We start from the raw sequence: 230686 nt of genomic DNA on the forward strand, positions 1-230686 counted from the left end.
GAGGAGAGATTCCCGCAGGCCCCGAAGTACCTCACCAGCGCGCGACGCCGCTCGGGCGAGATGAGGAATACGAAGCCGCGCACGAGACCCTCATGGCCATCGGACCGAGAGCCCACGACCTCGTCGCGCAGATACTCGCGACGCACCCAGAGACCTCCACACGAGACGCCGCCGTACAGGCTGCGCAAGTGCTCAGGGAGACCGCATGAGTCGACGGAACGAACCCTGCCGCTGCGGACACGTCTCGCGCATCCATGGGCGGCCATGGATCCCCGACGACCACTGCCGCGCATGGAACACCGCCGACGGCGCATGCACCTGCACAGACTTCAACGAGGAGACCACGCCATGACGACCTGGCCCAACCATGAGGTTCGCGCTCACAGCCTCCTCCGCTCCGCAACGACACTCATGAAGGCGCTCGACCGGATCCCGCCGGACGACCGCATCCACCAGTACGAGATCGCCGTCGGCGCCGTGGACGAGCTTCAAGGGGCCATGGCGTACGCCCAGGCCGTCCGGGCACGCGACGAGGGTGCGCTCGATCTCGTCGGCATCGTCTGGCCCGACGTCGTCGGAGACGAGCGGTGAGCGCCACGACAAGCCGACCCGAGACTGTCGACCAGCACGGCACCCGACACCGGTACGGCTGCCGCGTCCCGGGTTGGACCAGCGAGCCGTCACCGCTGCGCGGATGGCACATCTGCCGATGCTCCGAGTGCGGGGCCGTGCGCCTCGTACGAGCGCGAGGAAGTGGTCAATGAGCGAACCCAAACCGTCCAGCGCCTACCTCCACGGCGAGGGACCCGACGCCGTCGTGATCGTGCCCGTGCGGATCGCTGCGTGGCTCGCCACGAGAACCAACCTCTCGGCCACCAGGATCAGCGCGCGCGGCACCGACCCCGAGGTCTATGCCGTCCTCGCCGCACTGCACCGAGGCGGACTGCAGTGGCAGACCCAGGCCACCGGAAGCGACCAGCGGAAGGAACCGGAAGTCCCGGCACCCTCGAAGTGGGTCAACACCAGCAAGGCCGCAGACCTTCTCGGCATCACCGACCGAGCCGTCCGCCTCGCGATCGAGGAAGACCGGCTCCCGGCTGAGAGACACGGCCGTAGCTGGCGCATCGCCCGCGCAGACGTAGAGCACTACCGAGCCGCACGGGCGGCCTGACAAGGAGGATCAGGTGGCGACAACGTTGGAAGCGATCAAGGCGCTCGTCCAGGCCGGACGAGCGGACGAGGTCCGAGAAGTCCTCGACAACGCCGCGCGAAGCGCCAAGGGCGAGTACGACCACATCCGCAGCCAGACGGAGTACACCAAGGAAGCGCGTCGAGCGATGCTCTCGAAGGCGTACGACAACCGGCGAACGATCCTTGACCAGAAGATCGAGACGATGGCGGGCCAGACCGGGTACTCCGATCGCGATGACGTCGCACGGGCCTTCGGTACGGCAGGTCTGCCCGGTGACGCAGCTTCGCTCGCGATCTCGATGCGCGACGCGCGAGACCGGGTCGGTGAGATCAACGCCCGCGAAGAGCTCCTCAACCTCGTCCGTCGAGCCACGCGCAACAGCGACGAGGTGCTGGCGAGAGCAGCCGCCGGTCGAGCGATGGAGCTGGAGTACGGCGACGTCCTTCACGCCTTCCTCGAGACCAGACCGCAGGTGGACGCCGCTGTGGAGCGAATCTGGAAGGCGCAGCGGGCCGAGTACAACGGCTTCGAGTGGACCTTGCAGCTGAGCGCCCTCAAGCCGCCGAGCCTTTGACAGAGACACCGACCGTGATGCAGGCCCAGGGGGCGGTCCCCCGGGCCGGGGCCGTCCTCGCCCCCTCTGGCACAGCGAGATCTCTCTCCCCGGTTTTTTCCACACCACAGCCCCCTTGGAGGGCGAGATGCCAGCGATAGCAACTGCCTACCTGGAGCTCCTGCCGAGCATGCAGGGGTTCTCGAAGAACATCGCGAAGGAGCTCGACAGCCCGGAGGTTGGCCGGGCCGCGGAGAAGGCCGGGAAGTCCGCGGGCGGTCGCCTGTCGGCCGGGTTCAAGGCCGCTGCTGGCGGGCTCCTTGCCGGCGCGTCAATCGCCGGGATCGCTTCGTTCGTAAACGGGGCAGTCTCGTCCTTCTCAGAGCTCGAGGACTCGACCGCTGCTGCCGGTGTCGTGTTTGGCGACAGCATGGACAAGATCATCGCCCAGTCGAAGACTGCGGCGGGGACCTTGGGCCTGTCGCAGCAGGCGGTCATCAACGCCTCGAACACGTTCGGGACGTACGGCAAGAGCGCTGGCCTGGCTGGGGACGACCTCGCGAAGTTCGCGACGGATCAGACGGCTCTCGCCGCAGACCTGGCGTCGTTCAAGGGCACGTCGCCGGAGCAGGCGATCGAGGCTATCGGCGCCGCTCTGCGTGGCGAGATGGAGCCGATCCGGGCGTACGGCGTGCTGCTGGACGACGCGACGCTGCGCAACGAGGCCCTCAAGATGGGTCTGATCTCGTCGACGAAGGATGCGCTCACCCCACAGCAGAAGGTGTTGGCGGCGCAGCAGGCGATCTTGAAGCAGACGTCGGACGCGCAGGGTGACTTCGCGCGCACGTCGGAGTCGACCGCGAACGTGCAGAAGACGCTGGCGGCCGAGGCGGAGAACCTCCGGGCGAAGCTCGGGCAGCAGCTCGCCCCGGCGTTCACGGCCGTGCGCACGGTGGCGAACAACGTCCTGGCGGGCTTCTCCGCCGGCATCGACTACGTGATGCCACGGCTGCAGGCGCTCGGCGGGTGGATCCAGCAGAACGAGGCGTGGCTCAAGCCCATGGCAGTGGCGATCGCGGCCGGCACCACGGCGTGGGGTGCGTACGTGCTCGTGACGCAGGGCATCCCTGCGGTCCTTGCAGCCGCGAGGGGGGCGATGCTCGCGCTGAATGCGGCCATCCGCGCGAACCCAGCAGGCTTGCTGGTCACTGCGATCTCAGCTCTGGTGGGTGCTCTCGTCTACTTCTTCACGCAGACCGAGACGGGCAAGAAGATCGTCCAAGCGGCGTGGGCTGGCATCAAGACTGCTATCTCTGCGGTGTCGACGTGGTGGACCGGTACCGCGTGGCCTGCGATCCAGCGGGTCATCAACTGGTTCGGCGCTGCGTTCCAGGCTGCGGGCCGCATCATCGCCAACGTCTGGGCGAACATCAAGTCGGGCATCTCGGCGGCGTGGTCATGGATCGACAAGTGGGTCTTCACGCCGTTCAAGGTCGGCATCGACCTGCTCGAGCAGGCGTTCACGAACGTGAAGAAGGCGATCGCCACGGCGTGGGACGGCATCAAGTCTGCCGCCGCGAAGCCGATCAACTTCGTCCTGGGCACCGTGTACAACAACGGCATCCGCAAGTGGTGGAACACGATCGCGGGGGCGGTCGGGCTCAGTTCGTTGAAGTTGCCGCAGGCGTCGCTCGTGAAGTTCGCGTCGGGTGGTGTCATGCCCGGGTACACGCCGGGTCGTGACGTGCACCGGTTTGTCTCCCCGACGGGCGGGCGTCTTGAGCTCTCCGGCGGCGAGGCGATCATGCGCCCGGAGTGGACGCGTGCCGTGGGTGGGCCTCGAGCAGTCGCGGCCATGAACACCGCGGCGCGTCGCGGGCAGGCGTTCTCGTCGGGCGGCGTGTTCGGGCGCCGTGCGGAGACGGGCGGGTTCTGGGACAACGTCGGCGGCGTGGCATCGTCGATCGGGCGTGGCCTGCGCAGCTTCGGTCAGTCGCTGTGGGACGCGGGCGCGATGGCAGTCGAGATCATCAAGGACCCGATCGGGGCGATCAAACGGGCCGTCTCGCAGATCATGAACGACGCGGGCTCGGGTGGTCACCGCGGTGGTCTGTTCGACATGGTCGGGACCCTGCCGGCGAAGTTCGCTGTCGGGCTCGCGGACAAGGTCAAGTCGCTGCTCGGCGCCCAGTCGACGGACGGCGGTGGTGCGGGCGGTAAGGCGGCGGGTGCACTGGGTGTGTCGCGCATGTCGTCGATCGTCCGGGCGCTGGTTCCTGGTGCTCGCGTCACGTCCGGGTTCCGTCCGGGTGCGATCACGGCGACCGGGTTCCCGTCGATGCACGGGATGGGGCGTGCGATCGACATCGCGGCGGCGCGTCCTGGTGACGCAGCGGGGATGATGGCGATCTTCAACGCGCTGCGTGCCGCGTACCCGAACGCGACCGAGCTCATCTACTCGCCTGCCGGGATTCGGCAGCTCTACAAGGGCCGGCCGAAGAACTACGGCGAGCCGACCCGGGGCGACCACTGGGACCACGTCCACTGGGCGATGCGTCACGGTGGCGTGATCCCGGGCCTGTTCGACAACGGTGGGTGGCTTCCGAACGGCGGCGTCGGGGTGAACCTGACCGGCCGACCCGAGGCCGTGCTGACCCCGGTGGAGTCCGCCGGCCTCAAGGCCGCGCTGCAACAGGGGCCGATCGACCTATCGGACCAGACGATCAGCAGGCTGGCGGCCGAGATCCGACACGGCGCGCGTGAGCAGGCAGTACACGCGGTGCGCACTGCTCAGGCTCGACCGGGGAGGCGCTGATGGTGACGGCATTGAGCCCAGGCAACGCCGGCGCGCTGCTCGCGACAGAGATCGCGGCCAAGTGCCTACACAAGGACCGAGCACGCCAGCTCCTCGACGCCTGGATCGCGGCCAACGCCGCGAGTGACGAACCAGCGGACGTCGTCGAAGAGCTCAAGGCATGCATCCATGTCCTGGCCATCAACTACTACGCCAGCGCTGCGGAGATGCTCCGCGACGATCACGGCGTCAACGTCGAAGCCAGGATGCGGTGGCAGACGCTCGAGGCTCGACGAAACATCCTCGGCAGCGGGGGCGGGGGGAGGTCCCCCTCCCCCACCCGGGTCCTCGCCCCCTCTGGCATAGCGAAATCCCCCGCGGTGACCCAAACGTTGAGCCCCTCGATCACGCGACCCAAGGAGGCCCCATGACCGCCACTCAGGCGCCACCGACCCCCGCAGAGCTGCGTGCTCCCGGCGTCGAGCTCTGGGACGCGATCGTCGCCGACTTCGAGCTCGGACCAGCCGAGGCAGCGCAGCTCGAAGAGGCGTGCCGTACCCGTGACCGCATCCGAGACCTCGATGCCGCCGTGACGAAGGACGGCATCATGATCCCGAGCAGCCAGGGGATGCGCCTTCACCCGGCCGTCGCAGAAGCTCGCGCACACCGCCTCGCGATGGCGCGCATCCTCGCCACACTCGGCGTGCCTGGACTCGACGAGGACGCACCGGCGGCCCGTCCCGTCCGCGGCGTCTACGCGGGACGGGGTCGACGATGAGGCGCCGACAGCCTGAGCCTGAGCCCCAGGTCGAGCCGCCGCCCGAGCTGCTGACCTTCGACCCAGATCTTTGGCCCGACGTACCCACCTGGCAGCGGGCACGCCAAGACTGGCGCCACGAGCACGGCATCAAGATCCCGCCGGACCCCGACGGCTACTACCGGATGTTCCGAGCGGAGTGGATATGAGACGACGCCACGAGCCCACGGGCACTACACCAGTGCCGGCCAGGCTTCGCACGTTCTCTGGTCGCACGATCGACGACTGGTACCCCTGGCACGTCGAGCGCCACGCCTTCTACCGCGACAACCCCGACGCGTGGCCGAACATGGTCGACTTTCTTTGCGAGAGCTTCGAAGCCCGGGACAGCGTCATGCCCAAGACGCGCAGAACAAGGTAGGGCTAGTCGCGAGGTGACGTGGCCTCCCGGAGGATTAACCCCGCATGGCCGTGGCCGCCGCCATGGTGAGCGTGACCATGTCGGCCAGGATTCCGATCGTCGTGAGCACTCGTCCCATGAGCGATCCTCCCTTCTGGTTGCATACCTTCTTGAAATCGGTGGGAAGGCAGCACGCGAGAAGCGCCAGCAAAGAGGCGGCAGCCACGACCGCAGTCTCCGCAAGGGAGAGACTGCGCGCCGGGGAGGCGCTGCCACGAGCCTACCCCTCAACCCCTCCAACGACGGAGAGGGAGCCGGCTCGGCCGTCCCGATTTCACCCGAGTCACCAACTCTCCCGTCACGGCCAGAGCACTACGTTGTGGCAGGCGGCTATCCGGGCTGCGCGGTGTACCGACAGGAGGCTGTGAGTGTCAGAAGCTGCGGCGATCGCGATCCTCACCGCCCTCTTGGGCTCTGCAGGTACTGTCGGGGTGCTCATGCAGCAGGCCACACGCACTGCGAGGCTTCGCGCACGGGTCTCGAAGAACGTCGAGCTAGCGAAGCACTTCGAGCCGACGTCCGCGCCCGCGAGAGCATCTATGCTCTCTGCCCGGGACGCGGCGCTCGAGTTGTGTGCTCGCACGTGTGTGACCTTCCCGCTCTGGGACCTCCTCATCGCGGTATGGGGTGTCGTACTGGCAATTACGCTGCTCATCGCTGCGGTGCTCAGGCTCCTGTTCCTCTCGACCGAGAGCGCTAGCTCATTCGAAGACTGGTTCTGGAGCGGGCTCGACTCGTCAGGGCCACTCTTCGATGCGTCGTTCCTTGGGGATTGGAAGTTCTGGCTTCTCTTCGCGGCCTCCATCGTGGCCGGGCACTTGGCACGGACACCTTGGATTCGCCTTAGGGCTGTACGCCAGGCCTTCGTCCAGGCCTTGATCGAAGACACGGAACTCCTGGACCGCGCAGAGAAGGAGGACGTCCGAGTCGAGGTGTCGGCGTCGCGGCTCCTACAAGGACGCTCACGAAGCTCTAGCACGACCAAGATCCCGCACCCGCCCGTGGATGATGCAAACCCGACACCGTCACCCGATCGCCTGTCGTCAACTGCGACTGACTAAAGGGCAAGTACCGTACTCTCGCCCAGATGAGTCCCGACACGGCGAGTCCGAACGCATTGGCAGCCGAGCTCGGCGTATCCGCGTAAAGCGTCCGTCGCTGGCTGCGCGAGCAGGTCGACCGTGGCGGCGAGTCGGGTCCGTGGTTGATCGACGACGACCTCGCTGCTCGGGCGTGTGCACGCTTCACGGCGACAGCAGGGGCGCGCTGCGCGCCCCACCGTCTGCACGGTCGACGGCTGCGACCGGCCGCTCAAGGGCCGCGGGCTCTGCGTCATGCACTACAACCGTTGGGACCGGCACGGGTCGACCGAGCGGCTCGACGGCGCCGACCACCAACGCGCGAAGACGCACTGCCCGCACGGCCACGAGTACACGCCCGAGAACACGATCGTGTACCCATCGGACGGGCGGCGACGGTGCCGGACCTGTCGTTGTGCCGGTGGTCTCGCTAGCTAGCTGGAGATCTCAGTTGGCTCCTCGCCGCGGAGCGAGTTGAACTCAAGATCTCCAGGACGAATGAGGCTCATGGTCACATTCATCCCCATGGTTCGGCTCGCCAGGTCAGAAATGCCAGCACGGACGTAGGGGACCAAAGTCATAACCGCGACGCGGTTGATGAACTCTTCTTCGACCTCCGCCGGGACATCAGCCCGGGTCAGTTCGCCCGTGTCCCACTCCGCCTGCATCCCAACACGCATCTCACCGGCATTGCTCTTGAGGGCGACCAGCAGACGCACCAGAAGTCGCCCGCCGTCAGTAAGCCAGTAGACGCCTAGTTCGTGCTCCTCGTCCTCCAGCTCCCAGTCCTTTACTGGACCAGGGCCGACGATCTTGCGGCCACCTTCGACCGCAGCGCCGCGAAAGCCACTGAACTCGTAGCATCCCACCTCGACGAGATTGACTCGCGCGAGCAGATCGTGGGCGTCTCGCACAGTCGGCGTGCTAGGCATAGACGGTCGCAGTCTGCGGCTTGGTTGCTTGGACGAGGCGCTCTCTGCCCTCATGAGCCCTAGTATCTGGCTGGAACCGCGTGCCTTCAAAGTAGCGACGCGCCTTGGCCGTGCCGTCAACGTCCTCGAAGGCGTAGACCTCGTGCTTCACGACCGCATCGATAGCCATGGCGTAGCGACGCAAGGTCGACAGTTGTAGGTCCCGGAGTCCGCTCTCGATCCTACTGACACCGCTCTTGTCGATGCCCATGCGCTCGGCGACGTCATCTTGCTTGAGGCCCAGCGCCTTGCGCCGGGCGACCAAGTCTTCAAGCATCTGGTCGTCACTCGCCATGATGTACTCGGCGAGGCGGTCCCTGGGGTCAGAGTCGTCGAACCCAAGGAGTTCGTCGATGTTCATGCATCCCTCTTCGGTCGGAGTCGGAGTTGCAGTGTAGTGCAACTCTAGGCCTGTCGGTGCTCGTAGTGCTCAAGCACACGGTCGTGCGCATCCGCCGCGTGGTCGTTCTGGAGGTCTAGCCCGCTAGCCGTGGTGGGCTTGGCTCCAAGTTTCACGGCGAGCAGCACGCCAGGGTCGACGTCGGGCTCGCTGAAGTAGAGGCGTACAGCCCGCCGACCGTCGGGGTACTCCACCCGGCGCTCGAACCGGAGCTCAAGGATCAGCGCCGCGGTAGCCATCCGGTAGACGTCCTCGCTCTTGCCATAGGTCAGGTCGCCCCGTTGGGCGGCCTTCATGAACCGGTCGATTTCGCGCGTGAGCATGCGATAGTCGTCATCGGAGCGAGACATGACCTTCACGGCCGCTAGGCCAGCTTCCCAGTCCGGGTTGGCGTGGCATTTTGCCCACGTCCCGCCGGTGCCACAGGAGCGGTTCCCGTAGGGCATCTCCAGCGCGACCTTGGGCGCCTCTGGTTCAGGCTGACCCTTCGTGTCAGCGACCGTTCCAGCGGCATCGGCCGCTGGAACGCGCTCTTGAGATGCCATGTCGGTGAGACTAGTGGAACCTGCAGGCCGATCCGACCCCGAGCCGCGCCTGCCTGGGGACTTCACCCACCATCACACGCCGTAGTCGAACAAGAGTTCGACGGCGCGTACCCTCGTGCCGTGGGCGAGCGAGACGACGGACGGCGGCTGATCCGCCGCAAGCGTGACGACCGGCCCGGGATCGCTGCGTCCGCCCCTCGCCCGGACCAACTCGAGGACCGCCCCTGGTCGGAGCGGAAGCCCCTGAACTACGAGCACCCGGCGCGCTCACCCGTCCGGCCGTCTGGCGACCTGCCCGTGATCGTGCGCCTGCTGTGGGAGACGCACGAGGAACTGCTGCCGGCGCGCGCGATCCGCTGGACCGACACGCACGCCATGGTCGTGATCAAGGCGCTCACGCCGCCGTACAACCAGCACGAGCTCATCGTCTGGCTCCGCGTCGAGGACGTGTTCCGCACGATCCCTCGGCGCCCACCGAAGCGGTAGTCGGAGGAGCAGGTGAGACGCGGGGTGAAGTTCGCCAACGTAGGGTGACATGTCCTCGGCGGGCCTGTCAGGCTGGACAGCATGGAATGGAAGCGGCACGAGGACAGATCGCTTACCACCGAGACCGAATTCGGGGTGATCCGCATTTCGATTCACGCTGAGGTCAACGGGCAGCCGAGGCGAGGCGTGATCGAGTACCCCTGGTCGGAGCATGCCGATCTGATTGGACCCGTCGTTGACGAGAGCGTCCTGGCTCGACGCGCCGAAGCAGTCCTCGACGCGAAGCGCCAGGGCGCGTGAGGCGCTGACCGTCGGGGTCGAACCGACGCGAAGCGGATGATGTCGAGCGCGCGCCGGGGGGTCGATGTCCCGCCTCGATCGTCTCCAAAGGAGCACCCTTGGACCATCCGCCGTATTGCTGTGCGTCGTCCGTTCCCCGGGTCAGGTCACTCTTCAGCCAGCACCTCCGCGCGGTCGCGCTGAATCTCCTCGACGGCATCACGAAAGGCGACCCGCGCTTCATCGAACCTCGAACCTAGCTCAGTCGTAGGTCTCGCGGCACGTGGGTTGTACTTGGAGTGGGCCCACTCTCGAATGTGCAGGACTGCATCCCTGAGCTCACGAGTGCATCGCGGGTTGGCGGCGAGGATCTCTCCCGTTCCGAGCACACGCCCGATGTCGGGAAGGCCTTGGACGGAACCAACCGCTTCGAGAAAGGCGACAAAATCGGCGCGTAGCCGCTCCTCCTGACGGTCGAGATCGGCCACGCGGTGGTTAACGCTGGCGATAGCCCGAGCGCCAGCCGTAGCCCGACGTTGCGAGCTTCGGGCGACGATAGCGGCGGCGATGCTCGCGAGGGCTGCGATGACCGCGACGACGACCTCAACGTTCATGCTTCAGAACCTAGTGGACGCCCTGCGGGCGGCTCTCCCGGAGCGGATCCCCTCCCCAAGCAACCCCCGATCCAACGCCCGGACTCGGAACTGGCCACGACCACCGGGGGCTTCGTCTACCTAGGCAGGGCACAACTAGTCTCGCGAGATGCAACCCATATTGACCCCTGTGTCCTACGACGTTCCCGGCTCCGCAGCGGCAGTAGGGTCGTCCGAGTCCGTTATCCGCCGGGCCATCGCCAAGGGCGACCTCACGCCCCGGTACCTCGGCCGCAAGCCACTGATCCTCCGCAGCGACCTCCTCGAGTGGGTCGAGTCACTACCCACGTCAAAACCGTGAAGGCCCTTCTCACACCCGTCGAGCTCGCCGCGCGCTGGCAGCGCCGAGTCGAGTGGATCCGAGAGCACGCCGAGGAGTTCGGCGGATTCAAGGTCGGCGGCTACTGGCGCTTCGACCCCGACGACATCCAGCGGTACGAGAACGGCCGCAAGGGCGTCCACGAAGACCCGCTGACCATCACGGAGCTGTCGGCGAAGCGGCGTGGCTGGACGGAGCCCTAGTCTCGGTCTCATGTCGTCCGATATGACACCTATCCGCCAGTTCGTCGAGTGGTCCATCACGCCGGTCTCCTACAGCCTCGAAGGGGCAGCCGCGGCCACCGGGCTCTCGACGAGATCTCTCAGCAGGGCGATCGCACAGGGTGACCTGATCGCCCGGTACTACGGCAAGAAGCCACTCCTGCAGCGTGACGAGCTGCTCGCATGGATCGAGAGCCTCCCGAGCGAGAAGCCAGGCAGCGGCTACTACTGAAGCTCGTCAGTCCGCAGCCAGTCCGCAAGAAGTCCGCAACTGCCCACGGACGGCCATTGCACGCCAACTTTCGAACGGCGGGATACCAACGCTCCCAGCGCTACCCAACGCGTCCATTCGACAACCGGGAGTTCGAGCTCTACTACGACATCTGATCGGTCACGCCGACAGGTCTCACGGCGGCCCGCCACCCTCCCGGTGGCGGGCCGCCGTCGTCTCTCTCGCCGATTCTGCTGATCCCTTGCCCCGACCGTAATCCACTCGCTAGGTTTGCGAGCGGCGGTAACGATGCCGCTACGAGAGCAGGGGGATTCATGACCACACGCTTCCGACGCGCCCTCACGGCCGTCGCGTCCGCGCTGGTGTCGACCGCCGTGGCGGCGGCGCTCGCCGCCCCGGCGAGCGCCGCCCCGTCCAGCGCGAGCGCCGACCCGTCCGCGAGCGCCGCCGCGTGCGCCGCGACGTGGTCGCCGACGACGGCGTACTCGGGCGGCCAGACGGCGTCGCACCACGGGCGGAACTGGACGGCCCGCTGGTGGACCCAGCGAGAGACGCCCGGGTCGACGAGCGTCTGGGTGGACGCGGGCCGGTGCGTCGGGGGCGGGGACGACTTCGTCGTGAGCCGTGCGGAGTTCGACGCGATCTTCCCGAACCGGCACCCGTTCTACACGTACGACGGCTTCGTCGACGCGCTGGGTGTCTACCCGGCGTTCGCGAGCACGGGCACGCCCGAGACGCGGACGCGCGAGGTCGCCGCGTTCCTCACGCACGCGGACTTCGAGTCGGTCGGGCTGCGGTACGTGAAGGAGATCAACGAGGCCAACTACTGGATCAAGTGTGACGCCTCCCAGCCGTTCGGCTGCCCCGCCGGCCGGACGGCGTACTACGGTCGCGGGCCCATCATGTTCAGCTGGAACTTCAACTACAAGGCCGCGGGCGACGCGCTCGGGATCGACCTGCTGAACGACCCGTGGCTCGTCGAGGAGGACCCGTCCGTCGCCTGGCAGACGGCGCTCTGGTACTGGAACACGCAGAACGGCCCCGGGGTGATGACGTCGCACCAGGCGATGGTCTCGGGCGCCGGGTTCGGCCAGACGATCAACTCGCTCAACGGTGCGCTCGAGTGCGACGGCGGCAACCCGGCGTCCGTGCAGTCCCGGGTGGACCGGTACGTGCGCATCATCGAGGTCTTGGACGTCGCCCCCGGCTCGGGTCTGTACTGCTGACCGGGCTGCCCCGCGTGCGGCGCGACGGGTGCGGTGCGCGCAGGGGGCGCACCGCACCCGCCTGTCAGCCTGGGGCAGGAACCGCGGCGGTCCCGGGCACGTGGGCCGTCGGCAGCCCGGAACCAGGGCGGAACCCCGCGTACTGCTCGGCCGCGGCCCGTGCGCACTCGTCCTGGTAGACGGGCCCTCCGCCGAGGTACACCGCCATCTCCGCGCGCTTGCCGGGGACGTTGCCGCCGACGAACCAGGCGCCGGCCTTCTTGCCCTCCTCGTACATGACCGTGGCCCGCCCCGCGCGCTCAGTCTCCTCGTACCACCACTCCTCGGCCTCGCGCGTCGCCTCGAGCTGCGCGACGCCGTTCTCCCGCGCGTAGACGAGCGCGCGCTGGAGCCACTGCGCGCCACGCTGGACCGGCACGGTGAGGTTGGACAGCGGCGTCTGCGGGCCGAGCGACAGGAAGAAGTTGGGGAACCCGTGGACGGAGATCCCCAGGTACGTCCGCAGCCCGTCCCGCTCCCACCGCTCGCGCAGCGTGATGCCCTCGCGACCGACGACGTCGAACGCGGTGAGCGCCCCGGTCATGGCGTCGAAGCCCGTCGCGAGCGCAAGGACGTCGAGGTCGTGCTCGGTCTCCTCCGTCCCGTCCGCGGAGGCGACGACGACGCCGCGCGGCGTGACCCGCGTGATCGGGGTCGTGAGGACGTCGACGAGCTCGACGTTCTCCCGGTTGTACGCGGCGTAGTAGCCGTGCCCGGTGGGCGGGCGCTTGCCCATGAAGGTGTAGGTGGACGGGCTGAGCACCTCGGCGGTCCGCGGGTCGGCGACGATCTCCCGGATCTTGCCGCGGAGGAACTCGGACGCGAGCGCGCTCGCCTCGGGGCTCGACACGAGGTCGGTGAAGCACTCGTTGGCGAAGCGGAAACCACCCGCCTCCCAGCGCGACTCGAACACCTGGCGGCGCTCCTCGTCGTCCACCTCGAGCGCGGACCGCGTCGGGATCTCCATCGGCACGCCGAACGGATGCTGGGCCGCGCGCTCGAAGACGGCGTCGTAGTCCGCACGCAGCGCGGCGAGCTCGTCCGCGGTGACCGCGGGGCTGGTCGTCTCCAGGACGTAGTTCGGGGTGCGCTGGAAGACGGTGACGTGGGCTGCCTGGGCGGCGAGCTCGGGAAGCATCTGGATCCCCGAGGCGCCGACGCCGACCAGCCCGACGCGCTTGCCGGACAGGTCCACACCCTCGTGCGGCCACCTCGCCGAGTGGTACGCCGGCCCGGCGAAGGTGTCCAGACCGGGGAGGTCCGGATACACGGGGCGCGAGAGCAGGCCCGTCGCCGAGACGAGGTAGGTGGCGCGCAGCGTCGAGCCGTCGGCGAGCGTGAGCGTCCACAGGTTCGTGGCGTCCGAGTGCTCGGCGCGTTCGACGGTCGCGCCCAGCCGGATGTCGCGCCGCAGGTCGAGCCGATCGGCGACGAACTCGAGGTAGGCGCGGATCTCCTCGCCGCGCGGGTAGCGCTCGCTCCAGTCCCACTCGTCCCGCACCTCGCGGGAGAACGAGAACGCGTACGCGAGATACTCCGAGTCGGTGCGCACGCCCGGGTACCGGTTGGCCCACCACGTCCCGCCGACTCCCCCGGCGCCATCCACCACGAGGACGGAGAGGCCGACCTCCCGGAGATGGTGGAGCATCGCCAGCCCCGAGAATCCCGCCCCGATCACGACCGCGTCGTACGTCCCGCCGCCGCTCGCCACATCGTCCATGCACCGCTCCCCTGTCTCAAGGTCCGTCCGGACGCCGCAGGGGCGGACGGCCCCGTGCGACGCGGTACACCGTCCCACGCACGCGGGCTTCCTGCCACGGCGGGCAGGCGCTCCCGCGGGGCCGGTCAGAACGGCCAGACGAGCGGGACGTAGAGGACGGCCGCGGCGAGGAACACCGCCGCCAGGGGCAGGCCCAGGCGCCAGTAGTCGCCGAACCGGTAGCCGCCCGGCTGGAGGACCATGAGGTTGACCGGCGTGGCGATCGGGGTGAGGAACGCCGCGGCGCCCGCGACCGTCAGCGCCATCATGAACGGCTGCACGCTCACCCCGAGCGTCTGCGCGAACGACACCGCGACCGGCGCCATCACGAGGACCGTCGCGACGTTGGAGATGAACTGGCCGAGCACGAGCGTGAGCACGCACACGACGAGGAGCGCGAGGTGCGGGGAGCCGCCCCCCGTCACCCGGAGCACGACGTCCGCGATCGCGTCGGCCGCACCGGACGAGACGAACGCCGCCGACAGCGGGATGAGGGCCCCGATGAGCACGACGGTGTCCCACGAGATCGCACGGAACGACTGCGGCACGGTGACGACCCGCAGGAGCACGAGGGCGCCCGCCGCGAGCAGACCCGCGATGACGGGCGGCACGACCCCGGTCGCGAGCAGCACGATCGTCGCGACCAGCACCCCGAGGCAGCGCCGCCACCCACGCCCGAGCGGGACGCCGCGCTGGAGGCTCTTCGAGGAGTCGACGGCGATGACGTCGGGCGACTGCGTGTAGCGGTGGAGCGCGTCCCACGGCCCACGCACGAGCACGGCGTCGCCGGGCTGGAGGGTCATCGGGCCTGACGGAGCCTCGCTGTCCGGCCCGGTCGAGCTGCCGTCGCCGCGGCGGGTGGCGAGCACGACGAGGCCCTCGTCGCGGGTCGTCATGCCGGGGCTCACCCGGCGCCCCACGAGCGTCGAGCGCGGCGCGATGAGCACCTCGACGACCCCGGTGCCGCCTGTGAACAGGCGGCCGGTGTCGAGCTCCGCGGGGTAGCTCTCGCGCCACGAGCGCACCCGCTCGCGCGGGTCGGTGGCCGTGTCGGCGAGGTGCTCGGGGACGCGCTCCGGGAGCAGCCGGTCGCCGAGCGTCACGACGAGCACCGCCGTGGCGAGGACGAGCGGGATCCCCACCAGCGCGAACTCGAAGTAGCCGAACTCCTGACCACCCGCCTCGGCCGCCGCCTCGGACACGATGATGTTCACGGGGGTGCCGGTCAGCGTGAGGAGCGAGCCGGCGCCCGCGGCGAACGCGAGCGGGATGAGCATGCGCGAAGGCACGATGCCGGCGCGCGCAGCCGCCACGACCGCGACCGGGAGGAGCGCCGCGACGGCGCCGTTGATGCTGATGACGGCCGCGAGCAGGGCGGCGACCCCGACCATCAGCGCGAGCAGCCCGGCACGGCCGAGGGACGCGCGCCGCTCGAGCCACTGCCCGATCCACGCGGTGATCCCGGTGGAGTCCAGCGCGTCGCTGAGCACGAACAGGGTCGCGATGAACAGCACGATCGGGTCGCTGAACCCGCCCAGCGCCTCGTCGAGCGTGAGCACCCCGGTCGCCCACAGGGCGACCGGCACGAAGAGCGCGACGACCACGAGCGGCAGCCGGTTGGTCATGAAGCCCACGACCGCGAGCGCCAGGATGACGAAGGTCGCGACCAGCGGATCGATCATGGGCACCCCCTGGGACGTCAGGATGCCACAGGTCGCACCGTCCGGGAGGTCACCGGAATAGCGGGCGCGCCGGGGCGTTGTCGATGACCATGACGACTCTCGGCATCATCGGCGCAGGCAACATCGGCTCACAGGTCGCCCGGGCGGCGATCGCCCACGGCTACGACGTGGTCATCGCGAACTCGCGGGACCCCCGGACCCTGGACGACCTCGTCGCCGAGCTCGGTCCGCGGGCGCGGGCGGCAACGGCGGAGGAGGCGGCGCGGGACGCGGACGTCGCGCTCGTCGCGGTGCCCTTCGGGGCGTACCGCGAGGTCCCCGCCGAGCCGCTCGACGGGAAGATCGTGCTCGACGCGAACAACTACTACTGGGAGCGCGACGGGCACGTCGAGGCGCTCGACCGGGGCGAGGCCACGTCGTCGGGCCTGCTCCAGGAGCACCTGGCCGGGTCGAAGGTGGCCAAGGCGTTCAACCACATCCGGTCGACGGACATCACGACCGACGGGACCCCCGCGGGCACCCCCGGACGCCGCGCGCTCGCGACAGCGAGCGACTTCCCGGAGGCCGCCGCGTGGGTCGTGCGGTTCTACGACGAGCTCGGTTTCGACGCCGTCGACACGAGCCCGCTCGCGGAGTCGTGGCGCGTCGAGCGCGACCGCCCGGCGTACGTCGCGCGCCAGGACGCCGACGAGCTGCGTCAGAACCTCGCCCGCGCGCCTCGCACGATCTGACCCGGTCCCCGGGGCGGGCGCGTCAGGCGCGCTCGCCCCGGGCCACGAGGCCAGCGCCCACGATCAGCAGCACGAGGAGCGCGAGCACGAGGCCGAGGAGCGCGAACGCGCGGGCCGGTCCGAGCGGGCGCTCCACGAGGCGTGCGCAGCGTCGGCAGCCGACGCCGGCCAGGCCCCACAGGGCCGCAGCCCCCAGGGGCTCGGGGCGCTGCCACGCGACGGTCAGCACCACCGCGAACGCGGCGAGCGCCCAGGCGATCCACCCCGCCCAGCGCAGGCGCGCGCCGTAGAACGACCCGGCGTCCCGACGGCTGCGCCCCGGCGCCGCGCGGCGGTCGCCCGCATCACCGAGCACGCGCGGCTCGCGTCCGTCGAGAAGTCCCGGGACGGGCGGCTCGTCGCGCCGGACCACGATCAGTCCTCGCCGTAGAAGACGCGCTCCATGACGGTCCGGGCGCGCCGCGCGGTGCGCAGGTAGTGCTCCTCGAGCTCGGCGCCCGTGTCCACGTCCGGGAGGTCGAGCACGCGAGCGAGGCCGTTGAGCGCGAACCGGTCGTGCGGCAGCACGTCCACGGTCGTCCCGGTCGTCCGGCCCGACCACAGCACGAGCGCGCTGCGCAGGCGGGACGCGAGGTGCCACGCCTCGCCGAGCACCGCGGCGTCGTCGGCGTCGACGAGACCGGCGGCCACGGCGGCCTCGAGCGCGTCCACGGTCGAGGTCGTCCGCAGCCCGGCGACGTCGTGGGCATGCTGGAGCTGGAGGAGCTGCACGGTCCACTCGACGTCGGACACTCCCCCGCGGCCGAGCTTGAGGTGGCGCGACGCCTCGACGCCGCGGGGCAACCGCTCGGACTCGACGCGCGCCTTGATGCGCCGCACCTCGCGCACCTCCGCGAGATCGAGGCCGCCCTGCGGGTAGCGCCGGGCGTCGACGACGCGGACGAACCCCTCGCCGAGGCCGTCGAGGTCGCCCGCGACCGGGCGCGCGCGCAGGAGCGCCTGCGCCTCCCAGACGCTCGACCACCGCTCGTAGTACTCGGTGTACGACGCGAGCGAACGCACGAGCGGGCCGTTGCGCCCCTCGGGCCGCAGGTCGGCGTCGACCGGGAGCGCCGGCTCCGGACCGACGGCCGACAGGAGCTGGCGCAGCCGGGTCGCCACGGCGAGCGCGTACGCCTGGGCGTCGGCGCCCTCGGTGCCCGGCGCCGGGTCGTGCACGAACATCACGTCGGCGTCGGAGCCGTAGCCCATCTCGCGCCCGCCGAGGCGACCCATCGCGACGACGAGGAGGCGCGCCGGGGCGGAGCCAGGGTCCTGCGCGTCGTACCCGAGCTCGCCGCGCGCGACGAACTCCGCGATCCGGAGCGCGCCCGCGAGCACGACGTCCGCGGCGTCGGAGATGCTCCGGGCCGCGTCGACCGCGTCGACGACGCCCAGCAGCTCGGCGGCGCCGGTGCGCGCGAGCTCACGGCGGCGCACCGCACGCAGGCTCACGGTCGCGGGCTCGACCTCGTCGGCGCGCGTGAGGATGGCGTCGGTCTCGGCCGTGAGCCGTTCGATCCCGCGCGGCGCGAGGTCGGCGTCTGCCGCGAGCCAGCGGACCGACTCGGGCGACCGACCGAGCGCGTCGGCCATGTAGCGCGAGTTCGAGAGCAGGTGCGCGAGCCGCTGTGCCGCGGAGCCGGAGTCGCGCAGCAGCTTGAGGTACCAGTGCGTCGCGCCGAGCGTCTCGGAGAGCGTGCGGAACGCGAGCAGGCCCGCGTCGGGGTCGGCGCCCTCGGCGAACCAGCCGAGCATGACGGGCAGGAGCTGGCGCTGGATCGCCGCGCGCCGGCTCACGCCCTCGGTGAGCGCGGTGACGTGGCGCATCGCGCCCGCGGGGTCGCGGTAGCCGATCGCCGCGAAGCGGGCCTTCGCCGCCTCCGGCGCGAGGCTCACCTCGTCCGGGGAGAGCTGCGCGACGGCGGGCAGGAGCGGGCGGTAGAAGATCTCCTCGTGCAGGTCGCGCACCTCGCGGCGCGTCGCCCGCCACCGCTCTGTGAGCCCGTCGGCGCCCTCGGCGCGCATCCCGAGCGACCGTGCAAGTCGGCGCAGCTCGTCCTCGGCGGTCGGCACGAGGTGGGTGCGCCGGAGCCGGAAGAGCTGGATGCGGTGCTCGAGCGAGCGCAGGAACCGGTAGCAGACGCCGAGCCGGGCCGCGTGCTCGCGGCCCACGTACCCGGTCGCGGCGAGCTCGGCGAGCGCCGTGAGCGTCCCGCGGCTGCGGATCGACTCGTCCGCGCGCCCGTGCACGAGCTGGAGGAGCTGGACGGTGAACTCGACGTCGCGCAGGCCGCCCTTGCCGAGCTTGAGCTGGCGGTCGGCCTCCGCCGCGGGCACGTGGTCCTCGACGCGCCGGCGCATCGCCTGCGAGTCCTCGACGAAGTTCTCGCGGCCCGCCGCGGACCACACGAACGGGGCGATCGCCTCCTCGTACGCGCGGCCCAGGTCCCGGTCCCCTGCGACCGTGCGCGCCTTGAGCAGCGCCTGGAACTCCCAGGTCTTGGCCCAGCGCTCGTAGTACGCGACGTGGCTCGCGAGGGTGCGCACGAGCGGGCCCTGCTTGCCCTCGGGGCGCAGCGCGGCGTCGACCTGCCACAGCGCGGGCTCCCCCGACGTGCCCCAGCACACGCGCGCCAGGCCGGTCGCGAGCCGCGCGCCCACGCCGGTCGCGTACGCCTCGTCGTACCCCTCGGCGGGCTCGACGACGTAGATGACGTCGACGTCGGAGATGTAGTTGAGCTCGCGCGCCCCGCACTTGCCCATGCCGATGACGGCGAGCCGCACGCCCGCGCCGTGGTCGTCGAGCTCCGCACGGGCGATCGCGAGCGCCCCTTCGAGCGCGGCGGCGGCGAGGTCCGCGAGCGCCGCCCCGACCGCGGGCATGCGGGTCAGGGGGTCGGTCACCGTGAGGTCGGTCGCGGCGATGCGCAGGATCCGCTCGCGGTAGGCGCGGCGCAGCGCGTCCACACGCTCGGGCCCCGCCTGGTCGGCGACCGGAACAGAGGCCTCGGGGTCGGCACCGACGGCGCGCAGCAGCTCGGCCCGGACGGCGCGCACGTCGACGCCGGTCCCCGGGGTCGGGTCGGCGACGACGTCGAGCAGCGCGGGCCGGCGCACGACGTCGTCGCCGAGCGCGACCGAGGCGCCGAGCACCGCCAGCAGGCGGTCGCGCGCCTCACCGGGCCGCAGGGCGCGCCGCGCGACGTCCGCGAGCGGGCCGCGCGCCTCGACGTCGGGACGCAGCGCGCCCGCGAGCCGCACGACCTGGAGCAGCGCGAGGTCGGGGTCGGCCGCCGCTCCGAACGCGGCGAGCAGCTCGTCGTCGACGACGGACGCCGGGTCCGCGCCGTCGGCTCCCGGGCCTCGCCCGCCGTCGAGCAGGAGCGCGAGGTCCGGGTCCGCGAGCAGGCTCGCCGAGCGCGAGATGTCGGCGAAGCCGACGCGCGCGAGCCGACCGGTGAGCGTCGGTCGGCGGGAGCCGCCGGACCGACCGGACGTCGTCGTGGGCCCGCTCACAGGACCTGGAGGAACCGCTTCAGCTCGAACGGCGTGACCTGCGCGCGGTAGCCGTCCCACTCCTGGCGCTTGTTGCGCAGCACGAAGTCGAAGACGTGCTCGCCGAGCGTCTCGGCCACGAGCTCCGACTTTTCCATGACCGCGATCGCCTCGTCGAGGGACTGCGGGAGCGGCTTGATGCCCAGGGCGCGACGCTCGGCGTCGGTGAGCTCCCAGACGTCGTCCTCGGTGGCCTCGGGGAGCTCGTAGCCCTCCTCGATGCCCTTGAGGCCCGCGGCGAGCATGACGGCGAACGCGAGGTACGGGTTCGTGGCCGAGTCGAGCGCGCGGTACTCGACGCGGCTCGAGTTGCCCTTGCCCGGCTTGTACATCGGCACGCGCACGAGCGCGGAGCGGTTGTTGTGGCCCCAGCACACGTAGCTCGGCGCCTCGGCGCCGCCCCACAGGCGCTTGTACGAGTTCACGTACTGGTTGGTGATCGCGGTGATCTCGGCGGCGTGCACGAGGAGCCCTGCGATGAACTGGCGCGCCGTCTTGGACAGCTCGAACTGGGCACCCGGCTCGTGGAACGCGTTGCGGTCGCCCTCGAAGAGCGACAGGTGCGTGTGCATGCCCGAGCCCGGCTGGTCGGCCATCGGCTTGGGCATGAACGAGGCGAACACGCCCTGCTCCAGCGCGACCTCCTTGACGACCGTGCGGAACGTCATGAGGTTGTCTGCCGTGGTCAGCGCGTCCGCGTAGCGCAGGTCGATCTCGTTCTGGCCCGGTCCCGCCTCGTGGTGGGAGAACTCGACCGAGATGCCCATGGACTCGAGCATCGTGATCGCGGCGCGGCGGAAGTCGTGCGTCGATCCCCGCGCGAGGTGGTCGAAGTACCCGCCCTGGTCGACGGGCACGAGGCCGTGCTCGGCGTCGGCGGGCTGGTTGAACAGGTAGAACTCGACCTCGGGGTGCGTGTAGAACGTGAACCCCTTGTCGCTCGCCTTCGCCAGCGCGCGCTTGAGCACGTTGCGGCTGTCCGCGAGGGACGGCTCGCCGTCGGGCGTGAGGATGTCGCAGAACATGCGCGCGGTGCCGTGCCGCTCGCCGCGCCACGGGAGCACCTGGAACGTGGTCGGGTCCGGCTTGGCGATCATGTCGGCCTCGTACACGCGCGTGAGGCCCTCGATCGAGCTGCCGTCGAACCCGATGCCCTCGGCGAACGCCGACTCGAGCTCCGCCGGCGCGATCGCCACCGACTTGAGCATGCCGAGCACGTCGGTGAACCAGAGCCGGATGAAGCGGATGTCGCGCTCCTCGACCGTGCGGAGCACGAACTCCTGCTGCCTGTCCATGCGGTACATCCTGCCTGATCCGTGTGACGAACGGGTGACACGGCCGTGTGGCGGACGTCGCGCGTCGGGACGGCCCCTCGGACCGGTCGCGTCCCCCCGCTCGTCTAGGCTGGCGGCATGGCTGATCTGCGCGTCGCGCTGGCACAGGTCGACACGTGCGTGGGGGACCTCGACGGCAACGCCGCTCTCGTCCTCGAGCGCACCCGGGAGGCGGCGACGGCGGGCGCGCAGCTCGTCGCGTTCCCGGAGATGACCCTCACCGGCTACCCCATCGAGGACCTCGCCCTGCGCGCGTCGTTCCGCCGCGCGGCGTGGGACGCCGCCGCGGACATCGCGGCGCGCCTCGCCGCCGACGGCCTGGGCGGGATCACCGTGGTGCTCGGCACCGTCGGGACCTCGGGTGCCCCGCGCGGCGCGGGCGCGGCGGAGCGCGAGGCCTCGGGCTCGCCCGCGGACCTCCCGACGAACCGTGCGGTCGTGCTGCGCGACGGCGTCGTGCAGGCCGCGTACGACAAGCACCACCTGCCCAACTACGGCGTGTTCGACGAGTTCCGCATCTTCGCCCCGGGCGAGACCACGACGGTCGTCGAGGTCGAGGGCCGCCGGGTCGGCATCGCGATCTGCGAGGACATCTGGCAGGACGGCGGCCCGGTCGCCGAGATGGCGACGCTCGACGAGGCGGGGAACGGGCTCGACCTGCTGCTCGTGCTCAACGGCTCCCCGTACGAGGAGGGCAAGGGCCACGTCCGCACCGACCTCGCGGCGCGCCGCGCGCGCGAGGTGAGCGCGCCGGTCGCGTACGTGAACCTCGTGGGCGGGCAGGACGACCTCGTGTTCGACGGCGGCTCGTTCGTCACCGACGCCGCGGGCGCCGTCGTCGCGACCTCGCCCCAGTTCGTCGAGGACCTGCTCGTGTGGGAGCTGCCGTCCGACGGCGCACCTCGCGGGCCGCGCGCCCCCGAGCTGCACCCCGACGAGGAGGTGTACCGGGCCTGCGTCACCGGGCTGGCCGGCTACGTCCGCAAGAACGGCTTCCGCTCGGTCCTCCTCGGCGTCTCGGGCGGGATCGACTCCGCCCTCACCGCGGCGATCGCCGCCGACGCGATCGGCGGCGAGAACGTCGTCGGCGTCTCGATGCCGTCGCAGTACTCGTCCGACCACAGCAAGGACGACGCCGCGGACCTCGCCAAGCGGCTCGGCGCCGACTACCGCGTCCAGCCCATCGCGCCCATGGTCGAGGCGTTCCAGGGCGAGCTCGCGCTCGAGGGCGTCGCGGAGGAGAACCTCCAGGCGCGCGTGCGCGGGGTGATCCTCATGGCGATCTCCAACCGCGAGGGCCACCTCGTCATCGCGCCGGGCAACAAGTCCGAGCTCGCGACCGGGTACGCGACGATCTACGACGCCGGCAGCATCGGCGGTTTCGCCCCCCTCAAGGACGTCGACAAGTCGCGCGTGTGGCAGCTCGCGCGCTGGCGCAACAACCAGGCGGTGGACCGGGGCGAGATCCCGCCGATCCCCGAGTCGTCCATCACCAAGCCGCCGTCGGCAGAGCTGCGCCCGGGCCAGACCGACCAGGACTCGCTGCCTCCCTACGACCTCCTCGACGAGGTGCTCGACGCCTACATCGAGCACGCCGAGGGCCGCGCCGAGCTGCTCGCCCGCGGCTTCGACCCCGAGGTCGTCGACAAGGTCGTCACGCTCGTCGACCGCGCCGAGTGGAAGCGCCGCCAGTACCCGCCGGGCCCCAAGGTCACCGCCCTCGCGTTCGGCCGCGACCGCCGTCTGCCCATCACCAACCGCTGGCGCGAGCCGATCGACTGACGGCGCCGGCCACCCCGCACGCCGTCCGCCCCGTACCCCGCACCCAGGAAAGGCCGTCATGTCTGCTCACACCGCCCCCGAGCCCGCCACGACCGGGGGCACGGGACCGCGCCGCGTCCGCGTGCACCACCTCGCCGAGGCGAAGGCGCGCGGCGAGAAGATCACGATGCTCACGGCGTACGACGCGGTGACCGCGCGCATCTTCGACGACGCCGGGATCGACATGCTGCTGGTCGGCGACTCGATCGGCAACACGATGCACGGGCACGCGACGACCCTGCCCGTCACGGTCGACGACCTGATCCCCCCGGCCCGCGCCGTCGCGCGCGCCGCGCGCCGCGCGTTCACGGTCGTCGACCTGCCCTTCGGCTCGTACGAGGCGAGCGCGGAGCAGGCGCTCGCCACGGGCGTGCGGTTCCTCAAGGAGACCGGCGTGAACGCGGTCAAGCTCGAGGGCGGGCGCCGCATCGCCGCGCAGATCCGCGCGCTCACCGACGCCGGGATCCCGGTCGTGGGCCACCTCGGCTTCACGCCGCAGTCCGAGAACGCGCTCGGCGGGCCCCGCGTCCAGGGGCGGGGCGACGACGCGGCGGAGCGGCTCAGCGAGGACGCCCTCGCGGTGGCCGAGGCAGGCGCCGTCGCCGTCGTGCTCGAGATGGTGCCGGTCGAGGTCGCCGCGCGGATCACCGAGATCCTGCGCATCCCCACGATCGGCATCGGCGCGGGCGCCGCGTGCGACGGCCAGGTGCTCGTCTGGACGGACATGGCCGGCATGACCGACTGGTCACCCCGCTTCGCCAAGCGGTACGCAGAGATCGGCGCGGCGCTCGGCCAGGCGGCAGCCGACTACGCCGCGGACGTGCGCGGCGGGACCTTCCCCGACGACGCGCACAGCTTCGCGCGCTGACCTCCGGGCCCGCCACGGGGCGGCGACACGTCGGCGCTCAGCCGGCGTCCGCGCCGCCGTCGGCCACCCAGGCCGTCAGCCCCGCGGCGAGGGCGTCGGCGTAGCGCTGACGGCCCTCCTCGGACTCCATGACCGCTGCCTCGTCGGGGTTGCGCATCTCCCCCAGCTCGAGCATGACCGCCGGGCGCTCGGCGTGGTTGAGCGTCGCGAGGTCGGCGCGCCGCTGGATCGGGCCGTCGTCGGCGCCGACCGAGGACGACGGCGCGAACCCGGCCGCGGTCAACGCCGCCACGAGGTCGTGGGCGAGCGCGACGCTGGGCTCCCCCTGGGCCGCGACGACGGGCGGGTCGGAGACGATCGCGAAGAACCCGTGCGCGCTCCGGTCCTCCGTGCCGTTGGCGTGGATCGAGACGAGGACGTCCGCGTCGTTCTCCTGGGGGAAGCGGCCCCGCGCGTCGACGCACGGACCCACGCCCGCGTCGTCGGGGCGCGTGAGCACCACGACGGCGCCGAGCTCGGTGAGCCCCTCCGCGAGGCGGCTGCTGACGTCCCACGTGAACGCGTGCTCGGGGTAGCCCGCGTCCGTCGACGCGCCCACGGTGTTGCACGCCTTGGTGTCGCCCCGCCCGTCGGGGACGGGCGCGTTGACCGTGAGCGGGTTCGCCCCGTTGCCGCCGTTGTGCCCGGGGTCGACGGCGACCGTGAGGCCCGCGAGCGGGGGCGGCGGCCCGGTCTCGGTGACCGTGGGGTCCGGGGACGCGGTCGTCGCCTCCGGTGCGGGGACCGGGGCGACGGCGTCACCGGACGGGGTGACCGTCGTCGGGGTCCCGCCCGACACGGCCCGGACCTGGAGCGCGACGAGGAACGTCAGCGCGCCGACGGCGAGCCCCGCGAGGAGCAGGCCGAGGCGCCCCGACCAGACCCGGCGCGGGCCGGGCGGAGGGGCGTGGGTCACTCGCCGCGCTCGCGGCGGTCTTCCTCGTCCCAGGCGTCCGACCGCTCGCGCGCGGTCTCCAGCGCCTTCTGCGCGGCCTCACGGGTCGGGTACGGACCCATGCGGTGCGACCACGAGCCGCTCGGGCCGTGGTGCACCTCGCCCGTGCGGGTGTCGAAGTAGTACTGGTCCTCGGCCGCGGGCTCGCCGCCGTCGGTGAAGCGTGATCCGGTGCTCATGACCCGATCCTCCCCCATCTCGGCTTGCCCGGCCGTCCACGACCCCGCACGTTCGTAGACTGGCCACCATGAGCCCCACGCCGTCCCCGACCTCGCCCGACGCCGTCGCTCCCCCACCCGCCCCACGTCGCGGCCCGCTCGTGCCCGGTGTCGTCGGACCGCTGCGCGCCGTGCCGGCGTCGATCGAGCGTCCCGAGTACGTCGGGCGGCCCGGCCCGCGGCCCTTCACCGGGAGCGAGGTCAACGACACGGAGACGATCGAGCGCATCCGTGCCGCGTCCCGGATCGCGGCCCAGGCGCTCGTGGAGGTCGGGCGGCACGTCGCTCCCGGCGTGACGACCGACGAGCTCGACCGCGTCGGGCACGAGTTCCTCCTCGACCACGGCGCATACCCGTCGACCCTGGGCTACCGCGGGTTCCCCAAGTCGCTGTGCACGTCCCTCAACGAGGTCGTGTGCCACGGGATCCCCGACTCGACCGCGCTCGTCGAGGGCGACATCGTCAACGTCGACATCACCGCGTACGTCGGTGGCGTGCACGGCGATACCAATGCGACCTTCACGGTCGGCGAGGTCGACGAGGAGTCGGCGCTCCTCGTCGAGCGCACGCGCGAGGCGCTCGCCCGCGGCATCAAGGCCGTCGCCCCTGGCCGCCAGATCAACGTGGTCGGGCGCGTCATCGAGCGCTACGCCGCCCGGTTCGGGTACGGGGTCGTGCGCGAGTACACGGGGCACGGGGTCGGGCGCGCGTTCCACTCGGGCCTCGTCGTGCCGCACTACGACGCCGCACCCGACCACGCGACCGTCATCGAGCCCGGGATGGTCTTCACCATCGAGCCCATGCTCACGCTCGGCACGTCCGAGTGGCGGATGTGGGACGACGGGTGGACGGTAGTCACCGCGGACGCCTCGCGGACCGCACAGTTCGAGCACACGCTGCTGGTGACCGACGACGGAGCGGAGATCCTCACACTGCCATGAACGCTCACCAGAACTCTCACGCCGCACCTGCGGCACGGACCGACCGCCCCCGCACCGCGTTCGGCATCGACGTCGGGGGCAGCGGCATCAAGGGCGCACCCGTCGACCTCGCGACCGGCGAGTTCGCGCAGGAGCGCCACCGCATCCCGACGCCCCAGCCGTCGACACCGCAGGCCGTCGCCGAGGTGATCGCCGAGCTCGTGGGCGAGTACGACCTCCCGCCCGACGTGCCGATCGGCGTCGCGTTCCCCGCGCCGCTCCAGCACGGCGTCGTGCGGTTCATCGCCAACCTCGACCAGTCGTGGACCGGGGTCGACCTGCCCGCGCTCGTCGCGCGCGAGACCGGGCGCCACGTCGTCGCGGTCAACGACGCCGACGCCGCCGGGATCGGCGAGGTCCGGTACGGCGCCGCGCGCGAGGCGGACGGGGTCGTGCTCGTCGCGACGCTCGGCACGGGGATCGGCAGCGCGATCGTCGTCGACGGCCACCTGCTCCCGAACACCGAGCTCGGGCACCTCGAGATCGACGGGTACGACGCCGAGACGCGCGCGTCCGACGCCGCGCGGGACCGTGAGGACCTGGACTGGGCGCAGTGGGCCGAACGGCTCCAGCGCTACTTCGGTGTCGTGGAGGACCTGTTCTCGCCCGACCTCATCGTCGTGGGCGGTGGCGTCAGCAAGAAGCACGAGCACTTCCTGCCGCTGCTGCACCTGCGGGCGCCCATCGTGCCGGCCCGGCTCCGCAACGCGGCCGGCATCGTGGGCGCGGCGTCGCTCGCGGCGGACGCGCGCTGACCGGCGCGGGCGCGGCGGCTGGCCTCCCCGCCCACAGACCTCGACGAGAGGTCAGCTCGTGGTGACCTCGTGCCGCTCGGTGCCGAAGATGTCGATCACACCGAGCATCTCGAGGACGTCGGTGACGACCGTCGGCGGGTTGCGCAGCGTCACGGACAGCCCCTCCTCGGAACCGATCGTGTAGAACTGCACGAGGAACGCGATGCCCGTGGAGTCCATGAACGTCACCTTGGACGTGTCGATCACCACGGGGACGTCCCGTTCGAGCGCGTTCGCGAGCGCGGCGCTCGCCTCGCTGCGGAGGGCGACGTCGATCTCGCCCCACATGTCCACGACGCTCGCCTCGGGCTCCTCGAGCAGCCGGATGCCGCCCGTTCCCGCCTCGACGTCGCTCCGCTCCAGCTCTTGCACCAACACTGCCCCGCCCTTCGTCCTGCCCTGCCTCGCCCACCCCGACGAGTACGCGCCACCTGCCTGACGCTGTCGATCGGTCGGTGCCTGCTGTCGTACGTCATCGGGCGACGAGAAGGCTCCGGCGTGATCGGACGTCGCCAGCGTACCCCACGGATGCCGCTGGCTGGTAGGCCTCTGGCCAAGACTTTACCCAGGGAGGTTTCGACATCGTTCCCCCGAGCGATCGTTGAGGATTCATTCAACAGTTGGACGGGTGTCCAGACGGCGACGGCCGCCACGGACCCGGTGCGGGGTCGGCGTGGCGGCCGTCGTGACGGGGGGCGTGAGGCGTCAGCCGGTGTTCTGCAAGCCGGCGGCGACACCGTTCACGGTGAGCAGCAGGAGGTGCTGGAGCTCGTCCTTGACCGGGCCTTCCGCGCCGGAGCGCAGACCGCGCAGGGCGCGGACCTGGAGCAGCGAGAGCGCGTCGACGTACGGGCTGCGGAGCTGGACCGCGCGGCCGAGGACCCGGCGGCCGGCGAGCGGCCACGCGTTCTCCGTCACCGCGAGGACCTGCTCGCGCGTGAGGCGCAGCTCGTCGAGGATCGCCTGAGCGAGGTCGGTGCGGTCGCCGAGCGCGAGGTAGCGCTCCGCGATGCGCTCGTCCGTCTTGGCGAGCGACATCTCGACGTTGTCGAGGAGCGTCGCGAAGAGCGGCCACTCGCGGTGCGCCTCGCGCAGCAGCTCGAGGTCGCCGAACTCCTTCAGCGCCGTCCCGAGCCCGTACCAGCCCGCGAGGTTGATGCGGGCCTGCGACCACGAGAACACCCACGGGATGGCCCGCAGGTCGTCGAGCGAGGAGACGGACAGGCCGCGGCGGGCCGGTCGGGAACCGATCGGCAGGAGGCCGACCTCCTCGAGCGGCGTCACCTCGGAGAACCACTGCGGGAAGCCGTCCGCGCGCACGAGCTCGTGGAACCGGCGGCGCGACGACTCGTCGAGCGCGGCCGCCAGGTCGCGGTACCGCTCGGTCGCCTCGGCGTTGCGCTTCTCGGTCGACGGCGCCGACGCGAGCAGGGTCGCCGCGGCGACCTGCTCGATGTGGCGTGACGCGATGGTCGGGTCGCCGTAGCGCGCGAGGATGACCTCGCCCTGCTCGGTGAGCTTGAACCGGCCGTCCACCGAGCCCGGGGGCTGGGCGAGCACGGCGCGGTTCGCCGGGCCGCCGCCGCGGCCGAGGGCTCCGCCGCGGCCGTGGAACAGCGTGAGCGTGATGTCGTGGCGCTCGGCCCACTGCGCGATGCGGCTCTGCGCGTCGTGGAGCGCGAGGGTCGCGGACACGGGACCGACGTCCTTGGACGAGTCCGAGTAGCCGAGCATGACCTCGACGCGACGCCCGTTCTCGGCGAGCCGGCGCTGCACCTGGGGCAGCGTGAGCATCGACTCGAGGATGTCGACGCTCGCGCGAAGGTCGGCGAACGTCTCGAACAGCGGGATCGCGTCGACGACCGGCGCCTCGTCGGACCCCTCGAACGCGAGCTCCGCGAGCTCGTACACGGCCGCGAGGTGCTCCGGCTTCTGCGTGAACGACACGATGTAGCGGCGCGCGGCGCGGATGCCGTAGCGCTGCTGGACCGCGCCCAGCGCGCGGAACGTGTCGAGCACCTCGCGGGTGCGGTCGGAGAGGTCGCCGTGCAGGCCCTTCTCCGCGATCTCGGCGAGCGCGCCCTCGTGGACCTGCGAGTGCTGGCGCACCTCGAGCTCGGCGAGGTGGAAGCCGAAGGTCTCCACCTGCCAGACGAGCTGCTGCAGGTCTCCGTACGCGGCGCGCGGCGCGCCCGCGGCGACGAGCGACTCCTGGACGACGCGCAGGTCGGACTCGAGCTGCTCGGCGGACGGGTACGCGAGGTCCGCGTTACGGGCTCGCGTCGCGGCGATGCGGTCCGCGACGACGAGCAGCACCGCGCGGTGCGGCTCGCGCGGGGACGCCTCCGACGCGGCGACGGTCACGGCCTCCGAGAGTCGGCGCTGGCGCTCCCACAGGGCGCGCAGCCCGTCCGACGGCGGCGTGCCGTCCTGGTCGAGCGTGAGCTTGCGACCCACGAGGCGCGTCTGCTGCTCGAGCGCGGCGAGCGCGTGGTCCGCCGCGATCGCGGCGGCCTGGCGCGTGACCTCGGCCGTGACGTTCGGGTTGCCGTCGCGGTCGCCGCCGATCCACGTGCCGAGGCTGACGAACGGCCGCACGAGCGGCTCCTCGCGCCCCGCCTCGTCCCCGAGCAGCCAGTCGTCGAGGCGCCGGTAGACGGTGGGGAACGTGTCGAACATCGTCGCGTCGAACACGCCGAGCGCCGTCTTGACCTCGTCGAGGACGGACGGCTTGTGCTCGCGGATCGGGGCGGTGCGCCACATCGTGTCGATCTCGGCGAGCAGGCGGCGCTCGTTCTCCGCGAGCGACGTACCACCGAGGCGCTGCGCGTCCCGCTCGTCGAGCAGGGTCGCGATGCGGCGCACCGCGCCCGACACGGCGCGACGGCGGGCCTCGGTCGGGTGCGCCGTGAGCACCGGGCGGAACTCGAGGCCGCGGAGACGACGCAGCGCCTCCTCGCGGCCCACCTCGCCGACGAGCTGCTCGAACGCCTCCGGGAGGGAGTCGTCGGGCGTCGTCGCGCGGGTCGCGAACTCGGCCTCGCGCTCGCGCAGGACGCGCACGCGGTGGTACTCCTCCGCGAGGTTCGCGAGGTGGAAGTAGCACGTGAAGGCCCGGGCGACCTGCTCGGCGCGGGCCATGGAGAGCCCCTCGACGAGGGTCTCCGCCTCGGCCAGCACGGCGCCGGACGGGTCGTCGTACGCGCGGATGGACAGCTCGCGCAGGCGCTCGACGTCGTCGAGCAGGTCCTGGCCGCCCGTCTCGCGGAGCACGGTGCCGAGCAGACCGCCGAGCAGCCGGACGTCGTCGCGCAGCGGGGCGGGCACGTCGTGGCGGGCGAGGCCGCGCCCCGCGTGCCCGGTGTCGTCGGAGACGTCGGCGGCGGCCCGGTCAGGGCCGTCGGCAGCACCCGGCGACGGGGACAGTTCCGAAGGGGAGAGGTCGTTCACGGTGACGAGAGTATTCCTTGACCGTCAGGGGACGTGCAGGCGTCCGAGGGGTGATCGTCGGTCGAGCACCGGTCGACAGGGGGTCGCGGCCCGCGACCCCACCGGACCGGTCGCCGTCAGCGGCGCGCGCCGACGCGGACGGCGTCGAAGGGCGCGTTCGACGCCACACGGTCCTCGATCGAGGCGGTGACGACGTCCTTGGCGACGCGCGCGGCGTCGAGCACCGACGCGCCCTTGGCGAGCTCCGCGGTGATCGCGGCGGCGAACGTGCAGCCAGCCCCGCTCACGCGCTCCTCGCCGATCTTGGGCGTGCGCAGCACGTGCACCTCGTCGCCGTCGACCAGCACGTCGACCGCGTCCGGGCCGGGCAGCTCGACGCCGCCCTTCGCGACGACGGCACGCGGGCCGAGCGCCTGGACCTTGCGCGCGGCGTCGACGAGCTCCTCGACGGTCTCGATCGACTCGACGCCCGCGAGCGTGCGGGTCTCGAAGAGGTTGGGCGTCACGACGGTCGCGAGCGGGAGGACCTGCGCGCGCAGCGCGGTGTCCGTGTCGAGCGCCGCGCCCGGCTCCTGGCCCTTGCAGATGAGCACCGGGTCGAGCACGACGTGCTCCCACGTGCGCGAGCGCAGCGACTCCGCGACGACGTCGATCGTCGCGGGCGTGCCGAGCATGCCGATCTTCACGACCGACGGCTCGTGCGTGACCGTCGCCGCCTCGAACTGGTCGGCGATCACCTGCGGGTCGACGGGGACGAACCGGTGGCCCCAGTCGTTCTTCGGGTCGAACGAGACGATGCACGTGAGCGTGCCGACGCCGTACGCGCCCAGCTCCTGGAACGTCTTGAGGTCGGCCTGGATGCCTGCGCCGCCGGTCGCCTCGGAGCCGGCGATGACGTAGGCGAGCGGAGGCGTGTGCGCGTCGTGGTGGGACATGGTGCTCCTCGGCACGAGTAGGACTGAGTGCCGTCCTCCCGGTCGTGCCGAGAGAGGCGGGCGGACGAGCCGGCGGACCGGCGTCTCCGCGGCGGGTGCGGCACGACAGCCTAACGCCGCACCGCGCCTCTCGCGCCGTCCCGCCGCCCCGCGTCCGTCGCGGCCCGGCGCCGCCGCAACGGACTGACCGTCCCAGACATTTTCGTGTACGTTATTCCTATGAGCGAGGAGCAGCGCACCATCCACGGAGAGCCGGTCCCCGACGAGCAGATCCAGGCCTGGGCGGACGAGGCCGAGGCCGGATACGACCTGCCCGCTCTCCGCAAGCGCCGCCGTGGCCGCCCCGCGGCCGGCGACGGCCCGGGCAAGCCCGTCACGGTCCGCCTCGACGAGCAGACCCTGACCGCGCTCCGGGAGCGCGCCGAGCAAGAGGGTCTGGCGAACGAGTCGGAGGCGATCCGCGCCGCCGTCCGCGCCTGGGCCCACGTCGCGTGAAGCTCCACGAGTCCGCACGGAAGCACTACACGCGGGACCGCCTCACCGACGACGTCGTCCTCTACGCCGTCGAGCACGCACTCCTGCGCGAACCCCTCGACGACGAGGACGACCCACGCCGCTGGCTCCTGCTCGGCGTCGATCCTGCGGGGCGGGTTCTCGAGCTCGCCGTCCTCGCCTTCGACTCCGGGGACGAGCTGACGATCCACGCGATGAAGGCCCGCCCGCAGTACCTCGACTGGCTGTAGCACGACCCGCCGAAGAAGACCCCAGCCGTCTTGCGGTCCTCGTGCAGACCGAGGACAGCCCTCCTGCGACGCCGCGGGTCGGGCGGTGCGATGCGGACGAGTCGGTCTGTACGCCGGGTTCTGTTCCCGCGCGAGGTCACCCTCGCGCGGGCGACGGTCATCCATCTAGGCCCTGCGTCGCCGCAGGGCTCGAGCGGTCTACCCGACTGTGCTTCTCCGTGGAGAATCGGGCGGGCAGCCCTCAGACACAGTCTGTCTGACCTTGCTCCAGGTGGGGTTTACCGAGCCGGACCGGTCACCCGGTCCGCTGGTGGTCTCTTACACCACCGTTTCACCCTTACCGCACCGGGCGGGGCCGGAGCCCTTCCCGACGCGGCGGTCTGTTCTCTGTGGCACTGTCCCGCGGGTCACCCCGGGTGGGCGTTACCCACCACCTTGCCCTTCGGAGCCCGGACGTTCCTCGGCGAGGGACCGAGGCCCCTCGACGCGACCGCCCGACCGACTCGTCCGCACCGGCAAGATTACCGCTCCCGGGCGGCTCGTCGAACCAGCGACCGGTCCACCGGGAGGGTGCTGCCCGTAGGATGGCCGACCCCCCTCGAAGCCGGCTCCCGGAGGTCTGTCGTGCCCGCCCCCGCCGTACCGTCCGCCCCCGACGCACCGACCGCGGCACCTGCCGGGGACGCCTCGGGCGAGCTCGCCCGGGAGCAGGCGTTCCTGGCCGAGGCCCGCACGCAGCTCGCCCGCATGCGCGAGCACGCCGGGTCGCTCGACGCCCTGGCGGGCGACCGGGTCAGCGCCGAGTATCTCGAGGCGGCGCTCGCCCGCCGGCTCGCCCAGCTCGCCGACGACCCCGAGGTCCCGCTCTTCTTCGGACGCATCGACCTGGGCGGCACGGACGACGAGCCCGCCGAGGTCTTCCACATCGGTCGCCGCCACGTCTCCGACCCCGAGGGCGACCCGCTCGTCGTCGACTGGCGCGCCCCGGTGAGCACGCCCTTCTACCGCGCCACCCGCACCGAGCCGATGGGGGTCGCCGTCCGCCGCCGCTACGGCTTCCAGCGCGGCGCCCTCACCGGCTTCGAGGACGAGACGCTCACCGCCCCGGGACCCGGAGCGGAGCCCTCCGCGATCCTCGAGGCCGAGATCGAGCGGCCCCGCACCGGGCCGATGCGCGACATCGTCGCCACCATCCAGCCCGAGCAGGACGTCATCGTGCGCAGCGGGATCGACCGGACCGTCGTCGTGCAGGGCGCGCCCGGCACCGGCAAGACCGCCGTCGGGCTGCACCGCGCCGCGTACCTGCTGTACTCCCACCGGGAGCGGGTGAGCCGCGCCGGGATGACCGTCGGGGGGCCCAACGCGAGCTTCCTGCGGTACATCCGCGACGTGCTGCCCGCCCTCGGCGAGGTCGACGCGACCCAGACCACCGTCGAGCAGATCGTCACGGCGCACGGCCGTCTGCGCGGCACGGAGCCCGCGGACGTCGCCCGGCTCAAGGGCGACGGGCGCATGGCCGAGGTGCTCCGCCGCGCCGTGTGGTCCCAGGTCGTCGACCCGACCGAGGCCCTGGTGCTCCCGCGCGGTGCGCGCCGCTGGCGCGTCGCGGCGCACGAGGCACGCGAGTGCCTGGCGCAGGTGGTCGGCCGGGAGCCGCGCTTCGACGCCGGCCGCGACCACCTGCGGCACGCGCTCGCGCACCGGATCCTCGTGCAGATCGAGGAGTCCGGCGAGGCGCTCGACGAGCGGGCCTGGGACGCGCTCGCGCGCACGCGCCCGATCCGGGACTACGCCGCCGCGGTGTGGCCGAAGGTCACGCCCACGGCGCTGCTGCACCGGCTCCTCGTCGACCCCGCGTTCCTCGCCGCGAGCGCCGACGGTGTCCTCACCGCGGCCGAGCAGGAGCTGCTGCGTCCGGAGCGCCCCGCCCGGGCGCACGGCACGGCCCGCTGGACGCTGGCCGACCTCGTCCTGCTGGACGAGGTCGCGGACCTGCTGGCCCGCGGCGCGTCGGTGGCGCACGTCGTGGTGGACGAGGCGCAGGACCTGTCGCCGATGATGCTGCGCGCACTCGGGCGCCGGGCGCGCACCGGCTCGCTGACCGTGCTGGGCGACCTGGCGCAGGCGACGACGCCGTGGGGGGTCTCCTCGTGGAGCGACGCGCTCACGCACCTCGGCAAGCCCGACGGCCACGTGGAGCAGCTCACCGCCGGCTTCCGCGTCCCCGGCGACGTCATCGAGTACGCGGCCCGCCTGCTCCCCTCGATCGCGCCGGACCTCGCTCCCCCGGTCGCCGTCCGGCGCGCCCGGGGCGAGCTGGTCCTCACCACGGAGCCGCTCGTGGACCTGGTCCGCACGGCCCTCGCCCGGGAGGGGTCGGTCGGGCTCATCGTGCCCGACGCCGGCACGGACGCCGCGCGCGCGGCGCTCGCCGCGGCGGGCCTCGCCTTCGCGGTCGTCGGCGAGGCGTCGGACGACGCGGGCACGATCGAGTTCGACGCGCGCCTCGACCTCGTGCCCGCGTCGCTCGCGAAGGGGCTGGAGTTCGACCACGTCGTGCTGGACGACCCGGAGGGCGTCGTCCAGGGCGAGCCCGACCGGGTCACGGGCCTGCGGCGGCTGTACGTCTGCCTGACCCGCGCGGTGACGTCGCTCGCCGTCCGCCACCGGGACGACCTGCCCGCCGAGCTGCCCCGGCAGTGACGGGCGCCGCGGCGCGCGGACGGGCGCGCTGGGACCGTCGTGTCGGATCTCGTCGGTAGGGTGCCCGGGTGGCCACAGCGACTGCGACCGACCCCGCGCTCGACGTGCTCCGGCGGGTCTTCGGGTACGACGCGTTCCGGGGCGAGCAGGCGGCCGTCATCGACACCGTCGTCGGCGGCGGCGACGCCCTGGTGCTCATGCCGACCGGCGGGGGCAAGTCGCTCTGCTACCAGATCCCCGCCCTGGTCCGCCCGGGGACCGGCGTCGTGGTGTCACCGCTCATCGCCCTCATGCAGGACCAGGTGGACGCCCTCGCGGCGCTCGGCGTCCGCGCGGCGTTCCTCAACTCCACGTTGTCCGCGGAGGACCGCCGTGCCGTGGAGCGCGCGCTCGTGGCGGGTGAGCTCGACCTGCTCTACGTGGCACCGGAAGGTCTCCGGAGCCGCGCCACCCTCGACCTGCTCGACCGGACGCCGATCGCGCTCTTCGCGATCGACGAGGCCCACTGCGTGTCCCAGTGGGGCCACGACTTCCGGCCGGACTACCTCGAGCTGTCGGTGCTGCACCAGCGCTGGCCGTCCGTCCCGCGCATCGCGCTGACGGCGACGGCGACGGCCGCGACGCGGGCCGAGATCGCCCAGCGCCTCGACCTGACGGGCGCACGGCACTTCGTCTCCAGCTTCGACCGGCCCAACATCACCTACCGGATCGTGCCCAAGGACCGGCCGGAGAAGCAGCTGCTCGACCTGCTGCGCACCGAGCACGCCGGGGACGCGGGGATCGTCTACTGCCTCTCGCGCGCGTCGGTGGAGAAGACCGCCGCCACGCTCGTCGAGAACGGGATCCAGGCGCTGCCCTACCACGCCGGGCTCCCCGCGTCGGTGCGCGCCGCGAACCAGTCCCGGTTCCTGCGCGAGGACGGCCTGGTCATGGTCGCGACGATCGCCTTCGGCATGGGCATCGACAAGCCCGACGTCCGGTTCGTCGCGCACCTCGACCTGCCGAAGTCCGTCGAGGGGTACTACCAGGAGACGGGGCGCGCCGGGCGTGACGGGCTCCCGTCCACCGCCTGGCTGGCGTACGGCCTCGCCGACGTCGTGCAGCAGCGCAAGCTCATCGAGACGTCCGACGGCGACGCCGCGCACCGCCGCAACCTGGGCCAGCACCTGAACGCGATGCTCGCCCTCTGCGAGACCGTCGAGTGCCGCCGCGCCCAGCTCCTCGCCTACTTCGGCCAGGAGCACCCGGGGGGCTGCGGGTCGTGCGACACGTGCCAGGCCCCGCCCGAGGCCTGGGACGCGACGGTCGCGGCGCAGAAGGTGCTCTCGACGGTGTTCCGTCTGGACCGCGAGCGCGGGCAGAGCTTCGGCGTCGGGCAGGTCGTCGACATCCTCCTCGGCCGGGAGACGGAGAAGGTCCGACGGTTCCGGCACCAGGAGCTGTCGGTGTTCGGGGTCGGGAAGGACCTGTCCGAGCACGAGTGGCGGGCCGTGGTGCGCCAGCTCCTCGCCCAGGGGCTGCTCACGGTCGAGGGCGCGCACGGGACGCTCGTGCTCACGGCGGGGAGCGGGGAGGTCCTGGCCCGGCGACGCGAGGTCCGGATGCGGCACGAGCCGGCTCGTCCGGTGCGCGCGGCGCAGGCACGGAAGGCGTCCGCCGCCGCTGAGCTGGCCGAGGCCGACGTCCCGCTCTTCGAGGCGCTGCGCGCCTGGCGCGCGGGCGAGGCGAAGGGCCAGGGCGTCCCCGCGTACATCGTGTTCGGGGATGCGACGCTCCGCGGGATCGCGACCGCCCGGCCCGGCTCGCTCGAGCGGCTCGCGCTGGTGAGCGGCGTCGGCGAGAACAAGCTCGCCCGGTACGGCGACGCGGTGCTGGCCGTCGTCGCCGAGGCAGGCTGAGCGGCCGCACACCGGTCTCGGACCGCCCCCCGCCGCCCGAGGCAGCGCACGAGCGGGTCAGACGTCGACGCGGTACGACAGCGCGAGCTCGTCGCCGCTGACCCCGCGGATGCCCCAGTTCTCGCGCGGGCTCTCGAGGACCACGAGCTCCACGTCGTCCACGGTCAGGCCGAGGGCGGGCACGACGTCGTCGTACAGCGCCGCGACCAGCGCGCGCTTGGCCTCGCGCGTGCGGCCCGTGAAGCACACCACCTCGACGACGAGGTAAGCGTCCGAGCGCGGGGCGACCAGGTCGTCGTCGTCCAGGAGCAGGAAGCGGTGGAACCGCTTGTCCGGCGGGAGCTGCCACGTGCGCACGAGCGCGTCGTGCAGCGCGTCGGACACCTCGGTCCGCCGCTCGCCCCACACGCTGCGCCGTCCGTAGATCTTCACCTGGGCCATCGGGCGAGCGTAGCCGTGACGCACCCCACGCCGTCGGCCCCGGTCACCCGCCGCGACGACGCGGCGGGCACTCGTAGAGTGGCCGCGTGCTCGTGCTGCTCCCCCCGTCCGAGGGCAAGACCCCCGCGCCCGACGGCGCCCCGCCCGTCGACCTCGCCGCGCTCAGCTCTCCCAGCCTCACCGCGCACCGCGGGCAGGTCCTCGACGTGCTCGCCGCCGTGAGCGCGCGCCCGGACGCGCACGACGTGCTCGGCACGACGCCGGGACTCTCCGAGGAGGTACGCCGCAACACGTCCCTGCGAACGGCCCCGGCAGGGTCCGCGGCCGACGTCTACACCGGCGTGCTCTACGGCGCCGCCGACCTCGCGGGCGCGCTCGCGTCCGGCGGCGAGGCCGCACGTCGTGCCCGCGAGGACGTCCGCGTCGTGTCGGCGCTCTGGGGCGCTCTCTCCCCCGCAGACCGGGTCCCCGCGTACCGGCTCTCGATGGCGGTCGATCTGCCCGGCGTCGGGAAGCTCGCCACCGCGTGGCGACCGCACCTCGCACCCGTGCTCGACGAGCGGGCGGCGGGCGACGTCGTCGTCGACTGCCGGTCCGCGACGTACGTGGGCGCGTGGAAGCCGCGGACGTCCGGCCCGCTGGCGGCCGAGTGGGTCGCGGTGCGGGTCGTGCGCGAGCACGCCGGGAAGCGCACGGTCGTCTCGCACAACGCCAAGCACACCCGCGGCGTGCTCGCCGGGCACCTGCTGCGCCGGGCCGCGGCGTCGCCGTCCTCCGCCGACGGGCTGCTCGACGCCGCGGGCGAGCTCGTCGGCACGGTGATCGGCACCGAGGTCGGCTCGGGACTGAGCTACCGCTTGCTGGAGACGACGCTCCTCGACGCCACGGCCCGCACCGGCCCGCGCACGCTCGAGCTCGTCATCGCCTGAGCGACCGCCCGGCCCCACCCCCGTTCCCCGCTGCGACAGCACGGGACCCGGTCCACAGTGGAACCATGGTCTACAGCGAGGATCTTGCCGAGCGGATCCGCGCCGCCCTGGGGCCACGCGCACCGTTCGACGAGCGGAAGATGTTCGGCGGGATCGCGTTCCTCGTCAACACCCACATGGCGCTCGGCGTCACCCGGGACGACCTCATGGTGCGGGTCGGCAAGGACGGCACGAGCGCGGCGCTCGAACGCGGCGGGGCCGTCATGGAGATGGGCGGTCGCCCGATGACGGGGATGATCCTCGTCGACGGCGCGCAGGTCGCCGACCCGGACGAGCTCGACGCGTGGGTCGCGACGGCCGTCGAGCACGCCCTCGCGGAACCCGCCAAGGCGAAGAAACCCCGGAAAGGGTGAACGCGCCGCGGCGGCGCCGGACGCCGGCAGCGAGAGAGAAACCGCTGCCCCGGGTAGAGCGCGCGGAGCTCTGCCTCGCCACCGGCGGCACTACCTCGTGGTGGACGGAACTCAGAGGTCGCTCGGGACGCCCTGGGCCGTGAGCTCGCTCGTGCCGTCGGCCCACAGGCGCAGGATGCTCACCGACGCCGGGGGTACGCGCACGCGCGACCACTGCGAGGGCGGCGTGCCGATCGCCGTGCCGATCGCGGCGCGCACCTGCACCGCGTGGCCCACGACGACCGCCGTCCGGCCTGCCGGTCCTGCGCCCGGCAGGAGGGTGTCGACGAGGTCCTGGAGCCCGTGCCAGACGCGCGCCCCGACGTCGGCGTACGACTCGCCGCCCGGGGCCGCGGTCGTGCCGGTCGTGTGCCAGGCGTGCAGGCGGCCCGGCCACGCGGCGTCGACCTCCGCGGCGGTGAGCCCCTCCCACTCCCCGAAGTCGACCTCGGCGAACCGCTCGTCCGTCGTGACGTGGACGCCGAGCCGGCGACCGACCGCCCGCGCGGTCTCCTGCGCGCGCACCATGGGCGAGGCGACGATCGCGGTCGGCCGGGGAAGGTCGGGCCACGCCTGGCGCCCCACCCGGAACACGAGGTCGGCGGCCTGCGCCGCCTGCGTGCGGCCGCGCGCCGTGAGCGACGGGCCCGGCACCGACGACCCGCTGAACGCACCCGCGACGGTGAGCGGCGTCTGGCCGTGCCGCACGAGCACGACCGTCAGGGCGGGCGCGTCGTCGAACCGGACCGCGGCACCGGACGGGCGGGCAGGGGTGTCGAACGCGGCCGACTCACCCGGGACATCGGCGGGCGCGGCGGCAGCGGCGGGGTCGGGCTCGTCGTCGCCGACACCCGGCGCGGCGGCGAGCGGGTAGTCGCGCACGACCGTCCCCGCCGTGTCCATCGCCTCGTTCGCGAGGGCGTCCGCAGCGGAGTTCTGCGCGCGCGGCACCCACTCGTACGCGACCTGCTCCGCGGGCAGCACCGACGCGGCCTCGGCGGCGAGGCGGCGCATGTCGTCGTGCTTGATCTGCCAGCGACCCGACATCTGCTCGACGACGAGCCGCGAGTCCATCCGCACGGTCACCCGCGCGTCCGGGTCGATCTCGGCCGCGGCGCGCAGCCCGGCGACGAGGCCCGAGTACTCGGCGACGTTGTTCGTCGTCGTCCCGAGGTACGCAGCGCGCTCGGCGAGGACCTGACCGGTCTCACCGTCGCGCACGAGCGCTCCGAAGCCCGCGGGACCCGGGTTCCCCCGGGACCCGCCGTCGGCCTCGACGACGAGGTGGCGCCGACCGACCGCGCTCACGCGCCGGCGCCCTCCGGCCGCACGACGATGTGGCCGTAGTCCTCGAGCCGCACCACCTGGTCGGGCGCGGCCGACGTGATCGCCGCGAGCTCGGCCGGGCTCAGCGAGACGTTGAGCCCGTCCACGTGCTGGCCGCGCAGCGCGACGACACCCCGGCCGCCGTTCTGGTCGCGCACGCGCTCGTACAGGGCGAGGAGCCCGGCGTCGAGACCCGCGACCGCCTCGGTGCGCTTGCCCGCGACCTGGGCCGCCTCGGCGTCGAGCTCGGCGTATCGCGCGTCCCGAGCCGTCACGACCTCGGCCTTCGCGGCCTCCAGCTCGGCGTTCGCCGACTCGAGCTTCGCGAGCGCCTCCTCGTGCGCCTCCAGGCGCTCCATGACGTCGAGCTCGACCTCCTCGAGCACGCCCTGGCGCCGCGCGAGGGACTCGAGCTCCGCGACGAGCGCCTGCGCGTCCTTGGCCCCGACCTGCCCCGAGTCCAGCCGCGACTGGTCGCGCGCGGCGCGCGTGCGCACCTGCTCGACGTCGGTCTCCGCCTTGGTGAGCTCGCGCTTGAGGTCGCTCACCGCGGTGCGGGACTCGACGAGCTTGCCGCGCAGGTCCGCGATCTGGGCGTCGAGCTCGGCGATGCGTGCGTGCTCGGGCAGGTTCTTGCGCTGGTGCGCGAGCTGCTGCGCCCGCGTGTCGAGCTCCTGGACGTCGAGCAGGCGGAGCTGGTCGGCGGGCGGTGCAGTGGCCACAGGTGGTTCCTTTCGTGGGCCCCGTGCGGGGCCGGCGTGCAGGGTCGGGACGTCAGGTGGACGGGGCGTCGGGGTCGGGCCGGTCGGAGCGCGGGTCCGCGGGCGCCGACGCGATCCGCGCGGTCCACGGGTCGGTGACGAGCGTGCTCACGCGCGTCTCGACGACCGTCCCCGGCTGCGCGTGCTCGAGGGCGCGCGCGAGGTCCTCGGCAGCGTAGCGGAGCCACGGCCACTCGGAGGCGTAGTGCGGCACGTCGACGAGGAAGGGCGTGCCCGCCTCGCCGTCGCCCTCGAGCCGGGCGCGCTCGCGCAGCTCGGAGACCGGGTGGTGGCGCAGGTCGGACGTGAGGTAGACGTCGGCGCCGCTCGCGCGGACGGCGTCGAACAGCGAGTCGCCCGAGCCGCCGACGACCGCGACGGACTCCACGGTCGCGTCGAGGTCGCCCGCGACGCGCACGCCCTGCACCGTGGGCGGGAGCACCTCGGCGACGCGCTGTGCGAAGCCGCGCAGCGTCGTCGGCTCCGCGAGGCGCCCCACGCGGCCCGTCCCGGTCGTCGCCGCCTCGTGCGGGGACGGCGCCGGGTGCGCGACGAGCGGCACGCGGTGCAGCAGGTCGAGGGCGTCCGCGAGCGCGTCGGCGACGCCGCGCGCCGCCGCGTCGGCGTTGGTGTGCGCGACGTACAGGCCGCACCCGCCCCGGATGAGCCGGTGCACCAGCGAGCCCTTGAACGTCGTCGCCGCGACCGAGTGCACGGGCCGCAGGAACAGCGGGTGGTGCGTGACCAGGAGGTCCGCGCCCCAGGCGAGCGCCTCGTCCGCGACGTCCTCCACCGGGTCGACGGCGAACAGCACCTTGCGCACGGCCGCGCCCGGGTCCCCGGCCACGAGCCCGACGGCGTCCCAGGCCTCGGCCGTCGACGGCGGGTACAGCTCGTCCAGCGTCCGCACGACACGGCCGAGCGTCGTGTGCGTGGTGTCATCGGCCGTGGGGGCGGCGGACGAGGGGCCGGCGCTCGTCGTCTCGGTGCTCGGGTCGGGCGCGACGGTCATGGCGGCAGGCTATCCCGCGCGGGCCGCCCGGGTGCCGTCCCGCATGGTTTGATGGATTGCGTAAACCATCATCCCGTCGCCCGGAGAACCTGTGCCCCGCACATCCCGCCCCGACCAGCCTCACGACGGCGTCCACGGCACCGACGAGGCCGCGCCCCTCTACCGCATCAAGGCCGAGCTCTTCCGGTGCCTCGCGCACCCCACCCGCATCCAGGTGCTCGAGGTCCTCGCGGCCGACGCCGACCACACGGCGCCCGTGTCCGACCTGCTGGACGTCACCGGGTGCGAGCCCTCCCAGCTCTCCCAGCACCTCGCCGTGCTGCGCCGGGCCGGGGTCGTCACCTCGACCCGCAGCGGCAACGCGGTCGAGTACCGCCTCGCCGAGCCCCTCGTCGCCGAGCTCCTCGTCGTCGCCCGCGCGTTCCTCCTCTCGAGCCTCGCGGGCGCGTCCGACCAGCTCGAGGCCGCGCGTCGGCTCCCCGCCCTGCCGGGCGCGTCGGCGCGCGCCGTGCTCGACGCCACCACGTCGACCGACATCACGTCGACCGCCTCCGCATGAGCCGCCTCGCCGCCGTCCGCGACCTGCTCCCCCGACGCTCCGACTACGACCTGCGCCCCCGGACCCTGCGCGCCGACCTTCTCGCGGGCGTCACCGTGGGCGTCGTCGCCCTCCCGCTCGCGCTCGCGTTCGGCGTCAGCTCCGGCGTCGGGGCGGCGGCCGGGCTCGTCACCGCGGTGATCGCGGGGATCGTCGCCGCCGTGCTCGGCGGGTCGAACCACCAGGTCTCCGGACCGACCGGGGCCATGGCCGTCGTGCTCGCGCCGATCGTCGTCACCCACGGGCTGGGCTCCGTCGCGCTCGTGACCGTCCTCGCCGGGCTCGTCGTCCTCGTCGCGGGGCTCGCCCGGCTAGGGCGCGTCGTCACGTACATCCCCTGGCCGGTCGTCGAGGGCTTCACGCTCGGGATCGCCTGCATCATCTTCCTCCAGCAGGTCCCGGCCGCGGTCGGGGTCGAGGCGGCCCCCGGTCACAACACGTTCGTGAGCGCCGTCGAGGCCGTGCGCACCGCCGTGACCGACGTCCCGCCCGCCCCCGCCCTGTGGACGCTCGGGTGCGTCGCGCTCGTCGCCGCGACGATGCTGCTGCTCCCCCGCCTCCACGCGGCGATCCCCGCGTCGCTCGTCGCGGTCGTGCTGGCCACCGTCCTCGTCGAGGCGCTCGGCGCCCCCGTCCCCCGCATCGGCGCCCTGCCCTCGTCCCTGCCCGCCCCCGTCCTGCCGACGTTCACCCCCGGCGCGCTGCGCGACCTCGGCGGCGCCGCCCTCGCGATCGCCGCGCTCGCGGCCATCGAGTCGCTGCTGTCCGCCCGCGTCGCCGCCTCCATGGTGCAGACCGGGTCGCCCGGGGGCTCCGTCTACCAGCCCGACCGCGAGCTCGTCGGGCAGGGTCTCGCGTCCATGGCCAGCGGCCTCTTCGGCGGCATGCCCGCAACGGGTGCCATCGCCCGCACCGCCGTCAACGTGCGCTCCGGCGCCCGCACGCGGCTCGCCGCCGTCGTGCACGCCGTCGTGATCCTCGCCGTCATCTACCTCGCCACCGGTCCGGTCTCCCGGATCCCGCTCGCCGCGCTCGCCGGCGTCCTCATGGTGACGAGCTTCCGGATGATCGGCGCACGGACGATCCGCTCGGTGGTCGGCGCCGGGCGGTCCAGCGCGGCGACCTTCGTCGTCACCGCCGTCGTCACCGTCGCGTTCGACCTCGTGCAGGCCATCGAGATCGGCATCCTCGTCGCCGCGTTCTTCGCGCTGCGGACCGTCGCGCGCGCCTCCGCCGTGCACCGCGACCCGCTCCCGGGCCCGGCCCAGCCGGGCGACGAGCACGTCGCGCTGTTCCGTCTCGAGGGCTCCATGTTCTTCGGCGCCGCGGACCGCGTGCTCACCGAGGTGACCGACGCCTCGTCGCACGACGACGTCGCGGTCGTGGTCCTGCGGCTCTCCCAGCTCCGCATGGTCGACGCGACCGGGGCCAGGGCGCTCGGCGAGCTCGTCGAAGGGCTCGAGGCGCGGGGTGTGACCGTGCTCGTCAAGGGCGTCCAGGAACGGCACCGGTCGCTCCTCACGAACGTCGGGGCGCTCGCGGAGCTCCGCCACGAGAACCACCTCTTCGACACGCTCGACGACGCGATCGAGCATGCGCGCTCGCACGTGCGTCGCGCCGCGCGGGGCACCGACGTCCCCCAGGTGCGGGGGCTGCGCCCGTCGACCTGACCCGCTCGGTACGATGCGCCGATGCAGCGCACGGTGGGCCGTCGTGCCGGGGTCGCCGGTGCGGCCGTCGGACTGGTCCTCCTGGTCGCGTGGCTCGTCGGTCCCGTCCTCTGGGTCGAGCTCGACGAGGCGGGCACGCCCCCGGTCCCGGCCTTCCCCGAGGACGTCCAGGTCGTCGACGAGGGGACGGGCTGCGGGTCGGGCGGCTGCTGGCGCGAGCTGACGCTCTCGTGGCCCGGGCACGACCGCGACGCCGTCCGTGCGCGGGTCGGCCTCGACGATGCGGGGCAGCGGTGCGACGCGCTGTCGGTCCTCGACCGGCGGGTCAGGTGCGTGTGGGAGGTCGACGACGAGGCGTCCGGCACCACGCTCCGCGCCGACGTCGGATGGCACCGCCCGCTCGGGCTGTGAGCGGTGCGCGGGCCGCTTAGCGTGGTCGGATGCACGAGTTCGTGCGAGCCCCGTCGGACTCGCTGCCTCCCGGCGTCGTGTCGATGGTCGGGTACCGCCTGCGGACGGAGACGACCGACGGCACGCCGTCGGTCCACCGCGGCCTGCCGTCACCGTGGCTCACGCTCGTCGTGAGCACCGCGGGCGTCGTCCCGACGTCGCCCGGGCCGGGCGCCGTCCCGCTGCGCTACGAGTCGCTCGTCGGAGGCCTGCACACGCGCCCGGCCCTGATCCACCAGCCGCGAGAGCAGGCGGGCGTGCAGCTCGCGCTCGACCCGCTGGCCTGCCGGGACCTGCTGGGCGTGCGTGCAGGCGACCTCGGCCTCGTCGAGGACGGCGACGCCGTCCTCGGCCCCGCCGCCGCGCGCCTGCGCGAGCAGGCCGCCGAGGCGGGCTCGTGGGCCGCCGCGTTCGAGGCCGTGCGCGCGGCCCTCGCGGGCCGGGCCGACCCGCCCGGCGGCCCCGGAGCCCGGCCGGTCCGCGGCGAGGTGCGCGTCGAGGTCGCGGAGGCGTGGCGCCTGCTCGTCCGCACCCGGGGTCGGGCACGGGTGCGCGACGTCGCGCGGCACGTCGCTCTCGGCGAGCGCCAGCTGGAGACGCTGTTCCGGGCCGAGCTCGGCGTCACGCCCCGGGCGGCGCGCGGCCTCGTGCGGTTCGACGCCGCCCGCCGCCAGGTGCAGCGCCTCGCCCTCGGCCGGGGCTCCCGGACGCTCGCCGACGTCGCCGCGCAGACCGGGTACGCCGACCACTCTCACCTGGTGCGCGACTTCCGCCGGTTCGCCGGCACGAGCCCGACCGCCTGGGTGCGCGAAGAGCTCGGGAACATCCAAGCCGGGGGCCACACCGACGGGCCAGGGTGGGGGCATGAGCATCCACGAGAGCACCCGCACCCCGCCTGACACCACCGGCACCACCGCGTCGCCGCCCCTGGTGCCCGACGCGCCGCCGACACCGTGGGTCTGGCCCACCCTGCAGGCGCGCGACGCCCACAGCCTCGTCGCGTTCCTCACCGACGTCGTCGGCTTCGTCGCGACGGCCGTCATGGCGGGCGACGACCGCGACGTCGCCCACGCCCAGCTCGACTGGCCGCACGGCGGCGGGGTCATGCTCGGCAGCCACTCTCCCGACCGGGAGTGGTCGCGCGAGCCCGGGACCTGCGGCACGTACGTCGTCGTCCCCGACGACGAGATCGAGGCGCTCGACGCCCGGCTCCGCGAGCGCGCGCCAGGTGCCGGAGGACGCGTCGTCGTCCCGCTCCGGGACACGGACTACGGGAGCCGCGAGCTCGTGCTCCAGGACCCGGAGGGCAACCTGTGGTCGTTCGGCACCTACCGCGGCGAGCCGCGGCGCTGACGCCGTCGGGCGACGGAACCACCGGGCGACGGGTCCGCCGCGGCCCGTCGCCCGTTCCTCACTTCGCCTCGGCGTAGTGGTCGACGACGGCGACGGTGAGCGGGAAGTCGACCGGGAACTCCCCGAAGAGGAGGCGTCCCGCCTCCGCCGCGGCCACGCGGACCTCGTCGGCCACCGCCTCGGCGAGCTCCGCCGGCGCGTGCACGACGACCTCGTCGTGGAGGAAGAGCACGAGGTGCGCCCGGTCGGCGAACGGCGCGGGCGCGGCGCCCGGGGTCGACGCCACGGGCAGGTCCCACAGCCGACGCCGGATGGAGGCGAGCCAGCACAGTGCCCACTCGGCCGCCGTGCCCTGCACGACGAAGTTCCGTGTGAAGCGCCCCCACGCGCGGGTGTACGACCGGGCCCGCGCCTGCGCGTCCGCACCCGTCCGGCCGCTCTCGACGTCGACCGCGCCGCCCTCCTCGACCGCGTAGGCACCCTCCTGGGCCGCCTGCCACGACTCGCCGGGGCGCGGCGAGCTCCGCCCGAGGAGGGTCGACACGACCTCGCCGCGCTCGCCCGCCTGCGCGGCGCGCTCCACGAGGCCGATGGCGTCGGGGAACGCCTTCGCGAGCCGCGGCAGGACGAGCGCGCTGTCCCCCGTCGTGCCCCCGTACATCGCGCCGAGCATGCCGACCTTCGCGTGGTCGCGCGTCGCGACCGCCCCGGACGCGACGATGCCCGCGTACAGGTCGCCCCCGCGGCCCGCCGCCGCCATGCGCTCGTCGTGCGCGAGCCCGGCCAGCACCCGCGGCTCGAGCTGCGCGGCGTCGGCGACGACGAGCTTCCAGCCCGGGTCGGCGACGACCGCGCGGCGCACCTGCTTGGGGAGCTGGAGCGCCCCGCCGCCGCTCGACGACCACCGGCCCGTCACGACGCCGCCCACGACGTACTCGGTGCGGAACCGCCCGTCGCGCACCCAGGTGTCGAGCCAGGACCAGCCGTTCGCGGTGAGCAGCCGCGAGAGCTTCTTGTACTCGAGCAGGGGCTCGACGACGGGATGGTCCGTGCGCTCGAGCTCCCACTTGCGCAGCGACCGCACGCCGACGCCCGCGTACTGGAGCGCTTTGAGCAGGTCCGGGTGCGAGTCCGGGTTGAGGGCCGGTGGCGCGTCGAGAGCCACGCGGATGCGCGCGACGAGGTCCTCCATGAGCGCGGGGCGCTCGCCGGGACGCGGGCGCGGACCGAGCGCGTCCGTGAGGATCGCGTCGTGCACGTCGGCGCGCCACGGGACGCCCGCGTGGTGCATCTCCGCGGCGACGAGCGCGCCCGCCGACTCGGCGGCGAGGAGCATGCGCAGCCGGCCCGGTCCGTCGGGGCTGTCGGCGCCCGCGACCGCGCCGAGCTGGTCGCGCAGCTCCGCGACCGTGTCGAGCTCGACGCGCGGCGCGGCCTGCGGCCCGAGCTCGAAGAGGCCGACGGGACGCGGCACGGCCGTCGGCTCACGGCCCGCGGGCACCGCGGCGAGCGCGTCCCAGGGACCTGGATCCCGCCGCGCGAGCGCCGAGCCCGCGGCGAGCTGGGAGCGACGCAGCACCACGTGGGACAGGCGCAGGTCGTGCGACCGTTCGACGCGCCGGCCCTCGGCGAGAAGGCGTGGGTACCACCGGTTCGTGTCGTCCCACGTCTCGCGGACGGGTTCCGCCGGGCCGTCGACGACGTGCTCGACCCGGCCGTGCTCGGGCGACCCGACGTGGACGGCGTAGGTGCTCATGCGCGCACCGCCCGCTGGTCCGGCCGCAGCTCGCGGGACGAGCCCACGACCCGCGCGAGGGCGCGGCCCCGCGAGGCGACGAGCGCCGCCCGAAGGAGTCGTGCGGCGTCGGGTTCGTGGACGACGAGCGCGACCGCACCCGCGAGGGTCGGGGCCCCGAGGTCGTCCGCGGTCCGCGCCGCGCGGGCGAGGGCGGCACCCTGGTGCGGGGTGAGGTGCCGGCGGCCGGTCGCCGCGAGCGCCACGGCGGCGTCGAGCACCGTGGCGCACACGTCCTCGACAGGCGACGGCGCCGCGACCTCGCGCACGTGCGTCGTCGCGCGTCCCCGCAGCGCACGGACGCGCGCGCGGAGCCTCGTCCACGCGGTCGACCAGGCGCGGTGGTCGTAGGCGGGCGTGAGCGTCGGCACGACCAGGCCGAGCCCTCCCCCCGGCCGCTCGACGAACAGGCCGACGGCCTCGGTCCCGCCGGACTCGAGGTCGTGCTCGACCGCGACGGCGACGAGCCGGCGGCTCCCCGCCGCGACCCCGAGCAGGGTGTCGCAAGCCTGCTCGTCCGCCGCGTCGACGCGCACGACGGTCGGCGTGCCGTCCGCCGCGACGAGGGTCCAGGTGATCTCCTGCGCGACCTCGTCGACCCCGACGGGGCCTGCGTCCCGGACCATTGCGACCCGCACCACGGCCGGCCTCCGACCGAACCCGACCTCGGCGCGCGCGTCGGTCTCCGCGGTCCGCTCGGCGACGTCGCGCAGCGCGTCGGCGGTCAGCGTCCCGAGCGGTTCCACGACCGGGCCCTCGCCGGGCCGCAGCGCCCCGGCGCGCTCGGTCGCCCCGCGCAGGCCGAACGGGCCGCGGCACAGCGCCTCCACCGAGCGCCCCCAGACGAGCGGGAGGTCCCACGAGCGGCGGAACGTCGGGTCGGCACCGGGCGGCCGTCCGGTCGTGACCGCGCGCGTCCGGCCCTCCGCGACGTCCCACAGATGCACGGTGACGCCCCGTGCCCCCGACGCCGCGACCCACCAGCGCGCCCCCAGCGGGAGGAGGTGCGGCAGGTCCGCCACGCGCTCGTCGGGCGCCGTCGCGTCCGGCGCGGGCTCGGCCCGCACGAACGCCCAGAGCTCGGCCAGCGCGAGCAGGCACTCCTCCTCGTCCACGTCGTCCCGGCGGTCCGCGAGCGCCTCGAGCCGCCCGACCGCGGACGTGACGAGTCGCTGCACCGCTGGCCGGCGACCCAGCCGGGCGAGGACCCCGGCGCCCCGCAGCTCCTCCAGGTCGTCGCGACCGAGGTGCGAGAGCCCGACGTCGAGCACCCGCTCGACCGCGTGCGCGACCTCGTCCGCGACCGTCCGGGCGTCCGGCACCCCGGCGGCGCGCGGCGTCGCGACGGCCGCCTCCTCGGGCCACGGCCAGGAACGGCCGTGCGCATCCCAGACCCGAGCGAGCGCCTCCAGGCGCCACCGTCGGTCGTCCGTCCGGGCCGCCGAAGGCGTCGCGCCGGGGCGTTCACGCTCCACGAGCATCCCGGCGAACCCGGCACCCGCGACGTACGTGACGCGAGGTGCACGCGCCCACGAGACGACAACGCGCGGACCGTCGATCGTCACGTCCGTCACGTCGGTCACGTCGTCCGGCGCCGCGCCCAGCGCCTCCCGCACCTCCCGTGCCGCCGCGCGCACGACGGCGGCACCCGCGGCGCGGTGCACCGCCCGCGGGTCGAGCGCGAGGATCTCGGTCAGCGGGTCGGCTCCCGAACCGGCGCGACGACCGCCGTCGGGCTCAGGTGTTGCGTCAGCCCCGGCGTGCTCCGCCATCGGAACCGCCGCACCGGCGCTGGTTCGAGCGGTGTCCGCACGCCCGGCGCCAGGCTCGGCATGGGCTTCGGGATCGGCGTCGCGGTGCGCATCGGGTTCGGCGCCGGCATCGGCATCGTCCGCCGACGGTCGCACCACCGCCACGTCGCCACGGGCCACCGCGACCGGCCCCACCGACCCGGTCACCGCGTCGACCACCGGCTCGGTGGCTGCGTCGCGCGCCCACAGGCACGCGGCCACGACGTGCTGGCACGCACCCGGCGTCGGGCACGCGCACCGCGCCCCAGCGGGCCCGCGCGCGTCGAGCTCGACGCGCGCGCCCCCGACCGACAGCACGGCCCCGTCCGCGCGTTGCTCGAGCACCTCGACCTTGCCCGCGGCGACGTCCTTGCGCGCCCGACGGACCAGGCCGGCGTTGGCGAGGGTGGCGAGCGCAGCGTCGTCGTACCCCGCGTACACCGCCGCCCAGGGGCCGGTCCCGGTGGTGCCGCTCACGGGAGCACCTCCCCCAGCCACTCGGCGAACCGCTCCGGGGTGAGGGCCGCGATCTCCATGCCCTGCTCCGCGAGCCGCCGGGCGACGCCGCGGTCGTACGCGGGGTTCGCCTGGCCGTCGAGGGCGGCCAGGCCGAGCAGGCGCACGCCGGACGCGTGCAGCCGCCCGACGCTCGCCACGAGCTGCGACACCGAGCCGCCCTCCTCGAAGTCGGTCACGAGCGCCACGACGGTCCGGCGCGGGTCGCGCACGTGCTGCTCGGCGTAGCGCACTGCACGGGCGATGTCCGTGCCGCCGCCGAGCTGCGCCGTGAAGAGCACCGTCACGGGGTCGTGCGCGAGGTGCGACATGTCGACGACGGACGTGTCGAAGAGGACGAGGCGCACCGTGATGCCAGGCAGGCCGGCGAGGATGCCCGCGCTCACCGCGCTGTACAGCACGGACGACGCCATCGAGCCGGACTGGTCGACGAGCAGCACCACGTCGTACGACAGCGCGCGCCGGCGCCGGGCCGAGAAGCGGAGGTCCGTGACGAGCAGGCGTCGCCGCTCCGGGTCCCAGCGCCCGAGGTTTGCCCGCACGGTCGCGGCCGCGTCGAACGTGCGGCTCGACCGCACGAACGAGCGGCGCGAGCGGTCGCGACGACCGTCCACGGCGGTCTCGAAGCGGGGGCGCAGCCGCCGCACGACGTCCTCCACGACGCGCTCGACGAGCCGCTTCAGGCCGTCCTGCACGCCCGGCCCGAGCCGCCCCCGGGCCCGCAGCAGCGCCGAGGCCAGCTCCGTGCTGGGCTCCACCGCGTCGACCGCGCGGGGGTCCGCGAGCAGCTCCGTCATCCCGTAGCGGCCGACGGCCTCGACCTGCATCCGCTCGAACGTCTCGCGCGGGAACAGCTCGCGCGCCGACTCGAGCCAGTCCAGCCCCGCGACGACCGAACCCCCGCGCCCCCCGCCGCCCCGACCGGCACGGGAGTCGTCGCCGTCGCCGTGCCGGTGCCCACGCGCGGTGTACTCCCGGTCGTAGAGGTGACCGAGCGTGCGGTCGAGACCCTGGTCCTGCGGCGCGACGGGCAACGTGTCTCCCGCGTACCGGCCGAGCACGAGCCGCCACCGGCGTGCCGCCTCCTGATCGTCCGCGCGGCTCCCGGCAGGTTCTGCTGCGCCGGGTCCGGAGCGGCCGGGCGGGGTCCCGGTCGACGTCGCGTCCGGCGCGTCCGCCGTACCGACGCCCGCGGCCGTCACGAGGCCCCCTCGCCGGCCCAGGCACCGAGGCCGTCGCGCTCCAGCACCGCGACGATCTCGCGCTCGACGAGCAGCCCCGCCCGCAGGTCGTCCTCGGTCACGTCGACGCGCCGGTCCAGCGCGGCGGCGCTCGTCCCGGTCCGCGCCGCGACGCGCTCCGCGAGCCGGTGCGTCTCCGTCGGCCGCAGCCACGTGAACGCCCGGCGCAGGTCCGGCAGCACGGCACGGAACGCGGCCTCGTCCAGGCCGCGCAGCCCCTCGTCGACCGCGTCGAACATCTCGGGGGTGTGGAGCAGGAGGTCGGGCGCGGCACGCATCACCCCGCCGAGGAAGGCGGTCGCCGCCACCGGGTCCGCGCCGGGCGCCAGGTGCGCCCGGACCCGCGTGACGAGACCGTCGCCGCCGGGTTCGTCGTCCAGCTGGTCGTCGACGGCGGCGAACGCCGTGAGCGCGCCGCGCACCGCGGGCGACGCGTCCTCGTCCTCCCGCACGTGCGCGAGCGCCCGGGCGACGGACTCCGCCGCCGAGCCGGTGCCGTCACGACCCGCGTCGCGCAGGTCCCGGACCAGGGAGCGCAGCGCCACGAGGCTCGCCAGGGCGTCGTCCTGCGTCGTCTCGTCGGCGGCCGCGAGGTCGGGCACGAGGTAGGCCGCGGTAGCGAGGCCCTGCTCCGCGAGGTCGAGCAGGGCCGCGGCGCGCTCGCCGAGCTCGAGCTCGCCGCGGGCGCGCCAGAGTCCGACGAGGCGCCGCATGCCGGCCACCACCGAGGCGAGGGACGGGTCGACGTCGAGCGTGGAGCGGACGAGCGCGACGAGCGGAGGCAGCCGGTCGGGCAGGCCCACCACGACGCACTGCGCCACGAGCCGCGCCACCGCGTCGCTCGACCGCTCCTCGGACGCCCGGTCGCGCGCGTCGTCGAGCAGCGCCACGGCGACCGCCTCGAGCGTCGCCCCGCGGTGGGAGAGCTCGACGAGCCGCGCCTCCACGAGCGGCGTCCAGGCGTACTCCCACTCCTCGAGCACGAGGCCGAGGCCGCGCCCGGCGACGTGGTCGGGGCCGGAGACGCGGCGTGCGAACCCTAGGTCGAGGAACGCGCACAGCGCGAGGAACCGCCGCCGGTCGCGGTGCGCCGACTTACGTCGCGCGTCGAGACGCACGGTGCGCGGCACGGAGTCGGACACGTCCAGGCGCAGCGCCCGCGCCCGCGTGCGCGCCTCCTCCACGAGCGGCGGGGCCGCGCCCCCGGGCGGCACGTCGCCGAGCGCGCGCCCGGCGAACACCTCCGCGACCGCGAGCCCGAGAGGCCGATCGCCCGCCGCGTCGAGGTCGTCGGCGTCCTTCACGTAGCACGACGTGATCGCGTCGAGCAGGTCGGTGCGGCACGGCCACGGCCGCTCGCGCAGCGCGGCGAGCCGGTGGGCGTGCTCGACGGCGGCCTGGGACTGCGCGACGCTCACGAGCGCGCCGCGCGCGCTCGCCCCGCGCCCGACGTCGACGAGCACGCCGTTCGCCGCGCCCGCGGGACCGCCCGCGTCGTGGTGCGCGGCCCAGAGCCGGTCGTAGTACCCGGGCGTCGGCATGCCGGCGCCGTACCCGCGCAGGGCGTCGAGCCGCTCGTCGTCGTACCGGACGAGCCACGCGGGGGCGTCGGCCAGGTCGCCGTACCCGTCCGCCGGGCGGCGCGCGACGACGGCCTCGCCGTGCTCGCTCCCGGTCAGCGCCTCGACGAGCGCGAGCGTGTGGAATGCACCCGTGACGACGACGACGGGACCGTCCGCGCGCGCCGCGTGCTCGGCGACGCGCGCCGACATGCGCGCCTCCCGGTCGAGCGACCCGTCCGCGACGAGCACCTCGTCCTCGTAGTCCAGGCGAGCAAGGGCCGCCCACGCGAACACGTCGTCGGTGAGCTCGCGCCAGTCGCGCAGCCGCGCGGTGTCACGCGCCTCGAACAGGTGATCCCACAGCTCGTCGTGGTCGCGGCACCCGAGGCGCTCCGCGAGCCGGGCGACGGTGCGGGAGTGCGCAAGGTGCCGCTCGGCGAGGACGGTGCGCGCCGTCGGGTCGTCGTGCGCGTCGTCCTCCCCCGGCCCCCGCGCCGCCCACGGAGAGTCGACGAACGCGAGCTCGGCGCCGAGGGCGTGACCCGCCCGGAGCGCGACCCACTCGGGCGAGTACCGCGCGAGCGGATAGAACCCCGCACCGCGCGCGCCGCCTCGCGCCCCGTCCGCGGGGTCGACGGCGAGGCTGAGGACGGCGACGGGCGGGACCGTCCGCTCGTCGAGCAGCGCGGGCAGCAGCCGCGTGTACTCCTCCGGGCCCTCGACGAGCACGACCGCGGGGCGGACCTCCTCGATCAGTGCGGCCACGGCGACCGCGCACGCGGGGCTGTGGTGGCGCACGCCGAACAGGTGCACGCCGTCGCGCTCGCGCAGGACCGCCAGGTCGTGCGCCGCCCGCCGCAGCCGCGGCGGCGCCGCGTCCCACGCCGCACGCAGGCCTACCGCCACAGGTCGCCCGCCGCGGTGAGGAAGTCCTTCCAGCGCGCGTCCGAGCGCGCACGCTCGCGCACCACGTTGTCGACGTAGTGCCGCAGGCGGCGCGCGTCCTCCTCGTCGCCCTTGAGCGCGACACCGCCCACCTGACGCGCGACCTGGCCCGCGGTCACCGTGCCGTCGCCGAGGTACCGCGCCTCGAGCGACGCCGCGACCGCGACGTTCACGGCCTCGGCCGTCGACATCACGGTCTCGGGCCGCTTGACCGGGGCCCCGCTCGCCGTCGTGCCCGTGCGCAGGTCCTGGAAGACCGTGACCAGCACCTCGAGCACGTCGCGGTCGAGCCGCGGGCGGTCCGACGCCGGGCCGAGCTCGGCCGTGAGCCGACTCTCGACGAGCTCCATCTCGAACGCGCGGTCGCGGATGGGCGCGACGGTCTCGAAGTTGAAGCGCCGCTTGAGCGCCGCCGACATCTCGTGGACGCCACGGTCGCGCAGGTTCGCCGTCGCGAGGACGTTGAAGCCGGGCCGGGCCGCGACGCGCGCGTCGGCGCCGAGCTCGGGGACCATGAGCTGCTTCTCCGAGAGCACCGACACGAGCGTGTCCTGGATCTCGGGCGCGCATCGCGTGATCTCCTCGAACCGCGCGATCCGCCCGCTCTCCATCGCCCGGAAGACCGGCGACGGGACGAGCGAGCGCTCGCTCGGCCCCTCGGCGATGAGCAGGGCGTAGTTCCACGAGTAGCGCACGTGGTCCTCGCTCGTGCCCGCGGTGCCCTGGACCGTGAGCGTCGACGTGCCGCTCGCGGCGGCGGCCAGCAGCTCGGACAGGAGCGACTTCGCGGTGCCCGGCTCGCCGACGAGCATGAGCCCCTGGCGGCCCAGCAGCGACACGACCGCACGGTCGACGAGCGGGTCGTCGCCGAAGAACTTGCGGCTCACGCCGAGCTCGGCGTCGCCCACGACGAACGCACGCACGGCACGCGGGCTCAGGCGCCATCCGGGCGGGACGTCGGCACCGCGCCGCGCGTCCGCCGCGGCGAGCGCCGCGAGCTCGTCGGCGTACCGGACCTCTGCCGGCGGTCGCAGCTCCGCGAGCGCCGGGGGCGCCTGCTCGTCACCGGTCGTCGTGCTCGTCACCCGGGCTCCTCCTCGGTCCGGTCGCGGGCACCGTGCCCGTGGTCCTGCAGGTCAGCGTAGGAGCCGCGTCCCACACGGCCGGCGCCCGTGCGCCGGGGACGGTCGTCGACGGGTCCGGCGGGCGCGGCGGTCGTCGTGGCGCCCTGCCCGCCGGCCCACGACCCGCCCGAGGCCCGACCCGCCGGGACCACGCGGTGCGGGTCGGCCTCCGCGTTCACGACACCGCCCACGAGCACGACGATGCTCGTGAGCCAGCCCCAGAGGACCCCAGCGAGGACGAGACCGAGCATCTGCCCGGCCGCCTGGACGACCGCCGTCGTCCCGGCCTCCGCGCCCGGTGCCGCCGGTCCCGCGAGCCGGACGTAGAGCCCGAACCCCCAGGACACGAGGAGGACGCCGCCGGTACCGACGGCCGCGCCCGGCAGGCATCGCCGCCACGACGTGTCGACGTTCGGTGCGTACCGGTAGAGCAGCGTGAGGTACGCGCCGCAGACGAGCACCACCGTCGGCCAGCGCAGCACGTCCCACGTCTGCCGGAAGGCGGCGTCGAGACCGAGCCGCTCGGCCAGGTCGGTCCCGTCCCCCAGGAGCGGGCCGACCACGACGAGCGCCACGACGGACACCGCTGTGACGATCGCGCCGAGGGCGAGCGCGACCCCCAGGACGTACTGCGCCACGACCCCGCGGCGCCGCTCGACGCCGTACGCGTCGTCCAGCGCGCGGACCGCGGCGCGGAAGACGCGGCTCGCGAGCCAGAGCGCCACGAGGAACGACCCGACGGCGAACCCGGTGCGCTGCTCGTCCAGCAGGCTGTCGACGAGCGGCGCGACGACGGAGGTCGACACGTGCTCGGCGAACACCGTGGTGAGCCCGCCGACGATCGACGAGCGGATCGAGTCGACGGTGTCGTCGCCGAGGAGCGGGCGCAGGAAGCCGAGGCTCGACCCGATCGCGGTCGTCAGCGGGATGAGGGAGATGAGGCCGTAGTACGACATCTCGGCGGCGAGTCCCGTGACGCGGACCCCGGCGACGCGGAACGCCGAGCGGGCGGCGACGTCGGCGACGCGCACGCCCCGCACGCGCGGCCCGGTCCGGGCTGCGGCGGCGAGCACGCGGTCCTGCCACGGGACGCGGCCCGCCGCGCGCCCGCGCCGCCGCACCGTCCACGGGCGGACCACCGCTCGCGCGCACCACGTCCCGACGGCGACCACGCCGGCCGCGACGGGCACGCTCGCGAGCGCGGCGGCCGCCCGCGTCCCGCCGTCGTCCGCGGCGACGGCCACCACGACGACGACCGCCGCGACGCCCGCGAGGGCGAGCAGCGTCGACGTCGCCGTGCTCACGGCAGACCGGACTGCGGGCGACCGGCGCGCGAGCACGGCCACGAGCAGCCAGGCGAGCGTCGCGACGACGATCACGGGTCGGCGCCGCCGCTCACGGGAGCGTCCACCGGGTCACCACTGGCTCTTCCGCTCCCAGTCGGGGTCGAACGCCCCCGCCTCGGCCACCGCCACGTAGTCGCGGTACGCCTCCGCGACGAGGACGGGCGGCAGGTCCGCGATCCGCGCGGTCCCCCGTCCGGAGCCGCGGGCCGTCCGCTCGAACGTCAGCGCCGTCACCGCAGCCGGGATGTTCTCCTCCGGGACGAACGACCCCGTGAACTCGATCTGCACCACGATCCCCGCGCTCGCGAACGACTTCGTGTACGCGCTGAACCACCCGGCGTCCTCGGCCTGTGAGCGCGTGTAGCCGCGCTTCGTGGCGCGCCCGCGGATGGAGAAGCTGTCGGAGAACCACCCCTTGTGGTCGTCGATCGCCGAGGCGCCGGCGGGGACGTCGGGCGTCGCGACGTCGAGCTGTGCGAAGAGCGGGGTGACCTCGTAGTCCGCCAGGTGCGCCGTCCAGGCCGCCGACGCCTCCGGGCCGAGCAGGACGGCGTGCGCGAGCCCGACCGTGGACGCCGCCCCGAGCTCCACGTCCTCGTCGTCGGCGTCGACGAGCGCGCCGCCGTCGGGCCGGAACGGGCGGGCACCCTCCGTCCCGGGGTTCTCGACCCAGACGAGCCGCTCGACGAGCCGGGACATCACGGGATGGCCGAGCAGGTACTCCTGCCACTCCTGCGCCGTCCACGTGCGGCCCACGCACATCGCCTCGTAGAGCCGCTGCGTCTGGAGCGCGACGACCGCCTTGAGCTCCTTGCGGCTCGCGGTGAGCTGCTTCTTCGCGGCCGAGACGAGCTCCGGGTCGTCCTGCGCCCGCGCGGCCGGGAGCGCCTTGACGACCTTGCCGGCGTCGCTCGTGAGCTCGAGCGTGAACGCGGGCGTGATGCGCCCGACGTACTCGCGCGACCCGAGGTCGAGGTGGAGCAGGCCGTCGTCCTCGAAGCCCGCGGTCTGGACCGTCCGGTCCGCGAGCTGGTCCGCGGTCCAGCCGCGGCGGTCCGCGAGCTCGGCCGCGAGGCGCTGCGCCGTCTCTTGCACCGTCGCCTGCCGGAAGCGGCGTGAGACGGCGAGGAGCTCCTGGATCGCGGCCGGCTGCCCGTTCGCGGCGAGCGCCTGGACGAGCGCCTCCGTCTGCGCCCGACGACCGACGTGCGCCTTCGCGTAGCGCTGGAACGTCGCGGCGAGCTCGCCGCCCGGCATCGCGACCGTGAGCGCGAGCATGCCCTTGTCCTTGACCGCCGAGCCGAGGTAGGTCGCCTGGTGCTCCCGGTACAGGTCGCGGTGGTGGTCCTCGACCGTCTTGGACGCCTCGACCGAGTAGTACTCCGGCGAGCGCTTGGCCCACGCCCGGTACTGGTCGTACCGCTGCTGCGCACCGGTCGACGCGTGCGCCTCGCTCTCCTGCGGCGACGGGTTGCGCGTGTCCTGCGCGACCCACGCGCTCAGCACGTGGCTGCCGAGGCGCGCCCGGTCCTCCTCCTGGAGGAGGGACAGGTACCGCTCGAGGAGCCCCGCGCCGCTCGGGTCCTTGAGCTTGACCGCGAGCACGACCCACCAGCGCAGGATCGTCGGGTCCACCGGCGAGCCGTCCGCCGCCCAGCGCGCGTCGGGCAAGGAGCCCAGGCCGAACCACGCCATGCTCACCGGGGCCTTGGAGCGCAGCCCCTTGGTCGCCTCGGCGAGCAGCACCGCGGGCGCGAGGTCGCCCGAGATGTCCTCACCGAGGCTCTCCAGCGACGTGAGGAGCGCCGCACGGACGACCTCGCTGCGCTCCTTCGCGAGCGCGGCGCGCAGGGCGGGCACCGCCTCGGCGTCACCGAGCCGGGCGAGCCACTCCGCCGCGGTCCGGCGCACCTCGGACCGGCCGTTCCCCAGCCCCTGCTCGGCCAGCCCCCGCACGCCGGGGTGCGTGCTCAGCGCAGCCTGCGCCGTCGCGCGGTAGGTGCGGCCCTCGCCGAGCGCGAGCTCGGTCAGTCGCGGCAGGAACCGGCGCGGGACGTGCGGGAGCTGCGCGAGCACCGCGAGCGCCCGGGCCGGCTTGGCGCTGCCGTACGTGCGCTCGCGGTCGTCGAGCGCGGCGGCGAGCCGGTCGAGGTGCCCCGCGTAGTACGGCCACGCGTTCTCGGGCGTCACCGTGTCCATGGCCCACCACGTCGAGAAGTACAGCTCGTCGATCAGCGACTCGGCGTCGTCGCGACCGATGCGCCGCAGCGCCTCGTCGAGGACGCGCAGGTCGACGTCGAGCATGTCGCCCTCGTTGAGCCGGTACCAGCCGAACCGCTCGCTGTGGCCGCGCGCCTCGTTCGCCTGGAGCCGCAGCCGGTGCAGGAGCGTGATGCCGGGGAGGCGCGAGAAGACGCCCGGTGCGGACAACCGGCGCATCGCGACGCCGCCCGGGCGGCGCGTGCTCGCCCCAGACAGGAACGCGGCGAAGATCCGGACGTCGTCGTCGGTGATGCCGGGAAGTTCCTTGAGGTCCTGCTCGACGGCCTGGCGACGCCAGCGCGGCCACCCGTCGTCGTCGCCCTTGCCCTTGCCGGGGTGGGCCGCCTGCTCGGCGCGGGCACGCTCGAGGGCGGTGTCGATCGCGGCCCGCGCGGCCTGCACGAACTCGTCGCCGAGCACCGTCTCCGGCAACGGCCCGTAGGGCGGGACGTCGATGGTGGGCTCGTCCTCCTGCGCGGCGTCGAGCACGCGGGCGCGCTCGACGGTGTCGCGCAGGAGCGTCGCGCGTGCGCCGGTCGACTGCTCGGCGGCCCGCTCGAGGTCGGCGAGCCCGCCGTCGACCTGTGCGAGGCGCGTCACGACGGTCCCGAGCCGGGACGGCGGGAGGGCCGTGAGGAGCGGGGTGAGGATCTCGCGCTGGCGCTCGCCCGGGAGCTGTGCGACGGCGGCCACCGCCGCCTCGCGCACGCCCTTGCTCGTGTCCGCCGCGAGCCGAGCCAGGAGCGGGGCGAGCGCGTCCGTCGCCGTCGGGTCGGACGCCACGAGCTCGACCAGCTCCGTCCGCCCCGCGGCGCTCACGCCCGGCAAGGCCTGGGTCGCCACGTCGACGTGCGCGACCACGAAGTCGCGCGCCGGGGCGCCGAGCAGCGCCGGGCCGAGGTGCCGCGACGCCCAGCCCGACGACGTCGGGCGCTCGAAGAGCTCGCGCAGCACGACCGCCGGCGCGTCGGCCTCCGGCACGTCGCCCTCGACCGCGAGCGCCACCAGCAGGTCCGGCGTCCAGCGGTCGGGCGTCTGCTTGCCGTTCTTGCCCTTGCGGCGGTCGTTCGCGCGGCGCGACATGTCGTTGACCAGCACCGTGAGCCAGCGCGGGTCAGCAGGGCGCTCGCGGTCGACCTCCGACGACACGGCGCTGAGCACCCGGCCGAGCCGCACGAGCTCGGGGATCGTCACCGAGTCGCTCAGCGTGTAGAGGTTGGACCGAGCCGTGACGGCCTTGGCCGACGTCCAGCCCGGCACCGCGGCCTTGAGACGGTCGTCCTGCGCGGGCGTCGTCCACGAGTAGATCCCCGACTGGCCCGGCCGTCCCAGCAACGCCTCGACGTCACCGCCGCGCAGCGCCTCGAGCTCCAGCAGCACCTCGGGGCCTTCCCCCCGGTGCACGTACGCGACCGCGCGGTCCGCGAGCCCCGACGACTCGACGGCGAGCACCTTGAGCGCGTCGACGAGCCGAGCGCTCGGGCGGCCACCTCCCGCCTGCTCCTCGTCGCGCCGAAACAGACCCTTGACCTTCTCGAGCACCCTCTACCTCACCGTCACGTCGTCGCTGCTGGTGCGGCCGATGCTAGGTGCGGGCTCCGACACGCCGTCCGCGCTGCTCAGGGACAGGTCACCCGACGGAAGGAGTCCGGGTCCTGCAGGAGGAACCGGTAGCACACCTCCTGGCCCACGTTCCCGGTGTCGACGCCGAAGAAGTCGAGCTCCGGTCGCGTGTACCGCACGACCACCGAGTCGTCGTCGACCGTGACGACCTCACCGTCCTCGACGTCGTCGACCCCGCCGAGGAGCAGCTCGTTCCGGTCGAGGTCCGCAAGCTTCCACGCCCAGCGCGGACCGTTCTGCCAGATGCGCGGGCGAGACCTGCCGCCACCACCGCGGCGACCAGCACCACGATCACGACGCCGTACCGCTTCCTGTGGGCCACCGCGTCAGACTGCCATCGCCTCCCGTCGTCCCGCCAGGACCAGGGGTGGGCTGAGGACCGCGACATCGGACGTTCGCCGTCGTTCCTCCAGGGCGACGGCCGTTCGATCCCGGCGACGACGTACGCGCTCGTCCTACGGTCGGGGTGGGCCCGGAGGGACTCGAACCCCCGACATCCACGGTGTAAGCGTGGCGCTCTAACCAACTGAGCTACAGGCCCCGGAACAGCGGAGCACAGCCTACCGGGTGCGCACACCGCCACCGGCCACGCCGTGTCGTGACGGCCCGCGCGAGGGCCGCCGTCGGCCGCTCCGCCCTCCTCGTCGAGCGGCGCGCCGCGTCAGAGCTGTTCGAGCGCCCGCCGATACCCGTCGAGGTCGCGGCGCTGCCCGCGCGGGTTGACGACCGACCAGCGCACGATCCCGTCGGCGTCGAGCAGGAACGAGCCACGCAGCGCGAGGCCGTTCTCCTCGTCCAGCACGCCGTAGGCCCGGGCGACGTCACCGTGGGGCCAGAAGTCGGAGAGGAGGTCGAACTCGAACCCCTCCTGCGCCGTCCACGCCTTCTGCGCGAACACCGAGTCGCACGAGATGCCCAGCAGGGTCACGCCGGCCGCCTCGAAGTCCTCGAGGTTGTCCCGCAGCTCGCAGAGCTCGCCCGTGCAGATGCCGGAGAACGCGAACGGGTAGAACACGAGGAGCACCGGGCCGCCGCGCAGGTCGGCGAGGTGCACGGGCGTGCCGTGCGTGTCGGGCAGCGTGAAGTCGGGTGCAGGGTCTCCCGGCCCGGGCGGCGTGGCCCGGACGTCGGCGACGCCCTCGTCAGCGACCGCGGCCACGGGTCCCGAGCTTCGTCGCGGACCAGTCGGGCGCGATGGCGAACGTGCTCGTCGCGTGCAGCCCGGCCGTGGTCGCGGCCTCCTGGATGTCGTTGTGGCCCACGTGCCCGGACCGGCCCGGCTTGGGCGTGAGCACCCAGATGAGGCCGCCGTCGTCGAGCACGGTCTGGACGTCCACGAGCAGGTCGGTGAGGTCGCCGTCGTCCTCGCGGAACCAGACGATCACACCGTCGGTGACGTCGTCGTAGTCCTCGTCGACGAGCTCGCCGCCGACGAGCTGCTCGAGCTCACCGCGCAGGTCGTCGTCGACGTCCTCCGACCAGCCGAACTCCTGCACCACGTTGCCGGGCGCGAACCCCAGGCGGTCCGCCCCGAGGGGCCCTGCGGTGTCGGTCACTGTCGTGTCGTTCCTTTCCTCGTCCTGCACATCCGTCCGGCGCGGCCACCCGACGCACGGGCGGACGCCCGCGCGCACGACGACCTGCCGTGTCTGGCAAAGGTAGCCCACCGGAGGATCCGTTGCTTGGCAAGGTGCCCGCCACGGACACCCGGTCCGGCACGTGGTGCCCGGCCCACCGGCGGGCACCGCACCCGCACGACGCCGGGACGCCTCCACTCCGGTTCGTGTCGCCGAAATCACGCCCTCTTGACCACTCGATGGTGTGACTTACGCGCGCGTTGTGAACACAATGGGTAGACCACCCTGGTCTCGTGAAGAGGCGCGGTCGCCACCAGCGGCCGCGGCCGCGTGCCCGGAGTGGCCCCAAGACGGGTTCCGGCCGTGTACCGCGCGGCCGGGCGCCCGGCATCCGACGAGATATGAGGTTGCTGGTGGCTTCGTACGACGAGACCGGACCGCTGATCAACGGTCTGCTCAGCCAGGTTCCGGACTTCGACCCCGCCGAGACCGGCGAGTGGGTCGAGGCCCTCGACGGCCTGATCGACGACCGCGGGGGCCCGCGCGCCCGCTACGTCCTGCTGAACCTGCTCAAGAGGGCCCGGGAGCGCAACGTCGCCGTCCCGACCTCCCTGACCACCCCCTACGTGAACACCATCGGTGTGCACGAGGAGCCCTACTTCCCCGGCGACGAGGCGCTCGAGCGCCGCTACCGCTCGTGGATCCGCTGGAACGCGGCCGTCATGGTGACGCGGGCGCAGCGGCCCGGCATCGGCGTCGGCGGCCACATCTCCTCCTACGCGTCGGTGGCGACGCTGTACGAGGTGGGCCTCAACCACTTCTTCCGCGGCAAGGACCACCCCGGCGGCGGCGACCAGGTCTACTTCCAGGGCCATGCCTCCCCCGGCGTGTACGCGCGCGCGTTCCTCGAGGGCCGCCTCTCGGCGGACCAGCTCGACGGGTTCCGCCAGGAGAAGTCGCACCCGGGCGGCGGCCTGCCGTCGTACCCGCACCCGCGCCTCATGCCCGACTTCTGGGAGTACCCGACGGTCTCCATGGGCCTCGGCCCGGCGAGCGCGATCTACCAGGCGTGGACGGACAAGTACCTGCACAACCGCGGTATCCGTGACACGGAGCAGCAGGACGTGTGGGCGTTCCTCGGCGACGGCGAGATGGACGAGCCCGAGTCGCGCGGCATGCTCCAGCTCGCGGCGCAGCAGCAGCTCGACAACCTGACGTTCGTCGTGAACTGCAACCTCCAGCGCCTCGACGGCCCGGTGCGCGGCAACGGCAAGATCATCCAGGAGCTCGAGGCACAGTTCCGTGGCGCGGGCTGGAACGTCATCAAGGTCATCTGGGGCCGCGAGTGGGACGTCCTGCTCAACGCGGACAAGGACCGCGCCCTGGTCAACCTCATGAACGTCACGCCCGACGGCGACTACCAGACGTACCGTGCGGAGTCCGGCGCGTTCATCCGCGAGCACTTCTTCGGCCGCGACCCGCGGACCAAGCAGCTCGTCGAGAACATGACCGACGACGACATCTGGAACCTCAAGCGCGGCGGCCACGACTACCGCAAGATCTACGCGGCGTACGCGGCGGCACGCGCCCACACGGGCCAGCCGACGGTCATCCTCGCCCACACGGTCAAGGGCTACGCGCTCGGCCCGACGTTCGCCGGCCGCAACGCGACGCACCAGATGAAGAAGGTCGGCCTGGCCGACCTCAAGGCGCTGCGCGACTCGCTGCGCATCCCGATCACGGACGAGGAGCTCGACGCCAACCCGTACGAGCCCCCGTACTACCACCCGGGCCCCGACGCGCCGGAGATCCAGTACCTCCTGAACCGTCGTCAGCAGCTCGGCGGGTTCGTCCCCGAGCGCCGCTCGTCGCCCAAGGCGATCACGCTGCCGGGCGACAAGTCCTACGAGATCCTCAAGAAGGGCTCGGGCCAGCAGGAGATCGCCACCACGATGGCGTTCGTCCGGCTCCTCAAGGACCTCATCAAGGACAAGGAGTTCGGCAAGCGCGTCGTGCCGATCATCCCGGACGAGGCGCGCACGTTCGGCCTGGACTCGATCTTCCCGTCGGCGAAGATCTTCAACACCCAGGGCCAGCACTACCTCGCCGTGGACCGCGAGCTCATGCTGAGCTACAAGGAGTCCGAGGCCGGCCAGATCATGCACACCGGCATCAATGAGGCCGGCTCCGCGGCGGCGTTCCAGTCGGTCGGCACGTCCTACGCCACGCAGGGCGAGATCATGGTGCCGTTCTACATCTTCTACTCGATGTTCGGCTTCCAGCGCACCGGCGACCAGTTCTGGGCAGCGGGCGACCAGCTCACGCGCGGCTTCATCATCGGCGCGACCGCGGGCCGCACGACCCTGACCGGTGAGGGTCTCCAGCACGCCGACGGCCACTCGCCGCTCATCGCGGGCACGAACACGGCGATCGTCCAGTACGACCCGGCCTACGGGTACGAGATCCGCCACATCGTGCGGGACGGCATCGAGCGCATGTTCGGCCCCGGCGAGCACGGGGTCGGCGCGGACGGTCGCGACCAGAACGTCATGTACTACCTCACGGTGTACAACGAGCCGATGGTCCAGCCGGCCGAGCCGGAGGACGTGGACGTCGAGGGCATCCTCAAGGGCATCCACCGCATCTCCGTCGGCGAGGGCGACGGGCCGCGCGCCCAGATCCTCGCCTCGGGCGTGGGCGTCCCGTGGGCGCTGGAGGCGCAGCAGCTCCTCCATGACGACTGGGGCGTGGCGGCCGACGTGTGGAGCGTGACGAGCTGGAACGAGCTGCGCCGCGACGGCCTCGCCGCCGACCAGGCCGCGTTCCTCGACCCGGCCGCCGAGCCGCGCGTCGCGTACGTGACCGAGAAGCTGTCCGGGGCCGAGGGTCCGTTCGTCGCGACGAGCGACTACGACCACCTCGTGCCCGACCAGATCCGCAAGTGGGTCCCGGGCGACTTCGAGGTTCTCGGGGCCGACGGCTTCGGGTTCTCGGACACGCGCGCGGCGGCCCGCCGGCACTTCAAGATCGACGGCCCGTCCGTCGTCGTGCGTACGCTGCAGGCGCTCGCCAAGCAGGGCAAGGTCCCCGCGGACGCGTCCGCCCAGGCGATCGAGAAGTACCGCCTCATGGACGTCACCGCCGGCACGTCCGGCAACGCGGGCGGCGAGTCCTGACGACCCTCGCCCGGTAGCACGACGACGGCCGGTCGCCCCGCGGGGTGACCGGCCGTCGTCGTACGGGCAGGCGGGCGGCCCGACGACGCACGAGCGGTGGCACCGCGTCGTCGCCCGGGCGGGCGGTCAGGTCCCGGCGCGGTGCTGCTCGGCCTGCGCGACGGTGCGCTCGAGGTCCGCGCGCAGGGACGCCACGCCCTGCGGGTCGCCGTACTCGACCAGCGACTCGAGGTGGTGTCGCGCCTCGAGGGGCCGGTCGGCCTCGAGCGCCGCCAGGACGAGCTGGCGCCCGACCTCGGGCTCGTGCTCGCGCGCGCGCCAGTGCCCGACGCCCAGGCCCAGCGCCTCGACGGGCAGGCCCGCCGTGCGCAGCACCTCCATCGACTGCGCCAGGGCGCGGCCCGACGGGTCGCGCTCGGCGGCCGTCGCGAACCGGCGCAGCGCGGCCTCCTGGTCGTCCTCGAGCGACAGGCGTCCGAGCTCGACCAGCGGGTACCACCCCTTGGGGTGCCCGGCGAGCTCCTCCGCGAGCGCCCAGACCGCCAGGTCGGCGGCGCGCTGCTTCTCCGTGTCGTCCACCGGCGCGGCGAGCGGGTCGTCCGTGGCCGGGCCCTCGGCGGCGCGGCGCCGCACCAGCTCGGCGAGCGCCCGGAACGCGCGCTCGTCGTTGGGGTCGTCGACGAGCATCGCCCGCAGCGCGTCCTCGTGGACCGTGTCCCCGCGTTTCTCCCCGGACCGCGGGCGGCGCGTGCCGACGGTCGACGCGGACGTCGGCCGACGCATGAGCTGTCGGAGTCGGGGCATGAGGGCCATGTCCCGACCCTAGCGGGTCGTCCGGACGCTCACCCAGCAGGCCGGGTCGGACGCCGTCGGGCTCCGTTCGAGCGACGCCATTTGTGGACTGTCCACAAGCGCGGACCGTATGCTCGGCGCGTGACGGCCACCCCCAGGACGCCCGCGAGCGCGTCCGCCCCGAGCGGCCCGACGGGCAACGCGGACAATCTCCAGCGCCTGCGCGACGGGAGCGGTCTGCTCATGTCGGCCGCGCTGCGACGCCTCGACGACGAGATCCCCTGGTACCGCGAGCTGCCGGCCGAGGACCGCTCGTACGTCGGTCTCGTGGCGCAGTCCGGCATCACCGCGTTCGTCACCTGGTACGCGGACCCGCTGGCCCCGCCGCACGGCGTGAGCGACATCTTCGCCGCCGCGCCGCCGGAGCTGACCCGCTCGATCTCGCTGCAGAACACGCTCCAGCTCGTCCGCATCGTCGTCGAGGTCGTGGAGGCGTACTCCGACCAGCTCGCGGCCCCCGGGGGCGAGCGTGACCTGCGCGAGGCGGTCCTGCGCTACTCGCGTGAGGTCGCGTTCTCCGCGGCCGAGGTCTACGCGCGCGCCGCAGAGGTGCGCGGCGCGTGGGACGCGCGCCTCGAGGCCCTCGTCGTCGACGCGCTGATCCGCGGCGACGGCGACGACTCGCTGCGCTCGCGCGTCTCGGCGCTCGGCTGGGGCGGGCACGGCCCGACCCTGGTCATGGCGGGCACGATCGCCGCGACGCTCGACGAGGTGCGCACGGCCGAGCTGCGGCGCGCGACGCGCCGCGCCGCGGGCGACGCGCTCGTGGGCATCCACGGCGACCGCCTCGTCCTCGTGCTCGGCGGGGAGGGCGACCTCCAGGCCGCCGCAGCCTCGCTGCTGCCGCGATTCGGGCCCGGTCCCGTCGTCATCGGCCCGACCGTCCCCGGCCTGGAGGAGGCGGCGCGCTCGGCCCAGGCGGCGCTCGCGGGCCTGCGCGCCGCGCCCGCGTGGCCCCAGGCGCCGCGCCCGGTCCTCGCCGACGACCTGCTGCCGGAGCGCGTTCTGACGGGCGACACGACAGCGCGCCGCACGCTCGTCGCGCAGGCGTACCGGCCGCTCGCGGAGGCGACGGGCTCCGTGCTCGAGACGCTGTCGGCCTACCTCGGCACGGGGCGGTCGCTCGAGGCGGCGGCCCGGTCGCTGTACGTGCACCCCAACACGGTGCGCTACCGCCTGCGCAAGGTCTCCGAGATCACCGGCTGGGATCCGCTCGACGCGCGCGAGTCGTTCGTCCTCCAGGTGGCGCTCGCGCTTGGCCAGCTCTCCACGACGCGCTGAGGTGCCGCAGCCGCCAGAGGGCGGCCGTCGCGCCGGACCGTCGCGCCCTTGTAGGTTCGGCACAATCACCCTCCGCAAGGTTGGTGCGGGTCGTGACGTGGCGCGGGACCTCGGGGTTGGCACAGTTGACGGGTGCTCGCCGTCTTGTGCCCTGGACAGGGCTCCCAGTCCCCCGGAATGCTCGCACCCTGGCTCGAGCTGCCCGGCGTCGCCGACCAGGTCGCCGCGTTCGGCGAGGCTGCGAGCCTCGACCTGCGCGCGCACGGGACGGAGTCCGACGCCGACACGATCCGTGACACCGCGGTCGCCCAGCCGCTCATCGTCGCGTCGTCCCTCGTCGCCCTGCGGGCGATCCTCGACGGCCGGGACACCGCGGACGTCGTCGACGTGACCGCGGGCCACTCGGTCGGCGAGCTCGCCGCCGCCGCGGTCGCGGGCGCGCTGACCGACGTCGGCGCGGTCGGGCTCGTCGCGCACCGGGCGCGCGCCATGGCCGCGGCCGCCGCCGCGACGCCCACGGGCATGAGCGCGGTCGTCGGGGGCGACGCCGAGGAGGTCCTCGCCGCGATCGAGGCAGCGCACCTGTGGCCCGCCAACGTCAACGGCGGCGGTCAGGTCGTGGCCGCGGGGGCGCTCGACCACCTCGCGGCCCTCGCCGAGAACCCGCCCGCCAAGGCGCGCGTCATCCCGCTCCAGGTCGCCGGGGCGTTCCACACGCCGTTCATGCAGCCCGCGCTCGAGGCGTTCGAGCCCGTGGCCGCGTCGTGGGACGTCGCCGACCCGCGCCTGCCCTTCCTCTCGAACGCCGACGGCGAGTCGTACGGGACGATCGACATCGAGGGCAGCACGTTCGGCAAGGCGCGCGACGTCGTCCGGCGCCTCACCGCGCAGATCGCCGCGCCCGTGCGCTGGGACCTGTGCCAGGAGACGCTCGCGGAGCTGGGCGTCACCGCGATCCTCGAGCTCGCGCCGGGCGGCGTCCTCACGGGCCTCGCGCGCCGCACGCTCAAGGGCGTGGAGTCGGTGGCCGTGAAGTCGCCCGACGACGTCGAGGCGGCCCGCGACCTGATCGCCCGTCACTCCGTGGTCGGCGGCGCGGCGACGACCGCCGCCACCGCGGGGGACGAGGCGTGAGCGGCGTGACGCTGCGCCAGGCCACCGGTCCGGCGTACTCGCGGATCCTCGCGATCGGCGGCGTCAGGGGGGAGAACGTCGTCACGAACGACGACATCGCCGGTCCGATCGACTCGTCCGACGAGTGGATCCGCCAGCGCACCGGGATCGTCACGCGCCGCCGCGCCGGCGCCGACGTCGACGTGCTCGACCTGTCCGAGGCGGCAGCGCGCGACGCGCTCGCTCGCGCGGGGCTCCAGGGCGCCGACATCGACGCCGTCATCGTCTCCACGGTCACGTACTTCCACCAGACGCCCGCGGCCGCTGCGGTGCTCGCGGAGCGGCTCGGCGCCACGCCGGCCGCCGCGTTCGACGTCTCGGCAGCGTGCGCGGGCTACGCCTACGCGGTCGCGCAGGCCGACGCGCTCGTCCGCGCGGGCATCGCCACGCACGTGCTCGTCGTCGGCGCCGAGAAGATGAGCGACTTCATCGACCCGACGGACCGGTCGATCTCGTTCCTCCTGGGCGACGGCGCGGGCGCCGCGATCGTCGGCCCCTCGGACACGCCGGGCATCGGCCCGACGGTGTGGGGCTCCGACGGCGGCAAGGCGCAGGCGATCCGCCAGACGCACGCCTGGTCGGACCTGCGCGAGGACCCCTCGCTCGGCTGGCCCACGCTGCGCCAGGACGGGCAAAGCGTGTTCAAGTGGGCCGCGTTCCAGATGGCTCCCGTCGCGGCCAAGGCCATGGCCGAGGCCGGGGTCGCCCCCGGCGACATCGGCGCGTTCGTCCCGCACCAGGCGAACATGCGCATCATCGACCAGATGATCAAGCAGCTCCAGCTCCCCGACACCGTCGCGGTGGCCCGCGACATCGCGGAGACCGGCAACACGTCGGCCGCCTCGATCCCGCTCGCCACCCGTCGCCTGCTCGACGAGGGCCAGGTCCGCTCCGGCGACCTCGCGCTCCAGATCGGGTTCGGCGCCGGGCTGGTCTATGCGGCGCAGGTGGTCGTCCTGCCGTAAGGGAGAATCACCCTGGACGGACGGCCGCCCTCCCGCGCGGGAGGACCCACGCCGTCGGCGGACCCGTCCGTCGCACGCACCGTCTACCGCTGTACCGCCCGGCACACCCACCGGGCACCGCCACCGGGACCGGTCGCCGCCGGCCCCACGACAAGGAGAAACCATGGCTTACACCGAGCAGGAAGTCCTCGCCGGCCTCGCGGAGATCGTCGCCGAGGAGACGGGTCTGCCGACCGACGCCGTCGCGCTCGAGAAGTCCTTCACCGACGACCTCGACATCGACTCGCTGTCGATGATGACGATCGTCACGCACGCCGAGGACAAGTTCGGGGTCCGCATCCCGGACGACGAGGTCAAGAACCTCACGACGGTCGGCGACGCCGTGTCCTTCATCACGGGCGCCCAGGCCTGAGCACGCCCCGCCTGCCCCGCAGGCCTGCGGGCGGGTCGGCGTCACCCACGCCGGCCCGCCCGTCCTCCCGCCCCCGCCTCACCCCATCCGAGGAGCACCATGTCCGCCGCTACTGAAGTCGTCGTCACCGGCCTCGGCGCCACCACGCCGCTCGGCGGCGACGTGCCCTCGACCTGGGCCGCGGCGCTCGCCGGCGAGTCCGGCGCCCGCACGCTCGAGAACGACTGGGCGGAGCGCTACGAGATCCCGGTGACGTTCGCCGCGACCCTCAAGGTGGACCCCGCCGAGGTCCTGGCGCGTCCCGAGATCAAGCGCATGGACCCGTCCACGCAGTACGCGATCATCGCGGCGCGCGAGGCGTGGGCCGACGCGGGCAGCCCCGAGGTCGACGGCGACCGGCTCGGCACGGTCGTGTCGTCCGGCATCGGCGGCATCTGGACCACGCTGGACGGCTGGGACACGCTGCGCGAGCGCGGTGCACGCCGCATGCTGCCCATGACCGTGCCCATGCTCATGCCGAACTCCCCCACCGCGTACGTGTCGCTCGAGCTCGGTGCTCGCGCGGGCGCCCACGCGCTCGTCTCGGCGTGCGCGTCCGGTGCCGAGGCGATCGGCTACGGCGTCGACATGATCCGCGCGGGCCGCGCGGACGTCGTCGTCGCGGGCGGCACCGAGGCGACGATCCACCCCATGCCCATCGCGGCCTTCGCCGCCTCGCGCACGCTCTCGCTGCGCAACGACGACCCGCAGGGCGCGTCGCGCCCCTACGACGTCGACCGCGACGGCTTCGTCATCGGCGAGGGCTCGGGCGTCGTCGTCCTGGAGAGCGCCGAGCACGCCGCCGCACGCGGCGCCCGCGTGTACGCGCGGCTCGCCGGGGTCGGCCTGTCCTCCGACGCGTACCACATCACCTCTCCGGACCCGGAGGGCCGCGGCCAGGTCGCCGCGATGCGCCGGGCGATCGAGGAGGCCGGGGTGACCGGCCGCGACGTCGTGCACGTCAACGCCCACGCGACCTCGACCAAGGTGGGCGACCTCACCGAGACCCGTTCGATCCGCTCGCTCCTGGGCTCCGAGACGGACCACGTGCTCCTCTCGGCCACCAAGTCGATGACCGGTCACCTCTTGGGCGGCGCCGGCGCGCTCGAGTCGATCTTCACCATCAAGGCGGTCGCCGAGCGGCTCGCTCCCCCGACGATCAACGTCGCGAACCCCGACCCGGAGCTCCAGGTGCCGCTCGTGCGCGACACCCCGGCTCCGCTGCCGTCGGGCGACATCGTCGCGGTGAACAACTCGTTCGGCTTCGGCGGCCACAACGTCGCGCTCGCGGTCGCGAGCGTCTGACCGGCCTTCTTCCTCGAGCCCCGGGGCGACGGCCGAGCGCCGTCGCCTCGGGGCTCGCGTGCGTCGAAGGCCGGACGATCCGGACGCCGAGGTCTCGGCTCGTGAGATGGACGATCGTCCAGATCGTTGCGATTTCACCCATCCCTTTTGTCCGGACAAGCCGCCCCAAAGCCGGACGCAGCCCCCCGCCCTGCTGCCGCGCGTCGGGTTTCACCCCGCGCCGCCTGTCACCCGTCCAGCACGCCTCCGTCCCGTCGCCGACCCTGTGGGCGTGATGTGGCGCCTGCCACGTCACGACCTCGAGGCAGGCGAGCGGAAGGACAGGCACGTGACCCGAACGGCGAGACATCTCTTCACCCAGGCACCACCCCGCTGGAGGCGAGCGACGGCGCTCGCGGCCGTCGGGAGCGTCGTCGGCGCCCTGACGTTCGCGGGAGGGATCGCCGCGACGGCGGCACCGACCGACGACTCCGAGGGCAGCGGGCAGTTCCTCAGCGGCACCGTCGCCGGGCTCGACCTCGCGACGATCGCGGCGCTCGAGGGGGCCGTGGCCGAGAACCCCTCGGGAGCGAACCCCGTCGTCACGAACCCTCTGGCCGCCTCCGTCTTCCAGTCGCTCGGGATCGACCTGACGGGCACCCTCCAGCTGCTGGGGCCGAACGGGATCCTCCAGCTCGGTGCGGTCAACCAGTACGGCGAGGCGAACGACGACGGCTCGGCACGCGCCGCGTCGGGCGCCGTCTCGGACCAGGGCGGGATCTCCGTCGGCGGCAGCGAGGAGTTCCCGTCCGACGCGCAGCTCAACCTCACGCAGCTCCTCGGCCCCGGCTTCGAGTCGGTCGTCGCGGACCTCGACCTGTCGCTCGGGGCGCTGTCCGCGACCGCGGAGGCGACCGGTGGGGCCGCGCCGACCGGCGACTACCAGATCGCCGGCGCGACCCTCACGCTCGACAGCCCGGCCGTCTCCGGCATCGCCACGGCGGTCGACGACGAGGTCGTCCCGCTCGTGGACGGCGCCGTCGGCCAGCTCGTCGGGACCGACGGGCTGCTCGCCCAGGCGCTGAACTCGATCGGCGCGCTCGCCGACGTCCTCCAGATCCTCGGCGGCGACCTGGAGCCGACCGTCGCGATCGACATCGACCTCGACAGCGCGCTGGCCCCCGTGCTCGACCAGGACTTCGGCGACGAGGGCGTCGTGATCAACGTGGGCGACGGGACCGTCACGGTCGACCTCGACACGATCCTCGGCGGCACCGGGTCGCTCAACGGGTTCGACCCCAACACCGAGGTCCTCGACGACGCCGCGATCAACGCGATCCTCGACGGGCTCAGCGCGGCCCTCGACGACCTCACGACGGCGCTCGTCGAGGCGGTCGACACGGCCCTGCACGCCGCGAGCCTGACGCTGACGGTCGAGGCCGTCGTCGACAACCCGATCCCGCTCGCACCCGACCTGCTGAACCTGAGCATCGACCTCGGCACGACCGTCGGCGACGTGGTCGACGGGACGGTCGACCCCGCCGACGCCACCATCACCATCGCGCTCTCGGGCCTGCCGCTCACGCTCGCGCTGGGCGACCTCGTCAACGCCTTGGCGAGTCCGCTCAACACCGTGCTCTTCGCCGACGGGACCGGTCTGGTGAGCACGCTCGCCGGGACGATCACGTCGCAGGTCACCGGCCCCGTCCTCACGGCGCTCTCGCCGGTGTTCGAGATCCTCACGGAGGTCGTGAGCCTCGTCGTCAACGTCCAGGAGCCCGAGCCGTCCGTCGCCGACGCCGCGTTCACGCAGCGTGCCCTGACCCTCTCGATCCTCGAGGTCGGGACGGGCACCGGGCTCGCGGAGCTCCACCTCGCCTCCGCGACCGTCCGCGGCTCGACGGTCGCGGCGATCACCCCCGCGGTGACGGTCGACCCGACCACCGTCCCGGCGGGCACCGCGACGAGCGTCACCGGCACGGGCTACACGCCCGACGCCACCGTGACCGTCGAGATCCGGGACACGACCGGAACCGTCATCGCCACCCTCAGCGACGTCCCCACCGACGGCGACGGCGGCTTCACCGCCCCGATCACCGTCCCGGTCGACACCGCACCAGGTGACTACGTCGTCGTCGGCATCGACGACACGACCTCGACCGAGGCCGAGACGCCCCTCACGGTGGAAGCAGCAGCAATCGAACCGACGATCACCGTCGACCCGACCATCGCCAACCCCGGCGACGACGTCACCGTCGACGGCACCGGCTACACCCCCGACGCCACCGTCACCGTCGAGATCCGCGACGGCTCCGGCACCGTGATCGAAACCGTCGAGAACGTCCCCACCGACGGCGAGGGGAACTTCACCACCCCGATCACCGTCCCCGCGGGCACCACCCCTGGCGACTACACCGTCGTCGGCATCGACGACACCACCTCCACCGAGGCGGAGACCCCGCTCACCGTCGAGGCCGCCGCCATCACCCCGGCGGTGACCGTCGACCCGACCACCGTCCCGGCGGGCACCCCGACGACCGTCACCGGCACCGGCTACACCCCCGACGCCACCGTGACCGTCGAGGTCCGGGACACGACCGGAACGGTCGTGGCGACGCTGACCGACGTCCCGACCGACGGCGACGGCGGCTTCACCACCCCGATCACCGTCCCGGTCGACACCGCGCCGGGTGGCTACGTCGTCGTCGGCATCGACGACACGACCTCGACCGAGGCCGAGACGCCCCTCACGGTGGAAGCAGCAGCAATCGAACCGACGATCACCGTCGACCCTGCCACCGCCAACCCCGGCGACGACGTGACCGTCGACGGCACGGGATACACCCCCGACTCGACCGTCACCGTCGAGATCCGCGACGGCTCGGGCACCGTGATCGAGACCGTCGAGAACGTCCCGACGGACGGCGAGGGGAACTTCACGACACCGATCACCGTCCCCGCGGGCACCACCCCTGGCGACTACACCGTCGTCGGCATCGACGACACCACCTCCACCGAGGCGGAGACCCCGCTCACCGTCGACGCCGCCGCCATCACCCCGGCGGTGACCGTCGACCCGACCACCGTCCCGGCGGGCACCCCGACGACCGTCACCGGCACCGGCTACACCCCCGACGCCACCGTGACCGTCGAGGTCCGGGACACGACCGGAACGGTCGTCGCGACGCTGACCGACATCCCGACCGACGGCGACGGCGGCTTCACCACCCCCATCACCGTCCCCGTCGACACGACTCCCGGTGACTACGTCGTCGTCGGCATCGACGACACGACCGAGACCGAGGCGGAGACCCCGCTGACCGTCGAGGCCGCAGCCATCGAGCCGACCATCACCGTCGACCCGACCACCGCCAACCCCGGCGACGAGGTCACCGTCGACGGGACCGGCTACACCCCCGACTCGACCGTCACCGTCGAGATCCGCGACGGCTCCGGCACGGTCATCGCCACCGTGGAGGACGTCCCGACCGACGGAGACGGGAACTTCACCACCCCCGTCACCGTCCCCGCGGGCACCACCCCCGGCGACTACACCGTCGTCGGCATCGACGACACCACCTCCACCGAGGCGGAGGCACCGCTCGGCGTCGGCGGCGTCGGGGTGTCCGAGCCGACCGTCACGGTCGACCCGACCACGGCGAGCCCCGGTGACGAGGTCACCGTGACGGGCGAGGGCTGGCCGCCAAGCTCCACGGTCACGGTCGAGCTCGTGGACGAGGACGGCGACGTCGTCGCCACGGTCGAGGTGGAGACCGACGAGGAGGGGAGCTTCACCACCCCGATCACGATCCCCGAGGACGCGACACCGGGGGACTACACGGTGCACGCGTCCGACGACGCCGGGAACGAGGCGGAGGCGCCGCTCGCGGTCGTCGACGCCGGTGAGCGTGCCCTGGTCTCGTCGTTCGTCACGCCGCGCGTGCTGCGCGGCGCGGAGCAGACGTTCGTCGCGTCGGGCTTCGAGCCGGGCGAGACGGTCCAAGCCGTCATCAACTCGGAGCCGCTGATCCTGCCGGTGGCGGCCGCCGACGCGAGCGGCGAGGTCAGCTGGACGTTCGTCGTCCCGGCGGACTTCGAGGTCGGCCCGCACACGGGCACGGCGACGAGCGTCGACGTCGGCGACTCCACGGTCGCGTCGTTCGAGGTCTACCTCACCGCCTCGGGCGACGACGGCACGGGCGGTTCCGGCTCCGGTTCGGGCTCCGGCTCCAGCTCCGGCACGTCGGGAAGCAGCACCGGCAACGGCTCGGGCTACCTCGCCCAGACCGGCACGGACGACCTGGGCCTGTTCCTGGTCGCCGCGCTCCTGCTGGTCGCTGTCGGCGCCGGCGTCCGGCTCCGCGCGCACCACGCACGCCGAGCGAGCTAGGCGAACCACGACGGAGGGCGCCTGCCGGGAGATCCCGGCAGGCGCCCTCTGTTCGTGTCGCGGGCGGCGGACGCGCGCCGTCAGCCGACGCGGTGGAGCCAGCGCACCGGGGCTCCGGCCCCGGCGTAGCGGAAGGGCTCGAGCTCGTCGTCCCACGCCTTGCCGAGCGCGAGGTGCAGGGCGTCGCGCATGGCCCACGGCTCGCTCGCCTGCTCCAGGGCGGCGCGGATGCGGTCCTCGGGGACGACGATGTTGCCGTGCACGTCGGTCTGGGCGTAGAAGATGCCGAGGTCGGGCGTGTGGGACCACCGGCCGCCGTCGACCCCGTGGCTGGGCTCCTCGGTGACCTCGTAGCGCAGGTGGGACCAGCCGCGCAGCGCGGAGGCAAGCTTGGCCCCCGTCCCCTGCGGGCCCTGCCATGAGTACTCGGCCCGGTAGAGGCCACGGGCGGCGGGCTGCTCGGTCCAGTCGAGCGACACGCGCACGCCGAGGACGTTGCTCGCGGCCCACTCCATGTGCGGGCACAGAGCACGCGGTGCTGAGTGCACGTAAAGAACACCGCGGGTGATGGCACCGGCCATGTCTGCCTCCCTAGGTCGAGGTTGCGTCTTCCCCAACGTCCTCACCGAGGGTGGTGTCACAGCACGTCACACGTACGTCGCGGCGTGTCTCGTGCCCATCTTGCACGACATCGCGCCGTCGCGCGAGAGATTCGCCGGGCGTGCCCGGCCGCGGTCCGCGGACGCGCGCCGTCACAGGTGGGCGCGCAGCTCCCGCATCGCCTTCTTGCGCACGGAGCGGTCGAGGCGGTCGAGGTAGAGCATGCCGTCCAGGTGGTCGCACTCGTGCTGGAGGCAGCGAGCCATGAGCTCGGTGCCCTCCACGACCACCTCGTTGCCGTCGAGGTCCGTCCCCACGACGCGCGCGTACCAGGCGCGTCGCGTCGGGTACCAGAGGTTGGGCACGGAGAGGCAGCCCTCGTCGCCGTCCTGGTAGTCGTCGGAGAGCTCGACGATGCGCGGGTTGAGCACGTACCCGATCTCGTCGTCGATGTTCCAGGAGAACGCCCGGAGGTTCACGCCGATCTGGTTGGCGGCGAGGCCCGCGCGGCCCTCGTGGTCGACGGTCTCGACGAGGTCCGCGACGAGCGAGCGCACGCGGTCGTCGATGGTGGTGATCTCGTCGCAGGGGGTGCGGAGCACGGGGTCCGGGATGGTCCGGATCTCTCTCATCGCCATGGTCGCCATTCTTCCATGCGCGCGCGGACGGGCGGCCGGCCTCACGGCCGGCGCGCCTGTCCACCGCGTCACATGCGGGCGTACCGGGCGCGGGCGAACGAGTAGAGCCCGTAGGCGGCGAAGCCGAGCCCGACGGCGACGAGCAGCACCGCGCCGAACGGCTGGGCCGCGAGGGTCGCGAACGCGGCGTCGAGCCCGCCCGCCTGCTCGGGGTCGTGCTGCACGGCGGCCACGACGAAGAGCGCGCCGAGCACGCCGAGCGCGACGCCCTTGGCGATGTAACCGACCCGGCCGAGCGTCACGACGGCGCGACCGACGTGCCCGCCCGTGCCGCCCTCGAGGTCCTCGAGGAACTTCTTCCGCCAGCCCTTGACCACGTGGTAGACCCCGGCGGCGACGATCCCGAGGCCGACCGCACCCACGAGGAGAACCCCGCCCGGCTTCTGCATGAGCGTGGCCGTCATGCTCTCCTCCTGGCCGGATCCGCCCGCCGACCCGTTCACGACCTGCAGGGCGAGCACCCCGAGCGCGAGATAGAGGACTGCCTTGCCGCCGGCCTTGAGCCGGTCGGACGTCTCGGCCCCGCCGCTCACCGCCACGGTGAGCTGCCACAGCGCGAGCGCCGCGAACGCCACGACGGCGAACCAGAGCAGGGCGGTCCCGCCCGGCGTCTGCGCGATGGCGGTGAGAGCGCCGGTCTGGTCCGCCTGCTCGCTCGACGCCGAGCCCGTCGCCACCTGGACCGCGAGGACGCCCACCACGAGGTGGAGCACACCGCTGACCGCGTACCCGGCACGGGCCAGGAGCTCGAGCGTCCTGCTGCCTCGTGCGCCTCGCGCTGCCGCCTTGCCCGTCGAGCTGATGCTCGGTGCCACTGGACCTCCTCGGTCGTCGGGACGCCGCCCCCAGCGCGTCGCCGGGTTCTCCGGCCCGGACACGGTGCCAGTCCTGCGCGTCGCACGCACGTCGAACGGCACTCCCAGGTTCGTCAGATCACGGTTTGGTAACGTGCTTCGAATGCCCTCCACGACTCCACGCCTCGCCGTGCTCGACGGACTCCGGTTCGCGGCCGCTGCCGCGGTGCTCGTGTACCACTTCGTCGCCGTCAACCACCACGCGTGGGGCGAGCGGACGAGCGACTCCCTGCCGGGCGCACAGGGCGTCGCCGCCTACGGCTCCTTCGGCGTCCAGCTCTTCTTCGTCGTGTCCGGTTTCGTCATCCTCATGACCGCGTGGGGACGCGACGTGCGCGGCTTCGTCGCCTCGCGCGCCGGCCGGCTGTTCCCCGCGTACTGGGCGGCGGTCATCCTCACCCTGCTGCTTCTCGTCCTGGTCACCCCGGGTCGCCGCGACGTCGACCTCCCCCAGGCTGCGGCCAACCTCACCATGGTCCAGCGCGCGTTCGGGATCCCGGACCTGGAGGCCGTCTACTGGACGCTCTGGTCGGAGCTGCGGTTCTACGTCCTCGTCGGCGTGCTCGTGGCCGTCGGGCTCACCCGCGCGCGGGTGCTCGCGTTCGTCGTGCTGTGGCCGGTCGCGGGGGCGATCGCCACGCAGACGGGCTCCGATCTCGTCGCGACCGTCCTCGTCGCGCCCGACGCCCCGCTCTTCGCCGGCGGGATGGTGCTCTACCTCCTCACGCGCGAGCGCCGCTCGCCGGTCCTGTGGTTGGCGCTCGCGCTCGACGTGGTGCTCGCGGCAGCCGTCTCGGGCAGGATCCAGGCGGCCCGCATCGAGAACAGCACCGACGTCGTCGTGTCCCCCACGGTCTGGTGGGTCGCGATCGTCCTGTGCTTCGCCGTCGTCGCGGCGGCGACGCTCACCCCGCTCGCGCGAATCTCCTGGAGCTGGCTCACCGCGCTCGGCGCCCTGACGTACCCGCTCTACCTCGTGCACTCGTCGTGGGGTCGGTGGGTGATCGAGTCCGTGCACCCGTACCTGTCCCGGGCCGCGACGCTGACCCTCGCCGTCGCCGTGTGCCTGGTGCTCGCCTGGGTGGTCCACCGCGCCGTCGAGCGCCCGCTCGGCCCGCGGCTGCGCCACGCCCTCGACCGCGACCTCCGACGCGATGCCGGTCCCCCGGGTCGGCGCGCCTCGGCGCGTCAGGACGAGCCGGTCGCGGCCAGATAGTCCCGCAGCACGACCGCCTGGTTGTGCTGCTCGTCCTTCGCCCCGTACACGAGCGTGACCAGGGGATGCTGCCCGACGACGTCCCGCAGCTCGCCCACGGCCTCGCCGTTCGCGTCGAGCTCGGCCCGGTACCGCTCGACGAACTCGTCGAACAGCCGTTCCTCGTGGTGGAACCAGTGGCGCAGCTCCGTGGACGGCGCAACCTCCTTGAGCCACAGGTCCACGCGTGCCTTCTCCTTGGTCTCGCCGCGCGGCCACAGCCGGTCGACGAGCACGCGGAACCCGTCGCCATCCTCGGCCGGCTCGTACACGCGCTTGATCCGTACCGTCATGGGGCCATGACACCGCGCAGTCTCCCGCACCGCATCCGCAGCACGAGACGGACGACCACCCCCGGTGGTGCCCCGTGCAGGACTTGAACCCGCGACCGAGAGATTATGAGTCTCCTGCTCTGACCAGCTGAGCTAACGGGGCGCGCGGGCGAGCATACCGCCCGTCCGGCGGGCCGACCCGGAGCGGCTACGGTGGGGTCGTGTCCTGGTTCCGCCGTCCCAGCCTGCCCGACCCCGTCCGCCGCGCGCTCGACGTCCCGGCGGACGACCGCGTGCTCGCCTCGGCCGAGCTGACCGACGGCTCGTGGGCGGTCGCGACGCGCACCGAGCTCCTCACGAGCGACGCCGTGGGCGGGACTGTCGCACGCCGCCCGTGGTCGGACGTCGACCGGGCGGGGTACGCGCCCGAGACGGCCACGATCACGGTCTCGTGGGTCGACGGCGGCGCTCCCCTCGTCCTCCGGCTCGCCGACGCGCGCCGCACGTCGCTCGCCCAGACGCTGCGCGAGCGCGTCCAGTCGTCGGTGGTCCTGTCGGAGACCGTGACGTTCGCCGCAGGGCTCACCGCCCGGGTCGCGGTGCGCCGCGACGGCGACGGCGAGCTCTTCTCCCAGGTCGTCGCGGACCCGGGCGTCGACCTGACCGACCCGGAGGTGACGGCACGCGTGGACGCCGCCGAGGGCAGGGTCCGGTCGGCGTCCGGACTACCCCTCTGAGCCTGCTAGAGTTTTCCCGGTCGCTGCGGTGCACACCGCGACGGCCATGATCGATCCCGCGTAGCTCAGCTGGCAGAGCATCCGACTGTTAATCGGACGGTCGTAGGTTCAAGTCCTACCGCGGGAGCCCACGGGTTCGGCCCCGGATCGCTCAGCGGTCCGGGGCCGCGCTCTTTCTCCGGTCCCGTCGACCGATCGGACCCGCGCACGTCTGCGCCTCGGGAATACTCGACCGTTGCCCGGGGCTTGCGTCTGTCGTGACCACGACGTCCCCCGCCGGGATCGGCCTGCGCTCGGAGCGCGGCCCCGTCCTCCTCGCCCTCATGCTGTCCACGGCCCTCGTCGCGCTGGACGCGACGATCATCGCGACGGCGTCGGCGACGATCGCACGCGAGCTCGGCGGGTTCGCGCAGCTCCCCTGGCTGTTCTCCAGCTACCTGCTCGCCCAGGCGGTCGGGACGCCGGTCTTCGGCAGGCTGTCGGACGTCCTCGGCCGCAAGCGCCTCATGCTGGCGGGGGTCGCGCTCTTCTTCCTCGGGTCCGTGCTGTGCGGGTTCGCGTGGTCGATGCCGGCTCTCGTCGCCGGGCGCGTGCTCCAGGGCCTCGGGGCCGGTGCGGTCATGCCCGTCTCGCAGACGATCGCCGCGGACATCTACACGCTCGAGGAGCGCGCGAAGGCGCAGGGCTACCTCGCGTCGGTGTGGGCGATCTCGTCCGTCGTCGGACCGACGCTGGGCGGCGTGTTCTCGGAGTTCGTGAGCTGGCGCTGGATCTTCTTCGTCAACGTGCCGCTGTGCGCGCTGGCCGCGTGGATGCTGCACCGCCGGTACCACGAGTCGCCGCGCGAGGGAGCGCGCGAGCCCATCGACTACGCCGGTGCCGCGCTCCTCACCGCCGGCAGCACGCTGCTGCTGCTCGGGCTGCTCGAGGGCGGGTCCACGTGGGCGTGGGCCTCCCCCGCGTCGCTCGCGGTGCTCGGCGCCGCGGTCCTCCTGCTCGGCGGCTTCGCGGTGCACGCGCGGCGCACGCGCTACCCCGTGGTCGACCTCGCGATCCTGCGCCGGCGCGTCGTCGGGGTCTCGACGGCCGTCTCGCTCCTCGTCGGCGTGGTCGTCCTCGCGCTGTCCACGTACGTGCCGATCTACGCCCAGGGCGTCCTCGGCGTCGGGCCGCTCGTCGCAGGCTTCGCGCTCGCGGCGATGACGGTCGGCTGGCCGATCTCCGCCTCGAACGCCGGGCGCCTCTACCTGCGGATCGGCTTCCGCTGGACCGCCGTCATCGGGTCGGCGCTCGTCCTCGCCGGCACGTCCCTCACGCTGCTGCTGGGCGCGTCGTCGCCGGTGGTGGCCGTCGCCGCGACGACGTTCGTCGTCGGCGTCGGCATGGGCCTGACCGCCGTGCCGACGCTCATCGCCGCCCAGTCGTCCGCCGCGTTCACGGAGCGCGGCGCCGTGACCGGGACCAACATGTTCGCGCGGTCGCTCGGCTCGGCCGTCGGCGTCGCGGTCTGCGGCGCGATCGTCAACGCCCGCACGACGCTCGGCCCCGACGGAACGCCCGAGGGCCCGGGCCTCATGGCCGCGATCCACGTCGTGTTCGTGCTGCTCGCCGCGAGCGCCGCGGTCCTCGTCGTCCTCGCGGCCCTCATGCCGCCGGACCGTCAGGCCGCGCGAGACCGCCGGGCGGCGACGGCCGCCGCGACCGCAGACGCGACGGCCTGACCTCCCGGACGGCTCAGGCGATCTCGCCCTCGCGCAGCGTGCGCCGCTCCGCCTCGACGGCGAGGAGCGCGGCGAACGCCTCCTGGTACGCGGCGAGGTCGGCCGTGGGGTCGAGGCGCTGGAGGCGGCTCTTCGCGTCGGCGACGCGGCGGGTGAGCCCGAGGTCGACCAGGCCGCGCACGACGCCGGCGACGTAGCCGCCGACGACGTTCTCCCGGTCCTCCGGCAGCGGCGCGACGGCGAGCTCGGTCACGAGACCGCGCACGGGCTCGGCGGCCTGCTCGACGACGGCCTCGACCCAGTGACCGGCGCCGAGCGTCGCGCCCTCGCGCACCCCGCCCGCGGCGCGGATCGCGGCGTGCACGGCGCGCCACGCCGGGACGGCGAACGCGTCCTCGCCGAGGTCGTCGAAGACGGGCGGCACGTGCTGCGGGTACTGGAGGACGGCGACGAGCGCGAGGCGCTCACGGCGCGCCACGGGGTCGCGCGGGTCGGGTGCCGGCAGCGCGGGGACCTCCGGCTCGGGTGCGGGCGCCTCTGCGCTCGGGCGCGCGTCGTCGGGCCGCGCGGTGCGGACCGGGCCCGGCGCGCTGCCCCGCTTGGCGGCGGCCGCCACCTCGCGGCGGACGCGCTCGGCGTCCATGCCGATCCACCCCGCGAGCATGCGCGCGTACTCGGGGCGCAGCGCGGCGTCCCGGATCCCGGCGACGACCGGGGCCGCGGCGCGCAGGGCGCCGACGCGGCCCTCGGCGGTGTCGAGGTCGAACGTCGCGAGCGTCGTCCGGATGACGAACTCGAAGAGGGGCTGGCGCCCGTCGACGAGGGCGCGCACCGCGTCGGGGCCGCGCGCCATGCGCAGCTCGCACGGGTCCATGCCGCTCGGCTCGACGGCCACGAACGTCTGGGCGTAGAAGCGCTGGTCCTCGCCGAACGCGCGGACGGCGGCCTTCTGGCCCGCCGCGTCGCCGTCGAACGTGAACACGACCTCGCCCCCGACGGACGCGCCCGAGGCGAGCTGCATGCCGCCCCCCGCCGTCGTGTCGCCGAGGAGACGGCGCACGATGCGCGCGTGGTCGGAGCCGAACGCCGTGCCGCACGTCGCGACGGCGGTCGTCACGCCGGACAGGTGCGCGGCCATGACGTCGGTGTACCCCTCGACGACGACGACGCGCTTCTGCTTGGCGATCTCGCGCTTGGCGAGGTCGATGCCGTAGAGGACGTGCGACTTCTTGTAGAGCGAGGTCTCGGGCGTGTTGAGGTACTTGGGTCCCTGGTCCTCGTCGTAGAGGCGGCGCGCGCCGAACCCGACGATCTCGCCCGTGACGTCGCGGATGGGCCACACGAGACGCCCGCGGAACCGGTCGTAGATGCCGCGCTGGCCCTGGCTCATGAGGCCGGAGGCGACGAGCTCGGGCTGCGTGAAGCCGCGACCCTGGAGGTGGCGCTGGAGGTTGTCCCAGCCGGTTGGCGCGTACCCGACGCCGAAGTGCTCGGCGTCGGCGCGGTCGAAGCTGCGCTCGGCGAGGAACGCGCGGGCCGCCTGCGCGCCGGGGGCGAAGAGCTGCTCGGAGAAGTACTGCGCGGCCACGCGGTGCGCCTCGAGCAGCCGCTGGCGGCGGCCGGGCTCCTCGCGCGGGCGCTGCGGGCCGCCGGAGTCCTCGTAGCGGAGCTGGATGCCCACGCGGTCGGCGAGGTACTCGACGGCCTCGACGAACGTCAGGCCGTCGATCTTCTGGACGAACGAGATGACGTCGCCGCCCTCGCCGCACCCGAAGCAGTGCCAGCGACCCACCCCGGGGCGCACGTGGAACGACGGCGAGCGCTCGTCGTGGAAGGGGCACAGGCCCTTGAGCGAGCCGACGCCCGCGGTCTTGAGGGTGACGTGCGCGGAGACGATCTCGTCGATCCGTGCGCGGTCGCGGACGGCTTCCACGTCCTCGCGTCGAATCAGGCCTGCCACGGAGCGAGTCTATGCGCCCGGGCGGTGGCCCGGGGGTGGCTGGGCGGCGTCGTCCGTCACCCCCGGGCCGGCCCCGACGCCGCCGGGACGAGCGCGGCGCGCGACGCCGCGCAGCGACGCGCGTAGGCGCCCGGCGTGGACCCGGTCGCGCGGGCGAAGTCGGTGCCGAGGTGCGCCTGGTCGTAGTAGCCGACGGCGGTCGCGAGCGCCGCGAGGTCCTGGTCGGGGTCGGCCGCGAGCAGGTCGGCGGCGAGGTGCACGCGGTGACGCTGCAGCGCCCACTTGGGGCTCACGCCGACGTAGGCCGCGAAGAGGCGCTGGAGCGAGCGCGCCGACGTCCCGACGACCGCCGCGAGGTCGCCGACGCCCGCGGCGGGCCCGAGCTCGCCGCCCACGAGGGCCGCGAACGCGCGCGCGACGCGGTCGAGGTCGCGCTCGGCGCGGACGGTCCGGACGCGCTCGGCCCGCGAGCGCAGGAGCGGCTCGACGGCGCGCGCCGCGTCCTCGTCCCGCCCCGCGTGGGCGAGGCCGAGCGCGGTGAACCCGGTGCGCTCCGCCGTCGGGCCGAGGAACGCGGCCGCGGGGACCTGCGCCCCCGGGCGCACGGCGTCCGGGTGCCCGAGCAGCACCCGGAACGCGCCGGGCCGCAGCTTGGTGCCGACCACGGCGCCCGAGCCGGTCAGGGTGCGCTCGAACAGGCCGGGCGGGATGCCGTGCGCGACGTAGCCCGACTCCTCGGCGACGACGTTCGCGACGGGGTGCGGCACGAGGACCTGGGTGAACGACTCCCCCGGCGGCAGGTCCCAGCGCACGACCCAGTGCCTCTCGACGAGGTCCGCGAGGTCCGGCGCCGGCTCGACGCGCACGAGCTCGAACCCGCGCCGCGCCGCGGTGGGATCCACCAGGCCACGCACGGACGTCGTCGGCCGCCGACGGGCCCCTGCGCCCCCGTCGGCGGGGCGACCCTGTTCGAACACCTGTCGCATTCCTCCAAGACTGGCACGACCCGCCGACACGAGCATGGGGGGACGGCCCGCACCCTGCGGGTGACCACGACGAGGAGGACACCATGGAGATGTCGGCACTGCACCCCAACGTCACGGTGAGCGGCGCGCGCGACGCGATCGCGTTCTACGAGGCGGCGCTCGGCGCCGAGGTGGTCGACACCATCACGGCGGGCGACGTCGTCATCCACTCCGACCTGCGCCTCACCTCCCCGGCGGGCACGAGCACGTTCACCGTCGCGGAGGCGTTCCCGCCGGACTCGGTCGCGCCGGAGCCGGGCGCGCCCACGCACGCGTCGTTCACCGTCCCCGTCGAGGACACGGACGCCGCGTACGCGCGGGCGCTCGCCGCCGGCGCGACGAGCCTCGCGGAACCCGCCGACTGGTTCGAGGGGTTCCGCCAGGCCGCCGTCCGCGACCCGTTCGGGCACCGCTGGTACTTCGCGACCGTCGCGGACTCGGTGACGGCCGAGGACGTCCAGCGCGCGAGCGACGCCTGGGTCGCCGAGCGCGGCTGACACCCGGGCCCGGCTCGACGGCGGTGCCGTCCGCCGGCCGCTCAGGCCGGCGGGCGCACGAGGCGCGCGTGGAACTGCATCGCGGAGACGTCCGTGAGGGACGCGACCTGGTCGACGACGACGCGCAGCCGGGCCGCGTCGTCGGGCGCCGCCTCCCAGTCCGCCGCGAACGACGGCTCGAGCGCGACGGGCGCGCGGTCGGAGAAGACGTGCACGAGGTCGGCGATGACCTCGCGCTGGCGCTGGTAGAGCGGCTCCTGCTCGCGCGGCGCCATGACGTAGGCGACGGCGACGCCCTTGAGCACGAGGATCTCCGCGACCGTCTCGTCCGGCACCACGAGGCGCGCGGCGTAGCGCGTGAGCGGCCCGTCCCCGTAGAGGGCGCGCGTCGCGGCCTGCGCCGCCCCGGTGAACCGGCCGATGAGCTGGCTCGTCGCGTCCTTGAGCGCGGCGAGCGCGCGGCGCGAGCCGTCGAACCCGGTGACCAGGTGCCCGGTGCCCTGGAGGCGCGTGATCGCGGCGTCGAGCGCCGCCTCGTCGTACGCGGTGCCGTACCAGGAGTGGACCGCGCGCACGACCCGGGCCCGCTCGTCGGGGTCGTCGAGGACGGCGAGCTCGATGCGCCCGCCGACCACCGCGTCCTCGACGTCGTGCACCGAATACGACACGTCGTCCGCGAGGTCCATGACCTGCGCCTCGAGGCACTTCACCTGGCTCGGCGCGCCCGCGCGCAGCCAGTCGAACACCGGGCGGTCGTCCTCGTAGACGCCGAACTTGTGGGTCGGGCGGCCGTCCGCGCGCAGCGGCGCCTCCCCCGCGCCCCACGGGTACTTGACGCTCGCGTCGAGGCTCGCGCGCGTGAGGTTGAGCCCGTACGACCGCCCGTCCTCGTCGACGACCTTGGGCTCGAGCCGCGTGAGGAGGCGCAGCGTCTGCGCGTTGCCCTCGAACCCGCCGACGTCGACCGCCAGGTCCGCGAGCGCCCGCTCGCCGTTGTGCCCGAACGGCGGGTGCCCGAGGTCGTGCGCGAGGCACGCGGTGTCGACGATGTCCGGGTCGCAGCCGAGCGCCTTGCCGATCTCGCGGCCCACCTGCGCGACCTCGAGCGTGTGCGTCAGGCGGGTACGGACGAAGTCGTCGCTGCCCGGCCCGAGCACCTGCGTCTTGGCGCCGAGGCGGCGCAGCGCGGAGGAGTGGACGATGCGGGCGCGGTCACGCTCGAACGGTGTGCGCGCGCGGGACTTCGCGGACTCGACGAACCACCGCTCGGTGTCGGCGTCCGAGTACGACGCCGTGCCCTCCTCGCCGCGCGCCGGGCGCGGGCCGGTCCCCACGACCGCGGGGTCGAACGCCTCCTGCTCGAACGTCTGCACGGGCCCCAGCGTAACGACGCCGGTCAGGACGCGGCCGCAGCCGGGTCCGCGAGGCCGCGGTAGACGCCGGTGCGCAGCTCGCCCGCCCACGCGTCGGCCGTCGGCATGCCGACGTCGCAGGCGACGGCGATCTCCGCCTCGACGTCGTAGGGCACGCGCACGTGCTGGAGCGAGAACGGCGCTGGGTCGGGCGAGCCGGGGACGCCCTCGAGGATCGCGTAGACGGGGGTCGGCTCGTCGAGCGGGTTGCCGACGCTGCCGGTGTTGAACAGCGTGCGGCCGCGGTGCGTCTCGACGTAGGCGTCGTGGATGTCGCCGTACCCCACGACGGTGGGCTCCGGCCCGGGGCCGGTGAGGTCGGTCGCGGCGAACATGCCCGCGAGCTGCTCGGGCGTGTGGTTGCGGTGCACCTTGGTGTGCACCGACGCGGCCGAGGCGTGGAACACACGTACGCGCCGACCGCTCAGGAGCAGGTCGTGGCTCAGCGGGAGCGTGCCGAACCACTCCCGCTGGTCCGCGCGCAGCTCGTCGCGGAACCACACGTGCTCGGGCGGGCCGTCGTCGGGCGTGGCGGGCAGGAAGTCCTCCCAGTTGCCGCGCACGGTGACGGCGCACACCTCCCGGCACCGGTCGACCACCGCCTGCCCGCGCGGGCCCTTGCCGACCATGTCGCCGAGGTTGACGAACGTCGTCACGCCGCGGGACCGCGCGTCGGCGACGACCGCGTCGAGCGCGGACAGGTTGCCGTGGACGTCCGAGAGGATCGCGATGCGCTCGACGGTCACGCGCCGATCCTGCCACGGGCGGGCTGCCGGGCCGGGGCGTAGCCTCGCGCCCATGGGTGCAACGCGCGCGCTCGAGCTGCGGGCCGTCACCGTCGACGGCCTGGTCGAGGTGGTCCCGTACGTCGACGGCCGCTCGCTCGTGGACGTCGTCCGGCGGCACGAGTCGGCGTGCGGCTACTCCCCCGCGGGCGCGTACGGGGGGCTCGTCCCGTCGTACTTCCGCTACGGCGACGCCGCGCACCAGTGGTACGGCCGCGGTCGGACGCCGTCGGGCGGGCACGCGTGGGTGCTCGCGTGCGACTGCCACGAGGCGGGGTGCTGGCCGTTCGAGGTGACGGTCGACGCCGACGCGACGACCGTCGTCTGGCGCGACCTCACCCAGCCGTTCCGGCCCGACTGGGACTACTCCGCGCTCGGCACGTTCACCTTCGACCGCACGCAGTACGACGACGCCGTGCGCCAGGTCGCGCACCTCTTCCGCTGAGCGCTCAGCCCAGGCGCCACACCCCGACGGCCGGGCCGTCGCCCGCGATCCGCGCGCCGCCGTCGTGCCGGGAGAGGTCGAGCGAGCCGTGCAGTCGCTCCGCCCCTCCCGGCCCCACGAGCGCGGGGTGCAGCGTGACGCCGTCCCACGGAGCGCGCGAGAGCGCGACGAGCACGCGCTCGCCGGGCGTCTCCCGGAGGTAGACGAGGGTGTCGTCGTCGACGTGCACCCAGCGCAGACCGCCGTGCCGCAGGGCATCCGAGCCGCGCCGGACGGCGATCAGAGCGCGGTACAGGTCGAACGTCACGGCGTCCCAGCGGCCCGAACCCGTCGCCGCGTCGTCCCACGGCATGGTCGCGCGGCCGTGCTCGCCGTTGAGGCCCGTGAGCCCCACCTCGTCGCCCGCGAACACGACCGGTGTGCCGGGGTAGGTGAGCAGGAGCGTCGCCGCGACCTCGACCATCTCGCGCGAGCCGACGATCGAGCGCAGGCGCGGGGTGTCGTGCGAGCCGAGCATGTTCCACTGCGACGCCGTGACGCGCCACGGGAGCACGGCGTCGAACTCGCGCATGGTCGCGACGACGTCGCGCCCCCCGCGCCGCGGCGTGCGTACCGGCAGCCCCAGGTAGGGCACGGGCGAGTCCGGCGGCGACAGCCACGTCCAGGCCGGGCGCGTGAACGCCGCGTAGTTCATGTTCGCGTGCCAGCCGTCGCCCGCGAGGTCTCCCGAGGCGTCGTGGAAGTGCTCCGCGACGAGCGCGGCGTCGGGGTTCGCGGCTCGCATCGTCGCGCGCAGGCGCCGCGCGACCTCGAGCGTGCGGTCCTCGGCACCGAACCGGCCGGTCATGTTCGCGACGTCGATGCGCCAGCCGTCGAGCCCGAACGGCTCGCCGAGGTAGCGCCCGACGACGGAGCCCGGCCCGTCGATCATGCGCGCCCCGAGCTCGGTCGAGCCGTACGACAGCTTGGGCAGCGACGCGTGCTCGAGCCAGCCCACGTACCCGGGCTCGCCGTCGGTCCAGTAGTAGAAGTCGCGCTCCGGCGCGCCGGGGTCCGCGAGCGCCCGCGTGAACCACTCGTGCCCGGCGCCCGTGTGGTTGGTCGTGAGGTCGCCCATGACGCGCAGCCCGCGCGCGTGCGCGGCGCGGATGAGCGAGGCGTAGGCGGCGTCGCCGCCGAGCAGCGGGTCGACGTGGTCGAACGTGCTCGCGTCGTAGCGGTGGTTGGAGCGCCCCGGGAAGACGGGCGTCGTGTAGAGCGTGGTGACGCCGAGCGCGACGAGGTGGTCGAGCCGCTCCTCGACCCCGGCGAGGTCGCCCCCGTAGTACTGCGTGCCGACGTCGGGCCCCGCGCCGTGCGGCTCGTCGTCCCAGGCCGCGGGGACGGCCCACTCCGGGAGCGGGCGCCCGTCGGCCGCGGCCGAGCGCGCGAACCGGTCCGGGAAGACCTGGTAGACGACGCCGTCGCGCATCCACGCGGGCGCGCCCTCGTGGACCGTGAGACGGAAGTCCGCGGCGTCGGGCACGTCGCGGTCCCACACCCCGCGGCCGTTGAGCCAGCGGTAGCCGCGCTCCCCCTCGTCGAGGAAGAACCGGTACCCGGTCTCGGGGTTGTGCACGAGCACGTCGGCGACGTACCAGTCCTCGTGCTCGTCCGAGCGGTCGAGACGCGCGGGCGCGAGCCGGGGCTCGCCGTCGCGCACGGTGCGCAGCCACACGTCGCGCACGCCCGCCGACCGGGGCACGCGCACGCGGACGGGGACCGTGTCGCCGAGGGCAGGGACGCCCTCGGGGACGTACAGCGCCGAGCCGTCGTGGTGCGCGGCGGGGGTCGCGACGTCGCGCACGCGGTCAGCCCTTCACGGAGCCGGCGGTGAGGCCGCCGACGATGTACTTCTGGAGGTAGAGGAACAGCGCGAGCACGGGCAGCGCGGAGATCACGGCGCCGGCCGTGAACAGGCCCCAGTTCGCCTCCTTGAGCGACGACACCCACCCGTAGAGCCCGACGGCGAGCGTCCAGTTGCGCTCCGACGTGAGGACGATGCGCGCGATGATGAACTCGCCGAACGTGCTGATGAACGACAGCAGCGCGACGACCGCGAGGATCGGCGCCACCAGGCGCAGGATGATCGTCCAGTAGATCTGCGAGTGCGTGGCCCCGTCGATCTTGGCGGCCTCGTCGAGCTCGCGCGGGACCGTGTTGAAGAACCCGTACATGAGGAACGTGTTCACGCCGAGCGCGCCGCCCAGGTACACGGCGATGAGGGCGATCTTGCTGTTCAGGCCGAGGATCGGGACGACGTTCCCGAGCCCGATGAGCAGCAGGAAGATCGCCACGAACGCGAGCATCTGCGGGAACATCTGGACGATGAGCAGCGACGTCAGTCCCGCACGGCGTCCGGCGAACCGGAACCGCGAGAACGCGTAGGCGGCAGCCGCTCCCATGAGCACCGTGCCGACGGACGTCGCGATCGCGATGACGAGGGTGTTGCCCATCCACGTCCAGAACATGGTGGTGCCGAGCTCGGCGTAGTTCGCGCCGCTCACGTCGGAGAACAACGTGTTGGAGCCGGTGAGGGTCCCGTTCTCCGAGAGCGACGCGGAGAGGACGTACACGAGCGGGAACGCCGCGTAGACGACGGCGATCACGCCGACGACGTGCCGCCAGCCGAGCTCGGAGAACCAGCGGCCCGGCTTCATGCGGGTCCGCGAGGCCGAGGACGGGACGGGCCGACCGTCGACGACGGGGGTTGCCTGGGTGGTCGCCATGTCAGCTGATCTCCTCGAACTTGCGCGTGCTGCGGAAGGCGATGGCCGAGATCGTCCCCACGATGACGAAGATGACGATCGACAGGGCGCTCGCGAGCCCGAAGTCCTTCTGCGCCGAGCCGTCGACGCCGGAGATCGAGTACACCATCGAGATGAGGATGTCGGTGTGCCCCAGCGGGACCGACGCGTCCGCGAAGCGTGGACCGCCTCCCGTGAGCATGTAGATGAGCGTGAAGTTGTTGAAGTTGAAGGCGAACGACGAGATGAGCAGCGGTGCGGTCGCGATGAGCAGGAGCGGCAGCGTGATCGCGCGCCACGTGGTCCAGCGGCCCGCGCCGTCGATCTTCGCGGCCTCCATGACGTCCGACGGCAGGGACTGCAGCGCGCCCGTGCAGATGAGGAACATGTAGGGGAAGCCCAGCCACAGGTTCACGCCGAGCACCGAGAGCTTCGCGAGCCAGGGGTCGGTGAGCCACGGGATGTGCGCGCCGCCCAGGATCACCTCGTTGACGAACCCGAACCGCGTGTTGAGCAGGCCGGACCACAGCAGCGCCGCGAGGAACCCCGGGATCGCGTACGGCAGGATCATGAGCGTCCGGTAGACCTTGCGCCCGCGCATCCGCGTGTCGTTGAAGACGATCGCGAGGAAGAGGCCGAGCAGGAACGTCGTGACGACCGAGCCGATCGCGAAGACGAACGTCCACACGAGGATCTTGACGAACGGCTGCGCGTAGCGAGCGTCGGAGAACGCGGTGACGAAGTTGTCGAAGCCGACGGGCACGCGCCACCCGACCGCGAGGGTCGAGCCGTCGGGAGCCTCGAACTGGCCCTCGTCGTTCGGGGTGTAGACGGTCCCGGTCGTCGTGTCGGTCATGGTGTCCGCCGCGGCGTCCCACTCGAGCGCCGAGGTATAGACGTAGCCGGTCCGCGCGTCCGTGGTGCGGATCGAGCCGTCCTCCGGGTCGTCCGAGACCGGCACGCGGAGCTCGGTCACCTCGGCCTGGCGCTGGAGCACCTGGTCGCGTGGCAGCACGGTGAAGCCGGGGACGTCGGTCGCGCGACCGTCCTCGACCGTCGCGCCGTCCACGACGGCGAGCGGCCGGTCCGCCGTCCCGGCCTCGACCTCGCCGTCCTCGGTGACGACCGCGAAGCCGAGCGCGTCGCCGTCCTCGACCACGGTCAGGGCCGACGAGGGCGACCCCTCGACGCGGCGCTCGTTCTGGATCAGCAGCGCGGAGACCGCCTGCTCCTTGGTCGCGTTGTGCCCGGTGCCGTAGTTGGTGAAGGCGACGTACCCGGTGTAGCCGACCACGAAGATCTGGTAGACGAGGAGGAAGAGCAGCCCGGGAAGGATGTACTTGAGCGGCAGCGCGCGCTTCGAGAAGTACACCCAGTTCGCGACGACCAGCATCGCCAGGGACGCCGCGAGGATCCCGTACGAGCCCTCGGTCCACGCGGACCAGACCACGTACACGCCGAGCGCGTCGACGACGGCCATGAGCGCGAGCTTGACGAAGAACCCGGGGCTGTAGTCGCGCGCGTGCGAGGCGTCCGCCGCGCGTAGCCCACGGGTGCGCCGCGGCGGCGGCCCGTCGGTTCCGAGTGGGCCGACTTCCGCGTCGGTCGTGGTCTGTGGGGCGGACATCCTGGTGCCTCCGAGGTCGTGACGCGGTTCGTCCCGCGTCGTCCCGTGTGTCGTCGTGCCGTGCCGTGTCGCGGCCGGTGCCGGATCGGCGGTGACGCCGTCGCGGCGCGCAGGTGACCCTGCGCACCGCGACGGCGGTCCGGTCCGAGCCGGGTCAGGAGCCCATCGCGCCCTGGATGTCGGCGATCATCTTGTCCCAGGTGGGGACGGGGTCGGCACCGCTGACGATCGCGGCCTCCGTGACGCCCCAGAAGCTCCAGACGGACGCCATCTCGGGGATCGAGGGCATCGGCACGGCCTCGGCACCGACGGCCCGGAAGCCCGCGACGATCGGGTCGCCCGCCGAGGCGGAGTCGGCCGCGACCGTCAGCGCCGGCGGACGGTTGCCTGCCTGGTAGAGCGCGAGCTGCGCCTCCTCGGTCGAGAGGAAGTTGACGAGGAAGTCGTTCGCGACGATCGCGTTCTTGCTCTCGGCGCTGAGGTAGAAGCCCTGGACGCCGACGAACGGCTGCGCGGGCTGCCCGCCCGCGGTCGGGATCGGGTCGATCGACAGGTCCATCCCCTCGAACGAGTCGATCATCCACGGGCCGCCGACGATGAACGGGGACTGGCCGTTCTTGAACGCCTCGACGGCGATGTCGTACGTGGTGTCCTGGCTGAGCACACCGGCCGCGCCCTGGGCGCCGAGCCACTCCGCGAACGCCTGGCCCTCGGGGCCGCCCATCGCGAGCTCGGACGTGTAGCTGCCGTCCTCGTTCTGCGTGAAGACGGGGGCGCCGAACGACGTCTGGAACGGGTAGTGGGTGTACGGGTCGCCCTTGTCACCGTCCGACTGGACGAGGATCGGGAACTGCGTCCCCGCGGCCTGGCCGGCGGCGACAGCCTCGTCCCACGTGGCGGGCGCCTCCGGCGCGAGGGCGGTGTTGCGGATCAGGGCGATGTTCTCGATCGCGTAGGGCAGGCCGTAGACCTGGCCGTCCTGCGTGAACGCCTGGATCGAGACGTCCTCGAACTCGGCAGCCTTGTCGCCGAGCTCGAGCGGCGCCACGACGCCGTTCGTCGTGAGCTCGCCGAGCCAGTCGTGCGCGCCGACCGTGATGTCGGGGCCCTCGCCCGTCGGGACCTGCGCGAGGAAGTCCGCGCGGATGTCCTCGAAGTTCTTGAGGACGACCTCGACGGTCGTCCCCGTCTCGGTCTCGAAGGACTCCGCTGCCGCGGTCACGGCGTCCTGGCGGGTCTCGTCGACCCAGACGGTGAGCGTGCCGCCACCGGAGGTGTCCTCGGCGCTCGGCTCGTCGGTGCTCTCGTCTCCCGAGCCGCCGGACGAGCAGGCGGCCAGCGCCAACGTCGTGGTCAGCGCGGCGGCAAGAAGGATGCTCCGTCGCATCAGTGGTCACTCCCAGCATGTTGCAGTGCGGTGGCGGCCGACGTCGGTTCGCACCGACCGTGGGCCCTGATGCGACGACGGTAGAGCGCGAGGTGGCACGGATGCAAGTCGTTGCGGTAACTTTCATGCAACGCTTTGCAGGGGCGCCGACCGGCGCCCGCCCCGCCTCCCCCGGCCGACGGGTGCGCGCCTCCGTACGGAGATTCGCGGCTCGCCGGTCGGACGACCAGGACGAGGAGGTCCGGTGTCCCCTACGCTTCCCCATGTGCGCACCCGTCTCAGCGATCTCGCCGCCCAGGCCGGCGTCTCCACCGCGACGGTCTCGCGCGTCCTCAACGGGAAGCCCGGCGTCGCGAGCGAGACCCGCCAGGCGGTCCTCGCCGCGCTCGACGTGCTGGGCTACGAACGCCCCTCGACGCTGCGCACCCGATCGGCCGGCCTCGTCGGCCTCGTCGTCCCCGAGCTGACGAACCCCGTCTTCCCGGCATTCGCCCAGACCATCGAGTCGCTCCTGTCGGAGCACGGGTACACGCCGCTGCTGTGCACGCAGTCGCCCGGCGGCACGACCGAGGACGACTACGTCGACATGCTCATGGACCACGCGGTCGACGGCATCGTCTTCGTCTCCGGCCTGCACGCCGACACCCAGGCGAGCCACGAGCGCTACGAACGCCTGCGCAGCCGCGGCATCCCGATCGTGCTGGTGAACGGCTTCGCCGAGGGCATCGACGCGCCGTTCGTCTCGCCCGACGACGTCGCGAGCGTCGAGCTGTCGGTGCGCCACCTCGTCTCGCTCGGCCACCGCAGCATCGGGCTCGCGATCGGGCCGGACCGGTTCGTCCCCGCCCAGCGCAAGCTCGCGAGCTTCGCCGAGTCGCTCGTGCGGCACGGGCTCGTGGCCGACGCGTCCGAGGCGGCGCAGCACGTCGTCGTCACCCTGTACACCGTCGAGGGCGGCCAGGCAGCAGGCGGTGAGCTCATCGACGCGGGCCACACCGCGATCGTCTGCGGCTCCGACCTCATGGCGCTCGGCGCGATCCGCGCCGCGCGCTCGCGAGGGCTGCGCGTGCCGCAGGACGTGTCGGTGCTCGGCTACGACGACTCGCCCCTCATCGCGTTCACCGACCCGCCCCTGACCACGGTGCGCCAGCCCGTGAACGCCATGGCGCACGCCGCGGTGAGCGCGCTGCTCACCGAGATCGCGGGCGAGCGCGCTCCGCGCTCCGAGCTGCTGTTCCAGCCGGAGCTCATCGTCCGCGACTCCACGGGCGCCGCCCCGGCAGCGGGCGCGCCCACCGCCTGACGACAGGACGACGCACGCCCCGGCGACGACGACCACCCCTTCCGGACCACCCGCCCGGCACCCGTCGTCCCGCCACCGCAAGCGCTTACACTCGACGGAGGGTCGGCGTCACCCCCGCTCCGCCTGCCGAGTGATCCCCCTGAAGAACCCCGACACCACGCACGTGAGGACCGACAGCTCGATGACTCGTATCGATTCGACGCCGACCGCCAGCACCACCGCGACGGCCACCGCGCCCGCACCCTTCAGCACCGGGGCGCTCGTGCACACCGGCCCGGGTGAGGCGCCGGAGTGGTGGCGCGACGCCGTGATCTACCAGGTCTACCCGCGCTCGTTCGCGGACGGCGACGGCGACGGCGTCGGCGACCTGCCCGGCATCACCTCGAAGCTCGACCACCTCGCCGAGCTCGGGGTCGACGCGGTCTGGCTGAGCCCGTTCTACCGCTCGCCCCAGAAGGATGCGGGCTACGACGTCGCCGACTACCGCGACGTCGACCCGCTGTTCGGCACGCTCGCGGACTTCGACGAGCTGCTCGCCCAGGCGCACGCGCGCGGGATCCGCATCATCGTGGACCTCGTCCCGAACCACACCTCGGACCAGCACGCGTGGTTCCAGGCGGCGCTGGCCGCGCCAGAGGGCTCGGTCGAGCGCGCGCGCTACGTCTTCCGCGAGGGCGCGGGCGAGCACGGCGAGCTGCCCCCGAACAACTGGCAGTCGATCTTCGGCGGCCCCGCATGGACCCGCGTCACCGCCGGCCCGGGCGCACGCCCGGTCACCGGGGCCGAGGGCGAGACGCCCGGCCAGTGGTACCTGCACCTGTTCGACTCCACGCAGCCCGACCTCGCGTGGGACAACCCCGAGGTGCGCGAGGAGTTCGAGCAGGTCCTGCGGTTCTGGCTCGACAAGGGCGTGGACGGGTTCCGCGTCGACGTGGCGCACGGCATGATCAAGGCCGAGGGCCTCCCGGACTGGGACGGCACGGTGTCGATGGTGGAGGGCACCGCCGAGGAGGAGACGGACCCCGGCGCTCCCGAGGACGGGTCGACGGGCGCCGGCAACTCCGGTCCGATGTTCGACCAGGACGGCGTGCACGAGATCTACCGCGCGTGGCACCGCGTCCTCGCCGAGTACGACGGCGACCGTGCCCTCGTCGCCGAGGCATGGGTCGAGCCGCTCTCGCGGCTCGCGCGCTACGTCCGCCCGGACGAGATGCACCAGGCGTTCAACTTCTCCTTCCTCACCACCGCGTGGTCCGCGGCGCCCCTGCGCACGGTGATCGCGGCGTCGCTGCGCGCGAACGACGAGGTCGGCGCTCCCACGACGTGGGTCCTGTCGAACCACGACGTCGTGCGGCACGCGTCGCGACTCGGCCTCGCGGACCCCGGCCTGCGTCCCAACGGGATCTTCGCGCACGACCCGCAGCCCGACGAGGAGCTCGGCCTGCGCCGAGCACGCGCCGCGTCGCTCCTCATGCTCGGCCTTCCCGGCTCGTCGTACCTCTACCAGGGCGAGGAGCTGGGCCTGCCCGAGCACACCGCCCTGCCCGACGGCGTGCGGGAGGACCCCGCGTTCTTCCGCACCCAGGGCGCCGAGGCGGGCCGCGACGGCTGCCGCATCCCGCTCCCCTGGCACGCGGACGCCGACGGGTACGGCTTCGGCCCGTCCGGGAAGACGTGGCTCCCCCAGCCCGCGTCCTACGCGCGCTACGCGGCCGACGTGCAGCGCGGCGTCGAGGGGTCGACGTACGAGACGTACCGCACCGCGCTCGCGACGCGCCGCGCCGAGCGCCTCGGCTCGGGCACGCTCGCGTGGGTCGAGGACTACGCGGACTCCGTGGACGTCGTCGCGCTGCGCAACCGCGACGTCGTGGTCCTCGCGAACCTCGGCGCCGAGCCGGTCGTCCTGCCGCACGGCGTGGAGGTCCTCGTGGCATCGGGCCCCGTCCTCACCGACCGGTCCGCGGACCCGCAGGTCCGCGTGCCGTCCGACACGACGGTGTGGCTGCGCGCGCTCTGACCGGGTGAGCCGAGCAACGGCCGGGGTCCGCGAGGGCCCCGGCCGTCCTCATGCCCGCAGGCCGGACTCGAACGCGGCGCGGACCACCTCGGTGGCGAACGCCGCGTCGTCGACGTAGGCGGACGCGGAGCACACGACCGCCCCCGGGGCGGCGACGCGCCACCACGATCCGGCGACCGGGACCACGAGCACGGCGCCGCGCAGGTCACCGATCCCGACGCCGTGCGTGCGGGCCACGTCCGCGGCGAGCGGGCCACGGTCGTCCGCCGCCTCTCGTCGGTGCAGCACCTCGGCGCGGTCCGCCTCGCGCGCCGCGCGGGCGCGGTGCGCCTCGGGGAACAGGCGCGCGACGGCGTCGCGCAGCGCGGGCACGTCGTCCAGCGCCGCGAACGCGGGCGGTGAGCCGACCGCTCCCGCGCCACGGACCGCGCGCGGACCCAGCCGAGGAACGCGTCCTCCCCCGGCGGAGGCTCCGCGATCCTTCCGGCGGCCTCGAACGCGAGGGCGGCGTGCCACCAGGCGATCCATCGCGACGCCGCGGCATCGCGCGCGTCCGCCGGGAGCAGCGCCGACCGGTCGGCCGGTGCCGGCTCGCAGTGCGGCGGGGTGTCGTCGGCCGCGGCGACGAGCCCGAGCGCGTCGCGGACCCACAGCAGAAGGTCGAGGTCCCCGCCGTCCGACACCGACAGGCGCCACGACGGCCGACCCTCGAACCGCACCGCGGACCCCTCTCGCTCGTCGCCGTGGCTGTCCGACCGCCGTCAGCCGCCGGAGACGCTCAGCTCGGCCTCGCGCAGGCGCTCCTCGTGCTCGGCGTCGAGCTCGCGCGAGTCGAGCCAGCCGTACGGCAGGTGCGGCGTCTTCGGCGAACCGGCACGGCCGCGCTGCCCCTCGGCGGCCTCGCCGGGGTACGGGGCGTCCTGGTCGAGGGCGTCGAGGTGCCCGCGCAGCTCGTCGAGCGTCGAGACCATCGCGAGGGCGCGGCGCGCGTCGCCGCCGACCGCGTACCCCTTGAGGTACCAGGCCATGTGCTTGCGCAGGTCGCGCATGCCCTTGCCCTCGTCGCCGTCGAAGTACTCGATCATGAGCTCGCCGTGGCGGTAGATCGTGTCGGCCACCTCGCGCAGACCGGGGCGCACGCGCTCGGGCCGGCCCGCGAACGCAGCGGCGAGGTCGGCGAACAGCCAGGGCCGCCCCTGGCAGCCGCGGCCCACGACGACGCCGTCGCAGCCCGTCTCGCGCACCATGCGCACGGCGTCCTCGGCCGACCAGATGTCGCCGTTGCCGAGCACCGGGACGCTCGTGACCGTCTCCTTGAGGCGCGCGATCGCGGTCCAGTCCGCGGTCCCCGAGTAGTGCTCGGCGGCGGTGCGCGCGTGCAGCGCTACCGCGGCGACGCCCAAGCCCTCCGCGATGCGGCCCGCCTCGAGGTAGGTGAGGTGGTCGTCGTCGATGCCCTTGCGCATCTTCACGGTCACCGGCACGCCGTAGGGGCGCGCCGCCTCGACGGCGCCCCGCACGATCGCGGTGAAGAGATCCCGCTTCCAGGGCAACGCCGCTCCCCCGCCCTTGCGCGTCACCTTGGGGACCGGGCAGCCGAAGTTGAGGTCGACGTGGTCGGCGCGGTCCTCGGCGACGATGATCCGCACGGCCTCGCGGACGGTGGCCGGGTCGACGCCGTACACCTGCGCGGACCGCGGCGTCTCCTCCGCGCCGAACGTGACGATGCGCAGCGCCTCGGTGTTGCGCTCGACGAGAGCGCGGCTCGTCACCATCTCGGCCACGTAGAGGCCGGGGTCGTCGCCGCCGCTCGCGCCGGCCTCGCGGCACAGCGTGCGGAAGGCACGGTTCGTGACGCCCGCCATCGGGGCGAGGACGACCGGTGTCTCGACCACGATCGGGCCGATCCGCAGCGGCGCGAGCAGCGGACCCGCGGAGGCCGTGCCGGGTTCGGTGGTCGTCGTGCTGAGGACGGGGGCAGGAGCAGTCACGCGCTCCATTGTCCCATCCGGAGCGGGCTCACCCGCGAGAGGCGTTCGACGAGCGAGCAGCGTCCGGTCGTGGCAATGTTGAGGAGGTCCGGCAATCCAGGCCGGACATGGACGAAAGGGACGACATGCCTCTCTGGCTCATCCTGGTCATCGTCGGCGCCGTGCTGCTCATCCTCGGCGTCGCCATCGAGGCCGCGAAGATCCTCATCTGGATCGGCATCATCGTGCTGGTCGTGAGCCTCGTGATCGGCCTGCTCAACCGGGCGAAGGGGGCGGCCCGCTAGCGCGAGGCCGCAGGGGGCGACGCGTCCCGACACGACGCGACGGAGGGGCGGGACCGCGAACGGTCCCGCCCCTCCTGCGTGCCCGGCGCGTGCCGGGCGGGCGGTCAGGCGCCGAGCAGGTGCCCGGCCAGGTACTCGGTGACCTTGTCGAGCGCGACGCGCTCCTGGGCCATCGAGTCGCGGTGCCGGATCGTCACGGCCTGGTCGTCGAGCGTGTCGAAGTCGACCGTGATGCAGAACGGCGTGCCGATCTCGTCCTGGCGGCGGTACCGGCGGCCGATGGCCCCGGCGTCGTCGAAGTCGACGTTCCAGTACTTGCGCAGCTCCGTCGCGAGGTCCTTCGCCTTGGGCGAGAGCTGCTCGTTGCGGCTCAGCGGCAGCACGGCGGCCTTGACCGGCGCGAGGCGGTGGTCGAGGCGCAGGACCGTGCGCGTGTCCACGCCGCCCTTCGCGTTCGGCGCCTCGTCCTCGGTGTACGCCTCGACGAGGAACGCCATGAGCGAGCGGGTGAGGCCCGCGGCGGGCTCGATGACGTAGGGCACCCAACGCTCGTTCTTGGTCTGGTCGAAGTACGACAGGTCCTTGCCCGAGTGCTCGGCGTGCGTCTTCAGGTCGAAGTCGGTGCGGTTCGCGATGCCCTCGAGCTCGCCCCACTCCGAGCCGGAGAAGCCGAAGCGGTACTCGATGTCGACCGTGCGGGTCGAGTAGTGCGAGAGCTTCTCCTGCGGGTGCTCGTACAGGCGGAGGTTGTCGCGCGCGATGCCGAGGTCGACGTACCAGTCGGTGCGCGTGTCGATCCAGTACTGGTGCCACTCGGCGTCCGTGCCGGGCTCGACGAAGAACTCCATCTCCATCTGCTCGAACTCTCGCGTGCGGAAGATGAAGTTGCCCGGGGTGATCTCGTTGCGGAACGACTTGCCGATCTGGCCGATGCCGAACGGAGGCTTCTTGCGGCTCGCGCCCATGACGTTGGCGAAGTTCACGAAGATGCCCTGCGCCGTCTCGGGACGCAGGTAGTGCAGGCCGGACTCGTCCTCGACCGGGCCGAGGTAGGTCTTGAGCATCATGTTGAAGTCGCGGGGCTCGGTCCACTGCCCGCGCGTGCCGCAGTTGGGGCACACGATCTCGGCGAGGCCGCCCTCGGGCGCACGGCCCTTCTTCTCCTCGAACTCCTCGATCATCTGGTCCTCGCGGAACCGCTTGTGGCAGTGCAGGCACTCCGTGAGCGGGTCGGTGAAGACGCCGACGTGACCCGAGGCGACCCAGACCTGGCGCGGAAGGATCACGGAGGAGTCGAGGCCCACGACGTCGTCGCGGCTGGTGACCATCGCGCGCCACCACTGCTTCTTGATGTTCTCCTTGAGCTCGGTGCCGAGCGGCCCGTAGTCCCAGGCGGAGCGGGTGCCGCCGTAGATCTCGCCCGAGGGGAAGACGAACCCGCGCCGCTTGGCGAGGGAGACGACGGCGTCGAGACGGGCGGTGGGCGAGGGCGCTGCGGCCACGGACATCACTCCTGGTGCTCACGGCCCCGCACGTGGCTCGTGGGGGCTGGACGGGTGGGCGACGCCCGCACGGGCGCCGACCGACCAGCGTACCCGGCCGTGACCCGGCTCACCGGGAACGGTTTTGACATTCATTCTCAAGAAGGCGGAGACTGGAGCCATGCACCGCTCCCCCGCCCGGCGCCGTCGCGCCCTCGCCACCACCGCCGCCCTCGCCACGGCCGCGCTCGTCGCGGCGTGCTCCCCCGGGGACGGCAGCTCGGGAGGAGGCGGCGACGGGCGGCTCCAGGTGCTCGCGTCCTTCTACCCGCTCCAGTACGTCGTCGAGCAGGTCGGCGGCGAGCACGTCGACGTCTCCAACCTCACCCCGCCCGCGGCCGAGCCGCACGACCTCGAGCTCGCTCCCGCCCAGGTGCGCGCGATCGGCGACGCCGACCTCGTCGTCTACCTCTCGGGCTTCCAGCCCGCGGTCGACGAGGGCATCGAGCAGCGGGCCCCGGAGCACGTCGTCGACGCCGCCGAGCCCGCCGGGCTCGAGGAGCACCCGGGCGGCGAGGGCGAGCACGCCGACGAGAGCGCGGAGGAGCACGCCGAGCACGCGGACGAGTCCGGGGACGGCCACGACCACGGCGCGACCGACCCGCACTTCTGGCTCGACCCGACGCGCCTCGCCGCCGTCGGCGACGCCGTCGCCGACGAGCTCTCCGCGATCGACCCCGACCACGCGGACGACTACGCCGCGGGAGCCGCGGCCCTCACCGCGGACCTCGACGACCTCGACACCGAGTTCGCCGAGGCGCTCGCGCCCTGCTCGGGGGCAACGCTGGTGACCTCGCACGAGGCGTTCGGGTACCTGGCGGAGCGCTACGACCTGCACCAGGTGGGCATCTCGGGCATCGACCCCGAGGCTGAGCCGTCGCCTGCGCGCCTGCGCGAGGTCGGCGAGATCGTCCGCGAGAACGGCGTGACCACGATCTTCTTCGAGACGCTCGTGAGCCCCAAGGTGACCCAGACGCTCGCGGACGACCTCGGCGTGCAGACCGCCCTCCTCGACCCGATCGAGAGCCTCGCGGAGGGTGCGACGGACTACCGTGAGGTCATGGAGTCCAACCTCGAGGCGCTCACCTCCGGCCTCGTCTGCTCATGACGGACACAGCGGAGCTCGTCGCCGCGCGCGACGTCCACGTGACCCTCGGCGGGAGCGAGATCCTGCGCGGCATCGACCTGACGGTCCGCGCCGGCGAGGTCGTCGCGGTCCTCGGCGCCAACGGGTCGGGCAAGTCGACGCTCGTGCGGGCGCTCGTCGGGATCGTGCCGCTGTCCCGCGGCTCCGTCGACCTGTTCGGCGCACCGCTCGGTCCCCGCCTGCCCTGGCAGCGGCTCGGGTACGTGCCGCAGCGCGTCGCCGCGCCGTCGGGCATGCCCTCCACGGCGTCCGAGGTCGTCGCCTCCGGCCTCCTCGGCGGCGGCCGCCTCCGGCTCCCCCGCGGCTGGCGGGCGCGCACGGTCGAGGCGCTCGACCTCGTGGGCCTCGCCGACCGCGCGGACGACTCCACCGCCGAGCTGTCGGGCGGCCAGCAGCAGCGCGTGCTCATCGCGCGCGCCCTGGTCCGCCGCCCCGACCTGCTCGTCCTCGACGAGCCCGTCGCGGGGGTCGACAAGCCCAGCCAGGAGGCGTTCGCCGCCACCATGACGCGGCTCGTGGGCGACGGGCTCACCGTGCTCGTCGTGCTCCACGAGCTCGGCGCGCTCGCCCCCCTCATCGAGCGTGCGGTCGTGCTGCGTCACGGCCGTGTCGTGCACGACGGCGCCCCGCCCCGCGCGTCGTCGACCCACGCCGGCGCCACGCACCAGCACCTGCACCCGCACGAGCCCGCGGACACCGGCAACCGCGCCACCGGCCCGGAGACGGGCCTCACCGACACGCTGAACCCCGACCTCGCCGCGGGCCACGCACCCAGGACGGCCTCATGACCACCTTGTTCTCCGAGATCTCCTTGATGCTCACCGACCCGCTCATGCAGCGCGCCCTCCTCGCCGCGCTCCTCGTCGGCGTCAGCGCGCCCGTCGTGGGCACCTACCTCGTGCAGCGCAAGCTCTCGCTCCTCGGCGACGGCATCGGGCACGTCGCTCTCACCGGCGTCGCGCTCGGCTGGCTCGTCGGTGCCGCGATGGGCCTCGTCCCGAACGACGCGCTCGCGATCCCGGGGGCCGTCGTCGCGGCCGTGCTCGGCGCGGTCGCGATCGAGGTCGTGCGCGAGCGCGGCCGGACGAGCGGCGACCTCGCGCTCGCGCTCCTCTTCTACGGCGGCATCGCCGGCGGCGTGCTGCTCATCGGCCTCGCGGGCGGCTCGTCCGGGAGCCTCATGCAGTACCTGTTCGGCTCGATCTCGACCGTCACGTCGTCGGACCTCGTCCTCACCGTCGTGCTCAGCGCCGTGATCCTGCTGGTCGGGGTCGGGCTGCGCGCGGCCCTGTTCTCCGTGAGCCACGACGAGGAGTTCGCGCGTGCGTCGGGCCTGCCGGTGCGGACGCTCAACATCGCGGTCGCGGTCGTCGCCGCGCTCACGGTGACGGTGTCGATGCGGGTCGTCGGGCTGCTGCTCGTGAGCGCGCTGATGATCGTGCCCGTCGCGGTCGCGCAGCTCGTCACGCGCTCGTTCCGCCGGACGATGCTCGTCGCGTCGGTCGTCGGCGTGGTCGTGTGCGTCGTCGGGCTGTCCTTCACGTACTGGAACAACGTCTCCCCTGGCGCCACCATCGTGGTCCTCGCGATCGCCACCTACCTCGTCGTCGCGGTCCTGCGGCCGCTGTGGGTCCGCCGGCGCCCGCGCGTGGCACGGGACCCGCACCCGGACATCCCCGACGACGTCGAGCTCGACCTCGTACCCTCGGGGGCGTCGGACCGCACACCCGGAGGTGACACGTGCAGCGCATGACCCGGCAACGCGCGGCCGTCTCGGACGCGCTGGAGGACCTCGACGACTTCCGCAGCGCCCAGCAGCTCCACGAGATCCTGCGCACGCGCGGGGACAACGTCGGTCTCGCGACGGTCTACCGCACGCTCCAGAGCCTCGCGGACGGCGGCGACGTCGACGTGCTGCGCACCGAGGAGGGGGAGAACCTCTACCGCCGGTGCGAGCGCCGCGAGCACCACCACCACCTCGTGTGCCGCTCGTGCGGCCGCACGGTCGAGATCGACGGCCCGACCGTCGAGGCGTGGGCCAACCAGGTGGGCACGTCGCACGGGTTCGTCGACATCCAGCACACGATCGAGCTGTTCGGCACGTGCGCGGGGTGCGCACGCGCGTCCGTGCGGGACTGAGCCGTGCCCGACGCGCTGGACGGCGCCCCGTTCGCCGCGCTGTTCGCGTTCTTCTTCGCGATCGCTTTCGTCCGGACGCAGGCGACGTACTGGATCGCGCGGCTCGTCACGACGTGGACGCTCGACCGCACGCGGCCCGTGAAGCCGTGGGTCGCGCGCGTCCACGCCTGGCTGTCCGGACGCTCGGCGGCGCGCGGGATCGAGACCGTCCGCCGCTGGGGCGTCCTCGCCGTCCCCGCGTCCTTCCTCGCGACCGGGACCAAGACGGTCGTCAACGCGGCCGCGGGCGTCGTCCGGATGCCGTTCGGCCGCTACCTCGCCGCGATGACGCTCGGGTGCGCGATCCACGCGACCATCTACGCGACCGTCGGCTGGGCCGTGTGGACCGCCGCCTTCGCCGCGGCGACCGGGTCGCCGTGGGGCGTCGCGGCGCTGGTCCTGCTGGTCCTCGCCCTGGTGGTCGGAGTGGTCGTCACGGTTCGACGCCGCACCGTCCGGAGCCCCGCCACCGCGGAGGGCTCTGCGGTCGCCCTGGACGGGAACGGCATCGCCCTCGAGGCCGACGGCCGCGTCCAGGACGCGCGGGACGCGCCGCGCCTCGACCGATGAGATGACGCGCGCCCGACCGTCCGAACCTGCATGACCACGTTCCTCCTGCTGCCCGGCGCCGGCGGCGACCCCGCGTACTGGGACCTGCTCGCACCGGAGCTCACCCGGCTCGGTCACCTCCCCGTCCCCGTCGACCTGCCCCAGCACGAGGAGGGCTACGGCTGGGCCGACCTCACCGACGTCGCCGTCGCGTCCCTGCACCACGCGGCGGGCCCGGCCGAGCGGGACGACCTCGTCGTCGTGGCCCAGTCCATGGGCGCGTACGTGGGGCCGCTCGTGTGCGAGCGCGAGGCCGTCCGCCTGCTCGTGCTGCTCAACCCGATGATCCCGCTGCCGGGCGAGACCGGGGCCGACTGGTGGCGCGCCACCGACCACGCCGCGCGTCGCGCGGAGACCGGGCTCGGGCCGTTCGACCCCGTGGACGACTTCCTCCACGACGTGCCCGACGCCGTCGCGGCCGTCGTCCAGCAGAGCGACCGTGAGCCCTCCGAGCGCTCGTTCGCCGAGCCGTGGCCGGCCACCGCCTGGCCGACCGTGCCGACGGTCGTGCTCCAGGGCGACGACGACCGGCTCTTCCCGGTGACCTTCCAGCGCGCCGTCGCTCGGGAACGCCTCGGCACCGAGGTCGAGACACTGCCCGGCGGCCACCTCGTGGCGCTCAGCCGACCGGTCGAGCTCGCCGCCCGGCTCGACGCCCTCGCCCGCTGACGGCCGGGCCGGTCAGCAGCGCTGACGGAGGACGGCGCAGCGACACCGCCGGACCGCGGCTCAGCCGTGCGTCGTCGCGGAGCCGTCGGCCGCGCCGACGCAGAACTGGTTGCCCTGCGGGTCCGCGAGCACGGCCCAGCGGTAACCCGGCATCGTGTGCTCGGCGACGAACGTCGCGCCGTCGGCCACGAGCGCAGCGACGTCGGCGTCTCGGTCGGACGTCCCGAGGTCGAGGTGCAGCCGGTTCTTCCCGGGCGTCGGGTCCTCGACGCGCTGGAAGCCCAGGACCGGGGCCGCCACCCCCTCGGCAGGCACGACCTCGAGGAACCATCCGTCCGACTCGTCGACGACCCTCCCGCCGAGCCGGCGCGCCCACCACTGCGCGAGCGGTCGCGGGTCGGTGGAGTCGACGGTCACCATGCCGATGCTCAGAGCCATGGCGCGCACGCTACCGGCCGCCGCCCACGCCGTCCCCGGCACGGCCCGGCCGCGACCTCAGGCGGTACCGCCCACCGCGTCGACCGCGCCGCCGTAGCGGCGGTCGCGGCGGGCGTACTCCTCGACCGCGCGCCACAACGACCGTCGGTCGACGTCCGGCCACGGCTCCGGGAGGAACACCAGCTCCGCGTACGCGGCCTGCCAGATCATGAAGTTGGACGTGCGCTGCTCGCCCGAGCTGCGCAGGAACAGGTCCACGTCCGGGAGGTCTGGCTCGTCGAGGTGCTGCTGGACGGTGCGCTCGGTGACCTTGCCCGGGTCGAGCCGCCCTGCGGCGACCTCGCGCGCGATGGCGGCCGCGGCGTCGGCGATCTCCGCGCGGCCCCCGTAGTTGACGCACATCGTCAGGGTGCACACGTCGTTGTGCTTCGTCTGCTCCTCCGCGATCTCGAGCTCCTTGATCACGGACGTCCACAGCCGCGGCCGGCGCCCGGCCCACCGCACGCGCACGCCCCACGAGTCCATCTCGTCACGACGGCGCCGGATGACGTCGCGGTTGAAGCCCATGAGGAAGCGGACCTCCTCGGGCGAGCGCTTCCAGTTCTCGGTCGAGAACGCGTACGCCGACACGTGCTTGACGCCGATCTCGATCGCGCCCGCGACGACGTCGAGCAGCGCGGCCTCGCCCGCCTCGTGGCCCGCGGTACGGGGCAGCCCGCGCGCGTTGGCCCAACGACCGTTGCCGTCCATGACGACGGCGACGTGGTTCGGCACGAACTGCGCAGGGATCGCCGGTGCCCGCTCTCCGCTCGGGTGCGGGAACGGCGGCGCGTACGACCGCTTCGCCATCAGGCGTCCGCCCCGCGGCCCTGACGGTCCGAGGCGACGCCGACCGGTCCGGCGGGCGAGGCGGCAGGCAGGGCGACGGACGCGTCCCGCTCGACCATGCGCAGTGATCGCAACGTTCTCTCCAGGTGGTATTGGCTGTACGCGGCGACGAGGCCGCTCGCTTCCTTGCGGTGCCGTGCGTCCGACGCGTCGGCGGTCTCCCACTCCCCCGCGAGCAGCGCGGCGAGGAGGGCGAAGGTCTGCGGGGCGGGCGCCGTCGAACCGGGCGGGCGGCAGCGTGAGCACACCGCGCCTCCCTGCGCGACGGCGAACGCATGGTGCGGGCCCGGCTCGCCGCAGCGTGCGCAGTCGACGAACGACGGCGCCCAGCCCGCGACCGCCAGCGCCCGCAGGAGGTAGGAGTCCAGGACGAGGCCAGGCGCGTGCGCCTGCTCGGACAGCGCCCGGAGCGCGCCCGCGAGCAGCCAGTACTGCTGCACCGCGGGCTCACGCTCGTCCGCGACGAGCCGCTCCGCGGTCTCCAGCATCGCCGCGCCCGCCGTGTACAGGCCGTAGTCCTCGCAGATCCGCCGCGCGTACGGGCCGATCGTCTCCGCCTGCGTCACCGTGTCCAGCGAACGGCCCGCGTAGAGCTGGACGTCGACGACCATGAACGGCTCCAGGCGTGCCCCGAACCGCGACGACGTGCGCCGCACGCCCTTGCCCACCGCGCGCACCTTGCCGTGCTCGCGCGTGAGGAGGGTGACGATACGGTCCGCCTCGCCCAGCTTCTGGGCGCGCAGCACGATCGCGTCGTCTCGGTACAGCACCACGCCCCTATTGTCCGTCACGCCGCCGACACGGCGCGCACCACCCGCCGACGACGCTCAGGCGGGCGCGAGGCACCCGAGGACGGCCCGCACGCGGTCCAGCGTCGTCGCCACGCCCTCGCCCGCCTCCACCTGGCGGGCCGCGGCGAGGACGACTGCGTTGACGAGCTCCGCGGAGCGCGCGGCGTCCGGGACGTCGCGCTGTTCCAGGGCCTCCACGAGCGGCACGAGGATCGTCGCGTGCATCGCCGCGCTCTGCTGCGCGAGCGCCTCGCGGCCCGCCTCGGCGCGCAGCGCGGCGACGACCGCGTGCTCGCCCTCGGCGACGAGGAGCAGGTTCTCGCGCGCGTAGGCGACGATCGCGTCCTCCGGGGAGGCCGCGGTGGCGACCGCGGCCGTGATGCGCGCCGACCAACGCGGCACGACGTCCGCGACGACGGCGTCCAGGAGCGCCTCCCGCGAACCGAAGTACTGGTAGACGCTCGACCGGGCGAGCCCGGCGCGCGCCGCGACCGCCGCGAGCGTGAGCCCGCTCCCGTCCTCGCGGATGAGCTCGCGCGCGGCGTCGAGCAGCGCACGCAGCTGCGCGGCGCGGTGCTCCGCGACCGTCGGTGCGGCGATCTTCGGCACGGTGCCTCCTCCTCTCCGGGCACGACGGCCCGGCCGGACCATCATGCCCGAGGACCGGGCGCGGGGGCGGCGCCGTCCTTGCCGGCGCCGCCGCCCTCGAGCACCCGGCAGGTCACCCGGCGACGGTGGGGACCCCGAGGCGCCCGTCGACCATCTCGACCACGCGGTGGCAGTGCTCGAGCACGTCGTGGTCGTGCGTCACCATGAGCGCGGCGGCGCCGAACGCCTCCGCCTCGCGGGCCAGGAGGCTCACGACCTCGTGGCTGCGCGCCCGGTCGAGCGCCGCCGTCGGCTCGTCGACGAGGAGCAGCGCGGGGCTCGCGACGAGCGCGCGGGCGATGCCCACGCGCTGCCGCTCGCCACCGGAGAGCTGGTCCGGACGCCGGTCCGCGCGGTGGCTCATCGACACGGACTCCAGCAGCTCCCGGGGGTTGCGGGCGCGGGGGTCGCGCTCGTCGATCCCGGCGATCCGCAGCGCGAGCCGGAGCTGGTCGACGCTCGTGAGCGCCGGGAGGAGGTTGCCGGACTGGAAGACGAAGCCGATGCGCTCGCGCCGCAGCCGGGCCCGCTCGCGGTCGCCCGCCGCCCCGAGGCCGACCCCTTCGAGGCGGACGGTCCCGGACTCGGGCGCCGTGAGCGCGCCGGCGACGGCGAGCAGGCTCGACTTGCCGGAGCCCGAGGGACCGACGACGCCGACGAGCTCGCCCGCGGCGACGCTCAGGCTCACCTCGTCGAGCGCGACGACCGTGGTGTCGCCGTCGCCGTGGCGGACGGTGACCCGGTCGATCTCGAGCACGGGCGTGGCGGGGGTGGTGGTGCTCATCGCTGCCCTCCCAGGGCGGTCAGGGGGTCGACGGAGGTGATGCGGGCGACGGCGACGGCCGCTCCGGCCATGCCGAGGGCGAAGAGCAGGACGCCGGCCAGCACGAGGTCGGGCGCCTGGAGCGCGAACGGCATGGGGGACGCGCCGAGACCCGCGCCCGCCGCGACGCCGAGGACGAAGCCCACGCCGATCGAGGCGAGCAGGAGCACAGCAGCCTGGCCGAGGGAGTCGGCGAGCAGGAAGCGGCGCCGCGCCCCCATGGCGCGCATGACGGCGATCTCGTGCCGACGCTGGATGACCCACACGGTGAAGAACGCCCCGACGACGAGCGCCGAGATGGCGTAGAGGAACACCTGGATGAGCAGGAGCGTCGCGGTCTCGGCCGTGTACCCCGGCGAGGCGCCGAACGACTCGGTGAGCGTGCGCGTCACCGTGCCCGCCGCCACGTCGGCGGCCTCCCGGTCGAACGACCCGGGGTCGGTCCGCAGCGCGACCGCGGTCGCGACGTCCGGGACGTCCGCCCCCGGCTGCTCGGCACCGGCGAGCAGCTCCTGCCACGTGCCGAGCGGGAGGTACGCGATGTCGACGTGGCCGAACGTGTGCTGGTCCTCGAGGACGCCCACGACGGTGAGCGTGCGTTCCGGGCGTGCGAGGGCCACGGTGTCCCCGACGGCGAGGCCGTCCTCGGCGGCGGTCGCCGAGACGACGATGCCGTCCGCCGCCCCGACGGCGTCACCCTCCGCGATCGCGGTCGGGGCCACGAACGAGCCGGGCTCGACGCCCACGAGGGTGAGGTCGACGGGCGAGCCGTCCTCCTGGTGCGCGTTGGCCAGGAGCAGGCCGTACGGGGCGGCCTCGAGCACGCCCCGCTGCTCGGCCATGGTGCCGACCTGGGCCGTCTCGATGACGGAGCGCGTGAACGCGGCGTCGGTCCCGGTGCCCTCGGCGAAGGCGAAGTCGGTGACGGGGGTGCGCTTGAGGCCGGAGACGCCGTCGTTGACGAGCCCGGCCGACAGGCCGGAGAGCAGGACGACGAGGACCGCGACCAGCGCGACCACACCGCCCATGAGCAGGAAGCGGGTGCGCGCGAAGACGAGCTCGCGCAACGCGAGGAACATGAGGGACCTTCCGATTTTGTCGACAGTGCGTCGGCATCTTACCAACGCCGCGTCGACAAAAGACCGACGGCCCGGACGACGAGGTCGTCCGGGCCGTCGGAAGATCGGCGAGGCGGTGGTCAGCCCTGGGCACGCTCCGCGCGGTTCACGGCGGACACGATGGCCTTGAGCGACGCCGTGGTGATCGACGGGTCGATGCCGACGCCCCACAGGACGTCGTCGCCCACCTGGCACTCGACGTACGCCGCGGCGGTCGCGTCGCCGCCCTCGGACAGGGCGTGCTCGGCGTAGTCGAGCACGCGGACGTCCACGCCCACCCCGGCGATCGCGTCGACGAAGGCGGCGACGGGGCCGTTGCCGGTGCCCTCGAGCGTGAGCTGCTCGCCGCGGTCGACGACGTCGACGCTCAGCGTGTCCGGCCCGTCCTCGCTCGACGAGGCGCGCGTGGAACGGAGCTTGAGGCGGCCCCACGGCTCCAGGCCGGAGTCGGGCTCGACGGGCAGGTACTCGTCGGAGAAGATCCGCCAGATGTCGTCGCCCGTGACCTCGGTGCCCTGCTGGTCGGTGTGGTGCTGCACCGCCTGGCTGAACTCGATCTGGAGCCGCCGCGGCAGGTCGAGGTGGCGCTCCGACTTCAGCAGGTAGGAGATGCCGCCCTTGCCGGACTGCGAGTTGACGCGGATGACGGCCTCGTAGGACCGGCCGACGTCCTTGGGGTCGATCGGCAGGTACGGGACGGCCCACACGAGGTCGTCGACCGTCTTGCCCTCGGCCTCCGCGTGGGCGGCCATCGCGTCGAAGCCCTTCTTGATGGCGTCCTGGTGCGAGCCGGAGAAGGCCGTGAAGACGAGGTCACCGGCGTAGGGGTGGCGCTCGGGCACGCCGAGCTGGTTGCAGTACTCGACCGTGCGGCGCACGTGGTCGATGTCGGAGAAGTCGATCTGCGGGTCGACGCCCTGGCTGAACAGGTTCATGCCCAGCGTCACGAGGCACACGTTGCCGGTGCGCTCGCCGTTGCCGAACAGGCAGCCCTCGATGCGGTCGGCGCCGGCCTGGTACCCCAGCTCGGCGGCGGCGACCGCGGTGCCGCGGTCGTTGTGCGGGTGCAGCGACAGGACGACGTTCTCGCGGTGGTTCAGGTGCCGGTTCATCCACTCGATCGAGTCGGCGTAGACGTTCGGCGTCGCCATCTCGACCGTGGCGGGCAGGTTGATGATGACCTTGCGGTCCGGGCGGGGCTCGAAGACCTCGAGCACCTCGTTGCAGATGCGCGCGGCGAACTCGAGCTCGGTGCCGGTGTACGACTCGGGCGAGTACTCGTAGTAGACCGTCGTCTCCGGGACGGTCTCCTCGAACTTCTTGCACAGCCGCGCGCCGTCGACGGCGATCGCGATGATGCCCTCGGGGTCGGAGCGGAACACGACCTCGCGCTGGAGCACCGACGTCGAGTTGTACAGGTGGACGATCACCTGCTTGGCGCCCTTGATGGCCTCGTAGGTACGGGCGATGAGGTGCTCGCGCGACTGCGTCAGGACCTGGATGACGACGTCGTCGGGGATGCGGTCCTCCTCGATGAGCATCCGGACGAAGTCGAAGTCGGTCTGCGAGGCCGACGGGAAGCCGACCTCGATCTCCTTGTAGCCCATCTCGACGAGCAGCTCGAACATGCGCAGCTTGCGCTCCGCGTTCATGGGCTCGATGAGGGCCTGGTTGCCGTCGCGCAGGTCGACCGCGCACCAGCGGGGGGCCGTCTCGATGCGCTTGTCGGGCCACGTACGGTCGGGCACCGACACGTCGATCTGCCGGTGGAACGGCAGGTACTTGTGGATCGGCATGCCCGACGGCTGCTGCGGGTTCGCGTCCGTGGCGGTCGGCGTCGAGGAGGGGGCTGAGGCGTTCATCGTGGGTCCTTCGGGTCGTCTGATGGGTGTCAGCCGGCACACCGACCACCGCGACGAGGGACCGGCTAGAGAGCCTCGCCGCGGCAACGAAGGAGGAGCTGCCGCATCAGGTGCACGACGCCACTGTACTCCCCCACGGCCCGTGGCCCGAGGACGTCCGCTCCTCGGGCACGTCGTCCGTGGGAGGCTCTTCCTCGCCCGCGCAGCGGCACGACGACGCCCGGCCGCCTCCGCGGGGAGGTCGACCGGGCGTCGTGGGGTGGTCAGCGGCGCGAGCGCAGCGCGGCGTCGACGGCGGGGTCGCCGAGGTTGCCGAGCCACTCCAGCAGCGCCGGGTAGGTGGACGGGTTCGCCGCCACCTGCGGGCGCAGGTGCGGCGCGTCCTGGACGATCTGCGCGAGGACCTCGAGCGGCGTGCTCGGGTCGAGCGCCTGGGCGGCCGTGAAGCCCGGCGCCTGGGCGGGCGGCGAGTACGGCTGCTGCGGCCGCGCAGCGGGCTGCTGCCCGTAGCCGCCGTAGCCCTGCTGCGGCTGCTGCTGCTGGTAGCCCTGCTGGCCGTAGCCCTGGTAGCCCTGCGCGGGCGACGCGGCGCCGGGCTGCGCGGACGGCTGCGGTCCGGTGCCCGGCTGCCCCTCCTGGTACGCCGGCATGACGGCGGTCGAGGGGCCCTGGTCCGGGTCCAGCCCCGGGCGCGCCGCGTACCCGCTGCGCTCGGGCTCGACCTGCTGTACCGGCAGCACCTCGGTCGCGTCGCCGCCCGCAGGCGCCCAACGGCCCTGGTCCGGCTGCCGCGCCGCGACCGGACCGGTCTGCGCGGCACCCGGGTACGCCGCACCACCCTGCGCGGTCCCCTCGAAGGACCCGGCGTAGGAGCCGGCCGGCGGCTGCGCCGCCACGGGTCCGGACGGCGCGGCGGGCGCCCGGCGGACCGGCTTGGGCGCGGGCGGCTGCCAGACGTACGCCTGCGCCGCCTCCCCGGCGGCAGCGGCGGGCACCGGACGGTGCTCGGCGAAGTACGCGCGCACCTCGCGCGGGACGGTCAGGGCGCCGACGACGAGCAGCGGGAGCCCGAAGGCGAGGAGCACGTGCTCGACGCCGCCGCCGAACACGACCCGGTTGGACGTCACGACGAGCAGGACGATGCCCAGCAGGGCGACGACCCCGGCCCCGCCGAGCGCGAGCGGGCGACCCGACGTCGCGTCGCGGGCGAGCGAGCGGCGAGCGACGAACGCGACGGCCGCCGCGAGCACGCCCACCACGACGGCGAGCACGACCGGCACGCCGCGAGCGCCCTCGGCCAGCGTGAGGACGGCGCTCACGGCGACGTACCCGGCGACGACGAGCGCGAGGTCGAGGGCGTTCACGGCGACGCGCACCCACGTCTTCACGGGGTCGACGGCGGCCATCGCCCGGTGCACGGCGGGCGCGGCGGCGATCGCGGCGAGCGCCGGGACGAGCACGAGCCCGAACCGGCCGCGGTGCGTGCTCTCGATGGTGACGAGCCCGTTGTTGCCCGAGCCGAGCACGAACGCCACCGCGAGGATGACGCCCAGGCCGACGAGCGTGAGGCGCGCCGCCTCCGACCGGCGCCACGTGCCGTACGTCGGCAGCCCGGCGAGCGCGAGGACGAACAGCGCGGAGACGAGCACGAGCAGGACGAAGCGCGCACCACCGAGGTGGGGCCCCGTGACGGTGAGGATGACCGTGAGCAGGACGGTCACCGCCAGGACGGCGGCCCCGACGAGGAGCGCCTGGAGCCAGCGGCTCGTGACCGCACGGTCCTGGTCCTGCGGTCCGAGCTCGCTCTCGCGAGGCTGCGCTGCGAGCAACGCGCCCGCGAGCCCGAGCGCGGCCGCGGAGCCGACGCCGCCCCAGCCGTCGCCGAAGTCCCCGCCCCCGACGACGTCGACGACGAGGTACACGCCGACGAGGAGGACGTACGGCGCGTTGGCGAGCAGGCGGACCTTCCGCGTCGTGTGCACGGTCCAGGTCGCGGGGAGCACCCCGGTGCGAGCCAGGTACGGCAACGCGAGGGTCAGCAGGGAGAGGATCGTCAGCAGGACGACCTCGATCTTGTCCGACGCACGGCTCGCGGCGTCCCACGGCAACGCGAGCGACACGAGGAGCAGGAGCGCGGCGACGCCGTCTCGGACGTAGTCGCTCACGGGGATCCCGGCGAAGGGCGAGGCAGCTCCCGACAGGGCGACCGGCTCGGCGGGCGTCTCGACCCTCTCCTCGCCGCCAGGTCCGCCGTCTCCGGTGCCCGGCTCCGCGGGCGTCCCGACCGGCGCGCGCTCGGTCGAGGAGTCCCCGTCACCCACCGCGACGCCGTCGGGCGCCGTGGTCGGCCCGGTGCCCGCAGCACGGGGCTGCGGGTCCTCGGCCGGCTCTGTCTGGTTGGTCATCGTGCACTCCCTACGCTGTCGCGCCGTGCCGTACGCACGCACGCCGGCCCGACGGGCCCCGACCGTTTCTACCGGTTCATCACGTGCGTCTTCAAGCGCCCACGCGGCGCGGGCCCCGATCCGACGGCACGACTCAGGACACGGCCGTCAGCCGGTCGGCGCCGAGCAGGAAGAGCCGGCCCTCGACCGCGACCACGTGGTAGGTGTCCTCGGGCAGCGTCCAACGCCACTCGACGGCCCCGTCGTCGAGCGCGAGCGAGACGAGCCCCTGGCTCTCCCGGCCGCGCTCGGTCACGAAGAGAGATCGCCCGTCCGTGAGCACCGGCCAGGGCCCGCTGTCGTCGAGGTCCACGGCCCAGGCCTCCTCCCCGGTGCGCGCGTCGACGCTGCGGTACGACGAGTCCGTCTGCACGACGACCCGCCCGTCGACGCGTGCCACCGCCCGCAGACCGGTCCCCGGGAGGGACCAGAGCTCCGAGCCGGTCGCCGCGTCGACCCCCACGATGCTCCCGAACGTGTTCGTGACGATCACCCCGGGAGCGGAGCCGTCGGATAGCGGTGCCTCCAGGACGCGACCCTTGATCCGGAAGGCCGGCTCGCCCGCGGCCGTGAACACGGTCGCCGTGCCGCGCCCGTACTCGTTCCCCACGTAGCGCCCGTCCTGGAGCCGCACGATGGTCCACACGTCGTCCTCGACGAGCGAGCGGCCGTCCTCGGTGAGCGCCGCGGCGACGCCCGGCGCCAGGACGTCGACCACCCCGCGGCGGACGTCGAGCACGACGTCGCCCCCGCGCCCGAGCCCGTCGTGCCGGAACGACCGGTCCCAGCGGACCTCTCCGGTGGCCGCGTCCTCGCGCACGACGGCGACCTCCCCACCCCGCCACCAGGCGCGCACGACGTCGGTGGCACCGATCGGCACGACGGACAGGCGACCCGCTGTCTCCACCGTCCGGTCCCCGACGACCTCGCCCGTCGCGGACCGGACGGTGACGAGCCGGGCGACCCGCTCGCGCCACCCCGACGGCACGGCGCACACGACCACCTCGCGCGCGGGCTCGCCCTGCGCCGGCAGGCACGTGGCCCTATCGCCGAGACGTTCGGACCGCCAGAGCACCGAGCCGTCCTCGACCGCGTACGCCGTGAGCCCGCCGTCGACCGTGACGACGGCGCCCGCCGCCGGGACGATCTCGGAGCCCGGCGCGACCGGGACGGTCCAGCGCGGCGCGGGCGGCTCCTCCAGCGGGCGCAGCCCGCCCGCGAGCGCGGTGACGTCGACGGGACGCGCGTCCTCCATCGAGGCGGTGAAGGCGACCGAGCCCGCGAACGCGGCCGCGACCGCGACCACGACCCACGGCACGGGGTGGGCGTACCAGGCACGCCGCGGCGCGTCCGCGTCGCCGTCCTCCTGGGACGACCCGCGCTCGCGGCCGACCGGCGCGGTCGGTCTCGCAGCCGCCGAGGGTCGGAGCGCGTTCCCGGAGCCCTGAGGGTGCGGGGTGCGCCGTCGGTCGCTCCGGGCGCCCGGGGTGGTCGCCGCGGGGGCGCCGCGGTGACGCGCAGCCTCGGGCTCGCCGTCGAACACGGCGTCGAAGCGGTCGTCGGTGCGTAGCTCGGGCGGGAGGAGCTCGAAGCTGACGTAGCTCGCCGGGGCGCTGGCACCGTCCGTCGTCGGCTCGTGGGTGACGTGCCCGGCACGAGCCGCCCGGTCCTGCGCGAGCCGACGGCGCCTCACCTGTCCACGATACGCACGCGGCGGCCCCCGCGCCCGGGCGGGTGGTCAGATGCCGAGCTGGTACACGCCCCAGTACGCGAGGATGACGAGGAGGATCGCCGCACCCGCGACGACGCACCACAGCATGACGCGCGTCGTCACGCCTCGCGCGACCCGCAGCACTCCGGTACGGCCCTCCTCGAGCACGTCCGTGCCGCCCGCGGCGAGCTCCGCCGCGGCTCGTCGCGCCGCCCGGACCTCCGCGGAGCGGTTGATCAGGAGGGCCGCGGCGACGAGCGTCGCGAGGCCGACGAGCCGCACCCCGACCCAGCCGCCCTGCACGACCCAGGCGTCCTTCTCGTAGTCCAGCGCGAGCCGGGCGACGGCGACGAGGTAGACCACCAGGGCCACCGTCGTCCCGACGGCCCCCGCCCCGAGCCCGGCGAGCGGCAGCCGGAAGCCCGGCGCGAGACCGGCGGGCGCGCTCGGGCGCCCGCCCACGCGACGCAAGCGCCGGACGAGCCCGCCCAGGAGCCCGACGACCGGCCCGAGCACGAGCAGGCCCACGGCACCGAGCACGAGCCCGACGAGGAGGTCGCCGTTGCCCAGCCACCGCGGCGTCGGGACCGGCCCGGCGAGGTACTGCTGGTTCGGCTCCGCGCCCGCGACCTGCGGCAGCGCGGTCGCGCTGGCCGGTAGGGACGTGATCCAGGCTCCCAGGTCGCGCGGGAAGTCGGGGACGAGCACGTCGTCGATCTTGATCCCGTGGTTCGCGTCCTCGTAGAACCGCACGGTGACGTCGGCGCCGCCGGACCCGGACGACGGTCCGGTCGCGTCGAGGATCTGCTGCGCGCCCTGCTCGACGGGCATCGACGGGTCCGCGGTGCCGTAGACGACGAGGACCGGCTGGGTGAGCCGCTCGAGGAACGGCTCGACGTCGAAGTCGGCGTACTCGAACCCGCCTCCCGGGATCGCCATGCCGACCGCGCGCGGGATCGCCCGGAACACCCCGTGCGGGACGTCGGTGTTGCGCAGGTAGCTGTCGACCGCGAACGCGGCCTGCTGGCGCGGCGGCACGACCGGGGCGGACACGAGCACGGAGAACGCGATCGTCGGGTCCTCGACCGCCATGACGGGCACGATCCACGTGCCCTCAGACTCCCCGTAGAGGCCGACCTGGTCCGGGTCGACCCCGGGTCGCGCCCGGAGCAGGTCCACGGAGTGCTCGTAGTCGCGCGCCATGGCCTCGTAGTCGCGGTGGCGCGTCGTGTACGTGTCGAGGCGCTTGTCCGGCACGAGCGTGACGACGCCGGCGCTCGCGAGGTCGGCCGCGACGTCCACGAAGGCCTCGGTCGCCAGGCCCGTGCCCGCGCCGTGCACGAACACCACGCCCGGGAGGTCGTCGCCCGCGTCGACCGGCTCGCGCAGGATGCCGCCGACCGTCGCGCCGTCGAGCCGGATCGTCACGTCCGTCTCCCGCACGTCGAACGTGCCGACCGGAGCGGCGCCGCCGGAGGGCTGGCCGCCGATCGTGGTGTCGGGCGTCGCGGGCTCCAGGTGCTCGGTCACGGGCACGGGGTCCCACTGCGGTCCCGTGACCGCGCCGACGATCGCGAGGACGATCGCGAGTGCGGCGGTGGTCGCGGCGGTCCGGAAGATCACCGGGGAATCGTACGTCGCGCCCCGGGCGCGGGTCCCTGGTGCCGCCCCGACGCGCGGACGGGGGCCCTCCCCCGCCCGGTCCTGTCCGGCCGGCCTCAGAACCCGAGCCGGTGGAGCTGCTTGGGGTCGCGCTGCCAGTCCTTGGCGACCTTGACGTGCAGGTCGAGGAAGACCCTGGTCCCGAGGAGCGCCTCGATGCCGTGCCGGGCGCGCGTGCCGACCTCGCGCAGCCGCGAGCCGCCCCGCCCGATGACGATCGCCTTCTGCGAGTCGCGCTCGACGAAGAGGTTGACCCGCACGTCGAGCAGGGGCGGGCGGCCGGTGGCCTCGTCACCGCTGCCCTCGCGGGGCACGATCTCCTCGACCTGGACGGCGAGGGAGTGCGGGAGCTCGTCGCGCACGCCCTCGAGCGCGGCCTCGCGCACGAGCTCCGCGACCATCACCGCCTCGGGCTCGTCCGTGAGCTCCCCGCCCGGGTAGAGCTCCGGCCCCTCGGGCAGGTGGGAGACGAGGACGTCGGTGAGGACGTCGACCTGGTAGCCGTCCTGCGCCGAGACCGGCACGATGTCCGCCCAGCCGCCCGCGGTCTCTCCCAGCCGGTCCACGGCGAGCAGGTGCGCGGCGAGCGTGCCGCGGTCCACGAGGTCGGCCTTCGTCACGACGGCGACCACGGGCGTGCCCCGGCGCCCGCGCATGAGCTCGGCGAGCTCGTTCGCGATGAACCGGTCGCCCGGCCCGATCTTCTGGTCCGCCGGCAGGCAGAACGCGATGACGTCGACCTCGGTCAGCGTCTCGCGCACGAGATCGTTGAGGCGTTCGCCGAGCAGCGTGCGGGGCCGGTGCAGGCCCGGGGTGTCGACGAGCACGAGCTGCGCGTCGGGCCGGTGCACGATCCCACGGATCGTGTGCCGGGTGGTCTGCGGCCGCCCGGAGGTGATGGCGACCTTCTGGCCCACGAGGGCGTTGGTCAGGGTCGACTTGCCGGCGTTGGGCCGCCCGACCAGGCAGGCGAATCCGGAGCGGTGCTCAGGGGTGGTCGTGCTCACGGGGTGTCCTTCACGGTCGGGAGGGAGGGTCGGGTGTCTGCCGGGGTCTCCGGCTCGAGGGGCGCCTCACGCGGCGCCTCGGGCGGTGCGGCGGCGTGGGAGACGAGGACGGTCGCGAGCTGCTTGCGTCGCCCCTCGACCCGGTCCGCCTCGAGCCGCAGGCCGTGGACGTCGGCCACGGAGCCGGGCAGCGGGACCTTGCCGAGGGTCTTGGCGAGCAGGCCGCCGACGGTGTCCACGTCGTCGTCGTCCAGGTCGAGCCCGAAGAGCTCGCCCAGCTCGTCGACGCCCAGCCGCGCGGGGACGCGCAGCACGCCCTCGCCGAGGTCCTCGACCTCGGGCTCGGGCCGGTCGTGCTCGTCGGTCAGCTCGCCGACGATCTCCTCGAGCGCGTCCTCGATGGTCACGAGCCCGGCGATGCCGCCGTACTCGTCGACGACCATCGCGATGTGCGAGGACGACGCCTGCATCTCGCGCAGCAGGTCGTCCACGGGCTTGGACTCGGGCACGAAGATCGCGGCGCGCGCGACGTCGCCCACGGGTCGCGCGTCCGTACCCGGGCCACCCTGGAGGACGCGCACGACGTCCTTGAAGTAGGCGACGCCGACGAGGTCGTCCGCGGACGTCCCCGTCACGGGGATGCGAGAGAACCCGGAGCGCAGGAACAGCGACAGCGTCTTGCGCAGCGGCGTGTCCCGCGAGGTCGTGACCATGTCCGTGCGCGGGACCATGACCTCGCGCGTGAGCGTGCTCCCGAGCTCGAACACCGAGCGGATGAGCTCGCGCTCCTCGTCCTCGATGACCTCGGACTCGTTGACCCGGTCCACCATGTCCTGGAGCTCGCGCTCGTGCGCCCCGGAGTCGGGCGCGGGCGCGAGGCGCGTGAGCCAGCGGGTCGCGGCGACGATCCCCGTCAGGAGGCCCGAGAGGGCGAGCAGGACGCGGACGGCGTGCCGGCGACCGAGCGACCGCGGGCTGACGCGCACGACGAGGAGCCCGACGACGACGCTCACGGCGAGCGCGACGAGCAGGACCTGCCACCACGGCTCGAGCCACGCGGCGACGAGCAGCGTGAGGCACGTGATCGCGGCGACCTCGGCGACGACGCGCACGAAGCCGACGGAGCGGGCCGTCGCGGCCGGGTCCGCGAGCAGTACGAGCGCGCGACGCCCCGAGGGACGCGGCGGCGTCGTCAGGTCGTCGCCGAGCGCGGCCTCGCTCACCGCCGCGCGCGTCACGCGCAGCACCGCCGCCTCGCCGGCGCTCAGCGCCGCGGCGAGCACGACCGTGAGGACGGTCAGGACCGCCAGGAGCGCGACGGGTTCGCCGCTCACCGGCCGGCGAGGAAGGTCAGGAGCAGCTTGCGCTGGAGCGCGAACATCTCCTTCTCCTCCTCCGGCTCGGCGTGGTCGTAGCCGAGCAGGTGCAGGATGCCGTGCGTCGTGAGCAGCAGCATCTCCTCCGCCGTCGAGTGCCCGGCGGTGACCGCCTGCTGCGCGGCGACCTCCGGGCACAGCACGACGTCGCCGAGCTGGCCGGGGCCGGACGTCTCGCCGTCGCGGCCCGGCCGCAGCTCGTCCATGGGGAAGGAGAGCACGTCCGTCGGGCCGGGCTCGTCCATCCAGCGCACGTGCAGCTCGGTCATGACGTCGGTGTCGACGAAGAGGATCGACAGCTCGCTCTGCGGGTGCACGCGCATCGCGTCGAGCACGTAACGCGCGAGCGCCGCGAACTCGGCCTCGTCGACCTCGGTCTCGGTCTCGTTGTTGACCTCGATGCTCACGCGTCGTCCCTCGTCCGTCGGTCCCTGCCCGCGGGGCGTCCGCGGCGCTCGTCGTCGCGGCGGCGCGGTCCGCCGCCCGTCCCCTGTCGCACCCCGGCGCCGGTCCCGGACGCGAGGTCCCACCGCGCATACGCGTCGATGATCTCGCTCACCAGCCGGTGGCGCACCACGTCGGACGACGTGAGGCGGCAGAACTCGACGTCGTCCACGCCCGTGAGGACGTCCTCGATCACGCGCAGCCCGGACTGGGTGCCGCCCGGCAGGTCGACCTGCGTCGCGTCGCCCGTGATGACCATGCGCGACCCGAACCCGAGGCGCGTGAGGAACATCTTCATCTGCTCGGTCGTCGTGTTCTGCGCCTCGTCGAGGATGATGAACGAGTCGTTGAGGCTGCGGCCGCGCATGAAGGCCAGCGGCGCGACCTCGATCGTGCCCGCCTCGATGAGCTTGGGGATCGAGTCGGGGTCGATCATGTCGTGCAGCGCGTCGTACAGCGGGCGCAGGTAGGGGTCGATCTTCTCCGTGAGCGAGCCGGGCAGGAACCCGAGCCGCTCCCCCGCCTCGACGGCCGGGCGCGTGAGGATGATCCGGTTGACCTGCTTGGACTGGAGCGCCTGCACGGCCTTGGCCATCGCGAGGTACGTCTTGCCGGTGCCCGCGGGGCCGATGCCGAACGTGATCGTGTTGGCGTCGATCGCCTCGACGTAGCGCTTCTGCCCGACGGTCTTGGGCCGGATCGTGCGCCCGCGGCTCGACAGGATGTTGAGCGTCAGCACCTCGGCCGGGCGGGACGCCGTCGCCGCCGTGAGCATCGCGATGGAGCGCGAGACGACGTCGGCGGTGAGCTGCGTGCCGGCCTCGACGACCTCGACGAGCTCGTCGAGCAGGCGCGAGGCGAGCGCGACGTCCCCCGGAGGGCCGGAGACGGCGATCTCGTTGCCACGCACGTGGACGTCGACCGAGCCGAACCCCTCCTCGACGGCGCGGAGCACGGAGTCGCGGCTGCCGAGGAGCGCCACCATCGGCACGTGGTTCGGGATGACGATGCGGTGCTCGACCCGGTGCGGCTGGGGGTCGGGTTCTCGGGACGGAGAGGTCATGAGCCGGCTTGCGCCGCTGCGCTCCTTCGGTCGGACGGTAGGGCCGGGGCCGCCAGGGCCCCGCAGATCGCCTCCATCGTACCGAGCGTGCCCGGGCCCCACACGTCCTTTCGCGCAGGGCTCAGGCGGGCGTCCACCCGAGCTCGGCGCCGGCGATGACGTGCCCGTGCACGTGGAACACGCTCTGCCCGGCGCGCGGGCCGGAGTTGAAGATCAGGCGGAACTGGCCGTCGGCCTGGTCGCCCGCGACCTCGTCGGCGAGCGCGACGACGTCGCTCAGCAGCTCCGGGTCGGCAGCCGCGAGCTGGGCGATGTCTCCGTGGTGGTCGCGCGGCACGACGAGCACGTGCACGGGGGCCTGGGGGTCGATGTCCCGGAAGGCGATCGAGCGCTCGCTCGTCGCCACGACGTCGGCGGGGAGCTCGCCCGCGACGATGCGGCAGAAGAGGCAGTCCGGGTCCGTGCGCGCGTCGGTGCTCGTCATGACCCCGAGGCTAGTCCAGGGCCGGCCGCCACGCCCCAGCGGCCGAGGCGCTCGGCGAGCAGCGCGACGGCGACGGGCCCGGCGGTCGACGTGCGCAGCACGTGCGGCCCCAGCCGGGCCGCGACCGCGCCGGCGGCCGTGAGGTCGGCGACCTCACGGTCGGAGATCCCACCCTCGGGACCGACGACGACCAGCACCTCGGGCGCCGGCCCGCCGTCCGCGGTCGCGCCGTCGGGCAGCGCGACGTCGGCGAGCGGCATCGCCGCCTCCTCGTGCAGCACGATCGCGCACCCGCCGCGCGCGACGACGTCGGCCGCCCGGGCGGCGAGGCCGCGCGAGTCGAGGGCCACCTCCACGTGCGGCAGGCGCGCGCGCCGCGCCTGCTTGGTCGCGGTGCGGACGGTCGCGAGCCAGCGCGCGCGGGACTTCGCGGCGCGCTCGCCCCGCCACACGACGACGGAGCGCTCCGCCTGCCACGGGACCACGACGTCGACCCCGATCTCGGTGGCCGCCTCGATCGCCATCTCGTCGCGGTCGCCCTTGGCCAGGGCCTGGACGAGCGTCACGACGACGGCGGGTGCGGGCTCGCGGTCGACCTCCTGGACGAGCAGGGTCACGCGGCCCGCGTCGGCGTGCTCGACGACGCACCGCAGGCGCAGCCCGTCACCGTCCACGACGTCGACCCGCTCACCCGTCCCGCGGCGCTGGACGACGCCTGCGTGGCGCCCCTCCGCCCCGTCGAGGACGTAGCGGTCGCCGGGCGCGACGGCGTCGAGCCCGGTCTCGGCGAGGAACACCGGAGCACTCACGCGCCCGCCCCTCTCAGCGCCCGGAGAGCTTGTCGCGCAGGCGCGAGAACACGCCCGGGTGCGCGGCGGACAGGCGCGGCTCGGGCCGCTCCTCGCCGCGCAGCGTCGCGAGCGTGCGCAGGAGCTGCTCCTGCTCCTCGTCGAGCTCGCGCGGCACCTGGACCTCGATGTGCACGTTGAGGTCGCCACGGCCGCTGCCGTGCAGGTGCCCGACGCCCAGGTTCTTGAGCGTGACGATCTGGCCCGGCTGCGTGCCCGGGCGGAGGTCGATCTCCTGCGCGCCGTCGAGCGTCTCGAGCTCGAGGACCGTGCCGAGCGCGGCGGCGGTCATGGGTACCTGGAGCGTGCAGTGCAGGTCGTCACCGCGGCGCACGAACGTGTCGTGGTTGCGCTCGCGGATCTCGACGTAGAGGTCGCCCGCGGGGCCGCCGGCCGGGCCGACCTCGCCCTGCGCGGTGAGCTTGATGCGCGTGCCGGTGTCGACGCCCGCGGGGACGTTGACCGTGATGCTCCGGCGGCTGCGCACGCGACCCTCGCCGGAGCACTCGGCGCACGGCTCGGGGATGACGGTGCCGAAGCCCTGGCACGCGGCGCACGGGGCGCTCGTCATGACCTGGCCGAGGAACGAGCGTGCCACGCGCTGGACCGTGCCGCGCCCGTGGCAGACCTCGCACGTGCGCGGCGAGGTGCCCGGACGACAGCACGAGCCGCCGCACGTCCCGCACACGACCGCCGTGTCGACCTGGAGCTCGCGCTGCGCGCCGAACGTCGCCTCGGACAGGTCGATGTCGAGCCGCACGAGCGCGTCCTGGCCGCGCCGTGCGCGCGGGATGGGGCCCTGCTGCGCCTGCCCGCCGCCGAAGAACGTCTCGAAGATGTCCTGGAAGCCGAAGCCGCCGCCCATGGGGCCGCTGCCGCCGCCGGGCGCGCTCGGGTCGACGCCGAGGTCGTACTGCTGGCGCTTCTCGGGGTTGGAGAGCACCTCGTACGCACGCGCGACGTCCTTGAAGCGGTCGCCCGCCTCCTCGCCCGCGACGTCCGGGTGCAGCTCGCGCGCGAGCCTGCGGTACGCCTTCTTGATCTGGTCCTGGCTGGCGTCGCGCGCCACGCCCAGGATCTCGTAGTAGTCGCTCACACGTCACTCTCTGCTGGTGCGGGTCGTGAGGCCGGCACGGGGCCGGTCGTGAAGGGTCTGGTGAGGGTCGTGAGACCGGCACCGGGCCGGTCGTCGAGGGTGCCTGCCGCGTGCGGGGAGGCCGCGGCGGGGCTCACGTGCCGAGCACCCGTGACAGGTAGCGCGCGACGGCGCGCACCGCCGCGATGGTCCCGGGGTAGTCCATGCGGGTCGGCCCGATCGAGCCGACGAGGGCGACCGTGTCACCGTCGTTACCGTAGCCGGTCGTCACGACGGAGGTCTCGACGAGGCCCTCGAGCTGGGTCTCGTGCCCGATCCGCACGCTCACGCCGGACTCCGCGGCCATCTCCGTGAGCAGGCCGAGGAGGACCACCTGCTCCTCGAGCGCCTCGAGGACCGGGCGCAGCGCGTGCTCGAACCGCATGCCCGCGCGGGCGAGGTTCGCCGTGCCCGCGAGCACGAGGCGCTCCTCGCTCTCCTCCGCGAGCGTCTGGGCGACGAGGTCGCCCACGGCGCGCACGAGCGGGGCGTCGTCGGGGTGGAAGCTCTCCGTCACGGCGGCGAGCCCCGGCGCGAGGTCGGCGAGGCGCTTGCCCGCCGCGGCGGCGTTGAGCCGCGCGCGGACCTCGACGAGCGTGCCCTCGTCGGGCACGCTCGCGACCTCGAGCGTGCGCTGCTCGACGCGCCCCGTGTCCGTGATGATCACGACGAGCAGGCGCGACTCCCCGACCGGCACGAGCTCGAGGTGACGCAACCCGGACCGGCTCAGGGACGGGTACTGCACGACCGCGACCTGACCCGTGAGCTGCGCGAGCAGGCGGCCGGCGCGGGCGATGACGTCGTCGAGGTCGACCCCTTCGGAGAGGAAGGTCTCGATCGCGCGCTTCTCCGGCCCCGACAGCGGCTTGACGCCCGAGAGGCGGTCGACGAAGAGGCGGTAGCCCTTGTCCGTCGGGATGCGGCCCGCGGAGGTGTGCGGCTGCGCGATGAACCCGGCGTCCTCGAGGGCCGCCATGTCGTTGCGGATCGTCGCGGGCGAGACGCCGAGGCTGTGCCGCTCGGTGAGCACGCGCGACCCCACGGGCTCGCGCGTGAGGACGTAGTCCTCGACGATGGCCCGCAGGACCTCGAGCCGGCGCTCCTCGCTCACGTCCACCTCCCGCGTGCCGCACCGTCGCCGCCCCGGGCGGGCGCGCGGGGCGTCGGCACTCTCGACCTCCGAGTGCCAATCCTACGCGTCCGCGCGGCCCGTCCCGCGGTCCTCCGCTCGTCGCGAACGCAGGTCCACGAGCCCGACGACGAGCGCGAGCGCGACGAGCACGATCGTCACGAGCAGCGCGCGCCCCGTCGCGTGCGCCGCCGTGTCGCCGCTCGCCAGCCCGCCGTAGTACACGGACAGCACGACCGAGATCCCGACCGCGGACCCGATGCGCTGGCCGAGCTGGAGCATGCTCCCCGCGACGCCCGCGCGCCTCACCGGGACCTCGGACAGCGTGAGGGTCTGGTTCGGCGCGATGACCGTGCCGCTGCCCGCCCCCGCGACCAGCAGCGCGCCCGCGAGCGCCGGCCCGACGGCTCCCGGGTCGTCCCCGAGCAGCCGCACGACGGCGTCGGCCGCGACCACCCCGACGAGGACGAGCAGCACGCCGCCCACGACGAGCTGACGGCCCCAGCGCGCGACCCACCGGCCCGAGAACCAGGCGGAGACCCCGGACGCGACCGCGAACGGCGTCCCGACGAGCCCCGCCTGGAGCGGCGTGTACCCGAGCTCGTCCTGGAGGTAGAGCGTGACGACGAGGAAGATGCCCGTGAAGCCCGCGAAGTAGGCGAGCCCGAGCAGCGCCCCGTTGCGGAACGACCCGAGCCCGACCACCTGCGGGTCGAGCACCGCCTCGCCCGTGCGGCGCTGGTAGCGCCGCTCCCAGGCGACGGCCGCGACCCCCGCCACGGCGGCCGCGGCCAGCCACCACCAGCGCGACGCGTCGTCGCCCTGTCCCGTGGTCGTGACGAACGGCATCATGACGCCGAGCGTCGCAGCGCCCAGGAGCGCCAGCCCGACGAGGTCGAGGCGGCGCGGGCCCCGCCCGGTCCGCGCGTCGGCGGGCGGTGGCCCGGGCACGAGCCGCCACGCGAACGGCAGCAGGACGGCGACGACCGGGAGGTTCACGAGGAACACCCAGCGCCAGCCGGCCGCGGAGCCGGCCGCCGCGATGATGAGGCCGCCGAGCAGCGGGCCGAGCGCCGTCGAGACGCCGATCGTCGCGCCGAACATGCCGAACGCCCGGCCGCGCTCGAACCCGGAGAACTGCTGCTGGATGAGCCCGACGACCTGCGGGTTGAGGATCCCCGCGCTCACGCCCTGGAGCAGCCGCGCGACGCCCAGCCACGTGTCGGTCGGCGCGAGCCCGCACGCGAGGCTCATGAGCGCGAAGCCCACCAGGCCCGCGATGAACAGGGAGCGCCGGGCGCCCGCGTCCCCGAGGCGGCCGGCGGGCACCAGGGCGAGCCCGAACGCGAGCGTGTAGCCCGCGACGACGAGCTGGAGCTCCGTGGGGCCCGCGTCGAGCGACGACTCGATCGACGGCAGGGCGACGTTGACGATCGAGACGTCGAGCGTCGTGACGAAGCCCACCGCGAGGCAGACGGGCAGCACGCGCCAGCGGTTCGGGTCCGGTTCGGCGCGCTGCGGGCTCACCGCTCCGTGGTACCACCCCGGCCCGGCACCGCGCGCGCCGGGAGCCGCACCCGGGGCCGGGTGCCGAGACGGGCCCGAGCGTCCGAGACCGGCCCTCGGAAGGTCGATGTCGCGACGCACGGCCCGATCTCGGCGGGGCGCGTCCGGCGCTGACCTAGGGTGACGGCGTGTCCTTCGACCGATACGGCTCCGACGTCCTCGGCGGCACGCCCGCCCCCGCCCACCACCGCGCACGACCGGTGTCCCGACCGCAGCCCGCCGAGCGCGGGCTCGTGGTCGAGGAGGTGCAGACCGGGTGGGTCGGCGCCGTCGTCCGCGTCGAGAAGTCGGGCGGCATGCACGTCGTCGTGCTCGAGGACCGCGCGCGCCGCACGCGGACGTTCCCGCTCGGGCCCGGGTTCTGGGTCGACGGCGAGCCGGTCGAGCTCACCGCGCCCGTCACCTCCCGCGCTCCCGCGGCCCCCGCGCGCACCGCGTCCGGCTCGCGGGCCGTCGTCGGGCAGCGGGCGCGCGTGGCCCGCGGCAGCCGCATCTGGGTCGAGGGCAAGCACGACGCCGAGCTCGTCGAGAAGGTGTGGGGCGACGACCTGCGCGTCGAGGGCGTCGTCGTCGAGCCGCTCCACGGCGTCGACGACCTCGCGGCGGCGCTCGCGGACTTCGGACCGACGCCGCAGCGCCGGGTGGGCGTGCTCGTGGACCACCTCGTCCCCGGGAGCAAGGAGCGGCGGATCGCCGACGAGGCCCTTCGCCGCTCCCCCGCGGGCACCGTGCTCGTGCTCGGGCACCCGTACGTCGACGTGTGGCAGGCGGTGAAGCCCGCGCGCGTCGGACTCGAGCGCTGGCCCGTGATCGAGCGGGGCACGGAGTGGAAGCGCGGCATCCTGCGCGAGCTGGGCTGGCCGGCGGAGTCCGCCGAGGACGTCGGCCGCGCGTGGCAGCGCATCCTCGGCACCGTCCGCACGTACGCGGACCTCGAGCCGTCCCTGCTCGGCCGCGTCGAGGAGCTCATCGACTTCGTCACCGCGCCCTGACCCCGCTCCGGGGTCCGGACGCGCCGCGCCCCGGCACCGACGAGCGGCACCGGGGCGCGGTGGACGGGCGACGACGACCGGCCGTCAGGCGGCCGGCACGCCCCCGGTGAGGCGGCGGTAGGCGAAGCCCACGGCCACGTAGCTCAGCGGGATCGTGACGAACAGTCCGAGGCCGCACGGGATCGCGCCGAGGATGTTGATGCCGAAGAGCGCGAGAAGCAGCAGGAACACCTGGCCGAAGTTCTTGGCCACGAGCGAGAAGCTCGTCCGGATCGCCGTGATCGCGTCGACGCCCTGATCGAGCGCGACGTAGTAGACGAACGCCGAGAAGAGCAGCACCGCGAAGCCCGGCAGGATGCACAGCACGAAGCCGATGCCCGTCAGGATGCCGACGATCAGCGCCGCGAGCAGCACGTTGACGACGTTGCCGATGCGGAAGAACGCCGCGACGTCCGGGCGGCGCCCGTCTACCTCGTCGAGCGCGCCGCGCGTGAAGAACGCGGTGATGAGGTAGCCGATGACGGTGCCGACGATCCCGAGCAGGATGCTCGTGAACGTGATGCCGCTGACGGCGGCGAAGTTGGTGTCCGTGTAGTCGAACTGGTCCTGGAACTGGTCGAACCCGCCCGTGATCCAGCTCCAGGCCACGTTGACGGCGATGAAGATGAGCGCGACGAGGATCCACGGCCCGAGGTTCGAGGTGACCTTGCGCCAGCCGTAGGAGATCGCCTCACCCACCGCGAAGGCGGGTCCCGTGTACCCGGGCTGGGCGCCGTAGCCGCCGGCCCCCTGGGGAAAGGAGCCCGGCGGCGGCGGGTAGGCGCCGGACGGGGGCGGGTAGGCGCCCGGCGGCGGGGCGGTCGGTCCCGGGGCCGTCGGGTCGCCCGGCGCGCCCGCGGGTGCGCCGTACGCTCCGGGTGCGCCGTACGCGGGCGGGCCCGACGGCGGTGCGGCCGGGTCCTGCGGCGCACCCCAGGCCGGCGGGCCCGACGGCGGCGCAGCGGGATCCTGCGGCGTCGCCCCGCCCGGACCGTAGGGCGAGGTCGGCGGAGCGTCGGGGGTCGCGGGTGGTGGGCCTGCGGGCTGGTCCGGGGCGGGACCGGCCGGCGGTTCTGCGGGCTGCTGCGGGGTGCCGGAACCGTCCGTCGGCGTCGGCTCGTCGTCGCGGGGCGGCTGACCGCCCGGGTTCGTGGGGTCCGTCATGGTGCACCTCGTTCCTCGTCGTCACGTGCTGCGGGCAGCACGCGTCCTCGACGTGCTCGGTCCTATCCTGGCTGCTCAGAGGCCTGTGCGCGCGGCGAGCACCGCGCCACCTCGGGTCAGGCCGGCTGCTCGCCGTTGAGGCGGCGGTACACGTACGCCGTCGCGATCTGGGCGACCGGCAGCGCGACGAGCAGGCCCACGTAGCACAGGAGCGTCCCGACGAGCTGCGCGAGGTACACGCCGAGGAACAGCAGCACGACGGTGCCGAGGTTCCTGCTCACGACGGTGAAGCTCGCCTTGAACGCGTCGAAGACGCCGAGCTTCTTGTCGATGACGTAGAACAGCGTGAACTGGGCGAAGAAGACGAACACGATCGGTCCCACGATCGTGATGGCCAGCACGCCCGTCGCGAGCCCGATGAGCAGGGCGGCGAGGATCACGGTGCCGAGGTTCGGGTACCGGAAGAAGTCCGCGTACTCGAGCTTCTTGCCCCGGGTGACCAGGAGCGACACGTTGACCACCGCGGCCTGGACGAGGAACCCGAGCACGACGAGGACCGCGACGAACAGGAACGTGCCGAACCCGAACGCGAACCCCCCCGCCGTGCTGACCTCGCCCGTGACCGGGTCGACGGTCGTCTGCGCCGTCCCGACGAGGATCGCCCAGAACGCGATCGACAGCCCGGCGAGCACGGCGACGTACGTGAGGACGCCGCCGAGGATGACCCCGACGTTCTGCGTGAACGTGTTCCAGCCGTAGGAGAAGGCGTCCTGGACCTGGACCGTCTGCCCCGGGTAGCCCGGCTGCCCGTACGGCGCGGCCGGCGGCGGGTAGCCGGGCTGCCCGCCGTACGGCGGCTGCCCCGGCGGCTGCTGGCCGTACGGCTGTGCGGGCGGCGGCCCGGCCGGAGGCGGGTATGCACCCGCGGGGGGAGCGCCGTAGGGCGAGGCCGCGGGCGGTGACGCGGGCGGCGTCTGCGGGGCAGGCGGGCCCTGGGGTGCGGGAGGTGCGTGCGGCGCCGGCGGCTCCTGCGCGGCGGGCTCCTGGGACGGGGCAGGCGGCTCGGCCGCCGCGTACGGGTTCTCGGGCGCCGGGGCGTCCGACGGGAGCTGCGGCTCGTTCTCGTCGGGCCGCGGGCCGCCTGCGGTGCTCTCGCTCATGGGTCTCCTCGGACGGTCGACGGGCTGCGGTGGAGCCGCCGCCACGCACCGGATGTGGACGTCGTGTGTCGGTCGCACATTTCGCTGTCGCCGTACAGCCTGTCGGGATTCCGTCGCCGGCGCTAGAGGAAACGCCGGGCGGGACGGCCGCGGCGGTTGAAAGTCACCCGGCGCCTCGGCACGGGCGTGACCGCGGGCCGTGCCGCAGGGTCAGCTCGTCGCGGAACCCAGCGCCGCCGCGCGGGTCAGGCCGTCGACGACGACCGCCGTGTACGTCGTCGCGCCGGCGTCCGTGGGGTGCACGCCGTCCGGGCCGAGCACGGACGGGTCCGCGGCCACCGCGGCCGACCAGTCCGCGACGACCACACCGGGGTGCCGGCCCGCGGCGGCGACGATCTCGGCGTTGGTGCCCGGGACCCACGGCCGGTCGGCGTAACCCGTGACCAGCACGACGCGGCGGTCCGGCCCGATCGCCGCGAGCAGCTCGTCCATCGCCGCGGCGCTCGCGGTGCTGTTCGTCCCGAGGGAGACGACGACGTAGGGCCGCAGGGCGCCCGCGTCCCGTGCGGCGGCGAGCGCCGCCGGCCCGTCCTTGACCTGGCGCGAGACCGCTCCGTCGACGTAGGCGCCCGGGAGCGCGGACAGGAGCGCGGGCGCGCTCGCGAGCGTCACCGAGTCGCCGACGACGGTGACCTGGTCGCCCGTCGGCGCGGCGACCGGCGCCGCCGGCGCCTCGTCGGTCCCGGGCTCGGGGTCCGGTGCGGGCGACGTGGCCGGGTCCGGCCCGGTCCCGTCTGCCGGTGCCCCTCCCTCGGGCGCGTCCGCCTCCGGAGCAGCCTCCGCCGGGGCGTCCGACGCGGCCTGCGTCGCCCGCGCGGCCTGCTCCCCCGCCGCGATCTGCTGCTCCACGCTCGTCGTGGAGGGTGCCGTGAGGACCCCGGCGGCGGAGAGGCCGACGACGAGCGCGCACGACGCCGCGAGCGCCCAGCCCCGGCGGGTGAGGACGCGCGGCCCGGCCTCGCCGGACGTCGGCTGGAGCCGGTGCGCGAGGTCACGCACCGCGCCGCGCAGCCCGCGCCGCAGGACGGGCCGCTCGACGTACCGGAAGGACAGCGCCGCCGCGACGACGGTCACGCCGAGCGTCACGACGACGACCACCGGGTGCACCGTGCCCGGCGGCACAGGCCCGACCACGGTCCCGAGCGAGGCCGCGGCGAGCACGAGCACGGGCCAGTGCCACAGGTAGAGCCCGTACGACCGCCGCCCGACCCAGCCGAGCGGGCCGCGGTCGAGCTGCGTGCCGAGGCCGGGCAGGCACACGACGGCGTTGAGCACCGCGGTCGCGGCGACGGCGCACACGAGCAGGCCGCCCCGGTAGGCGAGGGCGTCGTCCCAGCGCATCGTCGCGACCGCGACCCCGAGCACGACCGCGCCCCCCACCCCGGCCGCGAGGACCGCGAGCCGGCCGCGCGGCGTGCGCACGCGCGGCCCGCCCGGCAGGAGGGCGTGCGCGTCCGCCACGGACCGCGCGTCGCCGTCAGGCCGCCGGACGGGGCGCAGGTGCCAGAACGCGAGCGCCGCCCCGGCCATGAGCGCGAAGAGATGGGTGTCGGTGCCGACGTAGACGCGCGTCGGGTCGGTGCCGGGCACGTAGAGCAGCGCCATCAGGGCCGCGGACACCAGCCCCAGCCCGGCGACGATCCACGGCGCCCGGCGGCGCAGGGGCCGCACGACGCTCAGGAGCACGACGGCGAGCGGCCACAGGAGGTAGAACTGCTCCTCCACGGCGAGCGACCACAGGTTGCCGAAGAGGTGCGGGAGCAGGGCTCCCGAGTAGGTGGCGCCGCTCGCGACGTCGACCCAGTTGCTCGTGAAGGTCGCGGCGCCGAGGAGCTGAGGGCCGATGCCGACGAGGACGTCGCCGCCGACGACCGCCGCGGCCGCCGTGCACACCGCGACGACCAGCCCGAGCGCAGGCAGCAGGCGCCGGGCGCGTCGCGCCCAGAAGGAGCGCAGCCCCACGTGGTGCCGGTCGCGGTGCTCGCGCACGAGCAGCGTCGTGATGAGGAAGCCTGAGAGCACGAAGAAGACGTCGACCCCGACGTACCCGCCCGGGAAGGTGGCAGGGGCGAGGTGGAACGCCACCACGACCGCCACGGCGAGCGCCCGCAGGCCGTCGAGCCCCGGCATCCGGCGGTAGCGCACGGTCGGCCGGCCCGGCCGTCGGCCCGCGCCGGGGGCGCGCACGTGCCCGACGACGCGAGGCTCCTCGAGCGTCGAGCGACCGGCCCCCGCAGGGGTCGTCCCGGGTCGAGGTGCCTCGTGGGTCGTCGTCACTCGTCCGTGATCTCCCGTACCACCGTGTCCGCCAGCAACCGCCCCCGTAGGGTGAGCACTCCGCGACCGGCGACCGCCGCGCGGCCGTCGAGCAGCCCGTTCGCGACGAGCCCGGCGACGGCGCGCCGTCCGGCCGGGGACAGGACCGCGAGGTCGAGACCCTCGTGCAGCCGCACGCCGAGCATGGCCTGCTCGAGCCGGCCCTCGTCCCGCGTGAGGAGCTCACGTCCTGCGGCGGGGCTCGTGCCCGCCTCGAGCAGCGCCGCGTAGCGGCGCGGGTGCTTCACGTTCCACCATCGCACGCCGACCCGCGCGTCCCGGGCCGACGCGCCCGTGTCGTCGGTCACGGTCGCCCGGTCCGTCGTCGGACCGGCCGTCGCGTGCGCGGGGGCGACCGTCGGCGCGGCGACGTACGAGTGCGCACCGGGCCCGATCCCCCACCAGTCGTCGCCCCGCCAGTACGCGAGGTTGTGGCGGCAGCGGTCGTCGTCGGTGCGGGCCCAGTTGCTCACCTCGTACCAGGTGAGCCCGGCGGCGGTGAGCAGCTCGTCGGCGAGCTCGTACTTCGTCGCCTGGTCGTCCTCGCTCGGCAGCGCCACCTCGCCGCGGCGCACCTGGGCGGCCATCTTGGTGCCCGCCTCGACCACGAGGGCGTAGGCCGAGACGTGGTCGACACCGGTCGCGAGCGCGGCGTCGAGGCTCGCCCGCCAGTCGTCGAGGCTCTCCCCCGGCGTGCCGTAGATGAGGTCGAGCGAGACCTGGAGGCCCGCGTCGCGCGCCCAGCGCACGACGTCGGGGATACGGCGCGGTTCGTGCGTGCGCTCGAGGGTCGCGAGCACGTGCGGGACGGCCGACTGCATGCCGAACGAGACGCGCGTGAACCCGGCCGCCGCGAGCTCCGCGAGAGACTCCGGCGTCACCGAGTCGGGGTTGGCCTCGGTCGTCACCTCGGCGTCGGGCGCGAGGCCCCACGCGTCGCGCACGCCGTGGAGCAGGCGTGCGAGGTCCCCCGCGGGCAGCAGCGTGGGCGTGCCGCCGCCGACGAAGACGGTCGACACCGGCCGCTCGGGCAGCCCGGCGTCGCGCAGGACGCGTGCCGCGAGGTCGATCTCGAGGAGCGCCGTGCTCGCGTACGACGCCTGGCTCGCGCCGCCGCCGAGCTCGGACGCGGTGTAGGTGTTGAAGTCGCAGTACCCGCACCGCACCGAGCAGAACGGGACGTGCAGGTAGACGCCGAACCCACGCGACGCCGTCGGGCCGGGCACCCCCGGGACGGACCCGCCCCCGCCCGCCGCGACCCACGCGGGGAGCGAGCCGTCGGGCGGGACCGGCTCGCCCTCGGGCAGCGCCGGGCTCACTTCTTCGACTTGTCCTTGGCGTCCTTGCCGCCCGCGGCGTCGGAGGAGAGCGCGGCGATGAAGGCGTCCTTCGGGACCTCGACGGACCCGATGTTCTTCATGCGCTTCTTGCCCTCCTTCTGCTTCTCGAGCAGCTTGCGCTTACGGCTGATGTCGCCGCCGTAGCACTTGGCGAGGACGTCCTTGCGCATCGCGCGCACGGTCTCGCGCGCGATGACGCGCGCCCCGACGGCCGCCTGGATCGGCACCTCGAACTGCTGGCGCGGGATGATCTCCTTGAGCTTGGCGGTCATCATCACGCCGTAGTCGTACGCCTTGTCCTTGTGCACGATCGCGCTGAACGCGTCGACCTGCTCGCCCTGGAGCAGGATGTCGACCTTGACGAGGTCCGCGACCTGGTCGCCCGAGGGCTCGTAGTCGAGCGACGCGTACCCGCGCGTGCGGGACTTGAGCTGGTCGAAGAAGTCGAACACGATCTCGGCGAGCGGGAGCGTGAAGCGCAGCTCCACGCGGTCCTCGGACAGGTAGTCCATGCCGAGCATCTGCCCGCGGCGGTCGTTGCACAGACCCATGACCGTGCCGACGAACTCGCTCGGCGCGAGGATGGTCGCCCGCACGACCGGCTCGCTGACCTGCTTGATCTTGCCGCCGGGGAACTCCGACGGGTTGGTCACCTTGATGACCGTGCCGTCCTCGAGCGTGACGTCGTAGACGACGTTCGGCGCGGTCGAGATGAGGTCGAGGTCGAACTCGCGCTCGAGCCGCTCGCGCACGATCTCCAGGTGCAGCAGGCCGAGGAACCCGACGCGGAAGCCGAAGCCGAGCGCGACCGACGTCTCGGGCTCGTAGTTGAGCGCGGCGTCGTTGAGCTTGAGCTTGTCCAGCGCGTCGCGCAGCACCGGGTAGTCGGTGCCGTCGATCGGGTACAGGCCCGAGAAGACCATCGGCTTGGGGTCGGAGTAGCCGCCGAGCGCCTCCGCCGCGGGCTTCGCGGAGTTCGTCACCGTGTCGCCGACCTTCGACTGACGCACGTCCTTCACGCCCGTGATGAGGTAGCCGACCTCCCCGACGCCGAGGCCCTTCGTGACGATGGGCTCGGGCGAGATGACGCCGATCTCGAGCAGCTCGTGCGTCGCGCGCGTCGACATCATGAGGATGCGCTCGCGCGGGTTGAGGTTGCCGTCGACGACGCGCACGTAGGTCACGACGCCGCGGTAGGTGTCGTAGACCGAGTCGAAGATCATGGCGCGCGCGGGGGCGTCCGCGTTCCCGACGGGGGCGGGCACCCGCTCGACGATGCGGTCGAGCAGCGCCTCGACGCCCGCGCCCGTCTTGCCGGAGACCTTGAGCACGTCGTCCGGGTCGCCGCCCACGAGGTTCGCGAGCTCCTCCGCGTACTTCTCGGGCTGCGCCGCCGGGAGGTCGATCTTGTTGAGCACGGGGATGATCTCGAGCTCGTTCTCCATCGCGAGGTACAGGTTCGCGAGGGTCTGCGCCTCGATCCCCTGCGCGGCGTCGACGAGCAGCACCGCGCCCTCGCACGCGGCGAGCGAGCGAGAGACCTCGTACGTGAAGTCAACGTGGCCCGGGGTGTCGATCATGTTGAGCGCGTGCGGGGTCTCGACCCCGTCCGCGACGACCGCCCACGGCATGCGGACGGCCTGCGACTTGATCGTGATGCCGCGCTCGCGCTCGATGTCCATGCGGTCGAGGTACTGGGCGCGCATGGCGCGCGGCTCGACGACACCGGTGAGCTGCAGCATGCGGTCGGCCAGGGTCGACTTGCCGTGGTCGATGTGCGCGATGATGCAGAAGTTCCGGATCAGCTCGGGCGGCGTGGCCGCGGGCTGGATGCGGGTGCTCAGCTGGGCGCTGGGGATCGGGGACAACGCGGGTGCGCTCCTGGGAGTGGCGTGCGGGTCGGGCCGCGCGCTCGGGGGCGGCGCGCCGACGGTCGCTCTCGGGCGGGCGGGAACGTCCATTGTCCCACGTCCGGCGTCGCGCACCCGCCCGCCCTGCGGGGGGCCGCGAGCCGACCTAGCGTGGAGGACCGGCCGGCCGCACCGGGCCGACCGGCGACGAGAGGAGCGCTCATGGCCCAGGACACCCCGCACCGCACCTCCGGCCGCCCCGGGGGGCGCCGCGTGCTGGCGATCGTGACCAACTACGGCGTCGAGCAGGACGAGCTCGTGGTCCCGCTCGAGCACCTGCGCGGCGAGGGGGTGGAGGTCGACGTCGCGGCCACGTCCGCCGACGAGGTGCAGACCCTCGTGGGTGACAAGGACCCCGGCCGCACCGTGACCCCGAACCTCACGCTCGGCGACGCCGACCCCACCGGGTACGACCTGCTGCTCGTGCCGGGCGGGACGATCAACGCCGACGCGCTGCGCCTCCAGGACGACGCGGTGAGCATCGTCCGCGCGTTCACCGCCGCCGGCAAGCCGGTCGCGGCGATCTGCCACGGCCCGTGGGCGCTCGTCGAGGCGGCCGCCGTCGAGGGCAAGACCCTCACGAGCTACGCGTCGCTCGAGACGGACGTGCTCAACGCGGGCGGCGCGTGGGTCGACCGGTCCGTCGTGCGCGACGACGAGGGGTACACGCTCGTCACGTCCCGCGATCCCGGCGACCTCGACGACTTCCTGCGCGAGGTGGACGCCGTCCTGGCGGCCTGAGCCGCTCCCGACGCCGACGCCAGTCCCGACGCTCGTGGTTCCTCCGCGGCACCGACCCGGTCGCGACGGCGTCCGCTCCCGCGCGCGAGCTCGCGCTCGTCGTGTGGGGGCGGCTCGGGCCCGACGAGGGAGGAGTCGTGGTCGACGGCGACACGGACGCGCTGCGCGCGGCGCTCGCCGAGCACATCACACCCTGAGACCGACCCGAGCCGGTCAACCCAGCCGTGTCACCTCGACGGTCACGTCCAGCTCGCTGCCGCCCGTGCCCGCGTACACGCCCTTCAGCGGCGCGACGTCGAGGTACTCGCGCCCCCGCCCGAGCGCGACGTGGTCACGGCCCGCGGGCCGCCGGTTGGTCGGGTCGAACCCGTACCAGCCCCCGACCCACCACTCGACCCACGCGTGCGACTCGCCCGCCACCGTCTCGCCCGTCTCGGCGTCCGGGCGCGGGTGGAGATACCCGGACACGTATCGCGTGGGGATGCCGAGGCTGCGCAGCGCGCCCGCGCACAGGTGCGCCAGGTCCTGGCACACGCCCTGGCGCGTCTCCCACGCCTCGCGCGCCGGCGTGTGGGCGGTCGTCACGCCCGGGACGTACTCCAGGCGGTCGCGCACCGCGAGGCAGATCTCCTCGGCCGCGGCCTGCGGGTCGCGGCCGCCGGCGACATCGAGCGCGAGGGCTGCGACGTCGTCGGGCACCGCGGTCGTGGGCGTGTCCCCGAGGAACGCGGCATAGGCGTCGAGCACGCGGTCGCCCCCGAGCTCCGTCCACGAGACGGCGGCGACGGCCGGGCCCCGACGCTCCTCGATCTCGACCGTGCTCTCCGCCCGGACGACGAGCTCGCGGTGCGGCTCCAGCACCTCGAACGCCGTCACGGTCGTGCCCCAGTAGTCGACGTACTCGTGCGACCACGTCTCGGCGCGCACGTCGACCGCGGCTGAGACCACGCGCTGCCCCCGGCCGGACGACGGCGTGAGCCGGGCCTCGTTGTACGACGCCGTGACGTCGTCCGCGTACGAGAACCCGGTCGTGTGGACCACGTGCAGCACGCTCACAGCGCCTCCCCCACCCAGGTCGTCACGGCACCGGACGGGAAGTACCGGGCCCGCACCGCGTCGGACGCGCGCGAGCACGCCCGCTGCACCTGCTCCATCGCGTCGGGGAGCGTCGCGAGCAGGTCCGGGAACCGCGCGTACTCGAGACCCGTGCGGACGAGCCCGAGCTCGCGCCGCGCCTCGTCCGCCACGCCGTGCCGGCCCTCGAACGGCCCGAGCTCGCGCAGGCACGCCTCCGCCGAGTCGAGCGCGTGCACGACCGAGCGGGGGAACAGCCGGTCGAGCAGCAGGAACCCGGCCGCGCGCTCGTCCGAGGCGAGCCCGCGGTTTGCCCGCAGGTACGACTCGTACGCGCCGCACGAGCGCAGGAGCGTCGTCCAGCCCGGTCCGGCAGCACCGAGCCGCGCCTGCGTCGTGACGAGGCGCGCGGTCATGTCGGCGCGCTCGATCGAGCGGCCGAGGATCATGAAGTGCCACGTCGCGTCCCGGCTCGTGGCCGAGTCCATGAGCCCCGCGACGATCGCCGCCCGCTCGCGCACCCACGAGAAGTACTCGTGCGGCGGCGCGGTGCGGATCGACCCGAAGAGCTGGTTGCGCGTCGTGTTGAGGCACTCCCACAGCTCGGTCGAGACGATCTCGCGAGCCCGCCGCGCGTTCTCGCGCGCCGCGACGAGCGCACCCGCGATCGACGACGGGTCGAGCTGGTCGTGCGCGAGCAGGCGCAGGACGTGGTCGCGGTCGACGAGCGCGCCGTCGTCGGGCACGGGGTGGTCCATGACGGCGAGGAGCGAGCGGCACGCGAGGTCCTCCTCCGCCCACGGGTCCTCCGAGAGCATCTGCACGTGGACGTCGAGGATGCGCGCGGTGTCGTCGGCGCGCTCCACGTAGCGACCGATCCAGAACAGGGACTCCGCGATCCGGCTCAGCATCCGTCCGCCTCCGTACCGCTCGCTCCCGCACGCCGCTGCTGTTGCTGTTGCTGTTGCTGCTGTTGCTGTTGGTGGGCGCTGCCCCCGCCCTCGTCCTCGGGGTTGGCCGCGATCGGGACACCGGGCGCGGAGGCGCCGGACACCGCGGTGCCGTCCAGGCCCGGGCTCGCCCCGGCCCCCGGGGCCCCCGCCGCCCCGGGAGACGCCGCGACCTCGGACGGGCGGCGCTCGTCGCGCGCGAGGACCCAGGTGTCCTTGGATCCTCCGCCCTGCGAGCTGTTGACGACGAGCTGGCCCTCCGGCAGCGCGACGCGCGTGAGCCCGCCCGGCAAGACCCAGACGTCCCGGCCGTCGTTCACCGCGAACGGGCGCAGGTCGACGTGACGCGGGCGGAACGCGCCGTCGACGAAGGTCGGAGCGGTCGAGAGCTGCACGACAGGTTGCGCGATCCAGCCGCGCGGGTCTGCCTGCAACCGTGAGCGCAGTGCGTCGAGCTCGGCGCGCGACGCCGCCGGTCCGACGACGATCCCCTTGCCGCCCGACCCGTCGACCGGCTTGACCACGAGCTCGTCCAGCCGGTCGAGCACCTCCGCGAGCGCCTCGGGCTCCTGCAGCCGCCACGTGTCGACGTTCGCGAGGACGGGCTCCTCGCCCAGGTAGTAGCGGACCAGGTCCGGCACGTAGGTGTAGACGAGCTTGTCGTCGGCGACGCCGTTGCCGACGGCGTTGGCGATCGTGACGTTCCCGAGCCGGGCGCACGTCATGAGGCCCGGCACGCCCAGCACGGAGTCGGGCCGGAACTGGACCGGGTCGAGGAACTCGTCGTCCACCCGCCGGTAGACCACGTCCACGCGGCGACGACCTTCGGTCGTGCGCATGTACACCCGACCGCCCGCGCAGAACAGGTCCCGGCCCTCGACGAGCTCCACGCCCATGAGCCGCGCGAGCAGCGAGTGCTCGAAGTACGCGGAGTTGAACACGCCCGGGGTGAGCACGACGACCGTCGGGTCGGGGACGCCGTCGGGCGCGGACGCGAGCAGCGCGGCCAGCAGCCGCTGCGGGTAGTCGACCACCGGGCGCACGCGCAGGCTCGAGAAGAGCTCGGGGAACGTGCGCACCATCGCGCGGCGGTTGGTGACGACGTAGCTCACGCCGCTCGGCACGCGCACGTTGTCCTCGAGCACGCGGAAGCCCCCGGCCTCGTCGCGGACCAGGTCGATCCCCGCCACGTGCACCCGCACACCGTTCGCGGGTTCGATCCCCCACGCCTCGCGGTGGAACTCCGACGACGACAGGACGAGCCGCTGCGGCACCACGCCGTCCGCGACGGCCCGCTGCGGCCCGTACACGTCGGTGAGGAACGCCTCCAACGCCCGGACCCGCTGCGCGACGCCGGCCGTCACGACGTCCCACTCGTCCGGCTCCACGACGCGTGGCACGACATCGAGCGGGAAGGGACGCTCCTCCCCCGCGAAGTCGAACGTCACCCCCTGCGCGAGGTACGCCCGCGCGAGCGCGTCGGCGCGCGCGGCGACCTCGCCCGCCGTGAGACGCGTCATCGTCGCGTGCACCCGCTCGTAGCGTGGGCGCAGCGAGCCGTCGCGGTCGAGCATCTCGTCCCAGGCCCGCGAGACCGGGTAGTCGTCGAACAGGTCCGCCATGGCCGCACGCTAGGGCGCGACGGAGGCGCGGGTGTCACCACCGTGTGTCCGCCCGGTAACGGCGCAGGCGGCCCCGCCGGGCGCGTCCGTCCGGGTAGATTGCGCGCGTGGCACGCAACCGATGGCTGGGAATTCTCACCGACGCGGCACGCGCCGTCGTCTCCGGGCTCACGCGCTCGTCGCAGGGCTCGCAGGGCGGCTCGCGCGCGGGCACCGCGGCGACGCGCGCTCCCGGGAGGGAGCGGACGGCCTCCGGCCGGACCCCGTCCCCGCGCCCGGGACCGCGACCGACGGCCCCGGCCCGGCCCGGAGCTCCCGCTCGGCGGACGACCAGCGGCGGCTATCCCGGCGACTACGAAGGCCGTGTGCGCGCGCAGTACGCGCCGCGGCTCGACGGCGACCCGGACCCCGGGGAGATCGTCTGGACCTGGGTGCCCTTCGAGGAGGACTTCTCGCAGGGCAAGGACCGGCCCGTGCTGCTCGTCGGGTCCGACGGCGACTGGCTGCTGGGCGTCATGCTCACGAGCAAGGACCACTCGCGCGACGCGCGCGACGAGGCCCGGTGGGGTCGCTACTGGCTCGACATCGGCTCGGGCCCGTGGGACGCCCAGGGTCGCGACAGCGAGGTCCGGCTCGACCGCGTGATCCGCGTCGAGGCGGGCGCGGTGCGGCGCGAGGGTGCCGTCGTGGGGCGCGACGTCTTCGACCGCGTGGTGGCGGGCATCTCGCAGCACCGCTGACGCCACAGACGGGGATCCCGACGGGGACGCGACGCGGCGACCTCACGACGTCGTCCGGCCCGAACTCCGGCGGATTGGAGTTCGGGCCACGACCGCTGGTAGTCTTGGTGGTCGCGTGTCCGCCCAGGTCGGCGGGCACAGCCCCAGCACCTCTCCACGGGTTCCCCACCCCAGTCCCGGAGCTGGAGCCGCCCTCTACGACCTATCCGCTCGCTCCGGCGAACAGAACCAGAGAGTCCACACGTGGCAAACATCAAGTCCCAGATCAAGCGCATCCGTACGAACGAGAAGGCTCGCCTGCGCAACAAGGCGGTCAAGTCCGAGCTCAAGACGTACGTGCGCCGCGTGCGCGAGGCCGTCGCCGCGGGCGACAAGGACGCGGCGAGCACCGCGCTCCAGGCTGCCTCGCGCAAGCTCGACAAGGCCGTCTCGAAGGGCGTCATCCACGCGAACCAGGCCGCGAACCGCAAGTCGGCCATCGCGAAGGCCGTCAACGCTCTCTGAGCGCACGGTTCGCCCGCGTCGGCGTGGCACGCTGAACGTCACGACGGCTGCACAGGCTTCCCACGGAGGGGCGCCGACCCGCACGGGTCGGCGCCCCTCCGTGCGTGCAGTGAGAGAACATCCGTACCCGGCGAAGTAGAGCCCTGGTCCGGCGCGGTAGAGGCGTGGTCGCGGTCCGCCGTCGTCGGCCCGACGAGGGCGCTCAGCGACCGTGGGCGCGGGCGATGGTGAGGACCGCGCGCTCGACGGCGAACACCGGATCCCGCCCGGCGCCCTTGACCTCGGCGTCGGCCTGCGCGACGGCGCTGATCGCCGTGGCGAGGCCCTCCGGGGTCCACCCCGCGAGCTCGCGGCGTGCGCGGTCGACCTGCCAGGGGGCTAGCCCCAGGTCCTTGGCGGCGATGCCGCCGCGGCCGCGCATCGCGCCGACCTTCGCGAGCACGCGCAGCTTCATCGCCAGCGCGGCGACGAGCGGCACGGGGTCGGCACCGGTCGCGAGCGCGTGGCGCAGGAGCGCGACGGCCTCCCCCGCGTTCCCGGCGACGGCCGCGTCGGCGACGCGGAAGCCGGTCGCCTCGACCCGGCCGCCGTAGTAGCGGTCCACGACGGCCTCGCTCACGGTGCCGTCGGTGTCGGTGACGAGCTGACTGCACGCGGCGGCGAGCTCCCGGAGGTCGTTGCCCAGCGCCTCGACGAGCGCTCGCACCCCCGACGCGTCGATGCGGCGGCGGGCACGACGGAACTCGGCGGTGACGAACGCGGTCTTGTCGGAGTCCTTCTTGATCGCCTCGACCGCGACGACCGGCGCGCCGCTCGCCTTGATCGCGTCGAGCATGCGCTTGCCGCGCACGCCGCCCCCGTGCACGACGACGACGGTCGTCTCCGGGTCGGCCGTCGGGACGTAGTCCACGACGTCGGCGACGAGCGCCTCGGTCGCCGCCTCCGCACCCTCGATGACCACGACCTTGGCCTCACCGAACAGCGACGGGCTCGCGGCGACCGTGAGCATGCCCGCCTGGTAGGTCGCCCCCTCCATCGTGACCTTCTCGACCTCCGGGTCCCGCTCCCGCGCGAGCCCGACGATCGAGTCCACGGCACGCTCGGCCAGGAGCGACTCGGGTCCCTGCACCAGCACGACCGGCGCGATCCGGACGTCGTCCCATGCGAGCGACGGGCCGGCGGACGGTCGGGCGGTACGGGTCGGAGCGGGCATGGCACCAGCCTCCCACGAGCCACCCACCGCGCGAGAACGCCGGCGCGTCCTGCGCCTCTGACCCGCCGGGTCCTGGGCCCCCGGCTCGCCCGATCCACCGCTCGCCTCGCTCCCCGAGCTACCCCGGCTCCCCGGTTCACTGGCTCCCCTGCTCTGTCCGCCCCGTCACGGGCGGCATGCTTCTCGTGGTCGCGACGCTCCTGCTGCGTCAGCTGCAGCCCGCGGCGGCAAGGACGTCGTCACGCACGACGAGCGCGAACGTCCCGCACGTGTCCGTCCGCAGCACCGTCGCGCCGACGCCCCGGTAGAGGTCGAGGGCCCGGTCGGTCGGGTGGCCGTAGGTGTTCTCCCCCGAGCTGACGAGCGCGACCGTCGGGGAGAGCAGCTCGGCGAGGCGGTCGGACTGTGTCGCCGAGCCGTGGTGCGCGACCTTGACGACGTCGACCGGGCCGCCGGAGCCGCGCTCCGCGAGGGTCCGGGCGAGCGCCGCCTGGCCGGCGTCCTCCAGGTCGCCGAGCGCGACGACGTCCATCCCTGCCACGTGCAGGAGGAGCGCCACGCTCGCGTCGTTCGCACCGCCGTCGGACTCCGCGACGGCGGTGCTTGCCGTGCTCGGGCGCGCGGCGCTCGTCGGCCGGCCGCCCACCCCGGCCTGGAGCACCTCCCACCGCACACCGCCGGCGCCGGGGTCTCCGGCCGCGCCGGCGTCCTGACGACCGTCCACGTCGTCCGTGCCTCCCGCGCTGCCGGTGGCGCCCGGCTGTGCGACCTGGACCGGGACGCCCGCGTCCGTGAGTGCGGCGAGCGCGCCCTCGGCCTGCTCCGGAGGATCGGCCGTCGCGGTCACGAGGGCGCGCACGACCGTGCGGCCCCGCAGCACGGCGTCGAGACCGCCCACGTGGTCGGCGTGGAAGTGGCTGAGGACGAGGAGGTCGACGCGGTCGACGCCGAGCCGGGCGAGGCAGTCGCCCGCCGCGGCTCCCGGTGGCCCCACGTCCACGACCACTGCCGACCGGGGCCCGGAGCGCAGCACGAGGGCGTCGCCCTGCCCGACGTCGCACGCGACCACGGCCCAGTCCTGCGGCACCGGGCCGGCCGTCACGACGAGCGGGCGCACGAGCGCGACGACGAGCACCACCAGGCCCACGGCGGCGAGCGCTCCGGACACGACCCGCCCCCGGGACGGGCGCGATCGCCTCGGCGTCGTGCCGGGCCAGCCCCTGCCTCGGCGGTCGCCGGACCAGCGGCGCCAGGTGACGCGGGCCACCCGGGCGGCGCGGTCGCGCAGGGGCGGCGACGACGCTCGCCGGGCGGCGCGACGCTCTCCGGCCTCGCGCAGCGCGCGAGAGCGGAGCACGACGGCGAGCAGCACGACGGTCCCGAGCGCGAGCAGGACCAGCCCGCCGGCACCCCCGGGCCAGGGCAGTCGCGCGCCGGGCAGAGCCGCGAACACCTCGGCGACGCCGGCGATCCACCCGGTGAAGATCCCGGCGGCCCACCCGAGCGCCGTCGCCGCGGCGGGCCACCACGGCGCGACCAGGGTGGCGAGGACGCCCAGGACGGTCGCGGGACCGAGCGCCGGGGCCGCGAGCAGGTTCGCGGGGACGGACCAGGTGCTCACGCTCGGGTCGAGCAGGACGAGGACCGGCGCGCACGCCGCCTGGGCGGCGACGGGCACCGCGACCACGTGCGCCGTGGTGCGCCCGCACCACGGCGCGAGCCGACCCGCGAGGGGCGACGTGAGGAGCGCGAGCCCGGCCGTCGCTGCGACCGAGAGCACGAAGCCGTACGAGCGGGCGAGCGCGGGGTCGAGGACGAGCAGCACGACCACCCCGGCCGCGAGCGCAGCCACCGCGCGCGACGGCCTGCCGAGCGCGATGCCGACCACCCCGACGGCTCCCATCGCGGCCGCCCGCAGCACGCTGGGCTCCGGGTGGACGAGCACGACGAAGCCCGCCATGGCCGCACCGGTGATCACGACGCGCGCCCAGCGGGGCGCGCGGGCGAGGACGCACAGCCCGGCCACGCACGCCACGACGATCGCGAAGTGCCCGCCGGACACCGCCGTGACGTGCGTGAGCGACGTCGTCCGCATCGCGTCGTCGAGCAGGGGGTCGAGCCGCGAGGTGTCGCCGACCGCCACGCCCGGGACGAGACCGCGCGCCTGCGGGCTCAGGCCCGCGGTCGCGTCGAGGAGCCCGCGACGCATCGCGTGCACGCCGCGCAGGAACGCGCCCGGTGGCTCGACGACCCGCGGCGGGTTCTCCGTCCGCAGCATCGTCCGGTCGCCCTGGACGGCGAGCCGGCCCGTCGCCATGACGGACGCCCCGTACGGGAGGTCCTCCCAGCCGTCGCCGGTCCCGGTGACGACGACCGTGCCCGCCGCCGCGGTCGTCACGCCACGTGCGGTGAGGTCGTGCAGAGAGACGCGTACCTCGTGGCGGTCGGTGGCGCCCGACCACGGGTTCGACCGCGGCACGACGGCGGAGCGCACGGTCGCGGTGACCGTCGCCGTCGCGCCCTGGTCGGCCAGGTCGACGAGCGCCTGTCGGTCGGCGAGCTGCGCGCCCGTGGACAGGAGCACCGCCGCCACGCACGCGGCCACCAGGGCGACCTGTCCCAGCACACGCGCGGTCGGGCCCGACCGGACGGACCGGTCCGGACCCCGCGGGCGTCGTCGGTCTCCAGGCCCCGACGGCAGGCGCGCAGCGCCCGGGGACGTGGCGGTTCCCGGGCCTGCCGCCGTCCCGCGGCGGGCCCGTCGCAAGCCGAGCAGCACCCCGCCGAGCACGACGCCCAGCAGCACGACGGTGAGCGACGCGCTGCGCAGGAGCGCCGCCGGCGCCGCGCCGACCGCGAGGAACGCCGTCCCCCAGGCCGCGAGCGCCGCCGGGACGAGCCGCAGGTCGGTCACACGCGGACGAGGTCGCGCACGTCCGCGAGGACGGCGGGTCCGATCCCGCTCACCTCGCCGAGCTCGTCGACCGTCGTGAACGGACCGTTCTCCTCCCGCCACGCGACGATGCGCTCGGCGAGCACGGGCCCGATCCCGGGCAGCGCGTCGAGGGCCGCAGCGTCGGCCGCGTTGAGGTCCACCGCTGCGCCCGCGGTGGTCCCGGCCGCAGGGGGTGCCGACCCCGCGGCGGGCGCGGCCTCGCCGGGTCGTGGGACGACGATCTGCTCGCCGTCCGTCACCGTCCGGGCGAGGTTGAGGGCAGCGAGGTCGGCCTCGGCGGTCGCCCCGCCGGCCGCCTCGAGCGCGTCCGCGACGCGCGCGTCGGCGGGGACCGTCACGAGACCCGGCGTGGCGACCTGACCCACGACGTGCACGACCACGCCACCCGACGGCGCACCCTCGGCCTCGGTGCCCCCTCCCACGACCCCGGCTCCGGCCGGCTCCGCGGCCCCGTCGTCGGTCGTCGCGCCGGCGCCCGACAAGGCGCCGGCCTCCGCGTCCGGTCCCGCCGCCGGACCGCCGGCAGACGTCGCGTCGAGCGGAGCGACCTCAGTGACCCCTCCGGCCGGGGACCGCAGCAGCACGACCCCGGCCGCGAGGAGGAGCACGACCACCAGGGCGACCACCGCCGTCCGGGGCCGCAGCGCCCACCGGCGGTGCCCCTCCTCGCCGAGCCCGGCGAACCCCGCGTGCGACGTAGGGTGCCCGTACGTCGCGGTGTACGCCGTCGCCGCGGTCCGGGCCGCGCGGGACCGCAGGCGGTCGACCGCCACGTCGCCCGAGCTCGCGGGACCGGCGAGCCCGGCGTCATCCGTCCCGGCGTCGTCCGTCCCGGCGTCGTCCGTCCCGGCGTCGTCCGTCCCGGCGTCGTCCGCGACGTCCGCGCGCCTGCTCTCGTCCACGTCGGGACGCGGCGGGAGCCACCCCGTGGCCGTGTCGTCCACCCCTCCCGCACGACCGCGCCCGCGGCGATCACCCCCCTCGGACCCAGGCGGCTCTCCCCGGCCGTCGGACGCCTCTCCGCCATGCACTGGTGCCGCGCCGTCGTCCACGGGGCCGAGCGAGGGCGCCCCCGGACCGCCCGGCCACGGACCGGCGTCGGGCGCGGCCTCGGGGTCACCCGATGGTCCGACCTGCGGAAGGGCCGCGGTCGCCGGGTGCCACGCGAGCGCTGGTCGCCCCGTGCCGGTCACGGCGCGCAGACGCTGCCGGACGACGGCTCCCTCCCGGACGAGGTCACGGGCGGGACGGGCGTGCTGGCGCGGCTCGGGTCGTGGGGTGCTCACGTCGCGCACCGTACGGAGGTCGGGCACGGCGGGGCCCGGGCGCGCGACACTCCTGTGGACGAGACCGTCCGCGAGCGGTCCTGTGCACGGCCAGGACCAGCGTGGCAGACCGGGGCGACGGGTCTCAGTGCGCCGTCGAGCGGTCCCCGACGCCCGATCCGCGGTCCGCGAGCTCCGCGAGCTCCGCGACGACGACGGCCAGCACTCCCGGTCCGACGTGTGCGCCGAGCACGGCGCTCACCGGGGTCACCACGACGTCCAGGCCCGTACGAGCGGTCAGCTCGGACGCGAGCCGGTGCGCGCCGGCGTCGTCCCCCACGTGGTGGACCGCGAGCGCCGGCCGCGTGCGGCGCGCGGCGGACTCGACCGCGACCGTCGTCAGTCGCTCGACCGCCGCGGCCTTGGTCCGGACCTTCTGGACGACCTCGATCTTCCCGTCCCGGACGGCCAGCAGCGGCCGCACGCCGAGCACGGTCCCCAGCGCCGCCGACGCCGCGCTGAGCCGGCCGCCGCGGCGGAGATGGTCGAGCGAGTCGACGAGGAACACGGCACGGCTCGCGTCGGCGACCTCGATCGCGCGCCGCGCGACGGCGTCCGTGCTCTCCCCCGCCGCCGCGGCCCGTGCGGCGGCCTGCGCCGCGAAGCCCAGCCCCATCGCGACGGTCCGCGAGTCCACGACCCGGACCGGGACCGGTGCGTCAGCCGCCGCGAGCGCGGCCGCGTGCACCGTGCCCGACAGCTCGCCCGAGAGGTGGACGGAGACGATCTCCCGCGCCCCCGCGGCGGCGGCCGCGGCGTACGCCTCGGCGAAGGCGCGCGGCGTCGGCTGCGAGGTCGTGACCCGGCGACCGGCCTGGAGGTGCGCCGCCACGTCCTCGGCGGTGAGGCCCACGCCTTCGAGAGAGGACACGTCGTCGACGATCACGTGCAGCGGGACGGAGCGGAGCCGCTCGTCGGGGACGGGCGGGAGGGACGCCGTCGAGTCGGTGACGACGTGCACGCGGTGGTCGGTCATGGCCGCGCCACCTTACGGCGCGCGCGGGCCGTCGCGCATCCCGGCCCGGCTGCGCCCGCGCGGTGCCGCCCCTACGATCCGAGCATGGCCGACGACGCCGCACAGTCCCCGACCGAGCTCGCCGCCCTGCGCGCGGCGGCCGCACAGGCGGCCGCGGAGGCCGCCGAGGCCAAGGCCGTCGCCGCACAGGCGGCCCTGGAGGCCGCCGAGGCGGCCGCGCAGGCGGACGCCGCTCCCGCCACCGACGCCCCTGCCGCAGCCGCTGACACCGCCGAGGCGAACGGCTCGCGAGAGGAGGCTGCGCCGTCGGGCGCCGGGCCGCTCGAGGGCTACGCCGCCGAGGTGGCGGCCGGATACGCGTACCGGGGCGGCACGCTCACGCTCGGCGCCCTGCTCGAGGGCGAGCCGGGCGCCGACCCCGCGCCGCGCGCCGACGTGCAGGTGGGGTTCGCCCTGAGCATGCTCAACCGGCACGGGCTCGTCGCGGGCGCGACCGGGACCGGCAAGACGAAGACGCTCCAGGGCATGGCGGAGGGGTTGTCGGCCGCGGGCGTGCCCGTGTTCCTCGCAGACGTCAAGGGCGACCTGTCCGGGCTCGCCGTGCCCGGCGCGTCGAACGAGAAGATCGTGGAGCGCTCGGCGTCGATCGGGCAGGACTGGAGCCCGACGACCTTCCCCGTCGAGTTCTACTCGCTCGGCGGGCTCGGCGCCGGCGTGCCGATCCGCACGACCGTGACGGACTTCGGCCCGCTGCTGCTCTCGAAGGTGCTCGGGCTCAACGAGACGCAGGAGTCGAGCCTCGGGCTGATCTTCCACTGGGCCGACTCGCAGGGGCTCGCGCTGCTCGACCTCAAGGACCTCCAGTCGACGATCGCCTACCTCACGTCGGACGAGGGCAAGGCGGAGCTCAAGGGCATCGGCGGGGTGTCGAGCGCGACCGCCGGCGTGATCCTGCGCGAGATCGTCGCGCTCCAGGCGCAAGGGGCCGACGTGTTCTTCGGCGAGCCCGCGTTCGCGACGTCGGACCTGCTGCGCACCGCCCCCGACGGCCGGGGCGTGATCTCCGCGCTCGAGCTCCCGGCGGTGCAGGACCGCCCCGCGCTGTTCTCGACGTTCCTCATGTGGTTGCTCGCCGACCTGTTCCAAGAGCTCCCCGAGGTCGGGGATGCCGCGAAGCCACGCCTCGTGTTCTTCTTCGACGAGGCGCACCTGCTGTTCTCGGGGGCGTCGAAGGAGTTCCTCCAGCAGGTCGTGCAGACGGTGCGGCTCGTGCGGTCGAAGGGTGTCGGCGTGTTCTTCGTGACGCAGAGCCCCAAGGACGTCCCGGCCGACGTGCTGGCCCAGCTCGGCAACCGCGTGCAGCACGCGCTGCGCGCGTTCACGCCCGACGACGCCGCCGCTCTGCGGGCCGCCGTGCGCACCTACCCGACCTCCCCCTACGACCTGGAGCGGCTGCTCCAGTCGCTCGGCACGGGCGAGGCCGTCGTCACGGTCCTCACGGAGAAGGGCGCGCCGACGCCGGTCGCCTGGACCCGCGTCCGGGCGCCGCAGTCGTCGATGGAGCCGGCGCCCGCCGCCGTGCTCGACGGGATCGTCGCGGCGTCGCCGGGGTTCGCGCGCTACGGGACGGCGGTCGACAACGAGTCCGCGTTCGAGCTGCTCCAGGTGCGCGTTCAGGAGCAGGCGGCCGCGCGGGCTGCGGCCGCGGCCGCCGAGGCCGAGGCGGCGGCCCGGGAGAAGGCGGCGAAGGAGGCCGCCAAGGAGGCCGAGCGCGCGGCGAAGAAGGAGCAGGCGGAGCTCGAGAAGATGCGCGCGAAGCTCGAGCGCGACGCGGCGAAGCCTCGCTCCGGGTCGAGCGGGTCGTCACGGTCGTCGAGCCCGCTCGACTCGTTCCTCCGCTCGGCCGGGACCCAGCTCGGCCGCGAGCTCACCCGCACCATCTTCGGCACCCGCCGTCGCTGACCCGCCCCCACCGCCCCCACCCCAACCGCTGAGTGCTGGGTATTTGTCGTCACGAAGGCGGTCTCACGACAAATACCCAGCACTCAACGGGCGTCGTCCACAGATTCGCATCGCGGGGTACCGTCACGGCGGATCCGACCGCCAAGGTCGGGACATGTCGGCGACGATTCTCACCACGGCCGAAGCGCTCGCCGCCGGGATGACGCCCGGCGTCCTGCGCGGCCGTCGCGCTCATGCGCCGACGTCGGGGGTTCGTGTGATCGGTGCCGCCGTCCCCTCGCTCGACGAGCGATGCCGCGCCGTCTCCAAGATGCTCGAGCCCGGTGCCGCCTTCGCTCGCACGACAGCGCTCCGGCTCCTCGGCGTCGAGGTGCCGTGGGAGATCGCCGACGACGATCGCATCCACGTGGTCTCCGCGCGCCGAGGCGGTCGTGCGCAGCGGGCCGCGGTGGTCTCGCACTTCTGCGGGCAGGCGGGCCTCGACGTGATCGAGGTCCGTGGGCTGCGCGTGACGTCCCCCTCCCAGACCTGGCTCCAGCTCGCTCACTCGCTTCCGCCGGATGCCGTCGTGGTGCTCGCCGACGCGATGACACGCCGGAAGAACCCCGCGACGACCGTGCGAGAGCTCCGGCAGCTCATGGAGGCCACGTACAAGATGCGCGGCATCGTGCGGTGCCGAGAGGCGATCGACCTCGTCCGGCCGGGGACGGACTCGAGCATGGAGACCCGGGCGAGACTGCTGCTCGTCCAGGCTGGGCTGCCGTGCCCACAGGTGAACGTCCCGGCGCACGACGAGGCCGGTCTCTTCCTCGCCCTGCCCGACCTCTCCTACCCGGAGCTGCGCATCGCGATCGAGTACGACGGCGACGTCCATCGGACCGACCCGGCGACGTGGCGGCGGGACGTGGAACGACGGCAGCGTCTCGAGGACGCCGGCTGGATCATCGTCACGGCGACGGCCGACGACGTGATCCGGCACCCCGAGCGCCTGGTGCGCCGCGTACGTGCGGCAAGGGAACGCCGTCGAGCACGGTGATTCGACCGTTGAGTGCGGGGTTTCTGTCGTCCTGAAGACAGGATCACGACAAATACCCAGCACTCAACGGACGGGGGGCGTGCGTCAGACGACGATGTTGACCAGCTTCGGGGCGCGGACGATGACCTTGCGGACCTCGGCGCCGTCGATCGCGCGCACGACGTTCGGCTCCGCGAGCGCGGCGGCGGTGAGGTCCTCCTCGGAGATCGACGGCGGCACCTCCAGGCGGGCGCGCACCTTGCCCTTGACCTGGACGACGCACGTCACGGTGTCCTCGACGAGGTAGCGCTCGTCCGCCGTCGGGAAGGGCTCGTGCGCGAGCGAGCGCTCGTGGCCCAGGCGCTCCCACAGCTCCTCGGCGATGTGCGGCGCGACGGGCGCGGTCATGAGCACGAGCGGTTCGACGGCCTCGCGCGGCACCCGGTCGAGCGACGTGAGGTGGTTGTTGAGGGTGATGAGCTTCGCGATCGCCGTGTTGGGGCGCATGTGCTCCATCTCGACGCGGACGTCGGCGATGGCGCGGTGCACGGCGCGCAGGGTCGCGGCGTCGGCGGGCTCCTCGACGACCGTCAGCTCGCCCGTCTCCTCGGAGACGACGTTGCGCCACAGCCGCTGGAGGAACCGCTGCGACCCGACGACGGCGCGCGTCTCCCACGGGCGCGACAGGTCGAGGGGACCCATCGACATCTCGTAGACGCGGAACGTGTCGGCGCCGTACTCGGCGTACATCTCGTCGGGCGTCACGACGTTCTTCAGCGACTTGCCCATCTTGCCGTACTCGCGCTGCACGACCTCGCCGTTCCAGCGGTATACGACCTCGCCCGAGCCGTCGGACGCGGGCTCCTCCGTGACCTCGGCGGCCGGCACGTACTGGCCGCGCGCGTCGGTGAACGCGTACGCCTGGACGTAGCCCTGGTTGAAGAGCTTGTGGAACGGCTCGACGCTCGTCACGTGGCCCAGGTCGTAGAGGACCTTGTGCCAGAAGCGCGCGTACAGCAGGTGCAGGACGGCGTGCTCGACGCCGCCGACGTACAGGTCCACTCCCCCGGCGCGCCCCGCGCTCGGGTTGTGCTCCGGGCCCATCCAGTAGCGCTCGAGGCCCTGGTCGACCACGACATCGTCCGCGCCGCCGTCCCACCGAGGGTCGAGGTAGCGCAGGTAGTACCAGCACGACCCGGCCCAGTTGGGCATGGTGTTGGTGTCGCGGCGGTACTGCTTGGGCCCGTCACCGAGGTCGAGCGTGACGTTGACCCACTCGTCGTTGCGGCCGAGCGGTGCCTCGGGCGACGAGTCGGCGTCGTCCGGGTCGAACGTGCGCGGCGCATAGTCGGGCACGTCGGGCAGGTCGACGGGCAGCAGCGCGTCGGGGATCGCGACGGGCTGGTCGTTCTCGTCCCACACGATCGGGAACGGCTCGCCCCAGTAGCGCTGGCGGCTGAACAGCCAGTCGCGCAGGCGGTAGGTCGTGGTGCCCTCGCCGAGGCCCTTGCCGACCAGCCACTCGGTGATACGACGCTTGGCCTCCGCCACGCCGAGCCCGTCGAGCGACACCTCGTCGTTCGACGAGCCGACGGCGATCCCGTCACCCGTGTACGGGCCCGTGAAGTCCTCCGGCAGCCCGCCCTCGGGCTCGACCGTGCGCACGACCGGCAGCCCGAACGCCTCGGCGAACGCGAAGTCGCGCTCGTCTCCGCCGGGGACCGCCATGATCGCGCCGGTGCCGTAGCCCATGAGGACGTAGTCGGCGGTGAAGACCGGGATCGTCTGCCCGTTCACCGGGTTCACCGCGAGGTGCCCGGTGAACACGCCCGTCTTCTTGCCGGCGTCCGCCTGGCGCTCGACCGCCGTCTTCGCGGCGGCCTCGCGACGGTAGGCGGCGACCGCCTCGACCGGCGAGCGGTGCCCGCCCGTCCACGCGCTCGACGTGCCGTCCGGCCAGTGCGCCGGGACCTCGTCGAGCAGCGGGTGCTCGGGCGAGACGACCATGAACGTCGCACCGAACAGGGTGTCGGGGCGCGTCGTGAAGACCTCGATCTCGCCGCCGGACTCCGCCGCGGCGTCGTTCGCGCCGTCGGGCGTGCCGAGCACGGCGAACCGCACGAGCGCGCCTTCGCTGCGACCGATCCAGTTGCGCTGCATCGCCGTGACCTTCTCGGGCCAGTCGATGAGGTCCAGGTCGTCGGCGAGGCGGTCCGCGTAGGCGGTGATGCGCATCTTCCACTGCCGCAGGCTGCGCTGGAAGACCGGGAAGTTGCCACGCTCGGAGCGGCCGTCGGCCGTGACCTCCTCGTTGGCGAGCACCGTGCCCAGGCCGGGGGCCCAGTTCACCGGGGACTCGTCCACGTACGCGAGGCGCTGGGAGTCGACGACGGCGCGGCGCTGCTCCGGCGTGAGCGTCGCCCAGTCCGCGCCCTCCTCGACACCGTCGACGCCGCCCGGCACCGGCCGCGCACCGGAAGCGAGCTCGGCCTCGAGCTCGGCGATGCGGCGCGCACGGCCGCGACCGCCGTCGGGGCGCAGCGCGTCGGCGTCGTACCAGGAGTCGAAGATCTGGAGGAAGATCCACTGCGTCCAGCGCACGTAGTCGGGGTCGATCGTCGCGAACGTGCGGCGGGAGTCGTGCGCCAGGCCGAGGCGGCGCAGCTGACGACGCATGTTCGCGATGTTCGCCTCGGTCGTCACGCGGGGGTGCTGGCCCGTCTGCACGGCGTACTGCTCGGCGGGCAGGCCGAACGCGTCGTAGCCGAGCGCGTGCAGCACGTTCTCACCGCGCATGCGCCGGAAGCGCCCGACGACGTCCGTCGCGATGTACCCGAGGGGGTGCCCCACGTGCAGGCCCGCGCCCGACGGGTACGGGAACATGTCCATGATGAAGTACGGGCTCGCGCCCTCGGGGCCGTTGCCGTCGCCGTCCGTGAGCTCCCCCGTGGGGTTCGCGGCGAAGAACGTGCCGCGCTGCTCCCAGAGCTCCTGCCACTTGAGCTCGATCTGCTCCGCGAGCGCCGGCGTGTAGCGGTGGGCGGGGCCGCCCGCGGCGGGGGCGTCCGAGGCGTGCGGGATCGAGGTCGTGTCAGGCGTGGTCACCCGGCCGAGTTTACCGGCCGGCGGGCGGCCCGACGGCGGGCCGTCCACCCCGTGCGAGGATGTGCGCCGTGATCATCGTGACGACCAACGAGGTGCCCGGCTACCGCATCGACGCGGTGCTCGGCGAGGTGATGGGCATGACCGTGCGCAGCGCGAACATCGGCGCGAACTTCGTCGCGTCGTTCCGCTCGATCGGCGGCGGCGAGGTGACCGAGTACACCAAGCTCGTCTACGAGTCCCGCCAGGAGGTCATGCACCGCATGGTCCAGGAGGCGCAGCGTCGTGGCGGGAACGCCGTCGTCGGCATGCGCTTCGACACGGGCGAGATCGCGGCGTCGTTCTCGGAGGTGTGCGCGTACGGCACCGCGGTCGTGGTCACGCCGATCCCGGCGGGCCAGCCCGGCGCGACGGCGCAGTCCGCCCACCAGGCGCAAGGCGCGCCCGCACCCCAGCAGCCGGGCGGTCACGGCTACCCGCAGGACGCCGCGCCGGACCAGCCGGCCTGGCCCTGACGCACTCCGCGGGGCGCGCCGCCGGACCCTCGCGGGGCCGCGGCGCGCCAGCGCGTGTCAGAACAGCGTCATGATGATCGGGCCCTTGACCAGCAGGATCCACGCGACGAGCGCGACGTAGCCGATCGCCAGGAACAGGTGCCGGTTGCCCACGAGCGTGCGTCGCACGCCGTCACCCGCGGGCAGGTACCCCTCCTGGACCGCGTGGACCACCTGGTACCAGAACAGCGGGAGCATGGCGAACCACACGACCATGCAGTAGGGGCACATCGCCGAGATCTCGTACATCGTCGTCCAGATGAGAAAGACGATCAGGCCCATGCCGAGGGTCGTCCCGCCGAGGAGCGCGAGCCAGTACCAGCGCGGGAGCCGCGCGCCCGCGAGCAGCACGACGCCCGTCGTGATGACGACCGGGAACGCCGCGATGCCCAGCAGGGGGTTCGGGAACCCGAGGAGCGAGCCCTGCCACGAGTCCATCGCGTCGCCGCAGTCGAGGAGCGCGTTGAGGCTGCACGACGGCACGTGGTTCGGGTCCGCGAGCTTGAGGAACTTCTCGATCGCCAGCGCCGCCGAGCCGGCGAGACCGATCGCGCCGAGCACGACGAGCAACCAGCCCATCGTGCGCGTGCTGATCGGGCGGGGACCGGACGACGGCAGCAGCTCGTCGTCGTGGTCGGCGGACACGCTCGCACCGGCGGTGGCGCTCTTGCTCACGGGGACGCTCCTCGTGGGTCACCGGCTCGCGCCGGACGTGACGGGGCGCACGGCGGTGCGCGCAGGGCACAACCTACCGCGCGTCGCTGGGTCCCGGCTGGGAGCCCGCCGAGGTAGAGGCGTGGTCGCCATTCCCGGCGTGTGGTCACCCTGGGTGGTCGGGGTGGGTGGTGTCGACTCACCCGGGTCGGTGCTCACCACGACCAGGGCGCTACCTCGGCGGACCGGGGCTCTACCTCGGCGGGCTGACCGGCTCCATCGCTGGCGAGCGGGCGTCGTCGGGCAGGGTGGTGGCGACGACGCCGGCGGGGCGGCGGCCGACGAGGAGGATGATCGCGAGGCCGGCGACGGTGAGGACGACGCCGGTCCAGGCCGGGGCGAGGTAGCCCCAGCCGGCGGCGATGACGAGGCCGCCGAGGAACGCACCGTTCGCGTTGCCGACGTTGAGCGCGGAGTGGCACAGCGCCGCGCCGAGCGAGGGCGCGGCGGGTGACAGGTCCATGAGGCGCGTCTGGAGCGAGAGGCCGAGGACCTGGGAGGTGACGCCGAGCAGGAAGAGCGACAGCACGGCGGGGACGGGGTGGTGGCCGGTGAGGGCGAACAGCGCGAGCGTCACGCCCGTGGAGACGAACCCCAGGTAGACGGTGCGCATGACGGAGCGGTCGGCGAGCCGGCCGCCGAGGACCGTGCCGACGGTCATGCCGACGCCGAAGATCGCCAGGACGAGCGGCACGGCGGCGGACGACAGGCCGGTGACGCGCGTGATGGTCGGCTCGACGTAGGAGTAGACGGCGAACATGCCGCCGAACCCGACCGCGGCGCCGACGAACCCGAGCCACAGGGGCCCGTTGCGCAGCGCGCCGAGCTCGCGGCGCACGCTCGAGTCCTCGTTCCCCGCACCTGCCGGGACGAGCCACCACAGGGCGGCGAGCGTGACGAGGCCGAGCGCGCCGACCACGACGAAGGCGGCGCGCCAGCCGAGCTGCTGCCCGGCGAAGGTCGAGAGCGGGACGCCGACGACGTTCGCGATGGTCAGCCCGGCCATCATGGTCGCGACGGCGCGCCCGCGGCGCCCGGGGCCGGCGACGGCGGCGCCGACCGCGGCCCCGACGCCGAAGAACGCACCGTGCGGCAGCCCCGCGAGGAACCGGCCGGCGACGAGCGTCTCGATGCTCCCGGCGGTCGCGGAGAACAGGTTCCCGAGGGTGTAGAACGCCATGAGGGTGACGAGCAGCGTCTTGCGGGGCAGGCGTGCCGCGACGACGGTGAGCAGCGGGGCCCCGACGACGACGCCGACGGCGTAGGCCGTGATGGCGTGACCCGCGGTGGGGATCGACACGTCCAGGTCGGTCGCGATGTCGGACAGCAGGCCCATCGTCGCGAACTCGGTCGTACCGATCGTGAAGCCGCCCATGGCGAGCGCGAGCAGCGCGGGTCCGGCCCCGCGCAGGCGCCCGGCGCTCGCGGGGGGCGTACCCGTGGGGGGTGCGTCCGCGGCAGGCGCGGGCGTGGCGGTGCTGTCGGTCATGGTGTCCTCGGGCGTCGGGCGTCGTGGGCAGGGCGGCGGTGGAGACCTCGGACCGGGTCACGATCGAATCGATTCGAGGGGTGTCGGCGACGTCGGCGACGAGAACTGGGGCAGACCGTCAGTCTAGGCGGAGACAGGCTCCGCGCGCACGACCCACACGTGGTCCGCGGCGCGCAGGCCGAGCTGCGCGGGCGGCGTCGGGCGCGCGGCGTCGGGGCCGGAGCCCGGCCCGGCAGCGGCGGGCGGCGACCAGACGACGGAGAGGATGCCGGCGTACTCGCGGCGCTCGCGCACCTCGACGCCGGTGTCCAGGCCGACGCCGATCTCCGCGAGGTAGCGCAGGACGTCCGGGTCGGCGTCGGAGATCCGCGCCACGGTCCCCCGGTCCCCCACGACGAGGTCCGCGAGCGGCACCGCGGGCGGACGCACGACGCTCCCGTCCGCCCCCGGGATCGGGTCGCCGTGCGGGTCGCGCGTCGGATGCCCGAGGCGGGCGTCGATCCGCTCCATGAGCAGGTCGGAGACGGCGTGCTCGAGCACCTCGGCCTCGTCGTGGACCTCGTCCCAGCCGTAGCCGAGCTCGGACACGAGGTAGGTCTCGAGGAGCCGGTGGCGTCGCACCATGGCGAGCGCGAGGCTGCGCCCGCGCTCGGTGAGCGTGATCGCCCCGTAGGGCGCGTGCTCGAGGAGACCCTGGGCGCTGAGGCGGCGCACGGTCTCCGAGACCGTGGAGGCGCCGACGCCGATGCGCTCGGCGAGGAGCTTGGTCGTCACCCTCTCGTCCGACCACTCCTGGGCGGCCCAGACGACCTTGAGGTAGTCCTGGGCGACGGGCGTCAGGTCGGTCGGGTGGTCCACCCGACCACCCTAGGTCACGGGCTCGTCCGCGGTCCTCAGGGTGTCGCGGGTCGGACGAGCTGAAGCCGCACCTCGACCGTGCCCTCGTCGCGCACCTGGACCGGCGCGACGGGCGGCACCGCGATGCCGAAGTCGGAGAAGCGCACGCCGATCGCGCCGGTCGCGAGGACGCCGTCACCGGACCGCTGCGCCTCGAGCGCCACCGTCACAGCCTCGGTCTCGTCGCGGATCGTCAGCGCACCCGATGCCTCGAGGCGCACCGGCGCCGTCGTGGACGAGAGCTCGCTCACGTCGAGCGGCGAGGTGAGCGAGAAGAGCGTGGTCGGGTAGAGATCGGTCTCGAGCGCCTGCTGGAGCTGGCGGTCCGCCACGGAGGACCCGGTCCGGAGCGTCGTCGTCTCGACCGTCACGGTCGCGGTCTCCAACGACCCCGACCGCACGCGGAACGTCCCGCTGACGCCCGGGGTGACGCCCAGGAGCACGGCCTCGTCGGCCGGCACGTCGAGGACGTCGGCGCGGAAGCCCGCCTCGGACCCGGGGCCGACGACCCACTCGCCGTCGACGTCGAACGGACCGGGCACGGCGGGCGCCGCCGACGCCGTCGACTCCCCCGGCGACTGCAGGCCCAGCGGCGGTGGCGTGCGACCCTCGCGCACCTCCGAGTAGACGAACGGCGCGAGGAGCACCACGACGAGCGCGAGGACCACCGACACGACGATCCAGCGCGTGGACCTGCTCATACGGCACATCCTGCCGCGTCCGACCGCGTGCGGCCAGGACCGACGCGCGCCGGCTCAGCCCTCGGTGGCGGGCACGTCGTCGGTGGGCTCGTCGGCCGGGGCCTCCCCGCCCTCGACGCCCTCCTCGCTGCCGTCACCGGCCGGCTCCTCGACCACCGGCACGCCCGACGGCGTGGGCCAGGCGATGCGCGGCCAGACCTTCGCGGACTCGTCGGTCCCGATCTGCACGAGCTGCCAGTCGACGATGCGGCGCCGCTCGGGGTCGAAGCGCAGCACCGTCATCTCGGCCGTGCCCTTGAGCGGGCCGATGCGGAGCTGGTCCTTGACCGCCCCTGCGGTGCTGCCGCTCACGTACCGGACGCCGCCGCCCATCCGCTCCGGGCCGGACCGGGTGTGCATGTGGCCGGAGATCTGGTTCGGCACGCAGCCGGAGTCGAGCGCCTCGTTCCCCATGCGCGGCGTGTGGATGAGGAGGAGGTCGATCCCGTCGCCGTCCTCCTGCTCGGCGCACGCGACCTCGGTGAGCCGGGCCGCGTACTCCTCGGGGGTCTCCTCCCGCGGGGGCTGGCTACCCAGGCCGAGGCGCGTCTCGAGCGGGTCGCGGTCGCCGAGGATGCGGATCCCCTCGACCTCGACGACCTTCCCGTCCAGCACGGTCTGGCCGTTGGCCCGCTCCTGCGCCGAGGTCTCGACGCTGTCGTGGTTGCCGTCCGAGACGACCATGGTCGCGCCCTTCGGCACCGCGGACGCGAACGAGTCGACGCAGAACGACTCGACCGCCGTGCCGTTCATCGTCGTGTCCCCGGCGTTGAGCACGATCGACGCCCCGGAGCGCTCGGCCGCGGTCCGGATGAGCGGCGTCATGCCCGTGTTGCAGTGCAGGTCGCTCACGACCAGGAGCGTGACGAGGTCCTCCTCGGCCGCGGGCTCCGGGGCGGGCTCCTCCGTCGCCTCGGCGTCGGCCGACCCCTCGGCGCCGGAGACGTCCCCGCCCGCGTCCTCGTCGCCGGTGCCCGACGGCGGGGCGTCGGTCGCACCGGCCTCGTCCCCCGTCGTGGTGGTCGCGTCGGGCGACGTCGCCTCGTCGGGCGAGGGCTCGTCGTCGGACGTCGCCCTCGCCGCGGGCAGCGGCGCGGTGAGGCGCTGGATGCGCTCGCGCCGGTCCCACGCGGCGACGAGATTGGCGTCCGCGCGCGCGTAGAAGTCCTCGTTCTCGCGGTAGAGGTCGATGAGCATCGCGCCGTAGGTGTCGACGACGCCCGCGAGCCGGCCGGTGATGCGCGCACCCTCGAGCGGGGTCCCGTCGAAGACGGCGGACGCGCGCTGGGACGGGCCGGTCGTCGTGCCGGGGTCGCTCGCGACGAGCGAGACGCCGACGAGGGAGACGAGGACGACCCCCGCCGTGATCTCGTAGGTGCGCGGCGCGACGCGCTCGGTGAGCTCACGCCGGCGCGGCGGGCCGAGCAGGAGGTAGAGCCCTGCGCCGACGGCCCCGACGACGAGGATGGCGAACCCGGTCCGGCGCAGCGCGTCGACGACGAGGGCCCGCGCGACCGAGCCGATCGTCTCCTGCGGGCCGCCGAAGAAGCGCAGGTAGTCCTCGAGGTCCTGCGACAGACCCTCCAGTGTGTCCGCCTGTCCGACGGCCGTGAGGTCGGCGGGGATCTCTTCCACCGTGACGTCGGCTCCGAGGCCGAGCGGCAGCGGGGAGTCGATCTGGATCGTCCCGAGCGGGCCGAGGTCGACGGTGACGAGGCCGTTCGTCGTGACCTCGTAGAGCGCCTCGTGGGGGCCGAGGCTGCGCTCGGCGGTCGCGGTCGTGACCCCCCACACGACGCACGGCACGAGAGCGAGCAGGACGGCGAGGGTCCAGCGGACCCAGCGGGGCGGGGTGCGGTGCGGACGGCTCATCACCGCCCAGCCTCCCGGATCGCGGCTCTCGCCGCCAACCGCGAGCGCCGCGCGCCCCGCCGCGAGGGTGCGGCGGGGCGCGTGGGACGGCGCGTCGTCAGGACTTCGCGTTCCGCAGCGTGACGAGCGCCACGCCCGCGGCGACGAGCATGAGCACCACGCCGATGAGCGACGTCGTGCCCACGCCGCTGCCGAACGCGGCGTGCGCGGAGTCCAGCAGCGCCTGCGCCTGCCCGGCGGGCAGGGTCGAGGCGACCTGGGTCGCGCCCCCGAGCGTCTCGGCCGCGGCGACGGCGTCGGCCGCAGGGACGCCCGCCGGGACGACGACGTTCGCGTAGTACGACGCCGTGAGGATGCTCCCGAGGACGGCGGTGCCGAGCACGGCCCCCACCTCGTACGCGGTCTCGGAGATCGCGGACGCCGCGCCCGCCTTCGCGGCGGGGACGGACGACACGATGAGGTCGTTCGACACGGTCTCGGCCGCGCCGACGCCGAGCGACAGGACGACGAACGCCACGACCAGCAGCAGGAGGGTGCTCTCCCCCGCGCCCGCGGCGACGATCGCGTACCCCGTCGCGGAGAAGAGCAGCGCGACGGCGACGACGTGCGCCGGGCGCACGCGGCGCACGACCCGCACGACGCCGAGGCCTGCCACGATCATGACGATCAGGCCGGGCAGGAGCGCGACGCCCGCCTGCATCGGCGTGAGCCCGAGCACGAGCTGCACGTCCTGGGACACGAAGAACAGGAACCCGACGAGCGAGAACACGGACAGCAGGTTGACGAGCACCGCGCCGCTGAAGGCCCCGTGGGTGAACAGGCGCACGTCGATCATCGGGTCGGGCCGGCGGAGCTGGCGGCGCACGAACAGCACCCCGGCGACGAGACCGACCACGACGCTCCCGAGCGCAACGGTGCTCACCCCGGACTTCGCGAGCATCTTGATCCCGTACACGACGGGGGTCATGGTGGCCATGACGAGCACGATCGAGAGCACGTCGATGCGGCCCGGCGCGGGGTCGCGCGACTCGGGCACGAAGAACGGCGCGAGCGCGAGCAGCAGCACGAGCACCGGGACCGCGAGGAGGAAGACCGAGCCCCACCAGAAGTGCTCGAGCAGGAACCCGCCGACGATCGGGCCCAGCGCCGACCCGGCGGCGAACCCCGCCGCCCAGATCGCGATGGCCAGACGGCGCTCCTCGCGGTCGACGAAGACGTTGCGCAGGATCGAGAGCGTCGACGGCATGAGCATCGCGCCGAAGAAGCCGAGCGCCGCACGCGAGGCGACGAGCGCCCCGGCCGTGGGCGCGTAGGCGGCGACGACCGACACGGCCGCGAACCCCACGGCGCCGACGAGGAGCAGCCGGCGGCGGCCGACGCGGTCGGCGAACGAGCCCATCGGCACGAGCAGGCCGGCGAGCACGAGCGGGTAGATGTCGATGATCCACAGCAGCTGCGTCCCGCTGGGTCGCAGCGACTCGGAGATCTGGGGCAGCGCGAAGCTCAGCACGGTGTTGTCGATCGACACGAGCAGCACCGGGAGCATGAGCACGGCGAGCGCGAACCAGCGGCCGGCGGCGCCGCGCGCGGGTCCGCGTGTCGTGGGCGCGTGCTGGGCGGGCGCGGTCCGGCCGGCCGTCGAGGTCGTCGTCACGGGGGTCGTCACGGCGAGAGGTCCTTCCACGTTCTGCGGACGGTCGGGGCGACGCGGTGGCGTCGACCTTCCAAACCGTCCAGACGGTACAGTAACGATCTCGAGCCTCACCGTCATCCCGAGCACGGTGTGACGCTGCGCACCGCCGCCTCTCCCCTGTCGGCCGTCGCCTGCGACGCCGCCCCCGGTCCGACGGCCGGCGCACCACGCCCTCCCACTACCCTCGGAACCATGCCGCCGCCCCCCGCCGCCCGCGCCAAGGTCCTGCGCGCGTTCGCGTCACTGCTCGTCGAGCAGGGCGAGCGCGCCGCCACGCTCGATGCCGTCGCTGAGCGTGCCGGCGTCTCCAAGGGCGGGCTGCTCTACCACTTCGGGTCCAAGGACGCGCTCGCCGACGGCCTCACCGAGCACCTGCGCGAGCTCACGGCCGCCGACGTCGAGGCGATGCGCGCCGCACCCGCGGGCGCCGTCGACTACCTCATCCGCACCTCGACGCTCGTCGACACCGAGTTCGAGCTCGTCTACCTCGCCGTGTCCCGGCTCGCGCAGGGGTCGTACCCGCGCGCCCGCGCCGCGCTCGACGGCGCGCACGACGCCTGGACCCGCGCCGTCCTCGACGAGGTCGGCGACCCCGTCGTCGCGCACGCGATCGTCCTGCTCAGCGACGGGCTCTACGCGCACGCCGCGCTGAGCAGCGACGTGCTCGGGCGCGTCACCGGCGGCGCCTCGGAGGCCGACGACGCCGCGGACGCCGCGGGTGAGGACCTCGCCTTCCGCGGACCGCGACCCGGCGACGACGTCGACGACCTCCTCCGGCTCATCGGCGAGCTGGTCGCACTGCGGCGACCGGGAGGAGCACGGGGACCTCTCGACAACTGAGCGCTCGACACCAGCCGGCACCCACGCGCGCAAGCACAGTACACACCCGCGCCACGCGGTCATACGCTCGATCTGACGCGAAAGCCACGGTCTGGGGGCTCGCGCAGGTGCAGACCTGCGTGATCCACCACATTCGTAACACTCTCCACCATGCCGCCCGGCGGCACGGGGAGCAGATGGCCCGGGACGTCAAGCCGATCTACACCGCGGTCAACGCCAATCAGACGAGGTCCCAGATGGGCGACTTCGCCGAGAGGTGGGCCACCAAGTACCCGGCCGCCGTCAAGCTGTGGCGGTCCGCCGGGGAGAGTTCATCCCTTTCTCGGCTACGACGTCTAGATCCGCAAGATCATCTGCACCAAGAACGCGATCGAAAGCCTGATCGCCAGCTCCCGTTGCGCGGTGCGGGCCCTAGGCACATCCCAACGACGCCGCCCTGTAGTTCCTCTACCTCGTGACCCGATCCCTGGACCCGACAGGCCGCGGTCGGGCACGATGGGTCATCCGGTGAAAGGCGGCACTGAACCATCTGAAGAGCTGGAATACCCTCGCCCGCGGTTCCGCGGCCGACTTGCCGAGGCCCCAGGGTCAATCCGCATCGCCACAAACCTCGATCCCTTCCTCTTGAGATGGCAACCGTGAACAACCCGATAAGTCAGGTGAATCAGATCACCTACCCGGTCAGTAGATCGCAGACATGCTCCAGCCACCCTGAGATAGGCATGTCGACATCGCTCTCATACACGTCAGCCCCCCACGACAAATGCATTGTAGCAGCCAAGGCTTCGCTCGATGGCCTCTGCGCAAGTACGGCGCGAATCTCATTGCAGGCCTGGATCTTCTCCTCAGCAGTGGCATCCGCACAATACTCGCGCACTGCGTCGTCGGCAGTCGGATAGAGATCTCTCCAATCCTGATGAAAATAAGCCCCGAAAAACTCTAAAGCGGCTGAGCGCCGACTCTGTGCCACTAGGCCTCCCCTCACGAATACGAAGTGATGTCTGGAAATGCAGTCAGAATCCGATAGCCGCTCTCAAAGTTGGGGTCTCGCGTCAGAACGGTCGTTACGCCATGGACGGCCTCTGGCGCGGAGCCGCCGGGCGGCACGGACCAGCCTGTGGGCGTGTCGAACTTAGTATAGATCGTGTGTGGCTTCTTGGAGGCACTCGCGAGCCAATCGTCAATTTGCGATGCACTAGCATCGATGCTACGACCAATCATTATTTCCGCATCGGCCTCGTTGAAGAACCTTGACGCACGCTGGGGCCCCTTCTGCCCTGGCAGTTGGCCATTCGCCCTCCTGACGAGGTAGCCGTCGTCGACATCAACGTGCTTCAACAAGGTGTGCGATGTGCCGACTTCATTTGCCCGCAAACTGCCCCCTGGAAGGGCGCTCAGTGGGCTGCGGCCGAAAATGCTGCCAACGTGCTCGAATTTTTTGAACTTTGAGATGGGCACCAAGCCAGCGCCGAATGTGACGCACGCAATCGCCGAGCCAGCGCCACAGTTCCGTCCATCATTGATGCCGCTAAACTCCAAGAACGCATTACTTGCTGCGCTTTCGAACCGGCTGGGGACGTAGCGCTGGTTCGGCATCGGGCGGCTACCTTGAGGCCGGAATGCTGGCGCAGGGCGAAACCCGAACGCGTTCGTCCTCTTTGACGCAAACGGTGAAACCGGTTGCCAAAAGGGTGGCCGCTTGACGGGCCCCGGCTTTGAGGCCATGCCGTCGGGGCGCATGCCGAGGAGTCCGGTGGGGTCGGACATGGTGACGGGGGTGTTGTTGGCGTAGGCGTAGGCGTGCCATTGTTGTGGTTCGGTGAGGTCCATGATCGGGTCGACGGTGATGAATCGGCCGATCTGGGGGTCGTAGTATCGGGCGCCGATGTGGGTGAGTCCGGTGGTGTCGGTGGGTTTGCCGAGGAAGCCCTTGTCATCGATCCAGGGGGTGGCGGTGCCGCGGGGGTTGCCGTAGGGGTCGTGGTAGCGGCGGGTGGCTTGGTTGGTGCCGTTGTTGATCGCGATCTCGGCGGTGCCGTGGTGGTCTGCGACGAGGGTGTTGACGCCGGAGGCGCCAGTCGTGGTGCGGGTGGCGATGGTCCTGCCGGCGAAGGTGTAGTACCGGGTCGCGATGGTGGTAGTCCCGGTGGTGGTGAGCTCGAACCTTGGCAGATAGGCGGTGGTGGTGTTGCCTTCCTTGCGCAGGAGTCGGTCGCCGTCGGCGGTGTAGATGTAGTCGCCCTTGACGGTGCCCGCTTCGGTGAGGGTGTCGAGCTTGCCCTCGGCGTCCCAGGTCAGGGTCTGTGCAGGCTTACCGGCGACGTTGCGGGTGGTGGTGTTCCCTGCGGCGTCGTAGGTGTACGTGTCAGTGCCGGTGCTGGCGCCGGTGGAAACGACCTTGCTGACGGCGTGGGGGCGCGTTGTGCCCGCGGCGGGATAGGTGTAGGTATCGATGGTGTTGCCGGCGGTGGCGTGGGCCGTGGTGGTGGTGCGGTTGCCGACGGTGTCGAAGGTGTAGCTGGTCCAGTACGCGGCGGCGCCCCCGAGGTTGCCGGTGGTGCGTCCGGTGGTGGCGCAGTCAGTGGTGCTGGGTGTCCAGGCTTCGGTGAGGCGGCGCAGCCCGTCGTAGGTGAAGCACTGGACGTCCGCCGCACGGGTGCCGGGGGTGTCGGCGATGGAGGTGATGTTCCCAGCATCGTCGTAGGTGTACTGCACGTCGAGGTCGTAGGAGGTCTGGCCCTCGCGTTGCAGCCAGGTCTTGTCGGGGCGGCGGGTGCCGTGCTCGTAGGAGTGGTTGAGCATCTGGGAGTACCCGGAGCCCAGGTCGGTGACGAGGGGTTCGCCGTAAACGGAGTACTGGGTGCCCGAGACGTAGGAACCCCACCCAGGTCCGCCACCCATGCGCTGGGCGATGGAGCGGGCGTCGTAGAACGTGGTGACGGTCTCGGCGCCCATCCCACCGGCAGCGGGGTAGGTGACCGATCGCGGTTGTCCGTCCAGGGTGTAGGTGTAGCTCGTCGTGTAGCTACCGGCCAGGGCACCCGTAGCGGCGGGGAGCGTGACCTTCGTGCCCAGTGGACGGTAGCCCTCGTCGTACCCGGTGATCGCGGTGACGTAGGCGCTAGCACCGTCGTTGCGGGTGGAAGACGTGAGCTGCCCCTTGGCGAGAGTGTCGTAGGCCCACGAGGCGCGCACGGTCCCGGTGGCGGAACCTTCGCGGAGCTGGGTCTTGCGCCCGAGGAGGTCGTACACGTTGGCGAGCGTGACCCCGCGTGCGTCGGTCGAGGTCAGGAGCTGCCCGGCGTCGTCGTAGGTCGAGGTGCTCGCGCCCTTGTCCGGGTCGGAGGCGCCGGTCTGGCGGCCGCGCAGGTCGTAGGTGTAGGTCCACTGGTTCCCGGCGGGGTCGGTCATGGATGCCAGGCGCCCGGCCTTGTCCCAGGTGTAGGTCGTGGCCTGGTGGGTACCGGTGGGCGCGGGCCCGGTGTACTGCAGGAGCTGGGTGGTCTGCCCGCGGGCGTCGGTGATGGTGGTGGTCGGGGTGCCGCCGGTGGGCGGGTCGACGCTGACGCGGTCGCCGCCGTAGGTGGTGGTGGTGCGCCAACGCTCTTGCTCGGTGACCTGGAAGATCTCCGCGACCGCCCGCCCTGCCCCGTCGTAGGACGTCAGGGTGCGCCCGGGCAGCGCCGTGGTGGGGATGACGGGCGCGGTGGCGGGGTCTCCGGTGGTGTACCAGGGGCTGTTAGTCCGGGTCAGCAGGCCGCGCGAGTCGTAAACCTGATCGGTCACGACACGGCCCGCGGTGTTGCGGTCCCCGGTCGGGGATTGGGTCTGGGTCGGTCGCAGCAGCCCGTCATACAAGGCCACGGACGTGGAGTAGGTGCCGTCATGGATGAGGCTCTTCGTGGTGACGGCGTTCTGCCCGGTCGCGCTGATCGTGTACGCAAACGTGGTGTGTGCGGTGTCCGTGCCCTGCACCCGCCCCGGCTTCCACACCCCGACAAGGCGCCCGAGAGCGTCGTACGCGCCCGAGGTGACCTTCCCGTTCGGGTCCGTCGTCTTGGTCGGTGTCCCCCACGCCGGGTCGAGGTCCGTGGTGGTGACGTGCGCGGTCAACGGCCCAGTGCCGTCGGGGTCCGGCCCGGTCAGCACGGTCTTGGTTACGGGGCCTGCGCCCGTGGGCGTGTAGGCGGTCGTCGTGGGACGCCCGAGGGCGTCGGTCACCTTGGTCACGCGTCCGAGCGCGTCGTAGGTGTTCGTGGCCGTGGTGGCGTACTGCGCCGTGGTCCCGGAGTACGCCTTGAGTTCCTGGGACTGGGTCACCAGCCCTCGCGTGGGCGCTGCGCCGACCGCAAGACCGTCATAGGCAATGCGTGCGTCACTGATCACGTCAGTGGGACGTGCCGGGGTGCTCGCGCAGGCTTTGGCGACGGTCTCGGTGCGCGAGACCGTGCTCAGGATGTGCTTGGTGGTGTTGCGGGCGTACTCGATGCGGGTGCACCGGTCGTCGGCCGCGGTCGCGATGTCGCCCTGGTCCTCGACCTGGACTGGCATTCCGTAGTCGCCGTAGGTCGTGACGGTGCGGGTGGTGCGCTTGCCGCCGGGCAGTGCCGGCGCGGTGGTGCGGGTTTCGCTCGTCCCGACCCCGGTGTGCCGGGCCGTGATCGCGTTCGCTCCGGTCGCGGTCGGGTCCGACGCCCAGGGAGTCGTGAGGGTGCCGGATACTTCGGCGGCGCCGTTGTACGTGATCTCTTCGCGGGCGAACCCGTTGAAGTGGTCGTGGTCGGTGATCCCGTCCACCGCAACGGTCTTCGTCCCGCCCGCGGGTGCGGCGCGGTCGCCGTGCATGCCGCGGAAGAACCGGTACCGCGTCTTGAGCTGGGGGTAGTCCGGGTTCCCACTGGCGCCGGTCACGACGTCCACGGTGGCGTACCCGCGGAACTGCCCCCACGTACGGTACTTGGGCTGGACGAGCTCGTTGTCGTCGTAATGCCACGCCGCACCACCGACATAGGAATAGCTCGTGACCACAGGCTCGGACTGGCTGTCGCGCCCTGCGTCCACGATGGAGGACACCAGGTACTTGTGGAAGTACTCCTGGGTCAGCCCGATCGATCCTTCGGGGTCCCAGTACACCGGGAAGCAGCGCCGCGTGTTCGACTCGGGCGCGGCAGGCAGGTTCGTCGTGGTGCAGTCGACCGGCGTGTAGTTGATGCTGGTGCTGCCGCCAGACTCGGTGTTGATCCCGATCACCCGGTACCGGTTCATCGCCGGCCCCAGGTCACCCAACGTGTCCACACGGTTAGCCATCTGCGCCCCGATGAACGTCGTCTTCGGCAGCGTGATCGCGCTCGAGGCCGCCAGGCCCTTGTGCTCGATGGAGGCCAGCCACAGCACCGGGTCCTGCCCATCACCCGGGTCCGGGAACTGCTGCCCCAGCGTCCAGGAGTCGACGTTGCGGTACGCGGAGCCGCTCAGGACCTTGGTCGTGACCGTGGTCAGGCGCTTGCGGGTGAAGAACGCCGGGGAGAACTGGTTCGGGCACGACGTCGTCGAGGAACAGATCAGGTCGAACGGCACGTCCGGCCACTTCGACGCATTCGCCGACGTCAGCTGCGCCGGATCACACGTCACCGCACCAGACGGCAGGCACCGCTCCGCAACCGTGAACTCCACACGCGCGGGCGAGCTCGCGCTCTCCTCACCGGCACGCTGCCCATAGTCGATCCGCGCCAGGTACCCACCCCGCACGTACGAGGACACCGCGGTGCCCAGGTTGCGCCCGTAGCTGTTCGTCTCCTTCGCGTACACGTACGTCAACGAGTTCCCCGACGGGTCCACGACATAGTCCAGATTCCACCGCCACACCTGGTTGCACGACGCGGACGCGAACGCCGCGTTGTAGCACGGCTCCCCCGGGTGGTTGCCGAACACCGGCACCGTCCAGGCGGAGTTCAGCGCGAGCGTGTCGGTGGCCGACCGCTTGTCTCGGCCGAAGAAGTACTGGGTCCCGTCGGTCGTGGTGACCTTCCAGTGCTCACCGGACTGACCCGTGTTCCACGCCCCGGTCAGCTTCTCGACCTTTGTCCCGTCGTCCGACTTTGGCTTCCACACCCCGGTTGTCGCGTCCTTGACGAGCTCGGTCGCGGACCCGTTGAACACCAGTGTCGCGTTGTCCGACTTCCAGCACAGATCACCCGTCTCCCGCGTCGCGTTGTTCGCCGACCCCTCCCGGTCGTCCGCGCACGCCACATACTTGCGCTCCACATACCCCGACGTCAGGTCCCACCCATCTCCGACCCAGGACGTCTGGTTGTTTGTCGACGCGACACGACCGTCGATCGACCCCGAGGAGTAGTTCAGCCCAACCTCAGGCTCGAGCCCGCCCGCCGCCGGCGGCACCCGCATCGGGTAGGACCAGGCGAAGTCACCCGTCTGCTCCGACACCTGCCACGACGCCGACGCCGCCAGCGACGTCGCCGACCAGTCCCCCGTCGAACCAGACGCCGCCGACGTCACCGCGAGCGTGCCCATCTGTTCCGCGGGCACCACCGCACTTACCCTCGACGCACTGACATCGTTCGTCGACTCCAGCGGCACGACCTCTTGCGCGCAACCCGCCTCGGGATCAGCAACATCACAGTCCGGCAGCGCGACCAGCCTCAAGCGCGACGCCCAGTCCCCACCACGCACATCCGCGAAACCCGAATAGTCCACCTGGACCTCGACCGGGGCAGTGCCCTGACTGGCGCCTCCCTCCGGCTCCACGCTCAACAGCACACCGTCCACACCGACCGTACTGGCGGCTTCGGCCTCACCGACCTGCACCTCGTACTCGGGCTCCTCGCCGTCCAGCCGCTGGTCGTCCGCACCGGGAACCGCAGCCACCGTCACCGGCAACGAACCCTCGGGCTGAGCTCCGTCGGCAGCGGGGTCGAGAACAGCCTCCGCTGCCGCCGGCCACTCCACAGCTGGCTCCGCAGAAGCAGACGAAGCCGGCGCATCCGGCGTCGTAAGCCGCTCAGTCGGCCGTGCAGGCACCGACTCGACCAGGTCTTCGCTCTCTCGGTCCGGCCAGAGCGACTGCCCGTGCGCGGCACGCTCCTCCTCAGACCACGAAGCACGTTCCGACGCCGTGATCTCGTCACTTCCCGCCGCTGGTGCGGCCCCCAGCAGAGTCACGACCAGGGACGCTGCGACCGCGCCGCTGATGGCGAGCCGGACGGGACGAGAACCACTGCTCACCATCGAGGTGCCCTTCGTTATGTGTCGAGAAGACGTGCTGAATGTTGTCCTGGCGTTCATGCGGCCTGCTTCTGGCACAGGTCGAAGATCTCGTTCTCACCCAAGGCCACACCGTTGTAGACCCGCACGTCATCGACCGTGCCGGGCCAGTGGTCGTTTGGTGACCCGTTCGTCTGAGCGCGCCCCACCTGCAGGGGCCCGCCGGCAGACCAGTTCGTCGCGGCGAACGGGACTTGTGCCGCGCGCACGGGCTCGGCGAGTCCGGGGTTGTCCGGAGTACCCCACTCACACACCCACAGGGTCAACGTGCCGACGGTCGCGTCACGCACACCGGTCAGGTGCACCCACTCACCCGTCTTCACCGGGACCGCGCTCATCGACTTGATCACCGTTCCCGGCGTGTCCACCGGTGGTGCCCAGAACGCCCAGCATGATCCCGTCCCGGTTGGGCACCCCGCGTCGGTGCGGTGCCCGAGCTTGAACCCGGACACGATCTGGCTGTTCTGCGATACCGCGCCCCAGATGCTGTTCGTGTTCTCCAGCTTCACGAACGCCGACACCGTGTAACTACCACTGGTGTCCAGGACAGGACCAGAGCTCTGCGCCGTGTCAGTCGCAGAGTCGAACCGCAACGCACGGTCTGACAGGTCGTACCCGAACTCCGCCAACGGCCCGTCCACCCACTGCACCGACGACGAGACCGCCAACGACCCGGCCGAACCGGCCGAGCTCGCCCCGGTCAACCCGGCCCCCTCGTCCAGACGCCAGAACCCATCCAGCTCAGGGAACTCGACACTGAACCGGTACAACCGCACATCCGAGGTATTCCCCGCACGATCCACCGACTGCACATAGAGCCGCTGCGAACCCGGCGTCGTCGGTGTGAACGTCACCTTCGCGCCTGCCGCGACTGTCACCGACTGGTTCAGGGCGTCGGAGTTGAACGAGTACTTGTACGACACCACGTCCGACACACCACCGTTGGACAACTGGAACTGCCCACCCTTACCCACCCCACCAGACACCGCATTCTCCGGATACACCCCCGCCAAACCAGCCACCGCAGCAACACCTGGCACCTTGTCCGGACGCGTCACATCCACCGTGAACTCACATCGACCAGCGGTGCCGTGGCGTCCCTCGGGGTCGGTCGCCGACGCCCACCAGACGTAGGTCGTGTTGTCGGCGAGCTTCCCGGCGGGGACCCGCATCGCGTGGGTGCTGCCCGAGGTCATGAAGCTCGAGTTGGCGTAGAACGTGTCGGCGTTGTCGCCCAGGCGTCGCACCTGGAAGTTGCCGCGCAGCGTCCCCCCGTCGGGATCTGACACCGTCACTCGCAGTTCCGGAGTCGTCGAGCGAAGGTACGGCCGATCGGCCCCCGTCACACACGAGGACTGAGGGTCCAGCGTGCTCATGCCCAATGGTGCGTTCGGGGCGCGGTTGTACGTCACCGACAGCGTCGCGTCGTTGCGATACCGCTTCCACCCCGCCGCCATCGACGACTCGTCCGACGCCTTCAGACCGATAGCAAGGGTCTGCCAACCCGAACTCGCCTGGAGCTTCGCGCCCTCGATCACGTTGAACTCGACCCAGCGCTGGTTCGAGCACCCTTCCTTGTGCGCCAGGCTCTGCGTGGTCAGCAGGCGTCCCCAGCTGGAGACATGGCTGTTCCATGTCGTCGACGCGGTCACCGGTCCCGTCGCGTACGCCTGCACACCACGTGCCGTGCAGTCCCACGAGTGCTGCCCGTAGACACGGAACTCTGCGGAGGCGATGTCCAGGGGTCCCATCGTGCCGAGCACATCCAACCCGTAGAAGTGCCACGCCAACCGGTAGACGTCGTTGGAGCGCGTACATGCCGACGTCGCCCCGGGATCACATAGGCCCATTCCCTGGTCTCCAGAGAACTTGTAGCCAGCTACCGTTCCCGGCACACCAGACCGGATCACCGTCCAGTGGTTGCGGCTGCCGCTGATGCTCGGGTCGATGTAGACCGGCCACTGCGTCTGCGGGCTGGTGAGCATGTCTGCGTCGGGCACGATCGTGACCGCGTCTGCGCCCAGGTCCACGGGCATCTCGGCGACGCGATCGCCGCTCAGCGGCGCAGCCGCACGGTCTTCAGCGCGAAGGTCACCATGCACCGCTTCCGTGTCTGCGAGAGCAGCTGTGCCCATGGTCCGAGCCGCGGGCATTTTCGATGCGCCGTCGGCAGCCGGCGCCGCGGAATCCCACATCAGCGGAGTCGGGGAAGTGAACACCGGTTCGCCTGCTTCATCGACTGCCTGGAAACTGCCCTCCGCCTCGGAGATCTCCAGACCGTCCGTCGCCGTCACCGGGAACGACAACTCCCCAAGCGCCGGGTTCTCTGCCGCCTCGGGCGACTCGACTCGCAGCACCTCGGAGAAACCCGTGCCGTCCTCGTCGACCGTCACGACAAGGTCAACCCCTTCGAGAACCTGGGGGTAGGTGATCTGGGACCCGTCCACCACGGGCGAAGTCAGGTCAAACGGCACGTCGAAGGTCAGCTCGTGACCATCTCGCACAATGCGCGCCAACGGGCTCTCGCCTGTCCCGTCGGAGAACTCCATCTCCAGCGCAGGCGCCGCGACCTTCAATCCGCCATCGCCCTCGACCACCTGCGCGTCGACGGGCTCCCAGATCCCGTTCACGTCGGTGCGCACCGCGGTCGCCGACGTCTCTACTCGCGTCGTCCCCTCGGGAGTCGCATAGACCGTGTCCCAAGGCGAGCGCTCCGAGACGATCTCGACGTCCTGGCCGCAGTTCGACGCCAGGGCCACCGCCGCGTCAGCGGAAGCAGCCTCATCACCACAGACGGACGCGGCGGGCTCTGAGATCTCGTCGCTTCCTACCGCTGGTGCGGCCCCCAGCAGAGTCACGACCAGGGACGCTGCGACCGCGCCGCTGATGGCGAGCCGGACGGGACGAGAACCACTGCTCACCATCGAGGTGCCCTTCGTTATGTGTCGAGAAGACGTGCTGAATGTTGTCCTGGCGTTCATGCGGCCTGCTTCTGGCACAGGTCGAAGATCTCGTTCTCACCCAAGGCCACACCGTTGTAGACCCGCACGTCATCGACCGTGCCGGGCCAGTGGTCGTTTGGTGACCCGTTCGTCTGAGCGCGCCCCACCTGCAGGGGCCCGCCGGCAGACCAGTTCGTCGCGGCGAACGGGACTTGTGCCGCGCGCACGGGCTCGGCGAGTCCGGGGTTGTCCGGAGTACCCCACTCACACACCCACAGGGTCAACGTGCCGACGGTCGCGTCACGCACACCGGTCAGGTGCACCCACTCACCCGTCTTCACCGGGACCGCGCTCATCGACTTGATCACCGTTCCCGGCGTGTCCACCGGTGGTGCCCAGAACGCCCAGCATGATCCCGTCCCGGTTGGGCACCCCGCGTCGGTGCGGTGCCCGAGCTTGAACCCGGACACGATCTGGCTGTTCTGCGATACCGCGCCCCAGATGCTGTTCGTGTTCTCCAGCTTCACGAACGCCGACACCGTGTAACTACCACTGGTGTCCAGGACAGGACCAGAGCTCTGCGCCGTGTCAGTCGCAGAGTCGAACCGCAACGCACGGTCTGACAGGTCGTACCCGAACTCCGCCAACGGCCCGTCCACCCACTGCACCGACGACGAGACCGCCAACGACCCGGCCGAACCGGCCGAGCTCGCCCCGGTCAACCCGGCCCCCTCGTCCAGACGCCAGAACCCATCCAGCTCAGGGAACTCGACACTGAACCGGTACAACCGCACATCCGAGGTATTCCCCGCACGATCCACCGACTGCACATAGAGCCGCTGCGAACCCGGCGTCGTCGGTGTGAACGTCACCTTCGCGCCTGCCGCGACTGTCACCGACTGGTTCAGGGCGTCGGAGTTGAACGAGTACTTGTACGACACCACGTCCGACACACCACCGTTGGACAACTGGAACTGCCCACCCTTACCCACCCCACCAGACACCGCATTCTCCGGATACACCCCCGCCAAACCAGCCACCGCAGCAACACCTGGCACCTTGTCCGGACGCGTCACATCCACCGTGAACTCACAGCCGGTCGCGTTCGCCGGACCGGAACGCCCCTCGTTGTCTGTGAAGGAAGCCCACCACCGGTACCTCGTCCCGTTGACGAGCTTGCCCGACGGCACGGCTGCGCTGAGCGTGGTCCCGGACACGGCGTAGCCGGTGCTGGTCGACCACACCAGGGCATTGTCCGCGTACTTGCGAATCTCGAAGTTCGCTCGCACGGTCTGTCCAGCGTCCGGATCCGAGACCTTCGCCTGCAGAGTCGGGGTCGCAGAGCGGATGAACGGGTGATCGGCCCCCGCCTTGCACAGCGTGTCCGGGTTGGTCGTCACCAAGCCCGTCGGCGTCGCGGGGGCTCGGTTATACGTCACCGACAACGTTGCGTCACCCCGGTACCGCTTCCAGCTCCCGGCCATCGAACCCTCGTTCGAGGCCCGCAGACCGATCGCCGCCGTCGAGTAGTCCCCGTCCGCGGTCCCCCTGAGCAGTCGCGTCACATCGAACTCGATCCACCGCTCGTTCGAGCACGCCGGCTTGTGCGCGACCGATTGTGCTTGGAGCAGGCTGGAGAAGTTGTTGCCGTAGTTGTTCCAGGTCGTCGCTGACGTGATCCCGGTTACCCAGTGCGCCTCCACACCCGTGGGCGTGCACCCATACGAGTGCGCGCCATACGCCGAGAACGTCGCCGAGATCACGTCAGACCCCGTCATCGAACCGATGGTCGTCAGGCCGTTGTACTCGAAGATGAGGCGGTGCACGTCGTTCCACTTCGAGCACGCGGAGTCCGTGCCCGGGTCGCACAACCCCAACCCTGCATTCCCCGACCAGTTGTACCCGGCCACGACGCTCGGATTCCCCGAGCGAATCAGCGTCCGCTCATGCAGCCCACCGCTGACGCTCGGGTCGATGAACACCGGCCACTGCGTCTCAGGATCATCGATGATCCGCGCGTCCGGAACCACGGTCACGGCTCCATCGCCGACTCGCGCCGGCATCTCGAGAACTTCGTCCCCGCCCAGCGGCCCTCGAGCACGATCAGACGCGGCCGGCGCACCCGCCGCCGACTCCTCGGCGAACCGCACGGATCCGCTCGAACGACGCGCGACCCCCGTCGATGGCCCGTCCACGGTGGGCGTCGACGAGTCCCACATCAGCGGTGTCGGCGAGGAGAACACCCGCTCCCCCGTGCTGTCAGAAGCCTCGAAACCACCCCCGGCCTGCGAGATCGTGAGCTCGTCACTCGTCGTCACCGGGAACGACAGCTCGGCCAGCGCGGGATTCGCCGCTGCTTCCGCCGACTCGACCCGCAGCACCTCAGAGAATCCGGTCCCGTCCTCGTGAACGGAAACCACCAGGTCCACACCGTCGAGCACCTGCGGATACGTCACCTGCGACCCGTCCACGACGGGAACGGTCAGCGCGAACGGAACATCGAACGTCAGCTCGTGGCCATCCTTGACGATCCGCGCCAACGGCTCGTCGCCTGAGCCGTTCGAGAACGCCATCTCGAACGTCGGCGCCGCCACCCGCAGCTCGCCGTCGGCGGGGACGACCGACGTGTCGACCGGCTCCCATGAACCGTTCACCGCAGTACGCACGGCCGTCGAGGAAATGTCGAGCCGAGTGGCGCCCTCTGGCGTCGCGTACACCGTCTCTCACTCGGTGCGCTGCGAGACGACCTCGACGTCCTGGCCGCACGATGCCGCCATGGCCGCCGCATCCTGCACGGTCGCGGCCGTGTCCGTGCACACGGCCGTGAGCGCGTCACCCGTCGTCTCGTCCGCTACGGCACTGGTTCCGGTCACCAGGAATGACGCGAGGAGACCCACGCTGATCCCCGCCCCAACGCGTCGCGCAACACTGATCCGGGCATGCGAACTACGAGCGACCACAGGTCACCGCTCCTACAACCAGGGCGCCCGTCGACCTCGACGGGCGGCAGAACCCAAGCCAACGCCCCCTACGGACCTGGCCCCAGCCTGGCTCACAGCATGCTCACAACCAGCGATGGTGGCCAGAATGTAGCGCCTTGTAGTCAAGCGATGCAATCCCGCTCACAAAGCGGCCCTCGCGGGGAGGGAAAGAAGTCGAGCCAGTCAGTCCTCGTACGCCGCCCGCAGCGGTCCCAGGTCGAGCTTGGCCTGCGTCATCATCACGTCGACGACGCGCTGGACGCGGGCGGGATCCGGGTCCTGCAGCATCGCGAGGAACTCGACGGGGACCACCTGCCACGACAGCCCGAACCGGTCCTTGAGCCAGCCGCACTGCGACTCCTGGCCGCCGTCGGTGAGCGCGGCCCAGTACTCGTCGACCTCGTCCTGCGACTCGCACTCGACGACGAACGACACTGCGTCGGTGAACGGGAACTGCGGCCCGCCGTTGATGGCCGCGAACCGGTGCCCCGCGAGCTCGAAGTCGGCCGACACCGCCGTGCCGTCGGGCTGGCGGAACACGTCGCCCACCTTCGCGTCGGGGAAGACGCTCGAGTAGAAGGTGATGGCCTCCTCGAGGTTGCCGTCGAACCACAGGCTCGGCACGATCGCGCGCATCGTCGTCTCCGTTCGTCACAGGTCGCGAGGCGGCCGGGCGACCGCCCTCACCGTTCCGACGCGCGCCGGGCACCGAACTCATCGCGCGGCGCGCAGTGGCGCCGGAGAGCGAGGTCCCGACCCTACGCGGACGCCTTCTTCCGCGTCGTCCTCGCCGTGGTCTTCGCGGTCGTCTTCTCCTTCGACGACGACCGGCTCGGGGTCTTCTTGGCGGCGGGCTTCGACCCCTCGTCCTTGGTCCCCGTGCTCTTCGCCCGGGAGCCCGAGGAGCTCTTGCCCGATGACGAGGCGGACTTGCGGCCCGAGCCGCCCTTCGCCGTCGACCCGCCGGACGGCCCGGACCCGCTCGCGCGGCTGCTTTTCGACGACGCGACGGACTTGCGCAGGGCCTCCATGAGATCGATGACCTCGGCGCCCTCGCCCTCCTCCGGCTGCTCGCCGAAGGTCTCGGCGGTGTCGAGCGCGTCGCCCTGCTCGAGCTTGGCCTCGATGAGCTGGCGGAGCTGCGCCTGGTAGTCGTCCTCGTACTCCTCGGGCGTGAAGTCGGCCTCGAAGCTCGCGACGAGCTGTGCCGACATGGCGAGCTCCTTGTCCGTCACCTTGGCCTCGTCGTCGAGCGACGGGAACGCGGCCTCGCGCACCTCGTCGGCCCAGAGCAGCGTCTGGAGCACGAGCACGTCGTCGCGCACGCGCATCGCGGCGAGCCGGGTGCGCTGGCGCAGCGCGAACTTCACGATCGCCGTGCGGTCGGTCTCCTCGAGCGTGCGCCGCATGAGCACGTACGCCTTGTTGGACTTCGAGTCGGGCTCCAGGTAGTAGCTGCGGTCGAGCAGGAGCGGGTCGATCTGCTCGCTCGGGACGAACTCGACGACCTCGATCTCGCGGCTGCGCTCGGCGGGGAGCGCGGCGAAGTCCTCGCTCGTGAGCACGACGGTGCGCTCGCCGTCGTCGTACGCCTTGTCGATGTGCTCGTAGGGCACGACCTCGCCGTCGATCTCGCACACGCGCCGGTAGCGGATGCGTCCGCCGTCCTTGTCGTGCACCTGGTGCAGCGGCACGTCGTGGTCCTCCGTCGCGGAGTACACCTTGACGGGGACGTTGACGAGACCGAACGTGATGGCGCCCTTCCAGATGGCCCTCATCCGTCCATGGTGGCGCGCCGCGCGCCCGCCCGCGAGGGGTGGCGGCGCTGGTTCGCGTGCGGGCGACGGCCGCGGGCGGCCCGACGGCGGCGCGCGTGTGGGTGGCCCGCGGCACCATGGTCGCGTGGCGGGGACGAGGTTCGAGTTCGAGGCAGAGCTGTGGCGGTGGGAGGCGCGCACCGACAGCTGGGTGTTCGCCGCGCTGCCGGAGGACGTGAGCGACGAGATCGCGGAGCTACCGCTCCCGCCCGCGGGGTTCGGCTCCGTCAAGGTCGAGGTGACGCTCGGCGCGCAGCGCTGGTCGACGTCGGTGTTCCCCGACGCGCAGCGCAAGACGTTCGTCGTGCCCATCAAGGCCGCGGTGCGGCACGCCGAGGGCGTCGACGTCGGCGACCGGGTGCGGATCGGCGTCGAGACCCTGCTCTGACGTCGGGCGGTGCCGGGCTCCCGCGCCGCTCGACGGCGTCAGCCGAGAAAACCGTGGTGCAGCGCGCGCAGGACGGCGCGCGTGCGGTCCCGCGCCCCCAGCTTGAGCAGCACGGTCGACACGTGGTTCTTCACCGTCCCCTCGGCGAGGAAGAGCGCGTGCGCGATCTCGCGGTTGGAGAATCCGGCCGCGACGAGGCGGAGCACCTCGAGCTCGCGCTCCGTGAGGTCCTGGACGACCACCGGACCCTCGTCCGCCTCCTCCGCCGGGGGCTCCCCCGCCCGGACCGCGCGCAGCAGACGGTCCGTGATCGACGGCTGCACGAGCGAGCCGCCGGAGGCGAGCGTCCGGACGGCGCCGGTGAGCTGTTCGAGCGTCACGTCCTTGAGGAGGTAGCCGCGCGCGCCGGCCCGCAGCGCCCGCAGGACGAGGGCGTCGTCGTCGAACGTCGTGAGCACGAGCACCGGGGTGTCGTCGCCGCTCTCACGCAGGGCCTCGAGCGCCCAGATCCCGTCGTGGCGCGGCATGCGCAGGTCGAGCAGCACGACGTCGGGCTCGTGCTCGCGCACGGCCGCGAGCGCCGCCATCCCGTCCTCGGCCTCGGCGACGACGTCGACCTCGGGCGCGAGCTCGAGGAGGCTGCGGATCCCCTGTCGCACGAGGGTCTGGTCGTCGACGAGCAGGACGCGCACCGCGTCGTCGCTCATGCGCCCGGCACCGTCGGGCGCACCGGAGCGGTGCCGTGCGGGACCGCCGGCACGTCTCCCCCGGCGCGGCGGTGCTCGGCGCGGGCGGCCACGCGCTCGGGGGCGAGCTCGACCTCGACGCGGAACCCGCTCCGCCCGTCGAGGCGGACGGTCCCGCCGGCGGCGCGGACCCGTTCCTCGATCCCGCGCAGCCCGTTGCCGGGCTCCACGCGCGCGGCGCCCCGCCCGTCGTCGCGGGCGACGAGCCGCACCCGCCCCTCCTCGGCGACGACGGTGACGACGAGCTCGGTGGCCTCGGCGTGCCGGATCGCGTTGGTCAGCGCCTCCTGGACCACGCGCACGAGCACGACCGTCTGCTCCTCGTCGACCGTGACGTCGTCGTCGACGGCGACGCGCACGCGTGGCACGGTCACCCGCTCGACGAGCGAGCCGAGCGACTCCTCCAGGCTCGGCGCGTGCCGCCGGAGCTCGCCGACGGTGGCGCGCACGTCGCCGAGCAGCTCGCGCGCGACGTCCTTGGCCCGCACGACGTGCTCGCGGGCCCGCTCGTCGTCCTGGTGGCTCGCCGTCTCGAGCTCGAGCGCGAGCACGGTGAGCTGGTGGCCTAGCACGTCGTGCAGCTCGCGCGCGATCCGCAGGCGTTCCTCGGAGCGCGTCGACTCGTCGCGTAGCACGGCCGCGGCGCGCAGCTCGACGTGCGCGACGGCGAGCTGCTCACGCATGCGCCGCTCGCGCTGGAGGGCGAGGGTCGAGCCGACGCTCGCGACCTGGAGCAGCAGGTAGATCGTCGCGGTGAGCAGGGCGTCGGTGACCGAGCCGCGCAGGCCCGACGCGACCCCCACGACGACGACGTTCACGGCGACGACCGCGGCCACGACGGGCACCGGGACGACGTACACGCTCAGCGCCGCGACGACGACGAGCAGGATCGGGAGCCAGCCCGCACCGGGGGCCGTGAGCACGAGCGTCGCGACGAGCACGACCTGCGCGCCGAGCAGCGTGAGAGCGCGGGGCGTCGCGAACCCCGACGCGAGGACGATCCCCACGGTGACCAGGACGAACGCCGCGAACACCGCGAGCCAGGCCACGACGGGGACCGTCAGGGCGCCGGGTGCGGCGATCGGGACGAGCGCCCCGATGCCGAGGATGACGACGAGCATCGCGATGCCCGCCCACACCTCCGGGTCGGTCCGTCGCATCCCTCCACCCTACGGACCCGCCGCCCGCGCGCGACGTGCCGGAAGTCATGGGCCCGGTCGGTGACGACCGGCACGCGCGAGCCCGTCCCGCCGGTCCCTAGCGTCGTCAGGAGCACCCGGCCGGGACCGCCCCGACCGGCTGCGTCCACGCCCCGGACGAGCAGGAGGACGACATGGACGCCGTCGACGCACGGAACCTCACCAAGCGCTACCGCCGCAAGGGCGGGACGACGACGGCGGTGGACGACGTCAGCCTCGTCGCCGTCGAGGGCGAGGTCCTGGGGATCCTCGGCCCCAACGGGGCGGGCAAGACGACCACGGTCGAGGTGGTCGCGGGCGTGCGTCGCCCCGACGACGGGTCCGTCCGGGTGCTCGGCCTCGACCCGTTCACGGACCGCGCCGCGGTGCGCCAGGTGCTGGGGGTACAGCTCCAGTCGGGGTTCATGCACGGCGCGCTGACGGTGCGCGAGCTCGCGCACCTCTACCGCACGTTCTACGGAGCGGGCCGCGACCCCGACGAGCTCGTCGCGATGCTCGGGCTCGAGGAGCAGCGCGACGTGCGCTACGAGCGGCTCTCGGGTGGCCAGCAGCAGCGCGTCGCGATCGTCCTCGCGCTCGTCGGGGACCCGCGCGTCGTGATCCTCGACGAGCTCACCACCGGGCTCGACCCGCAGGCGCGCCGCCAGGTGTGGGGCGTCGTCGAGGACCTGCGCGACGGCGGCGCGACCGTGCTCCTCGTCTCGCACCTCATGGAGGAGGTCGAGCGGCTGTGCGACCGCGTGACGCTCCTCGAGAGCGGCCGCGTCGTCGCGCACGACACCCCGGCCGGGCTGGTCGCGGGTGCCGGGCTCGACCAGCGCGTGCGCTTCCGCGTCGCGCAGCCGCTCGCGCCGGTGCTCCTGGACCGCGTCCCCGGCGTGGAGGACGTCGCGGTCCGTGGCGACCAGGTCGTGGTGACCGGCCGCGGCGACCTGCTCCAGGAGGTGAGCACCGCGCTCGTGCGGGCCGGCGTCGTCGCGACGGAGACCCGGCTCGAGCGCGCGACGCTCGACGACGCGTTCCTCGCGCTGACGGGACGCCCGCTCACCGACGACCCGTCGGGCGGGCCCCGCGCGACGACCGCCCCGACCGAGGAGGCCGCATGACCACCACCGTCCCCGCCGTCACGACGCCGTCCGGGCGGCGCGCCCCGACCAGGCCCGGTCCGCGCGCGTGGGTCGCGTTGATCGGCGCCGAGGCACGCATGGTCGTGCGCGACACCGCCGGGCTCGTCATGCCGTTCGGCATGCCCGTGCTGATCCTCGTCATGTACGGCGTCAGCGACGCCACGACGATGGTCGTCCCGGGCTCGGGGGGCCGGACGGCGTTCGACGTCTTCGTGATCCCGGTCGTGCTCGCGATCGTCGTCGGGATCGTCGGCGTCATCAACATGCCGAGCTTCCTCGCCTACTACCGGCGGTCCGGCGTCCTCAAGCGCCTGTCCGTCACGCCCGCGTCGCCCGCGATGGTGCTCGTCGCGCAGGTCGTGGTGAGCCTCGCCCAGACCGCCGGGGGCGTCGCGCTCGCGCTCGTCGTCGCGACGGCCGCGTTCGACGCGCGGCTCCCGGCGTCCCCCGGGGTCGCGCTCGGCGTGCTCGCCCTGGCGTCGGCGGCGATGTACGCGGTGGGGATGCTCGTGGCCGCCGTCGCGCCGACCCCGAACGCCGCGCTCGCGCTCGGTCTCGTCGCGTTCTTCGCGTTCGGGGCGACCGGGGGCATGTTCGGCGCCGTGTCGAACCTCCCCGAGCCGGTCGCTCGCGTCGGCGAGCTGCTGCCCTTCGGCGCCGCGGTGCAGGCGCTCGGCGACGCGTGGGCGGGGCAGCCTGTGGCGGCCGCGCACCTCGTCGCGCTCGGCGTCGCGGTCGCGGTGGGCGCCGCCGGCGCGGCGCGCTGGTTCCGCTGGACCTGAGCGGGCCCCGCCGGCGGTCGCCGCTCGCTCCTCGCGCGGGCGGCGTCAGCCGTCGTGTCGACGCTCGTGGAAGGCCTCGTCGGCGACCTGCACCGTGCGCATGAAGTTCTCGACCATCTCGCGCGGCGACACGAGCGCGTCCGCCGTCTCCACCGGCTCCGCCTCGCCGTCCAGCTCGCGGACCTCGTCGTGGATGCGCTCCATCGTCGTGTCGAGGGTCGCCGCGACGTCGGCCGCGAGCTTGAGGGCGTCGGTGAGGTGCTGGGGCACGTCGCGCTGGTACTTGTAGTAGATCTTGTGCTCGAGGCTCGCCCAGAAGTCCATCGCGATGGTGCGGAGCTGGATCTCCACGACGACGTCCTCGACCCGGTCCGAGAGGAAGACCGGTACCTTCACGATGAGGTGCAGGCTCTTGTAGCCGTTGCCCTTGGGGTGCGCGATGTAGTCGCGCTCCTCGAGCACGGTGAGGTCGCGCTGGCCGACGAGCATGTCGCGCACGCGGTAGATGTCGGAGACGAAGCTGCACGTCACGCGCACGCCCGCGACGTCGAACATGTTCTCCTGCACGCCCTCCGGGGTGAGCGGGATCCCCTTGCGCTGCGCCTTCGCGAAGATCGAGTCGATCGACTTCAGGCGCGAGCCGAGGTGCTCGATGGGGTTGTAGTCGTGGATGTGCCGGAACTCGTCGCGCAGGACGGTGATCTTGGTCATCACCTCGTCGATGCCGAACTTGTACGTCATCATCAGCCGGCGGAACTCGCGCACCCGCGGACGGATCTCCCCGGCGGGCGGGACGTCGTCGGTCGTCAGGTGGGTCACGGTGTTCCTCTCGGTCCTGCCTCGTCACGGCGGTCTCCCCGGGTCGGTCGGGCCGCCTCCTCCAGTGTGCACGGTCGGGGACGCCGGGAAGTTCCCACGACGGCCCGCGGACAGGGTCGTTGGTCCCTCGTCCGGTACGTCCCGCGGGCGGCGCCGCCCCGTGCGCGCCACGATGGGCCCATGGCCACCTCATCGAGCCGCGGCGCGGGCGAGACGGTGAGCGTCGGTGGCCACCGCCTGCGGCTCACGAACCTCGACAAGGTCCTCTACCCCGCCACCGGGACGACCAAGGCGGACGTCCTCGCCTACCTGGCGGCCGTCGCCGACGTCATGCTCCCCCACTGCGCCCACCGGCCCGCGACGCGCAAGCGCTGGCCCGACGGCGTCGAGGGGCAGGTCTTCTTCCAGAAGAACGCGGGGCAGGGCGTGCCGTCGTGGGTCCGCACGCGCCGGATCCAGCACAAGAGCAGCGCGAACGACTACGTGCTCGTGGACGACCTGGCGACGCTCACGTGGCTCGGCCAGACCGCGTCGCTCGAGCTGCACGTGCCGCAGTGGCAGTTCGGCCGCACCGGCGTCCACCTCGACCCCGACCGGCTCGTCCTCGACCTGGACCCCGGGCCGGGGGCCGGGCTGCCCGAGTGCGCGGAGGTCGCCCGCCTGGCCCGGACCATCCTCCAGGGCATGGGGCTCGACCCCCTGCCCGTGACGAGCGGGTCCAAGGGGATCCACCTGTACGCCGCGCTCGACGGCAAGCAGGACGCCGCGGCCGTGTCGGCCGTCGCGCACGAGCTCGCGCGCTACCTCGAGGCCGAGCACCCCGACCTCGTCGTGAGCGACATGAAGAAGTCGCTGCGCGGAGGCAAGGTGCTCGTCGACTGGAGCCAGAACAACGGCAACAAGACGACGATCGCGCCGTACTCGTTGCGCGGGCGCGAGCACCCGACCGTCGCGGCGCCCCGCACGTGGGAAGAGCTGGACGACCCGGACCTGCGGCACCTCGACAAGGACGAGGTGATCGAGCGCGTGCGGACGATCGGCGACCCGCTCGCCGCGCTCACGCTGGGCCACCTCGCCGCGCTCGAGCCCACGCCCGAGCGCATGGCGACGTTCGAGCGCAAGGGCGCTGCGACGTCGGACGGCGACCGCGGGACGAGCGACGGCGACCGCCCCGACCGTCTGCACCGCTACCGGTCGATGCGCGACGCGCAGCGCACGCCCGAGCCGGTCCCGGACGAGGCCCCGCCGCCGAGCGCGGGCAACAGCTTCGTCATCCAGGAGCACCACGCCCGGCGCCTGCACTGGGACTTCCGGCTCGAGCACGACGGCGTCCTCGTGAGCTGGGCGCTGCCCCGCGGCGAGCCGACCGACCCGAAGAAGAACCACCTCGCCGTCCAGACCGAGGACCACCCGCTCGCGTACGGGGCGTTCGAGGGCACGATCCCCAAGGGCGAGTACGGCGCGGGCGAGGTGACCATCTGGGACGCCGGCACGTACGAGCTGGAGAAGTGGCGGGACGGCAAGGAGGTCATCGTCACCCTCCACGGCGAGCAGCACGGCACGCGCCGCCTCGCACTCATCCACACGGGCGGCCGCGACGGCCGCGACGAGGACAACTGGCTCATCCACCTCATGGCCCCGCGCGGCGGCACCTCGGGGGCGGCGTCCGCGGGAGGCCGCGACCAGGGCGAGACGAAGAAGGCGGGTGGGGCGCTCGCGCCGGGTCGTGGCGGGCCTGGCGGGAGCGCCGAGGAACGAGGCGCGGATGGTAGACCCGGCGCGAGCGCCCCACCCGCCACCCAACCCGACCACGACCACGACCACGACCACGCCGAGCCAACGCCGGCCCGGACGGACTGGCGACCCATGCTCGCGTCGCCCGCGTCGGCGGGCGACCTGCACGACGGCGACGCGTGGGCGTTCGAGATGAAGTGGGACGGGTTCCGGACGCTCGCGCACGTGTCGAACGGGCAGGTGCGGCTCGTGAGCCGCTCGGGCAAGGACATGACGGTGACGTACCCGGAGCTCCAGGCTCTCGCCGAGCAGGTCCCGGCCGAGGCGCTGCCGGTCGTGCTGGACGGCGAGATCGTCGCGCTCGACGCGCGAGGGCGGCCGAGCTTCCGGCGCCTCCAGCAGCGCGCGAACATCGCCAAGCCGGGGGACGTCGCGGCGGCCCGGCGCAAGGTCACGGTCGACCTCATGGTGTTCGACCTCCTGGAGACCGCGGGCCGGTCGCTCGCCAAGCGCCCCTACGACGAGCGGCGCTTGGTGCTGGAGGAGGTGCTGGGCGACGCGCGCGCACCGGTCCACGTGCCGCCCGCGTTCGACGGCGACCTCGACGCGGCGATGGAGACGTCGCGGCGGCTCGGCCTGGAGGGCGTCGTCGCCAAGCGGCGCGACGGCACCTACTCGTCGGGTCGCCGCTCGGCGCTGTGGCTCAAGCTCAAGCACGCGCAGTCGCAGGAGGTCGTCGTCGTGGGGTGGCGGCCGGGGCACGGCGACCGGACGCACCTCGTCGGGTCGCTCCTGCTCGCGGTGCCCGACGGCGAGCGGCTGGTCTACGTGGGCCGCGTCGGGTCGGGTTTCACGGACGCGGAGCGACGCGACCTCGTCGCCGAGCTCGGCCGGATCGAGCGCACGACGTCGCCCGCGACGGGAGTGCCCCGCGAGGACGCGCGAGACGCGCGCTGGGTGTCGCCGCGCCGGGTCGCCGAGGTCGTCTACGCCGAGTGGACGGGGCCCGGCGAGGGCGACGACATCCCGTTCGGCAAGCTGCGGCACCCCGTGTGGAAGGGGTGGCGGCGCGACAAGTCGCCGGCCGACGTCGTGCGTGAGGAGCCCGCGACGCTCCACCGGTGACGGACCGTTGACGTCGATCCCCGCCCGCGGGACCGTTGCTGCGTCGAGGTTCCTCGACTTCCCTCCGACGCAGGACGGCGACCATGACCGACACGTCCTCCGCACCTCCCGCCCCCGAGCGCCCGCCGCGGCTCCCGCCGCGCTGGTTCGTCCGCACGGCCTGGGTCGTGCACCGCGCGTACTACCGGGTCACCGGGCACCGCCGCGGCCTGTGGCGCCCTCAGCCCGAGAAGTGGGGCACGCTCCTGCTCCGTACGGTCGGGCGACGCACCGGCCGCGAGCACGACGTGATCGTCGGGTACTTCGAGGACGGCCCGAACCTCGTCACGCTCGCGATGAACGGCTGGGCCGCGCCCGAGCCCGCGTGGTGGCTCAACCTCCAGGCGCACCCGGACACGACCGTCGAGCTGCGCGGCGAGACGCGTGCCGTCCACGGTCGCGCGGCCGAGGGGTCGGAGCGCGCCCGGCTCTGGGAGCGGTGGCGCACGTTCGACCACGCGCTGGACGGGTTCGCCGCGCGGCGCCCGACCGAGACGGCGGTCGTCGTGCTGGAGCCTCGGACCGTGGAGGCGCCGGCGGGCGACCGCGCGTAGGCCGGGAGCGCTGCCGACGCGTCCTCCCGGGTCGGCACGGGGCAGTCGGCCTGGTCCGGTCACCGCGAGAGGTGTCGGGAAGACCCACGGTCGATTGGTATACCATTTCACCATGGCTCCCCTCTCCGCTGCCAGTGGTGCCGCGCCCCCGAGCCGTCGCACGCGCCGCACCCGGCATGCCGTCACGGCGTGGGCGACCGCCGCGCTCGTCGCGGTGCTCGCGGCCTGCTCGCCGGGCAGCGCGGGCGACGCCGCCTCGCCCGATCCCACGCCGACCCCCGACGTCACGTCCCCCGCCCCGCCCCCTGCGCCCGACCCGTCGGGCGAGCCCGCGGCTCCCGAGGAGCCCGCCCAGGCGCCCGCGCGCTACCTGCTCGCGACCGAGGCGGAGTCCGACGGGCTCGCCGTCGTCGACCCGACGGTCCGCGAGGGCAGCGCCGTCGTCGACCGCATCGAGGTCGGGGCGGCGCCGTGGGGCGTCGCCGTGCACGCCCCGACGATGCGCGCGTACGTCTCGACGGCGCAGGGGGTCGCCGTGGTCGACCTCGTGACGCGCCAGCGCGTCGACCTGATCCCCTACCGGGACGTGCCCGCCCGGGTCGGGTTCGGCGAGTACCGCCGCGGCGGCATGGGCATCGCGGTGTCGCCCGACGGCGCCCGCGTCTACGTGGCCGTCCACCGGGGCGACTCGTCGACGCTCGAGACGGTCGACGTCGCGTCGCGCGAGGTGCTCGCGAGCACGCCCGTGGGCCTGCGCCCGTTCGACGTGCTCGTCGCGGCCGACGGCAGCGAGGTCTACACCGTCGACCACGACGAGTTCTCCGTGCACGTCGTCGACGCCACGACGTTCGAGGCGCGGCGCATCGAGGTCGCGCCGTTCGGCACCGAGGGCGGGCTCGCGTCGTTCGAGAAGCCGCACTACGCCGTGCTCGACGACGACGGCTCCCTCCTGCTCCCCTACCAGGGCCGCGTGCTGGTCCGTCTCGATCCCGCCACCGGCACGACGACGAGCGTGCCCTCCGCGGCCGACAGCCACCAGCACGGCGTCGCGCGCGCTCCCGACGGCCGCGTGGTCGTGGTGGGCAACGGCCCGTTCGGCAACGCCGCGGGCGGACCGAACGTGACGGTGCTCGACCCCGCGACCGGGGCCGAGCAGGTCGCGCCCCTCACGCGCCGGCACGAGACCGCGACCACGTGGACCGACCCCGCGAGCGGGTCCTTGAGCGCCGTGCTCGCCGGCGGGTACACCCAGGCCGAGGCGTGGGACGGCGCGACCGTCGTCGACCTCGACACCCTCGCCACGTACGAGATCCAGATCCCCGGACGACCCCAGGTCGTCGCCCCGCTCCCGGAAGGACCCGCCGCATGACCCGCCCGAGCACCCCCGAGACCGTCACCGTCCTGCGCGACGTCCGCCCCTGGGGCGGCAAGCGCGTCGACCTGCACGTCGCCGAGGGGCGCATCGCCGCGGTGACGCCGCACGACCCCACCGTCACGGTGCCGTCGGGCGCGCCGGTGGTCTCGCCGACGGGTGACGCGACCGGTGTCGTCGACGGACGCGGCCTGCTCGCGCTGCCCGGCCTCGTCAACGCCCACGCGCACGTCGACAAGAGCTGGTGGGGCAAGCCGTGGGTCAGCTACGGCGGCGAGGCGACGACGCAGGGCCGCATCGCGCACGAGCGCGCGCACCGCGACGAGCTCGGCATCCCCGGCGTCGACGTCACGCTCGCCGTGCTGCGCGAGCTCGTGCGCCACGGCACGACGGCGATCCGCACCCACGTGGACGTCGACCTCGGCCTGGGCCTGCGCGGCATCGAGGTCGTGCGCGAGGCGCTCGCCGCGCTCGGTGGCGCCGTGCACGCCGAGATCGTCGCGTTCCCCCAGGACGGCGTGCTGCGCCGGCCCGGCGTCCTCGACCTGCTCGACGCGGCCGCCGCCGCGGGGGCCGAGCACATCGGTGGGCTCGACCCCGCGTCGATCGACCGCGACCCGGTCGGCCAGCTCGACGGGCTGTTCGCGATCGCGGAGCGCCGTGGCGTCGGGATCGACGTGCACCTGCACGACGGCGGCGACCTCGGCGCGTTCCAGGTCGAGCTCATGATCGACCGCACGCTGCGCGCGGGGCTCCAGGGCAAGGTCAACGTGGCGCACGGCTTCGCGGTCGGCGACGTCCCGGCGTCGCGCCAGGCGGACCTCGTCGCCGCGATGGGCGAGGCCGGCATCACCATGACGACCGTCGCACCGGTCGGCGCCGCGCCCCTGCCGGTCCACGCGCTGCGCGCCGCGGGCGTCGCCGTCGGTCTCGGCACGGACGGGATCCGCGACCTGTGGTCGCCGTACGGGACCGGAGACCTCCTCGCCCTCACGACGCAGCTCGCGCGCCTGTCGCGGTTCCGGTACGACGAGGAGCTCGTCACCGCGGCGCGCATCGCGACGTCCGACGCCGCCCGCTTCGTCGGCCGCGACGTGCACGACCTCGTCGTCGGCGCGCCCGCGGACGTCGTGCTCGTGGACGCCGAGAACGTGCCCGACGCCGTCGTGCGCGCCCCGCGCCGCGCGCTCGTCGTCGCGGGCGGCCGGGTCGTCGCCCGCGACGGCGACGTGCTCGTCTGAGGCACGCGCGGCGCTCCGTCGCCCGGCCGCGACTCGTGCGCGGCCGGGCGATGAGTTCGTGAGGCACCGGTCGTCTACCCCCACGACACCACGCACCGGGCGAACCGCCCACGACGCCGGAGGCGCACTCATGAGCACGCAGATCTTCGTCAACCTGCCCGTCAAGGACCTCGACGCCTCCAAGGCGTTCTACACGGCGCTCGGCTACACCGTGAACGAGCAGTTCACCGACGAGAACGCGTCCTCGATCGTCATCAGCGACACGATCTACGTCATGCTCCTCACCGAGGAGTTCGCGAAGCAGTTCACGAACAAGTCCGTGGCCGACGCGACCGCGACGACCGAGGTCATCAACGCGCTGAGCGTCGACAGCCGCGCCGAGGTCGACCGCCTCGCCGACGCGGCGTTCGCCGCGGGCGCCACCGCGGTCAAGGACCCGCAGGAAGAGGGTGGCTTCATGTACTCGCGGAGCTTCGCCGACCTCGACGGCCACCAGTGGGAGGTCCTCTTCATGGACCCGACGGCGTTCGAGGGCTGACCGCCCCGAGAGACGGGGAGAGGGCTGCGCGCCGCCGCGGTGCACCGGTGTGACCCGCGCCTCTCCCGCGGCGGCCCGGGAATCGAGAGGGCGCGTATGCCGTTGCCGCCGTCATGCGAGCCATCACCTACTCCCGCTACGGCGGCCCCGACGTCCTCGAGACGACCGACCTCCCGACCCCCAAGGTCGGGCCCGACTCCGTGCTCGTGCGCGTGCGCGCCGCGAGCGTCAACCCGGTGGACTGGAAGGTCCGCGAGGGCTACCTCGACCAGATCATGGACGTGGTCTTCCCCGTCGTCCCGGGCTGGGACGTCGCGGGCGTCGTCGAGCGCGTCGGCCTGGACACCCCCGAGCTCCAGGTCGGCGACGAGGTGTACGGGTACGTGCGCAAGGACGTCGTCGGCGGCGACGTGTCGGGCGGGACGTTCGCGGAGCTCGTCGCGGCGCCGGTCCGCACGCTCGCGCGCAAGCCCGCCGCGTGGTCGTTCGAGGAGGCGGCGGCCGTGCCGCTCGCCGGTCTGACCGCGTACCAGACGATCCGGCGCGCGGGCGTCGCCGAGGGGCAGACGGTGCTCGTGCACGCCGCGGCCGGGGGCGTCGGGTCGTTCGCCGTCCAGATCGCGCGGGCCCTCGGCGCGCGCGTGATCGGCACGGCGTCGGAGCGCAACCACGACTTCCTGCGCTCGCTCGGCGCGGAGCCGGTCACGTACGGCGACGGGCTCGCGGACCGCGTCCGGGCGCTCGCGCCGGAGGGTGTCGACGTCGTCCTCGACTACGTCGGCGGCGACGCGCTCGACTCGGTCCCGCAGGTGCTGCGCGACGGCGGCACGGTCGCCTCGATCACGGACGCCCGCGCCCGCGACGAGCTCGGTGGGCACTACGTGTGGGTCCGCCCCGACGCGGCGGACCTCGCGGAGCTCGCGCGCCTCGGCGACGAGGGCCTGCTGCGTCCGGAGGTCGCGGAGGTGTTCGACCTCGCCGACGCCGCCGACGCGCACCGCGCGAGCCAGTCCGGCCACGTGCGCGGCAAGGTCGTCGTCCGGGTCTGAGTCCCGCCAGATCGACCCGAGCGTCGCCAGGTCGACCCCACCGGGGGTAGACGTTCGGGTCGATCTCGCCGCGGTCAGGCGTCCGGCAGCTCGCGCAGCGGCGACGTCAGGTCGCCACCCGCGTCCCCCGTGTTCACCGTCCCCCGGCGCTCGACGAGCACCGCGGAGGTCTCGACGGCGGCCCGCGGGCGGTGCTCGACGCCGCGCGGCACGACGAACAGGTCGTGCGGCCCCAGCACGACCGCCCGCTCGACGCCGTCCTCGCGCAGGTCGATCGTCAGCTCGCCCGCGAGCACGAGGAACAGCTCGTCGGTCTCGGGGTGGGTGTGCCAGACGAACTCGCCGAGCACCTTGACGACCTTGAGGTCCTGGTCGTTGAGGGTCACCACCCGGTGTGGCTGCCAGTGCCCGTCGAAGGCGTCGAGGGCGGCGAGAAGGTTGCGCACGTCGGTCATGTGCCCACCCTGCCACTCCCCTGCCCGCCACGAGTTCGACCTGCACGCCCGAGATCGACCTTCCGAGGGGCGACGTCGGGCCGTTCGGGTCGATCTCGCGAGTGAGCGGTGCCAGGCTGACACCATGAGCAGCACGGATGCCGCACGTCCGGGGGCCGCGTTCGGCCCCGAGGTCTACGCCGCTCGCCGCGAGCGCGCCGCCGCGCACGCCCGCGAGGCCGATCTGGCGGGGCTGCTCGTCTCGCCCGGGCCTGACCTCGCCTACTTCACCGGCTACGCGCCGCCGGACACCGAGCGCCTCACGCTGCTCGCGATCCCCGCGGGCGAGCCCGGCGCGCAGGCCGGCGCGTCCGTCGTCGTGCCGCTGCTCGAGCGCGGCGACCTGGTCTCGGCCCCGGGCGCGGACGGGCTCGACATCGTGACCTGGCGCGACGGCGACGAAGAGCACGCCGCTGCGGCGCGGCTCCTCGACGGGACCGGCACCTACGCCGTCTCGGACTCGACGTGGGCGCTGCACGTGCTCGGGCTCCAGCGAACGCTCCCGGACGCGCGGTTCACCGCGTTCACCGACGCCGTCCCGACGCTGCGCGCCGTCAAGGACGCGCAGGAGGTCGAGCGTCTCGCCGCGGCGGGCGCCGCCGCCGACGCGGCGTTCGCCCAGATCCGCGAGGTCGCTTTCGCGGGCCGGCGCGAGCGGGACGTCGCGGCCGACCTCGACCGGTTCCTGCGCGAGCACGGGCACGAGCAGGTCGACTTCACGCTCGTGTGCGCGGGCCCGAACGGCGCCGACCCGCACCACGACGCGGGCGACCGCACCATCGAGCCGGGCGACCTCGTCGTGCTCGACTTCGGCGGGCTCCGCGACGGCTACGGCTCCGACACGACGCGCACGGTCCTGGTCGAGGGCGGCACCGACGACGCCCTCGCGGCACAGCAGCGCGAGGTCTACGACGTCGTGCGGCGCGCCCAGCAGGCCGGGGTCGAGGCCGTGCGCCCTGGCGCGACGTGCCAGGACGTCGACCGCGCCGCGCGCGCCGTCATCGCCGAGGCAGGCTACGGCGAGTACTTCGTGCACCGCACCGGGCACGGCATCGGCACGACGACCCACGAGCCGCCGTACATGGTGGAGGGCGAGGACCGACCGATCGAGCCCGGCATGTGCTTCTCCGTCGAGCCGGGCGTCTACCTGCCCGGGCGGTTCGGCGTGCGGATCGAGGACATCGTCGTCGCGTTCCCGCCGGACGTGCCCGACGGCGCACGTCGCCTCAACACCTCGACGCACGACCTCCAGACGGTGCGCTAGGGGCGCGCGCCTCTCAGCGGTCTCCGGGGACGGCGTCCGCGGTCGCGCGCACGTTCTCGTTGCGGATGCCGACCCAGCTCAGGACGCCGCCCAGGACCAGCAGCGCGGCGGTGACGACGAGCGAGCGGTGGAAGCCGTCGAGGTCGAGCACGCCCCCGACGATCACGCCCGCGAACGCGATGACGACGAGCCCTGCCACGCGCGACACGGCGTTGTTCACCGCCGACCCGATGCCGGCGTCGGACGCGGGGATGGAGCCGAGGATCGCGGACGTGAGGGGAGCGACGGTCATCGCGAGGCCGAGGCCGAAGAGCACGAGGCCCGGGAGGACCTGGGTGACGTAGACGGCGTCGTCGGTCGTCGTGAGCAGGAGGAGGTAGCCGGCCCCGCCGATGATCGGCCCGAGGGTCATGAACAGGCGCGGACCGTACCGGCCAGCGAGCGCCCCGAACCGCGTGGACAGCGCGAGGAGCACGAGCGTCACGGGGAGCTGCGCGAGGCCCGCGGCGGTCGCGCTGTACCCACCGACCTGCTGGAGGAACAGCGTGACGACGAACCCGCCGAAGTACAGCGCGCCGTAGATGGCGGCGGTCGCGAGGTTGCCCCACGCGAAGTTGCGCACGCGGAAGAGCCGTGGCGGGAGCATGGGGTCGGGGGCGCGCCGCTCCCACCACACGAACACGACGAGGCACGCGACGCCGACGACGCACGGCCCCCACACGACCGGGCTCGCCCAGCCGAACCGGCCCTGCTCGATGAGCGCGAACACGGTCCCCGCGAGCCCGACCGCCGCGAGCGTCGCCCCGGCGGCGTCGATGCGCCGTCGCCCGTCTGGGCCACCCGCGGCACCCGGCTCCTCCGCGGCGGACCGCGGCACCCCGCGCAGCAGCCACAGCGTCACCGCGACGGGCAGCACGTTGATCCAGAACACCCAGCGCCACGAGATGGTGTCGATGAGGATCCCTCCGAGCAGCGGCCCGACGAGCGAAGCCGTGCTCGTCCACGCGGTCCAGGAGCCGATCGCGCGGGACTGCCGCTCGCCGTCGAACGTCGAGATGATCATGGCGAGCGAGCTGGGCACGAGCAGCGCACCCGCGACGCCCTGGAGCCCGCGGGCCACGACGAGGAACAGCCCGTCGGGTGCGAGCGCGCACGCGACGGACGTCACCGCGAAGCCGACGAGGCCGATCCCCATGATGCGGCGCCGGCCGTGGACGTCGGACAGCGAGCCCGCCAGGAGGATGAGGGCGCCGAGCGTGATCATGTAGGCGTCGACGACCCACTGTTGCAGCGCGAGGCCCGTGACCGGCCCGGTCGTCAGCTCGGCGGAGATCGCGGGCAGCGCGACGTTGACCACCGAGCCGTCCAGGAACGACACGAACGACGCGAGGACCGCGACCACCAGCACCCGCTGCTGCACCGTCACCGACCCACCGTACGACTCGACTCTCATGCCGTCCTGACCGAGCGCGACGGTGAGGTGTGACGCGAGGTGGTCCGCGGAGCGACGACTCGACACCATACCTAGAGGTAGGTACGGTGGTCCGCATGACGACGACCGACGCCCGCGAGCGGCTCGTCGCGGCCGCGCAGGACCTGTTCTGGGCCCAGGGCGTCGGCGCGACCAGCCCACGCCAGGTCCTCGCCGCGAGCGGCGTGGGCCAGGGCAGCCTCTACCACCACTTCCCCACCAAGCACGACCTCGCCGCGGCCGCCGTGCGCGCCACGACGACGGCAGGCCTCGACGCCGCGCACCGCGACCTCGACGCGGGCGGGTCCGCCGTCGAGCGCCTGGTCCGCTACCTCGAGCGGCCGCGTCCCGCGCTCGCCGGGTGCAAGGTCGGGCGCCTCGTGAGCGACCAGGCCGTCATGGACGACGCCGAGCTCGCCGCGGAGGTCCGCGCCTACTTCCGCGGTCTCGTCAGCCTGGCCGCCACCGTCCTCACGGAGGACGGGCTGCCCGACGACGTGGCCCGCGACCGCGCGCACGCCGCCGTCGCGATCGTGCAGGGCGGGTACGTCCTCGCGCGCGCCCTCGTCGACCCTGACGCGATGACCGCCGCTGCGCGGGGTTTCGTCGCGCTGCTCGATCCCGGCCCGACCACCCCGGAGGACGCATGACCGACACCACCGACCGTCCGTCCCTGCGCGAGCGACTGCGTGCGCTGCCCGTGCTCGGCACCGACCTGCCCGGCCTCGACGTCGACGCGGCACCGGACGAGCCGAGCACGCTCTTCGTCGGCTGGCTCGAGGACGCGATCGGCGCGGGTCTGCCCGCACCGCACGCCGCGACCCTCTCGACCGCCGATGCGAGCGGCCGGGTCGACGCCCGGACGCTGATCCTCAAGGACGTCGACGGCGACGGCTGGGTCTTCGCGACGCGCGCCGACTCGCCCAAGGGCGTGGCGCTCGCGCAGAACCCGAACGCCGCGCTGACGTTCTTCTGGCGGGAGCACGGTCGCCAGGTCCGGGTGCGCGGGCCGGTCGTCCCGCTCGGCCACGAGGCGTCCGTAGCCGACTTCCTCGCCCGCTCCGAGTTCTCCCGCGCCACCGCGCTCGCCGGGCCGCAGAGTGCCCCGCTCGCGTCGCGGGCCGCCTACCGGACCGCGTGGGACGCCGCGCTCGCGCGGGTCCGCGCCGAGCCCGACCTCGTCCTCGACGCCTGGACCGCGTACGCGCTCGAGCCGACGAGCGTCGAGTTCTGGGCCTCCTCACCCGACGGCCAGGTCCGCCTGCGCTACACCGCGGCGCCCGACGCAGGCGCCGCGACCCCTCTCCCTTGGACGAAGGAGCTCCTGTGGCCGTGACGGACCCCACCGCACCCACCGCGCCGGACGTCGAGGAGGTACGTCGCGACGCGCGCGCCGCGCTCGACGCCGTCACGTCCGTGACGCGTGGCCTCGACGACGCCGGCCTCACGGGCCCGTCCGCACTGCCCGGCTGGTCGCGCAGCCACGTGCTCGCGCACGTCACGGCGATCGGCCAGGCGATGGCCCGCCAGGCGGAGCAGGCCGCCCACGGCGAGCTCGTCGAGGTCTACGACGGCGGAGCGGCCGGCCGCGAGGCCGGCATCCAGGCCGGCGCGCGCCGGTCGGTCGCGGAGCACGTGCACGCGCTCGAGTCGCTCGCCGAGCGTCTCGACGCCGCCTGGCCCGCCACCGGAGCGCCGGGCTGGAGCGCCCGCGTCACCTACCGCGACGGGACCGTCGTGGACGCGCTCGTCGCATGGTGGCGCGAGGTCCGCATCCACGCCGTCGACCTCGATGCCGGTCTCGGCCTCGACACCTGGTCGCGCGCGCTCGGACTCCACCTCCTCGACTTCCTCGGGGTCCGGCTCACGGACGACGTCCTGGTCGAGCTCCCCGCGGAGCCCACCGGACTCAGGGTGGGCCCGGCCGGCCTCCGCCTTGACGCCGAACCCGGGGTCGCTCCCCGCACAGAGACTCCCCTGGGGAGCGACCCCGGGATCGACGCGCGAGACGGCGTCGTCGTCCGGGGCCGCCTGACCGACGTCGCAGCCTGGCTCGCGGGCCGCACCCCCGACGCCGAGCCCGACGCCTTCCGCGGCGGCGAACCCACACCGATCCCCCAGATCGGCCCCTGGCCCTCGCCCTACTCCCCACCGAGGTAGAACGCTGGTCACGCGAGAGATAGCTCTGTGCACCGAGGTGGAGCCCTGTTCACGCGAGAGAGAACCCTGTTCCGCCAAGGGAGAACGGCGGTGGTTCTCAGGCCCGCCGCGCGACCCAGCGGCAACCCCCAGGCGACGGGCGGCGACGAGGCGGACGAACCGACACCGCGGGCGGTAGCCCGGGTGAGCAACGACCAGAGCAAGACGACGTAGGGCGGGGTGGGTGGTGGTGCCGCGTCGTGGCGGGCCTGGCGGGAGCGACGCGAGGAACGAGCGGCGCGGATGGTAGACGCGGCACCACCACCCACCCCGACCACCCAGGGCGACCACACGCCGTCGGGCAGGGTGACCACGGCTCTACCTCGCGCAACCACGGCTCTATCTCGCGCAACCACGGCTCTACCTCGCGCGACCACGGCTCTACCTCGGCGCGGAAAGGCGGCGCCACGAGGGGCGAGACGTCCGGCCTGTGCCGCTCGGGACGTTCGTCCCGCGAAAGTGTGACGCACGCCCGTGACGCACCGCACAGCTAGTGCACTCTTTCACAAGCGTAGAATCGGAGCGTGTCGAGTCGAGCGAGCAACCCCGCAAGCAGCGCAGACCAGATCGACGTAGCCCTCATCGGCGGTGGCATCATGAGTGCCACGCTGGGGGCTCTCCTCAAGGTCCTGGAGCCCTCCTGGACCGTGCGCATCTACGAGCGTCTGGACGCCGTGGCGCAGGAGTCGTCGAACCCGTGGAACAACGCCGGGACGGGTCATGCCGCCCTGTGCGAGCTGAACTACACGCCGGAGAAGGCAGACGGCTCGATCGACATCACCAAGGCGGTGAAGATCAACGAGCAGTTCGAGGTGTCGCGCGAGTTCTGGCACCACCTGCTCACGACGGGCGCCCTCCCGCGGCCCGCGAGCTTCATCTCCCGCACGCCGCACATGACGTTCGTGCGCGGCGCGGAGAACGTCGACTACCTGCGTCGCCGGTTCGAGACCTTGCGCCAGCACCCGCTGTTCAGCGAGCTCGAGTTCAGCGACGACCCCGCCGTGATCGCCGAGTGGGCGCCGCTCCTCGTCGCGGAGCGCGACGGCGACGAGCCGGTCGCGGCGACGCGCGCGACGAGCGGCACGGACGTCGACTTCGGTGCCCTCACCCAGCAGCTCGTCGACTACCTCGTCTCGCAGGGCACGCAGCTCTTCCTCGAGCACGAGGTGAAGAACCTCAAGAAGACGAAGGACGGCCGCTGGCGCCTGACGGTCAAGGACCGCTCGTGGAACGCCCCGAAGCGCCGCTCGACCGTCGAGGCCCGGTTCGTGTTCGTCGGCGCGGGCGGCGGCGCCCTGCCGCTGCTCCAGGCCGCGGGCATCCCCGAGGCCAAGGGCTACGGCGGCTTCCCGATCAGCGGCGAGTTCCTGCGCACCGACAGCCCCGAGCTCGTCGCGCAGCACCAGGCCAAGGTCTACGGCAAGGCCGACGTCGGCTCCCCGCCCATGTCCGTCCCGCACCTGGACACGCGGGTCGTCGAGGGCAAGACGTACCTGATGTTCGGCCCGTACGCCGGGTTCAGCCCCAAGTACCTCAAGAAGGGCAAGTACCTCGGGCTGTTCACGTCGCTGCGCCTGCACAACCTCGGCTCGATGGTCGGCGCGGGCCTGAAGAACCTCGACCTCACCCAGTACCTGGTCGGCCAGCTCCTCGCGAGCCCGGAGACCAAGTTCACGGCGCTCCAGGGCTTCATGCCGACGGCGCACCCGAAGGACTGGGAGACCATCACCGCGGGCCAGCGGGTCCAGGTGATCAAGAAGGACAAGGACGGCAAGGGCGTCCTCGAGTTCGGCACGGAGGTCATCGCTGCGGGCGACGGCTCCATCGCGGGCCTGCTCGGCGCCTCCCCGGGCGCGTCGACCGCCGTCCCCGCGATGATCGACCTGCTCGAGCGCTGCTTCCCCGCCCGCTTCACCAAGTGGCGCCCCGAGCTCGCCACGATGATCCCGAGCCTCGGCCAGGCGCCGTGGGAGGCCGAGGAGCTCGAGGGCCTGGACCAGCTCACGGGCGGCGCGGACGTCGACGCCGTCGGCTCGCGCGCCTGACCACGATCTGACGCCCCTCCCCCGCGACGGCCCGGACCTCCACGAGGTCCGGGCCGTCGTGCGTCCCACGCCCGGGCGCCGAGCCCGCCAGGCCGGTGCTCGTCCGCCCGTCGGCGGCCGGATGCTCCCACCGGTCTGCGCCGGCCTCCGGGACGGTCAGCGCGGGAGCCGCACGCGCCGCCCCGCGCGCGACGGTGCCGGCTCGGCAGGCGTCGCGGGAGCCGGCGGGAGTCCGCGGACGCCGTCCCGCACGGCGGGGTTCGGGACGACGCGCCGCAGCACGAGCTCGGTCGCGACCTCGTGCGGGTCGACCGGTCCGGGCTGACCGTCCGGGCGGGCGGCCACGGCCCGCAGGTCGGCGTCGAGGCGCTGCGCGTCGCGGTCCCAGCGCTCGCCGTGGACCGACCGGTCGCCCCAGGCGTCGGCGCCCGGCCAGGCGCCGTCGGACCCCGCGGGGAACCACGGGCGCGCGGGGTCCGCGCGCCGCACCGCGAGCGCCGCGACCGTCGGGCCGACGACGAGGAGAAGAACCACCACACCCCAGAAGATGTCCATGCCTCCACCTTGTCGTCGCACGTGCAGGGCGACGAGTGGCAGGACCGACACCTCTCGACAAGATCCCGCCACGGGCGTAGCGTGCCGTGCATGGTGCGTTCCGTCGCGGCCGTCGTGTGCGACGGCCTGGCCCCGTTCGAGTTCGGCGTCGTGTGCGAGGTGTTCGGCCTCGACCGCAGCGAGGACGGCGTCCCGTCGTTCGACTTCCGCGTGTGCGGACCGGTCGCCGGGCGCCCCGTGCGCACGTCGGTCGGCGCGCAGGTGGTCCCGGAGCACGGGCTCGACGCCACGGACGACGTCGACCTCCTCATCGTCCCGGCGATCCGCATCGGCTCGCACTACCCGCCCGAGGTGCTGGACGCGGTCCGGCGCGCGTCCGAGCGCGGCGCGCTGCTGCTCAGCGTGTGCTCCGGCGTCTTCGTGCTCGCCGCGGCCGGAGTGATCGAGGGGCGGCGCGTCACGACCCACTGGATGCACGCCGACGAGCTGCGTCGCCGGTACCCGAGCCTGGACATCGACCCGGACGTGCTGTTCGTCGACGACGGCAACCTCGTCACGAGCGCCGGGACCGCCGCGGGGATCGACGCGTGCCTGCACCTCGTGCGGCGCGAGCTCGGGGCCAAGGTCGCGAACACGATCGCGCGGCGCATGGTCGTGCCGCCCCAGCGTGACGGCGGGCAGCGCCAGTTCATCGAACGCCCGGTCCCGGACTGCGAGGAGGACTCGTTCGCCGAGCTGCTGGAGTGGATGACCGAGCACCTCGACGAGCCGCTCACGGTGCGGGACCTGGCGCGCCGGGCCCACACGTCGGAGCGCACGTTCGCACGCTCGTTCGTCGCCCAGACGGGCACGACGCCGCTCGCCTGGCTCACGTCGCAGCGCGTGGGGCACGCACAGTCCCTGCTCGAGGAGTCGACCCTGGACCTCGAGGAGGTCGCGCGGCGCTGCGGGTTCGGGTCCGCGGCGCTCCTGCGCCACCACTTCCGGCGCGCGGTCGGCATCACGCCGACGGAGTACCGCCAGACGTTCCGCTTCGCCGCCTGACGACGACGCGGCCCCCGAGGCTCCTGCGCGAGTTCTTCACGTCCCGCGCTCGCGCGCGCAACCTACGGTCCCGTAGGGTGGGGTGATCTGCACCACGAGCACCCGCTCACCTCCGCGGCTGGGAAGTCGACACCGACACCCTGCGAGGCCGCACATGACCTCTGCCGCAGTGCGCCCGGGCTTCCGGGCCACCCGTCCCCGCACCGACGAGCCGGGCGCCGTCACCAGCACCTACAGCGCGCTGTCGCGCACCGTGCGCGACGCCGGACTGCTCCACCGCACGCACGGCTACTACCTCTGGACCCTCGCCGTCCTGACGCTCGCGCTCGGCGGCTCCGTCGCCGGGTTCGTCCTCCTCGGCGACTCGTGGTTCCAGCTCCTGATCGCCGGGGCGCTCGGCCTGATCTTCACGCAGTTCGCGTTCGTCGCCCACGAGGCGTCGCACCGCCAGGTCTTCGCGTCCGGCCCGGCGAACGACCGCCTGGGTCGCATCCTCGCGAACGGCGTCGTGGGGATCAGCCACTCGTGGTGGATGAACAAGCACACGCGCCACCACGCGAACCCCAACCAGCGCGGCAAGGACCCGGACATCGCCCCGGACGTCGTCGTCTTCCTCGACGAGGACGCCGCCGCCGCGAAGGGCTTCCGCTCCGTGATCAACCGCTACCAGGGCTGGCTCTTCTTCCCGCTGCTCACGCTCGAGGGCCTCAACCTGCACGTCCAGGCGTACCGCTCGCTCCTCGCGGGTGGCCGGGCGCGAGGCAACCTCCGCACCCGCGTGGTCGAGCTCGTGATCCTCACGCTGCGCCTGTCGCTCTACGTCGGCGCGATCTTCTGGTTCCTGCCGCTCGGCATGGCGTTCGCGTTCCTCGGCGTCCAGCTCGCCGTGTTCGGCGTCTACATGGGGGCGTCGTTCGCGCCCAACCACAAGGGCATGGCGATCATCCCCGAGAACACGAAGATCGACTTCCTCTCGAAACAGGTCCTCACGTCGCGCAACATCCGCGGCGGCTGGTGGATGAACATCCTCATGGGCGGGCTCAACTTCCAGATCGAGCACCACCTGTTCCCGAGCATGCCGCGGCCCCATCTCGCGCGGGCGCGCGAGATCGTGCGCGAGCACTGCGCGAACCTCGGCCTGCCCTACACGGAGACGAGCCTCGTGCAGTCCTACGGCATCGTCGTGCGGTACCTCAACCGCGTCGGGCTCTCCGCGCGCGACCCGTTCGACTGCCCGATGTTCCGCCAGCTCCGCAAGGTCTGACCGGCGCCGAGGCGCGCCCCGGGGCCCTGCGTGGCCGACGACGCGCGCCCGGGTCAGGCCGACGCCGCGTGCCCGTGCCGCCAGTACCCGACGAAGTCGACGTGCGACTTGGGGACGCCGCGGTCGTTGACGAGGTGGCGGCGCACCCCGGTCGCGAGCGTCGACTCCCCTACCGCGTACGCGTAGACGGGCCCGGACGGCAGGTCGGCCGACCGCACGGCCTCGAGAGCGAGCGCGCCGGGCAGGAGCTCGTGCGGGTCGGTGCCCGCGGGCGCCGCACCCTCGCGCACGACCCAGCGGAGCTCGACGCCCGCCGGCACGCGGAAGTCCTGCGCATCTGCCGCCTCGGGGATCTCGACGATCGCGAGACCGCGCGCGTCGTCGGGCAGCGACTCGCAGATGCCCGCGACGGCCGGCAGCCCGGTCTCGTCGGCGACGACGAGCGTCCAGTCGTGCGGGACGCGCGGGTTGTAGCCGACCCCCTGGTCGAGCAGGCCGACGCGGTCGCCCGGCTGGGCTGACAGCGCGAACGACGACGCGGGCCCTGCGTCGCCGTGGACGACGAAGTCGACGTCGATCTCGCGCAGGTCGGGCCGCGCGGCGCGCACCGTGTAGTTGCGGACCCAGGGCCGGCGCGCCTTGGGTGTCGCGAGGTACTGGACGTACCACATGCCCGAGGTGCGCGTCGGCAGCCGGAGGGAGTCCTGGTCGTCGCGGGCGAGGAAGAGCCGGAACCACTGGTCGAAGCCCATCGGCGTGAAGAGCTCCATGTCGTCGCCACCGAGCGTGACCCGCACGACGTGGGGGCTCACCCGCTTGCTCCCGACGACGCTCAGCGTGACGACGTGGGCGTCGGCGGGCTTGACCGTCTTGAAGGTGGCCACCGGTGGCTCCTCGGGGGTGCGGCCCGGCGCGCCGGGCGGACGAGGGCCCCGCGAGCGCGGAACCGTAGGCAAGGCTAGCCTCACCTCGGGCGCGCGTCGATGTGGTCGATGCCACATGCCGCGCGCCCCTCCCCCGCCCGGGGACACCGTCGTCCAGTGTCATGCTCGGGGCGTGGAGCTCCCCGTCGCCTGGTCCGTCGTCCTGCTCGTCACCGCCGCGTGGAACCTGCTCATCTGGCCGCGGTTCCTCCAGCGCATCGCCAAGGACCCGCGCGCGCGGGACGCCGAGGGGCGCGCGACGCGCTTCCTCACGGTGCACGTCGTGCTCATCGCGGTCTCGCTCGTGCTGGCCCTGACGGTCGGCGTGCTCGGCGTCCTCACGCTCGTCTGAGCCCTGCCAGCCGCTCCGGGTTCCGGAAGAGCAGGACGCGCACGACGCGCTCGCCCCCGTACTCGACGGTGGCCGCCATGGCGGGCTCCCCGCCGACGGTCCACACGCCGCCCAGAGCGCCGTTGACGAGCGCGGGCTCGAAGGCCATCGCCGTCGTCTCGGGCTTCGCCGAGAGACCCACGAGCATCCGCGCCACCTTGTCCGCTCCCGTCACGGGCCGCAGCGCCGCGCGCGCCTTGCCGCCGCCGTCGCTCACCACGACGACGTCCGGCGCGAGGATCTCGACGAGCGCGGTCGTGTCCCCCGTCGCGCACGCGGCCATGAACCGCTCGACGGCGGCGCGCTGCGCGTCGTCGGGCGGGGTGAACCGCGGTCGCCGCGCGCGCACGTGCTCGCGCGCGCGGTGCGCGGTCTGGCGCACGGCGTCGGGCGAGCGGTAGAGGCCGTCGGCGATCTCGTCGTAGGGGACGTCGAACACCTCGCGCAGCACGAACACCGCGCGTTCGAGCGGGCTCAGCGTCTCCAGCACGACGAGCAGCGCCATCGACACGTCCTCCGCGCGCTCGACCTGCAGCGCGGCGTCCGGCGTCGTGAGGAGCGGGTCGGGCAGCCACGACCCCACGTACGTCTCGCGCCGCGTCCGCAGCGTGCGCAGCCGGTCGAGCGCGAGCCGGGTCGTGACACGGACGAGGTAGGCGCGCGGGTCAAGGACGCCGGACCGGTCCGCCGCCGACCAGCGCAGCCACGCCTCCTGGACCACGTCCTCGGCGTCGGCCGCGGAGCCCGTCATCTCGTACGCGACCGTGAAGAGCAGGCGACGGTGCGTCGCGAACGGCGCGAGGACCGCACCGGGACCGCGTGGCCCCGCGGCGCGGTCGGGCGGCGGGGACCCGGCGCTCTCGCTCACCCGGCCAGCCTGCCAGCCGTGCCTGCCGCGCGCAGCCCCCCGCCGAGCGGGACCTCGCACCGGTCGCTGAAGCCCTGGCTGGACAGGCCGAGGGCCGCGTTGATCCGGCTGCGCAGGTTCTCGAGCGCGACCAGGGCCGTGAGCTCGACGAACGCGGGCTCGCCCAGGTCGTCGACCAGCGCGACCGCGAGCTCGTCAGTCACCGTCGGCGGGGTCGCGGTCGCCGCCTCGGCGTACTCGAGCACGCGCCGCTCGACAGCGGTGTACGCCGCGCTCTCGCGCCACGCGGGCACGTCGTGAAGCTTGCGGGGGTCGACGTCACCGTGCTCCGACTCCCAGTAGCCGAAGTCGACGCACCACGAGCAGCCGATCTGCACAGCGGACGCCATGACCGCGAGCGCCGAGAGCGTCGGGTCCAGCGCCCGCCAGCGCGCGACGCCCGCCTCGAGGACGCAGTACGTCGCCGCGACGCGCGGGTTGTGCCCGACGGCGGCGAGCGGCTCGAGCACCGCGCCGTACCGGCGCCGTGAGAGCGCAGCGAGCGTGCGGTTGAGCAGGGTCCGGGGCGGGTCGAGCGAGATGCGGGCCACGACGGTCTCCTTCCGTCAGCCGGCGCGGTGCGCGCCGGTCGTGCGCGGGGTCGACCATCCAGACGCAGGCCGCGGTCCGCGCGTGACATGCCCGCGCGTGACCTGCGTCACGCCCGGTGGGCTCGCCTCTCGTTGCCGCGCCGGTAGTTCCCCGTCGCCCGGGCGAGCAGAAGCTGGACCTCGCCCTCGTCGTCGCGCGCCTCGGCCCGCTCCAGGGCGGCGACGAGCCGGTCGGCCGCGGCCCCCGCGACGGTGACGACGACGCGCCCGCCGCGCGCGACCCGCACGCGACCGTCCTGGGTCACCTGGTGGTCGAACGGGTCGGGGAACGGGGCGCGGAGGGTGCGGTCGCTCGCCATCCCACCACGCTAGGGCGCGTCGGACGGGACCTGCACGGCCTTTTGCCCCGCTCGCGGTCGCACGAGGTTCGCGAGCGGCGAGTAGCGCGGCACCCAGCGTGCGAGGGCCGCCGCGGACCCCGCGCCGAGCACCGACGTCGCCCAGACCCCCGCCGCGAGCGACCCCAGCGCTGCCCCCGCCGAGAGCACGAGGGGCCCGAGCGCGTCGCCCGTGTCCTGGAAGAGCCGCCACACGCTGAGGAAGGTCGGGCGCACCTCTGCGGGTGCGACGTCGGCCCCCAGCGTCATGACGATGCCCGACCCCATCCCGTTGCCGACCCCGAGCAGCGCCGCGACGACGGTGACCGCGCCCACCGTGTGGGCGAAGGGCAGGAGCGCGAGCCCGGCGGCCATGGTGAGCATCGACGGCACGGCCACCCACAGCCGCCCGAACCGGTCCATGACCTTGCCCGCCGGGTAGAACAGGAGCATGTCGAGCGCGCCGGAGACGCCGAAGACCAGCGACGTCACCTCCGCGTCCAGCCCGAGGTGCTCGCCCCAGAGCGGGATGACGGTCTGGCGCGCCCCGCGCACGGCGCTCACGAGGAGGATCGCGACACCGAGGGTCGCGAAGAGGCGCCGGTGCTCGCGCGCCACACGGGCGATGGTCACCCGCGGTCCCGCCGCGGCGCCGCGACCGCGCGTGCGCACGCGGCCCGGCTCGCCCTGCGCCGTCGGCTCCGGGCGCACGACGGCGAGCACCGCCACCGCCACCAGCGCGGCCACGGCGCCGAGCCAGTAGGCGCCGCGCACGTCCGTCGCCGCGATGACGGCCGCCCCCGCGAACGGGCCGAGGAACAGCCCGATGCGGTGCACGCCGGCGAGCGTGGACAGGACGCGCGCCCGCCGCAGGGGCGGCGTGATCTCCGTGAGGTAGGCCTGGCGGGCGAGATTGAAGACGGCGGTCGACGCCCCCAGGGCGAGGACGCCCGCCGCCAAACCCCCGAGGTTCGGGCTGAGCGCGATCGTCGCGAACGCGACGACGGCGACGCCGCCCGCGAGCAGCATGGCCGCCCGGTCGCCGATCCGCTGCGCGAGCGCCCCGGCCGGGAGGTCGAACAGGATCTTGCCGATCGGGACGAGCGCGGCGACGAGGCCCGCGACCGTGAGGCTCGCCCCGCGCCCGGTCGCGGTGACCGCGACGACGGGCAGCATCGCCCCGATGCCGATCTCGAGGACGAGCGTCGGGACGAACGCGCCGAGGACGACGCTGCGCAGGGGGAAGAGGGGTGCGTCGGCGCCCGCGCGGGCGGTCACCGCACCTCCGCCACGACCTCGACGCCCGATCGCTCGTCGTCGGGTCGTGCGACCTCGACGCCCCGGCACGCGGGCGCGTCGGCGAGGAGCTCGAGGAGCTGGGGCGCCGCGGAGGCCCCGCTGTCCCAGCGTCCGGTCACGACGGAGACGACCCAGCTCGGTGCCCCGGCCTCGGGCAGCGCGAGCGTGACGAGGCGCTCCGCCTGAGGCTTCGCCGCGACGTGGCGCGGGACGAGCGCGATCCCGAGGCCGCGGTCGACGAGCTCGAGCAGCGTGTGCACGTCGTTGACCGAGCACCGCACGCGGCGGTGCACGCCGTGCGCGGCGCACGTGGCGTCGTTGACGGGACGCGCACCCCACGACGGGTCGAAGTCGACGAACTCCTGGCCGGAGAGGTCGGCCCAGTCGACCCGACCGCGCATGGCGAGCGGGTGCTCGGGCGCGCACACGAGCACGAGCGGCTCGCTGCCCAGCACGGTCTGCGACAGCGACCCCAGGTGCTCGGTGGTGGCGACGAACGCGACGTCCAGGTCACCCTCGCGCACACGCGCGAGGAGGTCGTGGGAGCCGGCCTGCGCGAAGTGGATCTCCACCTGGGGGTAGCGGCGGTGGAAGCGCTCGAGCAGCGTCGTGACGTCGAGGACCCCGAGGCACTGCTCCGAGCCGACGCGCAGCGAGCCGGACAGCGCGCGCGTCGCGCGGACCACCGCGTCGCGACCTGCGGCCGCCTGCGCGAGCATGGAGCGTGCGTGCGGCAGCAGCGCCAGGCCGGCCTCGGTGGGCTCGACGCGGCGCGTCGTGCGCGTGAACAGGCTCGCGCCGAGCTCCTCCTCGAGGCTGCGGACCGCGGCGGACAGGCCCGACTGGGAGACGCCGACGAGCTGCGCCGCGCGGGTGAACTGGCGCTCGTCCGCGAGCGCGACGAGGTACTCCATCTGACGAAGATCCATTGACCACTCGCACTTCTCTATTTGACAACTACTAGTTGTTGGACTTCTAGATTATCGCTTCCTACGCTTGAGCAGTCCCGGTCCGTCGTCTCGCGCTGCCCGGCGCTCCGCCCTCGCAGGCGGGCGACGACCCTTCCTACCCCTGAACCGTGAGGAAGTCCCCATGCAGCAGCGCACTCTCGGATCCCGGACGGTCTCCGCGATCGGTCTCGGCGGCATGCCGATGTCGATCGAGGGCCGACCGGACGAGGCCCGGTCCGTCGCGACGATCCACGCCGCGCTCGACGCCGGCGTCACGCTGATCGACACCGCCGACGCCTACCACCTGCGCGCCGACGAGGTCGGGCACAACGAGGAGCTGATCGCCCGCGCGCTGCGCTCGTACGGCGGCGACACGGCCGGCGTCCTCGTCGCGACGAAGGGCGGACACCTGCGCCCCGGCGACGGCACCTGGACCCGCAACGGCGACCCGACCTACCTCAAGCAGGCCGCGAAGGAGTCGGCGCGCCGGCTCGGCGTCGACGCGATCGGCCTGTACCAGTTCCACCGCCCCGACCCCGAGGTTCCCTACGCCGACTCGGTCGGCGCGCTCGTCGAGCTGCTCGACGAGGGCGTGATCCAGCAGGCCGGGATCTCGAACGCGGACGTCGAGCAGATCGACCTCGCGCACGACCTCCTGGGCGGGCGGCTCGCGTCCGTGCAGAACCAGTTCTCGCCGCGCTTCCGCTCCAGCCAGGGCGAGCTCGAGCACTGCGCGGCGCTCGGCGTCGCCTTCCTGCCGTGGAGCCCGCTCGGCGGGATCGCGAACGCCGCCGAGCTCGGCGCGCGCCACGCCGTCTTCCAGGACGTCGCCGACGCCCACGGCGTGAGCGTCTACCAGGTCACGCTCGCGTGGGAGCTCGCGCTCGCACCCGTCGTGATCCCCATCCCCGGCGCCTCGCGGCCCGAGTCGATCCGTGACTCAGCCGCCGCCGCCGACCTCGTCCTGACCCCGGAGGAGGTCGCGCGGCTCTCCGCCGCGTGACGACCCGCCGGAACCCGCCCACCCCCGCGAAGGAGCTCCACCGATGAAGACCTTCACCCTGCCCGGCACCGACCTGGTCGTGCCGGACGTCGTGCTCGGCCTCATGCGCATCCAGGACAAGACCGACGACGAGGTCCGCACGCTCGTGCGCACGGCCCGCGACGCCGGCATCACGTTCCTCGACCACGCCGACGTCTACGGCACGGACCTGCACGGCTGCGAGCGCCGGTTCGCCGAGGCCCTCGACCTCTCCCCCGCCGAGCGCGGTGAGTGGGTCATCCAGTCCAAGGCCGGGATCGTGCCCGACGGCCCGTACTTCGACTTCTCCTACGAGCACCTCGTCGCGTCCGTCGAGGGCTCGCTCGACGCGCTGCGCACGGACTACCTCGACATCCTCCTGCTGCACCGGCCCGACGCCCTCGTCGAGCCCGAGGAGGTCGCGCGCGCGTTCGCCGACCTGCACGCCGCGGGCAAGGTGCGCGCGTTCGGGGTCTCGAACCACACGCCGGGCCAGATCGAGCTGCTGCGCCGGTACGTCGAGCAGCCGATCGTCGCGAACCAGCTCCAGCTCTCGATCACGCACGCGCCGATCGTCGCGCAGGGGGTCGCGTCGAACATGCAGGCCCTGGACCAGTCGATCAGCCGCGACAGCGGGATCCTCGACTACTGCCGCCTGCACGACATCACGGTCCAGGCGTGGTCGCCGTTCCAGGCGGGGTTCTTCACCGGCGTCTTCCTGGGCTCGGAGAAGTACCCCGAGCTCAACGCCGTGATCGACCGGCTCGCCGCGAAGTACGACGTCCCGCCCATCGCGATCGCGACCGCCTGGATCACGCGGCACCCGGCGCGGATGCAGGTCGTGCTCGGCACGACGAGCCCCGATCGCGTGGCGGGCGCGGCCCTCGGCTCGGAGGTGCCGCTCACGCGCGCGGAGTGGTACGAGCTGTTCCGCGCCGCGGGCTACACCGTCCCCTGACGCGCGCGCCCGGACGCTGGTGTCGGAGGTCACGCACCGGCCGTCCGGGCCGCCCCACGTGGCGGTCTAGGCTCGTGCCGTGGCAACCTTCTCGGCAGTGACCCGGCAGCACATCCTCCAGGCGATCGCGGACTGGGACGACCGGGGCCGGGACGCGTTCCTCGGGGTCTACGGGTTCACCGCGAGCCCCGGCACCCCCCTCCTCCACGAGGACCGTGCGTACGACGCCCAGGCGATCCTCGGCGTCGCGCACCGCTACGCGACCGGTCGCGTCGCGACGGCCGAGGAGTTCCGCAACAGCCCCGTGAGCGTCGCAGACCTGCTGCGCAAGCGCGGCTTCGACGTGCCGGGCGCGGCGCCCGCAGCGCCGGCACCCGCGCGTCGGACCGCGGCGAAGGCCGCGACCGCGCCCCGCGCCCCGCGGCGCACGACGACGCCGCGTGCGTCCGAGCCCGAGAAGCCGCCGGCCGTGTGCCCCACGTGCTTCACGGTGCTGCCCGCGACGGGCATCTGCGACGACTGCGGCTGACCGGGTCTTCCCCGCGCGCGACGAGGGGCGCCGTCCTACCGGACGGCGCCCCTCGTCGTGCCGCGAGTGCCCGCGGGGCCGCGGGCGACCGGGTCAGTTGACCTCGGACGGGTGCGCGCTCACGCGGCCCGAGCCGTCACCGGTGTCGAGGGCGTCGATCGCCGCGACCTCGTCGGCCGTGAGCTCGAACCCGAAGAGGTCGAAGTTCTCCGCCATGCGCTCCTTGCGCGACGACTTGGGGAAGACGATGAAGCCGCGCTGAAGGTGCCAGCGCAGGACCGCCTGGGCCGGGGTCACGCCGTGCGCGGCCGCGGCGTCGACGACGGCCTGCCGCTCGAAGAGCGGGTACTTGCCCTGGCCGAGCGGGCCCCACGCCTCGATCTTCATGCCGTGCGCATCGGCCCACGCGAGCACGTCGCGCTGCTGGTAGGCCGGGTGCAGCTCGATCTGGTCGACGGCGGGTACCACGCCCGTGTCCGCGACGATCCGGTCGAGGTGCTCGGGCAGGTGGTTGGAGACGCCGATCGAGCGCGCCAGGCCGGCGTCGCGGATCTCGATGAGCTTGGCCCACGCGTTCGTGTACTGGTCCTGGGCGGGCGCCGGCCAGTGCGTGAGGTAGAGGTCGACGAACTCGAGGCCGAGCTTGTCCAGGCTCTCGCGGATCGCGTCGTGCGGCTGCTCGCCGGACTGACGGTCGTTCCACAGCTTGGTCGTGACGAAGAGCTCGTCGCGCGGGACGCCGCTCTTCGCGATCGCGGCGCCGACGCCCTCCTCGTTGCGGTAGATCGCGGCCGTGTCGATGTGGCGGTAGCCGACCTCGAGGGCCTCGCTCACGGCCTTCTCCGCCTCGTCCGGTGGGACGAGGAAGACGCCGAAGCCGAGCTGGGGGATGGTGTGACCGGAGTTGAGCGTCACGGTCGGGACAGAGGGAGCGGTCATGCCCTCCAGCCTAGGAACCGGCCGTCCAGGCGTCCAACGACTGCCGGGCATGCGACTCAGCGCTCGCGCTCATGAGTCCCTGACCTGCACGGCGAGATCCGGGCTGGACTTTGTAGATCACGGTTTGGTTACATGGGCGCGGTCCTGACCACGAACGAACCGGAGCGCACCATGTCCCGAGGCCGCCACAGCGCCGCACCCGCAGCGCCCGCGCGCTCCCTCCGGCTCCCTGCCCTGCCGTCGTTCCCCGCGCTCCCGGCGCGCGCCCTCAAGCTCCCGGCGCTCGCGCTCGTGGGCCTGCTCGGCGCCGGCGTCGTCGGCGCAGGCCCCCAGCCCGCCGAGGGGAACCCGGACCTCGCACCGCTGAGCGTCGAGCCCGCATCCGGGTCGACCGTGGAGCGCGGCACGGGTGCCGCCAGCCGCTCCGCCGAGCGCGTCGCTCCCCCGGCGGCGACCCAGGAGTCCCCGGTCGTCGAGACCGCGGCCAAGATCACCGTGGTCCCCGCCGCCGAGGTCGCCCCGCCGGCCCCGGTCGTCCCCGTCGCCACCGGCCAGCTCTGGACCACCGACGCCGTCAACGTCCGTACCGGGCCGTCGGCCGACGCCGCGCGCGTCGCGACCGCCGCGTTCGCCACCGCCGTCGACGTCACCGGCGCCACCGAGGGCGAGTGGAGCCAGATCGTCTGGGACGGCGCCGCGGCCTGGATCAAGTCCAGCTTCCTCGCGGACTCCCAGCCCGAGGCGCCGGCGGCGACTGCCGCGAGCGGCGGCGGGTCCAGCGCGAGCGGCATCTCCGACGCCGCGTGCGGGGTGAGCTCCGGGATCGAGTCGTCGCTCCAGTCCAACGCCCGTGCGGTCTACCGCGCGGTGTGCGCGATCTTCCCGCAGGTGACCTCCTACGGCGGGATCCGCCCGGGCGACAGCGGCGACCACGGCACCGGCCGCGCCCTGGACATCATGATCACGGGCGAGACGGGCTGGGAGATCGCCCGCTACCTCCAGGCCAACGCCGGGGCGCTGGGGATCACGTACCTCATCTACCAGCAGCAGATCTGGATGGCCGGAGACCCCGCGAGCGCGTGGTCCGGCATGGAGGACCGCGGCGGCACGACCGCCAACCACTTCGACCACGTGCACGTCAGCACGTCGTAGGTTCCGCCGCCACCCGTCACGGCACGACGTTCGAGAACAGCCTCCTGCCGAGACCCTCCACGTCCGACCCGTCCCGGGTCAGGCCCACGTAGCCGCTGCGCTCGACGACGAAGACGTCGGACGGGACCGCGGCCGTCAGCCGTGACACCCACGAGCGCTCGTGGCGGAAGGCGACCACCTGGACGCCGTCGGCGACCAGCCGCAGCACGACGTCGACGAGCCCGGGGTGCGCGGACAGCGGAACGGTACCGTCCTCGCCGTCGTACCCGGAGTCCTCAGGAGCCGACCCGCCCGAGAGCTTGAGCGACCTGAGGTGCGGCAGCCGCGTGAGGAACGCGCCGTCGGCGCCGTCGAGGCTCAGCGACAGCCGTTCGACGGCGGTGTCTCGCAGCGCCGTGAGGTCGGCTCCACGGGTCGTGCCGACCAGGTACAGCTCGGTGAGCGCGGGCAGCTGTGACAGCACCTCGACACCCGCGAGCCCTCCGCCGGCGACGTTCACGTGCAGCCGCCGGAGGTCGGTGCACTCCACCAGAGGCGCGAGGTCGGCGGGACCGGTCAGGGCCACACCGACGCCCGTGAGCCCCTGCACCGCGCCGATCCCCTCGAGCGTGGAGCACGCACCGAGCTGGAGCATGGTGTCCTCCGGCCGGAACATCGTCGCGGCGAAGGCCCGCCGGTCGAACCGCCCCCACGCGCGGTGCAGCTCCGCGAGCTCGACGTCGGGATAGCCGTCGCGCGCGTACCCGGCGAGCACGTCGAGCGCCGCTGGGGTCCCGATGCTCCCCAGCGCCCGGAGGGCCACCCGCCGCTCGGCCGCCCGCTGCCCGGAGCGCGCGCCGAACCACCGCGGGTCAGCGTCCGGGTGCGCGGCGAGCCACGACGCCACCTGCGCCACCTTCTCGGGGAGCGCCGGGACGTCGTTCCCCGCGGGCGCGAGCGGCAAGTCAGGAGCCTCAACCGATGCGGGAGCCGCCGACACGGACGCCAGCGCCGCCGCGTGCTTCGCGGCCGCCCGGCGGATCGTCGCGATCTTCGGAGCGCTCCGCTCCGCCGTGTCGGCCGGGAGCCGATCGAGGACGGTCACGTCGGCCCGGGCCGCGAGCGCGAGGAGCGCCCAGAGCGTCCGCGCACCGAGCGCCTCGGCGAGGCTCGACGCGTCGAGACCGGCGAGCGCCCCGAGGTCCGGGTCGTCGAACACCCGCAGCGCGGCTCGTTCCAGTGCGGGGTCACTCGGGAGGCGCACGGCCCCCTTGATGGCGTTCGGCTGGTTCGAGTACCGGTCGAACCGGGTCAGCACCTGCTCGGCGCGTGCTGCGCCGATCGCGTCCGCCAGCACGGCGAGGACGTCTGTCGAACCCGGCATGCGAGCCTCCGCTTCCCGTCGGGACCACCCGGCCGCCGGACGGCAGGACGGGCGGGGCCGACCCTACCTGCCAGGCCTCACGGCCGCCGGGTGCGCCGAGCAGGAGAGCGAGAGCCACGACCCGACGCAGCGCAGAAACGACGAAAGCGGGGCGCCGATGAACGACGCCCCGCTTCGAACCGGTGGAGCTGAGGGGACTCGAACCCCTGACCCCCTGATGTACACCGGCGGCCCCTCCACCTGCGAGCAGTTACGCACTGCTTCGCAAAAACACCCGTCTACCTCGCCATTCACCCAGAGCGGTGGACGGTTACGAACCGAGTCTATCGAGCCGTTGCGAGCTACTACGAGACTGTTCGCTGAAGTGAAGTGGAGGGATCTTGGAGGGCTCCCTGCCCTTCTGCTCCTCGGCGCGTCAGATCGCCTGGGCCCCGCAGGCACGAGGCCACCAACGGCCACTGCCCGGGGCGATGCGGGGTCCACCGCCGCGCCAGGATGACCACTTTGGGCGGCGGGAACCCCCTATGCGGCATGGCGCACTCCTACTCGGGGCGCTTCGACTCATTGGGTGCCTTCCTCTTCCGCGACGCCAGTATGAAGAAGCCGGCGGCCGCGCCGAACTGCAGCAGCGCGTCGAGCACCTGCGCGCCATCGTCAGCGGCGGAAGCCGCACCACCGGGACCATCGCCCCAGCCTCCGCCAAAGACGGTCGTGATCCCGACGATCAGGAAGATGCCGCCGAGAAGCCAGAAGATGACCTTCATTGGTCGCTGCGCCCTTCTCCCGGAGGAGGTCGTTCTTTCCGACTCGGGTGAGTCGGCTTCACGCAGCGTAGTGGCTGGACAGCGGCTACGTGGCCCTTTGCGGCGCAGGTGGCGTGGCCGGGCCCTGACCCCTTGTGGTGGTTTATCAGGGCTGAGACTGACCCTGTAGCAGTCCGATTGGCGGCCCGGCACGACTCACCCATGCACCAGCAGACGCCCTGCGCGTGCATGGTTAGCGTGCGACCTGTGTGAGTACCTCTTCGATCGCGAAGTCGATGAACTCGCCCTCCCTATCGTCCTCAACGTCCAGGACCGGAGCGACCTTCGGAGCATCGCCGTCGCTCGTGCCTTCCTCGGGTGCTGCGCCCTGCTTCAGGGACATGCCGATCGGCATCGAGAGGACGGTCAAGCAAGCCAGGACGATCTCTGCCAATCGGCGGACAGCGGCCTGCGCCTGACCATCGATGTCTGACCAATCGGCATCGTTCCCCACCGGCAGCGCACGCTCGATCGTTCGACGGTATGACCGTGACGCAACCAGTGCGACGGTCAGGATCTGCTGAATATCGGAGAGCCGAGCGATGAACTTGCGAACTACTCGGGCATTCTTCCCATCCTCGAGCTCGCGTTCTGCGTCATCGAGCTGGCGAGAGATCGACTCCTGCTTCTCGAGCACCCGTCCTCCACTCGCAAAGAGAGCCGCGGCCGCCAGAGTGAGGACCGGCAAGGCGACGATGCTGGTCAGGACCGCAGTCCCACCCGCAATACCGGCTCCGCCCGCGGCGAGGCTCCCGCCGCCGATCGCGGCCAGCGTGGCGGAGCTCGCGGCCACACCAGACAGCGAAGAGATGGCGGCTCCTGTCGACGCGGACGCAATGGCCGCAACCGTCATGTACGTCGCCGTCGCGGCGCCAGCACCGACGGCAGCGCCAGCACCTCCCCCGAGAACGCCGGCCCCGACAAGCGCGTAGATGCTCTTGCTCGTCTTCACCTGCGCTTCGCGGAGGGAGCCCACGAACTCGGCGTCCCGACCTGCGGCATCGATGTTCACGTTGACGACGACGTCTTCAGGGATGTTCTTCAACCGCGAGACCAGATCGGCAAAGGGTGCGATCACATCCGCGTCGAAGTTGCGGACCAGTGCGTCGAGAGCCTTCGCCTCCTCGTTCGCGTCCTGCTCAAGCTGCTTGGCGCGTGCCTTGAGTGCGCTCGCACGGTCCGCGTTCCGCCGCGCCAGTTGGACGGCCTTCGCGATCTTGGGCGCATTGACCTTCCTGCGGTCCGTCCCCGTCCCAGCTGCCGCGCTCCGAAGAACGTCTTCGTCGATCCCGAGGACGGCCGCGAGCTTGGGGAGCTTGTCGCCCCGGGGGAGCCGTTCGTCATTCTCGATCTTCGCGATCATCACCGCGCTGTAGCCCGTGGCGTCTGCGAGCTGCTCGCGGGTCCAGAGCTTCCGCTGGCGCGCCACCGAGACGAGTTCACCCACTGTGGTGTCGGTCATGGGGTTGCACCTCCCAACTTGTACATGTACAACTAAGTATTGCATCGGTACCACAGGGTACCGATACATCGTATCGGAGAGGTGTTCGATGACTAGCAACGACGCGCACGGCCAGTTCGGGGACTCTGAGCACAACCGGGCTGAGGAGGCTGCCAACCACGCCGAGCGAATCGCCGGCGATCGTGGGCGCTTCCAGGAGTTCGTCTCGTCCGTGAAGACGCTCGTGGCGATGCTCCGCGCATATCGCTCGGGTGAATTCCCGATGTCCTGGCAGGAGATCACGCTCCTCGTCACTGCACTGCTGTACGTCGTCAATCCCGTCGACGCCGTCCCCGAGGCCGCGTTCGGTCCGGCAGGCCTCACCGACGATGCGGCGGTCATCGTCGGCGCCGTTGCAGCAATGGCTGCGGCGATCGCCCGGTTTCGGACGCCCCGCACGGCCTGAGCAGCGATGGGTAGGGCTCGACCCCGAACCTCGGACACGCCGCATCCGCCACGGGGCGCAGCAACCACGCCGGCATGTGTCCCGCGTCAAACTGCTGGCAGGTTTGGGTCTCGGGAAAGGTGGCGGTCAGGAGGTCGGCGTGGCCGAGGTTGCACCTCCGGGGGCCGCTTCCAGGCGCTCGCCTCGTGCGGGCGGACGGTGTTGCACTCGGTCCGATAGGCGTCGGCGTGGGCGGCGAGTTGTAGGACGTCGTCGATCTCTTCGAGGAACAGTCGTTCGTACTTCAGGGAGCCGAAGCCGCGTTCGCGTGACCCGTTCTGCCCGGGCATGCGCCCCCGGGTACGCACGTGGCGCCTCCGACGGCGCTGCGGATGGTGCCCTGTCCCTTTGGGCGACTGAGGGGACAACCTCAAGTCGGCTCCCGCCCGAACTCTTGTCAGTTGGTCCGCCTATTGTGGGTTTCGAAACGAGCGCCGGTCGCGGCGTGCGGAGTTGTGATCGAGCGGAGGAACACCGTGTCAGCGGACCGATACGGCGCGAGGATCGCGCGCACGACGTACGAGCCGTGCACGGTGTGCGGCTCATACGTCACCCTGACGGAAGGTACTCGGACTGGACTTTCCGAAGACGGCGACTTCGAGCTGCACCTGACCGAGGAGTGCGAGCATCACATGACCCGCGTGGTCATGGTCTGGTGCCCGCCATCGCAGGCTGAGGAGACGTTCTCGGCGTGAACGTCCGACTACTCTCCCGCGATGGCGCATCTTTCGCGCTCGTGCCTGTGCCTGACCTGATGGCCGCAACAGAGTTTGGGACGAAGTCGAGCCTACTGGTCGACATTGAGATGCTCTCGCCGGATCGACTCGTGCGCTACCTCGCTCGATCGGTCTCTGGTCGATTCCTCTCCGCTCTCGCTGACGCGTATATGGCTGGAGCGCACGAGCAATACCCCGAACAGTCCGTGCCGACGGTTGCGGACGAGGCAAGCGGCGTCGCGCTCTCGGTGTTGGATTCGACTCCATTTGGCGTCACGATCGAAGTGCTGGTCAAGCCGGACCTTGACGCCGATATCGTAGAGCCCGATGGTCTCACCTTCGACATCAGCCGAGCCGCGCTAGTGATGGCCGCCCACGAGATTCGTGAGCTCGTCGCCGCCCATCTCAACGGGAAGGAGACGTCATGAGCTTCCTGGGTGGACGACTCGAACTCGCTGAAGGAGCACGCCTGACCGCTATTGGACTGACGCCATACTCGCGCGAGGCAATCGATACCGACGCCCGAGTTTTCATGCACCGGATCCGCTTCAACGGCGATATCGAGGCTGTCGCGGCAGCTGAAGCACTGGCGGTGTTCGTTCCAGCGGCCATTGCGACCCTCGCCGGGACCGAGCCAGATGGTGGAGCCTGGGGTGCGGTGATCCAGCACGTCCCCGAATCCGACGTTTCGCCAGCGACGCGCGCGGTGGCAACGGGAGGCGTTCCACGCGTCACGCGGTCGATCTCGGACGCCGCAATTCGGCGCGCGCTGAGTCTGACGGGACTGCGGGGAGCGGTCAACGCCGCCACGTACTCTGACATTGACCTGCGCATTCCGTACACGGAAGCGGGGGCAAAGGTCGCGGACTGGAGTGCGGTCGACTTGATGATCGGCCTGCTCTATCAGCTCGCGTCGAACGTGGACCTCGACGCCGTAGTCGCACACGCAACAAGTCCCGGGGGCCCCGACGGGGAGCAGGACCCCCGGGCCGAGCGCCTCCGCGTGCTGCTCCGAGACTGGTCGGCGACGTACGAGGGGCCGCGAGCTTGAGAGACCGTCGACCACTGACGTGATCCTGGACGGAGGCACTCGGCGGTCGACGCGTCGGAACGGACAACTCCGTTCTTGGCTTCTAGAGGCTGTCCCGTAATCGGTTGTGGGTAGTACTCGGCGCCTGGTTGTCGGGCGTTCTTGGTTACGCGGGCTGGATCTCGAGGTTGGTGTGTCCCGCGTTCCGTGGAGTCGGATTACTGGATTCTTGTGCCACCTGACCGTGTAGGAGGGGCCTCGTGGGACGTCGTGGGTATCCGTCGGAGTTCCGGCGCAAGGTTTTGGACCTGCTCGAATCGGGCCGCAAGGTCACGGACGTGGCGCGTGATCTGGAGATCAGCGACCAGACGATCTACGCCTGGCGGCGCCAGGACCGCATCGACAAGGGCCTCGAGCCGGGCCTGAGCAGTGCGGAGAAGGCCGAGCTGGCCGCGGCGAGGAAGCGGATCGTCGAGCTCGAGACCGAGCTGGCGATCCACCGGCGCGCGAGCGAGCTGTTGGGGAGGGTGGTGCCCCCAAAAGGCGGTTCGAAGCGATCGCGGTGATGGCCGGTGAAGGGCTGCCAGTTCAGCCCGCAGTGCGGGCTCTCGGCTGCTCGGAGTCCGGTTACTACGCCTCGCTAGTGCGGGCACCCTCAGCCCGTCATGTGCGGCATACCCTGCTCACCGAGACCATCCGCGCCATCCACACCGCCTCTGGGGCATCTACGGCGCCCGGCGGGTGCACGCCGAGCTCGCCAGGGGCCACGGCATCCAGATCTGGCACGGGACCGTTGAGATACTCATGGCCCGCGCCGGGCTCAAGGGCGTCGGTGGGCGACCGAAGTGGCGTCGGGCCCGCCCCGACCTGATCTCTACCGACCTGGTAGACCGGCAGTTCGCCCGTGATGGCGTGAACGAGCTGTGGGTCACCGACATCACCGAGCATCCCACCACTTGAACTCCAGCGGTCGTCGCAACACCATCGTGGAGGTGTTGGCGGTGCCAGCGAAGAAGTACAGCGACGAGCAGCGCGACCGGTTCTTGGCGCTGGTCGATCGTGGGGGAACGGTACGGGCTTCGGCGCGGGCGGTCGGGGTCCCGCCGGACACGGGCTACCGATGGGTTCGCGCGGCGGGCATGGCGACACCGCGTCCTTCCCCTCGGGAGTACTCCCAGGCGGACAAGGACCGGTTCTTCGAGCTGCTCGCCGAGAGCGGGAACGTCTCGGGGGTCGCCCGCGAGCTCGGGTTCGTGCGTGTCACCTGCTACAAGTGGGCCCACCAGGCCGGCATCTTCACGGGAAAGAGCATCGACGCGCAGCGCGAGGAGTTCGACCGCCTGCGCGCGGCGGGGATGACGCGCGCCCAAGCGGCAGCGCAGGTCGGCGTGGATCGTCGCTCAGCGGCGGACTGGGACAAGGGCATCCGGAGTTTCTACGGGGGCCGGGTCTATCCGGACGGTCGCGTCGTGAGGTATCGACCAGCCGAGAGACTTGCCGCCGTGAGGGCGCCGCGGACGAAGTATGTGCTGGGTGAACGGATCGACCTGGAGCGGGTCGAGCGGGTGATCCACCCACGATTCCTGAGCCTTCTCGAACGCGAACGACTGCACGACCTGCGAAAGGACGGGCTGTCTATCCGTGCGATCGCTGGAGCGATGGGACGGTCCGCGTCCACGATCAGTAGGGAGCTCGCGAGGAACACGACCACCGTGCACGGGTACATGCCCCACGGGGCGCACCGGGCCTCGGTGCAGCGCCGGCGGCGGCCCAAGACGGCCAAGCTCGCCGACGAGGGGCCGCTGCGCGACTACGTGCGGACCAGACTGGGCAAGAAGTGGTCACCGCAGCAGATCAGCCACAGGCTGATCAAGGACTTCCCCGACGACCCGGAGATGCGCGTGAGCGCCGAGACGATCTATCAGGCGATCTACGTGCATGCCCGCGGCGAGCTCAAACGAGAGCTCGCCCGTCAGTTGCGCCGCGGTCGGGTGGCCCGTCGTCCCCGTCGCGACGCCAGTTCGCGCACACCGCGGTTCGTCGACCCGATGACCCCGATCTCCGAGCGCCCCGCGGAAGTCGAGTCCCGAGCGGTACCGGGTCATTGGGAAGGCGACCTCATCGTCGGCGCTTCCAGCGCTTCGGCGATCGCCACGATCGTGGAACGATCGAGCAGGTTCGTCGTGCTCGGCCACCTTGCTGGCGAGCGAACGGCCGAGGCCGTGTGCAACTCTTTGATCGCTGCCGTCTCGGCTCTGCCAACAGCACTGCGGGGCTCGCTGACATGGGATCAGGGTGCCGAGATGTCCGGACATCGCGCCTTCGCGATGGCTACCGGGATGAGTGTCTACTTCGCCGATCCGGCATCTCCCTGGCAGCGCGGTAGCAACGAGAACACCAACGGACTACTCCGCCAGTACTTCCCCAAGAGCACTGACCTGCGCGCCCACGACCGCGGCGAGCTCCAGATCGTCGCCGACGAACTCAACGCCCGACCACGCTGATCACTGGACTGGGACACCCCGGCCGAGCGCCTCGCTGCTCTACTGGACGCCTCATAGCCGTTGCGACGACCGCTGGAATTCAAGCGGTGGGATGCTCGGTGATGTCCGTCAACCACAACCGGTTCGGGCCAGGAGCGGTGAATTCGCGACGCACCAGGTCATCGTGCGCGGGCGCGCCGGGCCGCCCATTCTTCCCGCGGCGCTTCTTGCCGAACACGCACCACCACTGGTTCGCCGAGCAGATCTTCCACACCGTGCGCTCACTGACCTTGTGCCCGGCCGCGTTCACCTCGTCGAACAGCAGCCGGTAGCCGAACTCGGGGTCCTCACGGTGGGCATCGAAGACCGCGTTCGCGAGATACGCCTCCTCGAGCTCGCCGCCGGTGACCGGCTGGGCGAGCCAGGCGTAGTAGTGCTGGCGGTGGAGCTTGAGCACCCGGCACGCCACCGCGACCGGCACCCTGATCGGGGCACCGGCCGCGGCGAGCTCTCTCACGAGCGGGTAGAGCCTTTTCCCGGCAGCTGAGCCTGGGACAGGTACGCCGCCGCCCGCCGCAGGACCTCGTTCTCCTGCTCCAGCAACCGAATCCGACGTCGAGCCTCACGCAACTCCCGTGCGTGCTCCGAGGCGACGCCGGGCTTCACGCCGTCCTCGACATCGGCGGCACGCAACCACTTCGTGATCGTCATCTCATGGACCCCGAAGTCCTGGGCGATCTGTGCCAGCGTCACACCGGGACCACGGTTCCGGGCGACCCGCACGACGTCCTCACGAAACTCACGGGGATAGGGCCTGGGCACAGCAACATCCTTCCAGCCTGCTCGGCGAGCAAGCGATCTGAGATGTCACAGATCCGTGCAGCAGCCCCACCGGGCGACCCGCGCCAGCACCAGCCCTCCTGGACAACGCCGACGGCCCCCGCCCAGCACCGGCATTCGTCGAATGGCTCATGGGCTTGCCCGCAGGCTGGGTTACCGACACCGACCACCTGACGCAGAACCAGCAGATCACGGCGCTCGGCAACGGAGTCCTGCCACTACAGGCTGCGCAGGCACTCGATCTTCTGGAAGCCCGCTCAGGTTCCGTCCAAGGCCTTCATGGTCGGTGCGCGGCCAAGTAGCGCTTGGTACTTCTCGGCAGTATCGACCGCTCCGACTATCCGGTCGACGAGTTTCGGCCGGTATACGAACTGCTTGAACGCCGGTGAGTAGACGCAGTAGCCGTCTGACTTCGGCAACTGCTCCTTGTCGCCGCTCTTGGCCGGGCCGATCTGCCACGCCTTCCGGATGGCGGTGAAGTCGTTGACTCTGAACCTGAAGGGAATGCGCTGCTCCACCGCAGCCGCAGCCGCCTTGGGCAGCATTTCATCGCCGTGCACTGCTTCGCGGTACTTCTCGGCAACGATCACGCTGCCTTCCTGCCCGAGGAGCGCCTGAAGTTCCTCCTCGCTGAGGTCTTCCTGTCGCACGAAGTTGAGTGCGAGGTCCGCCTCCGTCTTTGGTCCCTTCATCGGAAGCAGCAGGAGGCGGTAGGCGAATCGCTCGTCACTGCGCACCTCGTCAGGTAGGCCGACTTGGAACTCGGTGATGAAGCTTGAGACGGCCGCGGGTAGGCCGCGACGGAGGTTGCGTTGTTCCTCGTACCTCGAAGGGCTGAGGGACTGCACGAAGACGGGGAACTTCAGTTCCGAACCCAGCGTCTCGCGGGAGCCGAACCTGCGTACGAGTTCCGCCTCGAAGTTGATGATGCAGGCGTGCGCCTCTGCGGCTGTAGCGACCAAGACCGAGTCCTGGAATCGGTGCTCTACGTGATTCCGCAGCCCGACGAAGAACTCGACGTTGGCCCTGATCGGGTCGTTTTCCTTGAACTCATGCCTGAGGCACTGGGTCAGGTCCCAGGTCTTCTTCGAGCCATCCGGGTTTCGTTTGAAGAGTCGCCGCCCGCCTGACTCACGGTAGAAGATCTCCGCCTTGCGGCGCATCCGGTCAGCGTGAAGCAGGTTCTGCCACGCGAGGTGGATGTGGACGATGAAGTCACTGAAGCTGCGTCGATCACCAGGACGGTTGTAGAAGTCGATCGCAACGAGAGCCTGTCGCCGAGCCTCGTCGAGCGTGTGCCTCCATGCAGGTGGGCGTGCCATCTCGATCAGACCTCCTCGGCTGTGGGCGCGGCTGGCGTGATGAAGTCGCGAAGCAGTCGCAGTCGCTCAAGAATCTCGTCGTAGGTCACGATCGTCACGCTGCGGGAGTTCGCGCGATACAACTCGAACGACTTCTGCCTTGCAGGATCGCTGGCCGATGGTGTCCGTCCGGCAACCACGAAGCAGGAGACGGCGTAGGACTCCAAGTCCCATTGACGCGAGCTTTCCTTCAGGCCGGTGAGGTTCTTCGTCAGGTTGTACGCCTGATCGAGTACCTGGGAGACTGCGCCGTTGAGCTCTTTCGATGGACCGAACACACCCTGACGGTACTCACGAGCTTCCAGCAGTTGCGTGGTCGGCTTCTTGATCTCCACCAGAGCGACGTTGTTCGTGAGCGAGTTCTTGAACAGGTAGTCCGCGATCTTGTCGCCGCTTCCCGACAGGCCGCGACCACCTACCGTCGCTCCGGAGCGCACACTGACCATCGGGGCTCCGAAGACCTGTTGCAGCGCGAAGGCGTTGTCATCGAAGAAGGCTTGCCAGTATGGCTCGGCCTTGCCCTGTTCCAAGGCCTCTGCGTACGCCTCGATGAGGCGGTCAAGGCTGACAAGCTCGATGTCTCGCTTGAGCTGCTGAAACTTCTGGGGTGATCCAGCTGCTATCGCTGCCGACTCGGACGCAACTGCTTCGACCAAAGCATCACGTTCAACGCTACTGAGTTCTTCGATCCCGTCGGCGGCCTTCGCGATCACGCGCGAGTCCGGGTGTCGCCCAAGCGAGAAGTCCGCGCTGGCGAGACCAAGCGTCGCGGCGAGGTTGTTGTGTACGAATACGTCCTTCACTCGACCCGCCGCACGATTTCCCCGGTCATTGATCCGACCGATCTCGGCCCAGATCGCAGCGAACCGCGATAGGCCGAGGTGGAACCCTGTCCCGTTGATTGCGGCGCTGTTGCCGTCAGTGAAGATGATCTCTGTGCAGGGAGTGTTGGTCTCGATCAACCGAATCAGCCGGTTGCAGTCCTTGAGCAACCCGAGGCCGTAGGCGAAGTCCTTTACAAATCCGGGCGGTAGCGTCTCAAAGATTGACTCCAAGTCGGAGCCCTCGAAATACTCATCCAGCAACGAGGTTTCCAGGGAAAGCGTCTGCACCTTCTCGTACTTCGGGCCAAGGTACTCGCTGTGGTTTGAGAGTGTGTTGATGGGGTGAATCTTCAGGATGCCCGTTGCAGCGTCGAGCTCCACGAGCTTCACACCTTCAGCCAAGCGCTGGCGTGCCGACGACTCTTCATGAGGTAGCTCGGTCGGAACGAAGAAGGCCTCAACTCGACCACCTTCGTCCACCGTGCGGACATCGAGGCGACCGATGTTCGTCTGATCGTTTCCGAATCGAGCCACCGCTACCCTCAGCTCTTCTCGAAGCCGGAGCTGGGGTCGAACTTGAGGACTCGGGCGTTCTCGCCGATGGTGCGAACCTCGGACTCGTCGAAGCCCCCGGGCTTGGTGGCCTGAATGTCGATGGTGATGTCAAGCCGCGCGCCTGCGCCGGCAAGGCGGTCGATCACCTCTCGGGTCACGTTGCCGATGTCACGGGCGTAGCGGTCGGAGTCGATCTTCACCGATCCGAAGAACCGGGCGAGCACCGTCTCCAGCGCGGATTCGGCCTCGGACGGATCATCGCCCTCAGCGGACGAACTGCCCGTCCACACGAAGTCGACCGGCCCAACGGCAGCGAGGTCACCGTCAGCGGCGGCGTTCATCGCGGCCGCACGCGCGGCAGCGATCCGGTCGGCATCGGCTTGCTTCTGGGCGCGCTCAGTTTCGATGAGCAGTGTGCTGTCGGTGACCTGAATCCGGGTGTTCGGGTTCGGTGCCACGAGCAGGCTGCGGTAGCGGCCAGTCTCCGCGTCCTTGCCTGATGCGATAGCGAACCGTTCGTTGTCGACGAGCACCGCCGAGAGCGACTGTTCGATGGCGCTGTCGAGAACCTCGCGTCGGACGAGGCGGGGCAGGTAGGTGTACCGGGTGAAGTAGCCCCAAAGCTCACCGACGGTGATCTCGCCCGCATCGCGCCACAGCGCGCCAAGTTCGTGATGCAGCGTGGCACCGAGGATCGGCGCGCCGAAGTCGGTGACGAGCTGATCCTCGCGCCCAAGTTTTGCGCTGACGCGCTCGGCCAGGGAACGTCCGCCGGAGTCGGGTACGCGGTCGGCGAAAAGTTCGAACGGCTTGGTCGGGTCGAACTGCTCGGGGTAGACCGCCCAAACGAAGGTATCGCGGATGCGGTCGGAGACGGTCTGATCGAGCCGGGAGACCCAGTCGTCGGTCTGCTTGCGCTGTTGCGCGGACAGGTTGAGGCTGTCGCTGGTGGCCTGAACTCGCTTCCAACCGAGGTAGCTGCGGGTCGCGGCTTCGAGGCTCTCCAGCTCGCTCTTGTCGGCGAGCAGGAAGATCAGCGTGTTTCGGTGGATACGCTGGCTCGCGCCCTTGCTCTCGATAGCGTCACGAACCCACGCATGCGCGGCCGAGTCGGCACCATCCTGCTTGCGACGGGCGTGCCGCGGGTGGGCGATCACCAGGCGCGTGTCTTCAAGGTCGGGGATGTCGGCGGAGGACGACGGGGCGATGTGAACCCGGTCGAACACGCCACGCACGCGCTCCTCTCCTTGGAGGCGGCGGGTGATCTCGTTCCACACCGTCTCGACATCCTCACGGAGCCGCTCGGCGTAGTCGTTCGCAGTCTTCGTGACCGACGGCTGGGTGTCGAACCAGTAGTGGCCCTGCTCCTCATAGAAGTACGTCGAGCGCTGCGCGAGTAGTTCGACGGCGCTGCCGAAGTTCCCGAGGGTGTCACCGGGAACCGCGGTGCCGAGCCAGAGGTACTGCTTGTCGAGTCCCTTGCGGGTGCTCTTGATCCGAGGGGCCGCGCCCATGAAGATCGTGCGCGCGATGCGCTGGGTGACGAACCGCTGGCCGAGGTTGGGACGGTCGAGGTCGATCTGCTGTGCGGTCGAGCCTGGGCCGTCGATGTCGGAGTCGATGATCGGCTTCCACTGATCTTCGAGGTACTGCGTCAGGTCCGTGTTCACAGTCGTCGCATCCAGCGGCACGTTGCCGGGCAGGATCAGCGGCGATGCGTCGTTGGATGCCCACAGTTCGTGGACGATCGAGGAGACGAGCTTCAGAACACCACGGGTGCGCTGGAACCGCTCCAGCGTCGACCAGTCCTCATACAAGCGATCCAGCAGCTCGGGGTGCAGAGGGTAGGACGCGCGGATGCGCTTCTCGTAGTCGTCGTTCGGCGACGCCGCATCGCGCGGAAACAGCGCGGTGTTGTTGCGGTACAGGTTCGTGAAACTGCGCGCCACAGCCGAGATGGTCGTGAGCCCCTCGGCGTTCGGAGCCTGGAACAGACGGCGGCGGACGATCTCGAACGACTCGTCCTTGCTCGACGGCCGCCACTGGTCGGCGACACGGCGGATCACGTTCTGGAGGCGTTCAAGCGCGAGCTGGCCGTTCGCGCCACCAATCTCAATGTCGCTGCCGCGCCCTTCGGTGCCGGTGTCGGAGGCCGGGATCGAGACCACGAGCATCACGCCAGGCACGGAGCGCACGATCTCGGTCAGCGACTGCGCGAAGGTGAACTGCGTCTCGAATGAGCCGGACGGGAGTTCCTTGTCCGTGACGAGCTGGCGGGCGTACGCCACCCACTCGTCGATCAGGATCAGCGACGGCGAGTAGCGCACGATCAGAGTGCGCAACGCTTCGCCGGGGTTGGTGCCAGCGCGATCGTCCTCGGCGATCAGGTCGTAGGCTTCACGCCCGCCGAGCTGCCAGGCGAGTTCACCCCAGAGCGTGCGAACCTCGGTACCGTCGTCCTTGATGATCGGCGAGCCGGCCTTCAGATAGGTGCCGACGAGCGCGACCCGTCGGACATCGAGCGCGCCGAGGTCGGGGTTGCCGTTCGCGGCGATGAGTTCCTGAATCTCCTGCGGGAAGTCCTTGACCGGAGTGCCGCTGAACAGGTGGTACAGCGCCAGCATCGAGTGGGTCTTGCCGCCACCGAAGTTGGTCTGAAGGTTCACCACCGGGCTCGCGCCGGCTTCCCCGTTCAGGCGTCGCAGCGCCCGCGACAGCAGGTCGCGCAAGCCCTCGGTGAGGTAGGTGCGAGTGAAGAACTCGACCGGATCGCCGTACTCGGGACTCGTCGCTTGACCCGTGTGGACAAGGTGAAGGTCGGCCGCGAACTCCGAGGCGGTGAACGCGCCGCGCGCCACGTCATCGTGAGGCCGGATCACCTCACGCCACGGACGCAGCCCGGAGCCAGGTTCGAGCGACACCTTCGTACGCTTTACCTGCTTGCGGGTCTGATCTTCGAACACCGTGCGCTGTAGATCGACGCGCAGCTTCCGTACGTCCTCTGCGGAATCGACCGCGCCGACCGCGTGCAGCAGCCTCTCGATCGTGTCGAGCGCGCGCGACGCGTCGTCGGAGCTGAAGGGCTCGTTGTGCGCCCACAGGTTCCGGGTCTCGCGCAGCTCGGACGCGAACCCTTGCTGGGCGCGGGAGAGCACGTCCTTGAAGTGATAGCCCTGCTCGGTGATCGCGCGGAGCTGCACCTGCACATCGTGCTTGGTCAGCGTACGCAGCGGCCCGCCCCGGCGCTGGGCATCCTCCTTCGCCCACGCGGCCGGCCAATCAGCAGTCTTGTAGGCCCGCGTCATGACCTCATCGACCTCGTCCAGGAGCCCCTCGGAGAGCAGGTCGAAAGCCTTGCCCACTCGATCTCGGTTGTTCATCGCCATCGTTGTCTCCTAGAACCCACTACTTCCTGCCGACGAGGCTGCATCCAGCGCCGGCCAATCCCTACTCATCAATGTCCTCTTCCGCCGCTGCGGTGAGCTGCCTCCGCGCGATCCGCTCCTGTGCCTCCCGATAGACCGACTGGATGCGGGCCTGGAGCTCCGCCTTCGGTGGGAGCGTCGCCCAATACTCCGCGACGACGATCCCGTCCTTGTGCAGTTCGAGCAGCTCGATCTGGTCACGGCTGGCCGTAGTGCAAAGGATGAGCCCGATGGGCGGGTTCTCGTCAGGCTGGCGTTCGTGCCGATCCAGCCACTTCAGGTAGAAGTTCATCTGCCCTTGGTAGCTCGGCTTGAACTTCCCGACCTTGAGCTCCACGGCGATCAAGCGGCGCAGCGGGCGGGAGTAGAACAGCAGGTCGAGGTAGTAGTCGTCGCCGTCGAACGTCATGCGCTTCTGGCGTTCGACGAACGCCCACCCGCGACCGACCTCCAGCAGGAACGCCTCCATGTCGTGGACCAGTGCTGATTCGAGGTCGCGCTCCAAGTAGGTGTCGGCCAGGCCCAGCATGTCCAGGAGCATCGGGTCGCGGAAGGCGTCCAGCGGGACCGCCGAGCCCTCGGGAATCTGGGAGTCGGCAATCTCGCGACGCTCGAACGCCTTACGTTCGATGGCGTGCCGCAGCTCACGAACGCTGAGTCGGCGGTCGATGGTCTCCTTCACGTAGAACGCTCGCGCCTCCGCGTTCGCCAACGGCAGTAGCGCCTTGAAGTGGGTCCAGCTCACTTGTTGCCCCAGTGAGGCAACAAGTTCGGGTTCGGCGAACTGCTGAGAGAACCGCACCATCCGGTAGAGGTTGGTCCGGTCGAAGCCGCGTCCGTACCTGGAGGTCAGTTGTTGCCCCAGTGAAGCAACAAGTTCCTGATCGTGTCCCGCGCGGCCCTCACGCAGCACGGCCACGTCGATCATCCGCCCGATGTACCAATTCCGGAGAGTGAGCGTCGCGTCCACCTGAGTGGCCGCGAACGTCTGCGCCTGCTCAATCAGAGCCGACACCTGATCGACGAGCTCACCACCCGATGCGCTGACCGACTCCGCGATGGCCCGGAACGGAGTCAGGTCCGCGCCAGGGCGGCGCGCGGCTGCGCCGCGGCTCTGGGCTTGATCTCGCTTTCCGGGCATGACCTAATCCTCGTCCTCGTCGAAGTCGAACTCCTGCTGTGACGAGCGCGGAGTCGAGGCAAACTTGCGCGCCTGCTCGTTCACGTCGCCCCAGGCGCTCACCAGACCGTTGAAGAGGATCGCGTCCTTCGTGTCATTCTTCCTCTCAGCCTCATGGAACAGCAGGAAGCCCAGCTCCTTCACCGCATCCAGGTTCACGCGCGTCTGCACTGACGGCAGCAACTCCGCCACCTTGTCCGCCCCGTCCTTGGACATCACCGCGGCAAGCCGAACCGTCGCCTCCCACACGCTGACTCGTTCGTCCGCTGCTGCGTCCCAGGCTCCTTCGAGATGAGACGGCGAGAGCAGACGAGCCTTGCCGCCCTTCGCCTCGAAGATGCCGCCACGCTCCAGGGCGCCAATCGAGGTATCCGAAGAACGCGCGAGCTGATCGGCGATACCCGAGCTCTCCGATACCCAGCCGTACTGTCGATACCACTTGACAGCGAACCGCGTGTCCGGGTCGAAATCGGACTCCTGCTCACCCAAGACCTCGTCCAGTGTGGCGTTGATGAGTAACAGCGCATCTCGCACGCCCATGTCCGAGCCATCTGCCTCTCGAACACGTGAATACGAAGAGAAGACTCCGATTCCTGGTCCGATTGCCGCTTGCGCGAGGTCGACTGGCGCGATTGAACCTTGCATCAGCTTCCGCAACGCTTCAGGGAGCGTTGCTTTGAGTGTTGCAGTGAACGCGCGCCGGGTTGTTGCCACAGCGCTCTCAGGGCGTGGCCGACAGGCGAGAAGGATCGTCGAGGCGATGGAATTCGCCCCCAGGCTTGTCAGCCGTCCGGCGCGTTCGGTGCGCATCGGCCATGTCGCAGTCACTTCCCATCCGCCGGAGATTAGCCCGTCGAGGAGCGTGTACCAGCCGTTCGACGCGCTGTTTCCGTCACTGCTCTCCTTCTGCTTGTATGCGTAGTAGACGAGTAGCGGGGCATCTGGGTTTGCGGTAGCACGAATACGCTTGAACACATCGTTGAACCCAGTAACGAAACGCTCGCGCGCGCCCTCTCGCCCGCCATGCCTGTACTGGTTCGCCACAAGTTCTTCTGTCTTCGGCGTCAGCATCGTCCGGAAGAGGTCCGGGTAGACGCCGTGGAGCGATCGCCGAAGCCATGTGTAGAAGAAGTCCGACAAGTCGGAGTAGCTGATCATGTCGTAGTAAGGCGGGTCCGTCACAACCGCGTACCCTGAGTAGTCTCGCGAAGCGGCGTCTGCTTGCTCAACAGTGCCAGCTCGAGTATCGCCGATGGAGAATGAATGGTTCCTCAGCGCTCGAACCATTCCCTCAATCACGACCTGAAACGACCCAGAGGCGCCCGAGAACGGATTCGCTTCTGCGAAATCCCATGCCATAGCGATGGCTTGCCCGCCGAACATGTTCCGCGGGCACTGGGCCTTGGGCTCCCATCGACAGAAGGAGTTGTTTAAGTCAGCGAGCTTGTCGATAGCCATTGCCAGATACGTAGCGATGGCGTCTGCATAAGCGACCGCACCGCTCCCGGCGACAGAGAGTCCGTCCCCGTGCTCCCATCCAGCGGCGACAGCATCGCGCAGGACTTCGGCACGTACCTCCGAGACGGTATCGCTGAAAGCCGTCAGCATCGTCAGTTGACGAGGTAGGTAAAGATCAGAGAAATTCTTGTACCCATATGCCGGAGGAGAGAACCACCGGGAATCGGTGGACATCTCAATTTCTAGATCAGACGAAGGGCGCTCGACGCTTGCAGCCTCGCGATCACGATCGGTGGGCGGCAGGTACTCTCGACCATTCCTGCTCTTCGCCGCCACCGCAATGAGGTCATACCCGATTCGGCCATTGACGCCCTCCTCGCGTACGTAATCGTAAGAGAAGGGCGTCGAATCGCCCACGGCCTTCGCTCCCTTTCCGTGCTTTATCGTCCAGTCATCGTCGCCCTTCGGGCCGTTGGCGTCGCGACGCACCGTGTACACGACCGTTCCATCACGGACTTCCGGAACGACGTACGCTTCTTTACCCTTGTTGATGCTGAGCCACCAAGTGCTGACGAGCGGCGTCTGGAGGCGGTTGGCCGGGTTTGGGCTCATGACTGTGCGCGCCCACTTCCAAGCTATGACGGTAAGCTCGCTTCCGTCCTGGCCTGTGGCAGTGGGATAGAGATGCCCAACCTTCTCCCAGACTCGCCTTTCCAAGGATGCTCCATAGCGGCTGAGGTCTTCCGCGAAACCCTCCATCCTTGTCCAACTCATTGCGGTAGAGGACGCGCCGGGGTACACCGGCTCCTTGCCGCTCACCAAGGGTGGGATTTGGACAAGCGCTTTTGTGACCAGGACAGCAACTGGGTTGAGATCAGAAGCATGCACTTCAAGTCCGAGACGCTGAGCCTCAAGAGGGATGATCCCGCCACCGCAAAACGGATCAAGCACAGCAGGTAGTCGCCCGTCATTCGACAGCCGGATCTCGTTGCGTGCCTCCTCCATCAAGAAGCTATCGCCCGAGTTCTCCCACTTGGCGATCCGTTCCATCAGCTCGTGAAGCCGAGCACGCTCGACTGCCTGCGCTTCAGGCGTTGGGAACCGGTCCGGATGCGACGAGGGGTCATCCACGAGTTGGGCGAATACCGCTGCGCGGGCGTTGACGTGAGGCTTGCGAGACCACCAGTGGTGCAGCGACGCAGGCTTCGACTGCCGAATAGTGCCTTCTCGGCGTGTCTCCTCATTGAGAGTTTCAAGCGGCAGCGATACCTCGATGAGCTTCTTCTTGGGTGCGGTGGTCACGGGGCTTCTCTCGCTGGCGTCGGGCAGGTTGGTCTCGGTGGTGTGGGTCATCGCGGTGGTCCTCCGCGTTCCCAGTAGTCGCGCCAGACCTCGTTGTAGGAACGGGTGGTCGCGGATGGCTCCAGGTGGGTGAAGGCGTCGCTCACGTAGCGCAGCAGGTCGTGCGCAGCGCCGTTAGTTGAGACTTCGACCAGTGCGAGCCGGTGCCTGTCGCCTTGGGTCTGGGCGAAGGTGATCTCGTTGGTGGTGATGGTGAAGGTGTCGGAGCCTTCGATGCGGCCCTTGACCTCGATGTAGTGGACGAAGCCGCTCTGGTCGGTGGACTGGATGTCGTAACCGGGGTTGTTGCGCGGCATCTCGACGGGTTCCCGTCCGAGTGCCCGCTCGGCGGCAAGCACCGCTTCGACCGCTCGACGCTCGACCTCCTCGGTCTGGCGTGCGAACGTCTGCGCTTCAGGTTCGGCATCGCTCACGAGGAGAGCGCTGGGGATGACGAGGGCGGCACCGCGGATGACCGCTGGTACGGCGACAAGGTTGGCGGCCTCATCGAGCTGTTCGAGCCGGTGGCTCAGCCGCTCATCGAGCTGTCGGGCGCGAGCGAGTGCGGTCTCGGCGCGGAGCCTGCCGACGGTGCCTCCTCGTTCGAGGGCTTCGAGTCGGTTGTGTTCTCGATCCCAGTGGTTGATCTCTGCCAGCAGGCGATCCTTTACCTGTGCTCGGGTGCGCGCGGTCTCGATGTCGAGGCGGGTCTTGATCTCGTCCATGCGGGGCTGGAGCCCCTCGCGGTAGGCCCAGGCGCGCACGAGCTTCTCGTGGTTCTGCCGCGCCCAGTCGCCGACCGCGATCTCAGCGATGGCTTCGGTCTCGGTCGAATCGGGTCGGTCGAAGTCGAGGTACGGCGGTGCAGCGGAGACTGTGACGGTGCCGTCTTGTTCGAGGAGCGGGTAGTCGAAGTGGTGAGAGACGGTGTCGGCGTCGGCTGCGGTGTTCTCGATGCGTTGCTCGACGCTGAACATCAGCATCGGCGCATCTGTCTGCTTGGTGCGGCGATCGATCAGCACCGTGCCCTGTTTGAGGG

Annotated in this window: 197 protein-coding genes, 3 tRNA genes, 1 other RNA gene and 3 pseudogenes (1 of these 204 cut by a window edge); 87 read left to right on the forward strand and 117 right to left on the reverse strand. The window is 72.7% G+C overall.

All coding sequences use genetic code 11. The annotated features are described in order from the left end of the window. From AC6CH9_RS13730 to AC6CH9_RS13760, 7 genes are all read left to right on the forward strand, one after another. On the forward strand, window positions 1-209 hold a 209-nt coding region (locus tag AC6CH9_RS13730), incomplete at its 5' end, for a hypothetical protein (protein ID WP_498155383.1). 202 nt (window positions 210-411) lie between these two features. Beyond that, window positions 412-591, forward strand: a complete 180-nt coding sequence (locus tag AC6CH9_RS13735; protein ID WP_498155384.1) for a hypothetical protein — start codon at window positions 412-414, stop codon at window positions 589-591. A 169-nt stretch (window positions 592-760) separates the two neighbouring features. Beyond that, window positions 761-1171: a helix-turn-helix domain-containing protein gene (locus AC6CH9_RS13740; protein ID WP_498155385.1), complete on the forward strand. Its 411-nt coding sequence runs from the start codon at window positions 761-763 to the stop codon at window positions 1169-1171. A 13-nt stretch (window positions 1172-1184) separates the two neighbouring features. Further along, window positions 1185-1766, forward strand: a complete 582-nt coding sequence (locus AC6CH9_RS13745) for a hypothetical protein (RefSeq protein WP_498155386.1) — start codon at window positions 1185-1187, stop codon at window positions 1764-1766. 169 nt (window positions 1767-1935) lie between these two features. After that, window positions 1936-4560 (forward strand): phage tail protein, encoded by a 2625-nt coding sequence (locus AC6CH9_RS13750; protein WP_498155387.1) that lies wholly within the window; start codon window positions 1936-1938, stop codon window positions 4558-4560. Beyond that, complete coding sequence (locus AC6CH9_RS13755; RefSeq protein ID WP_498155388.1) at window positions 4560-4970, forward strand: hypothetical protein; 411 nt, start codon at window positions 4560-4562, stop codon at window positions 4968-4970. The genes AC6CH9_RS13750 and AC6CH9_RS13755 overlap by 1 nt, the downstream gene beginning before the upstream one ends. Next, window positions 4967-5317, forward strand: a complete 351-nt coding sequence (locus AC6CH9_RS13760; protein WP_498155389.1) for a P27 family phage terminase small subunit — start codon at window positions 4967-4969, stop codon at window positions 5315-5317. The genes AC6CH9_RS13755 and AC6CH9_RS13760 overlap by 4 nt, the downstream gene beginning before the upstream one ends. A gap of 1952 nt (window positions 5318-7269) precedes the next feature. Here AC6CH9_RS13760 and AC6CH9_RS13765 read toward each other — a convergent pair. From AC6CH9_RS13765 to AC6CH9_RS13775, 3 genes are read right to left on the reverse strand one after another with little or no spacing between them, the layout of a single operon-like run. Beyond that, window positions 7270-7749, reverse strand: a complete 480-nt coding sequence (locus AC6CH9_RS13765; RefSeq protein WP_498155390.1) for a hypothetical protein — start codon at window positions 7747-7749, stop codon at window positions 7270-7272. A 10-nt stretch (window positions 7750-7759) separates the two neighbouring features. Then, window positions 7760-8167 (reverse strand): helix-turn-helix domain-containing protein, encoded by a 408-nt coding sequence (locus tag AC6CH9_RS13770; protein WP_498155391.1) that lies wholly within the window; start codon window positions 8165-8167, stop codon window positions 7760-7762. Window positions 8168-8211: 44 nt separating this feature from the next. Beyond that, window positions 8212-8751, reverse strand: coding sequence for a hypothetical protein (locus tag AC6CH9_RS13775; protein ID WP_498155392.1), 540 nt, complete (start codon window positions 8749-8751; stop codon window positions 8212-8214). Between the two features lie 120 nt (window positions 8752-8871). Between AC6CH9_RS13775 and AC6CH9_RS13780 the strand changes: the two genes are divergently transcribed. Together AC6CH9_RS13780 and AC6CH9_RS13785 are read left to right on the forward strand one after the other, a co-directional pair. Further along, window positions 8872-9237 carry a hypothetical protein gene (locus tag AC6CH9_RS13780; protein WP_498155393.1) on the forward strand — a complete coding sequence of 122 codons (366 nt, stop codon included), beginning with the start codon at window positions 8872-8874 and terminating at the stop codon, window positions 9235-9237. A gap of 81 nt (window positions 9238-9318) precedes the next feature. Then, window positions 9319-9537 (forward strand): hypothetical protein, encoded by a 219-nt coding sequence (locus tag AC6CH9_RS13785; RefSeq protein WP_498155394.1) that lies wholly within the window; start codon window positions 9319-9321, stop codon window positions 9535-9537. Between the two features lie 146 nt (window positions 9538-9683). On the opposite strand, the gene AC6CH9_RS13790 is transcribed toward AC6CH9_RS13785, so the two are convergent. After that, window positions 9684-10130, reverse strand: coding sequence for a hypothetical protein (locus AC6CH9_RS13790; protein WP_498155395.1), 447 nt, complete (start codon window positions 10128-10130; stop codon window positions 9684-9686). A gap of 336 nt (window positions 10131-10466) precedes the next feature. Here AC6CH9_RS13790 and AC6CH9_RS13795 point away from each other — a divergent pair, with 336 nt between their 5' ends. The 3 genes from AC6CH9_RS13795 (at window position 10467) to AC6CH9_RS13805 (ending at window position 12167) form a co-directional block, all read left to right on the forward strand. After that, on the forward strand, window positions 10467-10691 hold the full coding sequence (locus AC6CH9_RS13795) for a hypothetical protein (protein WP_498155396.1): 225 nt from the start codon (window positions 10467-10469) through the stop codon (window positions 10689-10691). Between the two features lie 22 nt (window positions 10692-10713). Next, the gene (locus tag AC6CH9_RS13800; RefSeq protein ID WP_498155397.1) at window positions 10714-10941 is read left to right on the forward strand and encodes a helix-turn-helix domain-containing protein; all 228 of its coding nucleotides are present in this window, start codon (window positions 10714-10716) and stop codon (window positions 10939-10941) included. A gap of 314 nt (window positions 10942-11255) precedes the next feature. Continuing rightward, window positions 11256-12167 carry a glycoside hydrolase family 19 protein gene (locus AC6CH9_RS13805; protein WP_498155398.1) on the forward strand — a complete coding sequence of 304 codons (912 nt, stop codon included), beginning with the start codon at window positions 11256-11258 and terminating at the stop codon, window positions 12165-12167. 64 nt (window positions 12168-12231) lie between these two features. Here AC6CH9_RS13805 and AC6CH9_RS13810 read toward each other — a convergent pair whose 3' ends face one another. Together AC6CH9_RS13810 and AC6CH9_RS13815 are read right to left on the reverse strand one after the other, a co-directional pair. Continuing rightward, window positions 12232-13926, reverse strand: coding sequence for a flavin-containing monooxygenase (locus tag AC6CH9_RS13810; RefSeq protein ID WP_498155399.1), 1695 nt, complete (start codon window positions 13924-13926; stop codon window positions 12232-12234). 125 nt (window positions 13927-14051) lie between these two features. Then, on the reverse strand, window positions 14052-15647 hold the full coding sequence (locus AC6CH9_RS13815) for an SLC13 family permease (protein WP_498155400.1): 1596 nt from the start codon (window positions 15645-15647) through the stop codon (window positions 14052-14054). Between the two features lie 38 nt (window positions 15648-15685). Between AC6CH9_RS13815 and AC6CH9_RS13820 the strand changes: the two are divergent. Beyond that, window positions 15686-16378 (forward strand): annotated as a pseudogene (locus AC6CH9_RS13820) (NADPH-dependent F420 reductase); the annotation flags it as partial. A 22-nt stretch (window positions 16379-16400) separates the two neighbouring features. Here the strand turns inward: AC6CH9_RS13820 and AC6CH9_RS13825 are convergent. Genes AC6CH9_RS13825 through glnA form a run of 3 tightly spaced genes read right to left on the reverse strand, consistent with a single transcriptional unit; the run spans window position 16401 to window position 21270 of the window. After that, window positions 16401-16790, reverse strand: coding sequence for a hypothetical protein (locus tag AC6CH9_RS13825; protein ID WP_498155401.1), 390 nt, complete (start codon window positions 16788-16790; stop codon window positions 16401-16403). A 2-nt stretch (window positions 16791-16792) separates the two neighbouring features. Beyond that, a complete protein-coding gene (locus AC6CH9_RS13830; protein WP_498155402.1) occupies window positions 16793-19936 on the reverse strand; it encodes a bifunctional [glutamine synthetase] adenylyltransferase/[glutamine synthetase]-adenylyl-L-tyrosine phosphorylase in 3144 nt (1047 codons plus the stop codon). After that, the gene (gene glnA / locus AC6CH9_RS13835; RefSeq protein WP_047233945.1) at window positions 19933-21270 is read right to left on the reverse strand and encodes a type I glutamate--ammonia ligase; all 1338 of its coding nucleotides are present in this window, start codon (window positions 21268-21270) and stop codon (window positions 19933-19935) included. The genes AC6CH9_RS13830 and glnA overlap by 4 nt, the downstream gene beginning before the upstream one ends. Before the next feature lie 117 nt (window positions 21271-21387). Between glnA and AC6CH9_RS13840 the strand changes: the two genes are divergently transcribed. Beyond that, window positions 21388-23091 carry an NAD+ synthase gene (locus AC6CH9_RS13840; protein WP_498155403.1) on the forward strand — a complete coding sequence of 568 codons (1704 nt, stop codon included), beginning with the start codon at window positions 21388-21390 and terminating at the stop codon, window positions 23089-23091. 58 nt (window positions 23092-23149) lie between these two features. After that, entirely contained in the window at window positions 23150-23998 is an 849-nt protein-coding gene (panB, locus tag AC6CH9_RS13845) for a 3-methyl-2-oxobutanoate hydroxymethyltransferase (protein WP_047233947.1), read from the forward strand. A 37-nt stretch (window positions 23999-24035) separates the two neighbouring features. Here panB and AC6CH9_RS13850 read toward each other — a convergent pair whose 3' ends face one another. Both AC6CH9_RS13850 and AC6CH9_RS13855 read right to left on the reverse strand, forming a co-directional pair. Continuing rightward, a complete protein-coding gene (locus AC6CH9_RS13850; protein ID WP_498155404.1) occupies window positions 24036-24953 on the reverse strand; it encodes an N-acetylmuramoyl-L-alanine amidase in 918 nt (305 codons plus the stop codon). Next, a complete protein-coding gene (locus AC6CH9_RS13855; protein ID WP_498155405.1) occupies window positions 24950-25171 on the reverse strand; it encodes an SPOR domain-containing protein in 222 nt (73 codons plus the stop codon). The genes AC6CH9_RS13850 and AC6CH9_RS13855 overlap by 4 nt, the downstream gene beginning before the upstream one ends. A 68-nt stretch (window positions 25172-25239) precedes the next feature. Here AC6CH9_RS13855 and map point away from each other — a divergent pair, with 68 nt between their 5' ends. Together map and ppgK are read left to right on the forward strand one after the other, a co-directional pair. Next, window positions 25240-26151 (forward strand): type I methionyl aminopeptidase, encoded by a 912-nt coding sequence (map, locus tag AC6CH9_RS13860; RefSeq protein ID WP_498155406.1) that lies wholly within the window; start codon window positions 25240-25242, stop codon window positions 26149-26151. Further along, on the forward strand, window positions 26148-26945 hold the full coding sequence (gene ppgK, locus AC6CH9_RS13865; protein ID WP_498155407.1) for a polyphosphate--glucose phosphotransferase: 798 nt from the start codon (window positions 26148-26150) through the stop codon (window positions 26943-26945). Before map ends, ppgK begins: the two co-directional genes overlap by 4 nt. A 51-nt stretch (window positions 26946-26996) precedes the next feature. On the opposite strand, the gene AC6CH9_RS13870 is transcribed toward ppgK, so the two are convergent. From AC6CH9_RS13870 to thiD, 3 genes are all read right to left on the reverse strand, one after another. Further along, window positions 26997-27356: an STAS domain-containing protein gene (locus AC6CH9_RS13870; protein ID WP_255365104.1), complete on the reverse strand. Its 360-nt coding sequence runs from the start codon at window positions 27354-27356 to the stop codon at window positions 26997-26999. A 333-nt stretch (window positions 27357-27689) separates the two neighbouring features. Then, on the reverse strand, window positions 27690-30311 hold the full coding sequence (locus AC6CH9_RS13875; RefSeq protein ID WP_498155558.1) for a phosphoenolpyruvate carboxylase: 2622 nt from the start codon (window positions 30309-30311) through the stop codon (window positions 27690-27692). Between the two features lie 239 nt (window positions 30312-30550). Next, window positions 30551-31369 carry a bifunctional hydroxymethylpyrimidine kinase/phosphomethylpyrimidine kinase gene (gene thiD, locus AC6CH9_RS13880; RefSeq protein WP_498155408.1) on the reverse strand — a complete coding sequence of 273 codons (819 nt, stop codon included), beginning with the start codon at window positions 31367-31369 and terminating at the stop codon, window positions 30551-30553. A gap of 219 nt (window positions 31370-31588) precedes the next feature. On the opposite strand from thiD, the gene AC6CH9_RS13885 reads away from it, so the two are divergent. Both AC6CH9_RS13885 and AC6CH9_RS13890 read left to right on the forward strand, forming a co-directional pair. Next, window positions 31589-31864: a ribbon-helix-helix domain-containing protein gene (locus AC6CH9_RS13885; RefSeq protein ID WP_074809647.1), complete on the forward strand. Its 276-nt coding sequence runs from the start codon at window positions 31589-31591 to the stop codon at window positions 31862-31864. After that, window positions 31861-32112, forward strand: a complete 252-nt coding sequence (locus AC6CH9_RS13890; protein ID WP_498155409.1) for a toxin — start codon at window positions 31861-31863, stop codon at window positions 32110-32112. Before AC6CH9_RS13885 ends, AC6CH9_RS13890 begins: the two co-directional genes overlap by 4 nt. Before the next feature lie 93 nt (window positions 32113-32205). Here the strand turns inward: AC6CH9_RS13890 and rnpB are convergent. Further along, window positions 32206-32618, reverse strand: an RNA gene (rnpB, locus tag AC6CH9_RS13895) — RNase P RNA component class A. A gap of 118 nt (window positions 32619-32736) precedes the next feature. On the opposite strand from rnpB, the gene AC6CH9_RS13900 reads away from it, so the two are divergent. Then, on the forward strand, window positions 32737-34815 hold the full coding sequence (locus AC6CH9_RS13900; RefSeq protein ID WP_498155410.1) for a HelD family protein: 2079 nt from the start codon (window positions 32737-32739) through the stop codon (window positions 34813-34815). Between the two features lie 68 nt (window positions 34816-34883). Beyond that, the gene (gene recQ / locus AC6CH9_RS13905; protein WP_498155411.1) at window positions 34884-36713 is read left to right on the forward strand and encodes a DNA helicase RecQ; all 1830 of its coding nucleotides are present in this window, start codon (window positions 34884-34886) and stop codon (window positions 36711-36713) included. Window positions 36714-36770: 57 nt separating this feature from the next. On the opposite strand, the gene AC6CH9_RS13910 is transcribed toward recQ, so the two are convergent. Next, window positions 36771-37154 (reverse strand): tautomerase family protein, encoded by a 384-nt coding sequence (locus tag AC6CH9_RS13910; RefSeq protein WP_498155412.1) that lies wholly within the window; start codon window positions 37152-37154, stop codon window positions 36771-36773. Between the two features lie 86 nt (window positions 37155-37240). Here AC6CH9_RS13910 and AC6CH9_RS13915 point away from each other — a divergent pair, with 86 nt between their 5' ends. After that, window positions 37241-38083 (forward strand): YaaA family protein, encoded by an 843-nt coding sequence (locus AC6CH9_RS13915; protein ID WP_498155413.1) that lies wholly within the window; start codon window positions 37241-37243, stop codon window positions 38081-38083. A 65-nt stretch (window positions 38084-38148) separates the two neighbouring features. Beyond that, a complete protein-coding gene (locus AC6CH9_RS13920; RefSeq protein ID WP_498155414.1) occupies window positions 38149-38496 on the forward strand; it encodes a TfoX/Sxy family protein in 348 nt (115 codons plus the stop codon). Between the two features lie 111 nt (window positions 38497-38607). On the opposite strand, the gene AC6CH9_RS13925 is transcribed toward AC6CH9_RS13920, so the two are convergent. From AC6CH9_RS13925 to AC6CH9_RS13935, 3 genes are read right to left on the reverse strand one after another with little or no spacing between them, the layout of a single operon-like run. Continuing rightward, window positions 38608-39843 carry a bifunctional RNase H/acid phosphatase gene (locus tag AC6CH9_RS13925; RefSeq protein ID WP_498155415.1) on the reverse strand — a complete coding sequence of 412 codons (1236 nt, stop codon included), beginning with the start codon at window positions 39841-39843 and terminating at the stop codon, window positions 38608-38610. Continuing rightward, entirely contained in the window at window positions 39840-40583 is a 744-nt protein-coding gene (locus AC6CH9_RS13930) for a zinc ribbon domain-containing protein (RefSeq protein ID WP_498155416.1), read from the reverse strand. The genes AC6CH9_RS13925 and AC6CH9_RS13930 overlap by 4 nt, the downstream gene beginning before the upstream one ends. A gap of 52 nt (window positions 40584-40635) precedes the next feature. Continuing rightward, window positions 40636-41634, reverse strand: a complete 999-nt coding sequence (locus AC6CH9_RS13935; protein WP_498155417.1) for a Nif3-like dinuclear metal center hexameric protein — start codon at window positions 41632-41634, stop codon at window positions 40636-40638. A gap of 91 nt (window positions 41635-41725) precedes the next feature. On the opposite strand from AC6CH9_RS13935, the gene AC6CH9_RS13940 reads away from it, so the two are divergent. The 5 genes from AC6CH9_RS13940 to AC6CH9_RS13960 are packed head-to-tail and all read left to right on the forward strand — an operon-like array spanning window position 41726 to window position 45705. Beyond that, window positions 41726-42193: an ArsR/SmtB family transcription factor gene (locus tag AC6CH9_RS13940; protein ID WP_498155418.1), complete on the forward strand. Its 468-nt coding sequence runs from the start codon at window positions 41726-41728 to the stop codon at window positions 42191-42193. Beyond that, window positions 42190-43902: a SulP family inorganic anion transporter gene (locus tag AC6CH9_RS13945; protein WP_498155419.1), complete on the forward strand. Its 1713-nt coding sequence runs from the start codon at window positions 42190-42192 to the stop codon at window positions 43900-43902. Before AC6CH9_RS13940 ends, AC6CH9_RS13945 begins: the two co-directional genes overlap by 4 nt. Before the next feature lie 21 nt (window positions 43903-43923). After that, the gene (locus tag AC6CH9_RS13950) at window positions 43924-44313 is read left to right on the forward strand and encodes a hypothetical protein (protein ID WP_498155420.1); all 390 of its coding nucleotides are present in this window, start codon (window positions 43924-43926) and stop codon (window positions 44311-44313) included. Window positions 44314-44342: 29 nt separating this feature from the next. Then, a complete protein-coding gene (locus tag AC6CH9_RS13955; RefSeq protein ID WP_498155421.1) occupies window positions 44343-45251 on the forward strand; it encodes a helix-turn-helix domain-containing protein in 909 nt (302 codons plus the stop codon). Continuing rightward, on the forward strand, window positions 45217-45705 hold the full coding sequence (locus AC6CH9_RS13960) for a VOC family protein (RefSeq protein WP_498155422.1): 489 nt from the start codon (window positions 45217-45219) through the stop codon (window positions 45703-45705). Before AC6CH9_RS13955 ends, AC6CH9_RS13960 begins: the two co-directional genes overlap by 35 nt. A gap of 58 nt (window positions 45706-45763) precedes the next feature. Here the strand turns inward: AC6CH9_RS13960 and AC6CH9_RS13965 are convergent, their stop codons facing one another. The 11 genes from AC6CH9_RS13965 to AC6CH9_RS14015 form a co-directional block, all read right to left on the reverse strand. Beyond that, window positions 45764-47461: a bifunctional 3'-5' exonuclease/DNA polymerase gene (locus tag AC6CH9_RS13965; RefSeq protein WP_498155423.1), complete on the reverse strand. Its 1698-nt coding sequence runs from the start codon at window positions 47459-47461 to the stop codon at window positions 45764-45766. Then, complete coding sequence (locus tag AC6CH9_RS13970) at window positions 47458-49767, reverse strand: hypothetical protein (protein WP_498155424.1); 2310 nt, start codon at window positions 49765-49767, stop codon at window positions 47458-47460. The genes AC6CH9_RS13965 and AC6CH9_RS13970 overlap by 4 nt, the downstream gene beginning before the upstream one ends. Continuing rightward, window positions 49764-51008: a VWA domain-containing protein gene (locus AC6CH9_RS13975; protein ID WP_498155425.1), complete on the reverse strand. Its 1245-nt coding sequence runs from the start codon at window positions 51006-51008 to the stop codon at window positions 49764-49766. Before AC6CH9_RS13975 ends, AC6CH9_RS13970 begins: the two co-directional genes overlap by 4 nt. Continuing rightward, window positions 51005-53515: a DUF5682 family protein gene (locus AC6CH9_RS13980; RefSeq protein WP_498155426.1), complete on the reverse strand. Its 2511-nt coding sequence runs from the start codon at window positions 53513-53515 to the stop codon at window positions 51005-51007. Before AC6CH9_RS13980 ends, AC6CH9_RS13975 begins: the two co-directional genes overlap by 4 nt. Further along, window positions 53506-54639: an ATP-binding protein gene (locus AC6CH9_RS13985; RefSeq protein WP_498155427.1), complete on the reverse strand. Its 1134-nt coding sequence runs from the start codon at window positions 54637-54639 to the stop codon at window positions 53506-53508. Before AC6CH9_RS13985 ends, AC6CH9_RS13980 begins: the two co-directional genes overlap by 10 nt. After that, the gene (locus tag AC6CH9_RS13990) at window positions 54636-56057 is read right to left on the reverse strand and encodes a YihY/virulence factor BrkB family protein (RefSeq protein WP_498155428.1); all 1422 of its coding nucleotides are present in this window, start codon (window positions 56055-56057) and stop codon (window positions 54636-54638) included. Before AC6CH9_RS13990 ends, AC6CH9_RS13985 begins: the two co-directional genes overlap by 4 nt. A gap of 36 nt (window positions 56058-56093) precedes the next feature. Next, the gene (locus AC6CH9_RS13995; RefSeq protein ID WP_498155429.1) at window positions 56094-59828 is read right to left on the reverse strand and encodes a DUF4132 domain-containing protein; all 3735 of its coding nucleotides are present in this window, start codon (window positions 59826-59828) and stop codon (window positions 56094-56096) included. Window positions 59829-59905: 77 nt separating this feature from the next. Beyond that, on the reverse strand, window positions 59906-60028 hold the full coding sequence (locus AC6CH9_RS14000; RefSeq protein ID WP_498155430.1) for a hypothetical protein: 123 nt from the start codon (window positions 60026-60028) through the stop codon (window positions 59906-59908). A gap of 348 nt (window positions 60029-60376) precedes the next feature. Further along, window positions 60377-60450 (reverse strand) — tRNA-Val (locus AC6CH9_RS14005). A 120-nt stretch (window positions 60451-60570) separates the two neighbouring features. Then, entirely contained in the window at window positions 60571-61068 is a 498-nt protein-coding gene (locus tag AC6CH9_RS14010) for a peroxiredoxin (protein WP_277515094.1), read from the reverse strand. Further along, window positions 61052-61465, reverse strand: coding sequence for a DUF3052 domain-containing protein (locus AC6CH9_RS14015; RefSeq protein ID WP_237843083.1), 414 nt, complete (start codon window positions 61463-61465; stop codon window positions 61052-61054). The genes AC6CH9_RS14010 and AC6CH9_RS14015 overlap by 17 nt, the downstream gene beginning before the upstream one ends. Window positions 61466-61899: 434 nt before the next feature. On the opposite strand from AC6CH9_RS14015, the gene aceE reads away from it, so the two are divergent. Further along, entirely contained in the window at window positions 61900-64662 is a 2763-nt protein-coding gene (gene aceE, locus AC6CH9_RS14020; RefSeq protein WP_498155431.1) for a pyruvate dehydrogenase (acetyl-transferring), homodimeric type, read from the forward strand. Window positions 64663-64788: 126 nt separating this feature from the next. Here aceE and AC6CH9_RS14025 read toward each other — a convergent pair whose 3' ends face one another. Then, window positions 64789-65475: a hypothetical protein gene (locus tag AC6CH9_RS14025; RefSeq protein WP_498155432.1), complete on the reverse strand. Its 687-nt coding sequence runs from the start codon at window positions 65473-65475 to the stop codon at window positions 64789-64791. A gap of 120 nt (window positions 65476-65595) precedes the next feature. On the opposite strand from AC6CH9_RS14025, the gene AC6CH9_RS14030 reads away from it, so the two are divergent. From AC6CH9_RS14030 to AC6CH9_RS14055, 6 genes are all read left to right on the forward strand, one after another. Next, window positions 65596-66795: a PucR family transcriptional regulator gene (locus AC6CH9_RS14030; RefSeq protein WP_498155433.1), complete on the forward strand. Its 1200-nt coding sequence runs from the start codon at window positions 65596-65598 to the stop codon at window positions 66793-66795. A 132-nt stretch (window positions 66796-66927) separates the two neighbouring features. Continuing rightward, window positions 66928-67929, forward strand: a complete 1002-nt coding sequence (locus AC6CH9_RS14035; RefSeq protein WP_498155434.1) for an ACP S-malonyltransferase — start codon at window positions 66928-66930, stop codon at window positions 67927-67929. Further along, complete coding sequence (locus AC6CH9_RS14040) at window positions 67926-68933, forward strand: beta-ketoacyl-ACP synthase III (protein WP_389272222.1); 1008 nt, start codon at window positions 67926-67928, stop codon at window positions 68931-68933. The genes AC6CH9_RS14035 and AC6CH9_RS14040 overlap by 4 nt, the downstream gene beginning before the upstream one ends. A gap of 163 nt (window positions 68934-69096) precedes the next feature. Further along, the gene (locus AC6CH9_RS14045; protein ID WP_021482065.1) at window positions 69097-69345 is read left to right on the forward strand and encodes an acyl carrier protein; all 249 of its coding nucleotides are present in this window, start codon (window positions 69097-69099) and stop codon (window positions 69343-69345) included. A gap of 99 nt (window positions 69346-69444) precedes the next feature. After that, window positions 69445-70689 (forward strand): beta-ketoacyl-[acyl-carrier-protein] synthase family protein, encoded by a 1245-nt coding sequence (locus tag AC6CH9_RS14050; RefSeq protein ID WP_498155435.1) that lies wholly within the window; start codon window positions 69445-69447, stop codon window positions 70687-70689. Window positions 70690-71017: 328 nt separating this feature from the next. Then, window positions 71018-75058 (forward strand): choice-of-anchor G family protein, encoded by a 4041-nt coding sequence (locus AC6CH9_RS14055; protein ID WP_498155436.1) that lies wholly within the window; start codon window positions 71018-71020, stop codon window positions 75056-75058. Window positions 75059-75138: 80 nt separating this feature from the next. On the opposite strand, the gene AC6CH9_RS14060 is transcribed toward AC6CH9_RS14055, so the two are convergent. The 3 genes from AC6CH9_RS14060 to AC6CH9_RS14070 all read right to left on the reverse strand — a co-directional run bounded on the left by AC6CH9_RS14060 (window position 75139) and on the right by AC6CH9_RS14070 (window position 77171). Further along, a complete protein-coding gene (locus AC6CH9_RS14060; protein WP_498155437.1) occupies window positions 75139-75639 on the reverse strand; it encodes a DUF3145 domain-containing protein in 501 nt (166 codons plus the stop codon). 171 nt (window positions 75640-75810) lie between these two features. Next, on the reverse strand, window positions 75811-76296 hold the full coding sequence (def, locus tag AC6CH9_RS14065) for a peptide deformylase (protein ID WP_047233027.1): 486 nt from the start codon (window positions 76294-76296) through the stop codon (window positions 75811-75813). Window positions 76297-76364: 68 nt separating this feature from the next. Further along, the gene (locus AC6CH9_RS14070) at window positions 76365-77171 is read right to left on the reverse strand and encodes a DUF1206 domain-containing protein (RefSeq protein WP_498155438.1); all 807 of its coding nucleotides are present in this window, start codon (window positions 77169-77171) and stop codon (window positions 76365-76367) included. Window positions 77172-77313: 142 nt separating this feature from the next. On the opposite strand from AC6CH9_RS14070, the gene AC6CH9_RS14075 reads away from it, so the two are divergent. Continuing rightward, window positions 77314-78426 (forward strand): acyltransferase family protein, encoded by a 1113-nt coding sequence (locus tag AC6CH9_RS14075; RefSeq protein WP_498155439.1) that lies wholly within the window; start codon window positions 77314-77316, stop codon window positions 78424-78426. On the opposite strand, the gene AC6CH9_RS14080 is transcribed toward AC6CH9_RS14075, so the two are convergent. Both AC6CH9_RS14080 and AC6CH9_RS14085 read right to left on the reverse strand, forming a co-directional pair. Continuing rightward, complete coding sequence (locus AC6CH9_RS14080; RefSeq protein WP_498155440.1) at window positions 78399-78758, reverse strand: DUF488 domain-containing protein; 360 nt, start codon at window positions 78756-78758, stop codon at window positions 78399-78401. The genes AC6CH9_RS14075 and AC6CH9_RS14080 overlap by 28 nt on opposite strands. Before the next feature lie 65 nt (window positions 78759-78823). Further along, a tRNA-Ile gene (locus tag AC6CH9_RS14085) sits at window positions 78824-78900 on the reverse strand. Window positions 78901-78958: 58 nt separating this feature from the next. Between AC6CH9_RS14085 and AC6CH9_RS14090 the strand changes: the two genes are divergently transcribed. From AC6CH9_RS14090 to AC6CH9_RS14100, 3 genes are all read left to right on the forward strand, one after another. Beyond that, window positions 78959-79474: a hypothetical protein gene (locus tag AC6CH9_RS14090; protein ID WP_498155441.1), complete on the forward strand. Its 516-nt coding sequence runs from the start codon at window positions 78959-78961 to the stop codon at window positions 79472-79474. 54 nt (window positions 79475-79528) lie between these two features. Then, window positions 79529-79601 (forward strand) — tRNA-Asn (locus AC6CH9_RS14095). Window positions 79602-79731: 130 nt separating this feature from the next. Further along, window positions 79732-81195: an MDR family MFS transporter gene (locus AC6CH9_RS14100; protein ID WP_498155442.1), complete on the forward strand. Its 1464-nt coding sequence runs from the start codon at window positions 79732-79734 to the stop codon at window positions 81193-81195. Window positions 81196-81208: 13 nt separating this feature from the next. On the opposite strand, the gene dnaG is transcribed toward AC6CH9_RS14100, so the two are convergent. Both dnaG and AC6CH9_RS14110 read right to left on the reverse strand, forming a co-directional pair. Continuing rightward, window positions 81209-83155 carry a DNA primase gene (gene dnaG, locus AC6CH9_RS14105; RefSeq protein WP_498155443.1) on the reverse strand — a complete coding sequence of 649 codons (1947 nt, stop codon included), beginning with the start codon at window positions 83153-83155 and terminating at the stop codon, window positions 81209-81211. Between the two features lie 56 nt (window positions 83156-83211). Beyond that, the gene (locus AC6CH9_RS14110) at window positions 83212-84057 is read right to left on the reverse strand and encodes an AraC family transcriptional regulator (RefSeq protein WP_498155444.1); all 846 of its coding nucleotides are present in this window, start codon (window positions 84055-84057) and stop codon (window positions 83212-83214) included. A 167-nt stretch (window positions 84058-84224) separates the two neighbouring features. Here AC6CH9_RS14110 and AC6CH9_RS14115 point away from each other — a divergent pair, with 167 nt between their 5' ends. After that, entirely contained in the window at window positions 84225-84677 is a 453-nt protein-coding gene (locus AC6CH9_RS14115; protein WP_498155445.1) for a VOC family protein, read from the forward strand. 41 nt (window positions 84678-84718) lie between these two features. On the opposite strand, the gene AC6CH9_RS14120 is transcribed toward AC6CH9_RS14115, so the two are convergent. Beyond that, complete coding sequence (locus AC6CH9_RS14120; protein ID WP_498155559.1) at window positions 84719-86011, reverse strand: deoxyguanosinetriphosphate triphosphohydrolase; 1293 nt, start codon at window positions 86009-86011, stop codon at window positions 84719-84721. A gap of 62 nt (window positions 86012-86073) precedes the next feature. Continuing rightward, entirely contained in the window at window positions 86074-86835 is a 762-nt protein-coding gene (locus AC6CH9_RS14125) for a metallophosphoesterase family protein (protein WP_498155446.1), read from the reverse strand. A 52-nt stretch (window positions 86836-86887) separates the two neighbouring features. On the opposite strand from AC6CH9_RS14125, the gene AC6CH9_RS14130 reads away from it, so the two are divergent. Continuing rightward, a complete protein-coding gene (locus tag AC6CH9_RS14130; protein WP_498155447.1) occupies window positions 86888-87319 on the forward strand; it encodes a hypothetical protein in 432 nt (143 codons plus the stop codon). A gap of 4 nt (window positions 87320-87323) precedes the next feature. Here AC6CH9_RS14130 and AC6CH9_RS14135 read toward each other — a convergent pair whose 3' ends face one another. The 4 genes from AC6CH9_RS14135 to AC6CH9_RS14150 all read right to left on the reverse strand — a co-directional run bounded on the left by AC6CH9_RS14135 (window position 87324) and on the right by AC6CH9_RS14150 (window position 93119). Further along, window positions 87324-89165 (reverse strand): glycoside hydrolase family 13 protein, encoded by a 1842-nt coding sequence (locus tag AC6CH9_RS14135; RefSeq protein WP_498155448.1) that lies wholly within the window; start codon window positions 89163-89165, stop codon window positions 87324-87326. A 4-nt stretch (window positions 89166-89169) separates the two neighbouring features. Next, window positions 89170-90087, reverse strand: a complete 918-nt coding sequence (locus AC6CH9_RS14140) for a sugar ABC transporter permease (protein ID WP_498155449.1) — start codon at window positions 90085-90087, stop codon at window positions 89170-89172. Between the two features lies 1 nt (window position 90088). Then, the gene (locus AC6CH9_RS14145) at window positions 90089-91732 is read right to left on the reverse strand and encodes an ABC transporter permease subunit (RefSeq protein ID WP_498155450.1); all 1644 of its coding nucleotides are present in this window, start codon (window positions 91730-91732) and stop codon (window positions 90089-90091) included. Window positions 91733-91886: 154 nt separating this feature from the next. Beyond that, window positions 91887-93119 (reverse strand): sugar ABC transporter substrate-binding protein, encoded by a 1233-nt coding sequence (locus AC6CH9_RS14150; protein ID WP_498155451.1) that lies wholly within the window; start codon window positions 93117-93119, stop codon window positions 91887-91889. A 265-nt stretch (window positions 93120-93384) separates the two neighbouring features. Between AC6CH9_RS14150 and AC6CH9_RS14155 the strand changes: the two genes are divergently transcribed. Both AC6CH9_RS14155 and AC6CH9_RS14160 read left to right on the forward strand, forming a co-directional pair. Further along, window positions 93385-94422, forward strand: a complete 1038-nt coding sequence (locus AC6CH9_RS14155) for a LacI family DNA-binding transcriptional regulator (protein WP_498155452.1) — start codon at window positions 93385-93387, stop codon at window positions 94420-94422. A gap of 181 nt (window positions 94423-94603) precedes the next feature. Then, on the forward strand, window positions 94604-96439 hold the full coding sequence (locus AC6CH9_RS14160) for a glycoside hydrolase family 13 protein (protein WP_498155453.1): 1836 nt from the start codon (window positions 94604-94606) through the stop codon (window positions 96437-96439). Window positions 96440-96487: 48 nt separating this feature from the next. Here the strand turns inward: AC6CH9_RS14160 and AC6CH9_RS14165 are convergent, their stop codons facing one another. Beyond that, window positions 96488-96811: a hypothetical protein gene (locus AC6CH9_RS14165; protein ID WP_498155454.1), complete on the reverse strand. Its 324-nt coding sequence runs from the start codon at window positions 96809-96811 to the stop codon at window positions 96488-96490. Between the two features lie 389 nt (window positions 96812-97200). Next, complete coding sequence (gene dusB, locus AC6CH9_RS14170) at window positions 97201-98439, reverse strand: tRNA dihydrouridine synthase DusB (RefSeq protein WP_498155455.1); 1239 nt, start codon at window positions 98437-98439, stop codon at window positions 97201-97203. A 116-nt stretch (window positions 98440-98555) separates the two neighbouring features. Between dusB and AC6CH9_RS14175 the strand changes: the two genes are divergently transcribed. After that, complete coding sequence (locus AC6CH9_RS14175; protein ID WP_021483859.1) at window positions 98556-98714, forward strand: hypothetical protein; 159 nt, start codon at window positions 98556-98558, stop codon at window positions 98712-98714. A 104-nt stretch (window positions 98715-98818) separates the two neighbouring features. On the opposite strand, the gene AC6CH9_RS14180 is transcribed toward AC6CH9_RS14175, so the two are convergent. Further along, complete coding sequence (locus tag AC6CH9_RS14180) at window positions 98819-100216, reverse strand: glycine--tRNA ligase (protein WP_237843107.1); 1398 nt, start codon at window positions 100214-100216, stop codon at window positions 98819-98821. Window positions 100217-100376: 160 nt separating this feature from the next. Here AC6CH9_RS14180 and AC6CH9_RS14185 point away from each other — a divergent pair, with 160 nt between their 5' ends. The 6 genes from AC6CH9_RS14185 to AC6CH9_RS14210 are packed head-to-tail and all read left to right on the forward strand — an operon-like array spanning window position 100377 to window position 104858. Then, window positions 100377-101363, forward strand: a complete 987-nt coding sequence (locus tag AC6CH9_RS14185; protein ID WP_498155456.1) for a metal ABC transporter substrate-binding protein — start codon at window positions 100377-100379, stop codon at window positions 101361-101363. Then, the gene (locus AC6CH9_RS14190) at window positions 101360-102190 is read left to right on the forward strand and encodes a metal ABC transporter ATP-binding protein (protein ID WP_498155457.1); all 831 of its coding nucleotides are present in this window, start codon (window positions 101360-101362) and stop codon (window positions 102188-102190) included. The genes AC6CH9_RS14185 and AC6CH9_RS14190 overlap by 4 nt, the downstream gene beginning before the upstream one ends. Beyond that, window positions 102187-103155 carry a metal ABC transporter permease gene (locus AC6CH9_RS14195; protein ID WP_498155458.1) on the forward strand — a complete coding sequence of 323 codons (969 nt, stop codon included), beginning with the start codon at window positions 102187-102189 and terminating at the stop codon, window positions 103153-103155. Before AC6CH9_RS14190 ends, AC6CH9_RS14195 begins: the two co-directional genes overlap by 4 nt. Continuing rightward, window positions 103152-103541, forward strand: a complete 390-nt coding sequence (locus AC6CH9_RS14200; RefSeq protein WP_237843111.1) for a Fur family transcriptional regulator — start codon at window positions 103152-103154, stop codon at window positions 103539-103541. The genes AC6CH9_RS14195 and AC6CH9_RS14200 overlap by 4 nt, the downstream gene beginning before the upstream one ends. Window positions 103542-103544: 3 nt before the next feature. After that, window positions 103545-104150, forward strand: coding sequence for a DedA family protein (locus AC6CH9_RS14205; protein ID WP_498155459.1), 606 nt, complete (start codon window positions 103545-103547; stop codon window positions 104148-104150). A gap of 30 nt (window positions 104151-104180) precedes the next feature. Next, the gene (locus tag AC6CH9_RS14210; RefSeq protein WP_498155460.1) at window positions 104181-104858 is read left to right on the forward strand and encodes an alpha/beta fold hydrolase; all 678 of its coding nucleotides are present in this window, start codon (window positions 104181-104183) and stop codon (window positions 104856-104858) included. Window positions 104859-104918: 60 nt separating this feature from the next. On the opposite strand, the gene AC6CH9_RS14215 is transcribed toward AC6CH9_RS14210, so the two are convergent. The 19 genes from AC6CH9_RS14215 to AC6CH9_RS14305 form a co-directional block, all read right to left on the reverse strand. Next, complete coding sequence (locus AC6CH9_RS14215) at window positions 104919-105296, reverse strand: VOC family protein (RefSeq protein ID WP_498155461.1); 378 nt, start codon at window positions 105294-105296, stop codon at window positions 104919-104921. A 57-nt stretch (window positions 105297-105353) separates the two neighbouring features. Next, the gene (locus AC6CH9_RS14220; RefSeq protein WP_498155462.1) at window positions 105354-106145 is read right to left on the reverse strand and encodes an isoprenyl transferase; all 792 of its coding nucleotides are present in this window, start codon (window positions 106143-106145) and stop codon (window positions 105354-105356) included. After that, entirely contained in the window at window positions 106145-106957 is an 813-nt protein-coding gene (recO, locus tag AC6CH9_RS14225; protein ID WP_498155463.1) for a DNA repair protein RecO, read from the reverse strand. The genes AC6CH9_RS14220 and recO overlap by 1 nt, the downstream gene beginning before the upstream one ends. A gap of 54 nt (window positions 106958-107011) precedes the next feature. Further along, on the reverse strand, window positions 107012-107584 hold the full coding sequence (locus tag AC6CH9_RS14230; protein WP_498155464.1) for a TetR/AcrR family transcriptional regulator: 573 nt from the start codon (window positions 107582-107584) through the stop codon (window positions 107012-107014). 112 nt (window positions 107585-107696) lie between these two features. Then, entirely contained in the window at window positions 107697-108407 is a 711-nt protein-coding gene (locus AC6CH9_RS14235; protein WP_498155465.1) for an ABC transporter ATP-binding protein, read from the reverse strand. Then, window positions 108404-109525 carry an ABC transporter permease gene (locus AC6CH9_RS14240; RefSeq protein ID WP_498155466.1) on the reverse strand — a complete coding sequence of 374 codons (1122 nt, stop codon included), beginning with the start codon at window positions 109523-109525 and terminating at the stop codon, window positions 108404-108406. The genes AC6CH9_RS14235 and AC6CH9_RS14240 overlap by 4 nt, the downstream gene beginning before the upstream one ends. A 119-nt stretch (window positions 109526-109644) precedes the next feature. Further along, window positions 109645-111426, reverse strand: coding sequence for a 2-isopropylmalate synthase (gene leuA / locus AC6CH9_RS14245; RefSeq protein WP_498155467.1), 1782 nt, complete (start codon window positions 111424-111426; stop codon window positions 109645-109647). A 263-nt stretch (window positions 111427-111689) separates the two neighbouring features. Further along, the gene (locus AC6CH9_RS14250) at window positions 111690-113831 is read right to left on the reverse strand and encodes a DUF7937 domain-containing protein (protein ID WP_498155468.1); all 2142 of its coding nucleotides are present in this window, start codon (window positions 113829-113831) and stop codon (window positions 111690-111692) included. Between the two features lie 133 nt (window positions 113832-113964). Then, entirely contained in the window at window positions 113965-115563 is a 1599-nt protein-coding gene (locus AC6CH9_RS14255) for an outer membrane protein assembly factor BamB family protein (RefSeq protein ID WP_498155469.1), read from the reverse strand. A 45-nt stretch (window positions 115564-115608) separates the two neighbouring features. Then, window positions 115609-117204: an alpha/beta hydrolase family protein gene (locus AC6CH9_RS14260; protein WP_498155470.1), complete on the reverse strand. Its 1596-nt coding sequence runs from the start codon at window positions 117202-117204 to the stop codon at window positions 115609-115611. A gap of 95 nt (window positions 117205-117299) precedes the next feature. Beyond that, window positions 117300-118250 (reverse strand): GTPase Era, encoded by a 951-nt coding sequence (era, locus tag AC6CH9_RS14265; RefSeq protein ID WP_498155471.1) that lies wholly within the window; start codon window positions 118248-118250, stop codon window positions 117300-117302. After that, window positions 118247-119584 carry a hemolysin family protein gene (locus tag AC6CH9_RS14270; protein ID WP_498155472.1) on the reverse strand — a complete coding sequence of 446 codons (1338 nt, stop codon included), beginning with the start codon at window positions 119582-119584 and terminating at the stop codon, window positions 118247-118249. The genes era and AC6CH9_RS14270 overlap by 4 nt, the downstream gene beginning before the upstream one ends. Next, window positions 119581-120033, reverse strand: a complete 453-nt coding sequence (ybeY, locus tag AC6CH9_RS14275) for an rRNA maturation RNase YbeY (RefSeq protein ID WP_389272341.1) — start codon at window positions 120031-120033, stop codon at window positions 119581-119583. Before ybeY ends, AC6CH9_RS14270 begins: the two co-directional genes overlap by 4 nt. Beyond that, window positions 120030-121133: a PhoH family protein gene (locus tag AC6CH9_RS14280; protein WP_498155473.1), complete on the reverse strand. Its 1104-nt coding sequence runs from the start codon at window positions 121131-121133 to the stop codon at window positions 120030-120032. Before AC6CH9_RS14280 ends, ybeY begins: the two co-directional genes overlap by 4 nt. Before the next feature lie 121 nt (window positions 121134-121254). Then, a complete protein-coding gene (locus AC6CH9_RS14285) occupies window positions 121255-121617 on the reverse strand; it encodes an HIT domain-containing protein (protein WP_047232993.1) in 363 nt (120 codons plus the stop codon). Beyond that, window positions 121614-122426 (reverse strand): 16S rRNA (uracil(1498)-N(3))-methyltransferase, encoded by an 813-nt coding sequence (locus AC6CH9_RS14290; RefSeq protein ID WP_498155474.1) that lies wholly within the window; start codon window positions 122424-122426, stop codon window positions 121614-121616. Before AC6CH9_RS14290 ends, AC6CH9_RS14285 begins: the two co-directional genes overlap by 4 nt. Window positions 122427-122439: 13 nt before the next feature. Continuing rightward, entirely contained in the window at window positions 122440-123561 is a 1122-nt protein-coding gene (dnaJ, locus tag AC6CH9_RS14295; RefSeq protein WP_498155475.1) for a molecular chaperone DnaJ, read from the reverse strand. A 133-nt stretch (window positions 123562-123694) separates the two neighbouring features. Beyond that, the gene (hrcA, locus tag AC6CH9_RS14300; protein ID WP_498155476.1) at window positions 123695-124711 is read right to left on the reverse strand and encodes a heat-inducible transcriptional repressor HrcA; all 1017 of its coding nucleotides are present in this window, start codon (window positions 124709-124711) and stop codon (window positions 123695-123697) included. 81 nt (window positions 124712-124792) lie between these two features. Then, window positions 124793-126256, reverse strand: coding sequence for an MFS transporter (locus tag AC6CH9_RS14305; RefSeq protein ID WP_498155477.1), 1464 nt, complete (start codon window positions 126254-126256; stop codon window positions 124793-124795). Between the two features lie 167 nt (window positions 126257-126423). Between AC6CH9_RS14305 and AC6CH9_RS14310 the strand changes: the two genes are divergently transcribed. After that, entirely contained in the window at window positions 126424-127287 is an 864-nt protein-coding gene (locus AC6CH9_RS14310; protein WP_498155478.1) for a DUF3097 domain-containing protein, read from the forward strand. An 84-nt stretch (window positions 127288-127371) separates the two neighbouring features. Here the strand turns inward: AC6CH9_RS14310 and AC6CH9_RS14315 are convergent, their stop codons facing one another. The 5 genes from AC6CH9_RS14315 to lepA all read right to left on the reverse strand — a co-directional run bounded on the left by AC6CH9_RS14315 (window position 127372) and on the right by lepA (window position 135234). After that, window positions 127372-128490 (reverse strand): hypothetical protein, encoded by a 1119-nt coding sequence (locus AC6CH9_RS14315; RefSeq protein WP_498155479.1) that lies wholly within the window; start codon window positions 128488-128490, stop codon window positions 127372-127374. A 116-nt stretch (window positions 128491-128606) separates the two neighbouring features. Beyond that, the gene (locus AC6CH9_RS14320) at window positions 128607-129650 is read right to left on the reverse strand and encodes a hypothetical protein (RefSeq protein WP_498155480.1); all 1044 of its coding nucleotides are present in this window, start codon (window positions 129648-129650) and stop codon (window positions 128607-128609) included. Between the two features lie 210 nt (window positions 129651-129860). Next, on the reverse strand, window positions 129861-131987 hold the full coding sequence (locus AC6CH9_RS14325) for an acyltransferase family protein (protein WP_498155481.1): 2127 nt from the start codon (window positions 131985-131987) through the stop codon (window positions 129861-129863). Next, window positions 131984-133345, reverse strand: a complete 1362-nt coding sequence (gene hemW / locus AC6CH9_RS14330; protein ID WP_498155482.1) for a radical SAM family heme chaperone HemW — start codon at window positions 133343-133345, stop codon at window positions 131984-131986. The genes AC6CH9_RS14325 and hemW overlap by 4 nt, the downstream gene beginning before the upstream one ends. After that, complete coding sequence (lepA, locus tag AC6CH9_RS14335) at window positions 133342-135234, reverse strand: translation elongation factor 4 (RefSeq protein WP_498155483.1); 1893 nt, start codon at window positions 135232-135234, stop codon at window positions 133342-133344. The genes hemW and lepA overlap by 4 nt, the downstream gene beginning before the upstream one ends. A gap of 204 nt (window positions 135235-135438) precedes the next feature. On the opposite strand from lepA, the gene AC6CH9_RS14340 reads away from it, so the two are divergent. Continuing rightward, the gene (locus AC6CH9_RS14340; RefSeq protein ID WP_498155484.1) at window positions 135439-136017 is read left to right on the forward strand and encodes a type 1 glutamine amidotransferase domain-containing protein; all 579 of its coding nucleotides are present in this window, start codon (window positions 135439-135441) and stop codon (window positions 136015-136017) included. A 213-nt stretch (window positions 136018-136230) separates the two neighbouring features. Here AC6CH9_RS14340 and AC6CH9_RS14345 read toward each other — a convergent pair whose 3' ends face one another. From AC6CH9_RS14345 to AC6CH9_RS14355, 3 genes are read right to left on the reverse strand one after another with little or no spacing between them, the layout of a single operon-like run. Further along, complete coding sequence (locus AC6CH9_RS14345; protein WP_498155485.1) at window positions 136231-137073, reverse strand: transglutaminase family protein; 843 nt, start codon at window positions 137071-137073, stop codon at window positions 136231-136233. Then, a complete protein-coding gene (locus tag AC6CH9_RS14350; RefSeq protein WP_498155486.1) occupies window positions 137070-138002 on the reverse strand; it encodes an alpha-E domain-containing protein in 933 nt (310 codons plus the stop codon). The genes AC6CH9_RS14345 and AC6CH9_RS14350 overlap by 4 nt, the downstream gene beginning before the upstream one ends. After that, entirely contained in the window at window positions 137996-139663 is a 1668-nt protein-coding gene (locus AC6CH9_RS14355) for a circularly permuted type 2 ATP-grasp protein (protein WP_498155487.1), read from the reverse strand. The genes AC6CH9_RS14350 and AC6CH9_RS14355 overlap by 7 nt, the downstream gene beginning before the upstream one ends. Before the next feature lie 107 nt (window positions 139664-139770). Between AC6CH9_RS14355 and AC6CH9_RS14360 the strand changes: the two genes are divergently transcribed. Both AC6CH9_RS14360 and rpsT read left to right on the forward strand, forming a co-directional pair. Continuing rightward, window positions 139771-140403 carry a type II toxin-antitoxin system PemK/MazF family toxin gene (locus AC6CH9_RS14360; RefSeq protein ID WP_498155488.1) on the forward strand — a complete coding sequence of 211 codons (633 nt, stop codon included), beginning with the start codon at window positions 139771-139773 and terminating at the stop codon, window positions 140401-140403. Between the two features lie 243 nt (window positions 140404-140646). Next, a complete protein-coding gene (gene rpsT, locus AC6CH9_RS14365; RefSeq protein ID WP_047232984.1) occupies window positions 140647-140907 on the forward strand; it encodes a 30S ribosomal protein S20 in 261 nt (86 codons plus the stop codon). A gap of 202 nt (window positions 140908-141109) precedes the next feature. Here the strand turns inward: rpsT and holA are convergent, their stop codons facing one another. The 4 genes from holA to AC6CH9_RS14385 all read right to left on the reverse strand — a co-directional run bounded on the left by holA (window position 141110) and on the right by AC6CH9_RS14385 (window position 147377). After that, window positions 141110-142120, reverse strand: coding sequence for a DNA polymerase III subunit delta (gene holA / locus AC6CH9_RS14370; protein ID WP_498155489.1), 1011 nt, complete (start codon window positions 142118-142120; stop codon window positions 141110-141112). Window positions 142121-142328: 208 nt separating this feature from the next. Beyond that, complete coding sequence (locus AC6CH9_RS14375) at window positions 142329-145034, reverse strand: ComEC/Rec2 family competence protein (RefSeq protein WP_498155490.1); 2706 nt, start codon at window positions 145032-145034, stop codon at window positions 142329-142331. Then, the gene (locus AC6CH9_RS14380) at window positions 145031-145978 is read right to left on the reverse strand and encodes a ComEA family DNA-binding protein (RefSeq protein ID WP_498155491.1); all 948 of its coding nucleotides are present in this window, start codon (window positions 145976-145978) and stop codon (window positions 145031-145033) included. Before AC6CH9_RS14380 ends, AC6CH9_RS14375 begins: the two co-directional genes overlap by 4 nt. A gap of 508 nt (window positions 145979-146486) precedes the next feature. Beyond that, window positions 146487-147377, reverse strand: coding sequence for a DegV family protein (locus AC6CH9_RS14385; RefSeq protein ID WP_498155492.1), 891 nt, complete (start codon window positions 147375-147377; stop codon window positions 146487-146489). Window positions 147378-147461: 84 nt separating this feature from the next. Between AC6CH9_RS14385 and AC6CH9_RS14390 the strand changes: the two genes are divergently transcribed. Together AC6CH9_RS14390 and AC6CH9_RS14395 are read left to right on the forward strand one after the other, a co-directional pair. Further along, a complete protein-coding gene (locus AC6CH9_RS14390; RefSeq protein WP_498155493.1) occupies window positions 147462-149339 on the forward strand; it encodes a helicase HerA-like domain-containing protein in 1878 nt (625 codons plus the stop codon). A gap of 154 nt (window positions 149340-149493) precedes the next feature. Next, a complete protein-coding gene (locus AC6CH9_RS14395; RefSeq protein ID WP_498155494.1) occupies window positions 149494-150375 on the forward strand; it encodes a putative endonuclease domain-containing protein in 882 nt (293 codons plus the stop codon). Window positions 150376-150459: 84 nt separating this feature from the next. On the opposite strand, the gene leuS is transcribed toward AC6CH9_RS14395, so the two are convergent. Beyond that, window positions 150460-153459, reverse strand: coding sequence for a leucine--tRNA ligase (gene leuS, locus AC6CH9_RS14400; RefSeq protein ID WP_498155495.1), 3000 nt, complete (start codon window positions 153457-153459; stop codon window positions 150460-150462). 68 nt (window positions 153460-153527) lie between these two features. Between leuS and AC6CH9_RS14405 the strand changes: the two genes are divergently transcribed. Continuing rightward, window positions 153528-153971 (forward strand): YbjQ family protein, encoded by a 444-nt coding sequence (locus tag AC6CH9_RS14405; RefSeq protein ID WP_498155496.1) that lies wholly within the window; start codon window positions 153528-153530, stop codon window positions 153969-153971. 57 nt (window positions 153972-154028) lie between these two features. Here AC6CH9_RS14405 and AC6CH9_RS14410 read toward each other — a convergent pair whose 3' ends face one another. From AC6CH9_RS14410 to AC6CH9_RS14435, 6 genes are all read right to left on the reverse strand, one after another. After that, on the reverse strand, window positions 154029-154685 hold the full coding sequence (locus AC6CH9_RS14410; RefSeq protein WP_498155497.1) for a vitamin K epoxide reductase family protein: 657 nt from the start codon (window positions 154683-154685) through the stop codon (window positions 154029-154031). A 232-nt stretch (window positions 154686-154917) separates the two neighbouring features. Then, window positions 154918-156213, reverse strand: a complete 1296-nt coding sequence (locus AC6CH9_RS14415; protein ID WP_498155498.1) for an MFS transporter — start codon at window positions 156211-156213, stop codon at window positions 154918-154920. A gap of 123 nt (window positions 156214-156336) precedes the next feature. After that, entirely contained in the window at window positions 156337-157071 is a 735-nt protein-coding gene (locus tag AC6CH9_RS14420; RefSeq protein ID WP_426308998.1) for a metal-dependent transcriptional regulator, read from the reverse strand. 35 nt (window positions 157072-157106) lie between these two features. Then, window positions 157107-157811, reverse strand: a complete 705-nt coding sequence (locus AC6CH9_RS14425; protein WP_498155499.1) for a YceI family protein — start codon at window positions 157809-157811, stop codon at window positions 157107-157109. Window positions 157812-157865: 54 nt separating this feature from the next. Beyond that, complete coding sequence (locus tag AC6CH9_RS14430; RefSeq protein ID WP_498155500.1) at window positions 157866-159722, reverse strand: metallophosphoesterase family protein; 1857 nt, start codon at window positions 159720-159722, stop codon at window positions 157866-157868. Between the two features lie 97 nt (window positions 159723-159819). After that, complete coding sequence (locus tag AC6CH9_RS14435; RefSeq protein ID WP_498155501.1) at window positions 159820-161388, reverse strand: MFS transporter; 1569 nt, start codon at window positions 161386-161388, stop codon at window positions 159820-159822. Window positions 161389-161607: 219 nt separating this feature from the next. Between AC6CH9_RS14435 and AC6CH9_RS14440 the strand changes: the two genes are divergently transcribed. Then, window positions 161608-162255, forward strand: a complete 648-nt coding sequence (locus tag AC6CH9_RS14440; RefSeq protein ID WP_498155502.1) for a TetR/AcrR family transcriptional regulator — start codon at window positions 161608-161610, stop codon at window positions 162253-162255. Between the two features lie 74 nt (window positions 162256-162329). Continuing rightward, window positions 162330-162763 (forward strand): annotated as a pseudogene (locus tag AC6CH9_RS14445) (transposase); the annotation flags it as partial. Between the two features lie 165 nt (window positions 162764-162928). On the opposite strand, the gene AC6CH9_RS14450 reads toward AC6CH9_RS14445, so the two are convergent. From AC6CH9_RS14450 to ku, 7 genes are all read right to left on the reverse strand, one after another. Continuing rightward, window positions 162929-163240 (reverse strand): contact-dependent growth inhibition system immunity protein, encoded by a 312-nt coding sequence (locus AC6CH9_RS14450; protein ID WP_498155503.1) that lies wholly within the window; start codon window positions 163238-163240, stop codon window positions 162929-162931. Then, entirely contained in the window at window positions 163237-169557 is a 6321-nt protein-coding gene (locus AC6CH9_RS14455; RefSeq protein WP_498155504.1) for an RHS repeat-associated core domain-containing protein, read from the reverse strand. The genes AC6CH9_RS14450 and AC6CH9_RS14455 overlap by 4 nt, the downstream gene beginning before the upstream one ends. Continuing rightward, window positions 169554-172517 (reverse strand): LamG domain-containing protein, encoded by a 2964-nt coding sequence (locus AC6CH9_RS14460; protein ID WP_498155505.1) that lies wholly within the window; start codon window positions 172515-172517, stop codon window positions 169554-169556. The genes AC6CH9_RS14455 and AC6CH9_RS14460 overlap by 4 nt, the downstream gene beginning before the upstream one ends. After that, a complete protein-coding gene (locus AC6CH9_RS14465) occupies window positions 172514-175195 on the reverse strand; it encodes a LamG-like jellyroll fold domain-containing protein (RefSeq protein WP_498155506.1) in 2682 nt (893 codons plus the stop codon). Before AC6CH9_RS14465 ends, AC6CH9_RS14460 begins: the two co-directional genes overlap by 4 nt. Before the next feature lie 6 nt (window positions 175196-175201). Next, window positions 175202-175351 (reverse strand): hypothetical protein, encoded by a 150-nt coding sequence (locus tag AC6CH9_RS14470; RefSeq protein ID WP_498155507.1) that lies wholly within the window; start codon window positions 175349-175351, stop codon window positions 175202-175204. A gap of 291 nt (window positions 175352-175642) precedes the next feature. Next, window positions 175643-176095 (reverse strand): VOC family protein, encoded by a 453-nt coding sequence (locus tag AC6CH9_RS14475; RefSeq protein ID WP_498155508.1) that lies wholly within the window; start codon window positions 176093-176095, stop codon window positions 175643-175645. 122 nt (window positions 176096-176217) lie between these two features. Next, window positions 176218-177237 (reverse strand): non-homologous end joining protein Ku, encoded by a 1020-nt coding sequence (gene ku / locus AC6CH9_RS14480; protein ID WP_498155509.1) that lies wholly within the window; start codon window positions 177235-177237, stop codon window positions 176218-176220. A 124-nt stretch (window positions 177238-177361) separates the two neighbouring features. Here ku and AC6CH9_RS14485 point away from each other — a divergent pair, with 124 nt between their 5' ends. Next, window positions 177362-177664, forward strand: coding sequence for a DUF1905 domain-containing protein (locus AC6CH9_RS14485; RefSeq protein ID WP_237843155.1), 303 nt, complete (start codon window positions 177362-177364; stop codon window positions 177662-177664). Between the two features lie 38 nt (window positions 177665-177702). Here AC6CH9_RS14485 and AC6CH9_RS14490 read toward each other — a convergent pair whose 3' ends face one another. Beyond that, complete coding sequence (locus tag AC6CH9_RS14490) at window positions 177703-178371, reverse strand: response regulator (RefSeq protein WP_498155510.1); 669 nt, start codon at window positions 178369-178371, stop codon at window positions 177703-177705. After that, a complete protein-coding gene (locus AC6CH9_RS14495) occupies window positions 178368-179570 on the reverse strand; it encodes a sensor histidine kinase (RefSeq protein ID WP_498155511.1) in 1203 nt (400 codons plus the stop codon). The genes AC6CH9_RS14490 and AC6CH9_RS14495 overlap by 4 nt, the downstream gene beginning before the upstream one ends. A 173-nt stretch (window positions 179571-179743) precedes the next feature. Here AC6CH9_RS14495 and AC6CH9_RS14500 point away from each other — a divergent pair, with 173 nt between their 5' ends. Then, window positions 179744-180715 carry an ABC transporter ATP-binding protein gene (locus AC6CH9_RS14500; protein WP_498155512.1) on the forward strand — a complete coding sequence of 324 codons (972 nt, stop codon included), beginning with the start codon at window positions 179744-179746 and terminating at the stop codon, window positions 180713-180715. Then, entirely contained in the window at window positions 180712-181518 is an 807-nt protein-coding gene (locus tag AC6CH9_RS14505) for an ABC transporter permease (protein WP_498155513.1), read from the forward strand. Before AC6CH9_RS14500 ends, AC6CH9_RS14505 begins: the two co-directional genes overlap by 4 nt. A 45-nt stretch (window positions 181519-181563) precedes the next feature. Here AC6CH9_RS14505 and AC6CH9_RS14510 read toward each other — a convergent pair whose 3' ends face one another. Next, window positions 181564-182262 (reverse strand): GTP pyrophosphokinase, encoded by a 699-nt coding sequence (locus AC6CH9_RS14510; protein ID WP_082380068.1) that lies wholly within the window; start codon window positions 182260-182262, stop codon window positions 181564-181566. Between the two features lie 255 nt (window positions 182263-182517). Here AC6CH9_RS14510 and AC6CH9_RS14515 point away from each other — a divergent pair, with 255 nt between their 5' ends. From AC6CH9_RS14515 to AC6CH9_RS14540, 6 genes are all read left to right on the forward strand, one after another. Next, the gene (locus AC6CH9_RS14515) at window positions 182518-185196 is read left to right on the forward strand and encodes an ATP-dependent DNA ligase (RefSeq protein WP_498155514.1); all 2679 of its coding nucleotides are present in this window, start codon (window positions 182518-182520) and stop codon (window positions 185194-185196) included. An 83-nt stretch (window positions 185197-185279) separates the two neighbouring features. Then, entirely contained in the window at window positions 185280-185789 is a 510-nt protein-coding gene (locus AC6CH9_RS14520; protein WP_498155515.1) for a nitroreductase/quinone reductase family protein, read from the forward strand. Between the two features lie 112 nt (window positions 185790-185901). Next, entirely contained in the window at window positions 185902-187158 is a 1257-nt protein-coding gene (locus AC6CH9_RS14525) for a hypothetical protein (protein ID WP_498155516.1), read from the forward strand. Further along, entirely contained in the window at window positions 187155-188402 is a 1248-nt protein-coding gene (locus AC6CH9_RS14530) for an amidohydrolase (protein WP_498155517.1), read from the forward strand. Before AC6CH9_RS14525 ends, AC6CH9_RS14530 begins: the two co-directional genes overlap by 4 nt. Before the next feature lie 130 nt (window positions 188403-188532). Then, the gene (locus tag AC6CH9_RS14535; protein WP_498155518.1) at window positions 188533-188940 is read left to right on the forward strand and encodes a VOC family protein; all 408 of its coding nucleotides are present in this window, start codon (window positions 188533-188535) and stop codon (window positions 188938-188940) included. 113 nt (window positions 188941-189053) lie between these two features. Then, window positions 189054-189989 carry an NADP-dependent oxidoreductase gene (locus tag AC6CH9_RS14540; RefSeq protein WP_498155519.1) on the forward strand — a complete coding sequence of 312 codons (936 nt, stop codon included), beginning with the start codon at window positions 189054-189056 and terminating at the stop codon, window positions 189987-189989. A gap of 74 nt (window positions 189990-190063) precedes the next feature. On the opposite strand, the gene AC6CH9_RS14545 is transcribed toward AC6CH9_RS14540, so the two are convergent. After that, window positions 190064-190444 (reverse strand): cupin domain-containing protein, encoded by a 381-nt coding sequence (locus tag AC6CH9_RS14545; RefSeq protein WP_498155520.1) that lies wholly within the window; start codon window positions 190442-190444, stop codon window positions 190064-190066. Window positions 190445-190568: 124 nt separating this feature from the next. Here AC6CH9_RS14545 and AC6CH9_RS14550 point away from each other — a divergent pair, with 124 nt between their 5' ends. After that, window positions 190569-191747, forward strand: coding sequence for a M24 family metallopeptidase (locus tag AC6CH9_RS14550; protein ID WP_498155521.1), 1179 nt, complete (start codon window positions 190569-190571; stop codon window positions 191745-191747). 13 nt (window positions 191748-191760) lie between these two features. Here AC6CH9_RS14550 and AC6CH9_RS14555 read toward each other — a convergent pair whose 3' ends face one another. After that, window positions 191761-193173 carry an MFS transporter gene (locus AC6CH9_RS14555; RefSeq protein WP_498155522.1) on the reverse strand — a complete coding sequence of 471 codons (1413 nt, stop codon included), beginning with the start codon at window positions 193171-193173 and terminating at the stop codon, window positions 191761-191763. A gap of 122 nt (window positions 193174-193295) precedes the next feature. Between AC6CH9_RS14555 and AC6CH9_RS14560 the strand changes: the two genes are divergently transcribed. The 4 genes from AC6CH9_RS14560 to mqo all read left to right on the forward strand — a co-directional run bounded on the left by AC6CH9_RS14560 (window position 193296) and on the right by mqo (window position 197462). Continuing rightward, complete coding sequence (locus AC6CH9_RS14560) at window positions 193296-193868, forward strand: TetR/AcrR family transcriptional regulator (RefSeq protein WP_498155523.1); 573 nt, start codon at window positions 193296-193298, stop codon at window positions 193866-193868. After that, entirely contained in the window at window positions 193865-194554 is a 690-nt protein-coding gene (locus AC6CH9_RS14565) for a pyridoxine/pyridoxamine 5'-phosphate oxidase (RefSeq protein ID WP_498155524.1), read from the forward strand. Before AC6CH9_RS14560 ends, AC6CH9_RS14565 begins: the two co-directional genes overlap by 4 nt. Further along, complete coding sequence (locus tag AC6CH9_RS14570) at window positions 194551-195378, forward strand: maleylpyruvate isomerase family mycothiol-dependent enzyme (protein WP_498155525.1); 828 nt, start codon at window positions 194551-194553, stop codon at window positions 195376-195378. Before AC6CH9_RS14565 ends, AC6CH9_RS14570 begins: the two co-directional genes overlap by 4 nt. Before the next feature lie 563 nt (window positions 195379-195941). Further along, the gene (gene mqo / locus AC6CH9_RS14575) at window positions 195942-197462 is read left to right on the forward strand and encodes a malate dehydrogenase (quinone) (RefSeq protein WP_498155526.1); all 1521 of its coding nucleotides are present in this window, start codon (window positions 195942-195944) and stop codon (window positions 197460-197462) included. A 156-nt stretch (window positions 197463-197618) separates the two neighbouring features. Here mqo and AC6CH9_RS14580 read toward each other — a convergent pair whose 3' ends face one another. Next, complete coding sequence (locus AC6CH9_RS14580; protein ID WP_498155527.1) at window positions 197619-198017, reverse strand: hypothetical protein; 399 nt, start codon at window positions 198015-198017, stop codon at window positions 197619-197621. Window positions 198018-198107: 90 nt separating this feature from the next. On the opposite strand from AC6CH9_RS14580, the gene AC6CH9_RS14585 reads away from it, so the two are divergent. Both AC6CH9_RS14585 and AC6CH9_RS14590 read left to right on the forward strand, forming a co-directional pair. Further along, complete coding sequence (locus AC6CH9_RS14585) at window positions 198108-199061, forward strand: helix-turn-helix domain-containing protein (protein ID WP_498155528.1); 954 nt, start codon at window positions 198108-198110, stop codon at window positions 199059-199061. Window positions 199062-199215: 154 nt separating this feature from the next. Then, window positions 199216-200325, forward strand: coding sequence for a fatty acid desaturase family protein (locus AC6CH9_RS14590; RefSeq protein WP_498155529.1), 1110 nt, complete (start codon window positions 199216-199218; stop codon window positions 200323-200325). 53 nt (window positions 200326-200378) lie between these two features. Here AC6CH9_RS14590 and AC6CH9_RS14595 read toward each other — a convergent pair whose 3' ends face one another. After that, window positions 200379-201209 carry a siderophore-interacting protein gene (locus AC6CH9_RS14595; RefSeq protein ID WP_498155530.1) on the reverse strand — a complete coding sequence of 277 codons (831 nt, stop codon included), beginning with the start codon at window positions 201207-201209 and terminating at the stop codon, window positions 200379-200381. 172 nt (window positions 201210-201381) lie between these two features. On the opposite strand from AC6CH9_RS14595, the gene AC6CH9_RS14600 reads away from it, so the two are divergent. Then, a complete protein-coding gene (locus tag AC6CH9_RS14600; RefSeq protein ID WP_498155531.1) occupies window positions 201382-201600 on the forward strand; it encodes an SCO4848 family membrane protein in 219 nt (72 codons plus the stop codon). Here AC6CH9_RS14600 and AC6CH9_RS14605 read toward each other — a convergent pair. The 5 genes from AC6CH9_RS14605 to AC6CH9_RS14625 form a co-directional block, all read right to left on the reverse strand. After that, window positions 201587-202507 carry an RNA polymerase sigma-70 factor gene (locus AC6CH9_RS14605; protein ID WP_498155532.1) on the reverse strand — a complete coding sequence of 307 codons (921 nt, stop codon included), beginning with the start codon at window positions 202505-202507 and terminating at the stop codon, window positions 201587-201589. The two genes, AC6CH9_RS14600 and AC6CH9_RS14605, sit on opposite strands and share 14 nt — an antisense overlap. Beyond that, window positions 202504-203097 (reverse strand): carboxymuconolactone decarboxylase family protein, encoded by a 594-nt coding sequence (locus tag AC6CH9_RS14610; protein ID WP_498155533.1) that lies wholly within the window; start codon window positions 203095-203097, stop codon window positions 202504-202506. The genes AC6CH9_RS14605 and AC6CH9_RS14610 overlap by 4 nt, the downstream gene beginning before the upstream one ends. A gap of 107 nt (window positions 203098-203204) precedes the next feature. Then, window positions 203205-203456 carry a hypothetical protein gene (locus tag AC6CH9_RS14615; protein WP_498155534.1) on the reverse strand — a complete coding sequence of 84 codons (252 nt, stop codon included), beginning with the start codon at window positions 203454-203456 and terminating at the stop codon, window positions 203205-203207. 9 nt (window positions 203457-203465) lie between these two features. After that, window positions 203466-204752 (reverse strand): MFS transporter, encoded by a 1287-nt coding sequence (locus AC6CH9_RS14620; RefSeq protein ID WP_498155535.1) that lies wholly within the window; start codon window positions 204750-204752, stop codon window positions 203466-203468. After that, the gene (locus tag AC6CH9_RS14625; RefSeq protein WP_498155536.1) at window positions 204749-205702 is read right to left on the reverse strand and encodes a LysR family transcriptional regulator; all 954 of its coding nucleotides are present in this window, start codon (window positions 205700-205702) and stop codon (window positions 204749-204751) included. The genes AC6CH9_RS14620 and AC6CH9_RS14625 overlap by 4 nt, the downstream gene beginning before the upstream one ends. Before the next feature lie 163 nt (window positions 205703-205865). Here AC6CH9_RS14625 and AC6CH9_RS14630 point away from each other — a divergent pair, with 163 nt between their 5' ends. From AC6CH9_RS14630 to AC6CH9_RS14640, 3 genes are all read left to right on the forward strand, one after another. Beyond that, window positions 205866-206726 (forward strand): aldo/keto reductase, encoded by an 861-nt coding sequence (locus tag AC6CH9_RS14630; protein WP_498155537.1) that lies wholly within the window; start codon window positions 205866-205868, stop codon window positions 206724-206726. A gap of 43 nt (window positions 206727-206769) precedes the next feature. After that, entirely contained in the window at window positions 206770-207702 is a 933-nt protein-coding gene (locus AC6CH9_RS14635; RefSeq protein WP_498155538.1) for an aldo/keto reductase, read from the forward strand. Between the two features lie 79 nt (window positions 207703-207781). Next, window positions 207782-208231 (forward strand): ScoMcrA-related endonuclease, encoded by a 450-nt coding sequence (locus AC6CH9_RS14640; protein WP_498155539.1) that lies wholly within the window; start codon window positions 207782-207784, stop codon window positions 208229-208231. A 93-nt stretch (window positions 208232-208324) separates the two neighbouring features. Here AC6CH9_RS14640 and AC6CH9_RS14645 read toward each other — a convergent pair whose 3' ends face one another. Continuing rightward, window positions 208325-209170, reverse strand: a complete 846-nt coding sequence (locus tag AC6CH9_RS14645) for an aldo/keto reductase (protein WP_498155540.1) — start codon at window positions 209168-209170, stop codon at window positions 208325-208327. 171 nt (window positions 209171-209341) lie between these two features. Between AC6CH9_RS14645 and AC6CH9_RS14650 the strand changes: the two genes are divergently transcribed. Further along, window positions 209342-210322: a VldE C-terminal domain-containing protein gene (locus AC6CH9_RS14650; RefSeq protein WP_498155541.1), complete on the forward strand. Its 981-nt coding sequence runs from the start codon at window positions 209342-209344 to the stop codon at window positions 210320-210322. Window positions 210323-210338: 16 nt separating this feature from the next. On the opposite strand, the gene AC6CH9_RS14655 is transcribed toward AC6CH9_RS14650, so the two are convergent. The 3 genes from AC6CH9_RS14655 to AC6CH9_RS14665 form a co-directional block, all read right to left on the reverse strand. Beyond that, window positions 210339-211685: a hypothetical protein gene (locus AC6CH9_RS14655; RefSeq protein ID WP_498155542.1), complete on the reverse strand. Its 1347-nt coding sequence runs from the start codon at window positions 211683-211685 to the stop codon at window positions 210339-210341. 542 nt (window positions 211686-212227) lie between these two features. Next, window positions 212228-212449 carry a hypothetical protein gene (locus AC6CH9_RS14660; RefSeq protein WP_498155543.1) on the reverse strand — a complete coding sequence of 74 codons (222 nt, stop codon included), beginning with the start codon at window positions 212447-212449 and terminating at the stop codon, window positions 212228-212230. 232 nt (window positions 212450-212681) lie between these two features. Next, complete coding sequence (locus tag AC6CH9_RS14665) at window positions 212682-213950, reverse strand: helix-turn-helix domain-containing protein (protein WP_498155544.1); 1269 nt, start codon at window positions 213948-213950, stop codon at window positions 212682-212684. A gap of 88 nt (window positions 213951-214038) precedes the next feature. On the opposite strand from AC6CH9_RS14665, the gene AC6CH9_RS14670 reads away from it, so the two are divergent. Continuing rightward, window positions 214039-214395 carry a YkvA family protein gene (locus AC6CH9_RS14670; RefSeq protein ID WP_498155545.1) on the forward strand — a complete coding sequence of 119 codons (357 nt, stop codon included), beginning with the start codon at window positions 214039-214041 and terminating at the stop codon, window positions 214393-214395. Between the two features lie 86 nt (window positions 214396-214481). Here AC6CH9_RS14670 and AC6CH9_RS14675 read toward each other — a convergent pair whose 3' ends face one another. Beyond that, the gene (locus tag AC6CH9_RS14675; protein ID WP_498155546.1) at window positions 214482-214724 is read right to left on the reverse strand and encodes an integrase core domain-containing protein; all 243 of its coding nucleotides are present in this window, start codon (window positions 214722-214724) and stop codon (window positions 214482-214484) included. Between the two features lie 401 nt (window positions 214725-215125). Between AC6CH9_RS14675 and AC6CH9_RS14680 the strand changes: the two genes are divergently transcribed. From AC6CH9_RS14680 to AC6CH9_RS14705, 6 genes and pseudogenes are all read left to right on the forward strand, one after another. Then, window positions 215126-215578 carry a hypothetical protein gene (locus tag AC6CH9_RS14680; protein ID WP_498155547.1) on the forward strand — a complete coding sequence of 151 codons (453 nt, stop codon included), beginning with the start codon at window positions 215126-215128 and terminating at the stop codon, window positions 215576-215578. Then, entirely contained in the window at window positions 215575-216201 is a 627-nt protein-coding gene (locus AC6CH9_RS14685; protein ID WP_498155548.1) for a hypothetical protein, read from the forward strand. The genes AC6CH9_RS14680 and AC6CH9_RS14685 overlap by 4 nt, the downstream gene beginning before the upstream one ends. Window positions 216202-216440: 239 nt before the next feature. Beyond that, complete coding sequence (locus tag AC6CH9_RS14690; RefSeq protein WP_498155549.1) at window positions 216441-216746, forward strand: transposase; 306 nt, start codon at window positions 216441-216443, stop codon at window positions 216744-216746. 157 nt (window positions 216747-216903) lie between these two features. Continuing rightward, on the forward strand, window positions 216904-217140 hold the full coding sequence (locus AC6CH9_RS14695; protein WP_498155560.1) for an IS3 family transposase: 237 nt from the start codon (window positions 216904-216906) through the stop codon (window positions 217138-217140). 41 nt (window positions 217141-217181) lie between these two features. Then, window positions 217182-217316 (forward strand): annotated as a pseudogene (locus tag AC6CH9_RS14700) (transposase); the annotation flags it as partial. Window positions 217317-217535: 219 nt separating this feature from the next. Further along, window positions 217536-218684 carry an IS30 family transposase gene (locus AC6CH9_RS14705; RefSeq protein WP_498155561.1) on the forward strand — a complete coding sequence of 383 codons (1149 nt, stop codon included), beginning with the start codon at window positions 217536-217538 and terminating at the stop codon, window positions 218682-218684. A 79-nt stretch (window positions 218685-218763) separates the two neighbouring features. On the opposite strand, the gene AC6CH9_RS14710 is transcribed toward AC6CH9_RS14705, so the two are convergent. The 8 genes from AC6CH9_RS14710 to AC6CH9_RS14745 form a co-directional block, all read right to left on the reverse strand. Further along, window positions 218764-219180 (reverse strand): hypothetical protein, encoded by a 417-nt coding sequence (locus AC6CH9_RS14710; RefSeq protein ID WP_498155550.1) that lies wholly within the window; start codon window positions 219178-219180, stop codon window positions 218764-218766. Beyond that, window positions 219177-219485, reverse strand: coding sequence for an IS3 family transposase (locus tag AC6CH9_RS14715; protein ID WP_043657873.1), 309 nt, complete (start codon window positions 219483-219485; stop codon window positions 219177-219179). Before AC6CH9_RS14715 ends, AC6CH9_RS14710 begins: the two co-directional genes overlap by 4 nt. Before the next feature lie 275 nt (window positions 219486-219760). Next, window positions 219761-220825: a DUF3644 domain-containing protein gene (locus AC6CH9_RS14720; protein WP_498155551.1), complete on the reverse strand. Its 1065-nt coding sequence runs from the start codon at window positions 220823-220825 to the stop codon at window positions 219761-219763. 5 nt (window positions 220826-220830) lie between these two features. Next, complete coding sequence (locus AC6CH9_RS14725) at window positions 220831-222222, reverse strand: Shedu immune nuclease family protein (protein ID WP_498155552.1); 1392 nt, start codon at window positions 222220-222222, stop codon at window positions 220831-220833. Between the two features lie 8 nt (window positions 222223-222230). Further along, window positions 222231-225629, reverse strand: a complete 3399-nt coding sequence (locus AC6CH9_RS14730) for a DUF499 family protein (RefSeq protein ID WP_498155553.1) — start codon at window positions 225627-225629, stop codon at window positions 222231-222233. A gap of 61 nt (window positions 225630-225690) precedes the next feature. Beyond that, a complete protein-coding gene (locus tag AC6CH9_RS14735; RefSeq protein WP_498155554.1) occupies window positions 225691-226809 on the reverse strand; it encodes a PDDEXK nuclease domain-containing protein in 1119 nt (372 codons plus the stop codon). Window positions 226810-226812: 3 nt separating this feature from the next. Then, complete coding sequence (locus AC6CH9_RS14740) at window positions 226813-229659, reverse strand: DUF1156 domain-containing protein (RefSeq protein ID WP_498155555.1); 2847 nt, start codon at window positions 229657-229659, stop codon at window positions 226813-226815. Then, a protein-coding gene (locus tag AC6CH9_RS14745; RefSeq protein ID WP_498155556.1) for a helicase-related protein crosses the window boundary here: on the reverse strand, window positions 229656-230686 show its 3' portion. The gene runs 2572 nt beyond the window's last position; only the last 1031 of its 3603 coding nucleotides appear in the window; its start codon lies beyond the right edge, outside the window; its stop codon occupies window positions 229656-229658. The genes AC6CH9_RS14740 and AC6CH9_RS14745 overlap by 4 nt, the downstream gene beginning before the upstream one ends.

The organism is Cellulosimicrobium sp. GQ32 (assembly GCF_059758455.1).

Excerpts from the sequence above, each read along its gene's own strand:
- AC6CH9_RS14585 (WP_498155528.1), top strand. The coding sequence starts at position 198,108 with ATGGTGCGTTCCGTCGCGGCCGTCGTGTGCGACGGCCTGGCCCCGTTC.
- AC6CH9_RS14535 (WP_498155518.1), top strand. The coding sequence starts at position 188,533 with ATGAGCACGCAGATCTTCGTCAACCTGCCCGTCAAGGACCTCGACGCC.
- AC6CH9_RS14580 (WP_498155527.1), bottom strand. The coding sequence starts at position 198,017 with ATGGACATCTTCTGGGGTGTGGTGGTTCTTCTCCTCGTCGTCGGCCCG.
- AC6CH9_RS14050 (WP_498155435.1), top strand. The coding sequence starts at position 69,445 with ATGTCCGCCGCTACTGAAGTCGTCGTCACCGGCCTCGGCGCCACCACG.
- AC6CH9_RS13950 (WP_498155420.1), top strand. The coding sequence starts at position 43,924 with ATGCAGCGCACGGTGGGCCGTCGTGCCGGGGTCGCCGGTGCGGCCGTC.
- AC6CH9_RS14630 (WP_498155537.1), top strand. The coding sequence starts at position 205,866 with ATGCAGCAGCGCACTCTCGGATCCCGGACGGTCTCCGCGATCGGTCTC.
- AC6CH9_RS13750 (WP_498155387.1), top strand. The coding sequence starts at position 1,936 with ATGCAGGGGTTCTCGAAGAACATCGCGAAGGAGCTCGACAGCCCGGAG.
- AC6CH9_RS14175 (WP_021483859.1), top strand. The coding sequence starts at position 98,556 with ATGCCTCTCTGGCTCATCCTGGTCATCGTCGGCGCCGTGCTGCTCATC.
- AC6CH9_RS14315 (WP_498155479.1), bottom strand. The coding sequence starts at position 128,490 with ATGACGGACCCCACGAACCCGGGCGGTCAGCCGCCCCGCGACGACGAG.
- AC6CH9_RS14720 (WP_498155551.1), bottom strand. The coding sequence starts at position 220,825 with ATGGCACGCCCACCTGCATGGAGGCACACGCTCGACGAGGCTCGGCGA.
- AC6CH9_RS13735 (WP_498155384.1), top strand. The coding sequence starts at position 412 with ATGAAGGCGCTCGACCGGATCCCGCCGGACGACCGCATCCACCAGTAC.
- AC6CH9_RS13740 (WP_498155385.1), top strand. The coding sequence starts at position 761 with ATGAGCGAACCCAAACCGTCCAGCGCCTACCTCCACGGCGAGGGACCC.
- AC6CH9_RS13945 (WP_498155419.1), top strand. The coding sequence starts at position 42,190 with ATGAGCCGCCTCGCCGCCGTCCGCGACCTGCTCCCCCGACGCTCCGAC.
- AC6CH9_RS13885 (WP_074809647.1), top strand. The coding sequence starts at position 31,589 with ATGAGCGAGGAGCAGCGCACCATCCACGGAGAGCCGGTCCCCGACGAG.
- AC6CH9_RS14520 (WP_498155515.1), top strand. The coding sequence starts at position 185,280 with ATGACCGACACGTCCTCCGCACCTCCCGCCCCCGAGCGCCCGCCGCGG.
- AC6CH9_RS14075 (WP_498155439.1), top strand. The coding sequence starts at position 77,314 with ATGCCCTCCACGACTCCACGCCTCGCCGTGCTCGACGGACTCCGGTTC.
- AC6CH9_RS13840 (WP_498155403.1), top strand. The coding sequence starts at position 21,388 with ATGGCTGATCTGCGCGTCGCGCTGGCACAGGTCGACACGTGCGTGGGG.
- AC6CH9_RS14390 (WP_498155493.1), top strand. The coding sequence starts at position 147,462 with ATGGCCGACGACGCCGCACAGTCCCCGACCGAGCTCGCCGCCCTGCGC.
- AC6CH9_RS14350 (WP_498155486.1), bottom strand. The coding sequence starts at position 138,002 with ATGCTGAGCCGGATCGCGGAGTCCCTGTTCTGGATCGGTCGCTACGTG.
- AC6CH9_RS14060 (WP_498155437.1), bottom strand. The coding sequence starts at position 75,639 with ATGGCCGGTGCCATCACCCGCGGTGTTCTTTACGTGCACTCAGCACCG.
- AC6CH9_RS14185 (WP_498155456.1), top strand. The coding sequence starts at position 100,377 with ATGCACCGCTCCCCCGCCCGGCGCCGTCGCGCCCTCGCCACCACCGCC.
- AC6CH9_RS14220 (WP_498155462.1), bottom strand. The coding sequence starts at position 106,145 with ATGGCGAAGCGGTCGTACGCGCCGCCGTTCCCGCACCCGAGCGGAGAG.
- AC6CH9_RS14385 (WP_498155492.1), bottom strand. The coding sequence starts at position 147,377 with ATGACCGACCACCGCGTGCACGTCGTCACCGACTCGACGGCGTCCCTC.
- AC6CH9_RS14540 (WP_498155519.1), top strand. The coding sequence starts at position 189,054 with ATGCGAGCCATCACCTACTCCCGCTACGGCGGCCCCGACGTCCTCGAG.
- AC6CH9_RS14355 (WP_498155487.1), bottom strand. The coding sequence starts at position 139,663 with ATGGCGGACCTGTTCGACGACTACCCGGTCTCGCGGGCCTGGGACGAG.
- AC6CH9_RS13965 (WP_498155423.1), bottom strand. The coding sequence starts at position 47,461 with ATGAGCACCTACGCCGTCCACGTCGGGTCGCCCGAGCACGGCCGGGTC.
- AC6CH9_RS14235 (WP_498155465.1), bottom strand. The coding sequence starts at position 108,407 with ATGAGCACCACCACCCCCGCCACGCCCGTGCTCGAGATCGACCGGGTC.
- AC6CH9_RS14625 (WP_498155536.1), bottom strand. The coding sequence starts at position 205,702 with ATGGATCTTCGTCAGATGGAGTACCTCGTCGCGCTCGCGGACGAGCGC.
- AC6CH9_RS14425 (WP_498155499.1), bottom strand. The coding sequence starts at position 157,811 with ATGAGCAGGTCCACGCGCTGGATCGTCGTGTCGGTGGTCCTCGCGCTC.
- thiD (WP_498155408.1), bottom strand. The coding sequence starts at position 31,369 with ATGTCCCACCACGACGCGCACACGCCTCCGCTCGCCTACGTCATCGCC.
- AC6CH9_RS14115 (WP_498155445.1), top strand. The coding sequence starts at position 84,225 with ATGGAGATGTCGGCACTGCACCCCAACGTCACGGTGAGCGGCGCGCGC.
- AC6CH9_RS13960 (WP_498155422.1), top strand. The coding sequence starts at position 45,217 with ATGAGCATCCACGAGAGCACCCGCACCCCGCCTGACACCACCGGCACC.
- AC6CH9_RS14670 (WP_498155545.1), top strand. The coding sequence starts at position 214,039 with ATGACTAGCAACGACGCGCACGGCCAGTTCGGGGACTCTGAGCACAAC.
- AC6CH9_RS14200 (WP_237843111.1), top strand. The coding sequence starts at position 103,152 with ATGACCCGGCAACGCGCGGCCGTCTCGGACGCGCTGGAGGACCTCGAC.
- AC6CH9_RS13790 (WP_498155395.1), bottom strand. The coding sequence starts at position 10,130 with ATGAACGTTGAGGTCGTCGTCGCGGTCATCGCAGCCCTCGCGAGCATC.
- ku (WP_498155509.1), bottom strand. The coding sequence starts at position 177,237 with ATGAGGGCCATCTGGAAGGGCGCCATCACGTTCGGTCTCGTCAACGTC.
- AC6CH9_RS14280 (WP_498155473.1), bottom strand. The coding sequence starts at position 121,133 with ATGACCTCTCCGTCCCGAGAACCCGACCCCCAGCCGCACCGGGTCGAG.
- AC6CH9_RS14525 (WP_498155516.1), top strand. The coding sequence starts at position 185,902 with ATGGCTCCCCTCTCCGCTGCCAGTGGTGCCGCGCCCCCGAGCCGTCGC.
- AC6CH9_RS14415 (WP_498155498.1), bottom strand. The coding sequence starts at position 156,213 with ATGACCGACAGCACCGCCACGCCCGCGCCTGCCGCGGACGCACCCCCC.
- AC6CH9_RS14665 (WP_498155544.1), bottom strand. The coding sequence starts at position 213,950 with ATGACCGACACCACAGTGGGTGAACTCGTCTCGGTGGCGCGCCAGCGG.
- AC6CH9_RS14650 (WP_498155541.1), top strand. The coding sequence starts at position 209,342 with ATGTCCCGAGGCCGCCACAGCGCCGCACCCGCAGCGCCCGCGCGCTCC.
- AC6CH9_RS14530 (WP_498155517.1), top strand. The coding sequence starts at position 187,155 with ATGACCCGCCCGAGCACCCCCGAGACCGTCACCGTCCTGCGCGACGTC.
- AC6CH9_RS13920 (WP_498155414.1), top strand. The coding sequence starts at position 38,149 with ATGGTCTACAGCGAGGATCTTGCCGAGCGGATCCGCGCCGCCCTGGGG.
- AC6CH9_RS14490 (WP_498155510.1), bottom strand. The coding sequence starts at position 178,371 with ATGAGCGACGACGCGGTGCGCGTCCTGCTCGTCGACGACCAGACCCTC.
- AC6CH9_RS14320 (WP_498155480.1), bottom strand. The coding sequence starts at position 129,650 with ATGAGCGAGAGCACCGCAGGCGGCCCGCGGCCCGACGAGAACGAGCCG.
- AC6CH9_RS14740 (WP_498155555.1), bottom strand. The coding sequence starts at position 229,659 with ATGACCCACACCACCGAGACCAACCTGCCCGACGCCAGCGAGAGAAGC.
- AC6CH9_RS14045 (WP_021482065.1), top strand. The coding sequence starts at position 69,097 with ATGGCTTACACCGAGCAGGAAGTCCTCGCCGGCCTCGCGGAGATCGTC.
- dusB (WP_498155455.1), bottom strand. The coding sequence starts at position 98,439 with ATGGAGCGCGTGACTGCTCCTGCCCCCGTCCTCAGCACGACGACCACC.
- AC6CH9_RS14500 (WP_498155512.1), top strand. The coding sequence starts at position 179,744 with ATGGACGCCGTCGACGCACGGAACCTCACCAAGCGCTACCGCCGCAAG.
- AC6CH9_RS14615 (WP_498155534.1), bottom strand. The coding sequence starts at position 203,456 with ATGGCGAGCGACCGCACCCTCCGCGCCCCGTTCCCCGACCCGTTCGAC.
- AC6CH9_RS14160 (WP_498155453.1), top strand. The coding sequence starts at position 94,604 with ATGACTCGTATCGATTCGACGCCGACCGCCAGCACCACCGCGACGGCC.
- AC6CH9_RS14080 (WP_498155440.1), bottom strand. The coding sequence starts at position 78,758 with ATGACGGTACGGATCAAGCGCGTGTACGAGCCGGCCGAGGATGGCGAC.
- AC6CH9_RS14340 (WP_498155484.1), top strand. The coding sequence starts at position 135,439 with ATGGCCCAGGACACCCCGCACCGCACCTCCGGCCGCCCCGGGGGGCGC.
- AC6CH9_RS13815 (WP_498155400.1), bottom strand. The coding sequence starts at position 15,647 with ATGATCGATCCGCTGGTCGCGACCTTCGTCATCCTGGCGCTCGCGGTC.
- AC6CH9_RS14130 (WP_498155447.1), top strand. The coding sequence starts at position 86,888 with ATGGGTGCAACGCGCGCGCTCGAGCTGCGGGCCGTCACCGTCGACGGC.
- AC6CH9_RS14735 (WP_498155554.1), bottom strand. The coding sequence starts at position 226,809 with ATGCCCGGAAAGCGAGATCAAGCCCAGAGCCGCGGCGCAGCCGCGCGC.
- AC6CH9_RS14505 (WP_498155513.1), top strand. The coding sequence starts at position 180,712 with ATGACCACCACCGTCCCCGCCGTCACGACGCCGTCCGGGCGGCGCGCC.
- AC6CH9_RS14660 (WP_498155543.1), bottom strand. The coding sequence starts at position 212,449 with ATGAAGGTCATCTTCTGGCTTCTCGGCGGCATCTTCCTGATCGTCGGG.
- AC6CH9_RS13800 (WP_498155397.1), top strand. The coding sequence starts at position 10,714 with ATGACACCTATCCGCCAGTTCGTCGAGTGGTCCATCACGCCGGTCTCC.
- AC6CH9_RS14645 (WP_498155540.1), bottom strand. The coding sequence starts at position 209,170 with ATGACCGCTCCCTCTGTCCCGACCGTGACGCTCAACTCCGGTCACACC.
- AC6CH9_RS14565 (WP_498155524.1), top strand. The coding sequence starts at position 193,865 with ATGACCGACACCACCGACCGTCCGTCCCTGCGCGAGCGACTGCGTGCG.
- ppgK (WP_498155407.1), top strand. The coding sequence starts at position 26,148 with ATGAACGCTCACCAGAACTCTCACGCCGCACCTGCGGCACGGACCGAC.
- AC6CH9_RS14025 (WP_498155432.1), bottom strand. The coding sequence starts at position 65,475 with ATGGCCCTCATGCCCCGACTCCGACAGCTCATGCGTCGGCCGACGTCC.
- AC6CH9_RS13775 (WP_498155392.1), bottom strand. The coding sequence starts at position 8,751 with ATGGCATCTCAAGAGCGCGTTCCAGCGGCCGATGCCGCTGGAACGGTC.
- AC6CH9_RS14560 (WP_498155523.1), top strand. The coding sequence starts at position 193,296 with ATGACGACGACCGACGCCCGCGAGCGGCTCGTCGCGGCCGCGCAGGAC.
- AC6CH9_RS14655 (WP_498155542.1), bottom strand. The coding sequence starts at position 211,685 with ATGCCGGGTTCGACAGACGTCCTCGCCGTGCTGGCGGACGCGATCGGC.
- AC6CH9_RS13785 (WP_498155394.1), top strand. The coding sequence starts at position 9,319 with ATGGAATGGAAGCGGCACGAGGACAGATCGCTTACCACCGAGACCGAA.
- AC6CH9_RS13855 (WP_498155405.1), bottom strand. The coding sequence starts at position 25,171 with ATGAGCACCGGATCACGCTTCACCGACGGCGGCGAGCCCGCGGCCGAG.
- AC6CH9_RS13760 (WP_498155389.1), top strand. The coding sequence starts at position 4,967 with ATGACCGCCACTCAGGCGCCACCGACCCCCGCAGAGCTGCGTGCTCCC.
- AC6CH9_RS14460 (WP_498155505.1), bottom strand. The coding sequence starts at position 172,517 with ATGAACGCCAGGACAACATTCAGCACGTCTTCTCGACACATAACGAAG.
- AC6CH9_RS14440 (WP_498155502.1), top strand. The coding sequence starts at position 161,608 with ATGCCGCCGCCCCCCGCCGCCCGCGCCAAGGTCCTGCGCGCGTTCGCG.
- AC6CH9_RS14250 (WP_498155468.1), bottom strand. The coding sequence starts at position 113,831 with ATGACCAACCAGACAGAGCCGGCCGAGGACCCGCAGCCCCGTGCTGCG.
- AC6CH9_RS14210 (WP_498155460.1), top strand. The coding sequence starts at position 104,181 with ATGACCACGTTCCTCCTGCTGCCCGGCGCCGGCGGCGACCCCGCGTAC.
- AC6CH9_RS14685 (WP_498155548.1), top strand. The coding sequence starts at position 215,575 with ATGAGCTTCCTGGGTGGACGACTCGAACTCGCTGAAGGAGCACGCCTG.
- AC6CH9_RS14495 (WP_498155511.1), bottom strand. The coding sequence starts at position 179,570 with ATGCGACGGACCGACCCGGAGGTGTGGGCGGGCATCGCGATGCTCGTC.
- AC6CH9_RS14395 (WP_498155494.1), top strand. The coding sequence starts at position 149,494 with ATGTCGGCGACGATTCTCACCACGGCCGAAGCGCTCGCCGCCGGGATG.
- AC6CH9_RS14510 (WP_082380068.1), bottom strand. The coding sequence starts at position 182,262 with ATGATGACGTACAAGTTCGGCATCGACGAGGTGATGACCAAGATCACC.
- leuA (WP_498155467.1), bottom strand. The coding sequence starts at position 111,426 with ATGAACGCCTCAGCCCCCTCCTCGACGCCGACCGCCACGGACGCGAAC.
- AC6CH9_RS14285 (WP_047232993.1), bottom strand. The coding sequence starts at position 121,617 with ATGACGAGCACCGACGCGCGCACGGACCCGGACTGCCTCTTCTGCCGC.
- def (WP_047233027.1), bottom strand. The coding sequence starts at position 76,296 with ATGGCGATGAGAGAGATCCGGACCATCCCGGACCCCGTGCTCCGCACC.
- AC6CH9_RS14705 (WP_498155561.1), top strand. The coding sequence starts at position 217,536 with ATGACGCGCGCCCAAGCGGCAGCGCAGGTCGGCGTGGATCGTCGCTCA.
- AC6CH9_RS14515 (WP_498155514.1), top strand. The coding sequence starts at position 182,518 with ATGGCCACCTCATCGAGCCGCGGCGCGGGCGAGACGGTGAGCGTCGGT.
- AC6CH9_RS13955 (WP_498155421.1), top strand. The coding sequence starts at position 44,343 with ATGCACGAGTTCGTGCGAGCCCCGTCGGACTCGCTGCCTCCCGGCGTC.
- AC6CH9_RS14140 (WP_498155449.1), bottom strand. The coding sequence starts at position 90,087 with ATGGCGACCACCCAGGCAACCCCCGTCGTCGACGGTCGGCCCGTCCCG.
- AC6CH9_RS14190 (WP_498155457.1), top strand. The coding sequence starts at position 101,360 with ATGACGGACACAGCGGAGCTCGTCGCCGCGCGCGACGTCCACGTGACC.
- AC6CH9_RS14550 (WP_498155521.1), top strand. The coding sequence starts at position 190,569 with ATGAGCAGCACGGATGCCGCACGTCCGGGGGCCGCGTTCGGCCCCGAG.
- AC6CH9_RS14455 (WP_498155504.1), bottom strand. The coding sequence starts at position 169,557 with ATGAACGCCAGGACAACATTCAGCACGTCTTCTCGACACATAACGAAG.
- AC6CH9_RS14240 (WP_498155466.1), bottom strand. The coding sequence starts at position 109,525 with ATGTTCCTCGCGTTGCGCGAGCTCGTCTTCGCGCGCACCCGCTTCCTG.
- AC6CH9_RS13935 (WP_498155417.1), bottom strand. The coding sequence starts at position 41,634 with ATGACCGTCGCGCCCGACCCGAGCACCGAGACGACGAGCGCCGGCCCC.
- AC6CH9_RS13755 (WP_498155388.1), top strand. The coding sequence starts at position 4,560 with ATGGTGACGGCATTGAGCCCAGGCAACGCCGGCGCGCTGCTCGCGACA.
- holA (WP_498155489.1), bottom strand. The coding sequence starts at position 142,120 with ATGCCCGCTCCGACCCGTACCGCCCGACCGTCCGCCGGCCCGTCGCTC.
- AC6CH9_RS13805 (WP_498155398.1), top strand. The coding sequence starts at position 11,256 with ATGACCACACGCTTCCGACGCGCCCTCACGGCCGTCGCGTCCGCGCTG.
- AC6CH9_RS14635 (WP_498155538.1), top strand. The coding sequence starts at position 206,770 with ATGAAGACCTTCACCCTGCCCGGCACCGACCTGGTCGTGCCGGACGTC.
- glnA (WP_047233945.1), bottom strand. The coding sequence starts at position 21,270 with ATGGACAGGCAGCAGGAGTTCGTGCTCCGCACGGTCGAGGAGCGCGAC.
- AC6CH9_RS14675 (WP_498155546.1), bottom strand. The coding sequence starts at position 214,724 with ATGCCCGGGCAGAACGGGTCACGCGAACGCGGCTTCGGCTCCCTGAAG.
- AC6CH9_RS13770 (WP_498155391.1), bottom strand. The coding sequence starts at position 8,167 with ATGAACATCGACGAACTCCTTGGGTTCGACGACTCTGACCCCAGGGAC.
- AC6CH9_RS14215 (WP_498155461.1), bottom strand. The coding sequence starts at position 105,296 with ATGGCTCTGAGCATCGGCATGGTGACCGTCGACTCCACCGACCCGCGA.
- AC6CH9_RS14430 (WP_498155500.1), bottom strand. The coding sequence starts at position 159,722 with ATGAGCCGTCCGCACCGCACCCCGCCCCGCTGGGTCCGCTGGACCCTC.
- map (WP_498155406.1), top strand. The coding sequence starts at position 25,240 with ATGAGCCCCACGCCGTCCCCGACCTCGCCCGACGCCGTCGCTCCCCCA.
- AC6CH9_RS14730 (WP_498155553.1), bottom strand. The coding sequence starts at position 225,629 with ATGGCGATGAACAACCGAGATCGAGTGGGCAAGGCTTTCGACCTGCTC.
- AC6CH9_RS14545 (WP_498155520.1), bottom strand. The coding sequence starts at position 190,444 with ATGACCGACGTGCGCAACCTTCTCGCCGCCCTCGACGCCTTCGACGGG.
- AC6CH9_RS14150 (WP_498155451.1), bottom strand. The coding sequence starts at position 93,119 with ATGCGACGGAGCATCCTTCTTGCCGCCGCGCTGACCACGACGTTGGCG.
- AC6CH9_RS13910 (WP_498155412.1), bottom strand. The coding sequence starts at position 37,154 with ATGGCCCAGGTGAAGATCTACGGACGGCGCAGCGTGTGGGGCGAGCGG.
- AC6CH9_RS14475 (WP_498155508.1), bottom strand. The coding sequence starts at position 176,095 with ATGCGCGCGATCGTGCCGAGCCTGTGGTTCGACGGCAACCTCGAGGAG.
- AC6CH9_RS13810 (WP_498155399.1), bottom strand. The coding sequence starts at position 13,926 with ATGGACGATGTGGCGAGCGGCGGCGGGACGTACGACGCGGTCGTGATC.
- panB (WP_047233947.1), top strand. The coding sequence starts at position 23,150 with ATGTCTGCTCACACCGCCCCCGAGCCCGCCACGACCGGGGGCACGGGA.
- AC6CH9_RS14590 (WP_498155529.1), top strand. The coding sequence starts at position 199,216 with ATGACCTCTGCCGCAGTGCGCCCGGGCTTCCGGGCCACCCGTCCCCGC.
- AC6CH9_RS14195 (WP_498155458.1), top strand. The coding sequence starts at position 102,187 with ATGACCACCTTGTTCTCCGAGATCTCCTTGATGCTCACCGACCCGCTC.
- AC6CH9_RS14145 (WP_498155450.1), bottom strand. The coding sequence starts at position 91,732 with ATGTCCGCCCCACAGACCACGACCGACGCGGAAGTCGGCCCACTCGGA.